The sequence below is a fragment of the Pyruvatibacter sp. HU-CL02332 genome (genome assembly GCF_040362765.1).
GTDB lineage: Bacteria > Pseudomonadota > Alphaproteobacteria > CGMCC-115125 > CGMCC-115125 > Pyruvatibacter.
On the sequence record NZ_BAABWK010000001.1, the window covers coordinates 225,924 to 456,609 of the forward strand.

At 58.8% G+C, this 230,686-nt stretch carries 207 protein-coding genes, 2 tRNA genes, 2 other RNA genes, 2 pseudogenes and 1 riboswitch (2 of these 214 only partly in view); of the genes and pseudogenes, 79 read left to right on the plus strand and 134 right to left on the minus strand.

Translation table 11 applies throughout. The features are described from left to right. Together flgK and ABXH05_RS01155 are read right to left on the minus strand one after the other, a co-directional pair. A protein-coding gene (gene flgK / locus ABXH05_RS01150; protein ID WP_353559407.1) for a flagellar hook-associated protein FlgK crosses the window boundary here: on the minus strand, positions 1-1,760 show its 5' portion. 121 nt of this gene lie to the left of the window's left edge; 1,760 of the gene's 1,881 nt are visible here — the first part of the coding sequence; the start codon lies at positions 1,758-1,760; its stop codon lies beyond the left edge, outside the window. Positions 1,761-1,831: 71 nt separating this feature from the next. Beyond that, entirely contained in the window at positions 1,832-3,223 is a 1,392-nt protein-coding gene (locus ABXH05_RS01155) for a flagellar hook protein FlgE (RefSeq protein ID WP_353559408.1), read from the minus strand. Between the two features lie 296 nt (positions 3,224-3,519). Between ABXH05_RS01155 and ABXH05_RS01160 the strand changes: the two genes are divergently transcribed. Next, positions 3,520-4,365 carry an AAA family ATPase gene (locus tag ABXH05_RS01160; protein ID WP_348138812.1) on the plus strand — a complete coding sequence of 282 codons (846 nt, stop codon included), beginning with the start codon at positions 3,520-3,522 and terminating at the stop codon, positions 4,363-4,365. A gap of 79 nt (positions 4,366-4,444) precedes the next feature. On the opposite strand, the gene ABXH05_RS01165 is transcribed toward ABXH05_RS01160, so the two are convergent. Next, a complete protein-coding gene (locus tag ABXH05_RS01165) occupies positions 4,445-4,681 on the minus strand; it encodes a GlsB/YeaQ/YmgE family stress response membrane protein (RefSeq protein WP_353559409.1) in 237 nt (78 codons plus the stop codon). Between the two features lie 93 nt (positions 4,682-4,774). On the opposite strand from ABXH05_RS01165, the gene ABXH05_RS01170 reads away from it, so the two are divergent. Then, positions 4,775-5,389, plus strand: a complete 615-nt coding sequence (locus ABXH05_RS01170) for a class I SAM-dependent DNA methyltransferase (RefSeq protein ID WP_353559410.1) — start codon at positions 4,775-4,777, stop codon at positions 5,387-5,389. Next, a complete protein-coding gene (locus tag ABXH05_RS01175; protein ID WP_353559411.1) occupies positions 5,386-5,835 on the plus strand; it encodes a YaiI/YqxD family protein in 450 nt (149 codons plus the stop codon). The genes ABXH05_RS01170 and ABXH05_RS01175 overlap by 4 nt, the downstream gene beginning before the upstream one ends. A 10-nt stretch (positions 5,836-5,845) precedes the next feature. Here the strand turns inward: ABXH05_RS01175 and ABXH05_RS01180 are convergent, their stop codons facing one another. After that, complete coding sequence (locus ABXH05_RS01180; protein ID WP_353559412.1) at positions 5,846-6,622, minus strand: enoyl-CoA hydratase-related protein; 777 nt, start codon at positions 6,620-6,622, stop codon at positions 5,846-5,848. After that, on the minus strand, positions 6,619-7,485 hold the full coding sequence (locus tag ABXH05_RS01185) for a hypothetical protein (protein ID WP_353559413.1): 867 nt from the start codon (positions 7,483-7,485) through the stop codon (positions 6,619-6,621). Before ABXH05_RS01185 ends, ABXH05_RS01180 begins: the two co-directional genes overlap by 4 nt. Positions 7,486-7,673: 188 nt before the next feature. On the opposite strand from ABXH05_RS01185, the gene ABXH05_RS01190 reads away from it, so the two are divergent. Together ABXH05_RS01190 and ABXH05_RS01195 are read left to right on the plus strand one after the other, a co-directional pair. Further along, a complete protein-coding gene (locus tag ABXH05_RS01190) occupies positions 7,674-8,849 on the plus strand; it encodes a vWA domain-containing protein (RefSeq protein WP_348138796.1) in 1,176 nt (391 codons plus the stop codon). Beyond that, positions 8,846-9,271, plus strand: a complete 426-nt coding sequence (locus ABXH05_RS01195; protein ID WP_348138794.1) for a hypothetical protein — start codon at positions 8,846-8,848, stop codon at positions 9,269-9,271. The genes ABXH05_RS01190 and ABXH05_RS01195 overlap by 4 nt, the downstream gene beginning before the upstream one ends. On the opposite strand, the gene ABXH05_RS01200 is transcribed toward ABXH05_RS01195, so the two are convergent. After that, a complete protein-coding gene (locus ABXH05_RS01200; protein WP_353559414.1) occupies positions 9,268-9,870 on the minus strand; it encodes a DsbA family protein in 603 nt (200 codons plus the stop codon). The two genes, ABXH05_RS01195 and ABXH05_RS01200, sit on opposite strands and share 4 nt — an antisense overlap. A gap of 38 nt (positions 9,871-9,908) precedes the next feature. Then, the gene (locus ABXH05_RS01205) at positions 9,909-13,247 is read right to left on the minus strand and encodes an error-prone DNA polymerase (protein WP_353559415.1); all 3,339 of its coding nucleotides are present in this window, start codon (positions 13,245-13,247) and stop codon (positions 9,909-9,911) included. Positions 13,248-13,390: 143 nt separating this feature from the next. Between ABXH05_RS01205 and ABXH05_RS01210 the strand changes: the two genes are divergently transcribed. Then, positions 13,391-14,131: a MerR family transcriptional regulator gene (locus tag ABXH05_RS01210; protein ID WP_353559416.1), complete on the plus strand. Its 741-nt coding sequence runs from the start codon at positions 13,391-13,393 to the stop codon at positions 14,129-14,131. Positions 14,132-14,160: 29 nt separating this feature from the next. On the opposite strand, the gene ABXH05_RS01215 is transcribed toward ABXH05_RS01210, so the two are convergent. Then, complete coding sequence (locus ABXH05_RS01215) at positions 14,161-15,762, minus strand: Y-family DNA polymerase (RefSeq protein WP_353560964.1); 1,602 nt, start codon at positions 15,760-15,762, stop codon at positions 14,161-14,163. After that, a complete protein-coding gene (locus ABXH05_RS01220; RefSeq protein WP_353559417.1) occupies positions 15,668-16,516 on the minus strand; it encodes an ImuA family protein in 849 nt (282 codons plus the stop codon). The genes ABXH05_RS01215 and ABXH05_RS01220 overlap by 95 nt, the downstream gene beginning before the upstream one ends. Positions 16,517-16,699: 183 nt before the next feature. Between ABXH05_RS01220 and ABXH05_RS01225 the strand changes: the two genes are divergently transcribed. From ABXH05_RS01225 to ABXH05_RS01250, 6 genes are all read left to right on the plus strand, one after another. Continuing rightward, positions 16,700-17,383, plus strand: coding sequence for an alpha/beta fold hydrolase (locus ABXH05_RS01225; protein WP_353559418.1), 684 nt, complete (start codon positions 16,700-16,702; stop codon positions 17,381-17,383). Between the two features lie 84 nt (positions 17,384-17,467). Continuing rightward, on the plus strand, positions 17,468-17,932 hold the full coding sequence (locus ABXH05_RS01230) for an SAM-dependent methyltransferase (RefSeq protein ID WP_353559419.1): 465 nt from the start codon (positions 17,468-17,470) through the stop codon (positions 17,930-17,932). 7 nt (positions 17,933-17,939) lie between these two features. Next, complete coding sequence (locus tag ABXH05_RS01235; RefSeq protein ID WP_353559420.1) at positions 17,940-18,320, plus strand: VOC family protein; 381 nt, start codon at positions 17,940-17,942, stop codon at positions 18,318-18,320. A 116-nt stretch (positions 18,321-18,436) separates the two neighbouring features. Continuing rightward, positions 18,437-18,835, plus strand: a complete 399-nt coding sequence (locus ABXH05_RS01240; RefSeq protein WP_353559421.1) for a hypothetical protein — start codon at positions 18,437-18,439, stop codon at positions 18,833-18,835. A gap of 128 nt (positions 18,836-18,963) precedes the next feature. Beyond that, positions 18,964-19,428 (plus strand): thiol-disulfide oxidoreductase DCC family protein, encoded by a 465-nt coding sequence (locus ABXH05_RS01245; RefSeq protein WP_353559422.1) that lies wholly within the window; start codon positions 18,964-18,966, stop codon positions 19,426-19,428. Continuing rightward, positions 19,425-19,964, plus strand: coding sequence for a DUF4166 domain-containing protein (locus ABXH05_RS01250; protein WP_353559423.1), 540 nt, complete (start codon positions 19,425-19,427; stop codon positions 19,962-19,964). Before ABXH05_RS01245 ends, ABXH05_RS01250 begins: the two co-directional genes overlap by 4 nt. 8 nt (positions 19,965-19,972) lie before the next feature. On the opposite strand, the gene ABXH05_RS01255 is transcribed toward ABXH05_RS01250, so the two are convergent. The 3 genes from ABXH05_RS01255 to ABXH05_RS01265 form a co-directional block, all read right to left on the minus strand. After that, complete coding sequence (locus ABXH05_RS01255) at positions 19,973-20,593, minus strand: class I SAM-dependent methyltransferase (RefSeq protein ID WP_353559424.1); 621 nt, start codon at positions 20,591-20,593, stop codon at positions 19,973-19,975. A gap of 202 nt (positions 20,594-20,795) precedes the next feature. After that, positions 20,796-21,539: a hypothetical protein gene (locus tag ABXH05_RS01260; RefSeq protein WP_353559425.1), complete on the minus strand. Its 744-nt coding sequence runs from the start codon at positions 21,537-21,539 to the stop codon at positions 20,796-20,798. A 43-nt stretch (positions 21,540-21,582) separates the two neighbouring features. Beyond that, positions 21,583-22,389, minus strand: coding sequence for a ferredoxin--NADP reductase (locus ABXH05_RS01265; protein ID WP_353559426.1), 807 nt, complete (start codon positions 22,387-22,389; stop codon positions 21,583-21,585). 387 nt (positions 22,390-22,776) lie between these two features. Between ABXH05_RS01265 and ABXH05_RS01270 the strand changes: the two genes are divergently transcribed. Further along, the gene (locus ABXH05_RS01270) at positions 22,777-23,103 is read left to right on the plus strand and encodes a chorismate mutase (protein ID WP_353559427.1); all 327 of its coding nucleotides are present in this window, start codon (positions 22,777-22,779) and stop codon (positions 23,101-23,103) included. Between the two features lie 2 nt (positions 23,104-23,105). On the opposite strand, the gene ABXH05_RS01275 is transcribed toward ABXH05_RS01270, so the two are convergent. The 11 genes from ABXH05_RS01275 to ABXH05_RS01325 form a co-directional block, all read right to left on the minus strand. Then, on the minus strand, positions 23,106-24,818 hold the full coding sequence (locus ABXH05_RS01275; RefSeq protein ID WP_353559428.1) for an MBL fold metallo-hydrolase: 1,713 nt from the start codon (positions 24,816-24,818) through the stop codon (positions 23,106-23,108). Between the two features lie 24 nt (positions 24,819-24,842). After that, positions 24,843-25,556 (minus strand): acylneuraminate cytidylyltransferase family protein, encoded by a 714-nt coding sequence (locus ABXH05_RS01280; protein WP_353559429.1) that lies wholly within the window; start codon positions 25,554-25,556, stop codon positions 24,843-24,845. Further along, positions 25,556-26,629: a nucleotidyltransferase family protein gene (locus ABXH05_RS01285; RefSeq protein ID WP_353559430.1), complete on the minus strand. Its 1,074-nt coding sequence runs from the start codon at positions 26,627-26,629 to the stop codon at positions 25,556-25,558. The genes ABXH05_RS01280 and ABXH05_RS01285 overlap by 1 nt, the downstream gene beginning before the upstream one ends. Continuing rightward, positions 26,626-27,306 carry a NeuD/PglB/VioB family sugar acetyltransferase gene (locus ABXH05_RS01290; protein WP_353559431.1) on the minus strand — a complete coding sequence of 227 codons (681 nt, stop codon included), beginning with the start codon at positions 27,304-27,306 and terminating at the stop codon, positions 26,626-26,628. The genes ABXH05_RS01285 and ABXH05_RS01290 overlap by 4 nt, the downstream gene beginning before the upstream one ends. Then, positions 27,303-28,379, minus strand: coding sequence for an N-acetylneuraminate synthase (gene neuB / locus ABXH05_RS01295; RefSeq protein WP_353559432.1), 1,077 nt, complete (start codon positions 28,377-28,379; stop codon positions 27,303-27,305). The genes ABXH05_RS01290 and neuB overlap by 4 nt, the downstream gene beginning before the upstream one ends. Then, positions 28,376-29,599 carry a UDP-N-acetylglucosamine 2-epimerase gene (gene neuC, locus ABXH05_RS01300; protein ID WP_353559433.1) on the minus strand — a complete coding sequence of 408 codons (1,224 nt, stop codon included), beginning with the start codon at positions 29,597-29,599 and terminating at the stop codon, positions 28,376-28,378. The genes neuB and neuC overlap by 4 nt, the downstream gene beginning before the upstream one ends. Further along, positions 29,592-30,833, minus strand: coding sequence for a LegC family aminotransferase (locus ABXH05_RS01305; protein WP_353559434.1), 1,242 nt, complete (start codon positions 30,831-30,833; stop codon positions 29,592-29,594). The genes neuC and ABXH05_RS01305 overlap by 8 nt, the downstream gene beginning before the upstream one ends. Positions 30,834-30,845: 12 nt before the next feature. Next, on the minus strand, positions 30,846-31,931 hold the full coding sequence (locus ABXH05_RS01310) for an NAD-dependent epimerase/dehydratase family protein (protein ID WP_353559435.1): 1,086 nt from the start codon (positions 31,929-31,931) through the stop codon (positions 30,846-30,848). 198 nt (positions 31,932-32,129) lie between these two features. Beyond that, positions 32,130-32,732, minus strand: a complete 603-nt coding sequence (locus tag ABXH05_RS01315) for a carboxymuconolactone decarboxylase family protein (protein ID WP_348138750.1) — start codon at positions 32,730-32,732, stop codon at positions 32,130-32,132. A 120-nt stretch (positions 32,733-32,852) separates the two neighbouring features. Then, complete coding sequence (locus ABXH05_RS01320; RefSeq protein ID WP_348138748.1) at positions 32,853-33,263, minus strand: Hpt domain-containing protein; 411 nt, start codon at positions 33,261-33,263, stop codon at positions 32,853-32,855. A 121-nt stretch (positions 33,264-33,384) separates the two neighbouring features. Further along, positions 33,385-34,095 (minus strand): NnrU family protein, encoded by a 711-nt coding sequence (locus tag ABXH05_RS01325; protein ID WP_353559436.1) that lies wholly within the window; start codon positions 34,093-34,095, stop codon positions 33,385-33,387. Positions 34,096-34,302: 207 nt separating this feature from the next. Here ABXH05_RS01325 and ABXH05_RS01330 point away from each other — a divergent pair, with 207 nt between their 5' ends. Next, a complete protein-coding gene (locus ABXH05_RS01330; protein ID WP_353559437.1) occupies positions 34,303-36,576 on the plus strand; it encodes a coiled-coil domain-containing protein in 2,274 nt (757 codons plus the stop codon). Positions 36,577-36,592: 16 nt separating this feature from the next. On the opposite strand, the gene ABXH05_RS01335 is transcribed toward ABXH05_RS01330, so the two are convergent. Genes ABXH05_RS01335 through ABXH05_RS01350 form a run of 4 tightly spaced genes read right to left on the minus strand, consistent with a single transcriptional unit; the run spans position 36,593 to position 40,109 of the window. Then, a complete protein-coding gene (locus ABXH05_RS01335; protein ID WP_353559438.1) occupies positions 36,593-37,249 on the minus strand; it encodes an ABC-type transport auxiliary lipoprotein family protein in 657 nt (218 codons plus the stop codon). Positions 37,250-37,251: 2 nt separating this feature from the next. Then, entirely contained in the window at positions 37,252-38,142 is an 891-nt protein-coding gene (locus ABXH05_RS01340) for an MlaD family protein (RefSeq protein WP_353559439.1), read from the minus strand. Positions 38,143-38,166: 24 nt separating this feature from the next. Further along, entirely contained in the window at positions 38,167-38,952 is a 786-nt protein-coding gene (locus ABXH05_RS01345; protein WP_348138738.1) for an ABC transporter ATP-binding protein, read from the minus strand. 2 nt (positions 38,953-38,954) lie between these two features. Then, complete coding sequence (locus ABXH05_RS01350) at positions 38,955-40,109, minus strand: ABC transporter permease (protein ID WP_353559440.1); 1,155 nt, start codon at positions 40,107-40,109, stop codon at positions 38,955-38,957. 197 nt (positions 40,110-40,306) lie between these two features. Here ABXH05_RS01350 and ABXH05_RS01355 point away from each other — a divergent pair, with 197 nt between their 5' ends. After that, positions 40,307-40,786, plus strand: coding sequence for a c-type cytochrome (locus ABXH05_RS01355; RefSeq protein ID WP_353559441.1), 480 nt, complete (start codon positions 40,307-40,309; stop codon positions 40,784-40,786). Between the two features lie 211 nt (positions 40,787-40,997). Next, positions 40,998-43,337 carry a CHASE2 domain-containing protein gene (locus ABXH05_RS01360; RefSeq protein ID WP_353559442.1) on the plus strand — a complete coding sequence of 780 codons (2,340 nt, stop codon included), beginning with the start codon at positions 40,998-41,000 and terminating at the stop codon, positions 43,335-43,337. A gap of 39 nt (positions 43,338-43,376) precedes the next feature. On the opposite strand, the gene ABXH05_RS01365 is transcribed toward ABXH05_RS01360, so the two are convergent. The 3 genes from ABXH05_RS01365 to ABXH05_RS01375 all read right to left on the minus strand — a co-directional run bounded on the left by ABXH05_RS01365 (position 43,377) and on the right by ABXH05_RS01375 (position 46,510). After that, positions 43,377-44,390: a zinc-dependent alcohol dehydrogenase family protein gene (locus ABXH05_RS01365; RefSeq protein WP_353559443.1), complete on the minus strand. Its 1,014-nt coding sequence runs from the start codon at positions 44,388-44,390 to the stop codon at positions 43,377-43,379. A gap of 73 nt (positions 44,391-44,463) precedes the next feature. Continuing rightward, on the minus strand, positions 44,464-45,345 hold the full coding sequence (locus ABXH05_RS01370) for a TauD/TfdA dioxygenase family protein (RefSeq protein WP_353559444.1): 882 nt from the start codon (positions 45,343-45,345) through the stop codon (positions 44,464-44,466). After that, a complete protein-coding gene (locus ABXH05_RS01375) occupies positions 45,338-46,510 on the minus strand; it encodes an MFS transporter (RefSeq protein WP_353559445.1) in 1,173 nt (390 codons plus the stop codon). The genes ABXH05_RS01370 and ABXH05_RS01375 overlap by 8 nt, the downstream gene beginning before the upstream one ends. A gap of 56 nt (positions 46,511-46,566) precedes the next feature. On the opposite strand from ABXH05_RS01375, the gene ABXH05_RS01380 reads away from it, so the two are divergent. Continuing rightward, positions 46,567-48,099, plus strand: a complete 1,533-nt coding sequence (locus tag ABXH05_RS01380; RefSeq protein ID WP_353559446.1) for a sulfatase — start codon at positions 46,567-46,569, stop codon at positions 48,097-48,099. On the opposite strand, the gene ABXH05_RS01385 is transcribed toward ABXH05_RS01380, so the two are convergent. The 3 genes from ABXH05_RS01385 to ABXH05_RS01395 are packed head-to-tail and all read right to left on the minus strand — an operon-like array spanning position 48,096 to position 50,724. Next, positions 48,096-48,539, minus strand: a complete 444-nt coding sequence (locus ABXH05_RS01385) for a hypothetical protein (protein ID WP_353559447.1) — start codon at positions 48,537-48,539, stop codon at positions 48,096-48,098. The two genes, ABXH05_RS01380 and ABXH05_RS01385, sit on opposite strands and share 4 nt — an antisense overlap. Then, the gene (locus ABXH05_RS01390; RefSeq protein ID WP_348138720.1) at positions 48,539-49,612 is read right to left on the minus strand and encodes a phosphotransferase family protein; all 1,074 of its coding nucleotides are present in this window, start codon (positions 49,610-49,612) and stop codon (positions 48,539-48,541) included. Before ABXH05_RS01390 ends, ABXH05_RS01385 begins: the two co-directional genes overlap by 1 nt. Beyond that, positions 49,609-50,724, minus strand: a complete 1,116-nt coding sequence (locus ABXH05_RS01395) for an Rv3169 family protein (protein ID WP_353559448.1) — start codon at positions 50,722-50,724, stop codon at positions 49,609-49,611. The genes ABXH05_RS01390 and ABXH05_RS01395 overlap by 4 nt, the downstream gene beginning before the upstream one ends. A gap of 100 nt (positions 50,725-50,824) precedes the next feature. Between ABXH05_RS01395 and ABXH05_RS01400 the strand changes: the two genes are divergently transcribed. From ABXH05_RS01400 to ABXH05_RS01445, 10 genes are all read left to right on the plus strand, one after another. Next, complete coding sequence (locus ABXH05_RS01400; protein ID WP_353559449.1) at positions 50,825-51,208, plus strand: DUF423 domain-containing protein; 384 nt, start codon at positions 50,825-50,827, stop codon at positions 51,206-51,208. Between the two features lie 169 nt (positions 51,209-51,377). Then, a complete protein-coding gene (locus ABXH05_RS01405; protein ID WP_353559450.1) occupies positions 51,378-53,135 on the plus strand; it encodes a class I adenylate-forming enzyme family protein in 1,758 nt (585 codons plus the stop codon). Positions 53,136-53,835: 700 nt separating this feature from the next. Next, the gene (locus ABXH05_RS01410) at positions 53,836-54,300 is read left to right on the plus strand and encodes a hypothetical protein (protein WP_353559451.1); all 465 of its coding nucleotides are present in this window, start codon (positions 53,836-53,838) and stop codon (positions 54,298-54,300) included. Positions 54,301-54,512: 212 nt separating this feature from the next. Next, positions 54,513-56,057, plus strand: coding sequence for an FAD-dependent oxidoreductase (locus tag ABXH05_RS01415; RefSeq protein ID WP_353559452.1), 1,545 nt, complete (start codon positions 54,513-54,515; stop codon positions 56,055-56,057). A 33-nt stretch (positions 56,058-56,090) separates the two neighbouring features. After that, positions 56,091-57,068, plus strand: coding sequence for an alpha/beta fold hydrolase (locus ABXH05_RS01420; RefSeq protein ID WP_353559453.1), 978 nt, complete (start codon positions 56,091-56,093; stop codon positions 57,066-57,068). 27 nt (positions 57,069-57,095) lie between these two features. Continuing rightward, positions 57,096-57,506: a nuclear transport factor 2 family protein gene (locus ABXH05_RS01425; RefSeq protein ID WP_348138704.1), complete on the plus strand. Its 411-nt coding sequence runs from the start codon at positions 57,096-57,098 to the stop codon at positions 57,504-57,506. A 25-nt stretch (positions 57,507-57,531) separates the two neighbouring features. Beyond that, the gene (locus ABXH05_RS01430; protein WP_353559454.1) at positions 57,532-57,909 is read left to right on the plus strand and encodes a hypothetical protein; all 378 of its coding nucleotides are present in this window, start codon (positions 57,532-57,534) and stop codon (positions 57,907-57,909) included. 223 nt (positions 57,910-58,132) lie between these two features. Then, positions 58,133-59,470, plus strand: a complete 1,338-nt coding sequence (locus tag ABXH05_RS01435; protein ID WP_353559455.1) for a glycosyltransferase family 4 protein — start codon at positions 58,133-58,135, stop codon at positions 59,468-59,470. Further along, positions 59,442-60,173, plus strand: coding sequence for a class I SAM-dependent methyltransferase (locus ABXH05_RS01440; protein WP_353559456.1), 732 nt, complete (start codon positions 59,442-59,444; stop codon positions 60,171-60,173). The genes ABXH05_RS01435 and ABXH05_RS01440 overlap by 29 nt, the downstream gene beginning before the upstream one ends. Before the next feature lie 3 nt (positions 60,174-60,176). Next, positions 60,177-61,310, plus strand: coding sequence for a prenyltransferase/squalene oxidase repeat-containing protein (locus tag ABXH05_RS01445; RefSeq protein ID WP_353559457.1), 1,134 nt, complete (start codon positions 60,177-60,179; stop codon positions 61,308-61,310). Here ABXH05_RS01445 and ABXH05_RS01450 read toward each other — a convergent pair. Then, positions 61,269-61,886: a class I SAM-dependent methyltransferase gene (locus ABXH05_RS01450; RefSeq protein WP_353559458.1), complete on the minus strand. Its 618-nt coding sequence runs from the start codon at positions 61,884-61,886 to the stop codon at positions 61,269-61,271. The genes ABXH05_RS01445 and ABXH05_RS01450 overlap by 42 nt on opposite strands. Before the next feature lie 84 nt (positions 61,887-61,970). Here ABXH05_RS01450 and ABXH05_RS01455 point away from each other — a divergent pair, with 84 nt between their 5' ends. Next, entirely contained in the window at positions 61,971-62,492 is a 522-nt protein-coding gene (locus ABXH05_RS01455; RefSeq protein WP_353559459.1) for a protein phosphatase CheZ, read from the plus strand. A gap of 21 nt (positions 62,493-62,513) precedes the next feature. Here the strand turns inward: ABXH05_RS01455 and ABXH05_RS01460 are convergent, their stop codons facing one another. Further along, on the minus strand, positions 62,514-63,500 hold the full coding sequence (locus ABXH05_RS01460) for a threonine ammonia-lyase (RefSeq protein ID WP_353559460.1): 987 nt from the start codon (positions 63,498-63,500) through the stop codon (positions 62,514-62,516). A 166-nt stretch (positions 63,501-63,666) separates the two neighbouring features. On the opposite strand from ABXH05_RS01460, the gene ABXH05_RS01465 reads away from it, so the two are divergent. Both ABXH05_RS01465 and ABXH05_RS01470 read left to right on the plus strand, forming a co-directional pair. Continuing rightward, the gene (locus ABXH05_RS01465; RefSeq protein WP_353559461.1) at positions 63,667-64,821 is read left to right on the plus strand and encodes an FIST signal transduction protein; all 1,155 of its coding nucleotides are present in this window, start codon (positions 63,667-63,669) and stop codon (positions 64,819-64,821) included. Then, positions 64,818-66,503 (plus strand): PAS domain-containing sensor histidine kinase, encoded by a 1,686-nt coding sequence (locus tag ABXH05_RS01470; protein ID WP_353559462.1) that lies wholly within the window; start codon positions 64,818-64,820, stop codon positions 66,501-66,503. Before ABXH05_RS01465 ends, ABXH05_RS01470 begins: the two co-directional genes overlap by 4 nt. A 5-nt stretch (positions 66,504-66,508) precedes the next feature. Here ABXH05_RS01470 and metH read toward each other — a convergent pair. The 6 genes and pseudogenes from metH to ABXH05_RS01500 all read right to left on the minus strand — a co-directional run bounded on the left by metH (position 66,509) and on the right by ABXH05_RS01500 (position 75,597). After that, positions 66,509-70,257, minus strand: a pseudogene (gene metH, locus ABXH05_RS01475) (methionine synthase). A 123-nt stretch (positions 70,258-70,380) separates the two neighbouring features. Further along, positions 70,381-70,941: a cob(I)yrinic acid a,c-diamide adenosyltransferase gene (locus tag ABXH05_RS01480; protein WP_353559463.1), complete on the minus strand. Its 561-nt coding sequence runs from the start codon at positions 70,939-70,941 to the stop codon at positions 70,381-70,383. A gap of 16 nt (positions 70,942-70,957) precedes the next feature. Continuing rightward, positions 70,958-71,743: an ABC transporter ATP-binding protein gene (locus ABXH05_RS01485; RefSeq protein WP_353559464.1), complete on the minus strand. Its 786-nt coding sequence runs from the start codon at positions 71,741-71,743 to the stop codon at positions 70,958-70,960. After that, entirely contained in the window at positions 71,740-72,735 is a 996-nt protein-coding gene (locus ABXH05_RS01490; protein WP_353559465.1) for a FecCD family ABC transporter permease, read from the minus strand. The genes ABXH05_RS01485 and ABXH05_RS01490 overlap by 4 nt, the downstream gene beginning before the upstream one ends. Continuing rightward, positions 72,732-73,532 carry an ABC transporter substrate-binding protein gene (locus ABXH05_RS01495; RefSeq protein ID WP_353559466.1) on the minus strand — a complete coding sequence of 267 codons (801 nt, stop codon included), beginning with the start codon at positions 73,530-73,532 and terminating at the stop codon, positions 72,732-72,734. Before ABXH05_RS01495 ends, ABXH05_RS01490 begins: the two co-directional genes overlap by 4 nt. 34 nt (positions 73,533-73,566) lie before the next feature. After that, entirely contained in the window at positions 73,567-75,597 is a 2,031-nt protein-coding gene (locus ABXH05_RS01500; RefSeq protein WP_353559467.1) for a TonB-dependent receptor, read from the minus strand. Positions 75,598-75,776: 179 nt separating this feature from the next. Then, a riboswitch (cobalamin riboswitch) is annotated at positions 75,777-75,984 on the minus strand. Positions 75,985-76,182: 198 nt separating this feature from the next. On the opposite strand from ABXH05_RS01500, the gene ABXH05_RS01505 reads away from it, so the two are divergent. From ABXH05_RS01505 to ABXH05_RS01515, 3 genes are all read left to right on the plus strand, one after another. After that, positions 76,183-77,478 carry a cytochrome P450 gene (locus ABXH05_RS01505; RefSeq protein ID WP_353559468.1) on the plus strand — a complete coding sequence of 432 codons (1,296 nt, stop codon included), beginning with the start codon at positions 76,183-76,185 and terminating at the stop codon, positions 77,476-77,478. 59 nt (positions 77,479-77,537) lie between these two features. Further along, positions 77,538-79,595: an oxidoreductase gene (locus tag ABXH05_RS01510; protein ID WP_353559469.1), complete on the plus strand. Its 2,058-nt coding sequence runs from the start codon at positions 77,538-77,540 to the stop codon at positions 79,593-79,595. A 177-nt stretch (positions 79,596-79,772) separates the two neighbouring features. Continuing rightward, positions 79,773-80,426 carry a peroxiredoxin-like family protein gene (locus ABXH05_RS01515; protein ID WP_353559470.1) on the plus strand — a complete coding sequence of 218 codons (654 nt, stop codon included), beginning with the start codon at positions 79,773-79,775 and terminating at the stop codon, positions 80,424-80,426. A gap of 12 nt (positions 80,427-80,438) precedes the next feature. Here the strand turns inward: ABXH05_RS01515 and eutC are convergent, their stop codons facing one another. The 12 genes from eutC to ABXH05_RS01575 all read right to left on the minus strand — a co-directional run bounded on the left by eutC (position 80,439) and on the right by ABXH05_RS01575 (position 94,344). After that, positions 80,439-81,185 carry an ethanolamine ammonia-lyase subunit EutC gene (gene eutC / locus ABXH05_RS01520; RefSeq protein WP_353559471.1) on the minus strand — a complete coding sequence of 249 codons (747 nt, stop codon included), beginning with the start codon at positions 81,183-81,185 and terminating at the stop codon, positions 80,439-80,441. Then, entirely contained in the window at positions 81,182-82,582 is a 1,401-nt protein-coding gene (locus ABXH05_RS01525; protein ID WP_353559472.1) for an ethanolamine ammonia-lyase subunit EutB, read from the minus strand. The genes eutC and ABXH05_RS01525 overlap by 4 nt, the downstream gene beginning before the upstream one ends. Positions 82,583-82,662: 80 nt before the next feature. Further along, a tRNA-Lys gene (locus ABXH05_RS01530) sits at positions 82,663-82,738 on the minus strand. A gap of 158 nt (positions 82,739-82,896) precedes the next feature. Next, on the minus strand, positions 82,897-84,042 hold the full coding sequence (rodA, locus tag ABXH05_RS01535; protein WP_353559473.1) for a rod shape-determining protein RodA: 1,146 nt from the start codon (positions 84,040-84,042) through the stop codon (positions 82,897-82,899). Continuing rightward, on the minus strand, positions 84,042-85,958 hold the full coding sequence (gene mrdA, locus ABXH05_RS01540) for a penicillin-binding protein 2 (protein ID WP_353559474.1): 1,917 nt from the start codon (positions 85,956-85,958) through the stop codon (positions 84,042-84,044). The genes rodA and mrdA overlap by 1 nt, the downstream gene beginning before the upstream one ends. A 10-nt stretch (positions 85,959-85,968) precedes the next feature. After that, positions 85,969-86,478 carry a rod shape-determining protein MreD gene (gene mreD / locus ABXH05_RS01545; RefSeq protein WP_353559475.1) on the minus strand — a complete coding sequence of 170 codons (510 nt, stop codon included), beginning with the start codon at positions 86,476-86,478 and terminating at the stop codon, positions 85,969-85,971. 2 nt (positions 86,479-86,480) lie between these two features. Next, the gene (gene mreC, locus ABXH05_RS01550; protein ID WP_353559476.1) at positions 86,481-87,509 is read right to left on the minus strand and encodes a rod shape-determining protein MreC; all 1,029 of its coding nucleotides are present in this window, start codon (positions 87,507-87,509) and stop codon (positions 86,481-86,483) included. 193 nt (positions 87,510-87,702) lie between these two features. Further along, entirely contained in the window at positions 87,703-88,722 is a 1,020-nt protein-coding gene (locus ABXH05_RS01555) for a rod shape-determining protein (RefSeq protein ID WP_461495799.1), read from the minus strand. Positions 88,723-88,845: 123 nt separating this feature from the next. Next, entirely contained in the window at positions 88,846-90,432 is a 1,587-nt protein-coding gene (locus tag ABXH05_RS01560; RefSeq protein WP_353559477.1) for a 2-isopropylmalate synthase, read from the minus strand. A 565-nt stretch (positions 90,433-90,997) separates the two neighbouring features. Further along, on the minus strand, positions 90,998-91,993 hold the full coding sequence (locus ABXH05_RS01565; RefSeq protein WP_353559478.1) for a LysR family transcriptional regulator: 996 nt from the start codon (positions 91,991-91,993) through the stop codon (positions 90,998-91,000). A gap of 167 nt (positions 91,994-92,160) precedes the next feature. Continuing rightward, on the minus strand, positions 92,161-93,357 hold the full coding sequence (purT, locus tag ABXH05_RS01570) for a formate-dependent phosphoribosylglycinamide formyltransferase (protein ID WP_353559479.1): 1,197 nt from the start codon (positions 93,355-93,357) through the stop codon (positions 92,161-92,163). A 24-nt stretch (positions 93,358-93,381) separates the two neighbouring features. Further along, a complete protein-coding gene (locus ABXH05_RS01575; protein WP_353559480.1) occupies positions 93,382-94,344 on the minus strand; it encodes an oxidoreductase in 963 nt (320 codons plus the stop codon). A gap of 157 nt (positions 94,345-94,501) precedes the next feature. Here ABXH05_RS01575 and ABXH05_RS01580 point away from each other — a divergent pair, with 157 nt between their 5' ends. Beyond that, positions 94,502-95,233: an esterase/lipase family protein gene (locus ABXH05_RS01580; RefSeq protein WP_353559481.1), complete on the plus strand. Its 732-nt coding sequence runs from the start codon at positions 94,502-94,504 to the stop codon at positions 95,231-95,233. 3 nt (positions 95,234-95,236) lie between these two features. Continuing rightward, entirely contained in the window at positions 95,237-96,511 is a 1,275-nt protein-coding gene (locus ABXH05_RS01585; protein WP_353559482.1) for a TCR/Tet family MFS transporter, read from the plus strand. On the opposite strand, the gene ABXH05_RS01590 is transcribed toward ABXH05_RS01585, so the two are convergent. Next, positions 96,508-97,131: a cation efflux transmembrane domain-containing protein gene (locus ABXH05_RS01590; protein WP_353559483.1), complete on the minus strand. Its 624-nt coding sequence runs from the start codon at positions 97,129-97,131 to the stop codon at positions 96,508-96,510. The two genes, ABXH05_RS01585 and ABXH05_RS01590, sit on opposite strands and share 4 nt — an antisense overlap. 102 nt (positions 97,132-97,233) lie before the next feature. Between ABXH05_RS01590 and ABXH05_RS01595 the strand changes: the two genes are divergently transcribed. Continuing rightward, the gene (locus tag ABXH05_RS01595) at positions 97,234-97,686 is read left to right on the plus strand and encodes a MerR family transcriptional regulator (protein WP_353559484.1); all 453 of its coding nucleotides are present in this window, start codon (positions 97,234-97,236) and stop codon (positions 97,684-97,686) included. Here the strand turns inward: ABXH05_RS01595 and ABXH05_RS01600 are convergent. From ABXH05_RS01600 to miaA, 5 genes are all read right to left on the minus strand, one after another. Further along, the gene (locus tag ABXH05_RS01600; protein ID WP_353559485.1) at positions 97,676-98,359 is read right to left on the minus strand and encodes an aspartate/glutamate racemase family protein; all 684 of its coding nucleotides are present in this window, start codon (positions 98,357-98,359) and stop codon (positions 97,676-97,678) included. The two genes, ABXH05_RS01595 and ABXH05_RS01600, sit on opposite strands and share 11 nt — an antisense overlap. A gap of 65 nt (positions 98,360-98,424) precedes the next feature. Continuing rightward, complete coding sequence (gene ilvC / locus ABXH05_RS01605) at positions 98,425-99,444, minus strand: ketol-acid reductoisomerase (RefSeq protein WP_348138634.1); 1,020 nt, start codon at positions 99,442-99,444, stop codon at positions 98,425-98,427. Positions 99,445-99,501: 57 nt separating this feature from the next. Next, positions 99,502-100,014: an acetolactate synthase small subunit gene (gene ilvN / locus ABXH05_RS01610; RefSeq protein WP_043949538.1), complete on the minus strand. Its 513-nt coding sequence runs from the start codon at positions 100,012-100,014 to the stop codon at positions 99,502-99,504. Between the two features lie 110 nt (positions 100,015-100,124). Continuing rightward, complete coding sequence (locus ABXH05_RS01615) at positions 100,125-101,888, minus strand: acetolactate synthase 3 large subunit (RefSeq protein ID WP_348138631.1); 1,764 nt, start codon at positions 101,886-101,888, stop codon at positions 100,125-100,127. A 144-nt stretch (positions 101,889-102,032) separates the two neighbouring features. After that, positions 102,033-102,962 carry a tRNA (adenosine(37)-N6)-dimethylallyltransferase MiaA gene (gene miaA / locus ABXH05_RS01620; protein WP_353559486.1) on the minus strand — a complete coding sequence of 310 codons (930 nt, stop codon included), beginning with the start codon at positions 102,960-102,962 and terminating at the stop codon, positions 102,033-102,035. Positions 102,963-103,015: 53 nt separating this feature from the next. On the opposite strand from miaA, the gene serB reads away from it, so the two are divergent. Further along, positions 103,016-103,912 (plus strand): phosphoserine phosphatase SerB, encoded by an 897-nt coding sequence (serB, locus tag ABXH05_RS01625; RefSeq protein ID WP_353560965.1) that lies wholly within the window; start codon positions 103,016-103,018, stop codon positions 103,910-103,912. Positions 103,913-103,983: 71 nt separating this feature from the next. Here serB and ABXH05_RS01630 read toward each other — a convergent pair whose 3' ends face one another. The 4 genes from ABXH05_RS01630 to hflK all read right to left on the minus strand — a co-directional run bounded on the left by ABXH05_RS01630 (position 103,984) and on the right by hflK (position 108,184). After that, on the minus strand, positions 103,984-105,453 hold the full coding sequence (locus tag ABXH05_RS01630) for a DegQ family serine endoprotease (RefSeq protein ID WP_348138627.1): 1,470 nt from the start codon (positions 105,451-105,453) through the stop codon (positions 103,984-103,986). 293 nt (positions 105,454-105,746) lie between these two features. Continuing rightward, positions 105,747-105,932 carry a DUF2065 domain-containing protein gene (locus ABXH05_RS01635; RefSeq protein ID WP_353559487.1) on the minus strand — a complete coding sequence of 62 codons (186 nt, stop codon included), beginning with the start codon at positions 105,930-105,932 and terminating at the stop codon, positions 105,747-105,749. 18 nt (positions 105,933-105,950) lie between these two features. Continuing rightward, a complete protein-coding gene (hflC, locus tag ABXH05_RS01640) occupies positions 105,951-107,036 on the minus strand; it encodes a protease modulator HflC (RefSeq protein ID WP_353559488.1) in 1,086 nt (361 codons plus the stop codon). After that, positions 107,036-108,184 carry an FtsH protease activity modulator HflK gene (gene hflK, locus ABXH05_RS01645; protein WP_353559489.1) on the minus strand — a complete coding sequence of 383 codons (1,149 nt, stop codon included), beginning with the start codon at positions 108,182-108,184 and terminating at the stop codon, positions 107,036-107,038. Before hflK ends, hflC begins: the two co-directional genes overlap by 1 nt. A 246-nt stretch (positions 108,185-108,430) precedes the next feature. On the opposite strand from hflK, the gene ABXH05_RS01650 reads away from it, so the two are divergent. After that, positions 108,431-109,567 carry an Mrp/NBP35 family ATP-binding protein gene (locus tag ABXH05_RS01650; RefSeq protein WP_353559490.1) on the plus strand — a complete coding sequence of 379 codons (1,137 nt, stop codon included), beginning with the start codon at positions 108,431-108,433 and terminating at the stop codon, positions 109,565-109,567. Positions 109,568-109,647: 80 nt separating this feature from the next. Here the strand turns inward: ABXH05_RS01650 and ABXH05_RS01655 are convergent, their stop codons facing one another. The 6 genes from ABXH05_RS01655 to ABXH05_RS01680 form a co-directional block, all read right to left on the minus strand. Beyond that, positions 109,648-109,938 carry a hypothetical protein gene (locus ABXH05_RS01655; RefSeq protein ID WP_353559491.1) on the minus strand — a complete coding sequence of 97 codons (291 nt, stop codon included), beginning with the start codon at positions 109,936-109,938 and terminating at the stop codon, positions 109,648-109,650. 229 nt (positions 109,939-110,167) lie between these two features. After that, positions 110,168-110,515: a hypothetical protein gene (locus ABXH05_RS01660; protein WP_353559492.1), complete on the minus strand. Its 348-nt coding sequence runs from the start codon at positions 110,513-110,515 to the stop codon at positions 110,168-110,170. A 140-nt stretch (positions 110,516-110,655) separates the two neighbouring features. Continuing rightward, positions 110,656-111,573 (minus strand): SMP-30/gluconolactonase/LRE family protein, encoded by a 918-nt coding sequence (locus ABXH05_RS01665; protein WP_353559493.1) that lies wholly within the window; start codon positions 111,571-111,573, stop codon positions 110,656-110,658. A 41-nt stretch (positions 111,574-111,614) separates the two neighbouring features. Next, on the minus strand, positions 111,615-112,127 hold the full coding sequence (locus ABXH05_RS01670) for a dihydrofolate reductase (RefSeq protein ID WP_353559494.1): 513 nt from the start codon (positions 112,125-112,127) through the stop codon (positions 111,615-111,617). A 51-nt stretch (positions 112,128-112,178) separates the two neighbouring features. Then, positions 112,179-112,973 carry a thymidylate synthase gene (locus tag ABXH05_RS01675; protein WP_353559495.1) on the minus strand — a complete coding sequence of 265 codons (795 nt, stop codon included), beginning with the start codon at positions 112,971-112,973 and terminating at the stop codon, positions 112,179-112,181. 49 nt (positions 112,974-113,022) lie between these two features. After that, entirely contained in the window at positions 113,023-115,248 is a 2,226-nt protein-coding gene (locus tag ABXH05_RS01680) for an inverse autotransporter beta domain-containing protein (protein ID WP_353559496.1), read from the minus strand. Positions 115,249-115,419: 171 nt separating this feature from the next. On the opposite strand from ABXH05_RS01680, the gene ABXH05_RS01685 reads away from it, so the two are divergent. The 5 genes from ABXH05_RS01685 (at position 115,420) to ABXH05_RS01705 (ending at position 119,344) form a co-directional block, all read left to right on the plus strand. After that, the gene (locus ABXH05_RS01685; RefSeq protein WP_353559497.1) at positions 115,420-116,595 is read left to right on the plus strand and encodes a dipeptidase; all 1,176 of its coding nucleotides are present in this window, start codon (positions 115,420-115,422) and stop codon (positions 116,593-116,595) included. 6 nt (positions 116,596-116,601) lie between these two features. Then, positions 116,602-116,977, plus strand: a transfer-messenger RNA (tmRNA) gene (gene ssrA, locus ABXH05_RS01690). A gap of 138 nt (positions 116,978-117,115) precedes the next feature. Further along, positions 117,116-117,586 carry an SspB family protein gene (locus ABXH05_RS01695; RefSeq protein WP_353559498.1) on the plus strand — a complete coding sequence of 157 codons (471 nt, stop codon included), beginning with the start codon at positions 117,116-117,118 and terminating at the stop codon, positions 117,584-117,586. 98 nt (positions 117,587-117,684) lie between these two features. Then, the gene (gene fumC / locus ABXH05_RS01700; RefSeq protein WP_353559499.1) at positions 117,685-119,079 is read left to right on the plus strand and encodes a class II fumarate hydratase; all 1,395 of its coding nucleotides are present in this window, start codon (positions 117,685-117,687) and stop codon (positions 119,077-119,079) included. A gap of 16 nt (positions 119,080-119,095) precedes the next feature. Further along, positions 119,096-119,344: a ribbon-helix-helix domain-containing protein gene (locus ABXH05_RS01705; protein ID WP_353559500.1), complete on the plus strand. Its 249-nt coding sequence runs from the start codon at positions 119,096-119,098 to the stop codon at positions 119,342-119,344. Here ABXH05_RS01705 and ABXH05_RS01710 read toward each other — a convergent pair. Continuing rightward, positions 119,341-122,913: an AsmA family protein gene (locus tag ABXH05_RS01710; RefSeq protein WP_353559501.1), complete on the minus strand. Its 3,573-nt coding sequence runs from the start codon at positions 122,911-122,913 to the stop codon at positions 119,341-119,343. The two genes, ABXH05_RS01705 and ABXH05_RS01710, sit on opposite strands and share 4 nt — an antisense overlap. Positions 122,914-123,012: 99 nt before the next feature. Here ABXH05_RS01710 and ABXH05_RS01715 point away from each other — a divergent pair, with 99 nt between their 5' ends. Further along, on the plus strand, positions 123,013-123,267 hold the full coding sequence (locus ABXH05_RS01715; RefSeq protein ID WP_353559502.1) for a DUF4169 family protein: 255 nt from the start codon (positions 123,013-123,015) through the stop codon (positions 123,265-123,267). Between the two features lie 6 nt (positions 123,268-123,273). Here ABXH05_RS01715 and ABXH05_RS01720 read toward each other — a convergent pair whose 3' ends face one another. Continuing rightward, positions 123,274-124,674, minus strand: coding sequence for an FAD-binding oxidoreductase (locus ABXH05_RS01720; RefSeq protein WP_353559503.1), 1,401 nt, complete (start codon positions 124,672-124,674; stop codon positions 123,274-123,276). Between the two features lie 197 nt (positions 124,675-124,871). Here ABXH05_RS01720 and ABXH05_RS01725 point away from each other — a divergent pair, with 197 nt between their 5' ends. Together ABXH05_RS01725 and ABXH05_RS01730 are read left to right on the plus strand one after the other, a co-directional pair. Beyond that, positions 124,872-125,390 carry a thioesterase family protein gene (locus ABXH05_RS01725; RefSeq protein ID WP_353559504.1) on the plus strand — a complete coding sequence of 173 codons (519 nt, stop codon included), beginning with the start codon at positions 124,872-124,874 and terminating at the stop codon, positions 125,388-125,390. Continuing rightward, a complete protein-coding gene (locus ABXH05_RS01730; RefSeq protein ID WP_353559505.1) occupies positions 125,387-125,902 on the plus strand; it encodes a pentapeptide repeat-containing protein in 516 nt (171 codons plus the stop codon). The genes ABXH05_RS01725 and ABXH05_RS01730 overlap by 4 nt, the downstream gene beginning before the upstream one ends. A gap of 3 nt (positions 125,903-125,905) precedes the next feature. On the opposite strand, the gene ABXH05_RS01735 is transcribed toward ABXH05_RS01730, so the two are convergent. Further along, the gene (locus tag ABXH05_RS01735) at positions 125,906-126,211 is read right to left on the minus strand and encodes a hypothetical protein (RefSeq protein WP_353559506.1); all 306 of its coding nucleotides are present in this window, start codon (positions 126,209-126,211) and stop codon (positions 125,906-125,908) included. A 181-nt stretch (positions 126,212-126,392) separates the two neighbouring features. Between ABXH05_RS01735 and ABXH05_RS01740 the strand changes: the two genes are divergently transcribed. From ABXH05_RS01740 to ABXH05_RS01755, 4 genes are all read left to right on the plus strand, one after another. Next, entirely contained in the window at positions 126,393-128,021 is a 1,629-nt protein-coding gene (locus ABXH05_RS01740) for a chloride channel protein (RefSeq protein ID WP_353559507.1), read from the plus strand. A gap of 65 nt (positions 128,022-128,086) precedes the next feature. Further along, positions 128,087-130,420, plus strand: coding sequence for an ATP-dependent helicase (locus ABXH05_RS01745; protein WP_353559508.1), 2,334 nt, complete (start codon positions 128,087-128,089; stop codon positions 130,418-130,420). Then, a complete protein-coding gene (locus tag ABXH05_RS01750) occupies positions 130,417-131,286 on the plus strand; it encodes a 50S ribosomal protein L11 methyltransferase (RefSeq protein ID WP_348138577.1) in 870 nt (289 codons plus the stop codon). Before ABXH05_RS01745 ends, ABXH05_RS01750 begins: the two co-directional genes overlap by 4 nt. A 40-nt stretch (positions 131,287-131,326) precedes the next feature. Beyond that, on the plus strand, positions 131,327-133,174 hold the full coding sequence (locus ABXH05_RS01755; RefSeq protein ID WP_353559509.1) for an aminopeptidase P family protein: 1,848 nt from the start codon (positions 131,327-131,329) through the stop codon (positions 133,172-133,174). Here ABXH05_RS01755 and ligA read toward each other — a convergent pair. From ligA to lpxC, 4 genes are all read right to left on the minus strand, one after another. Further along, positions 133,171-135,294: an NAD-dependent DNA ligase LigA gene (gene ligA / locus ABXH05_RS01760; RefSeq protein WP_353559510.1), complete on the minus strand. Its 2,124-nt coding sequence runs from the start codon at positions 135,292-135,294 to the stop codon at positions 133,171-133,173. The two genes, ABXH05_RS01755 and ligA, sit on opposite strands and share 4 nt — an antisense overlap. Then, a complete protein-coding gene (gene recN, locus ABXH05_RS01765; protein WP_353559511.1) occupies positions 135,291-136,970 on the minus strand; it encodes a DNA repair protein RecN in 1,680 nt (559 codons plus the stop codon). The genes ligA and recN overlap by 4 nt, the downstream gene beginning before the upstream one ends. A 24-nt stretch (positions 136,971-136,994) precedes the next feature. Next, positions 136,995-137,849: an outer membrane protein assembly factor BamD gene (locus ABXH05_RS01770; protein ID WP_353559512.1), complete on the minus strand. Its 855-nt coding sequence runs from the start codon at positions 137,847-137,849 to the stop codon at positions 136,995-136,997. Between the two features lie 230 nt (positions 137,850-138,079). Beyond that, positions 138,080-139,048, minus strand: a complete 969-nt coding sequence (lpxC, locus tag ABXH05_RS01775) for a UDP-3-O-acyl-N-acetylglucosamine deacetylase (protein ID WP_353559513.1) — start codon at positions 139,046-139,048, stop codon at positions 138,080-138,082. A gap of 489 nt (positions 139,049-139,537) precedes the next feature. Between lpxC and ABXH05_RS01780 the strand changes: the two genes are divergently transcribed. Beyond that, positions 139,538-141,238, plus strand: a complete 1,701-nt coding sequence (locus tag ABXH05_RS01780) for a methyl-accepting chemotaxis protein (RefSeq protein WP_353559514.1) — start codon at positions 139,538-139,540, stop codon at positions 141,236-141,238. 503 nt (positions 141,239-141,741) lie between these two features. Here the strand turns inward: ABXH05_RS01780 and ftsZ are convergent. The 17 genes and pseudogenes from ftsZ to rnpB all read right to left on the minus strand — a co-directional run. After that, a pseudogene (gene ftsZ, locus ABXH05_RS01785) lies at positions 141,742-142,989 on the minus strand (cell division protein FtsZ); the annotation flags it as partial. Positions 142,990-143,190: 201 nt separating this feature from the next. After that, positions 143,191-144,558, minus strand: a complete 1,368-nt coding sequence (gene ftsA, locus ABXH05_RS01790) for a cell division protein FtsA (RefSeq protein ID WP_348138561.1) — start codon at positions 144,556-144,558, stop codon at positions 143,191-143,193. Continuing rightward, positions 144,555-145,544, minus strand: coding sequence for a cell division protein FtsQ/DivIB (locus ABXH05_RS01795; protein WP_348138559.1), 990 nt, complete (start codon positions 145,542-145,544; stop codon positions 144,555-144,557). Before ABXH05_RS01795 ends, ftsA begins: the two co-directional genes overlap by 4 nt. Next, complete coding sequence (locus tag ABXH05_RS01800) at positions 145,532-146,452, minus strand: D-alanine--D-alanine ligase (RefSeq protein WP_353559516.1); 921 nt, start codon at positions 146,450-146,452, stop codon at positions 145,532-145,534. Before ABXH05_RS01800 ends, ABXH05_RS01795 begins: the two co-directional genes overlap by 13 nt. Then, a complete protein-coding gene (gene murB, locus ABXH05_RS01805) occupies positions 146,449-147,390 on the minus strand; it encodes a UDP-N-acetylmuramate dehydrogenase (protein ID WP_353559517.1) in 942 nt (313 codons plus the stop codon). Before murB ends, ABXH05_RS01800 begins: the two co-directional genes overlap by 4 nt. Then, positions 147,387-148,802, minus strand: a complete 1,416-nt coding sequence (gene murC / locus ABXH05_RS01810) for a UDP-N-acetylmuramate--L-alanine ligase (protein ID WP_353559518.1) — start codon at positions 148,800-148,802, stop codon at positions 147,387-147,389. Before murC ends, murB begins: the two co-directional genes overlap by 4 nt. Further along, positions 148,799-149,905 (minus strand): undecaprenyldiphospho-muramoylpentapeptide beta-N-acetylglucosaminyltransferase, encoded by a 1,107-nt coding sequence (gene murG / locus ABXH05_RS01815; protein ID WP_353559519.1) that lies wholly within the window; start codon positions 149,903-149,905, stop codon positions 148,799-148,801. Before murG ends, murC begins: the two co-directional genes overlap by 4 nt. Next, complete coding sequence (gene ftsW / locus ABXH05_RS01820) at positions 149,902-151,083, minus strand: putative lipid II flippase FtsW (protein WP_348138549.1); 1,182 nt, start codon at positions 151,081-151,083, stop codon at positions 149,902-149,904. Before ftsW ends, murG begins: the two co-directional genes overlap by 4 nt. Further along, entirely contained in the window at positions 151,080-152,525 is a 1,446-nt protein-coding gene (gene murD, locus ABXH05_RS01825; protein WP_353559520.1) for a UDP-N-acetylmuramoyl-L-alanine--D-glutamate ligase, read from the minus strand. The genes ftsW and murD overlap by 4 nt, the downstream gene beginning before the upstream one ends. Positions 152,526-152,546: 21 nt before the next feature. Next, complete coding sequence (gene mraY / locus ABXH05_RS01830; protein ID WP_353559521.1) at positions 152,547-153,635, minus strand: phospho-N-acetylmuramoyl-pentapeptide-transferase; 1,089 nt, start codon at positions 153,633-153,635, stop codon at positions 152,547-152,549. Continuing rightward, on the minus strand, positions 153,635-155,089 hold the full coding sequence (locus ABXH05_RS01835; RefSeq protein WP_353559522.1) for a UDP-N-acetylmuramoylalanyl-D-glutamyl-2,6-diaminopimelate--D-alanyl-D-alanine ligase: 1,455 nt from the start codon (positions 155,087-155,089) through the stop codon (positions 153,635-153,637). The genes mraY and ABXH05_RS01835 overlap by 1 nt, the downstream gene beginning before the upstream one ends. A 5-nt stretch (positions 155,090-155,094) precedes the next feature. Beyond that, positions 155,095-156,561 carry a UDP-N-acetylmuramoyl-L-alanyl-D-glutamate--2,6-diaminopimelate ligase gene (locus tag ABXH05_RS01840; protein ID WP_353559523.1) on the minus strand — a complete coding sequence of 489 codons (1,467 nt, stop codon included), beginning with the start codon at positions 156,559-156,561 and terminating at the stop codon, positions 155,095-155,097. Positions 156,562-156,565: 4 nt separating this feature from the next. After that, positions 156,566-158,344 (minus strand): peptidoglycan D,D-transpeptidase FtsI family protein, encoded by a 1,779-nt coding sequence (locus ABXH05_RS01845; protein WP_353559524.1) that lies wholly within the window; start codon positions 158,342-158,344, stop codon positions 156,566-156,568. Positions 158,345-158,357: 13 nt separating this feature from the next. Beyond that, positions 158,358-158,717 (minus strand): cell division protein FtsL, encoded by a 360-nt coding sequence (gene ftsL / locus ABXH05_RS01850; protein WP_043949576.1) that lies wholly within the window; start codon positions 158,715-158,717, stop codon positions 158,358-158,360. Then, the gene (rsmH, locus tag ABXH05_RS01855; protein WP_353559525.1) at positions 158,714-159,796 is read right to left on the minus strand and encodes a 16S rRNA (cytosine(1402)-N(4))-methyltransferase RsmH; all 1,083 of its coding nucleotides are present in this window, start codon (positions 159,794-159,796) and stop codon (positions 158,714-158,716) included. Before rsmH ends, ftsL begins: the two co-directional genes overlap by 4 nt. Then, on the minus strand, positions 159,793-160,317 hold the full coding sequence (locus ABXH05_RS01860) for a division/cell wall cluster transcriptional repressor MraZ (RefSeq protein ID WP_353559526.1): 525 nt from the start codon (positions 160,315-160,317) through the stop codon (positions 159,793-159,795). The genes rsmH and ABXH05_RS01860 overlap by 4 nt, the downstream gene beginning before the upstream one ends. Before the next feature lie 371 nt (positions 160,318-160,688). Beyond that, positions 160,689-161,060: RNase P RNA component class A (rnpB, locus tag ABXH05_RS01865), an RNA gene on the minus strand. A 120-nt stretch (positions 161,061-161,180) separates the two neighbouring features. Between rnpB and ABXH05_RS01870 the strand changes: the two genes are divergently transcribed. Further along, on the plus strand, positions 161,181-162,143 hold the full coding sequence (locus ABXH05_RS01870; RefSeq protein WP_353559527.1) for a quinone oxidoreductase family protein: 963 nt from the start codon (positions 161,181-161,183) through the stop codon (positions 162,141-162,143). Here ABXH05_RS01870 and ABXH05_RS01875 read toward each other — a convergent pair. The 4 genes from ABXH05_RS01875 to ABXH05_RS01890 form a co-directional block, all read right to left on the minus strand. After that, complete coding sequence (locus ABXH05_RS01875) at positions 162,133-162,876, minus strand: peptidoglycan recognition protein family protein (protein ID WP_353559528.1); 744 nt, start codon at positions 162,874-162,876, stop codon at positions 162,133-162,135. The two genes, ABXH05_RS01870 and ABXH05_RS01875, sit on opposite strands and share 11 nt — an antisense overlap. Before the next feature lie 24 nt (positions 162,877-162,900). Next, positions 162,901-163,779, minus strand: a complete 879-nt coding sequence (locus ABXH05_RS01880) for a DMT family transporter (protein WP_353559529.1) — start codon at positions 163,777-163,779, stop codon at positions 162,901-162,903. Positions 163,780-163,783: 4 nt separating this feature from the next. Then, the gene (locus ABXH05_RS01885) at positions 163,784-164,659 is read right to left on the minus strand and encodes a DMT family transporter (protein WP_353559530.1); all 876 of its coding nucleotides are present in this window, start codon (positions 164,657-164,659) and stop codon (positions 163,784-163,786) included. Between the two features lie 88 nt (positions 164,660-164,747). Beyond that, a complete protein-coding gene (locus tag ABXH05_RS01890) occupies positions 164,748-165,422 on the minus strand; it encodes a TerB family tellurite resistance protein (protein WP_353559531.1) in 675 nt (224 codons plus the stop codon). A gap of 143 nt (positions 165,423-165,565) precedes the next feature. On the opposite strand from ABXH05_RS01890, the gene ABXH05_RS01895 reads away from it, so the two are divergent. From ABXH05_RS01895 to ABXH05_RS01905, 3 genes are all read left to right on the plus strand, one after another. Next, complete coding sequence (locus tag ABXH05_RS01895) at positions 165,566-169,195, plus strand: hydantoinase B/oxoprolinase family protein (protein WP_353559532.1); 3,630 nt, start codon at positions 165,566-165,568, stop codon at positions 169,193-169,195. Positions 169,196-169,198: 3 nt separating this feature from the next. After that, complete coding sequence (locus ABXH05_RS01900; RefSeq protein WP_353559533.1) at positions 169,199-169,876, plus strand: SDR family oxidoreductase; 678 nt, start codon at positions 169,199-169,201, stop codon at positions 169,874-169,876. Positions 169,877-169,967: 91 nt separating this feature from the next. Further along, positions 169,968-170,552: an EF-hand domain-containing protein gene (locus ABXH05_RS01905; protein ID WP_353559534.1), complete on the plus strand. Its 585-nt coding sequence runs from the start codon at positions 169,968-169,970 to the stop codon at positions 170,550-170,552. A 267-nt stretch (positions 170,553-170,819) separates the two neighbouring features. On the opposite strand, the gene metF is transcribed toward ABXH05_RS01905, so the two are convergent. Next, positions 170,820-171,716 carry a methylenetetrahydrofolate reductase [NAD(P)H] gene (gene metF / locus ABXH05_RS01910; protein ID WP_353559535.1) on the minus strand — a complete coding sequence of 299 codons (897 nt, stop codon included), beginning with the start codon at positions 171,714-171,716 and terminating at the stop codon, positions 170,820-170,822. Then, positions 171,716-172,723, minus strand: coding sequence for an ArsR/SmtB family transcription factor (locus ABXH05_RS01915; protein WP_043949585.1), 1,008 nt, complete (start codon positions 172,721-172,723; stop codon positions 171,716-171,718). The genes metF and ABXH05_RS01915 overlap by 1 nt, the downstream gene beginning before the upstream one ends. A gap of 558 nt (positions 172,724-173,281) precedes the next feature. Between ABXH05_RS01915 and ABXH05_RS01920 the strand changes: the two genes are divergently transcribed. Both ABXH05_RS01920 and ABXH05_RS01925 read left to right on the plus strand, forming a co-directional pair. Continuing rightward, positions 173,282-174,178, plus strand: a complete 897-nt coding sequence (locus tag ABXH05_RS01920; RefSeq protein ID WP_353560966.1) for an MlaA family lipoprotein — start codon at positions 173,282-173,284, stop codon at positions 174,176-174,178. Between the two features lie 168 nt (positions 174,179-174,346). Next, positions 174,347-175,078 (plus strand): MlaC/ttg2D family ABC transporter substrate-binding protein, encoded by a 732-nt coding sequence (locus ABXH05_RS01925; protein ID WP_353559536.1) that lies wholly within the window; start codon positions 174,347-174,349, stop codon positions 175,076-175,078. 9 nt (positions 175,079-175,087) lie between these two features. Here ABXH05_RS01925 and ettA read toward each other — a convergent pair whose 3' ends face one another. Together ettA and ABXH05_RS01935 are read right to left on the minus strand one after the other, a co-directional pair. Then, a complete protein-coding gene (ettA, locus tag ABXH05_RS01930) occupies positions 175,088-176,746 on the minus strand; it encodes an energy-dependent translational throttle protein EttA (protein WP_348138510.1) in 1,659 nt (552 codons plus the stop codon). A 155-nt stretch (positions 176,747-176,901) separates the two neighbouring features. Then, complete coding sequence (locus ABXH05_RS01935; protein WP_353559537.1) at positions 176,902-177,780, minus strand: alpha/beta hydrolase; 879 nt, start codon at positions 177,778-177,780, stop codon at positions 176,902-176,904. A 91-nt stretch (positions 177,781-177,871) separates the two neighbouring features. Between ABXH05_RS01935 and ABXH05_RS01940 the strand changes: the two genes are divergently transcribed. Together ABXH05_RS01940 and ABXH05_RS01945 are read left to right on the plus strand one after the other, a co-directional pair. Then, positions 177,872-178,054: a PLDc N-terminal domain-containing protein gene (locus ABXH05_RS01940; RefSeq protein WP_348138506.1), complete on the plus strand. Its 183-nt coding sequence runs from the start codon at positions 177,872-177,874 to the stop codon at positions 178,052-178,054. Positions 178,055-178,175: 121 nt separating this feature from the next. Then, the gene (locus tag ABXH05_RS01945; RefSeq protein ID WP_353559538.1) at positions 178,176-179,498 is read left to right on the plus strand and encodes a tetratricopeptide repeat protein; all 1,323 of its coding nucleotides are present in this window, start codon (positions 178,176-178,178) and stop codon (positions 179,496-179,498) included. Here the strand turns inward: ABXH05_RS01945 and ABXH05_RS01950 are convergent. The 5 genes from ABXH05_RS01950 to ABXH05_RS01970 form a co-directional block, all read right to left on the minus strand. Further along, entirely contained in the window at positions 179,487-180,569 is a 1,083-nt protein-coding gene (locus tag ABXH05_RS01950; RefSeq protein WP_348138502.1) for a TIGR00341 family protein, read from the minus strand. The genes ABXH05_RS01945 and ABXH05_RS01950 overlap by 12 nt on opposite strands. Position 180,570: 1 nt before the next feature. Next, the gene (locus ABXH05_RS01955; RefSeq protein ID WP_348138500.1) at positions 180,571-181,395 is read right to left on the minus strand and encodes an alpha/beta fold hydrolase; all 825 of its coding nucleotides are present in this window, start codon (positions 181,393-181,395) and stop codon (positions 180,571-180,573) included. A 51-nt stretch (positions 181,396-181,446) separates the two neighbouring features. Next, the gene (locus ABXH05_RS01960) at positions 181,447-183,120 is read right to left on the minus strand and encodes a PHA/PHB synthase family protein (protein ID WP_348138498.1); all 1,674 of its coding nucleotides are present in this window, start codon (positions 183,118-183,120) and stop codon (positions 181,447-181,449) included. A gap of 263 nt (positions 183,121-183,383) precedes the next feature. Then, positions 183,384-183,929 (minus strand): hypothetical protein, encoded by a 546-nt coding sequence (locus ABXH05_RS01965; protein ID WP_353559539.1) that lies wholly within the window; start codon positions 183,927-183,929, stop codon positions 183,384-183,386. A gap of 55 nt (positions 183,930-183,984) precedes the next feature. Beyond that, complete coding sequence (locus ABXH05_RS01970) at positions 183,985-184,395, minus strand: hypothetical protein (RefSeq protein ID WP_353559540.1); 411 nt, start codon at positions 184,393-184,395, stop codon at positions 183,985-183,987. A gap of 124 nt (positions 184,396-184,519) precedes the next feature. On the opposite strand from ABXH05_RS01970, the gene ABXH05_RS01975 reads away from it, so the two are divergent. Further along, entirely contained in the window at positions 184,520-185,086 is a 567-nt protein-coding gene (locus ABXH05_RS01975; RefSeq protein WP_353559541.1) for a CGNR zinc finger domain-containing protein, read from the plus strand. 126 nt (positions 185,087-185,212) lie between these two features. Here the strand turns inward: ABXH05_RS01975 and ABXH05_RS01980 are convergent. Beyond that, positions 185,213-185,289, minus strand: a tRNA-Ile gene (locus tag ABXH05_RS01980). 208 nt (positions 185,290-185,497) lie between these two features. Between ABXH05_RS01980 and ABXH05_RS01985 the strand changes: the two genes are divergently transcribed. Beyond that, a complete protein-coding gene (locus ABXH05_RS01985; RefSeq protein ID WP_353559542.1) occupies positions 185,498-186,250 on the plus strand; it encodes an SIMPL domain-containing protein in 753 nt (250 codons plus the stop codon). A 34-nt stretch (positions 186,251-186,284) separates the two neighbouring features. Next, on the plus strand, positions 186,285-186,839 hold the full coding sequence (locus ABXH05_RS01990; RefSeq protein ID WP_353560967.1) for a histidine phosphatase family protein: 555 nt from the start codon (positions 186,285-186,287) through the stop codon (positions 186,837-186,839). Here the strand turns inward: ABXH05_RS01990 and ABXH05_RS01995 are convergent. Next, positions 186,830-187,111: a winged helix-turn-helix transcriptional regulator gene (locus tag ABXH05_RS01995; RefSeq protein WP_353559543.1), complete on the minus strand. Its 282-nt coding sequence runs from the start codon at positions 187,109-187,111 to the stop codon at positions 186,830-186,832. The two genes, ABXH05_RS01990 and ABXH05_RS01995, sit on opposite strands and share 10 nt — an antisense overlap. 146 nt (positions 187,112-187,257) lie before the next feature. On the opposite strand from ABXH05_RS01995, the gene ABXH05_RS02000 reads away from it, so the two are divergent. Then, on the plus strand, positions 187,258-187,824 hold the full coding sequence (locus tag ABXH05_RS02000) for a carboxymuconolactone decarboxylase family protein (protein ID WP_353559544.1): 567 nt from the start codon (positions 187,258-187,260) through the stop codon (positions 187,822-187,824). Positions 187,825-187,830: 6 nt separating this feature from the next. On the opposite strand, the gene ABXH05_RS02005 is transcribed toward ABXH05_RS02000, so the two are convergent. After that, on the minus strand, positions 187,831-188,307 hold the full coding sequence (locus ABXH05_RS02005) for a hypothetical protein (protein WP_348138482.1): 477 nt from the start codon (positions 188,305-188,307) through the stop codon (positions 187,831-187,833). A gap of 28 nt (positions 188,308-188,335) precedes the next feature. After that, positions 188,336-188,692, minus strand: a complete 357-nt coding sequence (gene panD / locus ABXH05_RS02010) for an aspartate 1-decarboxylase (protein WP_353559545.1) — start codon at positions 188,690-188,692, stop codon at positions 188,336-188,338. Between the two features lie 284 nt (positions 188,693-188,976). Between panD and ABXH05_RS02015 the strand changes: the two genes are divergently transcribed. Beyond that, a complete protein-coding gene (locus ABXH05_RS02015; protein ID WP_353559546.1) occupies positions 188,977-189,390 on the plus strand; it encodes a DM13 domain-containing protein in 414 nt (137 codons plus the stop codon). Between the two features lie 80 nt (positions 189,391-189,470). Here ABXH05_RS02015 and rpoD read toward each other — a convergent pair whose 3' ends face one another. The 3 genes from rpoD to ABXH05_RS02030 all read right to left on the minus strand — a co-directional run bounded on the left by rpoD (position 189,471) and on the right by ABXH05_RS02030 (position 194,166). Then, entirely contained in the window at positions 189,471-191,513 is a 2,043-nt protein-coding gene (gene rpoD / locus ABXH05_RS02020) for an RNA polymerase sigma factor RpoD (protein ID WP_353559547.1), read from the minus strand. 253 nt (positions 191,514-191,766) lie between these two features. After that, positions 191,767-193,662 carry a DNA primase gene (dnaG, locus tag ABXH05_RS02025; protein ID WP_353559548.1) on the minus strand — a complete coding sequence of 632 codons (1,896 nt, stop codon included), beginning with the start codon at positions 193,660-193,662 and terminating at the stop codon, positions 191,767-191,769. 54 nt (positions 193,663-193,716) lie between these two features. Then, the gene (locus tag ABXH05_RS02030; RefSeq protein WP_348138469.1) at positions 193,717-194,166 is read right to left on the minus strand and encodes a GatB/YqeY domain-containing protein; all 450 of its coding nucleotides are present in this window, start codon (positions 194,164-194,166) and stop codon (positions 193,717-193,719) included. A gap of 343 nt (positions 194,167-194,509) precedes the next feature. On the opposite strand from ABXH05_RS02030, the gene carA reads away from it, so the two are divergent. Continuing rightward, complete coding sequence (gene carA, locus ABXH05_RS02035) at positions 194,510-195,721, plus strand: glutamine-hydrolyzing carbamoyl-phosphate synthase small subunit (RefSeq protein WP_353560968.1); 1,212 nt, start codon at positions 194,510-194,512, stop codon at positions 195,719-195,721. 20 nt (positions 195,722-195,741) lie between these two features. On the opposite strand, the gene ABXH05_RS02040 is transcribed toward carA, so the two are convergent. Beyond that, positions 195,742-196,032, minus strand: coding sequence for a putative endonuclease domain-containing protein (locus ABXH05_RS02040; protein ID WP_353559549.1), 291 nt, complete (start codon positions 196,030-196,032; stop codon positions 195,742-195,744). Positions 196,033-196,065: 33 nt separating this feature from the next. On the opposite strand from ABXH05_RS02040, the gene carB reads away from it, so the two are divergent. After that, entirely contained in the window at positions 196,066-199,320 is a 3,255-nt protein-coding gene (gene carB, locus ABXH05_RS02045) for a carbamoyl-phosphate synthase large subunit (protein ID WP_353559550.1), read from the plus strand. Between the two features lie 349 nt (positions 199,321-199,669). After that, positions 199,670-200,143, plus strand: coding sequence for a transcription elongation factor GreA (gene greA, locus ABXH05_RS02050; RefSeq protein ID WP_043949604.1), 474 nt, complete (start codon positions 199,670-199,672; stop codon positions 200,141-200,143). 3 nt (positions 200,144-200,146) lie between these two features. On the opposite strand, the gene ABXH05_RS02055 is transcribed toward greA, so the two are convergent. Further along, complete coding sequence (locus tag ABXH05_RS02055; RefSeq protein ID WP_348138458.1) at positions 200,147-200,638, minus strand: Lrp/AsnC family transcriptional regulator; 492 nt, start codon at positions 200,636-200,638, stop codon at positions 200,147-200,149. 177 nt (positions 200,639-200,815) lie between these two features. Between ABXH05_RS02055 and ABXH05_RS02060 the strand changes: the two genes are divergently transcribed. From ABXH05_RS02060 to ABXH05_RS02075, 4 genes are all read left to right on the plus strand, one after another. Next, positions 200,816-201,829: a mitochondrial fission ELM1 family protein gene (locus ABXH05_RS02060; protein WP_353559551.1), complete on the plus strand. Its 1,014-nt coding sequence runs from the start codon at positions 200,816-200,818 to the stop codon at positions 201,827-201,829. Positions 201,830-202,373: 544 nt separating this feature from the next. Beyond that, positions 202,374-202,976, plus strand: coding sequence for a peroxiredoxin (locus ABXH05_RS02065; RefSeq protein WP_353559552.1), 603 nt, complete (start codon positions 202,374-202,376; stop codon positions 202,974-202,976). 208 nt (positions 202,977-203,184) lie between these two features. Beyond that, the gene (gene trxB / locus ABXH05_RS02070; protein WP_353559553.1) at positions 203,185-204,165 is read left to right on the plus strand and encodes a thioredoxin-disulfide reductase; all 981 of its coding nucleotides are present in this window, start codon (positions 203,185-203,187) and stop codon (positions 204,163-204,165) included. A gap of 124 nt (positions 204,166-204,289) precedes the next feature. Continuing rightward, a complete protein-coding gene (locus ABXH05_RS02075; protein WP_353559554.1) occupies positions 204,290-205,261 on the plus strand; it encodes an MBL fold metallo-hydrolase in 972 nt (323 codons plus the stop codon). Here the strand turns inward: ABXH05_RS02075 and ABXH05_RS02080 are convergent. Beyond that, positions 205,253-205,930 (minus strand): HAD family hydrolase, encoded by a 678-nt coding sequence (locus ABXH05_RS02080; protein ID WP_353559555.1) that lies wholly within the window; start codon positions 205,928-205,930, stop codon positions 205,253-205,255. The genes ABXH05_RS02075 and ABXH05_RS02080 overlap by 9 nt on opposite strands. 213 nt (positions 205,931-206,143) lie before the next feature. Here ABXH05_RS02080 and ABXH05_RS02085 point away from each other — a divergent pair, with 213 nt between their 5' ends. Both ABXH05_RS02085 and ABXH05_RS02090 read left to right on the plus strand, forming a co-directional pair. Then, on the plus strand, positions 206,144-207,037 hold the full coding sequence (locus ABXH05_RS02085; RefSeq protein WP_043949609.1) for a LysR family transcriptional regulator: 894 nt from the start codon (positions 206,144-206,146) through the stop codon (positions 207,035-207,037). A 425-nt stretch (positions 207,038-207,462) separates the two neighbouring features. Then, complete coding sequence (locus tag ABXH05_RS02090) at positions 207,463-207,888, plus strand: GFA family protein (RefSeq protein WP_353559556.1); 426 nt, start codon at positions 207,463-207,465, stop codon at positions 207,886-207,888. A 5-nt stretch (positions 207,889-207,893) separates the two neighbouring features. Here the strand turns inward: ABXH05_RS02090 and ABXH05_RS02095 are convergent, their stop codons facing one another. Both ABXH05_RS02095 and msrP read right to left on the minus strand, forming a co-directional pair. Beyond that, positions 207,894-209,177 carry a multidrug effflux MFS transporter gene (locus ABXH05_RS02095; RefSeq protein WP_348138439.1) on the minus strand — a complete coding sequence of 428 codons (1,284 nt, stop codon included), beginning with the start codon at positions 209,175-209,177 and terminating at the stop codon, positions 207,894-207,896. A 254-nt stretch (positions 209,178-209,431) separates the two neighbouring features. Further along, positions 209,432-210,433 carry a protein-methionine-sulfoxide reductase catalytic subunit MsrP gene (msrP, locus tag ABXH05_RS02100; protein WP_353559557.1) on the minus strand — a complete coding sequence of 334 codons (1,002 nt, stop codon included), beginning with the start codon at positions 210,431-210,433 and terminating at the stop codon, positions 209,432-209,434. 255 nt (positions 210,434-210,688) lie between these two features. Here msrP and ABXH05_RS02105 point away from each other — a divergent pair, with 255 nt between their 5' ends. Further along, positions 210,689-211,519 carry a M48 family metallopeptidase gene (locus tag ABXH05_RS02105; protein WP_348138435.1) on the plus strand — a complete coding sequence of 277 codons (831 nt, stop codon included), beginning with the start codon at positions 210,689-210,691 and terminating at the stop codon, positions 211,517-211,519. A 14-nt stretch (positions 211,520-211,533) separates the two neighbouring features. Here ABXH05_RS02105 and ABXH05_RS02110 read toward each other — a convergent pair whose 3' ends face one another. From ABXH05_RS02110 to ABXH05_RS02130, 5 genes are all read right to left on the minus strand, one after another. Continuing rightward, entirely contained in the window at positions 211,534-212,124 is a 591-nt protein-coding gene (locus tag ABXH05_RS02110; RefSeq protein ID WP_353559558.1) for a DUF1826 domain-containing protein, read from the minus strand. A 125-nt stretch (positions 212,125-212,249) separates the two neighbouring features. Next, complete coding sequence (locus tag ABXH05_RS02115) at positions 212,250-213,077, minus strand: hypothetical protein (protein WP_353559559.1); 828 nt, start codon at positions 213,075-213,077, stop codon at positions 212,250-212,252. Positions 213,078-213,226: 149 nt separating this feature from the next. Beyond that, positions 213,227-214,441 carry a pyridoxal phosphate-dependent aminotransferase gene (locus ABXH05_RS02120; protein ID WP_353559560.1) on the minus strand — a complete coding sequence of 405 codons (1,215 nt, stop codon included), beginning with the start codon at positions 214,439-214,441 and terminating at the stop codon, positions 213,227-213,229. Between the two features lie 127 nt (positions 214,442-214,568). After that, on the minus strand, positions 214,569-215,234 hold the full coding sequence (locus ABXH05_RS02125; protein ID WP_353559561.1) for an alternative oxidase: 666 nt from the start codon (positions 215,232-215,234) through the stop codon (positions 214,569-214,571). Between the two features lie 180 nt (positions 215,235-215,414). Continuing rightward, entirely contained in the window at positions 215,415-216,101 is a 687-nt protein-coding gene (locus ABXH05_RS02130) for a pyridoxamine 5'-phosphate oxidase family protein (protein ID WP_353559562.1), read from the minus strand. A 98-nt stretch (positions 216,102-216,199) separates the two neighbouring features. Between ABXH05_RS02130 and pdxR the strand changes: the two genes are divergently transcribed. From pdxR to ABXH05_RS02150, 4 genes are all read left to right on the plus strand, one after another. Continuing rightward, positions 216,200-217,684 carry a MocR-like pyridoxine biosynthesis transcription factor PdxR gene (pdxR, locus tag ABXH05_RS02135; RefSeq protein WP_353559563.1) on the plus strand — a complete coding sequence of 495 codons (1,485 nt, stop codon included), beginning with the start codon at positions 216,200-216,202 and terminating at the stop codon, positions 217,682-217,684. A 36-nt stretch (positions 217,685-217,720) separates the two neighbouring features. Continuing rightward, on the plus strand, positions 217,721-218,329 hold the full coding sequence (locus ABXH05_RS02140; RefSeq protein WP_353559564.1) for a glutathione S-transferase family protein: 609 nt from the start codon (positions 217,721-217,723) through the stop codon (positions 218,327-218,329). A gap of 176 nt (positions 218,330-218,505) precedes the next feature. Continuing rightward, positions 218,506-220,842 carry a marine proteobacterial sortase target protein gene (locus ABXH05_RS02145; protein WP_353559565.1) on the plus strand — a complete coding sequence of 779 codons (2,337 nt, stop codon included), beginning with the start codon at positions 218,506-218,508 and terminating at the stop codon, positions 220,840-220,842. Between the two features lie 13 nt (positions 220,843-220,855). After that, positions 220,856-221,515, plus strand: coding sequence for a class GN sortase (locus ABXH05_RS02150; protein WP_353559566.1), 660 nt, complete (start codon positions 220,856-220,858; stop codon positions 221,513-221,515). A gap of 176 nt (positions 221,516-221,691) precedes the next feature. On the opposite strand, the gene ABXH05_RS02155 is transcribed toward ABXH05_RS02150, so the two are convergent. From ABXH05_RS02155 to ABXH05_RS02195, 9 genes are all read right to left on the minus strand, one after another. Continuing rightward, on the minus strand, positions 221,692-222,360 hold the full coding sequence (locus tag ABXH05_RS02155; RefSeq protein WP_353559567.1) for a glutathione S-transferase family protein: 669 nt from the start codon (positions 222,358-222,360) through the stop codon (positions 221,692-221,694). A gap of 156 nt (positions 222,361-222,516) precedes the next feature. Further along, positions 222,517-222,993, minus strand: a complete 477-nt coding sequence (locus tag ABXH05_RS02160; protein ID WP_353559568.1) for an SRPBCC family protein — start codon at positions 222,991-222,993, stop codon at positions 222,517-222,519. Positions 222,994-223,017: 24 nt separating this feature from the next. Beyond that, positions 223,018-223,422 carry an ArsR/SmtB family transcription factor gene (locus ABXH05_RS02165; protein WP_353559569.1) on the minus strand — a complete coding sequence of 135 codons (405 nt, stop codon included), beginning with the start codon at positions 223,420-223,422 and terminating at the stop codon, positions 223,018-223,020. A gap of 122 nt (positions 223,423-223,544) precedes the next feature. Beyond that, complete coding sequence (locus ABXH05_RS02170) at positions 223,545-224,327, minus strand: methyltransferase domain-containing protein (protein ID WP_353559570.1); 783 nt, start codon at positions 224,325-224,327, stop codon at positions 223,545-223,547. 20 nt (positions 224,328-224,347) lie between these two features. Next, entirely contained in the window at positions 224,348-224,989 is a 642-nt protein-coding gene (locus ABXH05_RS02175; RefSeq protein ID WP_353559571.1) for a carboxymuconolactone decarboxylase family protein, read from the minus strand. Positions 224,990-225,010: 21 nt separating this feature from the next. Beyond that, complete coding sequence (locus ABXH05_RS02180; RefSeq protein ID WP_353559572.1) at positions 225,011-225,961, minus strand: SMP-30/gluconolactonase/LRE family protein; 951 nt, start codon at positions 225,959-225,961, stop codon at positions 225,011-225,013. 24 nt (positions 225,962-225,985) lie between these two features. Then, positions 225,986-226,876: an endonuclease/exonuclease/phosphatase family protein gene (locus ABXH05_RS02185; RefSeq protein ID WP_353559573.1), complete on the minus strand. Its 891-nt coding sequence runs from the start codon at positions 226,874-226,876 to the stop codon at positions 225,986-225,988. 37 nt (positions 226,877-226,913) lie between these two features. After that, positions 226,914-227,219 (minus strand): putative quinol monooxygenase, encoded by a 306-nt coding sequence (locus ABXH05_RS02190; protein ID WP_353559574.1) that lies wholly within the window; start codon positions 227,217-227,219, stop codon positions 226,914-226,916. Positions 227,220-227,316: 97 nt separating this feature from the next. Beyond that, complete coding sequence (locus tag ABXH05_RS02195; RefSeq protein WP_353559575.1) at positions 227,317-227,820, minus strand: PH domain-containing protein; 504 nt, start codon at positions 227,818-227,820, stop codon at positions 227,317-227,319. A 250-nt stretch (positions 227,821-228,070) separates the two neighbouring features. Here ABXH05_RS02195 and ABXH05_RS02200 point away from each other — a divergent pair, with 250 nt between their 5' ends. Then, complete coding sequence (locus tag ABXH05_RS02200) at positions 228,071-228,226, plus strand: hypothetical protein (protein WP_353559576.1); 156 nt, start codon at positions 228,071-228,073, stop codon at positions 228,224-228,226. 3 nt (positions 228,227-228,229) lie between these two features. On the opposite strand, the gene ABXH05_RS02205 is transcribed toward ABXH05_RS02200, so the two are convergent. Together ABXH05_RS02205 and ABXH05_RS02210 are read right to left on the minus strand one after the other, a co-directional pair. Then, complete coding sequence (locus ABXH05_RS02205) at positions 228,230-229,093, minus strand: restriction endonuclease (RefSeq protein ID WP_353559577.1); 864 nt, start codon at positions 229,091-229,093, stop codon at positions 228,230-228,232. 9 nt (positions 229,094-229,102) lie between these two features. After that, a protein-coding gene (locus ABXH05_RS02210; RefSeq protein WP_353559578.1) for a class I SAM-dependent DNA methyltransferase crosses the window boundary here: on the minus strand, positions 229,103-230,686 show its end. The gene runs 1,935 nt beyond the window's last position; the window shows 1,584 of its 3,519 coding nt (coding positions 1,936-3,519); its start codon lies beyond the right edge, outside the window; the stop codon is at positions 229,103-229,105.

Genomic DNA, 230,686 nt, shown 5'->3' on the forward strand with positions numbered 1-230,686 from the left:
CCCGTGGTGCCCTGGACCTTTTCTTCAAGTCCAAGCTGAACAACCTTCTGACTATCAAGTGCCCGATTGGCGAGCACCACTTCATTGGCCTGAAAAGACACTACGCGACGGGCAAACTCATCCACGCCACCCGCGAACGGCTGGCCGGTACCGCCAATGCCGGTTGCCGGGTCAAACTCGCGTGCCGTACCAGTGAGACGATTGAGCAACTCGGTAGGACGGGCCGGATCACCAGCATCCGTTGCCGGAGAGGTTGAATAAACAACCAGAGAGGAAGGATCAGCGCGTACATTCGCATTCAATGAAATGCGGCTGGCAAACCCAACCTTCTGACGTGCGCCATCCTGGAAGTTCGTGTAAGCCGCCTGTGCATTTGCACCATCAACAAAGAGTGGCAATGCGGTGCCACCATCAATCAATCCGGTGGCCGTAACGGTCGCAGTGACAGCATCAACATCCGTTGTCGCCCCAACGCCGTCGTCAACGATGCGAAGCGTTGTGCCGGCCGGGTTGGATGTATCAATATTGATGCTGGCGGCGGCAAGCGCCGCATCAAGGTTTGTCGCAAATGTCGCGGCACTCCCACCCCACGCAACACCGACAACGGTATCATTTGCATTGGGAGTAACAGTGTTTGCCAGCGGCAGCGCGGTTGCATCATCAACACGGATGATGGTGACCTGACGCTGCGTGCCGCCCGGTGTCTCAGTATATGTGAGGTTGATGCTGTCGCCATTCTGAAGCGCCGCAATATCAACATCAAAGCCGGCAGGCGGACCAGCAACCGCAGCCGATGTCACTGTCGTCTCCGACATGGACTTGGCCAGGTTATGGGCAATTTCATCAAGCTGGGACTGCGCCTCGACAAGGGTCTTGTCGCGCATGTCCACCAGACCGGCAATCTTGCCTTCGCGGATCGTTCCATCGCGCAGAAGGTCAATCGGGGCTGACCCACCAACCTGCAAGGTGACAGTGCCAACCCCACGCAGCGTAGGGTCAGAATTATAGAAAGACGACGCATTGAGCGTCGGATGTTCATCGAAGGATAGCGAAGCAGGCTGCGTATCCAACAGCAGGTTGCCGCCATTGGTGAACACGGAAATTCGTCCACCTTCGCGCTCCACCGTGCGGATATCCATCAGGGAAGCCAGCTCACGAACCGCCATGTCCCGCTCGTCCTGAAGGTCGGCTACGGAGCCTGCCTGATTTGCTGAAATCTTCAGATTGAGATCATGGATCTTGGCCAGCGCACCATTCGCCTGTGAGACCGCATCCTCAAGCCGACGCTCCGTTTCGCGGCGCATCTGCTGAATTTCGTCCGACAGACGATTGAGCTCAACGGTCAGCTCTTCAGCTGCGGCAAGAGTCGCTTCACGGGTAACAGTGGATTCTGGTGTCGTTGCCAGATCCTGAAAAGCTGTCCCCAGCCGTGTCACATAGGACGCGATGGAAGTTTCGCTATCGGGCGTGCCGAACATCTGGTCCACCCGAGTCAGAAATTCAGACCGCACTTCCAGTTTGGCATTAACGCCGGAAGACCGCTGCAGCTGACCGAACAGATAGTTGTCCACCTCGCGCACGGCCGCCCGCACGGACACACCAATACCCTCGCCGCCCGCCAGCGCATTGCTCTGGCCGACAGTCTTCCGCGTATAGCCTTCCGTCGTCGCGTTGGCGATGTTGCGCGCAGCAAGATCGACAGCGGACTGATTGGCCTTGAGCCCGGAAACGGCGGCATTGAGGGCGGTTGAAAGGGACATGGACGTATCTGTGCCTGGTTGAAGGAGTGTAATCGGCAGGCGGCATCAGCCGCCTGCCGTAGAGGAGCGAATTACCGCTTCATATTGAGTGTCTGCTGCACCAGTTCATCAGCCGTCGTCACGATACGTGTCGTTGCTGAGTATGCCTGCTGCGTGACGATGAGCTTGGAGAACTCGTCAGCGATATCCACGTTGGAAGACTCGCGTGCTTCTGCAACGATTTCGCCGGATGCGCCCTGAATGGCTTCACCGGAGTCCTGCGTTGCTGCCCATGCACCACCATCAAGCTTACGCAGCTTGTTGTCGGCGTTGAACTTCACGAGCGTCACTTCAGCCAGATCAAGCTGCTTGCCGTTGGTGTATGTGCCCACCACACGGCCTGCATCAGATACGGCGATGGACGCAAGCGCACCGGATGCAAAACCATCCTGCTCAATCTCTGTCACGGATACAGCACCATTGGTGTCCGCGAACTGCGTCACCTGGTTCGAGCCATGGTTCATGGTGATGTTGCCAAGGTTGATGCCATCAACCGTCAAACCCGTAATCGTGGCAGATGTCACAGCAGGTGTGGCAACGCCGGCTGTATTGAACACATAGGCCTGGCCCACATTGTTCCATTTGGCAGCCGTACCTGTGGCCGTTGTGCTGGTTTGATAGAACAGGTTCCACGTATCCGCGCCACCTGCCTGACCGGCACCGTTGCCAGCATTGTTCACTTTGGCCCACCGAAGCTCGACGTTCACCGGGTTACCGATTGAATCGTAGGTCGTAATGGCACCACCAGCGAGGGAGCGGTCGAGGAACAGCTGCTCGTCCTGCGCCTGCACAAAGCCGTCGCCACCGAATGTGGAGGGGTTGTTGGTGAAGGTCGCATCCAGCATCAGTTCCGAGTTGGCAGTGTTGGCATCAGCCACAACTGTCTTGGGGAAGGATGCAAGGTTGGCGGTGTAGTCAATCGTGGTGGACTGCTTGGCCGAGATGAAATCGCTTTCAATCTGAATGCGGCTCGGCACATCACCGACCTTGTTACCCGTCAGTGGATTGATCTCAACACCCTGCAGGTAATAGCCGGCACCATTCTGGAGATAGCCGAACCGATCCACTTCAAAGTCACCACGACGGGTGTAGTAGTCGATCTGGTTGAACACTGGCTTGTTGTCCAATGTGGCAACCCGCTCAGACACCATGAAGTACCCATCGCCATTGATGGCCATGTGCGTTGGCACCTGGGCCGCTTCCAGAGCGCCCTGCACCGTATTGGTGAAACGGGCCTCTGCCAGCACCGTGCCCGGTGCATTGTTGCGCGAGGACGCAAAGGTCACGAGGTCGCGAAAATTGGTTTCCGTACGCTTGAACCCGATGGTCTGCGAGTTGGCGATATTGTCCGAGATATGGCCCAGAGCCTTGGAATTGGCTTTGAGGCCGGTCACGGCGGTGGTCATTGCACCGAAGATTGTCATCGGATCCCTCCAGAGGACTGACACATGGCATGCACGCCAAAGCGGCATGCGGATTAATTCAGACACACTGGAGCAAGCACCGGGCCAGACTGTTTTATGTTTATTTTCAATGACTTGGGAAGGAGCATGGCAGTGCAGGCGCAGCACTTTCTGCCCCTTGCGGCAGCTTTTGCCGGGCAATTTCGCGCAAATGACACGGCGTCATGCCGCTTGCCCCGCAGCGCTTGCCCCCTTAGGTTTGCGCCCGTTCGAAAATCTTACTGACTTATTACCAACACAACTGGCAGGACTTGTTGATGCGCTTTGAAGGCACCAAAGACTATGTGGCGACCGAGGACCTCCGTGTCGCCGTGAATGCAGCCATTACCCTCGAGCGCCCACTGCTCGTGAAGGGTGAACCAGGCACCGGTAAAACCGTGCTGGCCGAACAGATCGCCACATCCCTTGGCGTTCCCATGATCACGTGGAACATCAAATCCACAACCAAAGCTCATCAGGGTCTGTATGAGTATGACGCGATCACCCGTCTGCGCGACAGCCAGCTGGGCGACGAGCGCGTCAAGGACATCAAGAACTACATCAACAAGGGCAAGCTCTGGGAAGCGTTTGACGCCAACGAGAAAGTCGTGCTCCTGATTGATGAAATCGACAAGGCCGACATCGAATTCCCGAACGACCTCCTCCAGGAGCTCGATCGCATGGAGTTCTACGTCTACGAGACCGATGAGGTCATCAAGGCGAAAGAACGCCCCATCGTGATCATCACGTCCAACAACGAAAAAGAACTGCCGGATGCATTCCTGCGCCGTTGCTTCTTCCACTACATCAAGTTCCCCGATGCGGACACGATGGGTCAGATCGTTGACGTACACTTCGACAATCTGAAAGAGCGTCTGGTCAAGGAAGCCCTCGACGTCTTCTACGAAATGCGCGATGTGCCCGGCCTCAAGAAGAAGCCATCAACGTCGGAGCTTCTCGATTGGCTCAAGCTGCTGATGAACGAAGACATCTCGCCGGAAACCCTGCGCGAACGCGATGCGTCCAAGCTCATTCCGCCGCTGCATGGTGCCCTGCTCAAGAACGAGCAGGACGTGCACCTGTTTGAGCGCCTGGCCTTCCTCGCCCGCCGCGAGCGCAACTAGCAGCGGCATCGAGATTTAAAACGACAAAGGCCGGAGCAACTGCTCCGGCCTTTTTCTTTTGCAGCAGCAAAGATGTCCGCTACGAGCGGATCATCCGGTAGCCATAGATAAGAGCACAGGCACCTGCCACAGCGACGGCGAATTGCCCAATGAGACTGGGAATCAGCACGCCCACAAGACCAAGCACGAAATTGAGCGCCACGGCCCCACCAATGCCCAACGCGATGTTGGTCAGCAGACCATGATCCGCCTTCATGATTTTTTCGGCGATCCACCCGGCCAGACCGCCCACGATGATCCACATGATGAAGCCCATACCCGTTCTCCTATTCGTTGCTGATTCTTATTCCACAAACCTAGGACACGAACGCCCGCCGCGGCTAGGATGCAGCGCAACACGAAGTTAGTCATGAACATGAACAACAAAAGCGACCCACAGACCTTGAGTTTTTATGATGCGGAGGCCGAAACCTACGCGTCTAAGCAGCGTCCTGACGAGATGCCCGCATCTTTCCATCGCTTCGCCGCCGCCCTGCCACCGTCAGCCTGTGTTCTCGACCTTGGATCAGGCGATGGACACTATGCGGCAGCATTTGAGGCGATGGGTCACGACATTACAGCGATGGATGGGTCGGCTGGGCTTGCCGCAATCGCCAGCAAACGTCTTGCAAAGCCGGTCAGGGTTGCGCGCTTTGATGAGCTTGAGGACATCGATGCATTTGATGGCGTGTGGGCGCATGCCTCCCTGCTGCATGCGCCGCTCGAGAGCCTGGCGGACCTGATGGCCCGTATTCACAAAAGTCTGCGCCTCAACGGTATCTTTCACGCAAGTTTCAAAACCGGCCAACCTGAAGGACGAGACAAACTGGGGCGGTATTACAATTTTCCCACCCACGCGGAACTGCAAAGCGCAATGGCCCGGTCAGGAAACTGGGTGGATGTAACCTACGACACCGGCCAGGGATTCGGGTATGACGGCACGACCACCGGATGGATTATCCTCTTTGCACGGAAGACTGCATGACCACGATCTATATTGACGGTGACGCCTGCCCGGTGAAGACCGAAACCATCAACATCGCCGAGCGGCACAATCTGCAGGTGTTTCTGGTCTCCAACTCCGGGATGCGCACCGGCAACCATCCTCTGGTCAAAAATATTCTCGTTTCGGACGGCGCCGATGCTGCCGACGACTGGATTGCGGATGAAATCGGCGGAGGCGACATAGCCATCACGGCAGACATCCCCTTGGCGGCCCGCTGTCTGGAAAAAGGCGCGCAGGTTCTGGGATCAGACGGACGTGCCTTCACGCCGCAGAATATCGGCTCCGCCCTCGCGTCGCGCGAGCTGAACCGGCATTTGCGCGAAACCGGGGTCATGACCGGCGGCAACGCACAATTCTCAAAAGGCGACCGGTCCCGCTTTATGAACCAACTGGATCAGATGATCCGAAAAAGCACGCCACGCTGACCCCGACCGACTATAGCCCCGAAAAATCCGCCTCGCGTTTTTCGCGGAACGCCGCAAGCGCCTCACGATTGGCGGGGCCTTTTCCGATTTCCTCAAAGGCAATCTGCTCACGATAGTGAGCCGCCCGCACATGATCGTTGCGCGCCTCCAGCATCAATCGCTTGGTCGCAACCAGTGAGGCCACCGGCATGCCTGCAATGGGTGCAGCGAATGCCCGTGCAGCAGCAAGCACTGTGCCCTTGTCGGCGATCTCCTGCACCAGACCTATCTCCAGCGCACGCTCCGCTGACAGCCACTCAGCCGTGAACAGCAACCGCGCCGCATTGGCCCAGCCAACGCGTGCGGGAAGCAGGTAGGAGTTGCCCGCTTCCACTGTCACGCCCAGCGTGGTGAATGGTGCCCGCACACGGGCCGCCTCATCCATGACCACCCAATCGCAATAGGGCAGCATGGTGAGGCCAATGCCCACACCAAGTCCGTTGACGGCAGCAACCAGCGGCTTGTCGAACTCCTCCAGCGCCTGTCGGAACCGGCGGAAGCCATGCTGACCGCCATCCGTATGAACCGGAGGATTATCCATCTCATCAAGGTCATGCCCGGCAGTGAAGGCCCTACCTTCGCCTGTGAGGATCACCACGGCGACTTCCTTGTCCGCAGACGCTGCACGCAGGGCATCGCCGACATCCTCGTACAATGCACCGTTCATGGCATTGAGGTGGTCAGGCCGGTTGAAGGTAAGCACCCTCACCCGCCCTTCGGTTTCTATGCGCAGAATGTCCGAGCTCATGCCACGTCCTCCACCCGGTCAGGATGACCGGACCAGTGCCACGCCATGCTCGGACGAGAAATGCCCAGCATCATGCCGCCCAGAGACGGAGGGTGAAGCCACATCTGGTCCGGCGTCTTGTCGGCGCTGCGCCCATCGGGCCGTTCGATAGTAATACCTGCGTCCTGCGCAGTGGCACGTGCTTCAATGTCCAGCATGCGCGCGCTTTCACAAAACGCCATGTAGTAGCAAACACCCTCGCGGGCGAAGTAACGCCCCATGGTCTTCTCAGCGCTTGCGGGGCTGATGACCTCAAAACGATGCAAACGCTGTGCATCAAAAAGCGTCAGCGTGCCCGTATACCCGAAATTCTCAGATGAAATATGCTCAAACCCGGCGTCATTGAGGCCGAACGTATCCACAAACAGCTTCACAGCCGCCGCTTCGTTCTGCACCAGCAAGGTCGCTTCATACAAAAACGATGCGTCACCAACCTGGCTGCGCTCTTCATGGGGCGAGACAACAAACCGAACCAGTGTGTCTTCGACTGGCAAACAGATGTGAAGCTGCTCGCCTTCCGCCACAACCTCCGCTGCACTGGCGGCAAGATGCTTTTTCAAGCCAGCCATGTCCGTGGTGGAGATGCCCGCAGCAAACAGATGCGCTCGCCCCCGTGCCTTGAGCGCGGCATCCGCAATTCCGCTTCCATCCGGCTCAAGCAGCTCTACACATGACGTGCCTATGCGAAGCGTCGTGCGCTTTGCCGACAGCGTCTTGACGGCGTCCTTACCGACCTCTTGCGCCCCCAGCAGGCTCGTCCACTTGGCAGCAGCTGCGCCGGTGTCGGGCACCAGAAGCTGTACCCGGTCAATATCCCTGAGCATGTCTATACGTCTCCCTCAATTGCCTAGCCCTTTTGGGTGCAGCATAGGTCTCAGGTGGACAAGGGCCAACTGCGAGCAAAACCGCCAGTTTTTGCGTCCTCTTGCATCCAAATGCGCACCATGAGAGTTTCCTTTCCGAACCCTATATCCAGTTACAGCCGTGACCACCAAAGCCGAGGCTACGCACCATGTTCGTCAACTTCTTCCATGAGCTGAAAAATGCCGGCATGCCGGTTTCCCTGCGCGAATATTTGACGCTGCTGGAAGCCATGGATGCCGAAGTGATCGACCGCGAGGTTGAGGATTTCTATTACCTCTCCCGCTCCGCTCTGGTGAAAGACGAAAAGAACCTCGACAAGTTCGACCAGGTGTTCGGCACCGTCTTCAAGGGCCTTGAAAGCCTCGGCGAAGGCGATGTCTCCGAGATTCCGGAAGACTGGCTGAAAGCCCTCACTGAAAAATTCCTCACCGACGAAGAGAAGGCTGAGATCGAAGCTCTCGGTGGCTGGGAAAAGATCATGGAGGAGCTGAAGAAGCGCCTCGAGGAACAGGAAAAGCGCCACGAGGGTGGCAACAAGATGATCGGCACCGCCGGCACGTCCCCCTTCGGCGCTGAGGGCTACAATCCAGAAGGCGTGCGCATCGGCCAGAAGGAAGGCCGCCACGGCAAGGCCGTGAAGGTGTGGGACAAGCGCGAATACAAGAACCTCGATGACTCAATCGAGCTTGGCACCCGCAACATCAAGGTCGCCCTGCGCCGCCTGCGCAAATGGGCACGCGAAGGGGCTGCCGAAGAGCTGGACCTGGATCACACCATCAAGTCTACGGCCGACCGTGGCTATCTTGATATCAAGCTGATCCCCGAGCGCCGCAACACCATCAAGACATTGCTGTTCTTTGACGTCGGTGGGTCCATGGACCCGCACATCAAGGTGTGTGAGGAGCTGTTCTCGGCCGCCCGCACCGAGTTCAAGAACATGGAATATTTCTACTTCCACAATTGCCTCTATGAAGATCTGTGGAAGGACAACCGCCGCCGCCACAACGAAAAGATGGCGACGTGGGATGTGCTCCACAAATATCCGTCCGACTACAAGGTCATCATCGTTGGCGACGCCTCCATGAGCCCTTACGAAATCACCTATGCAGGTGGCTCCGTGGAGCACTGGAACGAAGAGCCCGGCGGCGTATGGCTGGAACGTCTGCAGCAGGTCTATGAAAACGTTGTGTGGCTGAACCCGGTCGCCGAGCGTCACTGGGAATACACGCCCTCCATCGAGATCATGCGTCAGATCGTTGGTGACCGGATGTTCCCGCTGACCCTGGACGGCCTCGACCGCGCCATGCGCGAGCTGTCCCGGTGAACGACGACGCACGTTCTGCGTCCGAACCCGGAAGACCCTATATTTTCCTGCAAGGTCGCCGTGTCGCGTGGCTGGACCTTTGGCTGTTTACGCCATTGGCCCTGCCCTACTTTTCAGAGATCTACATCACGATCCTGAAGTTCGCCCATTTTCAGCTAGGGCTGGCTGGTGGCTTTCCCGGCTTTGCGCCGCTGCACTGGGTGTTCATCAACACCACGGGCATTCTTGCGGTGCTGTGGGCGTGTATTCGCCTGCGCTACCCGGTACGTGACTTTGCGCTGGCCGATGCCTATGCCCGTATCGTGGTGGCCGCCATTCTGGTGTTCTGGATCTGGCAGGGCGCCACGCCCCTGCTGACGTTGTTTGTGGCAACGGAAATCGGCGGGGCGCTGTATGTCGTCTGGCCGCGCAAGGCGGTTTAGAGCACGCCCATTTCGCGCGCGTCATCCACCATCATGCCAATGCGGTCCTGCCCCCAATAGCGATGCGTCTTGCCAGCCGCGTCAAAGGCAAAAAACGGAACGCCAAACACCTGGTCTTTTTCGATGAGCGGCCTGTAGGCCGTGACCATGTCGGCGCGTATCTGCGCGTCGGTCATGGCAACTCTTGCCTCATCGGCATCAAGGCCAACCTCCCCGGCCACGTCTGCAATGACCTGCGGGTCCTCCAGGGACAGGCTGCGCGTCCATCTGGCCCGCCCGGCCATCTGGGCAAATGCCAGCCCCTTGCCTTTGCGTTTGGCAAGCTCTGCAACATTGTGCACCGGCATCCAGTCCTCAACATCCACCGGAGGTGCGAGGGTCAGGTTCATGCGCTCGGCCAGCCGGGCAATATCCTCAATCAGATAAGCCATGCGCGGTGGATTGGCCGCAGGATCAGCAAACACCGTGCCTTCGGCAAAGCCGACCATAGGTATCGGTTCGACCTCGATGCCATCACGTGTGAGCTGCTCCGCCGCCAGCCACACATAGGGGCTGCGCAGAAAGAAATAGAAGCGAAGGGGGTTTTGGGGAGATGTCATGAACAAGTGTACGGCACCCCCAGCCGTTTGGATGACCGCTAATGAAAGTCACGGCTCTTGGGCAGCATCCGCCGCACCGCGCGGGGCATCTGTTTGGGCCGTTGACGGAAATGCTGCTCAATGGCCTCCGCCCGTGCCACCCGTCCTTCTTCCCGGAGCGCTGTAATCTGGCGGGGGTCTTCGCCGGGCCTGCGCACTTCATCCGCATTGGCCATTGCCGCATCCCCAAAACCGCTGACGGCATCACGTTGCTCTGACAACGTGCCCAGAAGGTGCGTCAGGTCTTCAAGATGATCCGCAACAATGTGAATGACCTGCCCCTGTTTTTGTACCCGCCCCCGCACCCCAAGAATACGGGCACCCAGAATGATTTTGCGATGGGTTTCAAATACCGGCGGCCAGACAATGATGTTGGCCACACCAAACTCATCCTCCAGCGTGGCAAAGATCACACCCTTGGCACTACCAGGCCGTTGGCGCACCAGCACCAGCCCCGCCAGATTGATCTTTGAATTGTTGCGAATGGTCTCAAGCGCCTTGGACGGCGTGTAACGCGCCGCCGCCAGACCATCGCGCAGGAAAGACAGGGGGTGCGCCTTCAGGGACAGGCGCATATGGGTGTAATCCTCGATCACATGCTCGCCCAGAGGCATGGAGGGCAGAGCCACCTCTTCCTCATGCTGAAAGCCTGTTCCTTCCGCATGGGCGAACAGGGGAAGTGAGGCAGGCATGGTGCGCTGCGTGCCACCAAGTCCGCGCACGGCCCACAGCGCGTCCCGACGATCAAGGCCGATGGAGCGGAACGCATCCGCCTTCGCCAGCCGTTCAAGCTCTGCCGGGGTCAGCCGCGTTCTCAGCCAGACGTCCCGCACACTGTCAAACCCCTGCGGTGGCCGCGCCGCCATGAGTCTTTCCGCAGCATCAATACGGAACCCCTTGATCTGCCGCATGCCCAGACGCACAGCCATGCGACCACCACCCTCATCACTGATAGGCGTCGCGTGCTCTCGCATTTCAAGGGTGGCATCCCAGTCACTGGCATTGATATCCGGCGCCCGCACGTCAACGCCATGTTCCCGCGCATCACGCACAAGCTGGGCCGGCGCATAAAAGCCCATGGGCTGCGCGTTCAAAATGGCGGCACAGAAAACATCCGGGTAATGACATTTGAGCCAGGACGACACATAGACGAGGAGCGCAAAACTGGCCGCATGGCTTTCCGGAAAGCCATATTCTCCAAAGCCTTCAATCTGTTTGAAGCAGCGCTCCGCAAAATCGCGCTCATAACCATTGCCGATCATCCCATTCACCAGCTTGTCCTGAAAGCTGTGGATGGTCCCCATCTTGCGGAAGGTCGCCATGGCGCGGCGGAGCCCGTCTGACTCAGCGGGCGTAAACCCGCCGGCCACAATGGCGATGCGCATGGCCTGCTCCTGAAACAGCGGCACGCCCAGCGTCTTGCCCAATACGGCTTTGAGTTCTTCAGACGGATAAACTTCCGGCTCAATGCCGTCGCGTCGACGCAGATAGGGATGCACCATGTCGCCCTGAATGGGCCCGGGCCGCACGATCGCAACTTCAATCACAAGGTCATAAAATTTGCGCGGCTTGAGGCGCGGCAGCATGGACATCTGCGCCCGGCTTTCCACCTGAAACACGCCGACAGAATCCGCCTTGCACAGCATGTCATACACGCGCGGGTCTTCATGGGGCAGCGCGTGCAATGCCAGCGGCCGGTCATAATGGGTTTCAATAAACTCAAACGCCCGACGGATGCAGGACAGCATGCCCAGCGCCAGCACATCGATCTTCAACATGCCAAGCTCGGACAGATCGTCCTTGTCCCACTCAACGAAAGTGCGGTCATCCATCGCTGCATTGCAGATGGGCATGACTTCTTCCAGCGGCCCTGCCGTGATGACAAACCCGCCCACATGCTGGGACAGATGCCGGGGAAACCCGATGATCTGCCGCGTTAGATCAAGTGTGAGCGCCAGCGCCCGGTCGCGGGGATCAAGACCAAGATCAACAATGTGTTCCTCCTGAACCCCCGCGCTGGACCAGCCCCACGTGGTGCCGGACAAGGCCGCCGTTACATCTTCCGACAGTCCCATTACCTTGCCCACCTCCCGCACGGCAGAGCGTGACCGGTAGGAAATGACGGTGGCAGCAATGCCCGCGCGATGCAGGCCGTACTTCTTGTAAATGTACTGGATCACCTCCTCGCGGCGCTCATGCTCGAAGTCCACATCAATGTCCGGCGGCTCATTGCGCTCTGCCGAGATAAACCGCTCAAACAGAAGGTTGATCTCAATGGGATTGATGGAGGTGATGCCGAGGCAGAAACACACACAGGAATTGGCCGCACTGCCCCGCCCCTGACACAGAATGTCCTGCGAGCGGGCATAGCGGACAATGTCGTGAACCGTCAGGAAGTACGGCGCGTAGTTCAGCTCGGCGATGAGCTTGAGTTCATACGCAATGGTCTTTTCCAGTTCCGGGTCCAGCCCATCGGGAAACTTTTCATGCGCATGCTCCCAGGTAAGTCGGGTCAGCGTTTCCTGCGGGGTTTCTTCCGTTCCAAAAACTTCGTCCGGATACTGATAGGACAACTCATCCAGCGAAAAGAAAATGCTCTCCGCCACATCAAGTCCTGCCTGCACTGCATCGGGGTAATCAGCAAACAGTCGTGCCATTTCATGAGGCGGTTTGACGTGCCGCTCCGCATTGGCTGCCAGCAAGGCTCCCGCCTCCGCCACGGTGACATGTTCACGGATGGCCGTAACCACATCCTGCAAGGCCCGCCGTTCGGGCTCATGGTAGTGCACGTCATTGCTTGCCAGCAGCCGCATATCCAGATCGCGCGCCAGCTCTGCAATACGCACCAGCCGGGCCTTATCATCCGAGCCATACAGAAAACTCATCCCCATATAGGGGATCGCCAGCAGCGCACGCGCTTCCCGCACTCTGTCTTCAAAGTTCTGGTCAATCACGGCGGGCGGCATCAGCACCAGCACCTGATCTTTGGCTGCAGCGGCAATATCCTCAAGAATGAGATGGCATTCGCCCTTGGGGGCCCGGCGATTGCCCAGGGTCAGCAGTTTGGACAACCGTCCGTATGCGGCCCGGTCTTTGGGGAAGCACAAAATCTCCAGCCCGTCCCGCGTCACCAGCCGCGCGCCGACAAGGAGTTGAATACCTGCCTCCTTGGCTGCCACATGCGCCCGCACCACGCCGGACAATGTATTGCGGTCCGCAATCCCCACAGCTGCCAGCCCTAATGCCGCCGCCTGCCGTACCAGTTCGTCCGGATGGCTACCGCTGCGCAGAAAGCTGAAATTGCTGGTGACCGCCAGTTCGGCATAGCCCTGCCCCATCAGCTCTGACTTGACGTTTCAGGCAGTAAGCGCGATGAATGCGGAGCATGGCTCCGTAAAAAAGAACGAGTCTCCATGCCCCACGAAGACACCGCACGCCACGCGCAGACAAAAGACGCGGAAAAACTGAAGGGCCTGTGACCATGAAAATGAAGGAACTTGAGGAAAAGAGTGGCATTGGGCGCGAAACCATCCGCTATTACATCCGCGAAGGCCTGCTGCCGGAGCCGGACCGGCCCAAAACCAATGTGGCGATCTACAGCGAAGACCATCTGCGGCGCCTCGACCTGATCCGCACCCTTCAGCGCGAACGCTTTTTGCCCTTGGGCGTCATCCGCAAACTCATTGAAGAAGCCGGCGACCGCGAGCCCGACATGGTGCCGGGTCTCTTCGGCTTTGAAATCATGCTGGCGGACCAGCTGGGGGCTGAAAGCACCCGCTCGCCGGTGGAGGTTGAAAAGCTTGCCGAGGACAGCGGCATGCCGATGGAGGAAATTCGCGCCATTGCGGATGAAGGCATCATCACCCTGAGCCAGTCTCCCGGCGGCAAAGTGGTTGTCAGTGCACAGGATGCCGGCATCATTTCCAACTGGGCCAAGGTTCAGGCATTGGGCTTTTCGTCGGACAAGGGCTACGGCGTTGACTACCTCAGAAAGTACAACGTGCTTGCCGAAGCTCTGGGCGATCTGGATGTAACAGCGTTCTATGAGCGCCTGGCGGATAATGTTGATACGGACAAGGCGTCCGCCATGTCGGCCGCCGCCATCCCCCAGTCTCTCGAGGTCTTTGGCCACCTGCGCATCAAGGCCATTCTGCGCAAGATTGCCGAGCGCAACGCAGAAGCGCTGGAAGACGACGCAGCCAAGCCCCGCAAGAGCGCCTGAGAACTGTCCCGCCCAAATCATGCCACCCATCATGCAAACACACCATGCATGAACCAGCGCGGCGCATCGGTCTCCCGCTCATATAGCCCGTCGCGATAAAGCCAGAAGCGCCGTCCCTCGCCGTCCTCGACGCGGAAATAATCCCGTGTGGCTGCTTCCTTGTCAGCGGGCAGCCACCACTCAGGCGCCAGCCGCTCCGGCCCGTCTGCCCGCGTCACCGCGTGCAGCATCCGCCGCCAGCGAAACTGCCGCGGCGGACCTTCAGGCACTTCGGCCACCACTTCCACAGGCTCCGGGGGTGTCAGCATGCGGATCGGCCGCAAGGGCGCATCCCCATACATCACCAATGGCGGCACATCGCTCTCCTTGAAGTCATTGGCGGCAAGCGCTGGAACAGCCACCTGCGCCCGCTCAGGAATATGGCTGGCCTGCCCTTTGAGCTGCATCACCCGGTTGGCCCCCAGCCGGTTCGACAGCCGGTCAATCAGCTCTTCAAGGCTGGATCCGTCCTCAGGCCCGCTGGTGAGGTCCTTCTGGCGGGCCCCCATGGCATCCACCGCACAGGCTTCAAGCACCACTCCTTCAATCCCGTAGCCGATATCAATGTCAGACCCTGATACACCGCCCGACGGCACCAGCTTTTCGGCAAACAGGGCGGCAATCCGGTCCGCATCCCGCAAGGCCTGCGATGTGCCTGCCTCAAACGTGAAAAGCTCCGCATCCACCCGGTAGAGCCGCAGCCGCAGCTGCCGTGCTCCCTGCTGGCGGTTATCAAGCTCACCAGCCAGATCCCGCGCTGCCAGCGCAATGGCGGCAATAATGCCATCAAGCGCAATCAACGGATCTGCAAACAGCAGCCGCGCCCGCGCCGGCACCCGCACCGCTTCAGGCGCCACAGGCTCTGCGCGCGCGCCGATGATGGCATCAAGTTGCCGTCCCAGCACCGCACCAAAGCGCGCTACAAGCGGCGCTCGCGGACGCCCGAGCAGGTCGCCGATGGTCATAAGCCCCAGCCGGGTCAGGTCGTCTGCCATGCCCTGGGAAATGCGCAACGCCGTCGTCGGCAGGGAGGAGATAGCCTCACGCTCGGCCCCCGGTTTGACGATGCTGATCTTCTGCTGGCCATGGCGCGCCACAGCCCATGCGGCCCCCAGCGTATCCGCCACACCCGCCCGTGCGTCATGCCCCAGCCGATTCATTCGGGTAAGCAAGTCCTGCAAGAGCGCTGTTTCTCCACCAAAAAGATGTGCACAGCCGGAGATATCCAGAAACAGACCTGCCCCCTCATGGGCCAAAGGAGAAAGCTCTTCTGCCCGCGTCCATGGGGTAAACCGCGTGGCCCAGGCAGCCAGTTTCACAAGCCGGGCTTCATCGCCTGCCATGTCGCGCTCCACCACATCCAACCCCGGGATGAGAGTGCGGGCGTCGGCCAGCCGCTGGCCGGGACGGATGCCAGCCTGCGTGCCGGCACTGTTCACAGCCACAATGCGCAAGCCCCCCTGCTGCGCTTCAATGAGCGCAAAGGGCGCCGCCTGATTATGCGAAGGCCGCAAGCCGTGAGACGGACGCGGGCTCTTGCGGCCGCGCAGGCGGGCAATCTCGCTTTGCTGCATCTCGGCCCGCAGCCCCATCCTCTCGACGGGAAAATGGGGAAGCCACAGAGAAACAATGCGCCGCATGGTTCCACTCCAAAATGAACTGTGAAGATGAGCCGCCCCGCACCCGGTCCAGCGTCACGGCAAAGCGCGCACGTCCGGGGGCAGATACAGCTGATGAATTTGAAGAACTGGCCGCCGAGGCGATCCGAAACCGGGTCAGCGCCGCTGAAGGTGCCGACGCTGCACTGCCCGCATGACCTGCCAGCAACAAGGCCGGGCGCTCAAACCGCTCCGCTGCCAGCTGCAACCGGCGCGAGGCCTTGAGGTCATAGGCACGGGCACCCTCAAGCTCGCTGACAACACCGCACAGATCTGGCGTCCGCAAAGCTTCTTCGGTCACCCACAGCGCCTCACGGTCATCCTTTGCCGAGACGATGAGCATCCGTGCCGGATCAAGCCCCATCATGGCCAGCCCCGGCCCATAAAGCGGCCCCAGATCATGAGCGCCGGAGCGCTGGGTAACCCACACCAGGGACCGCGCCTCACGCGCCACAAGCCGACTGCCAAGCGCCATGGCAAAACCTGTTGCTGCGGCCATATCCGGGTAGGCCGCGCCCACTACCTCATGCAGTCCGGCCAGAGACAGACCGGCCCCGCCGCTTAAACGCCGGTCGACTTCAGACGCCCCAAGCGAGAGAGACGGTGCCTGCGCCCGCTGCGACTCAAAGCATGAGAGATCCCGCCTAAGGGACTCCAGAAGCTCTCTTTTTTCAGCCGGACGCGACATCAAAGCTCCACTGCACACACGCTATGGATGTGCTTATATTCCTAATGTGTTCTTATTTTGTTCTATTTCTAATTGCCCCAGAGAGTCAACATGGGAGTCAACAAATGAGTCATCACAAGAGTCAGAATGAAGACTGGATGGATTTGCGCTGGCACGCTTCCTGGCCGTGCCTGAAGATGCGGAATGCTGGAAATCATCCTCATTCACAGCCCACTTGTCGGCCCGTCTTCCCTCCTGCCAACAGCGGACATATTGAAGGCTCAGGGCATCAAATGCGCCACGCCCTCCCCCCTGCGTCCGCACGCACCGCCACCCAGCTGGCAGGATTGGCCTGTCCGTCTGAAGGGCGCGATCCCCGACATGGCCTCACCGGTCATTGTCGGGCACTCCATGGGCGGCCTTCTGGCAGCCCGCATGGCAGCTGACCTGCACGCCGCCGGCATGATCTGCCTTGATGCCCGTATGCCGCCCAAAAGCGGCCCGACCCCGCCCGTTGAGCCGGAGTTTCATGACTTTCTCAGAACCCTCCCCCTCACGGACGGCCATCTGCCGCCCTGGCAGGACTGGTGGGAGGTCGATGTCTTTGAGGGCACGGACATCTCCGATGATCGCCGCAAGGCTGTGCTCAGCGATATCCCGTCCCTGCCTCTGGACTGGTTCGACGATGCCTTCGACATGCCCGACTGGTCAGGCGTCAGAAAAGGCTTTGTCAGAACCTCCCACACCTTCATTGATGAAGCCCGCCGCGCTGAAGCCGATGGATGGCCGGTGGTCCGCCTCAAGGGCACCCATATGCATCCGGCAACCCATCCCGAAGAGACCGCGCAAGCCATCATCAAGTGCTGTGCAGATATGCAAATTTCTTAGCGCGCATGGCTGCCCCCATGCGCCCGCATTTGGGAAACACTGTTCCCGGCTGATAGATCAAGGGTCATCAAAAGGATGACACATATGAAAGAGACATTTCAGGTAACCGCCATCGGCCATGTAGAAGCAGGCCGCACAGACCCCATCGACGATGACTGGGACGCCGTTCCCGCCTCCATCGTGCTTGATGAGCGCTTTGACGCAGAAGCCCTCATAGGCCTCGACGCTTTCAGCCATGTAGAAGTGATCTACCTCTTCCATCAGGTCCCGGACGAGGAAGTCGAGGGCAAGGCTCGCCATCCACGCGGCAACAAAGACTGGCCCCGTGTCGGCATTTTTGCCCAGCGCGGCAAAGGCCGTCCCAATCGCCTCGGCGCCACCATCGCCCGCGTTGATCGCGTGGAAGGCCGCACGCTCCACATCACCGGACTGGACGCCATCGACGGCACGCCTGTGCTGGACCTCAAGCCGGTGATGACAGGCTTTCTGCCGCGTACAGATGTCACCGAACCCGCATGGGCAGCTGAGATCATGGCAAGCTACTGGTAGGCACCAAATGAAACTCAATCAGGTCACCGTCAGCGTCACCGACATCCCCCGCGCAATTGCATTCTATGAGCAGCTGGGCATGTACCTCATCGTCAAGGACGACCACTACGCCCGCTTTGAACTGCCCGACGGAGACACGTTCTCCATCCATGTGGCGGACGATGTGCCAGCTTCAGGCACCATGGTTTATTTCGAGTTTGACGACGTCGACAAAGCCGTGCGCGACGCAGAAGCCCGCGGCATCACCTTCACCATGCAGCCGACCGATCAGTCATGGCTGTGGCGCGAAGCCTATCTCTCAGACCCGGACGGCAACCAGTTGTGTTTTCTGCAGGCCAGCCGGAACCGTCGCTTCCCACCCTGGCGTGTGGACGGGCGCACCAGCTGAAGCCGCCTCCCTCGCATTCACAGCCGGACCTTGTGCCACTGACAATTTATGAGGCATAGATTCACAAAGGCCGACAGTCCTTATGGACCTGTGTCGGCCCAACACGGGGTGAACACATGGTTCTGACAGGTCGCATTCTGGTTATTCTATCAATCTCATTGATATTTCTGGCGTACTCGAACTTTCTGCCATCAGCATTGCGGACCGATGCCATTGCTGACTACGTCAAAAACCACTTCATCCGGGAAGTCATTTTCGGTCTGGCATTGGCAGTCTGCACCATCATTCTGACGCTTGGCACAATGACCTTTGACCAGTGGATCATGATTGCAATTCTGGGGTCAATTGTTGTGCTGCCCTTCTGGATCGCAACAGCCCTCGGCTGGTCCACCGGCGGCATGGAAAAGGTCTGGGGCGACCAGATAAACGCATCAGGCGCGTACATGCTGCACGGCCCCCAGGTCGCCCTCTTCTACCTCGGCATCACGATTTTATACTTCAACCTTCAGGACTGACCCGGCCGACGGGCATCGCGAACTTAGCCTTCGGGCTGCGTCAAAATACCCTGTGACAGTCCCCATATGTGGTGCGAGCATGGCGTAGCGACCTCACTGACGCGTATGCAAAAGAGGGACCGACGGGCATGACACCATTTGGGTCCGCACCGCCCTATTCCTACCGTAACGATGGTGATGTTCCCACCTTCGACGACAGTGGTCCTGTTGCCGTCATGGACGGGGAATGCACCCTGTGTTCCACAGGTGCCCGCGTGATTGCACGGTTCGACACAAAGTGTGAATTCAGGATCTGCAGTACACAAACCAATCTTGGTCACGCCCTCCTCACCCACTACGGCCTTGATCCCGGTGATCCTGAAAGCTGGCTCTACATAGAAGACGGCAACGCCTACACCTCTCTTGAAGGCATAGTCCGCGCCGGGCGCAGGCTTGGGGGTGTTGGCCTGGTATTACAGCCTCTGCGACTTCTTCCCCGGCCCATTCAGGACTGGCTCTATCGACGCATTGCCAGAAACCGCTATCGGCTTTTTGGCCGAACAGACATGTGCGCCCTGCCTGATCCAGCCCTGCGGAAAAGACTCATTGGATGACGCAAACTCTTTTCCAAAGGGCGCTTGCCGACCGGTGGTCCCTGTTGCCCCCTGAAGTGCAAGCCCTTCACAGCGCGCAGGATGTCGGGAGCTTTTCGGGAAAGGCAGACATCACCCGCGGCACATCCCTGATCGCACGCTTCGCAGCGTGGTTCTTTGGCTTTCCCAGAGCCGGACGCGATGTCCCGGTCACCATCACCAAGACACGCACGGACAAAGGCGAAATCTGGGAGCGCAACTTCAACGGTAGCACTTTCAGGTCGTTCTGCTCACAAGCCGACAAGCCATACCATTACAGGGAACGCTTCTGGCTCTTCACCTATGAGCAGGAACTGCCCGTGCAGAACAGCACCATGCACTTGCCCGTCAGGCGAGGCTGGCTCTTGGGGCTCCCGATACCCAGACCATTATTGCCCGGGAGCGAGAGCCGCGAATATGCGGAAGACGGCACCTTCCGTTTCGATGTTGTATTGAATGCCCCACTCTGGGGAGGCCTGATCGTCAGATACACCGGGCACCTGACACCAGATCAATAGCAATCCAGCTACCCCTGAACTGCCTGCCCCCAATAGTTGAAGCCTGCAAACTTCGGCGTTGAAGGCAGGTACATGGTTTCCATGCCTTCAATCTTGAAGCCGCCTTCAGCCAGCATTTCAGGGATCGGCCGGTTGACGTTGCAGCCGCCGGCGATCTTCTTCCAGATCGGGTTGATGCGGTTCTGCCATTTGGCAACGTTGGCGTCCGGCGCCTTGCCGTGCTCGCAGAAAATCATCTTGCCACCAGGCTTCAGCACCCGCGCCATGCCTTTGAGCGCCTTGATGCCGTCAGGAATGGTGCACAGCGTGTAGGTCAGCAGCACCGTATCGACCGAGTTGTCATCAAGGGGAATTTCCTCGCCCGGCAGATCAAGAAATTCAACAGGGATGCCATACTGGGCAACCTTGGGTTCCGCGCGCTTGCGCATTTCTTCCGCCGGTTCCAGACCAAAGATCATGTCCACCTTGGACTTGTCGTAATACGGCAGGTTCAGTCCCGTCCCCATGCCGATTTCCAGCACCCGGCCTTCCGCCTGCGGCACAACCTTCTTGCGCTGATAGGTAATAGGCTTGGCACCACAGGCGGTGTCCAAAAAGCGCGGCAGAATGTGTTTTTCATAAAGGCCCATGAGGCATGCTCCCGGAAGATCTCAAATGCTGACGTCAAAATGTGTTCGGGGACACCTTGCGATGAAAATCAATCATTCGCAAATTGCGTACTTTCGCAACGCAGATGTCATCGAAGTAAGTCGCGCAAGAAAAGCCACGCGGAGACAGCATGTCTCAATGACGCGTGAGGTAAGCGGACAAAATCTGAAAATCAGACAGACGCTAGCGCCAGCTTGAAACGCCAAAGCGCAGTAGGCGGTCACCGTCAATCGGTCCGATCGCACGCCCGCGTCCGCGGAATGTCAGCACGGCTGATTTCAGATACCCGGCAGACCGCAAGGCGGACGCCGCCCTGGCTCCGTCGCCAAGGGCATCCCATACCACTTCCGGCGACAACTCACCGTCCGGCCGCGACACCGTCTTTTCAATGGCGCTCGCACACAACTGAGCCAGACTGGAAGACCGCGCCACTACGCCAACCGCTTCTGCAGAGGCAGACCAGTTGGGCGCCGTAACGACAGCAACCCCGCCCCTCTCGCCCTTGAGGGCAATGGGGGCATCCAGACTACGCAACAGCTCAAACGTCATGCCGTCGGGCATGTCCGGGATATCAGGAAACAGCGCGCCTTGGGTCAGCACATAGGCAATGCCCTTGTCATGGGCGATGCCAAAGCGATCCGGAGAGGCCACTTCAAGCGTTTCTGAAAGCGCTTTATCCATCAAGGCCGCATCAAGGGCCGGGGCAAGCAGCGGCGTTGAACCGGATGCGCCGGCCACAGCGTGGGCCGCCGTCACCACATCGCGTGCCAGTGGCGTTTGAGCGAGAACATCCGTGCCCGCCTCATCGCTTTGCGCCAACAATGTGCGGTCGGCCGCATGTTTGGCCCGCAGCACCGTCAGCCGCTGGCGCAGCCGGGTGCCTTCTCCGTCCGGCAATTCACCAGCACACAGCAGGGTGACAGCCATCAGCAGAAAACCTCAGCAACTAGATGAAACAGGAGTGCTGTCTTTAGCCAACAAACGCGCGTTCAACAACAAAGGTTGAAGGCGATGCGTTTGAGCCTTCTTCAAGCCCGGCCTTTTCGCACAGTTCCTTGGTGTCCTTGATCATGTCCATGGAACCGCAGATCATCACCCGGTCATTCTCCGGATCAAGCGGTGGCACGCCCAGATCATCAAAAATCTTGCCGCTGGTGATGAGATCTGTGATGCGTCCGGTGAACGGATAATCTTCGCGGGTACACGTGGCGTAGCGCACGAACTTTGCAGGCGCTACATCGCCGACCAGCGGATCATCCTTGAGGCCCTCTTCCAGTTCCTTGCCGTATTCCAGCTCGGAGACTTCGCGACAGGTATGCGTAAGAATGACCTGGTCAAACCGCTCATAGGTTTCAGGGTCGCGCATCACAGATGCAAAAGGCGCAACGCCCGTACCGGTGGAGAACATGTACAGCCGCTTGCCCGGCAGCAACGCATCATGCACCAGCGTGCCTGTAGGCTTCTTGCCAAGCAGAACCTTGTCGCCCGGCTTGATGTCGCACAGCATGGATGTCAGCGGACCGTCGGGCACCTTGATGGAGAAGAACTCCAGCGTGTCGTCCCAGGACGGGCTGGCAATGGAGTAAGCGCGCAGGATTGGTTTGCCCTTGGGTCCGGGCAGCCCGATCATCACAAACTCGCCGGACCGGAACCGGAATGCCGGTGGGCGGGTGATGCGGAACTTGAACAGCCGATCGGTGTAGTGCTGGACCGAAAGAACTTCTTCTTCGGTGGGCGCGTTCGGATTCACTTTTACGGCTGCCTCGGACATCGGCATGTCTTCCTTCGTAAAATATTGCAGCGCGATATATATCGATATCCCGCAATATATGTGGCGCTGCACATAGCCTATTGAGTACAGCGCGGTCAAAGTGCCCGGACGCCGCATCCGTCGTGTTTCGCGACATTATTCACAATAAAATAGAGTGAATAATTTTATTTACCAAGCACGCAGTGTCATATAGGGAGCTCGAGCAGGATTCAACACCCTAAGTTCTTTTTTAGCACTGACCGGGATTTTGCCCTGATATTTCGCGCCCCGCCCGGGACAGTCAAAGTGTCGCGTGCGAAACCCTTTAGACCTTTGCACCTAGACGCCATATAAGTCCTGAGCCTTTGTTGAGGCCTGTTTTCCTAGCGTCTTCCTAATGACCGGCACACAGACATGACCAGCACTCCAGCCCGCCCAACCGCCAAAAAATGCGAGACAATGGCCGACGTCCGCCGCGAAATTGACCGGCTGGACCGCGAACTGGTGCTGCTGATGGCAGAACGCCTGCGCTACATCGAAGAAGCCGCAAAAGTGAAGCAGGACCGCAACCGCGTCCGCGATGAAGACCGCATCGAGGATGTGGTCGCCAAGGTCCTGGCAGAATCAGACAAGGTCGGCCTCGCCCGCGAAGTCGCAGAGCCCGTCTGGCGGCTCCTCATCGAGCGCTCAATTGCGCATGAGTATGTAAGGTTCGACGCTGAAAAGTCCGCCGCCGAATAATCCTACTCGCCCGCCGCGCGATGGTGTCGCGGCAAGGCACCGGCTTTGACCGCATCCCCAATATGCACATTGGTGAAATGGAACCAGAAGTCTGAGTTGTAGACGTCCGGTGACCGATCCACACGGCACTGGAAGCCGATGGACAGATCCTCCCATGGCAGACCGTTGGCGATCACGTGCCACAGGCTATCCTTCCGAACACGGATGAGAAGCCGACGCGGCCCCGCCTTTCCACGCCCCATCTCGAAAGCATGCGCCACCGCATCCGCTGCCATGATACTGGCCTGGGGCGAGTGGCCGGTGAAATCCACAATGGCGCCGGCGACATCCACGCCACCGAAGTTACGCGCCGTGGGCACCACATAGACAATCAGATCATCCTGAAACACAGAAGCTTCAAAGTACGCCTTGAGCGCGGCGGCATCATACGCCTCGCCTTCATGGCTCATGGCCGAGATGTAGCCCTGACAATAGGCCGGCGTCACATCATAGAGCCGTCCCCCCTCATAGGATGACGCTGTCACCTCGTCCCCATCGAACACCACAATGTCCGTTTCCAGCGGATCAAAGAACAGCACATCCTCCATCCGTCCTTCGAGATAGCGGCAGATGTCAGCACTCGTGTTCTTGGCATTCAACGCTTTGGTCGGCGCGTCCTCGGGTGCTGCCTCGGTGAAGTACCCGGCATAAGGCATCACTGCAGTTGGTCCGGCCGCGTCCACATAGCGTTCTGCCATGTCGCGAACAGCCACCCGGTTTCGGGCAGCGATCCGCACCTTCTCATCGTCGCTGACAGTATCAAACGTCACCGGGTACCCGCTGGCGCCACCGGCAAAAGCCGTCAGCAGAATGTCCGGGCTTTCAGGCAGCACAAAATTGTTCAGCTTGTTGCTGTCCACACTGAGCAAAGCGGAGTGGCCGCCACCTTCAACCCAGATACCGCTGTCGTCGCGAAAATCACCGGCCTGCAGAACGGACACACGTGCCCCCGTGTCTCCCGCCTCATACACATGGTTGAACTGCGCCGCGTGCACAGTATCGAAACCAAGCTCGCGCAATGGTCCGACCGTCGAACCGGAATCAAAATCCGGGGCGATGATCGGCATGTCCCGGCGCAGCTTTTCCAGCGTCTCGCGGTGCAGATGGTCAGGATGGTTGTGCGAGATGTAAACCAGATCCGCAGAGTTCAGGATCTCAAGGGCATCCTCTGGCGGTGTGACCGCATGCCACCAGCCGGTGACAAAACACGGCCCCATCAGCCAGGGGTCAGTGACAATGCGCAGGCCTGCCACATCAATGGCAATACACGCATGCGCCAGAAACCGGACCGTCATCGGCGCAGGGTCTGTCGAAACCGTCCGCGCAGGTGCCTCAAGCACATAGCGCGTGCGCTCATATTCAAGCGCCCCGTTCTTCACTTCAAATTCAAGAGCGTGCTTCGAGGTCTGCGCGTTGACGTAACTGCGCGTCTCAAGATTGAGCTTCCAGCCATGCAGCGGACAAGTGGCGGACGCACCGGACTTGTCCAGAACCAGTTTGCCCGACGCATGGTCACACACCCGGTCAATGGCCCAAAGTACATCGCCAGACGCGTTCAGATGAAAAATGATGTCATCCGTCTGGTGTGTGCCCTCACCGCGTCCGTCCAGTTCCACACGACAAACATCTGTCGCCTGAGCCTTCCGGCTAAACACGCCCTGGTCGATCAGCTGCATATCAACAAGCCCCCTACTCGGCCTCTACTCTGCCGCGCGCACCAGCCCTCGCTGCGACATCAAAAAATCGGCAAATGCAAAATCTGTTTCCGTATCAATATCGACGGAGCGCTCTGCAGGCATTTCAAACAGATGCGTATCCGCGAACCACAAACCGTCTCCGTCCATCAGCGCATCGCGCCGCCAGACATAGATGGATCCATTGAGATCAAAGCAGCGCGGCGCGTCCTGACGGCGCACAACGTCATCCGTCGGTGGCTTGGACAGCGCCACGGCGCCATCGCTCTGCTCTTCAACGAGATTGAAATAGGGAGACGACTTGGCTTCCGTCCCTGAAATGACATTGGACACCCCAAGCCGGGCCTGCAGGGCAATAGCACCTGCAATATCATCAGCAACCCGGGTCGGTGAGGTCGGCTGCAGGTCGGTGATCGTGTCAAACGTCAGACCCAGCCGCGCTTCAATCTCAGCAACACAGTGGCGCAGTCCCGGCAACTTGCCAGCTTCGTCACTGGCCATGTCGTCCGGACGCCGTACAAGATGGGTCGCCCCCGCAGCCTTGCCCGCCTCCAGAATGTCGTCGGCATCGCTGGAGACAACAACCGCATCAAACAGGTTCGCTTCCAGCGCGTGCGCAACCGTATGGGCAATCAGCGGACGCCCGGCGATCATCCGGATGTTCTTGCCAGGCACGCCTTTGGAGCCGCCCCGCGCCAATATGGTCGCCAGCCGCGCCATCAGGCTCGCTTGCCTTTGGGAGTGAACACGTTGGAAAAATCCGTCCGCGCGCGCTCGAGATCATCAAACTGGCCGATGTCGATCCAGTATTCGTGCACCGGGAAAACGACCCCGTGTCCCTCACGCGCCAGCAAGTCATCAAACAGCGTGGTCATGTCATAGAAGTGCCCGTCCGGCACCAGGTCCAGCACGTCCGGCTCCAACGCATAGATACCGGAATTCACAAAGTAGCTGTGCTGCGGCTTTTCGGTGAGCTGCGTAATGCGGTTGCCCTGCGTTTCCACAACGCCGTAAGGCACCTGAAACTTGTACTCGCGCACACACATGGTGGCATCCGCCGTCTGGTCGCCGTGGAAATTCAGCAGGCGCCGGAAATCGATGTCGGTCACAAGGTCCGCATTCATCACGAGGAAGGGCGCCGGCGGCCTGTGTGGCAGCAAGGTCAGCGCGCCGGCCGTGCCCAGACGTGTTTCTTCTTCCAGATAGTCAATCTGCACGTCCCAGCGAGAGCCATCACCAAAGTGATCCCGCACCTGCTCAGCCAGATAATTAACCGCCAGAAAAATGCGGGTGAACCCCTGCCCGGCCAACTGCTCAATGATGGTTTCCAGAACAGGACGACCGCCAACAGGCACCAGCGGCTTTGGAATATCTTCTGTAATCGGACGAAGCCGTGTACCAAGCCCGCCCGCCATGATGACGATCCAGTTATCCGCGTCAGGCGCAGACAGCATGTCATCCAGTAGCTCAAGCCCCACCAGAAAACCCTGCGCATCAACAATCGGCAACTGCTTGACCCGACCGTCACGCATGTATCCCAGCAACACATCGCGGGCGAGGTCCGGCCCGGCCACGATGGGGTTTTCCTTCATGATCTCTCGCGCGGGCGTATCCAGTGACAGACCACGCAAGATACCGCGACGAATGTCACCATCCGTAATGGTGCCCAGCAGCTTGTGGTCATCACCGGCGACCAGCGCAATCTGCTTGGCCGTCTCGGTGATCCGTCGAATGACGTCCTCAAGCGGTGTATCGGGATCAAGACAGACATCCCGCCAGTTCGCGCGCGTCATGCCGATGTCTCCCGTTTCATGTCTTTTGCCGGAACGCCGGCCACACGGCCATTGGCCGGCACATCAGCGATCACAACGGCCCCTGCGGCCACCAACGCACCTGCGCCAATGGTCAGTCCCTGAATGATCCGCGCGCCCGCGCCCACATGTGCGCCGTCACCAATCGTCACGTCGCCACACAACACGGCCCCTGGTGCCACATGGGCATGGTCACCAATGCGGCAGTCATGATCCACAATCGCGCCTGTGTTGATGATCGTGTTGACGCCAATCACCGCGCCAGCCTGAATTGCAGCACCCAGCAGCACCTGCGCCGCATCGCCCAGCCGAACACTGGATGCAAGGCTGGCTGTTGGGTGGACAAGAATGGGCAGCCCGTGACCGTGCTCCTTGAATTTTCGATAGAGGCTGCGCCGCAAGGACGCGTCGCCCGTTGAGCCAACGCCCAGCGCCAGATCAGCAGACCCCGGCGTGATGTCATCAAGCACCGCATCGCTGCCCAGCCAGTCGACGCCTTCAAGAACTGTCTTGCAGCTCGGCGCAACAAATCCGCGGACCGGACGGCCAAGCGCCGACAGTACATCCGCCACCACATGTGCATGTCCACCGCCACCAATCAGAATGGTATCGCGTGGCACAGCGTCAGTGGCCGTCTGTGATGTGGCAGAGGCACTCATTCAACGGCCTCGTCAATGTCATAGGCACGACCTGCCGGTGTTCCCAGCAGCGACCAGAAATCCATCGGCGCACGCCCTTTGCCCGGTCGTTTCACTGTGAGATTGTCTTCCGTGAAAACATCACCTGCTGCGATCGGCTGCGCTGCCACCAGCGACTTGCGCGCGACGATGATGTTCTTGCGTTCCGCCTCGCCCGGCGCTTTGACGCTTGAACCCAGCGCCACCTGCGCTTCGCGGATCATGGCAATCATCGACGCCAGATCGTCAGGCTCAAGGGACGCCTTGTGGTCCGGCCCCGGCATCCCGCGATCAAGGGTGAAGTGCTTTTCAATCAGCGTGGCGCCCTGCCCGACTGCAAGAACCGGAATAGCCAGTCCTGCGGTGTGGTCGGAATAGCCCGTCTGCACACCAAACGCCCGCCCCATGGTCGCCATGGCATTCATGTTCACCGCTTCAGGCGGCGTTGGATAATCGGTGGTGCAATGAAGGACGGTCACCCGGTCCCGCAAGGCATCGCGCCCCTGCTGGCTGGCATAGGCTGCTTCAAACGCTGCCGCACACGGCGCTTCGTTTCCGCCGGTCATGCCAAAAGCCACAACCCCAAGCGCTGCTTCCACGTCACCCAGCGTCGCCATGCCGGTAGACAGGATCATGGGCAGGCCGCTGCGCGCCGCCTCAAGAACCAAAGGTGCATTGGTCAGTTCGCCGGAGGGTATCTTGATCCGTTTGATGCCCATCTCGCCCACAAGAAATTTCAGGCTCTCGGTGTCAAACGCGGTCGACAGAAATTCGATGCCCGTTGTCTCGCAGGCACGGGCCAGTTCGTGGTGATGGTCTGCGGGCAGTTCCAGCGCACGCAACATATCAAGCTGCGATTGCTCGCTGCCGGTCTCGCGCGCCTGATAGACAGCCTTGGGCGCAGTAGCTGCTGCCAGGGCATCCGCCTTGAATGTCTGAAATTTGACGATGTCTGCACCGGCCACAGCCGCCGCATCCACAAGCGCCAGCGCTGTTTCCAGCGACCCGTTGTGGTTCACGCCCGCTTCAGCAATGACAGTGACATGCTGGCTCACCGCACCACCTCCAGCGCTGTGGTGCCCGCGCGCATGTCATCCACGCTGCGCTCGGCGCCAGAAAAATGCATGTGCTTGATCAAGAGACCATCAAGCGGAACCGTCTTGAGAGCTGTCACCATCTCCCGGCACGTGTCGTCCGCCCCATAGGGCGTGTCACACCGTGCCGCAATGGCCTGCGAAGCAGGCGACAACGCCTGCGTCAACGCACCGGCAATGGCGTTAGGTGTTTCCGCGCAATCAATCACGCTGGGTGCCCGAAGCCGCCCGTCCTGACGCGGACCGATATTGACCGTCGGTGTGCCAAGCGCAGGCGCTTCAATGATGCCGCTGGACGAGTTTCCAACCACGGCCCGCGCCGCTTTGACCAGCGACAGATATCGTGCATGTCCGAGCGACGGCACAACCACCGCTGCCGGGTGCGCGTCGGCAATACGCTGCATGCCGTCAGCCACAGCGCTGCTGCCCGGGTCCGCGTTCACCCCAGTGATGACGACCTGCATGTCGTCAAACAAGGACAGCGCCTCTCCCAGCGCCAGCACCGGCCCAACCCCGTGATCATCCGCCAGAGTGACGGGGTGATAGGTCACCGCCAATACGCTGATGTCCGGATCAAGCCCCAGGTCTGATGCAATAGGTGCCCAATCCATGACCGGCTGCGTCCGAATGGTTTCAACGGCCAGTGATCCGACGCAGAACACCCGCGCCGGGTCCTCCCCCATGGACATGATGCGGTCCGCATAGGCCTGCGCCGCAGGGAAATGCAGATGCGCCATCTTGGTCACCGCATGGCGCACTTGTTCGTCGATCTGCCCTTCGCTCGCTTCGCCGCCATGCACATGTGCAAGCGGCACACGTGCCATCAAGGCCGCAGACGCGGCACCGAGAATTTCAAACCGGTCTCCAAGCACAATCGCCAGATCAGGCTTCAGGTCAGCAAAGGCATCCGCAAATCCGCCACAGGCCGCGCCCAGCGCATGGCCTGCGCCGCGTGCGCTATCGTCTTCAAGCGGCATGGTCACACGGGCAGCAATCTCGAAACCTGCCGCCTCGATTTCAGCCACGGTCATGCCGTGCTGCTCGGACAGATGGGCGCCACCTGCGATGACCGACAGACGAACATCCGCATCATCGCGCAACGCTGTTGCCAGCGGCTGCAAGATGCCCCAGTCGGCCCGGGTGGTTGTCACCAGCGCAATATGACGCGAGACCTCAATCATGCATGAGGTCCTGCAGTTTGGCGCTGGAGGGCAGATTGATGAGTTGTCCGGCCAGGCGTTCTGTCATCGACAGATCAGCCTTCGGACAATGCTCGTACATGGGCAAACGATGCAGCGGCTCCCACACGGGCCGCGCCAGAATGCCGTCATCGATCAGGGCTGACAGAACCGCATCGCGGTCCGCCTGCGAGGCAACAGCAAGTCGAATGGTGTTGAGCCAATAGTTGGAGCGTGCGCCAGGAGGCTGCCCCATGAAATCAGCGCCCTGCACAGAACAGAAGGTGGCAGCATAGCGCGCCGCCAGTCGCCGTTTGCGTTTGATGAAATCAGGCAGCCGCTCAACCTGCGCCAGAAGCAGCGCCGCATTGAGACTGGGCATCCGATAGTTGAAGCCCGTCTCGTCGTGGACATATTCCCATTTGTGCGGCTGCTTGGCCGTCGAGCCAAGATATCTCACCCGCTCCGCAAGCGCTGCATCATTGGTCAGCACCGCACCACCGCCGCCTGCGGTCGCAATCTTGTTGCCATTGAACGACAGTGCCGCAATGCGAGATAGCGAGCCCGCAGGCTTGCCTTCGTAAGATGACCCAAGTGCCTCGGCGGCATCTTCGATCAGCGGCACATCCCATTCGTCGGCGACTGCCTGAAGCGCATCCATTTCAGCTGGATGACCAAAGGCATGCATGACGATGATTGCCGCAATTCGACGGCCGGACGCCTTGGCACGGCACTCGCCGCCCACCATGACGCAGGCCTCGGCCATGTGTTTTTTGAGCGCCCGCGGGTCAAGCCCCAGCGTCCACTCATCAGCATCTGCAAAATGCGGAACAGCACCTGTGTAGGACACAGCATTGGCCGTCGCCACAAAGGAGAGCGACGGCACAATGACTTCATCACCCTCACCCACCCCAAGCGCTGCCAGCGCCAGATGCAAGGCAGCAGTTCCAGAGGACGTCGCAAAGACATGGGAGACACCGCACGTCTCGCCAAGAGCCGCCTCCAGCCGATCCACAAACGGACCAACCGTCGACACCCAGCCGGACGTGACACAGTCATTTACGTATTGTGCTTCAAGCGCGCCGATCTCAGGCTCATGCAGCGGAAAAGGCCCGCCCCCGTCACCAAGGACGGATCGCACGGCAGACACAACGCGCGTCGGCAGGTCAGCATCGTGCGGCACATGCAGCGAAACCGATGCGTTATCGGCACGATCTTCAATCACGGCAGCGCTCATGCCCAATACTCCCTATACGGACATGCCTTCAGGCACGCCATTGCGCACCTGATAGTTGCCGTAATACCCGTTGATTTCTTCAACACGGCCAAACAGACCGTCATTCACCGCGCTGATCAGCTGCGGCACGAACGCGGCAACCGAGTGCTGCGCCTCAAAGCCAAGCTGCGTGCGGATCTTCGAGAAGGAGACGCGGTAGTTGCGCGCATCAATTCCCTTTTCGACGAAAGTCACCGGCGCATCCACATGGCGGGCAAACTCCTCCACCAGCATGGCCTTGGTGTAGTTGTTGGCGTCCGATCCAACATTGAACACTTCGCCAGCAACCTTCTTGGCCGGCGCTTCAATCACCTTGAGGATTGCAGCTGAGATATCGCGCACATGGGCGTAGGGCCGCCACGTGTCCTTGTCGTACACATCCAGCGGCGTCTTCATGGCCATGGCGCGGCCAAACTCATTGACCGTCAGGTCAAAACGCATGCGTGGGCTCAGACCAAACGCCGTCGCAATGCGCAGCAGTGTCGGTGTCACCTGCTGCTCATGCAGGCGTGACAAGACAAAACGTTCAAACCCGACCTTGGTTTCCGCATAAAGCGACAGCGGGTTCAGCTCGGAGCTTTCATCTGCCAGCGAGTCATCCTCGCGCAGGCCGTAATTGGAACAGGTGGACGTGAACACAAACCGGTCGATCCCGTGCGAGTCCAGTGCGTCATACAACGCCTGACTGCCATCAAGGTTCACTGACCGTGTGAGGTCGGGATATTTCTTGGAAATCGGATCACCCACAAGCGATGCCAGCAGCACCACATGGTCAACGCCTTCCAGCGCGCGCGCCACAACATCCTTGTCGCGCAAGTCGCCCTTGACCAGCCGATAGCCCGGCTCGTCATACACGCCTTCAACCGAGAAACCATGGTCGTAGAGGAAGGTGTCGAGCACTGTCACGCCGTAGCCGCGCGCTAGCAAAACCCGTGTCAGCACCGAGCCCACATAGCCCGCACCACCGACAACACATATCCGTGCCGGTCCGCCGGTCTTGCCAGTGGGAATTGCCGTCTTTGCCGCTGCCTGGGGCAGCCCCGCATCCTGAAGTGTCATGGCTCTCACGCATCAAGGACGAGGCCCCCGATATGCGCCAATACGCAAACCGGGCAGCCTGTCATTTACCTGTGCGTAAGATTCTGCGCTCGAATGGTTAATGAAGGCTCAACGCCGCCGTTACCAAGGGGTCACCGGCACGTCACGAAAATGTCGAAAAAACGAGGAAAAGCAGGGCTTTAGTTCCGTCGACTGAGCCTAGCCGGCGTGTTTACCTGCGTCCCAGCCATGCTCTGCCATATGCGCCTTGGCATGGGCGGTCGGATCGGCCTCCAGCTGCGTCGCAAAGGTGTCGTTCCACCGGTTCAGGAACCCGAACATCGAGATGACGGCCACCAGATCCACAATCTGCTCATCCGTGAAATGCTGTTTCAGCGCCGCCATGTCGTCGGCGGTCACAGCATTTGGCGCCTGCCCCGCTCCCTGCGCCACCCGCAGAGCCGCACGTTCGCCCTCGGAAAACAGGTCAGACGTCTCATAGGCCCAGATGGCATCAAGCTTCTCCGCGCCGATGCCCGCATTGGCCGCCTGATGATGGGTGTGGGTCTGACAATAAACGCAGCCGGCAGCGCGACTGGCCATGAAAGCCACCATGCGCTTGATCTCATCCGGCAGCGACGATGGCCCCTGAATAAGCGCGCCAAGCCCGGCAAAGGCTTCCACCAGTCCTGGCTTGCGCGCCATGATCAGCATGGAGTTGGGCAAAAACCCCATGGCGCCTTCAACGAGTTGAAAAACCCCTTCAAGGTCCGGCAGGTCTTCCCGCTTGAGCCCCTGTACGCTCGATGCTGCGTCAGCCATGTGTCATCGCCTCCCAAATGCGTGCCGCTGTCGGCATGTGTTTGGAGGCGAGGCTACGCGCTGAGGGCACTTTTACAAAGCGCCCCCATAGCGGGTTCAATCGAAAGTGAAGATAAGAGCCTAGCTCTGCCAGTCTTCCAGCAGGTCATCGATGAAGCTCGTGGCAGCTCCCACCAGCACATCAAGGCCAGCAATGACAGCAACCCGGTCAGGGCCGGATGTCAGAAGCTCTGCATCAGCTGTTGCGTCTGCAAGGGCCCACGCACCAACACCGCGGGCAGAGCCCTTGAGCGTATGTGCAGCTTCCTTCCAGGCTTTGTCGTCACCGGCCATGTCGGCGGCAGCGGCAAGCTTGTCCAGGCTGACAGCAAGTTGCTGTCGGAAAAGGCCGAGAATTTCAGCCTCAAGGTCGCGGCGCCCCATGGTGAACTTTGACAGATGCACCAGGTCGATGGGCCGGCTATCCGTAGCAGCAGTCCCTTCAGGACCAGCCGTACGGCTCTCAGAGATATGCGCAGTCGCGGGCTGCATACGGTTTCCTTCCGAATAAAAACAGCTCGGAAAGCCTACGAACAAAGAACGTAGGAAATGTTAAACCGCCGCAGCCACCGCCCGTCTGCTCACCGCAAAACCGGAGAGCATGCGCTTATGCCTAACGAACCGGTAACGCGCTGACGCTGAACAGCCACTCATGCCCGTAGACTAGCGCAAAATAGAGCGCGACACCCACAAGCGGCCACACAATGCCGATCTCGCCAAGCTTCAATGAGTTGCGTCCGGTCAGGATCGCGCCAAACGGCACATTGGACGTGCGGGCCGCATAGCCGTCCCACCGCTCGCCCAGCGCCCGTGCCCGTTTGGCATCAATCGTCGGCGGGCCAATGAGGGCCAGGACGGCGAACGTCCCGAAGAAAATGAGCGATGACAGATCACCGTTCATGGCGATATGCGCCAGCGCCCAAAGCTGAACGCCCCACAGAAACGGATGCCGCGTAATCCGCAAAATACCCTTGGCCGCATCGGGATCATCCACAAGATCACCACTGCCCGCCGCCGTCGGGCTCTTGGTGACATTGCCGAGCACTACCAGAATGGCCGCCAGCAAAATCGCTGTCATTGCCGCATGGTGCCACCAGGGTTCAGGGATCCAAAGCAACGTAAAGGTGTCGGCGCTGGCCCGGTTGAAGGCCATGGCCATCCAGACAATCGCTGCCAGCGACATCACCGCGAACAGCCCCATATAGGGCCCCTCCCCGATCCGGCTGGTCAGGACGTCCCGCAGCCGGGTGCCGGAGATGAAAATGTGGATACCCAGAAAGACCGCGCAGGCAGCCACCAGGTTCAATGTTGGATCTGCAATCATGTTGTGCCCCATCTCGCCACAGTGTGTGTGGCGTTCCTAAGACGGCCAGCATGGCGCGACCGTCAGCTCTCCCCAGCAGTTTTCGGCATAAAACCGATCCCCACGGCCCTGCTTCTCTGGTTGGCAGCGTCCGTGCAGCCACGCTAGAGTAAACAAATGGTTACCGTGCCTGCACCCTAAAACCCCCAAAATCGAAGGAACGGACCTTTGCCGGACCGCCCCCTTAAACGTCCCCTCCTCGCAAGACCGCTCAACGGCCCGCAGGATGGCGAAAAATCAGACGCCACATCTCAAAACCGCGATCCACAGACAGCAGGATTGCGGCCAACCGTCAGTGATTTTGGAGACCCAAAAAAGTCGGCCACGCCGCCAAAACAGCAGGTGAACGAGCCTGCAGCACCTCCGGCATCGCCAAAGCCCGCAGCAAAACCGACCGGGCAGACCGAGAACCAGCCTGACGACACAGATGAAGAGCTGTTTGAACGGCGAATCGTTCCAGAGCCCGCAACACGCCAGCGCAAGGCGCCGGTGCGGATGCGTGGCCCGCGCAAGCCGTCCCCCATGCCGCTTTATCTGGGCGCCATTGCGAGTGCGTTTTGGACCGGCATCATGTTCGCTTACGCGGTTGGCTATTACGGCCCCGGCGGCCTGTTGATACTGCCGCCCGTAGACGTGGCACTGCTTGCTGCCGCCCTCTTCGCCCCCCTCGCCATCATCTGGGGATTTGCCAGCATCATGTGGTGGGGCGCCCAGATGCGGTCCAGTGCGGAACACATGGCGGAAGCCTCCCGTGCCCTTCTTTCACCTGTTGAAACCTCTGCCGCAGCCACCGCCAGCGTCGGCCATGCCGTGTCCACGGAGATGCGCCGCATGGAACGCACGCTCAAGCAGGCTGAAGTCCGCGCGATGGAGCTGCGCAAGACCATCAATGGCGAACTCAACGGCCTTGAGGCGGCCAGTGCCCGCGCTGAAATGCGCGCGCGCACACTGCGTGACCTGATCGGCACCGAACGCAAGGCCCTGATTGAAACCGGCAAGGCACTGGAGCAGGAATCCGCCAGCGTTGTGGAAGCCACCCGCTCCCAGGTGGAGCTTGTATCAGGTGTCACCGGCCGCGCCGCCGAACAAATGACCGAAGCACAGGCTGGCATGGGCCGTGCCGGTGACTACCTCTCCAAGACCCTTGAAGCTGTCGCCCGCTCCGCCAAGGCTGTGCGCGAAAATGTTGAATCCCAGGCAGATCGTCTCGACGCCACCGCCGAACACGCGGTTGTGCGCGCCGGCGAATTGGCCATCAGCTTTGCAGATCAAAGCGAGGCCCTGAACCAGTCCGCCCGCACCCTGGCGGATGACAATGAGCGTGCTGTCCGCTCCTTCGCCGAGCAGCGCGAGACCCTGGACGCGCTGGCAGCCGACCTGCGCGAACGCGCCACCCAGATTGAAACAGCAATTGCCAGTCACTCCGACACAATCAATGAAGCCCTCGATACCGCTGACGCCAAAGCCATGGGGCTCGGCCCGCGGGTCACCCGTGAAGCTGAGAAACTGACCGCCGCCGCACGGGATGCCGCCAGCCAGATCGAACAGACAACCGGCCTGATGGAAAGTCGTGCCGTCGATATGCAGGCCCGCGTCGCTGATGCCACCGGACACCTGTCACAGGCCATCGACTTCTCAACCAAGAACGTGGATGCCAGCGGCGAACGTCTGCAGGCCCTGCTCAGCAATATCGGTTCCAGCGCCCAGAACGCCGCCAAGGACATGACCAGCGCCAGTGACGAACTTGGCCATCGTCTCGAGCAGCTTCCAGACGAAGCCAGCGCTCAGGCAGAACGTCTGCGCGCTGTGATGGGCGAACAGATTGGCGCCATTGCCGCTGTTGCTGAATCTGTCGCCAATGCCCTTGAGCGCATGGGCCCGGGACCTGTTTCCGGCTCATGGCCACCGGCAGACCCGTTGGCTCAGCCATCGCCGACAGCCTTTGCGCCTGCCGCGTCCAGCGACGCATCCCCAGCTACGCCGACCAAGACAGAGACACCCACCCCCAATTCAGATGCCAAGTGGCGCCTCGGTGATGTTCTGTCCGCAGCGCGCGCCCGCGAAGACCGGGCAACCAATGTGCCCCGTGCAGCCCACCACATCATCGAAACGCTTCAATCCCTGTCCATCGACATTGATCGGGCATTGGAGGAGGAACCACAGGTCGAACTGTGGAAGCGCTATCGCGACGGCGAGCGCAATGTCTTCACCAAGCGGCTTGCAAGCCTCAAGGGCAAGGAACCGCATTCACTCATCGCAGAGCGCTATCAGAACAATGCAGAGTTTCGCGGAGATGCGGACCGGTACATGGCGCAGTTTGAGACCCTTCTTGCGGACGCCGCCGACAAGAACCCGGACGGTTTGCTGGCCGAGACATATATGTCGTCAGACATCGGCAAGGTCTATGCCCTGCTCGCAGAAGCGACAGGTCACGTCGGATAGATCGTGAAAAGCTGGCCTAGCTTGCCGGCATAGCCTGATTGCTTGTTTCAGTAGCCCACACAACAACGTCACGTACGACGCTTTGCGCTGCCACATTCATAGCGGCCACCACATCGGCAACCGTGTCTGACCCAGCGGCCTGACGGGCCTCGAATGTGCGTCCGTCCAGGACTTTGCGCCCATCAAGCCAAATGACTTTCGCACTGAGACGCACCACGACCATGGCTGTCGCTGCGCCGTCGCCAGCAGGCGTCACCCGCGCTTCAAAATCGCGTAGATCGCTCACAAGCGCCACATTGGGCCGGACCGCCACAGATTGCCGCGACGCAGACATTTGCAATCCGGCGTGCTCAAAGCTTTCGACAATCAGGTCCTGCATCATGCGTGGCGCACGATCCGTCCAGCGTGCACCAGTGAAGTATTGCAGCGCATGCGGACCTGAATAGACCGCGATCCGGTCCGTATCCAGGGCACGCTCGGCAACCGGTTCTTCCACCATCAGCTGCCAGCCCGACGCGGACATGGCTGATGTGTAATTAGACGGTGCTGTTAGTCCATACAGTGTGCTCGCCGTATCTCCGCCGGGCAGAATAGTGGAACACCCGACGGTCAAAACCGCCAAGGTCCCTGCCGTCAGCCCCACCTTGAGCAAAGACTTCACTCGTCGCGCCATCGTCAATTGCCATACTCCGCAGGCTCGTTGCCGAGCAAAAATTCAGTTGGGTTGCGTTCCAGTTCAACGACCAGCCGGTCAACAGATCCGATCATCCGCCGCGTATCGCGCAACAGCCGGTCCACCTCGGGAACGCTGCTGTTGGACAACTGGTCAAGGGCCGGACGCGTTTCTGCCACAAGCACGCGCGCATCTTCTGCGAGCGCCCCATAGGAGCCTGCCGCCTGCTCGATCTCGCCAACGGCACCATTCATCTTTTCAGTGATCTCGGCGATCTGCTCAGACGCCCGCGCCAGATTTTTGACGATCTGGTCGATCTCTTCGTGATTGGACGCGATCGTCCCTGTCACGGTCTCAACATCGCGGACGGTTGCCGACAGCTGGCCTTCATTTTCACCCAGCAGTCGGTCAACACGCACCAGCAGGTCATTGGCTGCGGTGAGGATCAAAGGCGCTGAAGTAATAAGCTGCTGCACAGCGGACCGGTCAGCAATGATGATGGGATAGTCGTTGTCGCCTTCCGCTTCCAGCAGCGCGCTGGTGGGGGTGCCACCGGTGATCTCGATGAAAGCCACACCGGTAATCCCCTGAAACTCAAGGCGGGCCTGACTGTCCACCTTGACCGGCGTTCGGCCATCCACATTGATGCGGACATTCACAAGACGCGGGTCAGCACCAAGGGCAATCTCGGTCACCTCGCCCACCTTGATGCCGTTGTATCGAACGTCACCGCCTTCGGAGAGACCGGCGACAGACCCGTCAAAGATCACGTCATAGGCCTGTAGCTCCGCATCGCCTTCAAACCCGGTCAGCCAGACCAGAAACAGGAATGCAGCCACAACCGTGGCCGCCGAGAAGGCGCCAATCAGTATGTAATTTGCCCGTGTTTCCACGTTTTATCCGTCCTCTGACTTCCGCTAAGACGTTGCTCTGGCCACAGCACCAGCTGCCGCCCGGGACCTGGGCCCCTGAAAATACTCCTGTATCCACGCATCTGAATGCGTTGATACCTCACTTATGGGGCCGATCACCATAACACGCCGTTCCGCCAGCACCGCCACACGGTCACAAATAGCGTAAAGACTGTCCAGATCATGGGTTACCATGAAGACCGTCAGCCCCAGCGCATCCTTCAGTTGGCGGATCAACCCGTCGTAGTCCGCGGCACCAATGGGGTCGAGGCCTGCCGTCGGCTCATCCAGAAACACAATCTCCGGATCTAGCGCCAGCGCCCGTGCCAGCGCCGCGCGCTTGCGCATGCCCCCTGACAGTTCACTGGGGTGCTTTGGCCCTGCAGACGGGGGCAACCCCACCATGGCTATCTTCTCAGCCGCCAGTTCATCCATCAGCTTCTGCGGCAAATCGAGATGCTCGCGCATGGGCACCTGAACGTTCTGCGCCACTGTCAGCGCGGAAAACAGGGCACCATCCTGAAACGCGACGCCCCAGCGCTGCTCAACCGCTTTACGTGCGTCACCCTCAAGCGATGCCACATCCTGACCAAACACCCGCACCGTGCCGGCATCAGGTCGTTTGAGACCCACAATCGTCCGCAGCAGGACGGATTTACCCGTACCTGATCCGCCCACAACTCCCAGTACTTCGCCCCTGCGCACATCCAAAGCGAGCTGGTCATGAATGACCTGGCTGCCGAACTGATTGCGCAGATTGCGGACCTGAATGATGTTTTCATGCTCCGCCATGCTCAATACCCAACCGCTGTAAAGAAGATGGCGAACAGGGCGTTGAGCACGATGACCGTAAAGATCGCTTTCACCACGGAAGATGTCGTCCGCTCACCCACGGATTCAGCACTGCCCGTTACCCGCATACCTTCAAGGCAGCCGATGACAGCAATGGCAATGGCCAGGAATGGTGCCTTGATGAGACCAACAAAAAACGTGTTCGAGGCCACGGCCACATCAACGCGCTGCAGATAGATCTGCGGCGAGATATCAAGCGCAAAATAGGTCACCACTCCGCCTCCAAGGAGACCCATGATGTCAGCGATAAAGGTGAGCACCGGCAGCATCAGCACCAGTGCAATCACCCTGGGCGCAACCAGAACAGCAATCGGATCCATGCCCAGCGTTCGCATGGCATCAATCTCTTCTCGCACCTTCATCGAGCCGATTTCAGCAGTGAAGGCACTGCCCGACCGACCGGCAACAATGATGGCGGTGATCAGCACAGCCAGTTCACGCAGCATCGAGATGGCGACCAGATTGACCGTATAGACCTCGGCACCAAACAGTTTCAGCTGCGATGCCCCCTGCTGCGCAAGGACCGCTCCGATTAGGAAGGTCAGCAGCGCCACAATCGGAACAGCGTCGAGCCCCACACGCTCCATCTGGCTTACAACTGAGGTGAGCCGCAGCGTCCGTGGTCGGACGATGATCCGTCCGATGACAGCCATCACCAGACCCACCATGTTGAGCATTGCCAAAAATTCGCTGACAAGCATTACAACGGCACGGCCCATGCGCTCTGCAATGGCTTCCAAAACCGTTCCGCGATCAGGCTCCACATCGCAAGGCTGGTCGCTTTCTCGCGCCAGCTCAATCAGGCCCGATTGAGTGGCATTGGCCCCGCTGATCTGCACGTCAGCTCCAGCGTCAGTCAGATCGCGCTGGGTACGATGAACGATCCAGGCGCCGGCGGTATCAAGGGTGGTGACCTCGGAAAGATCGATCACCACACGTCCCTGCATATGACGCGGTGTATTGGAAACGGAGCTGGCAATCGCGCGCAGCGCCGCATCGTGCTCACCGACATTGCGCACGGTCCATGGACCGGACAGGTTTATCTGTCCGCCATCGGCAGTTTCCTGCGTTTCAAACCGCGCAAGCCCGCTGGTCAATGTAGCCCCCGAAATGACATGCCGGAGTGTGCCCGAAAGCGCAGTGAATAGGCAATCAACGCGCTGAAGCACCTGAACATATGATTACCGGCCCCCAAGCGTGCGCGGCATCGCAACGCATGGCCAGGGTCCCGACAGATGATTAAGGTCTTTGCAGTTCACGTGCTGCCCATGGTTTGCGACCCTTGGAGAAATCGATGCTGAAATCCACCAAAACACTCGCCGCAGTTGCTGCTTTTGCCTTCACAGCAGCCATTGCAACCACCGCTCAGATTGCACCGGCAACGGCCGAAGATGCCGCTGCTGCGGACACGCAGATCGTCGGAGATCCCAAAAAAGGCAAGCGCGTGTTCAATCGCTGCAAGGCCTGCCACACCGTTGAAGAAGGCGGCCCAAACCGGGTTGGCCCGAACCTGTACGGCATTGTCGGCGCGGAATTTGGTCACCTTGAAGGCTACAATTACTCACCAAATCTGCTGGAATTGAAGGCTGAAGGCAAAATCTGGGACGAAGCCACGCTTAGTGCCTACCTCAAGCAGCCAAAAGACGTCATTCCCAAGGGAACCATGTCATTTGTAGGCCTGCCAAAGGAAAAAGACCGCGCCCATGTCATCGCCTATCTGGCGACATTCGGCGGTCCCGAAGCAGCACCTGAGGCAGCCGACCCTGCTCCATAAGGTAGCAGCATCTTAACCTCCCTGAACTACTGTTCATGAAGTGGGATGCCGTAGACCGCCCGCTCTGCAAAACGTCATCTTTGGGCCATTCTTTAAGCCCTTGCTAGGTGATGTTCAGGCAGACTGTGGCTGAATACGGACGAACGCACACCAATGAGCAGATACGGGCGGTCGCGCGGGGTACTTCGCGGCACCGGTGTCAGGGGTAGACATGAAGACGATACAGCTATTGCGACGCCTGGCGGCGGCGTTGGCGGGGCTTGCCCTCGCCGGCTGGCTTGTGCTCATGCAATACGACCCGGCCAGCATCGCCACATCGGTTCGTCTGTCCGTCTTTGACTACTATCAAAATGCGGCCCCACGCGCCTATCGCGATCCGTCCATCTCGAGCGGTACCGGCGTCATCTATGTTGATGTGGACCGCGCCAGCCTGCAGCTCATCGGCCCCTGGCCCTGGCCGCGGACGCGCTTTGCAACGCTGACGGACAAGGCCTTTTCCCTTGGCGCACGCGCTGTTGTGTTCGAGCCCCCATTTGAGTGGCCGGACGCAACCTCTCCCGCAGAAGCAGTCCAGGAGTGGCTGGCCAATCCGGAACTGGACATGGATCAGATCGCCCGTCTGCAGGAAGCAGCAGGCGGCCTGCCCGACAATGACAGCGTTTTGGCCAATGCCATTTCCCGCGGCCCCGTCGTCACGGCATTCTCCTTGACCGACGAATCCAATTCTCTGGTTCCCGTGCGCAAGGCGCCCGTATCAGCCCGTGGCGGAGACATCGCTCAGTTCATTCCAGAGCGCGCCGGCATGTCCCCCAGCCTCAAATCGCTGGAGGATGTGGCATCAGGCAATGGTGCGCGCACGCTCTCCTCGGGCCCGGGCAATGACGGCGTCATCCGTCAGGTGCCGCTTTTGCAGCGCGTCTCAGGGAACATCGTCCCAAGCCTTTCGGTTGAAGCTGTTCGTGTCGCCGAGGGCGCACGCGGCATCCTGAGCTTTGTCACCAAACCAGATGCAAATCTTGAATTTGGCCGTCGCCCCGGCGTGCAGCGCATTGTCGTCGGCAACAAGGAATTTCCAACCGATCCCGATGGCGGTCTGTGGCTGCACTACACAAAGGACGAACCGACCCGACACCTGCCCGCATGGAAGGTCCTTGGGGATCACCCAGACTCTGATCGCCTCAAGGGGGCCATCGTCTTTGTCAGCGCCACCGTGCAGGGTGCGGAAGCCTTTGTAGAAACCCCCATTGGCAAAATGCCCCGCGTCGAAGCCCATGTGCAGATGCTGGAGCAGATGCTGCTGGGTCACTATCTCTGGCGGCCTGACTGGGCACTGCCCGCTGAACAGGTTTATCTGCTGGTAACAGGCGTTGCTCTGCTTGCGCTGCTCATAACCGCAGGCACAATCTGGGCAGCCCTCTTTGGCGTATTGGCGATAGGCAGCGTGCTGTGGGGCGGCTGGTTCGCCTTCACCTCCAAGCTTTGGCTGATTGATCCAGCACTGCCGGTGACCGGCCTCATCATCGTGTTCCTGATCGGCTCAACGATGAACCTCATGCGCCGCAACGCCACCGAGCGTTTCATCCGCAGCCAGTTTTCAGACCGCCTGTCCCCCAAACACATCAACACGCTGGTCCGCAATCCAGAGGCTGCCGCTCCCAGTGGCCGCGGCTCCATGGTCACGGCTCTGTCAGCCGATGTGCGGGCCTTCCACCGCGTGGCTGAACCTTTCGGAGAAGACGCAAAGTCTCTTGCAAGCCTTGTGAACAACATTCACGAGCCGCTGACCCGCTGCGTGCTGCGTCACGACGGGATGGTGGACCGGTTTGTTGGCGGCGGCATAAACGCACTTTGGAATGCACCGCTAGAACGCACAGACCACACCATTCAGGCAGGCCACGCAGCCCTGCGCATGGTCGCAGAACTTGAGCCGGTCAATCGCGATCTGGAGCGTGAAGCCCAGCGCGCCCACCGCCCATTCATTCCCGTTTCCATGAGCATCGGCATTGAGCGCGGCATGGCTGTTGTCGGCAATCTTGGCGCTGAAAAAGTCTATGACTTCTCAGGCATTGGCGGTGCGGTAAATGAAGCTCAGCTACTGCAGCGTCTGTCTCGCCAATATGGCCCGGCCATCATTGTCGGCGCCGACGCCCGTGACGAAATCAAAGACAAGTTTGCACTGCTTGAAATCGACCAGCTGCGTCTGGACGGACGCATAGGCCCTTGGCGCGTTTACGCGCTGCTTGGCGATCCCATCATGGGAGCCAGCCCGAAGTTCAAGGCTCTGGACGAAGCCCACAACGCCCTCTTCAAGGCCTATCGCGCACGAGAGTGGAACACCGCTCGTCAGATATCAGCCCAATGCCGGAAACTCTCCGGTGCCATTCCAACGCTGTATGACCTCTATGACGAGCGCATCAAACGGCTGGAAACCAATCCGCCTGCGGATGATTGGGATGGCGTGCACGAAATTGCAGATCTGCTGTCGCCAGCAAAGTCGAAAGTCTCCATCGGCAAGCCGGAACCTGCCGAGCTCGGCGAAGCGCAGGTCTAGCGCTCCGCCGCCACTCTCGGCCTAGGTCTCTCGGCCGACCTAGCTGGCAATCTCAATGCCGATCTTCCCGAAATGAGCGCCCGAGCCCATGTGCTCGAGGCCTGCCTTGAGATCTTCCAGCGCAAAGGTCTTGTCGATGACAGGATGTATTTCATGCAGGGCCATGGCCTTGAGCATGTCTTCAAACTGCGTGCGATTGCCAACCGTAATCCCGTGAATGCGCGCATTCTGGGAGAACATCGTCGCCACATTCATGTCTTTCATCATGCCCGACAAAAGACCGATCACCGCCACATGACCACCAACGCGAATGGCACTCAGTGACTGGGTGAATGTTTCAGCACCGCCGACTTCCACCACGTGGTCAACGCCAACACCATCCGTAAACCCGCGTGCTGCAACGCCCCAGTCAGGTGTGGATTTGTAGTTGATGACATCATCCGCCCCCAGCGCCTTTGCGCGCTCGAGTTTTTCGTCGGAGGACGACGTGGCAATCACGCGCGCGCCTGCCGCTTTGGCAAACTGAAGGGCAAACATGGATACGCCACCGGTCCCCTGCACCAGCACCGTGTCGCCCGCCTTGAGGTTGCCTTCAACCATCAAAGCCCGCCACGCGGTCAGCGCCGCACACGGAAGCATCGCAGCTTCCATGTCGGTCATGTACTCAGGCACTTTGACCACGCCATCTTCGCCGATCAGCAGATAGTCCTGCGCGCAGCCATCAAGCGATCCGCCCAGCGCCTTGGACAGACCTTCAATGGTGGGACCACCCGCATGCCAGGTTGGAAAGAATGTCGGGCACACACGGTCACCCGCTGCAACCCGCGTCACGCCCTCACCTACTTCGCTCACCGTGCCGACAGAGTCAGAAAGCGGCACAAGCGGCAATGGGTACTGGCCACCCAGGCCAAGCACCGTCGCAAAGTCGCGGAAGTTGAGGCAGGCCGCTTTCAGCCGCACCACGATCTGTCCGGGACCCGCCTTGGGAACGTCCCGCTCCACCAGCGCCAGATTATCGAGCCCGAAAGCGCCTTGAATTTCAATTGCCCGCATGATGCGTGCCTCCCATTTTGAGTTTTGGTTTTTTCAAACTTGGTCGCCCGCGCCCCCGCCGTAGCAGGAGGCTCTAGCGTGGCGTGTCACCCTTGATCTGGCAGCGATGCATCACGCGCCGGGACATCGGGTCAAAAGCTTCACGCTTGTGATTGAGGGACCGGTTGTCCCAAATCAGCAAGTCGCCCTTGCGCCACTGATGGGACCATGAAAAGCGCGGATCCGCGCAATGCGCCCAAAGGGCATCGAGCAGGGTCTCGTTCTCGGCGCTGTCCATATCCACGATCCAGCCATTGCTGCGACGCCCAAGATAAAGTGCCTTCTCACCACTCTCAGGATGCGTGCGGATGATCGGATGCCGGGCACCCGGTGCCTTGGTTACATCCGTCACAGGCTCAGCACCCACGCGCAATTCACCTACACTGGTATAGCTGGAGTCATGATTGGCAACACGGCCTTCGATCTTTGCCCGAAGGTCATCAGGAAGCGCTTCAAGCGCCGTTACCATGTTGGCAAAACTGGTGTCACCGCCGCTTGGCGGGATCTCCAGTGAGTACAGAACGCTCGCCATAGGCGGCTCATCCACATAGGACATGTCCGTGTGCCATTCAGCCTCATCCGAGCCCAACGCGCCGATGGGTTTTCCATCTTCAACAACGTTGGAAATAATCCAGATATCGGGCCGGGATTTTTCCTGAGAGCCCACATTGTCTGTTGCGCTGGCCGGTGCCAGATCAAGCGGTCCAAAGCGTTTGGCAAATGCAACCAGATCATCGTCGCTCATCGACTGACCACGGAACAGCAGCACCTTGTGGGTAAGCCACTCCTGACGCAGCGCCAAAAACGTAGCGTCATCCAGCGTCCGCACATCAAGTCCGCGAATTTCAGCACCAACAGCTGCACCCGTAGGCACAACTTCAAAAGGCGCGTCACTCTTCGTTGCAGGATCACCCATCGATCCGGCCTCCATTCCAAATACGGTGGCCCAAAAAGGCCGCGCCGCAAGCAAGCACAGCTAGGGCGGTCATCGCAAGGTAGGTCAGCCCGCCAAAGTCCTCATAAAACCGCCCGGACGCATAGGTCGCCCCGGCCATGACAATGCCGCTGGCCAGAGCCGAGTAAACGCTTTGTGCGGTTGATGCGAGCTGCGGCGGCACCCCACGCACCAGAAACTGCATGATCCCAAGATGCGCCAGAGCAAACGTCATGGCGTGCAGACACTGCAACAAAGGCAAGGACCAGAACGGTGGATCAAATGCCATGATGGTCCACCGCACGATACCACCACACGCCGCAAGCCCGATCAGCATCGCAGGACCAAACCGCGCCACGATCGGCGCTGCCTTCCAGAGCAGCACAACTTCCACAACCACCGCCCACGCCCACAACGCGCCAATGACGCCATCGCTGAGACCAAGCGACTGCCAGTGCAGGGTGCCAAAGGCATAATACACCGCATGGGTCGCCTGCACGCTCGCCGCGGCAAACGCAAAGACCAGAAACACAGGTGATCGAACCAGCCGCAACGCGCTGGCGATATCCACCCGCCCCACACCGCTGATGTCAGCGTCCCCGTCGGGTTTGTCGGTCAGCAGCAGATAGGCGGCAAAGTTGAGCGCCCCGCCAAACACGATCACCCAGATCACGAGATCAGGACCAAGGCTGCCAAGCGCAACGCCGACGCTCAGATTGGCAACAATGAAAGCGACAGACCCCCACGCCCGCGCCCGTCCATACACGAGCCTGCCTGCTTCGCTGTCCCGCATGGCAAGCGCGTCTGTAAGCGGCATGATCGGCGGCCCGAACACAGTCATCACCATCAGCACGGCAAGGATCGGCCAGAAGCTGCCGGTGGCGAGATAGACGACATTGGCCACCAGCGTGACCGCGGTCAGCACACGCAACACCCGCACCGGCGCACCGGCCCGATCCGCCAGATAGGCGATCACCGGCATCGTTCCCATGCGGACAACACCGGATATCGCAAACAGCAACCCTATGTCGTACGGCGACAGTCCGCGGGACTCGAGCCACACGGGGAAATAGGGAAGGAACGTCCCCATGGCGAGGAAGATCGCCCCATAGGCAAACGCATATCGGTGTTCCAGCGACATAGTCATCGCTCGCGCCCTCCCCTAAGGTTGGCGCAACACGACCGGTAAGGGGAGACACGGGTTTGGACCGTACCAAGACAAAGAACGTCATCGTCCTTTTGTTCGACAGCCTGAACAGGCACATGCTGGGCAGCTATGGAGGCGACGAGTTCGAGACCCCCAATTTTGACGCCTTCGCCAAACACGCCCTCAAGTTCAATCGCCACTTCACCGGCTCCCTGCCCTGCATGCCCGCCCGGCACGATATTCTGGTCGGCGCCATGGACTTTCTCTGGCGCCCCTGGGGCTCCATCGAAATCTGGGAAGACGCCATCACCTACGCCATGCGGCGCAAGGGCGTCACCACCATGCTGGTTGCCGACCACCCGCACCTGTTCGAAACGGGGGGCGAGAACTACCACACTGACTTCAAGGCGTGGGATTATTTGCGCGGCCATGAAAGCGATCCGTGGAAGACCAGGCCCGACCCCAGCTGGCAGGGCACACCGCATTTCATTCCCCGCGAGATGCCCTACGACAATTCACGCGGCTATTTTGGCGGGGAGGAAGATTTTCCCGGCCCGCGCACCATGCGCGCCACCGCCGACTGGCTGCGCGACCATGCCCCCCACCACGACAATTTCTTTTTGTTCGTGGATGAGTTTGACCCCCATGAGCCGTTCGATACGCCGGACAAATGGTCGAAGATGTATGATGAGGACTGGGACAAGGACCCGCTCATCTGGCCGCCCTATGCGGTGGGTGCCGTGGAACAGGGCTTGATCTCCGAACGCGAAGGCAAGCAGATCCGCGCTCAATATGGCGCCAAGCTCTCCATGATTGACCACTGGTTCGGCAAGGTGATGCAAACACTTGAGGAGACCGGCCGCCTCGACGACACCATGATCATCCTAACCACCGACCACGGCCACTATCTCGGCGAGAAGGACATATGGGGCAAACCGGGCACGCCGGTTCAAAAGACCCTGGGCCACATCCCGCTCTACATTGGCGGGCCCGGCATCACGCCCGGCGAGACCGATGCCCTGACCACCAGCGTCGACATTTTCGCGACACTGGCAAACCTCTATGACCTCGACGTGCGCCAGCGCACCCACGGCAAGTCACTGCTGCCTGTCCTTTCTGACACATCAACGGGTGTCCGCGACTATGTGCTGACCGGCGTGTGGGGCCGCGAGGTTCAGGTGACAGATGGCAAGCATCTATTTGCCCGCGCACCGTCCGAGGAAAACACGCCGCTGGCCATGTATTCCAACCGCTGGTCCACCATGCCGATCCACGTCAACGGACCCGACGGCAAGGAAATCCATACACAGGATATCTTCCCGCTGCCCGATGACCGGGCGGAGTTGCGCAAGGTGCCCGGCTCAAATGTGCCTGTAATCCGTCAGCCCTTCGTACCTGGCGACATGCTGCCCTTCTGGGCCGGGCGCAAATTTACCGGTGACCATCTCTACGACCTGTCAGCCCCCGTGGGAGAAGAGCCTGATCGTGCGGACAGCAGTGACACCAAGACGTACAAAGACCTCCTGCGCCACGCGCTGGATGATGTAGAGGCTCCGCAGGAGCAGTATGAGCGGCTAGGCGTCAGCTAGAGCGCAGGCAGCTCGATCTTGCGCATCTGACCGGAGTCGTTCAGCGCCTTGAGGATGGCGTGCTCAATGTCTCGCGCCCAGCTGTCTTCCACTTCTTCGACATGGGCGTGCAGTTCAATCAGCAACTCGCGCAAGCCATCATTGGTGACGTTGAGCGCACTTATGGTGAGCACGTCATCCGTCCCGTGCCCTGCCGACCCAATGCGGTTCTGCAGATCGCCTGTGAGGTTGGGTGTGGCATCGCGGAAGATGGCGCGAAAGGCTTCGTTCTCTTTCACCCGCACATCCGCACCGCGCTCATACTCAATGCCTGCGCAATACATCAGCAGGCCAACCACGGACGCACTGCCCGTTGAGTAGGTGGCATTGAGATTGGGCGCGATCTCCATGAGCATCGTGCCGAACCCGCCATTCAAAAGATCATTTGCTTCAGGCCGCATCAGTGCGCCTCCTCAAAACTCTTGAGCAGCTTGGCCGCCACAATCTCATTGTGTTTGGCCGTGCAGAACAGGCCGGAGAACGCGAGGATCGGGTCCTTATTGTCGCCGGTCGCATATTCGTGGCTCGACGATATCCAGATACCCAGACCTTTGACGTTGGAGAACAACTCCCACCACGCCAGCGCTGCCGGGTCCGCCTTGAGACCGGAGGATTTTTCCCAAAGGGCAATACCTTCGTCCCGGTTGATCAGGGACGCAGGCACATTGGGGTCCGTCGCTGCCCAGATCGGATCAAGCGCCCAGGCCAGATCCTCAAGCGGATCACCCAGATGGCACATCTCCCAGTCGAGCACGGCCGTAAAGTCGCCCTGCTCGTCACTCATGAAGTTGCCGATGCGATAATCGCCATGGATGACCGACAGCTTTTGTGCAGGCGGCGGCGGGGACCGGCGCAGCTTGCGGATGGCAGCCCTTGCTATCGGGTGTGGTTCGAGCTGATCGCCGTCAATCACGCCTTCCCAGTAGGCGAGTTCCTTCTGCCAGCACGCATCCAGCGCCGGGGCCTCCATCTTCTCGGCAAGACCGTTTGCGTGTGGGTCCGCCCCGGAGATCGTCCCCAGATGGCGCCAGAACTGTTCACCCAGCTTGGGCGCCAGTTCTCCATAGGGGTCCGGCGCAAAGGGAGACTGCGCTTCGCCGGTCGGGATCTCCGACATCACGAAGAACGGCCGATCCAGCCACTTGGTGTCCATTTCCAGAAACAGCGCTTCGGGAACCGGCACAGTCGTATCGAAGAACGCGCGATAGGCGTTGAACTCCACATCGCGGTCCGTGTCGATCAGGCTGCCCACCGGGTCCCGCCGCAGGATCAGTCCGCGGTGTTCGCCAGGCTTCGTCGGGTCCGTACGCAGATGCACCTTGACCCGGAACGTCTCACGCGATGCCCCACCATGAATGCGCTCCATGGCTTCCACATCCGCTGTCGTCACATCCGGCATATGCGCTTCAAGGTAATCACCAAAGCGGGCGGCAAGATCGACGAGCGCCGGCTCCAGAGGTTGCGTCTCACTCATTTGGCACCGTCCAGCATGTCTGCAAATCCGGATGGGTCATGAGCACCGATAATCAGCTGTTCAAACACGCCCTGTCCCTTGCGCACCTTGCCGTCCGGCGTTGTCATGGTCGCGGAGGAAAACGCCTGAATATGCAGATGCTCAAACGACAATGCCGGCGCATCCGCCAGAACAATCTCGTCATATCCAAGGGCATTCTCGCCCTTGAAGTGACCATGCCCCCAGTCAGAGCCCACATAGCCAAGTCCCTGCATGTAGAAAGTGTAGTGCGGCTCCAGCGTGATCGTGGTGTCACCGTCTTCGCCGTTGAGTGTCAGCGTCGCCCCGGCAGCATGGCGCGTGCCCGGCTTGAACGTCACGTCAGATGAACACTGCGCATACTCCACCGGCTCACCGCCGACAGGACACACGACACCATTGGTGTTCCATGCGTGCCCCTGCCGGTCAGAATTGATGTGATAGAGCGAAATCCGGTCATCGAAATTGAGCGGACACCACAGCCAGTAGAATTGCGGCTCCGGTGGCGGTGCAACAGGCTGGCTGTCTGCAGCGCCCACAGGCCGAATACCCCAGGAGCGATCGCGCGTACCGCGATAGCGTGGGCTCGTCACCTCAATGCGTTTGCCCTGAACTTCAATCCAGCCTTCCCACTCACCGTTCTGCGTCAGGCGGGTGTAGTCCAGCACAGTGCGCGGGCCGACCCGTGAAATGAACCGTGGCTCTTCAAGGGCCTGCGTACGGCCCGTAAAGGTCAGATTGGCGCTGATGCCATGCTCGTTGTCTTCCACAACAACGCGCAGCACCTGCAACGGTTCCACAATCTCAACGCGGATTGGCCCCACCTGCGTGTCCATCCGCTCCATATGCATCACCTTTGAGGCATGCACATTCTTCTGCACCCCATCCACGATGACGCAGAACGCCGCATCCATGATGTTGTGACCGGGATAAACCCCAAACGCGCACGCAAAGTGCCCGTCGCCACCTACCTCTGCTGCATCCTGCGGATAGCCATTGAAGAAATAGCGGTCATAGAAATTGCGGTCGGTGGTTGCATAGGCAATCGGCACCGGCGCCTGATGGATCGGATAATCATCGGCCTTGGTAAGCATGGCCACTCCCTGAGGTATTGTGTTTTTAATTGGGTCGAATGAGAACCGCCCCCGCCCGACGGGTCAAGCATATGCGCCCGCCAAAACAAGGAATTTGCAGATGAAACTCTGGCTGACCCTCGCCGCCTTGAACGGATTCATCGCAGTTGCCGCAGGGGCATTCGGGGCTCACGGGCTTCAGGGACGTGTCGGCGAGCGCGCATTGGCAGCATTTGAAACCGGCGCGCAATATCACATGTATCACGCCCTGGCTTTGATTGGCGTTGCCTGGCTCGCCAGCATCAGCACACAAACCGGAATCACAGCCACGGGAACACATATTGCGGGGTGGGCGTTCCTGACCGGTATCATCCTGTTCTCAGGATCGCTGTATTTCTACGGCCTGACAGAAAGCCGCGCGCTGGTGCTCATTACACCGCTGGGCGGCCTTGCCTTCCTTGTAGGCTGGGGAACCCTTTTGTACGCCGCGATCAAAAGCACCTAGGGCGCCAGACCACGCTTTCTTCTGTCAAAAATATTCGACGCAATAGGATGTCTACATCCCCATGACTCTCGCCTCCCCATCCTGTATGGTCCCGCGCAAAATCAGGCACACCGCACCTTAGCGGACAGAAAAGTGCCGAAATTCAGCGTTTTTCAGGGAGATACACGGCATGAGTGAAGCCGCAGCTACGTCCACACCCGAGATTCCGTCCGAACCGATCATGAGCGTCGCAGACGCCCACGCCCTCATGACCTCACCGGGCACGCCATTCGAAGTGACCGAAGCAGAAGTGCGCGGTTTGAAGATGCGCGTGTGGAAGGAAGCCAAAAACAGCCTGCGCGAACTGTTTGCCATGGCCAAGGAACACGGCGACCACGAATTCGTGGTGTTCGAAGACGACCGCCTGTCCTATCGCGAGTTCCACAAGGCCGCGTCCGCCCTCGCCCACAAGCTCAAGGATGAGTATGGTGTCAAGAAGGGTGACCGCGTCGCCATCGCCATGCGCAACTACCCGGAATGGCCAATCGCATTTTTCGCAGGCGCGTCCATTGGCGCCATCATGGTTCCGCTTAACTCATGGTGGACCGGCGAAGAGCTGGAATACGGCCTTGAAGATTCCGGCACATCTCTCGTCTTTGCCGATGAAGAACGCGCCCATGCAATTTCTGCCTTTGCAAACCGCCTTGGCATCAAGTCTGTGATCGCTGCACGCGCGACTAAGCTGCCCGACAGCGACGCGAAGGTTGAACACTTCGCCGACGTCCTGTGCAAGCACGAAGACTATGCGTCCCTGCCGGATCAAGAACCACCTGTTGTTGAGCTGGTGCCCGAAGACGACGCCACCATCATGTACACGTCAGGCACCACAGGCCGCCCGAAAGGCGCCCTGGGCACCCAGCGCAACATCTGCGGCAACGTTGTTGGTCTCGGCATCGCGCCGGTGCGTCAGCTTCTGCGCTACGGCCAGCCTTTGCCGGATGTCGCCAACATGCCCAAGAAGTGCATGCTGATTTCCGTCCCGCTGTTCCACGCAACAGGCCTGCACGCCATCCTGTGCGGTACACTCAACGCCGGCAACAAGCTGGTCATGATGTTCAAATGGGACCCGACCCGTGCGCTGGAACTCATCGAGCGCGAAAAGATCAACAGCTTCGGCGGTGTGCCCGCCATGGTATGGCAGGTCGTTGAGCATCCTGAGTTCGACACCTACGACACCTCAAGTGTTGAAGGCATCGGCTATGGCGGTGCTCCTGCAGCACCTGAGCTTGTTGAAAAGATCAAAAAGCTCTTCCCGGCCTCATCAGCCGCAAATGGCTACGGCCTGACCGAAACATCTGCCGCCTCGAGCCAGAATGCAGGCCTTGAATACATCGCCAAGCCTGAAAGCTGCGGTCCGGCCATTCCCGTATGCGACGTAAAAGTCGTTGATGAGAAGGGCAACACGCTGCCAACCGGCGAAGTCGGCGAACTTTGGATCTTTGGTCCAAACGTCGTGAAGGAATACTGGAACAAGCCAGAAGCCACAGCTGAAACATTCACGGATGGCTGGCTTCACTCCGGTGACCTTGCTCGGATTGATGAAGAAGGCTTCATCTACATCCTCGACCGCGCCAAGGACATGCTCATCCGTGGCGGTGAAAACGTATACTGCGTTGAAGTGGAAGATGCGCTCTACAGCCACGACGATGTCATGGATGCCGCTGTCATCGGTATCCCGCACAAGGTTCTTGGCGAAGAAGTTGGCGCCGTCATTCAGGTAACACCTGGTTCAAGCGTCACCGAAGGTGATCTGCAGACATTCGTGCGTCAGCATCTCGCCGCATTCAAAGTGCCGGTGAAGATTGAACTGCGCACCGATCCGCTTCCACGAAATGCGAATGGTAAAATCCTCAAGCGTCAGCTGCGTGAGGAATGGGGCCTCATCTAACGTCCCTTCAAACAACAAGCACAACAAAACGGCGCAGCAAAAACTTGCTGCGCCGTTTTTGTTTGCAGTGCGCGCAGAGCGTTTTGATGTGTGTGTTGGAGTCCGTTGTGTGTTTTACAAACGAATCAATACGCACCAAAAATGCAAAAAACGCGCACTCGACACCTTTTGCACGCAACCAAAAAAATCAATCCCGCGACAAGTGATGCATCTGCGCAACACGCCTGTGCATAGCTTTGCAAAGCCGCAACGGAACAAACAACTTAGCAGCGTTGCATACATCTCATGCTGCACTGAGGAGTCGGCCGCCTGCCACAGGCATACCCAAAAAAGCAAGTGTTTGACTGCGTTTCAGCGTTTTTAGTCAGTATACGGATAAGCGCCAAACAAACGCTGCGAAGTGAAAGCACCACATCAAACATGTCAGCACCCACCGCATGCAACACTGCGCTCGATATCTTGCTGAAGAGTCCGTTGCGCCAATGAACACGCGCAAACACTTGCAGCAGCGCCCAATCGAATAACACTCTGTTAACCACAAGAACGTAACCGTCCTTGTGCGTAATTAGCTCAAGCCGGCGTGCGTCTTCGTTTGAAGGGTGTCGGCCATTGGCCGGACTTACCGGTGACGGCACCACTAAAGACACACGATCAGTGATGTTGACCTGGTGTGACATGAGAAAGATTGGGAGAGGACCACATGGCTGCTAAAAAGAAAGCCGCTACGAAGAAGAAATCCGCCGCTAAAAAGAAAGCGGCACCTAAGCGGAAAGTTGCCGCGAAAAAGAAAACAGTGAAGAAGGCTGCTCCTAAGCGGAAAGCCGCAGCGAAGAAGAAAACTGCTGCTAAGAAGCGCCCCGCCGCTAAGAAGAAAGCAGCAACGAAGAAAAAGGCCGCTGCTAAGAAGCGCCCTGCTGCGAAGAAGAAAGCAGCAACGAAGAAGAAGGCTACTGCCAAGAAGCGCCCCGCCGCTAAGAAGAAGGCAGCAGCCAAGAAGAAGTCAGCTGCTAAGAAGCGGCCTGCTGCGAAGAAGAAGGCCGCTGCTAAGAAGCGTCCTGCTGCCAAGAAGAAAGCTGCCGCTAAGAAGCGCCCTGCAGCTAAGCGGAAAGCAGCGCCTAAGCGTAAAGCAGCTCCAAAGCGTAAGGCTGCGAAACGTCGCGGCTGAAAGGACCTCTTGGCACCCATAAGTGCCAAGTCCAGATAGGCTGACGAAGCACTGGACAAACCGGCGGCACCCTTTGGGGAGCCGCCGGTTTTTCCTTATCTGGGCCTTCGTTTTTGACGGATGGCCCAAAAGGCTAACGGCCGGTTCTCTTTGACGTGATGAACGACACGGCTAGAGTCGCAGCGAACTCTTTATCGCTCGGATCTAACAACGTGACCCAGACCACCCACACAGCCACGCCAACACCTACCGTCCCCGGCACGCAGCAATCCATCATCGTGCTTGGGTCAGGCATTGCCGGCCTAGCCTCATCGCTTGCCCTAAGCCGCGACGGCCACACCGTCACTGTGCTGGACCGTGATGCGCCCCCGCCCGCCACATCTGCAGATGAAGCCTTCACCCAATGGAACCGCAAAGGCGTTGGCCATGTGCGTCACAGCCATGCGTTCCTTGCGGTTCTCTATCAACTGCTGCGCGACAGTTACCCGGACCTGCTGCAGCGCCTGCTTGATGCCGGCTGCCGCGAACTGACATTTGAAGATGGTCTGCCAGCGACCCTGCGCGATACCTATCAGCCATCGCCAGATGATCTGGACCTGACGATCCTCACCTCCCGCCGCACAACGCTGGAGTTTGTCATTCGCGGCTATGTCGCAGAACTTCCCAATGTGACGCTGGAAACCGGCGTGCGCGTGCGTGACCTCGTCGTCGATACAATGACCACACCGCCGACAGTCACAGGTGTGATGGCGGAAACAGACACAAAACCCTTAAGCCCCCGCCACGCCGACATTGTGATTGATGCAACCGGCCGAACGTCACAGGTGCCGACGTGGCTGGCCAAGGAAGGTATCGTTCCAACCGAAGAGACCGAACCCTGCGGCATCCTCTACTTCACCCGCCACTACCGGCTGAAACCCGGCTGCGACGAGCCGTCCCGTGGCATTGTCCCCGGCGCCGGTGATCTGGGATATCTCAAATACGGCGTCTTTCCCGCGGACAATGGCTGCTTTTCCATCACCCTCGCCGTCCCTGAGATAGAAACCGGCCTGCGCATGGCCATGGTGGACCCGGCAAAGTTCGACGCCGCCTGCCTATCCCTGCCCGGCATTGCCGATTGGGTATCACCAGACCGGTCCGACCCCGCAAGCAAGGTGCTTGGCATGGGCAAACTTGCCAGTCGCTGGCGGTCTTTCATCGCCACGGATGATGAGGGCAAGCAACGTGCACTGGTGACCAACTTCTTTGCCATTGGTGACGCAGCCATCCGCACAAACCCGCTTTATGGCCGCGGCTGCTCCTGCGCCTTTGTGGAAGCCCATGCGCTTGCAGAAACCTTGCAGGCCAATAGTGACCCCCAACAACGCGCCATCATCTATGCCGACAGGCTGGAGCAGGCCATTCGCCCCTACTACGACAGCATGGTGAAGCAGGACAAAAGCTCCATGCGTCAGGCCGAGCGAGGCGTCAGCGGCATAAAGAGCACAAGCCTGAAAGGTCGGTTGATGGCCAGTTTTGCTGAAGACGCCATCACACCTGCGGTGCGTGGCAGCACGCCCCTGCTGCGCGAAGCCATGAAAGGCTTTCACATGCTGGAGCCGCCCATGGACTGGCTGCAACGCCCGGCAAACATCCTGCGGATCCTGTGGATGTGGGTGCGCCCCAAGGCCACAAAGAAACACCTCTATCCGCCAAAGCTAGGGCCCGAGCGCGATGAAATGCATCTGCGCCTCAACGCGAATCCCGCCACCGCTTAGCGATACAATTAAAAATCAGAAAAGAGCTGCTCCATGTCGTTTCCAGAGCCCAAATTCATCGAGGCCAATGGTCTCAAACTTGCCGTCTATGAGCAGGGCACAGGTGTGCCTGTCGTCATGTGCCACGGCTTCCCGGAACTGGCTTTTTCGTGGCGTCACCAGATACCCGCCGTCGCTGACGCAGGCTTCCGCGCCATAGCAGCGGACCAGCGCGGATATGGGCGCACGGTAGATGCCACAACCGGCAAAATCCCCGCCGCCATTGAAGACTACGATATGGAACATCTGACCGGCGACATGGTGGCGATGCTCGATGAACTGGGCATCGACAAAGCCATCTTCTGTGGACATGACTGGGGTGGATTCGTTGTGTGGCAGATGCCCCTGCGCCATCCAGATCGCGTCGCCGGCGTCATCGGCGTCAACACGCCTTACATCGCACGCGGACCGATTGATCCGATCGAAGCCATGCGCGCCACAATGGGCGAAGACATGTACATCGTGTTTTTCCAGAAGCCAGGCGCTGCAGACGAGCTATTCGGCAAGGACATCGCAAAGTCCCTGCGCTTTTGGTACCGCAAGAGCGCCGTCACCCTCGAAGACTTCGACAATGCCGCCCCTGACGCAGCCAAGAACCTGGCCCTCGCCAAACTGTTTGAAGTCCCCGAAGAAGAATGGGGCGGCGACCCACTGCTGACCGCTGAAGAAGCGGCGTACTACCACCAAGCATTCACCAGCACCGGCTTCACCGGCGGCCTCAACTGGTACCGCAACTTCACCCGCAACTGGGAGCGCTCCGCAGACCTTCCAGATCAGGTGAATGTCCCCTGCCTGATGATCTCGGCAGCCAACGACGTTGTCCTGCGCCCGGAACTCACCGAAGGCATGGAGCAGTTCTGCCCCGACCTTGAGAAACATATCATCCCTGATTGTGGCCACTGGACTCAGGCTGAAAAGCCGGATGAACTGAACGCTCTCATCACGGACTGGCTGAAACGCCGCTTCGCTTGAAGCTCCCAGGAAGGGTAACAACAGCAAATGAGCGACCGCGCCGCCCTTCTGTTCGCCAATGATGCGTTCTATCAAGCCTTCGCTGATAGCGACATACAGGCCATGGCATCCCTGTGGGCAGCGGATGACGCCATTACCTGCCTGCACCCCGGCTGGGCGCCCCTGCGCGGCTTTGAGGATGTGCTGTCATCGTTCCAGAGCATATTCGAAGGCCCGGCACCGCCCGCCATCACGCCGCTGTCCGCAGACGTGACCATGCACGGCCATGTCGGGATTGTGATTTGCTACGAGTTGATCGGATCGGATTACCTGATCGCCACGAACATGTTCCGAAAGGACGCGGAGAATGGCAGCTGGAAACTGATTCATCATCAGGCCGGCCCCGCCAACGAACCGCCGATACAAGAAGAAGAAACCAAACCGGCAGCTATTAACTAGCGCCGACCATCAAGAGGGGACAAAAATGGACATGATGGCCGACATCGCCCGCGAAGGACTGCTCATCCAAGGCTGGGTCTACTGGATGATAGCCCTGAACACCGCGGCTATTCTCTTTGTGTTTCACCGCGTTGAAGCCCGGTGGATCCTGGGAGCCTGGATCGCCAACCTCTTCCTTATGGGCTTCCTCTACGACACCTATGGCTACACCCGAATTCTGGGCCTGTCGCACATCATCTTGTGGACCCCGCTGCTTGTTTATCTGTGGCGTCGGCGCAGCTCGTTCGATGCCTCAACCTGGGGCGGTCGGTATCTGTGGGTGGTCTCGATCACCATTTTTGTGTCGCTGATCTTCGATTACGTAGATCTGGTACGCTATTTTATGGGTGATCAGGCCGCATAATTCCTTGTCAGGCCTTGAATTTTCGCCTTCCTGACTAATTTGTAAGCTCCCTTGGCGTGTGCGGTGCACATCGTTATGATCGCGCCGCAACATGCCTGGCGGGAGCCGCAGCCTCATGCGCGGTGGCCATCGCCGATTTCAAAGGCGTGTTTTCTTTTTTGTGGGATTTCCCGCCATTTATAAGCAGGCGCGCCGCAATGTGCGTTTGCAGGAGTAAGGCTATATGAGCCAGGCGCTATCACGCGCTGACGTGCCGGACTTTGAGCCGCGCGAGCCCATCGACACTCGCGCCCGCCCCGGCATTGACCGCCCCCTTCGCATGCTGATGCCCAGCTACCGCTCCAACCCCACAACCGGTGGCCAGGGCGTGTATATGCGCCTTATCACCAAGGCCCTGGCAGACCGCGGCCATGAGATCGACGTTGTATCCGGCCAGCCCTACCCGGTGCTGGACCCACGCTGCCGCCTCATCAAGCTGCCGTCACTCGACCTGTATGCAAACCCACACCCCATCAAGGCATTGTGGTCAGGCGAAATTCGCGACTGGCTCGATGTAAAAGAATGGTGGTGGCACAACTCAGGCGGCTTCCCGGAGCCTTTTACCTTCGGCGAACGCATGGCCAAATGGGCGGAGACCCGTGTCAATGATTACGACATCGTCCACGACAACCAGACCCTGTGCTGGGGTCTCCTCAAAATGCGCGACATGGGAATGCCGGTGCTGGGAACCATCCACCACCCCATCACCCGCGACCGCCGCATCGACATCAAGCACTCACCCAACCCGTTCTTCGCCTTCCTGAAGTGGCGTTGGTATTCATTCCTCAACATGCAGATCAAAGTGGCGCGCGAACTTGAAGACCTGATCGTGGTCTCAAAATCAACGCTGCGCGATGTATCGAAGGACTTCGGTCTCGACCCCAACCGTCTGGAGCTTTGCTATCACGGCATTGATACCGAGCAGTGGCGGCCGATGCCTGAGATTGAGCGCAAGACCAACCGCCTCATTGCCTGCGCCAGTGCAGATGTGCCCCTCAAGGGTCTCATCTACCTGATCCGCGCCTACGACCAGCTGCTGCCAAAATATCCGGATCTTGAACTGGTCGTGATCGGTTCCCTGCGTGAGGGCAACACGTCCAAGGAACTTGAGCGTCGCGGCATCAAGGACAAGGTGAAGTTTGTATCCGGTGGTCTGACCGACGAAGACATCACCAAGATGTACGCGGAAGCCACCATTGCCATCTCACCGTCCGTCTATGAAGGCTTCGGCTTCCCCTGCGGTGAAGCCATGGCATGCGGCGCGCCTGTGATTGCAACAGACGGCGGCTCCCTTCCCGAAGTGGCGGGCGACGCGGCACCGGTTGTGCCCAACTCCAACCCTGAAGCGTTGGCAGCGGAAATTTCGCGTCTGCTCGACGACAAGAGCCTGCGCGACAGCATCGGTGCTGCAGGCCGTGAGCGTATGCTCAAGGAATTCCAGTGGAGCCGCACTGCCGAGAACCTCGAAAAAATTTATCTGGAGACTATCGGACGTGCGCACGGTCGACTTCGCCAAGCTTAACCTTCAGGAAGGCGACCGGGTTCTGGACCTTGGCTGCGGCGAAGGGCGGCATATGCATGCTGTCTACTTTGCCAAGGACGAGATTCAGGCCGTTGGTGTCGACCTGTTGCTCGAGGATGTTCAAAAGGCCCGCAAGGGCTTTCTGGATTTTCCAGACCTTGACCCGACAAGCCCGCGCAGCTTCGGCTTTTCGGTGGGCAATGCGCTCAAGCTACCCTTTGCCGACAACACCTTCGACAAGATCATCTGCTCGGAAGTGCTGGAGCACATCCCGGACTATCTGGGTGCTGTGAAAGAGATCAACCGCGTGCTCAAGCCCGGCGGCAGGTTCGGTGTATCTGTTCCCCGCTACTGGCCGGAGCGCATCTGCTGGGCCCTGTCAGAGGACTATCACAACACACCGGGCGGCCATGTGCGCATCTTCAGCGAGGGTCAGCTACGCGGCGCTGTTGAAGCGCAGGGTCTCTCCTTCCTTCAACGGCACTGGGCGCATGGTCTGCATTCCCCCTACTGGTGGATTCGCTGTGCCGTGGGTGTCCGCGATGACGAGAACTTCTTCGTCCGCACCTATCACCGCTTTCTGGCATGGGACATCGTCAAGCGACCCTGGCTGACGCGGATGCTTGAAAAGATCGCAGATCCCCTCATGGGCAAAAGCGTTGTGATGTATTTCAGCAAGGCCACCCGAAGCGGGAGCGCATAAGCGGTGAGCACTCTCCACCTCACCAAGGGATCGAAAATCCACGACGGCCTGTTCGACGGTGCCGTTGCGCGCATTCTTGAACTGCAGCGCGAAGACGGCTCCATCCCTTGGTACGATGGCGGCGTCTTTGACCCGTGGAACCATATCGAAGCAGCCATGGCCCTTGATGTCATGGGAGAGCGCAACGCCGCTGTGCGGGCCTACCAGCACCTTGTGGACATCCAGCTCGAAGATGGGTCGTGGTGGATGGAAATGGGCTCTGCCGTCCCTCTAGACGAGGATGAGCAGCGCTACACCGGCGAAAACGAGCAAGACAAGAAATACGAGCGCGACACCAACAGCGCCGCCTACATCGCAACCGGTATCTGGCATCACTATCTGCTGACACAGGACACAGACTTCCTGCAGCACTTCTGGCCGACCGTCAAAAAAGCCTTTGCCTTTGTTGTCAGCCACCAGTCAGAGCACGGCGAAATCCGTTGGGCCTCCCGCGACACCGATGCACCTGATGACGCACTCATCACCGCAAGCTCCTCCATCCACAAGAGCCTTGAGCACGCAGCGCACATTGCTGCCACCCTCGGCCACACTGACCTTGCCGGTGAATGGATTGCGTCACGCGACGCCCTTGGAGACGCCCTGCGCCACAAACCACACCGGTTTGACCGCACCTGGGAGCCGAAAGACACCTTCTCCATGGACTGGTATTACCCCGTCCTCGGTGGTGCGCTCACCGGCGAAGCTGCCTACGCAAAAATCGCCTCACGCTGGGACGAATTCGTGCAGGACGGTGTCGGCTGCCGCTGCGTGGTTCACGAGCCATGGGTAACGGTGGCAGAGTCCGCGGAGCTCTGCCTTGCCCTGATGGGCATGGGTGACCGTAAACGCGCCGAAAAAATGCTGTCATGGCAGCATCAGCATGCCGATGACGATGGGGCCTACTGGATGGGGATTCAGACTGAGGTCGGCAAACCCTGGCCTGCCGAGAAGCCGGCATGGACAGCAGGTGCTGTCATTCTTGCGGCAGACGCCGTGACGCAATCAACGGCCGCTTGCAATGCCCTCATTGACCACACCCTTCCCGACATTGACGGTTTAGATGCGGCGCAGGATCGCCAGCGTCTCAATAAGCGCTAGGCCGCGAAACAAGCCTGACGCCAGCGCCAGCTCATATACTTCATAAGGTGGCCGCCCCCCCGTCTCAGGGTCCGGGTGCACATCGTGAATGGCCAGAATGCCGCCCGGTGCCACTTTCGGTGCAAACAACCGATAGTCCGTGAGTGCTGCGTCCAGCGTATGCCCGCCATCAATGAAGACCATGCCCAGGGGCTGTTGCCAGACCCGTGCAAAATGCGCCGCTGATGTCGCCACCGGGATCACCACATCTTCCAGATCCGCATCCCGAATGGTCTTGCGAAAAAGTGGCAAAGTATCAATTCCACCATGGCCGTCGGCCAGATCCGGGTCATGAAACATCTGATCCGGCTGATTTTCTTCAGACCCACGATGATGATCGACGGCCAGAACCTGCCCGCCTCCAGCCCGCGCGCCCATGCCAAGGTAAACGGTTGATTTACCACAATAACTGCCGATTTCCAGCACAGGACCGAGGCTGGCGCATGCTTGGGCATGCTCCCGCAAGGCCTGCCCTTCTTCAGGTGCGAGGAAGCCTTTTACAGTTTCAATATCAATCGGGAGGGCAGAAGTACTCATCTCAACCATTCAGCAACTTAGGTTTGGGACTATGCAATCAAAGATTGTGACGTCAGACTTTTTGATACAAACCGGGGCATGACTATGGCTGAAAAACCAGGCACTGCAGAACAGAAGCTTGCAATGATCCGCACGCAGCTTGAAGCAATGAACAATAGCATTGCGGCGACGCGCAAGGAAATCAGTGACATTGGTGAGTCCGATACAGCTGGCGATCGTGTAAACGAAGCCACTGGCGAACTTGATGCCATCGTCGAAGCAACTGAGAGTGCCACATCATCCATTCTGGAAACGGCAGAAAAACTGGATGACATTGCCACGAACGTCGCCGCCTTGGACAACGGAAGCGACGCCGCTGCAGCGCAGGGCGAAGCCATCGGGGAACTGACAGCTGAGATCTTCATGGCCTGCTCCTTCCAGGACATCACCGGCCAGCGCATCAGCAAGGTTGTTTCTGTACTGAAGGAACTGGAGCGTCGGACATCTGCCTTGCTGGGCGACGATGCACCTGAAGTCGATACACGTCCCGACGCCCACCTGCTCAATGGCCCCGCCGCAGAAGGCGAAGGCATCGATCAGGACGCAGTTGACGCAATGTTCGCCTAAGAAATCCGAACCTGCGCACCGCTATATTTTTTCTGCAAGCACATCTGCAAACAATTCAGCATCGGCATTCCCGCCGCTGAGAACGGCGACGCTGGTCTGCCCTTTGGCATCCACCGAACCATTCAGCAGTGCTGCAAGGGCGACAGCGCCGCCTGGCTCCAGCACCAGTTTCAACTGGTGAAAAGCAAAACGCATGGCGTGGGCAACCTCGGCATCACTGACAGCCACACCTTCGCAGATGTTTTTTCTGTTCACTTCAAACGTCAACTCTCCAGGCCTGGGTGCCAGCAATGCATCGCAGATTGAGCCGGTTGTGGACGGGTTCTGGCATCGATGACCTGCAGCAAGTGATCTGCGCGTATCGTCAAACCCGTCAGGTTCAACCGTGATGATGCGGGTTTCTGCCGACAGCGCCTTCATTGCAGTCGAAAGCCCTGCGGTCAGCCCGCCCCCACCACATGGCACAAGCACCTGATCGGCCACATGGCCTGCTGCACCCAGCTGTTGGACGATCTCCATGCCCACGGTGCCTTGCCCGGACATGACATCAATATCATCGTAGGGCGCAATTTTGACCTGCCCGCCTTCTTTCGAGATGGCCGTCGCAATCTCCTGACGGTTTTCAGAAGCGCGGTCGAAGCCGACGACATCTGCGCCAAGCGCGATTGTCCGTTCACGCTTTGCAGCCGGCGCATCATGAGGCATTACAATCGTTGCACGTACGCCAAACGCACGAGCCGCCATCGCAACTCCCTGCGCATGATTGCCGCTGGACCAAGCCACCACACCCTTGGCACGCACGTCCTCTTCAAGCCTGGAAAGCGCTGTGTAAGCCCCGCGAAATTTGAAGGCCCCGATGTGCTGCAGATTTTCGGCCTTGAGGAAAACGCGTCCGCCGACACGTTTATCAAGCACATCATTGCGCAGCAGCGGCGTTACAACAGATTGGCCATGAAGACGCGCAGCAGCATCTTCAATCAACTCAAGGCTTAAAACCGCGTGGCGCATGGGACCTTGTTACCGCACTCGGTTCGCCGGGAAAAGTACCCATAGGTCGTGGTTCAAGCCATTGATATCCCTAACAAAATCCTAACGCTGGGCGAAACGCTCGTTAACTCGACATTTGACTATTTCTGCGATCCTGAAACCTCAATTGGCTCAAGGGATTGCCTCAATGCAAAGTCAGCAGCTCAAACTTCACGACGCAGCAACATGGCGGCCTGAACATCAAGACACGCCACTATCGCGCGCACAGATCGTCCTGGCCTTCATGGACCCGGGACTTGGTGATGCAACGGCCCCCATTCGCGCCCTGCAGGCTGACTTTCCCGATGCTGACATTGTCGCTTGCAGCACCGGCGGAGAAATACTTGGTGACGAGGTGATCGAAGGATCTGCAGTGGCGACAGCACTCGCCTTCGACAACACGCCCACGCGTCTGGCCACGGCAGAGGTACAAACGTCGGCAGACAGTTTTGCGGCAGGCCAGTCCCTGGGCGCGCAACTGGCTGATGAAGACCTCGCTGGCGTTTTTGTCATCTCTGAGGGTCTGCAGGTCAACGGCAGTGAACTGGTCCGCGGCCTTCGTGAGAAAATATGTTCATCCGCCGCCATCACCGGTGGCCTCGCCGGAGACGGTGCGGACTTTGGCGTCACCCGCGTAGGGGCCAATGAAAGCCTTCGCGCTGGCCGCATTGCCGCTGTCGGTTTTTATGGCGACGCCATTCGCATGTCTCACGGCAATGCCGGCGGATGGGAAGAATTCGGCCCTCAGCGCCGCATTACCCGAGCACAGGACAATGTTCTTTATGAGCTGGACGGCAAACCGGCGCTGGACCTCTACAAGAAGTATCTCGGCGACGCGGCAAGCGAACTCCCCTCCAGCGGTCTCCTGTTTCCCTTGAAGATTTGTCGTACCAACAACGAGGAAACCGCAGACGATCATGATGCGGTGAGAACAATTCTCGGCATCAATGAAGAAGATCAAAGCCTGACATTCGCCGGCGACATCCCTGAAGGGGAAAACGCTCAGCTGATGATGGGCAATTTCGAGAACCTGATTTCCGGCGCGGGCGATGCTGCAGCCAATGCGTCTCCCCGATGGGACTGCGACAGCAAGGGCAGCATCGGCATTCTTGTCAGCTGCATTGGACGCAAACTCCTTTTGGGCCAGCGCACCGCTGAAGAACTGGAAGCGGTGAGCGACAAACTCAATGGCATGCCGACAATTGGCTTCTACTCCTACGGCGAGCTTTCGCCCCATGCCGCATCCGGCATCTGTGAGCTGCACAACCAGACCATGACAATCACTTTGCTGGGTGAAGCATGAGCGAGGTTCCAACCTCGAAAAAGCCTCAAACGCTCCACCCATTGCTGGAGCGGCAGCTTCGTCGTGCCCAGAATGCGGATGGAACGATCGATCACTCAGAACTGGTGAAACTGGTTGATGGTGCCTATCGCGAGAGCGACGCCAACTCAGCGCGCAGCCGACATGCCACCAAACTGATGTCTGAAGAGATGCTCGATCTTAATCGCGCACTCGAGGAAGAGGCGGAAGAGACGTTCCGGGCCATCCTTTCCGGCATCGATGAGGGTGTCATCCTGGCCACGCCAGACCTGCAGGTAGAGTTTGCCAATATCGCGGCAGAGAAAATTCTCGGTTACGCATCCAGCCAGATGGCCGACAAGACCCTGGAGCACTTCCTGCCCGCTCTTGAGCAGCATTCTGGTGAGCAGAACATCACCGCCACGCACAGCAGTGGCAAAGAACTGGTCCTACTGCTGACTTTAAGCCCGATCAGCCGCAGCACGAAGCCGCACGTCATCTGTATCCTCAAGGACATGACCGATCGCAACATGCGAGAGCGGCAACTCAAGGCAACCGGCGACAGATTGCGCGCGGTTCTCGACAATGTCAGCCATGGCATCATGATGGTTGACCATGCGGGCGAAATCACCGCCTGGAACAAACGCATCTGCGACGTGCTCCATCTGGACCCCGAGTTCATGGAGCAACACCAGACGCTTGAGGCAGCGCTGCAACATGGCGTGGCACCACAGCTTGAAAACAGTGCAGCCCGCAAGGAACTGATCGACTACTGGCGCGAGCGACTGTCTGCGACGGAACCCCAGTCTTTCGAGCAACACACCAGTGAAGGCCGCACGCTGGATGTCCGCACGCAGCCGCTCGCCACTGGCGGGTTTGTCGCGAGTTTTGCGGATATCTCAGACCGCATGGAAATTGAAAGCGAACTGCGGGCTGCCAAGGAGGCTGCTGAGGCCGCAAGCCATATGAAGTCAGAGTTTCTGGCCAACATGAGCCATGAATTGCGGACGCCACTCAACGCGGTCATTGGCTTCTCGGAGGCCATCGAGCAACAAATCATGGGTGAAGTACCAAGCGTCTATCGCGGCTATGCCAGCGACATCCGCACGTCCGGCCATCACTTGTTGAGCCTCATCAATGATCTTCTTGATCTGTCCAAGATCGAGGCCGGCAAATTCGACCTTGAAGAAGAACAGATCAATCTGGGCAACATCATCAGCGTTTGCCGCCGCCTAGTTGAGCCGACAGCGCAGGCCAAGAACATCACAATTACCAAGGACGCTGCCTATCTACCGCCGGTCTGGGTGGATGAACGCGCCATGCGCCAGGTGTTCTTGAACGTGCTGTCCAACGCCGTGAAGTTCACCGAGCCTGGCGGAGAAATCGCCATTACGTCGAGCCTGTCAGATGCTGGCGAAATCACCGTGTCGATTTCCGACAACGGCATAGGCATGGCACCGGAAGACATTCCCCGCGCGCTGCAGCCATTCGAACAGGTGAGCAGTGCCCTCACCCGCGGACATGCAGGAACAGGCCTTGGCTTGCCCATGGTTGCGTCATTGCTGCACCTCCATGGTGGAGATGTCAGGGTTGAAAGCGAGCTGGGCAAGGGAACATCCGTTCACCTTGAGTTGCCCGCATCGCGGTCCATGCCCGGCTATGTTCAGGTCGCGATGCTCGACTGATCAGTCTAGTAGGCCAGATTTGGCTGCAACCACCGCTCTATCACCGACAGCTCCATACCCTTGCGCTTGGCATAGTCCTCGACCTGATCCTTGTGGATGCGGCCGACACCAAAGTAGGCCGCGTCAGGGTGTGCGAAGTAATACCCGGACACAGCAGCTGCCGGGAACATCGCAAAGCTCTCGGTCAGTTCCAGACCTGTATTTGCCTCAGCTTCCAGAATATCGAAAAGCGTGCGCTTCTCCGTATGGTCCGGACAGGCCGGGTAACCCGGTGCCGGACGGATGCCACGATATTTTTCCGAAACCAGGTCTTCGTTCGACAGATCTTCGTCGGGCTCAAAGCCCCAGAACTCTTTGCGGACCCGCTCATGCATCCGTTCTGCAAAGGCTTCCGCCAGCCTGTCGCCCATGGCTTTGACCATGATGGACGAATAGTCGTCGTGGTCTTTTTCAAACTCTTTTGCCCGCTGCTCGACCTCATCACCGGTCGTTACGGCAAAGCCACCGAAATAGTCAGCAAGTCCTGTGTCCTTTGGCGCGATGTAATCCGCCAGAGCAAAGTTCGGCCGGGCATTGGCGCCCTTGCGCTCCATCTGCTGACGCAACGTATGCACCGTCGCCTTGACCGTGCTTCGGCTGTCATCGGTATAGAGTTCTATATCGTCGCCCACGGCATTGGCCGGCCAGAAGCCGATTACACCGCGCGGCTTGAACCACCCTTCCCCCACAATCCGCTGCAACATCGCCTGCGCGTCATTGAAGAGGCTTGTTGCCGTTTCACCCACAACCTTGTCTTCCAGAATGGCCGGGTAAGCCCCTGCCAGATCCCAGGTACGGAAGAACGGCGTCCAGTCAATCCGGCTCACCAGTTCACCCAGATCATAGTCTTCAAAGACCTTGAGACCGAGGAACTCCGGCTTGGGCGGCTCATAGCCCTGCCAATCAACCGGTACCTTGTTGGCACGCGCCTTTTCGATCGGGAACACAACAGCATCCTTGCGGCCTGCTGCGTGCTTCTCCGCCATCTGCTTGTAGTCGTCAGCAATTTCCTTGACGTACTCTTCCTTGCCCGTGTCAGACAAAAGAGCGGACGCCACGCCAACAGCGCGGCTGGCATCCGTCACATAGATGGCAGGGTTTTCATAGTTCGGGGCAATCTTGACCGCCGTATGCACCTTTGAGGTCGTGGCACCACCAATCAGCAGCGGAATCTCAAAACCCTGGCGCTGCATTTCAGCCGCGACGTAGCACATCTCATCCAGCGACGGCGTGATCAAGCCGGACAGACCAATGATGTCCACCTTGTGCTTCTTGGCCTCTTCAAGAATGGTTTCAGCGGGCACCATCACACCAAGGTCAACCACATCGTAGTTGTTGCACTGAAGCACAACGCCCACGATGTTCTTGCCGATGTCATGTACATCGCCTTTCACCGTCGCCATAAGGATCTTGCCCTTGGCACGGGTGTCGCCACTGCCCTCTTTTTCCTCTTCGATGAAGGGAATGAGGTGAGCAACGGCCTTCTTCATCACGCGCGCTGATTTCACCACCTGCGGCAGGAACATCTTGCCCGCACCAAACAGATCGCCGACGACATTCATGCCGTCCATCAGTGGACCTTCGATCACATGCAAAGGCCGCTCCGCCTCAAGACGGGCTTCTTCTGTGTCTTCCACCACGTAGTCGGCAATGCCGTTGACCAGCGCGTGAGACAGCCGGGCACGTACGTCGCCTTCGCGCCAGGTCAGGTCCTTTACCTTCGCCGTCGCGCCGCCGCCTTTGTATTTGTCTGCAATTTCCAGAAGGCGATCCGTGGCGTCCTCACGCCGATTGAGGATCACGTCCTCAACATGCTCACGCAGCTCCTCAGGGATTTCGTCATAGACCGTCAGAGACGCAGGATTGACGATGCCCATATCCATGCCCGCAGGAATGGCGTGATAGAGGAACACAGCATGCATCGCTTCGCGCACGGCATTGTTGCCGCGGAACGAGAACGAGACGTTGGAGAGGCCGCCTGACACATGGCAGTACGGCAGCTCCGCACGAATGCGCTTTGTCGCCTCAAAAAACTCAACGGCATAATTGTTGTGTTCTTCGATGCCCGTCGCGACCGCAAAAATGTTCGGGTCAAAGATGATGTCTTCCGGCGGGAAGCCAACTTCATTCACCAGGATGTCGTAAGAGCGCTTGCAGATTTCAAACTTTCGATCGGCCACATCCGCCTGACCGTCTTCGTCAAACGCCATGACGACAGCAGCAGCACCATAGCGCCGGATTTTCTTGGCATGCTCGACGAAAGGCTCATGACCTTCCTTGAGCGATATCGAATTCACGATCGCCTTGCCCTGCGTGCACTTAAGCCCGCTTTCGATGATGTCCCACTTGGAGGAGTCAATCATCACAGGTACGCGGGCAATATCAGGTTCTGATGCCACAAGGTTCAAGAAGCGCACCATGGCCGCTTCTGAATCAAGCATGGCTTCGTCCATGTTGATGTCGATGACCTGAGCCCCGCCCTCAACCTGGTCACGTGCCACATCAAGAGCTGCGTCAAAATCCCCATCAATGATGAGTTTCTTGAACTTGGCAGACCCCGTCACATTCGTCCGTTCACCGATATTGATGAACGAGCCGCCGGCCCGACCTTCGCTTGCTTGTGCTTCTTCAGTCATTCGGCTGCAGCCTTTCCGGCAGATGCTGCCGCAGTAAACGGCTCAAGGCCTGACAATCGAATGCGGGTGTCTATGTTCGGAATGGCACGAGGTGCCTTCCCTTCCACAGCCTGAGCAATGGCACCGATATGGTCCGGCGTCGTGCCACAGCACCCACCTACAATGTTGAACAGACCATCATCTGCCCACTGGCCAAGCGCTTCAGCCATTTGTTCCGGCGTCTCGTCGTATTCACCAAACTCGTTCGGCAAGCCCGCATTGGGATACACACTGACCGGCACGTCGGCGACGCGGGACAGCTCGGCCACAAAGGGACGCATCAGGTCCGCACCAAGGGCGCAGTTCAGGCCAACAGAGAGCGGACGCGAATGGCGCACGGAATACCAGAACGCTTCCGTTGTCTGACCCGACAGGGTGCGACCGGAGCGGTCGGTAATCGTGCCCGAAATCATCACCGGCAGTTTGAAGCCCACCTCTTCAAACACTTCGTCAATGGCAAAGAGCGCAGCCTTGGCGTTGAGCGTATCGAAGATGGTCTCAACCAGAAGGACGTCCGTGCCACCTTCAATCAGACCCTTGGTTGCTTCCTTGTACGCAACACGAAGCTCGTCATAGGTCACGTTGCGCGCGCCAGGGTCATTCACGTCCGGCGACAGGGATGCAGTCCGGTTGGTTGGCCCAAGGGCGCCTGCAACAAAGCGCTGCCGATCGGACGTCGCCATGGCATCGCAGGCCTCGCGCGCCAGTTTGGCAGCTGCCACATTCATCTCATACGCCAGATCTTCCATGCCGTAGTCGGCCTGGGCGATGGTCGTTGATGAAAAGGTGTTGGTTTCCGCAAAGTCGGCACCGGCCTCGAGATATTCCGTATGGATATCGCGAATGGCATCGGGCTGCGTCAGCACAAGCAGGTCATTGTTGCCCTGAAGCGGACGCTCCCAGTCCTTGAAGCGCTCGCCGCGATACTCTTCCTCACCGAATTTGTGCTTCTGGATCATGGTGCCCATGGCGCCATCCAGCACCATAATGCGGGACTTCAATGTCTCCTGCAGGGCAGTCTGCCGGTCTTCGCGAGTCATAAAACCACGGTCCTTCGAGCCAAAAACGCCGAAAAACTGCGAAAAAAACGATTTTTCGCAGGTCGGCAAGGCATAAGGACATAAAGGTTTCTTTATATCAATTCAAGGCGTCGTTTCAGCGCCCTACTTCGTCGCTCCAGGCACCCACAAAACGTCGCTCTTGCCGCCATCATTGGCGTCACGGCCAAGCACGAACAACAGATCGCTCAGCCGATTGAGATAGGTGCCCATGAGCACGTTGATGTCGGCATGTTCCGCCAACGCCCAGACATCACGTTCAGCCCGCCGTGCAATCGTGCGCGCCAGATGCAGATAGGCAGATGACGCTGACCCACCCGGCAGAACAAACGACGACAACGGCTCAAGCCGCGCATTCACCGTCTCCACATCGGCCTCAAGAGCCGTCACATGCGCATCTGTAATCCGTAGCGATGTTTCCGTTTTTACCGTCTCGGGAATGGTGATGTCAGATCCCAGATCAAACAGGTCGTTCTGGATGCGGGTCAGCATGGTACGCACTTCATCAGTCGCGTGCAGCACGGCAACACCGATCGCCGCATTGAGTTCATCGACGCTGCCCTGCGCCACAATGCGTGGATCAAACTTGGACACGCGGCTCCCGTCAGCCAGGCTGGTCTGGCCTTTGTCGCCGCCCTTGGTCGTGATTGATGTCAAACGCACCATGTATCTGCTTCCCTGTTCAAATCTCTGCCCCCGACCGTGACCCGTCAAATGCCGCAATCAACTGCCCGTCACTTCGGCTAACCCGGCAGGTCGCATCAAAGGCGCGCGACAACACCCCTGCCTCAAGGATAGTGCTCGGGTGCCCCTGGGCAATGACGCGCCCATGATGAAGCACCACCACCCGGTCGCAATAGCGGTCTGCCAAGGACAGATCATGCAATGCCACAAGCGCCGCGCGGCCTTTGCGCGTTTCACCCTTGAGAATGTTCATCACATCCACCCGATGGGGCGGATCAAGATCAGAAATGGGCTCGTCGGCAATCAAGACCTCATGCTGGCCGGCAAGTAACCGCGCCATCATGACCCGCGCGAATTCACCGCCCGACAACGTATCGACTGTGCGCGTTGCAAAGTGAGCCACGTCACACGCTTCCAGCGCCGCTATAACTTCCGGAGAACTGGCTGTTGCATCAACTCCCTGCCACCACGGCTGGTGTGGCAGGCGCCCAAGAGCCACCACTTCCTCAACGGGCATCGGCCACTCAACCCGAGGTCGTTGCGGCAGATACCCAACGCGGCGCGCCCGTGCTTCCGGTTTCAGATCTGAATAGTCGTCAGCCCCGATGGCAATCTGCCCGGCGTTCGGCGTTGCAGCGCCCGCAAGACATCGAAGCAATGTCGACTTGCCCGCGCCATTGGCACCCAGAATGCCGACAAGCTCTCCCCCGGACACGCTGACCGAAACCTGATCCAGCACGACGTTGGTCCAGTAGCTGACGCAAAGGTCGATTGCGCGCATCATATGCCCTGCCCTCCGCCGCTGGCCGCAAAACGCACGCGCATCACAAGCCAGAGGAAAACAGGGGCACCAAGAAGGGATGTAAGAACGCCAAGCTGCAATCGCACATCCGACAGACCCACGCGCAACACCAGATCCGCCGCCAGAGTGAGAATGGCGCCGCCAATCATGGACGGCAGCAGCAAGGCACCTGGCCGCACACCGACCAACGGCCGAAGCGCATGCGGCACCACCAGCCCCACAAATGCCAACGCTCCTATCACCGCCCCAACAGCGCCACTCCCCGCGGCCACCCCGGCCACGACCAGCAACCGGACCCGCTCAGGTCGTAAGCCAAGCGTTGTCGCGGTCTCGTCTCCAAGTGCCAGCGCATCAAGGCCACGCGACAGCGGCAAAAGAAACAGGGCCGATACGATGGCGAAAGGGGCTACCAGCCAGACATCCTGCATGGAGGCTGCGTCCAGCGTGCCCATCAGCCAAGTCAGGGCTTCCGCCGCTGCAAACGGGCTTGGCGCAAGCGCAAGAGCCAACCATGTCAACGCACCCACAAGCGCATTGATGGCCAGCCCCGCGAGAATGAGCGTTGCAGGAGGCGGCCGTCTGCCAGATAAAAGCAGCAGGCCCATAATGGCCAGACTGGCGGAGGCAAGCCCCGCCACGGGCATGGCAAAAACGGAAGCCGACGCAATGCCGAAGTAAAGCGCGCCAACACCGCCAAGCGCCCCTGCCCCCGAAATGCCAAGCAAACCCGGGTCGGCAAGCGGATTGCGCAACAGGCCCTGCAAGGCCGCGCCTGCGAGCCCCAATACGCCACCGGCAAGAACCGCCAGAAGCGTGCGCGGTACCCGTAGTTCCCAGAAAATCAACTGCGCGCCGTCGCTCATCCCATCTTCTGAAAAGAACAGGTTTCCAGCTGGTCCTGCACCAAGAGACGCAAAGACAAATGCCAGAAGCAACACGAGCATCACAGCCGTTATGAGATGGCGCTGGCTCACTTGCCGACCTCCTGGCGCAGATCGTCAGCCAGAACAGCAGCCAACCGTGCCGTCTCAGTGGTGCCACAGATAAGAGCTGATGGCGGCACGCGTTTGATCCGGCTGGCCTGTTGGAGCGCAGGGTGCGCAAACAGTTTGCCTGCCCGCGATGGTGCAGCATTCGGCCGTTCGGCAATCAGCAGCGCATCCGGCGGAGACAGGGCAAGTTGCTCAAGGGAGAGATAGGTTTGTCCCGATGCATCATTTCGATAGCCGGCATGAGCCAGAACCGAACTACCCAGCATGCCATCCGCATGCACGAGCAATCCCGGCGACAGAATGAGCGCGCTGACATCAGTGTCGCGCGAAGGTGTGCCAAGAACATCATCGATCTCGGCCGCAATTTTTTCCGCAACCTCTGACGCGCCTACACGGGTACCCACATCAAGATAGGTCTGCTGAATGTCGGTCAGCGACACCGGGTCAGCGACCCGCAGCACATCAATCCCCAATCGCTCCACATGACCCAGAAGTCTTGAATGTCCGAAGGCACCGGCAATCACCAGATCAGGCTTAAGGGTCAAGATGCCCTCAAGCGACGCTTGCGTGATGGGGACATGCTGCGCCTCCCGCCACATGACCGAGAGATCTCGGTCGCGCGCCAGAAAGGAGACAGCCGCAAGTCGTTCTTTGAGATCAAGAGCCAGCAGCAACTGATCCGTACACAGATTTATGGATACGATACGCTGCGGTACAACCTCCGCCATGGCACCCTGGGGAACGACAAAAGCCGGGGCGGCGAAAACCGCCCCGGCCATGAGCACATGACGTGCAAGTCGTAGGAATGGCGATCTAGAAATCAACCGATGCTTCCAGGTAGAACGCGCGCCCTGGCTGCGGGAACGCCCCGTAGAGGTTCGCATTGGTGTCCGAACCAACTGAGCTGGAGAAATAGCTCTCATCAAGCACATTGCGCAGTTCACCACTGATCGACACTTTGCCGATGGTACCACCAGCTGCGATATCCAGCAGGTCATATGATGGTATCTCCGGGAAAAGCTGCTCCTGATCATTGATCATGCGCTGATCACTGACATACCGCCAGTTGGCATTCGCCCAGATATTGTCTCCCGTCCACGACACCCCAAGGCCCGCGGTCAGGTTTGGCACGACGGGCACCTGATTGCCATTGAACGGACCTTCCGTAAATTCAGCCCGCAGCCAGTTGACGCGAGGCGTCACGCTGAAACCGGCACCCACGTCAGCCACAGCTTCTGCCTCAATGCCACGGCGACGCGTCTTGTCGAGATTGGTGTTGAACCCAAACCCGGTAATGGCACCCGGCGTAAACGCAATCTGGTCACGCACATTCATCTCGAAAATCGCAACACGTGCATCGACCGGGCCAACAGAGAATTCCGCGCCCGCTTCCATGTCCCAGGACGTCTGTGTCTTGAGGTCAAATGTCACCGGCAGGAATGTCAACGGATTCACCTGCGTCCCGACCCGCTCATCAATGGTCGGCACACGAACAGCACGGCCACCACGCACGAAGACCTCAACCGAGTCCGTCACGTCAAAGGCAAGGCCGAGATTGGCTGCTAGGTCTGTTTCATTGTTGCGGACACGCGCTTGTGGGTTCTGTGGTGATTCCAGCATCAGACCCGTACGAATGGCGCGAACACCCGCATCAAGCGTCAGGGCGTCCGTCAGCTCAACATCGGCCTGACCATAAAGCGAGACGGATGATTGCCAGCCGTCAAAATCAGCCCCACCCGCAAAACCGATAAACCGGCGTTCCACTTCAGCGGTTGTATGGGATGCATCAATGCCACCAATGAAATTCACGGCATGGCCGCCAAACTCACCATTGTAGCTGATGCGCGGACTGATACTTGCGGTCGATAGGGCCCGGTCATCCAGCGTGAACGCGCCGATGAAATCGCTTGAGGTCAGACTGCGACGATAGGCGGTATCCACCGTGAGTTTCAGACCGTCATTCAATTGCTGCTCGATGCCAGCTTCAAACCGGACACCGCGTTCTTCCGCAAAATCCAGGGGATTCTGGGCGCCACGGGGATTGGACTCAACCAGATTGATTCCCGCCGGCAGGTTGACGATGCGGTTGCCTGGCAGACCCAGCTCTTCCGTGTTGTAGGTCGCCCCTAGCCGATAGGCCGTATTGCCAATGTCCCCGCTGATGGTTGCGGAATAGATGTGGCGCGTCAGTTGGTTGTTGCGGCGATACCCGTCGCTTTCGGTAGTGTCGGCAGTAAGCGCGATATGCGCCTGCTCACCACCCCACTGAAAGATGCCCCGCGCACGGCGATAGCCGAAGCTGCCAACTGTCCCGGTCACGGAGACACCGGTTTTCTTTGGCCCGCCCTGAGTGACGATATTGATTGCACCGCCCACAGCGCCTTCGCCATACAGAACCGATGCTGCGGCCCCGCGCAGCACTTCAATGCGCTGAATGGAACTGCGAGACACAAGAGCGAACTGCACACCGGACAGATCAAGATCATTGATCCGCCGGCCATCAACCAAAACAAGCACGTTCTGCGTCGCCTGTTCGCCAAAGCCCCGAATATCGACAACCGCAGAAGAGTTACCGCTGCCGAAAATATCCCGAACATGCAGGCCCGCTTCTGTCGCAAGAATTTCGGGAAGCGTTTGGCCTGGATGACGGTCAATTGCCTCACGATCCACAATGGTGACCGATGAGGAAGTCAGACCCGCGCTCAACCGGCTGGCCGTGGAGACCACGGGCGGCAATTCGAATGCACTTGTTGCTGTTTCCTGAGCAGCGACAGGCTGCGCGAATGCTGCAGCGCCAAGCGCTACTATTGCTGTGCTTGCACACAGATTTCTGGTGAGCTTCATATGCCCCACCCCCTGGTTCAGATCACACGCGAAGCGGGGCTAAACCCGGTGACGCGCATGACGGCAATCTGGAAGGAGGTATGTGAGGAGTACATTCCACCAGCCCCAGCGCCACGTTTACAAAAACGCAGTCGCCAAAGCGGTTTCCCGCAAGGATCGCGCCCACCGCACGACGCCTTAAGGCGATGCTCGCATCGGCAGGTCTCCTGGCTCACGGGTCATCGCACTTGCAGCCGCCTTCCCAATGCATATCTGCATCAGTGGCATATTGGCCAAAGCGCTCACCGCTCACAGTTGCGGGGGCAGCCGCGGATTTGGACTTTGTCTGTCCGCACCACATTCCCTTTTCGTCGCTGTTTCCAGCGAACCGATGGTCGAGCGGCTTGTAGCGCCACATTGCTGCACCGCGCAAGAAGGAAAACACCAGCCGCCAGACAAAGGTTGACCCTACGTCAACAGCCTCGCCTGCCGAAAAACAGGCAGAAACCCCTGAGAAACAGGGGATTCCAGTTGATACCTCACGCTGCCGCCGCCATCATCAGCAAAACAAATTGGACTAGGGTCCAAAAAGGGAGAAGCAGCCAGATGATCGATCCGAACATCCCAGAAGACATCGCACTCGCCGTCATTGACCCACATGCCTATGCGAACGGTGACAGGATCGACGAGGCATTTGCGAAACTGCGTAAAGACATCCCTTTGGGTGTCGCCGGACCACATGGCTTTGAGCCGTTCTGGGTCGTGACGAAACACAAGGACATTGTGGAAGTCGAACGCAACGGCGAGGTATTTCACAACGGCGACAAGGCAACGACCCTCGTTGATGCAAGCACTGACACGGCTGTGCGTGAAATGATGGGCGGGTCCCCTCACCTGGTCCGCTCCCTCGTGCAGATGGACAACCCGGACCACAAAAACTATCGCGGCATTACGGCGGCAAACTTCATGCCGCAGGAGCTCAAGGCCCTGGAAGTCCAGGTTCGCAAAATCGCGAAGAGCTTTGTGGATCACATGGAAGAGCTGGGCCGCAAGAATGACGGTCGTTGCGACTTCGCAAAGGACGTCGCCTTCCTCTATCCGCTTCACGTCATCATGGAACTGTTGGGCGTCCCACAGTCCGATGAACCCAAGATGCTGAAATTGACACAGGAACTGTTCGGCGCCGCGGACCCCGACCTGAATCGTACAGGAAAGGAACGCAGCGACCCAAAGGAAGCCCTTGCAGCCCTGTCAGGCACAGTAGCTGAATTCATAGAGTACTTCTCGGCAGTAACCGAGGACCGCCGCAAGACACCGCGTGCTGACATTGCCAGCGTGATTGCCAACGGCAAGATCGAAGGTGAAGCCCTCGGCGTGCTCGAGGCGATGAGCTACTACATCATCGTTGCCACCGCAGGCCACGACACAACGTCCGGCACCACAGCTGGCACCATGTGGGAACTTGCCAAGGACAGGGAAAAATTCCTGCAGGTCAAAGAAGATCCCAAGCTCATTCCCCTTCTGGTTGAAGAATCCATTCGCTGGGTGACCCCGGTAAAGCACTTCATGCGCTCCGCCACGCAAGACACAGTCCTGGGTGGTCAGGAGATCAAGAAGGGTGACTGGATGATGCTTTGCTATCAGTCCGGCAATCGCGACGAAGACATCTTCGACGATCCGTTTGATTTCAAGGTCAACCGTCAGCCCAACCGCCACATTGCATTTGGCCATGGTGCCCATGTCTGCCTGGGCCAGCATCTGGCCCGTATGGAAATGCGTGCCTTGTGGGAAGAGCTGCTGCCACGTCTCGACAGCGTTGAACTGGATGGGGAACCCACCCGTATGCTGGCCAACTTCGTGTGTGGACCTAAATCTGTCCCCATCAAGTTCAAGATGAGCTAAGTCGGCACAAAGCCGGCACCAACAACACGCCTACCGACGACAGCCAGGGAGCGACCGCCATGTCCGCCGCCACTCAAGCCGCACCAGGCGAGAAGCAGTTCTCGCGCCTCTTCTCACCCCTTGATCTTGGACACACCAAGATCAAGAACCGCGCCCTCATGGGCTCCATGCACACGGGCCTTGAAGAAGCAGAAGATGGTTTTGAGCGCATGGCCGCCTACTACGCCGAGCGTGCGGCCGGCGGCGTCGGCATGATCATCACCGGCGGCATCTCTCCCAATGAAGAAGGCGGCCTTGGCGCCAAGCTTGCGACCTCGGAAGAAGCAGCCCAGCATCGCCTGATCACTGACGCTGTACATACAGCCGACCCGGACGTGAAAATCTGTATGCAGATCCTCCACTCCGGGCCTCTCTCGCCCCACGAAGGCTGCGTTGCGCCCTCCCCTGTCCGCTCTCGCATTGCCCGCTTCGTGCCCAATGAACTTGACGACGCAGGCATCGAAAAGCAGCTGTCGGATTTCGCCAATTGCGCCGCCCGCGCTCAGGAAGCGGGCTATGACGGTGTGGAAATCATCGGGTCCGCAGGCTACCTGCTCAGCACGTTCCTTGTTGAAAAGACAAATTTGCGCACCGACCAGTGGGGCGGCTCCTATGAGAACCGCATGCGCTTCCCGCTCGAGGTTGTTCGCCGCATCCGTGAAGCGGTTGGCGAAAACTTCATCGTCATCTTCCGCATTGCAGCCATGGACATGCTGCAGGGCGGCATGTCGTGGGACGAGATCGTGACGCTTGCCAAGCGCCTTGAGGAGTTGGGCGTCAACATCATCAGCACCCATTTCACCTGGCATGAGTCAGCCGTACCGACCATTGCCACCATGGTGCCCCGGGCAGCCTTTGCCAGTGTCACGGGGCGCCTGCGCAAAGAGGTCAACATCCCCTGCATCACCAGCAACCGCATCAACATGCCGGACGTTGCGGAGCAGGTGCTGGCGGATGGCCATGCAGATATCGTTTCCATGGCCCGCCCGATGCTTGCGGACGCCGAACTCGTGCGCAAAGCCCGCGAAGGCCGGGTGGACGAAATCAACACCTGCATTGGCTGCAATCAGGCCTGCCTCGACCACACATTCGGCGGCAATCAGGAAGTAAGCTGTCTGGTCAATCCGCGTGCCTGCCACGAAACCAAGCTGACTTACCTTCCCGCCAAAGAAAAAAAGAAGATCGCGGTCATTGGCGCGGGCCCCGCTGGCCTAGCCTATTCAGATGTTGCCGCCCAACGTGGCCATGACGTGACGCTGTATGACTCCGCTTCTGAAATCGGCGGCCAGTTCAATCTGGCCAAGCGCATTCCCGGCAAGGAAGAGTTTTACGAAACACTCCGCTACTACAGCCGGATGATTGAAAAACACGGCATCGACCTGCGCCTCAACACCCGCGTCTCCGCAGGCATGCTGCAGAACGAAGGCTATGACGAAGTCATCATCGCCACGGGCATCAAACCGCGCACCCCGGATATGCCCGGCATCGACCACCCCAAAGCCATCGGCTATATCGACGCCATCACCGGCAAGAAACCTGTGGGCAAGAATGTCGCCATCATGGGCGCTGGCGGCATCGGCTTTGACGTCGCCGAACTCATCACACACGAAGGCAAATCATCAGCCCTCGATATTGATCTGTTCGCCAAGGAATGGGGCGTTGATTTCAAGAACCACCCCCGTGGTGGCGTGACCGGCGTTGAGCCTGTCGTCGCGAAGTCCGACCGCACGGTCTATCTCATGCAGCGTAAGACAACGGGTGTGGGCAAGGGTCTTGGCAAAACCACCGGCTGGACCCATCGTCTCACTCTGCACCGTCGTGGCGTGCAGATGATGAACGGCGTTGAGTACATCCGTCTTGATGATGACGGCCTGCATGTCCTCATCGGCAATGAACCACACTCTTTGGATGTCGACACTGTCATCGTATGCGCAGGCCAGGAGCCGCTGCGTGACCTCTATGACGAGTTGAAGGACGCAGGCGTGAATGCATCCCTTGTGGGCGGGGCCTATGAAGCATCCGAACTGGATGCCAAACGCGCCATCAATCAGGCCTGCTACCAGGCAGCTGCCGTTTAGTTTCCCGCTTCTACCGAAAGGGAAAGCCGCACTGACACGATATTGTGAGTGATGGATGGCTGGCCAATAAACGCTGCGCGGTCCAAAACCAAACCACGGCGTTCTGCCAAAACCATTTGTGATCGCGCACCAGAAACGCCAACTAGGCCATGAACCCCTCAAAAACGGAGTATTCTCATGTCCCTGCAGACCTTACTGGAAGAAACCCGGGCCGGTGCCTCTAAACGAATTCCTGAAGAAGCCCTGGCCGTCATGCGCGCTGCTGACGAAGAGCTTGTTGCAAAGGGTGTCGGTCAGGATGCGTTGAAGGTTGGCGACACCCTACCTGACGCGACTTTTACCAGCGCCACTGGCGACACCGTGCAAATGTCGAGCCTCCTCGCCAACGGCCCACTGATCATCAATTTCTATCGCGGCGGCTGGTGCCCATACTGCAATTTTGAGCTCAAGGCCTATCAGGACCTTCTGGGCGACATCACCGCCCTGGGCGCACAGCTTGTGGCAGTGACACCGGAGAAGCCCGACAACTCGCTCTCCACCTCCGAGAAGAACGCACTGACATTCCCGGTTCTCACCGACAATGAAAATGCATTCGCCAAGGCCCTGGGCATCGCGTTCGAGCTACCTAAGCCGTTGCAGGATCTTTATGGCAAGTTCGGCATGGACCTGCCCGGCCTCAATGCTGGATCCGGCTGGTCATTGCCCATCCCGGCCACCTTCGTAGTGGATGCCGATGGCAAAATCGTGCTGGCCGATGTGGACGTGAATTACACGCGCCGCCTTGAACCATCAGATGCGCTCGCAGCCCTCAAGGCCAGTCTCGCAGCCTAGCAGCGTCGCAGCCTAACCGTCAGCAGGATGTTCATTCGCGACCTGCAATGGGGCGTCGTCTTTAAGGGCGACGCCCGTCAGGCTCAATGCCCGAGCCCGCCCCAGCAGATAGGCAATCTTGTGCCCCGCGCCCTCTGGCGTCAGACCTTTGTCTCGAATGTTGGAGACACAGTTGCGGTCTGCATTCTGTCGCCCCACCCGCGGGCCATAGGTCAGATACGCGCCCAGACTGTCTGCAGCTGAGAGCCCTGGACGTTCCCCGATCAACATCACCGCAAGTTTAGCGCCCACCGCCTCACCAATCGGGTCTGCCAAGGCCACACGGGCCTGCTGTGCAATAACAACCGGGCCGACATCCCAACCGTCGAGATGCGCAAGAGTGGCTGCTAGCGTCGCTACACCATTCTCCATCACCGCGCGGGCTGAAAGACCATCCCCAAGGACAAACACAACGTCACAGTTGTCACGCGCTGACAGGACTGCATCCAACTGACGGCCAAGGTCCGGTCGCTGTAAGAACGCCTCGCGGTTGTGCGCCCGCGAGGCGACCAGCTCAACCGGCAGCGAGACACCGGCATCGACCAGTTGCTGTCTCAGAACGTCGACATCCATACTCCCATGAACCGCGTCGCGCGCCTGAGCGTGAGCAAGCTGAAAAGCCAGCACCTCGTCCGTCGGCAAGGCATTGCCGCTTCGGCCAAGCGCAATCCGCGCATCGGTGTGTTGGCGTAGAAATTGCCAGCGATCAGGAGCCGTCATCGCGCCTGCTCCTCAAAACCCAGCAATTTGGTGGCGCCGGACCGATCTGTGAGCTGCGGTCGCACGCGACCGAGTTCATCCATGATTTCCATGGATCGCAGCCACGCTTCAAATTCAGGTGCCGGCTTGAGACCAAGCACATCGCGCACATACAGCGCATCGTGAAACGAAGTGGATTGATAGCTGAGCATGATGTCGTCGGCACCGGGCACACCCATGATGAAGGTGCACCCTGCAACGCCCAGAAGTGTCAGCAAGCCATCCATATCGTTCTGGTCGGCTTCCGCATGGTTGGTGTAGCAGACGTCCACACCCATGGGCACACCAAGCAGTTTGCCGCAGAAATGGTCTTCCAGACCTGCACGCATGATCTGCTTGCCGTCATACAGGTACTCCGGCCCGATGAAGCCCACCACCGTGTTGGTCAAAAACGGCTCGAACTTCCGCGCCACCGCATAGGCGCGCGCCTCAACGGTCTGCTGATCAATGCCGTGGTGAGCATCGGCTGACAGAGCCGCCCCCTGCCCTGTCTCGAAATACATCACATTGTTGCCCACCGTCCCGCGACCAAGTGATCGCGCCATGGCGTTGGCTTCAGCGAGCATATCGAGGGTGATGCCGAAACTTTCATTGGCAGCCTGCGTCCCCGCTATCGACTGGAACACCAGGTCGACCGGCGCACCCATCTTCATGGCTTCCAAGGCGGTTGTTACATGGGCAAGCACACAGGATTGGGTGGGAATATCAAACCGGGTGCGGACATCATCAATCAGATGCAGAAGACGCACCATGGCATCCACACTGTCCGTTGCCGGGTTAATGCCGATCAAGGCATCGCCACACCCATACATCAGGCCGTCAAGGATTGAAGCCGCAATCCCCTTGGGATCATCCGTGGGGTGATTGGGCTGCAGCCGCACCCCCAGCTGCCCCATGCCCCCCATCGTCGAGCGGAAGCCGGTAATGACACGGCACTTGCGCGCCACTGCAATCAGATCCTGGTTGCGCATGAGCTTTGAGACCGCAGCCACCATTTCAGGCATCAGACCCGGCACCAGGGCTGAAAGGGCAGCAGACGTTGCTTCATCACCCAGCAGCCAGTCCCGGAACCCGCCGACCGTCAGGCTGCGTGCGGGTTCAAACGCACCTGCGTCATGGTCATCCACGATGAGCCGCGTGACATCATCGTCTTCATAGGAAATCAGGTGATGGTCGAGAAACGCTGCAAGCGGAACATCGGCCAGCGCATAACACGCGGCCGCCCGCTCGGCTTCACTCAAGGCAGCAACACCCGCCAGCGCATCACCAGACCGGTGCGGACTGGCCTTTGCAAGCAAATCCCGCAGCCCATCAAACTGATAGACCGTGCCGCCGATGGCATGCCGATAAAGTGTCAAACCCACCCCCGAAAGTGTCAGACCCGCCAGCAACACCGGCAGTCACACAATCATACAGGGTCTCGTCTCACCTTGGAAATTGGTGGGCGCACAAGGATTCGAACCTTGGACCCGCTGATTAAGAGTCAGCTGCTCTACCAACTGAGCTATGCGCCCCGCCGGGCAGGAGGATCAGCGTCCGGGAAATTCAAGAATCTCCGTTGGAAAAGACGCTGCCTGCGCGAACGATGGCGGGTGATAGCAAAGCCCTGCGCCCGCCGCAAGTAGCCAGTGGTGATTTGTCCTGACGGAAAAAGCCGCGCCAGCCAAATTGGCTAGATGATGCCGCCGCCGCGTGGCAATTCCTCGCCTCGATGCACATAGATGCTCATCAAAAGACCGAACCCGGCCAGAATGACCAGCATGGCGGACCCGCCATAGGACACCAGCGGCAGAGGCACACCCACGATCGGGATAAGCCCCATCACCATGGCGACATTGATGAAGACATAGAGGAAGAAGTTGACGGCGAGAGCGGCCACCAGCAGTCGGCCGAATTGATGACGAATGCCGATGGCAACCGTCAATGCAAAGCCAAGCACCGCCGCGTACAGCCCCATGAGAGCAAGCCCGCCCATCAGGCCCATTTCCTCAGACAGCATCACGAAAATAAAGTCGGTCTGTTTCTCCGGCAGGAAGTTCAGATGGCTTTGGGTGCCTTCCATGAAGCCCTTGCCCCACACACTGCCTGAGCCCAGCGCAATCTTGGCCTGGGTGGTGTGATAGCCAGCCCCCAGCGGGTCCCTAGATGGATCAAGGAAGGTGAACACCCGCTCTTTTTGATAGGGGTGCAAGAATTCCCAGACGATGGGAATGGCAGCAAGCGCAGCAGCACCCGCTGCAATAATGTAGCGCCAGGACAGACCGGCCATGAAGATGATGGAAATGCCCACGACGGACAGCAGCAGCGCCGTACCAAGGTCCGGCTGACGCAGGACCAGGGCCACGGGCAAGGCGATGAACGCCAGCGCTGGCAAAAGATACAGCGGATGAGAGACCCGGTCCTGTTCCAGCACGTGATAGTAGCGCGCCAGTGCCAGAGCCAGCGTGATCTTCATGAGTTCTGAGGGCTGAAGCTGAATGAAGCCAAGATTGATCCAGCGCGTCGCACCCATACCCGTGGTACCCGCAACCTCAACGGCAATCAGCAACAACAAGGCAAAGGCGTAGGCCGGATAAGCAAGCTGTAGCCATATGCGCGGGTCGATCAGCGCAAACACCAGCAAGATTGCCATACCCATGCCAAAACGGATCATCTGCCGCGACGCCCACGGATCAAAACTGCCGTCGGCGGCTGAATACAGCATCGCAAAACCAACCGCAGCGATCGCCGTGATGAGCAGCACAAACACCCAGTTGATCTCGTAGAGCTTGTCCACAAGGCTCATGCGACCGGAGCGTGAAATGGCCTCCATCACCATCAGCCACGACCTCCTGAAGCATCCACAGGGCTCTCAAGCGACGTCACATCGCTGCCCGGCGTCAACTGTTCATAAGCGGACATCTGCATGGGATCGCGCGTCAGCACGCGGGTCATGATGTCTTTCGCCACCGGCGCCGCCGCACGACTACCACCGCCGCCGTGATCGACAATGACGGAAATTGAATAGCGTGGATTTTCAACGGGTCCATACCCCACGAACAACGCGTGGTCGCGGAACTTCCATGGCAGTTCGTTGTTCTTGAGCACACCCCTGGCCCGTTCTTCACGGGAAATGCGGCGCACGAGAGCTGTCCCGGTCTTGCCGGCCATGCTGGCATTTTCGAGTGGCAGCCGGGAACGGAAGGCTGTGCCGCCGGGAATGTTGACCACCGCGTCCATGCCGTCCTGAATGACTTTCATATGAGCCGGATCAATACCCATCGGCACCACCTGAGGCATTTGACGTAGCTGTCCGCCGACGGATCGCACAAGCCACGGCCGAATGCCATTGCCGCCATTGGCGATACGCGCTGCCATGGTTGCCAGCTGCAGCGGCGTCGTCAGCACATAGCCCTGCCCGATCGATGCATTGAGCGTTTCGCCCTGTTGCCAGGAAATACCCGTCGTGGCCCGTTTCCACCCCCGCGACGGCACGAGGCCCGATTTCTCGCCTGCCATATCAATCGCCAGCTGGTCACCCAGACCAAAGCGGCGAGACATTTCCTCGATCTTGTCGATGCCGACGCGCTTGCCGATGTCATAGAAATACACATTGCAGGATTGCTTGATGGCCTCGACCATATTCACCGGACCATGCCCCCCGCGCTTCCAGCAGTGGAAATCATGATTACCCAGTGTCACCTTGCCCGTGCACGATATCATGCGACGCGGGCTGATGACCCCAGCCTCAAGTGCGGCAAGAGCAACAATCATCTTGTAGGTAGACCCCGGCGGGTATTGCCCGGCCAGCGTCTTGTTCACCAAAGGGTTGAGCTCATTGTTCGTCAGCCCGTCCCACTCGGCCTGACTAAGGCCAACGTTGAACAAGTTGGGGTCAAAGCCCGGCGCTGACACAATCGACACCAGTTCACCGGTCAACACATCCATCACAACGACGGATGCACTCTCCCCGCGTACGCGCTCGGTCGCATATCGCTGAATGTCCATGTCGAGGGTCAGAACAACTTCATCCCCCGGCGTACCGGGATCCTTGGCCAGTTCGCGGATGACACGGCCAAACGCATTCACCTCAACGCGGCTGTTGCCGGCGCGACCGCGCAATTCATTTTCCAGCAGCCGCTCAACGCCGGACCGTCCGACGCGGAAGCCCGGCAGCTGCAAAAGCGGGTCGTTGGCGCCCTCAAGATCCTTGTCCGTTACAGCGGCCACATAGCCCACCACATGGGCCAGGTCTTCCCCATACGGATAGTGCCGCGTATCGCCCACTTCCGGCTGAAGACCGGGTAGATCAGGCGTGTGGATGTTGATCTCTGCAAAGGATTCCCACTCAAGGTTTTCAGCAACCGTGAGAGGAACAAAGCCACGCTTCTGCCGCACTTCGCGCAACAGGCGCTTACGGGTCCGGTCAGAAATGGGAATAATCTCGGACAGCTTGTCGAGAGTGGTCTCGACGTCATCGGTCTGCTCGGGGATCAGCACAACGCGGAAGTTTTGACGGTTGGATGCCAGCTTCTCTCCGAAGCGGTCCAGAATCTCACCCCGCAGGGGAGGCAACAGCCGAACATTGACGCGGTTTTCTTCAGCCAGGATTTCATATTCCTGGCTCTCTATCACCTGCAGGTAGTACATCCGTCCGGCAAGCACCGTGAAGAGCGCGAGCTGTCCGCCACCAAGAATGGCGGCTCGGCGGGAGAACATCTTCTGCTTGTCTGCATCGCGATCATCTAGAGCCATTGGTCCACCCTTATGCTGCCGGTGCCAGGATCGTCATCTGACGATTGATCCGGGTAAGGATGAAAGAAACTGGCGGATAGATAAGCGCCGTAATACCCGCCTGCCATAGCAAGGGCAGCGGATTGACCGCGATGCCGTAGTGGACAGATGCCCCAAACCACATGATCACCGCGGAGATTGCGCAAATGGCAAGAAAGCCGACCCACAAGGTCGAAAAGCCGCGTCCCATCAAGAAAAGGCGCTGGGAATGGGTGAGAGCATACGCCGCCAGCAGAACAACCGTGTAAAGACCAAGCGGGCCGCCTGACATGATGTCCTGCAGCAGCCCGATGAAAAACACAGCCCATGGCGGAAAGAACTCAGGCCGATGAACCGAGAAGAAATAGACAACCGCCAGAGTGAAGATCGGAGCAATTGTGCCTCCGGTTCCAACACCCACAGGGACAAGGCCCAGCAAAATACAAATGAGGGACAAGCCCACAGGAACAGCAATCCAGAATGCCTGCGATACATCACGCATGGCTACTCATCGGCCTCCCCAGCTGGCGTTGCGGGGGTGGCGTCAGACGCGCTGGCGCTGTCAGTCCCGGCTGCAGCGCCGGGCTCACCTGCGCGCTCAACAATCTGATCATTGGCAGCAGGTTCTGAATTGGGGAGTGCGGGCGTAGGCTTGGCGTCATCTGCTACGTCTTCGCTGGCTGCTTCTTCGTCTGAATCAGCGGCAACACGCGTCGGGAAATCATATTGCAGCAACCGCACAGCGCTGGTGCGGTCAAACTCCGAGTTGGTCTGCAGGCGCGGGCTACCATCGCTGGCCATTACCACAATGCCGACGGGAAGGTCCGGCGGCATCAGACCACCATGTCCCGACGTGACGATCTGATCACCAGGAGACAGGCGCGCTTCCGGCGGCAAAAATTCAATCTTGGGAAAGCGGCTATTGTCGCCAACAGCAATGGCCCGATACCCGCCCGGCTCAACACGCACCGGGACCCGACTGTTGAGGTCCGTCAGAAGCAGTACACGAGATGCTGTAGCACCTGCACTCACGACGCGCCCGATCAGGCCCTCGTCGTCTACAACCGCCTGCCCCGCTTCAACGCCAGCGTCCTGGGGTACATTCACGATGAAGGCATGCACAAACGGTCCACCGCTGTCGCCAATGATCTTGCCGGTCGCATATTGGATGGTCGGTTCAACAGTAACGTCGAGCAGCGCTTCAAAGCGGGCGACCCGGCGCTCAAGTGACAGGGCCTGCTGGCGCCAGGCTTTCAGTTCTTCGTTCTCCGCACGCAGCCGCGCATTCTCTTCAAAGACATAGGCGTATTCATCGGTTGACGCGATGAAGTTGCGAACAGCCGCAACGGGCCGCGAAGCAAGTTCGAGAAGAGGTGCAGACAGGTCAGTCATGACCTGACGGGTACGGTCCACGAGATAGCTCTCGGCACGACCAACCAGCAGGACGGAGGCAAGCGTAAGCGTCACCACCAGCGACAGCCGGTACGATGACACCCGAAACGGAAGTTTGACCCTGTTGGTCGGTTCCCTCACTGCATACGCCCTCAAAGCAATCCGCGGATGCCCGCAAGATCGCCAGTCCACATTCCCCCAAACGGATGCCCCCACACCCGACTTAAGCGGCTAAGCTAATGCCCTGATATCTCAGCATTATTAACGCCGACTCACAAGACGCGCCGCCACACGCAAAAAGTGCTCGAGGGGCGTAAAAAACGCCCCTCAAAGCCTAATAAACAGACGACAGGACGTGGCCCATCGTACGGATATGCTCAAGCGACAGGCCCGTACCCATGGCTACGCAGGACAGCGGCTCGTCAGCAATGGAAACCGGAAGACCCGTTTCCTCGCGTAGAACCTGATCCAGGTTCGCCAGAAGCGCCCCGCCACCGGTCAGCACAATGCCCTTGTCCACGATGTCCGCAGCCAGTTCCGGCGGCGTTGCTTCCAACGCCACTTTGACGGCTTCCACAATTGCGCCGACGGGTTCAGCAAGACTCTCAGCAATCTGCCGCTGCGAAATGGTGATTTCCTTGGGCACGCCGTTCATCAGGTCGCGGCCCTTGATTTCGATGGTCATACCCGCGCCATCGTCAGGAATGGCAGCAGAGCCAACTTCCTTCTTGATGCGCTCAGCAGAGCTTTCACCGACCAGCAAATTATGATGCCGGCGGATGTAGCCGATAATGGCTTCGTCCATCTTGTCACCGCCCACGCGCACGGAACGCGAATAGACGATGCCACCAAGGGACAGAACAGCCACTTCAGTCGTACCACCGCCGATATCCACGACCATGGAGCCCGAAGGCTCGGTGACCGGAAGCCCGGCGCCGATGGCCGCAGCCATAGGCTCTTCGATAAGGCGCACACGGCGTGCACCCGCGGAAAGAGCCGATTCCTGAATGGCGCGACGCTCCACGGCTGTGGAACCAGACGGCACGCAAATGATGATCTGCGGATTGGCAAAAGAGCGACGATTATGCACCTTGCGAATGAAGTGCTTGATCATCTCTTCCGCAATTTCAAAGTCGGCAATCACACCATCCCGCATCGGGCGGATGGCTTCTATGTTGCCTGGCGTACGACCAAGCATCATCTTGGCCTCATCGCCAACAGCGAGAACCTGCTTCTTGCCGCCCTTATTGATAATGGCGACCACGGAAGGTTCGTTGAGCACAATGCCCCGCGACTTCACATAGACGAGCGTATTCGCTGTCCCCAGGTCGATGGCCATATCGGCCGATAGCATCCCCAACAAGCCTCCAAGCATTCTTTTTCGCAGTCCTTCTTTGGGGCCCGCCGCATCGGCAAACCAGTTGGAATCAGGAGCGGCGGTGCTGGGTGCACCGCCGCTCAGTGTCTTGGCCGCGCTTTATGGCGCAACCATGGCCTCAGGCGCCGTTTTCAGGCGCTTTGTTTGCAGCCGGTTGAGCGCGCTGACATAAGCCCGCGCACTTGCAACCAGCGTATCTGTGTCGGCGCCCCGTCCGGTGACGGATTTGCCGTCCTCTTCAAGACGAACGGACACCTCAGCCTGCGCATCCGTACCCCCGGTCACCGCATGGACCTGATAGAGCTGCAGATGTGCCTGATAGGGAACCAGAGCCTTGATCGCATTGAAAATGGCATCGACCGGGCCGTCGCCATTTGCCTTGGTGGTGTGCGTTTCGCCATCCACTTCCAGCGTCAACGCCGCTTCCTGTGGACCTTCCGTACCCGCAACAACGGACAGCGAAATCACCTTGATGTTTTCATTGCCTGCAGCAACTTCATCGTCCACCAACGCCACAATGTCTTCGTCAAACACATGCTTCTTCTTGTCGGCCAGATCCTTGAAGCGCTTGAACGCATCCTGCAGCTGGTTGTCGCCCAGCTCATAGCCCAGCGTCTGCAGCTTATCCTTGAAGGCGTGACGACCAGACAGCTTGCCCAGCACCAAAGACGATTTGGAGATGCCAACGCTCTCAGGCGTCATGATCTCGTATGTCTCTGTGTTCTTCAGCATGCCGTCCTGATGAATGCCGCTCTCATGAGCAAAAGCATTCTGACCGACGATGGCCTTGTTGAACTGAACCGGGAACGACGTGACGCTGGAAACAACCTTGGATGCCCGCGCAATCATTTCTGATTTGATGCCAGTGTCATACGGCATGACATCCGCGCGCGTGCGCAATGCCATCACCACTTCTTCAAGCGCTGCATTGCCTGCCCGCTCACCCAGACCATTGATGGTGCATTCGATCTGGCGCGCACCGGCACCCACACCGGCCAGCGAATTGGCAACAGCCAAACCCAAATCATTGTGGCAGTGGGTTGAGAACACAGCCTTGTCTGAATTGGGAACGCGCTCGCGCAGCATCGTGAAGATGTCTGCGTATTCCGTCGGAATTGTGTAGCCCACAGTGTCTGGAATATTGATGGTTGTCGCACCGGCCTGAATAGCAGCCTCGACACAGCGACACAGGAAGTCACGCTCTGTACGTGTTGCGTCTTCAGCGGACCATTCGACGTTGTCCACCAGATTGCGGGCAAGCGACACACTGGCCACCACCGCATCCAGAACCTGCTCAGGTTCCATCTGCAGCTTGTGCTTCATGTGCACAGGGCTTGTGGAAATGAACGTATGAATGCGCCCACGCTCCGCCTTGCGCAGAGCTTCGCCGGCACGCTCAATGTCTTTTGCCCCAGCGCGCGACAGACCGCAGATGACGCTGTCCTTGATGCGGCTGGCAATTTCAGAGACGGCTTCAAAGTCACCATTGGAAGCAATCGGAAAACCAGCTTCGATGATGTCCACGCCCATGGCTTCGAGCGTTTCAGCTACCTGGATCTTTTCACCCAGATTCATGGACGCGCCAGGCGACTGCTCGCCATCACGCAAAGTGGTGTCAAAGATGAGAACGCGGTCGGCGCCTGGGGCTGCCTGTACGCCACGTCGTGATTTGCTATCGGGTATCATGTGTCTCTAGTCCTTCTCGGGTCCAAAAGCATGAGAGACCCCTCCCATGCGGTTCGAAGATGTTGCTTCGTCCCCTGAATGCCCGCCCTTCCATGAATTGATGAGAAGAAGGACTGCCAGCGCTCAGGGGCTGGTAAGGAGAAGGCGCGTGCCGAGAAGAAGCAGACGAGCGTAATCGCCGTCAGGGCCAAAGGCGCCTGCGGTCAATTCCGTTCCAACGATGTCAGCGCGAGCTATGCCCATTGCGCGTCAACCCAATCTTCTGTCTGCCAAGCTTCGCAGGTAGCTATCCACGAATGCCAAAACCACTAAATAAAGCTAGGACTTGGGTGGTTAACGAAAGGTAACCGGATGAGATGAACAGGGCAGAACTCCTGACCTATCCCTCGCCCGCAAGAAGACCCGTCGCTACCGCATACGCCCTAACTTGGCGTTCGATACGCGTAAAAACCTTTTAGGCCAATCCGTGCCTGATGCGCAACAGGTTGGCAGGCTCTATCTCTATGTTATTTCCGGCTTTTTCAAGGTTCACGGCAGCTCAATAATGCCGCTGTGCCTGTTGAAATCATTCAGCCGCGGAAATCGCAGGTCCATGATCGTTGGCCCCAAGAGTTTCTGTCGCCGGATCATGCTGATGTCCAAGCAGTGGTACCTTGGCTACTTTGGCGCAATTGACCACAAAATCCATGGCATCACGCACGCGACCCACATGGGCGCTGTCATTGTGGGTCACAAGCCAAAGCTCCAGAGCACCCACGTCTTCCGCCTGCCCGACCCGCATAAGCAACGGGTCCTGATCACCAACAATGCAGGGAAGTGCCGTAAGGCCCAGGCCCTGGCGTGCGGCTTCAGCCCTTACAGCAACAGCGTTTGAGCGCATCACAACGCTTGCACCCTGCTCGGCGCGGCTCATCCACCACACCGGCCCAAGCGGGCTTTCAGAAAGGCTGAAGCCAATGACCTGATGCCCTGCAAGACGTCCAGGTTCTTCCGGGGCACCGCGCACTGCCAAATAGGCCTGGCTCGCATAAAGCCCATAGGCCATGTCGCCAATCTTGCGAACAATCACATTGCCCTGTGTGGGCCGGGCAAAACGAATGGCCACATCAATGTCTTTGAGTGAGCCTGCCGGTGCCCCAGCAGAGGGTGCCGGACCCGTCAGGTTTGGATCAGCGACAATCTCAAGGCGCAGCTCCGGGTGCTCATCACGAAATGTCGGCAGCTGAGGCGCCAGAACCGCCGACGCCAGAACATCCCCCGCCGCAACGCGGACCACAGCATCAGCCTCGCTATCATCGGCAACAAAATCGCGGGCAAGAGCAGACAGCCGTTGATCGACCGGGGCCAGTTGGGCCAGCAGCCGTTCGCCCCGCGGCGTAAGCCGGTATCCGGATCTGGATCGGTCAAACAAACGCGCTCCCAGCGCATCCTCGAGCGACGCGACGCGACGTAGAACAGTTGTGGTGTTGACCTTTAGAAGCGACGACGCGGCAGACAGACTTCCTGCCTCAGCAACCGCGAGGAAAAACCGCAGATCATCCCAGTTCAATCCGGCAGACATAGCCAACTCCTGCAAATGGTCTGTCTAGACTATGCAGGATACTGCAGCGCAAAAACGCAAAAATGCGACAAACAATTTGCAAATACGCAAACTTGTATCGCTGACATTGTGGGTCGTTCTGCCAAAAATCGCTGAAATGAGCCGTAAATCAGGTCAGTTTCTGCCAATCAGGCCTGAATCGGTTTCACCAGGGAGGCAGCCTCTTTGGCCCGGTCGCGGGCCGTATCCACATCCTTGGCAGACACAACCGCCACGCCCATCCGTCGCCTGACAAACGCCTCTGGCTTGCCGAACAGTCTTATCTGGCTTTCAGGCACCCTCAACGCTTCGTCCAGGCCATCATAAGCAATACCTTTGGCAGCCATACCGCCATAGATCACTGCACTGGCTGCCGGCTGAGCCAGCCCCGCGGACACGGGAAGGCCCAGAATGGCGCGCGCATGCAGTGCAAATTCGCTCTGGCGCTGGGAGCTGAGTGTTACCAGCCCTGTATCATGGGGGCGCGGGCTGACCTCGGAGAACCAGACGTCGTCCCCCTTCACAAACATTTCCACACCGAACACGCCACGACCGCCCAGCCGGGTCGTTACTTTGGCGGCAATCTGCTGGGCCGTTGCCAGGGCCCGTTCTGACATGGCCTGGGGCTGCCAGCTTTCGACATAGTCGCCGTGTTCCTGTCGATGACCGATCGGTGCACAGAACGATGTTTCAATCGCCCCCTGCGCATCCAACGACCGAACCGTCAAAAGCGTGATTTCATAATCAAAGTCGATGCGCCCCTCGACGATGACGCGGGCTTCTTCCACCCGCCCCGCCTGCAGGGCATAGGCCCACGCGTCGGGCACTTCTTCTGCACTTTGAACAAAGCTCTGCCCCTTGCCCGAGGACGACATGACCGGCTTCACGAACACCGGCATCCCGATATCAGCGGCGGCTTTGCCAAGTTCCCGCTCACTTGTGGCGAAGGCATAAGGGGAGGTTGGCAGACCGAGTTCTTCTGCCGCCAGCCGCCGAATGCCCTCACGATTCATGGTGAGCTGCGCTGCTTCAGCTGTTGGAATGACCTCAGCCACGCCCTCTTTGGCAATGGCTTCGAGTTCGCTGGTCGCAATCGCTTCGATTTCCGGAACGATAATGTGCGGCCGTTCGGCCTGGACCACCCGCCTGATCTCGTTGCCCTTGGTCATGTCTATGACGTGGGACCGGTGCGCCACCTGCATGGCCGGGGCACCCGCATACCGATCAACAGCAATGACTTCAGCGCCGAAGCGCTGAAGTTCTATCGCTACTTCCTTGCCCAGTTCGCCGGACCCCAGCAGCATGATACGGGTTGCAGAAGAAGATAGCGGCGTACCAATGCGCATGAGGGGCCTCGTTTGGGGAAGGAGTTAGGCGAACTGCTCTCCTACCATTTCTTCGGACTTAGTCCAAAGGGCAGCCGCCGTTTTGGGGTCCTGCGCATGGGGCAGAACGCCACCACGAATTTCCGCCATTCGCTCCGGGGTCACGTGCTCAGACTTGTGGCAGTCCTCACAGTAATATCCGCCTTCGCCTTCAAGCTCGGGCGCTGTTGCACACCAGGCCGCAGTAGCGCCGCCCTGCTCAACCGTCTTGAAGCCCGGATGCACTTCACCCTTGTCATTGACCCAGCCAAGCACCTTGAACTCTTCAGGGTCCATGTCGCGCTGCAATCCCGTCATGATGCCACCGGGGTGGACGGAAAAGGCACGAATGCCCCGATCCTTGAACCGCTTGTCCAGCTCAAGGGCAAACAACGCATTGGCTGTTTTTGCCCGTCCGTACGCCGTCCATTTCTCGTATTCCGTCGTCTCGAAATTCGGGTCATCGAGGCTGACATCGCAAATGCGGTGCCCCGTTGACGACAGGGCAACAACCCGCGCCCCACCAGCCTTCTCAAGTGCAGGCAGCAGGTGGCCGAACAACACAAAGTGGCCCAGGTGATTGGTGCCGAATTGGCTTTCAAAACCCTGCGCCGTCTTGCGATGCGGCGTCGCCATGATGCCCGCATTGTTGATGAGAATGTCGAGCGATTTTCCGGTTGCAACGAACCCGTCAGCGAACGCTCGCACACTGTCCAGATCACCTAGATCAAGCGCACCGGTCTCCACTTTGCTGTTTCCGGTGGTCTTCTTGATGTCATCAACCACACTCTTGAGCTTGTCCGGGCTGCGCCCCGGAATGATTACATGCGCCCCGGCACCGGCCAGCGCTCGCGCCGTTTCAACGCCCAGACCTGATGAAGCACCGGTCACAATTGCGACTTTGCCAGAGAGGTCCAGTCCTTCAACCACGTCTGCGGCTGAAGACCGCATTCCAAATTCCCGCGCCATACGTCTCTCTCCCTGATAGTGTCCAAACGGAGTCGCCCCAACCCTTGAGAGGCGCCCGTAAGACTATTCTTAAACATGACCCATGGTCATTTAATTACATGCTAGGCTATTTCAACCGCCGATGGCCACAACAGAAATCATAAAACGGACTCATCCCGTGCAACGTATCCCGTCATTGCCAAAATCCATGCGCTTCCGTGATGTTCTCGGTGAGGGCCGCGCCATTCTTGAGCTTGGGGCATTACCTGCATCGCTTCCAGCCCTGATGAGTCTCAGCCCCCGTGGCGACGGCCAGCCGGTGCTGACCCTCCCCGGCCTTATGGCATCTGATACCTCCATGGCCATCATGCGCCGCTTTCTTCGCGAGCTGGGCTATTCCGTCCACCCCTGGAAGCTGGGCCGCAATCTTGGTCCCAATGCCGAGCTGCGCGCCGGCATGATGGCGCGCCTTGAAGAAATTGAAGGCCGCGTCGGCCGCAGGGTCTCAATCGTCGGCTGGTCACTCGGCGGCATCTACGCCCGGGAACTTGCCCGCCGCTCACCCCGACTGGTCCGTCAGGTGATTACGCTGGCCAGTCCCTTTGCCGCCGGTATGCGCATGGACAACAATTATGTGGACGAAGCCCTGGCTGAGCGCCTGCGCACGCCACCGCCCGTTCCCTGCACGGCTCTCTATACGCGCCATGATGGTGTCGTCCCCTGGCAGACCTGCCGCGAGGATGTTCATCCGCATACGGAAAACATCGAAATTCCCGCAACCCATATCGGCATTGGTGTCAACGCATTGGCGCTTTATGCCATCGCGGACCGTCTGGCCCAGCCCGAAGGCAAGTGGCAGCCCTTCAAGAAGAACGGCGTCAAGTCCCTGCTCTATCGTGAGCGAGGCTAAGAGGTGACCAGCGGGGCCGATGCCACAGCAAATCCGGTTGCAAAACGCGCCCTGCCGTTCCTGCTCATCACCATTCTGATTGATGCCATCGGTATTGGCATCATTGTACCTGTGTTGCCCAGCCTGATTACCGAAGTGACGGAGCTCGACCTGTCGAACGCAGCCCTGTGGGGTGGCGCACTCATTTTCATCTATGCCCTGATGAGCTTTCTGTTTGCACCGGTGCTCGGCAATCTGTCGGACCGGTTTGGCCGACGCCCGGTGCTCATTATCGGGCTGACAGTTCTTGGCATCGATTATGTAATCATGGCATTGGCGCCGAACATCTGGTGGCTGCTTATCGGCCGCACAATGTCAGGCATCGCCGCTGCAACCTTCACCACCGCCAACGCCTACATCGCAGACGTGACCACACCAGAGGACCGCGCAAAATCCTATGGGTTGCTCGGGGCAGCCTGGGGCATGGGTTTCATGCTTGGACCAGTCCTCGGCGGATTGGTGGCGGACTTTGCAGACAGTGCCCGCGCACCCTTTTATCTGGCTGCCTGTCTTGCCTTCGCCAACGCGGCCTATGGCTTCATGCTATTGCCCGAAAGCCTTTCGCCGGACAAGCGTCGTGCCTTTGATATCAAACGGGCCAATACAATTGGCGCCATTCGCATGGTTGCCAAACATCCCGGCCTTCTTGGTCTGCTGATCGCGATGGTGTTCTACCAGATCGGTCACGATGCCAATCCGGCCATCTGGTCCTTCTACACCATGTACAAATTTGGATGGGATGCCGGCGACATCGGCTGGTCGCTCGGCTTTGTCGGCGTCTGCCTGATCTTCTCCATGGGGTGGCTGACCGGCTATGCGGTGCCGCGCCTCGGCGAAACCCGCGCCATACTCATCGGGTTCACCAGCGCCGGCATCGGCTTTTTGGGATACGCCCTCGCCACCCAAAGCTGGATGATGTACGCGGCCACCATCTTCTTCGCCATGGTCGGCATCGGCTCTTCGGCCCTGCGCTCCGTCCTGTCCAAACAGGTGTCGGAAACAGAACAGGGCGAATTGCAGGGTGCAATCACCAGCGTCATGGGCCTGACGGCAATCTTCACACCGCTGATGATGACCGGGCTTTTCTCGGCATTCACCGGAGACGACGCACCCATCCATTTGCCCGGCGCCCCGTACTTTCTTGCCACCATCGCCATGGCGCTGAGCATCTTCATGGTGGTGAGCTTTATCGGCCGCATAAGAGTGAAGCCGCAGCCCGCCAGAGGCGAGCAGGATTAAGCCGCAATTGGTGCCGACTGCAGCTCAACGCGTGCCTGCTTGATGATGGAAACAGCCGAGCTTGTGAACAGCCACGCCATGAAAGCTGCAACCGCAAGATCCGGCCAGGGTGACCCTGAAACGGCAACCACGCCTGCGGCAGCAATCACGGCAACATTGCCAATCGCATCATTGCGACTGCACAGCCAGACAGACCGGACATTGGCATCTCCATCCCGAAACTTCATCAGGATCAGGACACTCACGATGTTCGCCACCAGCGCCAGGGCAGCAATACTCCCCATGATTTCTGCGGATGGATCATTGAGGACAATCACGCGATAGGCCGTAAGGCCGAGCACCCCCACACCCATGAGAAGCAGCGAGATACCTTTCACAAGCGCTGCCCGCGCCCGCCAGTGCAGGGCCATGCCGATAACCATCAGCGACATGGCGTAAGTCGCCGTATCACCGGCGAAGTCCAGCGCATCAGCCTTGAGCGCCATCGACTGCCCGGCAAAGCCGGCGCTCCCTTCCACGAAAAACATCACGCCATTGATAGCAATCACTGCCCACAACGCCCGTTTGTAGGCAGCGCTTGCCCCATCAAAATCCACGCTGTGGTTGCACCCTGCGCTCATATCACCTGCCTTTACGAATGGGGTTGTATCTGCCCCGGTGACAGTCAACATAGGAGCTACAGTGACTAGAGCTTCAAGAGCCAAATCGAAAAAGGCGCAAAAATGTTCACCATCGGAAAGCTGGCAAAGCAAAGCGGCGTCAAAGTTCAGACCATCCGCTACTACGAGGAAATCGGCCTGATGCCGGTTGCTGAACGCTCAGCGGGCAATCAGCGCCTCTACACGCAGGCCCATGCGGATCGGCTGGGCTTTGTCCGCCATGGCCGCGAGCTGGGTTTTCCCCTCGATGCCATCCGCACCCTGCTGGACCTGACCGACAGACCAGACGCCTCATGCAAAGAAGCCGACGAAATAGCCCGTGCCCGCCTGGAAGAAGTTGAAAGCCGCATCGCGCGCCTTCAAACCCTTAAAACGGAACTCACCCGGATGATTGCGCAATGCGCACATGGAACCGCCAGTGATTGTCGAGTGATTGAAGTGTTGGCGGCAACGGATCATGCCGAATGCGCAACCGATGACCATCTGGCGGACGCAGCGCCTAGGCTTACGCCCTGATCGCCGTAATCGTTGCAGCCAGACCGCCCGCAGGACTCGTGAGGACAGGCACGGACACGTCCATGCCGTCCAGGGCATCCATCATTGAGGCTTGAGCCAGCACGATGACGTTGGCACCAGCCTGCTGGGCCAGGAGAATGCTATCGGCAATGAGCTGGTTCATCTTGTCCGTGTCACCAGCTTCAAATGCATCCCACGCCCCTTCAACCAGAACCGGGGCGATATCCGCCTTTTCGGCGACATGGCGCACTTCATCAGCAATCAGGTCGCAGGTTGGTTGCAGCGTGCATTTGAGGGTCGCAAGGACGGCAATCGAGCGACCCGCCCGCGCCGCTTCTGCAGCCATTGGGCGATCTACGCGAAGAACCGGTTTGTCTGTTTTGGCAGCTGCGTCATCCGCAGCGGGTCCAAGCGTGGAACAGGTGCAAAGGACTGCATCCGAGGATGCAGTGGCTTCGTGCAGAATGCGCGCGGCACGGGCACGCGTGTCTTCGGGAAGAACGCCAGACGCTATCGCGCGCTGCAGCAGGTCTTCGCGCACCAGATGAGACAACCGAATTTCCGGCAGGTCATGACTGATGTCGCCGCCTGTGAGGCGGGCGAAAAGGCGTTCGAAAACGTCAACGTGCCGGGGCGACGTGTGCAGCAGTGTCAAAACAAGAGCACGACGCATCACGTTACCTCCGGCACGCTTACATGGTTGAATCTGGATCGATAGTCCGACGAGCGGATTGTGACCTAGTTCTTTTCTTTGTCGACCATTTTTGTCTCGGCAATCCAAGGCATCATGGCGCGCAGCTTTTCACCGACTTCCTCAATCGGATGAGCCGCATTGCGGGCACGGGTTGCCTTGAAGCTGGTCTGGGCAACCTTGTTTTCGAGCATCCAGTCACGGGTGAACTTGCCGGTCTGGATGTCTTCCAGAACGCGCTTCATTTCAGCCTTGGTTTCGGAATTCACGATCCGCGGACCCGTGACGTAGCCGCCATACTCAGCCGTGTTGGACACAGAGTAATTCATGGTGGCGATGCCACCTTCATACATCATGTCAACAATGAGCTTCACTTCGTGGAGGCACTCGAAATAGGCCATCTCAGGCGCATAGCCTGCTTCCGTCAGTGTTTCGTAGCCAGCCTTGATGAGCTCGGAGAGGCCGCCACACAGAACAGCCTGCTCGCCGAAGAGGTCGGTTTCGCACTCTTCCTTGAAGGTTGTTTCGATGATGCCCGCACGGCCACCACCGATGGCAGAGGCGTAGGACAGACCGATGTCATGGGCGTTGCCCGTTGCGTCCTGATGGATCGCGATCAGGCATGGCACACCGGCGCCACGCTGGAACTCACCACGCACTGTGTGGCCGGGGCCCTTGGGCGCAACCATGAGCACATCAATGTCAGCGCGGGGCTGCAGCAGATTGAAGTGAACATTGAGACCGTGTGCAAACATCAGCGCGGAACCCGGCTTCATGTTGGCTTCCAGATGATCCTTGTAGATGTCTGCCTGAAGCTCGTCCGGCGTCACCATCATCATCACGTCGGCCCACTTGGCGGCGTCCGCAACACTCATGACCGGCAGGCCTTCGCCTTCGGCCTTCTTGGCAGAGGCAGAGCCTTCGCGAAGCGCAACAGCTACATCCGCAACACCACTGTCGCGCATGTTCAGCGCGTGGGCGTGGCCCTGGGAGCCATAGCCGATGATGGCAACTTTCTTGCCCTTGATGAGATTAACGTCGGCGTCGCGATCATAATAAACGCGCATCTTGTTTCTTCCTTATCTGCGGTCGGTTGTTCAGTGTGGCCGAAAATTTGGCCGTGATTACATCTGCTCCGCACCGCGGGCGATGGCGACGACGCCGGTACGGCTGACATCGACAAGGCCCAGCGGGCGCATGAGATTGACGAAGGCATTGATCTTTTCCGGCGAGCCGGTGATCTCGAAAACGAAGGACGAATGGGTGGTGTCCAGCACGCTGGCGCGGAAGGCATCAGACAGGCGCAGCGCTTCAACGCGCTTTTCGCCAGTGCCGGAGACTTTCACCAGCGCCATTTCGCGTTCTATGGAAATCGTGTCCAGCGTCAGGTCCACCACCTTGTGGACAGGCACCAGCCGGTCCAGCTGAGCCTTGATCTGCTCAATCACCATCGGCGTACCATTGGTCACGATGGTGATGCGCGATTTGTGCGCATCCTCATCGACCTCAGCCACGGTCAGGCTCTCGATGTTGTATCCGCGTCCTGAAAACAGGCCGATGACACGCGCCAGAACGCCCGCCTCGTTGTCCACGAGAACGGCAATGGTGTGGCTTTCAATTTCGGCAGCAGCTGGCATGAAAAGTGAGCTTCTCTCAGGCTTTTTGGGGTTTTTCGTCTTTTTTCGAATGATCAAATGGCCGACCCGGCACAGCTGCCGGACCGGCCATTCAAAGAAGTGCGGGCGCGTTATACGAGGATTTTGCCCTCATCGGAAATAGCATCCGTCGGGTCTTTGGCCTCATCCGCCAAAATCATGTCGTTGTGAGCTGCCCCCGACGGGATCATCGGGAAGCAGTTTTCAGTTTTATCGACAATGCAGTCGAACAGAACCGGTTTCTTCACATCCACCATTTCGCGGATCTTGTCGTCGAGTTCCGCAGGGTTTTCCGCCCGGATACCGACGCCGCCATAGGCTTCCGCCAGCTTCACGAAGTCCGGCAGAGCTTCTGAATAGGAGTGCGAGTAGCGCGCGCCATGCAGCAGCTGCTGCCACTGGCGAACCATGCCCATATATTCGTTGTTGAGGATGAAGATCTTGACCGGCAGATCATACTGGATCGCCGTAGACATCTCCTGCATGCACATCTGGATCGATGCCTCACCGGCAATGTCCACCACCAGCGCATCGGGGTGTGCCATCTGCACACCAATGGCTGCCGGCAAGCCGTAACCCATCGTGCCCAGACCACCAGATGTCATCCAGCGGTTTGGCTCATCAAAGTGGAAGTGCTGGGCGGCCCACATCTGGTGCTGCCCCACTTCTGTCGTGATGTAGGTATCCGGGCCCTTGGTCAGCTCCCACAACCGCTGAACCGCATGCTGCGGCTTGATGATCGTGTCCGAGTTCTTGAACTCAAGCGACTTGCGCGCGCGCCAGCCGTCAATCTGCGACCACCACTGCTCAAGCGAAGCCTTGTCCTGCTTGGCCGCCTTGGCTTTCCACAGACGCAGCATATCCTCAAGCACATGAGCAACATCGCCGATGATCGGGATATCAACATGGACGTTTTTGTTGATGGACGACGGGTCGATATCAACGTGGATCTTCTTGGCACCAGGCGCGAACTTGTCGAGGACGCCGGTGACCCGGTCGTCGAAGCGCGCACCCAGATTGATCATGACGTCACAGTCATGCATCGCCCAGTTGGCTTCATACGTCCCGTGCATGCCCAGCATGCCCAGCCACTGTTTGTCGCTGGCGGGATATGCCCCGAGACCCATCAGGGTTGAGGTGATCGGGAAGCCTGTCGTGCGAACGAACTCACGCAGAAGCTGGCTTGCTTCCGGGCCTGAATTGATGACGCCGCCACCGGTGTAGAAGATCGGCTTCTTGGCGGTAGCAATGAGATCAATCGCTTCTTTGATGCGATCAATGTTGCCTTTGACCTGCGGGCGATATGTCGGGTGGCCCTGTGTGGTCGGCCCGGAGTACATGCCCAGCTGGAACTGGATGTCCTTGGGGATGTCGACAACAACCGGCCCCGGACGACCATGGGTCGCAACGTAAAACGCTTCATGCAGAATGCGTGGCAGGTCATCAACAGACTGAACCAGCCAGTTGTGCTTGGTGCAGGGCCGCGTGATGCCGACAGTATCAGCTTCCTGAAAGGCATCATTGCCAATCAGATGCGTCGGTACCTGACCGGTAATGCAGACCAGAGGAATGGAATCCATCAGGGCATCTGTCAGACCGGTGACCGCATTGGTGGCACCGGGGCCAGATGTAACAAGGACAACGCCCGGCTTGCCGGACGAGCGCGCATAGCCTTCAGCCGCATGAACAGCGCCCTGCTCATGGCGAACGAGCACGTGCTTGATCGATTCACGGTCAAAAAGCGCGTCATAGATGGGAAGCACGGCGCCGCCTGGATATCCAAACAGCGTATCCACGCCGTGGTCCTCCATGGCTTTGACAACCATCTCCGCACCGCTCAACTCGCGCGAGGCCATGACCCTAATCCTTCGTGTCCAAGCCCGCTTTGAGCCAATCAGCCGTCAAAAGCGGGAGAAATCCAACAAAAAGGCTTCGGAAAAGGCACAAACCTGCCCCGAAGCGCGGGCGGACATTAGGGCCGATTGTGCGCTGCGTCAAGACTATCTGGAAAGCAATGACAAAATTTCTTTGCGTTTTCTTTTCGATTGTTGCGTAGAAATGGCATTCCACGAAACCATTTGCGTCCGCGCCCAGGTCAGCTGCCGCTTGATGTAGCGGCGGGTCTGACCCTTTCCCTGCTCCATGGCGTCCTTCAGGGATAGCTCTCCACGCAAATGCGCCATCAGCGGCGGCACACCCACCGCTTTCATGATCGGCAAATCAGGATCAAGGTCGCGCGACAGGAGTTTTTGAACCTCATCAAGCGCTCCTTCCTCAATCATGTGATCAAACCGGGCGTCGGACCTTTTCGTCAGCTCAGATTTTTCCGGCGTGAGCACCGCCTTGATGAAGTCCGCCTCCAGTAGCGGTTCCGCCGGTGCATCCTGCCAGTCCGCAAGGCCACGACCAGTAGCCGCCAGCACTTCAAGCGCCCTTGATATGCGTTGCGGGTCTGTTGGTTTGATGCCGGCCGCGGTCTTTGGGTCGCGGTCAGCCAGGTGAGCATGTGCCTGTTCCGGCCCCAGCTCCTCAACAAAAACGCGCGCAGCTTCCCGGTTGATGCCGGGAATGTCCGGGATCGCTGAAAGCCCTTCGGTCAGCGCCTTGAAGTAGAGCCCCGTCCCCCCGACGAGGATCGGCAGGTGGCCCCGTGCCCAGACGGCTTCAATCTCCTGCACGGCAATACGCGCCCAATGGGCCGCCGAGCACGCAACAGACGCATCCATGAAGCCATAGAGGTGATGAGGTATCTGCGCTTCGTCTTCTGGTGAAGGCCGCGCGCTGAGTATCCGCAGATCACGATAGACCTGCATCGAATCCGCATTGATGATTTCGCCATCTGTCCGGCTGGCAACATCCATTGCCACAGCTGACTTGCCGCTCGCCGTTGGCCCTGCAATAAGCAGCACACGTCGCCTATCTGGTGTCATTTTTCTCTTGTCTATTCGGCCGATATGCGGCCTTTGAAAACGAAGTGAGTAACATGCGGTCGGTCCTGACACTCATCTCAAATCCGCAAACACGCAAGCTGTCTGTTGAAGATCTGGACGCTGTTCGTCGGGCCGTCCCCGAAGCGGGCGCCCCGGCCTGGCTGGCCGACGACATCGCCTGCGATCTGCTGGTCGACATTGACCCCGCCGAGCTCCACGCCATTGAGGCTGCGGCACGCGCAGCCCTCGATGGCCAGCCGATCGACATCATTGCCCAGGGGACCAGCCACCGCCGCAAGGCCCTGCTCATCGCCGACATGGATTCGACCGTCATCCAGCAGGAATGCATCGACGAACTGGCGGCAGAAGCCGGCATCGGCGCCCACGTGGCAGACATCACCGAGCGCGCCATGCGCGGGGAGCTGGCATTCGAGCCGGCACTGCGCGAGCGCGTCAAACTGCTTGAAGGCCTGCCGGAAGCAAAACTCGAACAGGTATTTGAAACACGGATCACGCTGTCTCCCGGCATTCGTACAGTGACCGACACGATGCGCCTCAATGGTGGATATTGCGCCCTCGTCTCGGGCGGTTTCACGTTCTTCACCGCCCGCGTGGCCGTGACGGCGGGCTTTGATACCAACCGCGCCAACATTCTTGAGATGAAAGATGGCCATCTTACGGGCACCGTCACCGATCCCATTCTCGGCAGGGCGGCGAAGCTTGAAAGCCTTCAACAACTGGCAGCAGAACATTCCCTCGCCATTGAAAGCACCATGGCTGTGGGCGACGGCGCCAATGATCTTGCCATGATTGAAGCCGCCGGTATCGGCGTGGCCTATCATGCAAAGCCTGTGGTGGCGCAGGCGGCCCCTGCCCGACTGGACCACACTGACCTCACCTCATTGCTGTACATCCAGGGCTATGCCCGCGATGAGTTTGCAGGCCAGTAACAAAAAGGCCCCGCACCGCTGGGGTGCGAGGCCTGTTTCATCTTGTCAGGTTAGTCTGAATGGAAAGCGGCTTAGCTGCCTTCAACCCGAAGAGCGACGAAGCTTGTCTCGCCACCGCGGCTGATCTGCAGAAGCACTGATTTCAACCCTTCAGACTTGGCACGAGCAACCTGCTCTTCGACCTTATCCGGATTGGTCACGTTTTCCTGAGCCACCTTGACGATGACATCGCCGGGACGCACCCGCTTCTCAGCGGCCTGACTGCCAGGAACAACAGCAACAACAAGCACGCCATCCACATCTTCGGCCACTTCATACTGCGCACGCAGCACGTCGTTCAGCGATGACAGCGACAGGCCGAGCGTTTCGTTCTCGGAAGGCTTACGCGGTTCAGCTTTTGCTTCGACGGTGCCGTCGGCTTCTTCAAGACGCCCAAGAGTGACCTGATAGGTTTCCTCTTTGCCGTCCCGCAGAACCAGCACGTCTACTGCTTTGCCAACTTCGGTATCCGCAACAATGCGCGGAAGATCACGCATCTTGTCCACAGGCTTGCCGTCAAACTTGACGATCACATCACCCGCTTCAAGACCACTGCCGACTGCTGGGCCACCTTCCTGGATACCGGCAACAAGCGCACCCTTGGTATCTTCAAGGCCAAGGCCTTCAGCCAGATCATCGGTGACTGTCTGGATACGCACGCCAAGCCAGCCACGGCGTGTTTCACCAAATTCCTTGAGCTGATCGATGACACTTGTCGCCGTCGTTGCAGGAATGGAGAAGCCGATGCCGATGGAACCACCAGTTGGTGAAATGATGGCTGTGTTCACACCCATGACTTCGCCGGCCATGTTGAACAGCGGGCCACCAGAGTTACCGCGGTTGATGGATGCGTCCGTCTGAAGGAACGCGTCATACGGACCCGCATTGATGTCACGGTCGCGCGCCGAAAGGATACCGGCGGTTACCGTGCCGCCAAGGCCAAACGGATTCCCGATCGCCATGACCCAGTCACCAACCCGAAGTGCTTCGCTATCGCCAAAGCGAACGAAAGGAAGCTTGCGATCTGCGTTCACTTTGAGCAGAGCAAGATCCGTTTTGGGATCACGTCCCAGAACTTCAGCGTCAAGTGTTTCACCGTCAGAGAAAGTGACAGTCACTTCGTCAGCGTCTTCCACCACGTGGTTGTTGGTAACAACAAGACCGTCTGGGTCAATCACAAAACCGGAGCCAAGTGACTGCACCTTGCGTGACTGCTGTTCGCCACCATGACGCTCAAGAAACTCTTCGAAATATTCCTCAAACGGGGAACCCGGAGGAAATTCTGGAAGCGGGACTCCGCTGCCACCGGACACGGTCTGGGCCGTTGAAATATTGACCACCGCAGGCGTCAGCTTTTCAGCGAGGTCTGCAAAGCTCTCAGGCGCGGACCGTGCATCTGCCGGAGTCCAGGCAAGAGAGGCTGCGCCAATCGCCACAACGCCAAGTGCGAGCGTTGCTGCGCGCGCAATGCGGGTGGCGGAAAATGATGTTTGGAATGTCACTTGAGGACGTCTCCTTGGGTTTTCTCGAAGGCCCCAGCCGTTTGAGTGAACTGATTGTCAGAGCCAGGTAGCGCTCCCGACAAAATATGCCGCGAAACGCTTTGTTCTAGGGTACTGCCCATTTCACTTGCGTTAACCACAAAGCGGGGCAGAAAGAGGACAAGCGGCTTGATACACATCCGCATTCTCTCGTTTATCAGCAGAAAATGTGGGCAAAAGGAGGCGCGCCGGCGCCATGAACATTACGTTTTCGTGAGGTTCATGGCCCTGAACGCAGGCCCCAAGCGCAGTCTTCAGCCGCGCACCAGCCAGACAATGACCAGGCCAATTGAGGCCGCCAATAGTCCCCCCATACGCAAAGATGCGTCAGGCGTGTCTTCCACCATCTTCAGCATACGGCGGAACGCTTGAGGAAAAGCAGCATAGGCCACGCCCTCTATGACGAGGACGAGGCCTATGGCAACCACAAGATCAGTCATGTGCTGAGCACCGCCCGCTTACTGGGCAGGCGCTGCTTCTTCTGTTTCAACAACCGGCTCCGTCACTGGTGCAGTTTCAACCGGTGCTTCGAGAGGAAGCTCGATATCCACCGTAGGTGCGGCCTGTTCAAGCTCAGCGCAAAGAATGCTGCGCAACGTGGCATCACCTTCAAGTCGGGTCAGCAGCGCTTTTGCCTGTATGGATGCCGACCGCCCAATAGGAGCATTGCTGTTTGGAATGGCATTGGGGTTTGTGAAATAGCGGAAGAACTCGCTGTCAGGAGACAGCACAGCCGTGGTTTCACCCACCATCAACGCCTGCTCGTAGGACTGCATTGAGCGGTAGAAAGCAAAGAAGTTTGGATCAATGCCAAACGCTTCCGCAAAGATGCGGTTACGACAGGCATCGCCCTCACCACGAATGATTTCAGCGTTACGTGTCGATTCGGCGATCGTCACCGTTGCACCACGATCAGCATTGGCGCGGATACGCTGCGCCACTTCCTGACCCTGAGCACGAAACTCATTGGCTTCACGTTCACGTTCCGTCTGCATCCGACGGAAAATCGCCTGACTGTTGGCTTCCGGCAGGTCAGCGCGGCGGATACGCACATCCACAACGTCGATGCCAAACTGCTCGGCTTCACCGTTCATCTGGTCCTTGATGCGCTCCATCAAGACGGCACGGTCGTCCCGCACAACAGCTTCGAAGCTTTCCTCACCAAGTACGCGGCGAAGGCTGGACCCCAGAATGGTGCCAAGGCGAGACCGGGCAACTGATTCATTGCCAACCGAGATGTAGAACTTCAGCGGGTCAACAATCCGGAACCGGGCAAAAGCATCCACAACGAGGCGCTTCTGGTCAGACGCGATGACTTCTTCCGGCTGGATATCCAGATCAAGAATGCGCTTGTCGATGGTGATGACGTTTTGAACAAACGGCACTTTGAACTTCAGGCCAGGCTCAAGAACGACTTTCTGAGGCGCACCAAACTGCAGAACAAGCGCCTGCTGGGTCTGATGAACCGTGAAGAGAGAATTGGCTGCAACAATGCCGCCAATGACGAGGACGACCGCAAGGCCGATGAGTGTAGTGCGGCCCATTAGTTTGCCTCCTGCGTCGTATTGCGACGGCGCTCAACCTCAGGCAGTGGCAGATACGGCACCACGCCTGACCCACTATCGCCATCGATCAGCACTTTGTTCATGTTGTTGAGCACGCGCTCCATGGTTTCCAGATACATACGCTGACGCGTCACATTCGGCGCTTCCGCATATTCACCGTAGATGGAGAGGAAGCGGCGGGCCTGACCTTCAGCTTCTTCAACTGTCTGGTCACGATAGGCAGCAGCTTCCTGCTCAACCCGTTCAGCCTGACCACGCGCTTCCGGCAAAACCCGGTTGGCATAGGATTCAGCTTCGTTTCGTGAGCGCTCGGCGTCAGCACGGGCAGCCTGCACGTCGCGGAATGCATCAATCACAGCAGATGGCGGGTTGGAGCCCTGGATCTGCACCTGAGTGATACGGATGCCTGCACCATATTCGTCCAGCAGGTTCTGCATCAGGTCCGACACACGGGCCTGCGCCTGAAGACGACCTTCGGTGAGCAGTGGCTGAATGTTTGATTCGCCAACAACCTCACGCATGGAGCTTTCAGCCACAGCCTTCACGGTCCCCACAGGGTTCTGGATGTTGAACAGATAATCGTCCGCATCCTTGATGACCCAGAACACTGAAAAGTCGATATCGATGATGTTCTCATCGCCGGTGAGCATCAGGCTCTCTTCCGGCACGTCGCGCACGGCGCCCTGACGGACAGAGCGGGTGTCTTCACCGGTCCGCATGCCCACATCAACGCGGTTCACCCGCGTGACCTTCGGCGTGTAGACCGATTCAATCGGGTACGGCAGGCGATAGTTCAGACCTGGCTGGGTGGTCTTGCTGTATTCGCCAAAGCGCAGAACAACGCCCTGCTCATCCGGCTGAACCCGATAAAAGCCCGAAGCAAGCCAGACCAGTGCCAGAACAACCACACCGGCAAGAATGCCGCGTGCGCCGATGCCGCCGCCGGACCCGCCAGGGAATGACTGGCGAAAGCGTTCCTGCCCGCGCCGTAGGATTTCCTCAAGGTCAGGACCCTGACCGCCAGGGCCGCCGGAACCGCCCGGACCACCGGACCCATTGCCACGTCCGCCACCTGAAGGCCCCTGCCCCCATGGACCGCCACCACCACTCTTGTCGTCCCAGGGCATATGTCTTCCTCTTGATCTGGCGCGCGCACCGCAAATTTGTCGCGCCGCCTTGACTAGTTACTGACGGGCAGCCAAGTGCTACCCCTCAAAAAGATCTGTACCGGCTTATATGATAGGCAAACCGCCCGCTGCAACGCGAACCGGAATAAATCGCACGGCATACCCCCTAACTATGTAAGGGAAACCTTGCCGTGCTGACCTTAGCGGGACCAATCCGGGACACCAAATCAAGGACCCTTTAGCGATATGACCAGCCGTTCTGGACCGAACAGGGATCAAATCCTCGCCGCCCTGGCCACCGTCAGTGCCCCCAACGGCAAAACCCTGCCCGATGCGGGCCTTGTTCAGGGGCTGGTGATCCGTGATGGCAATGTGGGATTTGCCCTCGAAATTGACCCGGCACAGGCTGCAGCAATGGAGGATGTCCGCGCCGCGGCCGCAGAAGCCGTAAAGGCTGTCCCCGGCGTGCTTTCAGTAACCGCCGTCCTCACGGCCCACAACGAAGCACCGTCAGCGCCTGCGCCGAAGCAGGAGGCGGCACCTCAGGCCCCGGCCCATGCCCAGGGCGGAAAAACCGGACCGCTCGACATTCCCGGTGTCGGCGCCATCGTGGCAGTTGCCAGCGGCAAAGGCGGCGTGGGCAAATCGACACTTGCTGTCAATCTCGCTTTGGGACTTCACGCGCTAGGCCTGAAGGTCGGCCTGCTGGACGCCGACGTCTACGGCCCCTCCATCCCCCGCATGCTGGGCCTGAATCGCAAACCGGATGCAAGCGACAACAAAAAACTCATTCCTTTAGAAGCCTATGGCATCAAGGCCATGTCCATCGGCCTCATTGTCGAAGAAGACACACCCATGATCTGGCGCGGCCCCATGGTCCAGTCCGCCATTTCGCAGATGCTCGTGGATGTGGAGTGGGCACCCATTGATGTTCTGATCGTCGACATGCCGCCGGGCACCGGCGATGCACAGCTGACCCTTGCCCAGCGTGTTCCGATGACAGGCGCGGTGATTGTCTCCACGCCCCAGGAAATTGCCCTCATCGATGCACGCAAGGCCGTCGCGATGTTTGAAAAAACGCGGGTACCCATTCTGGGTGTCGTGGAAAACATGGCTTGGCTCGAAATGCCGGACGGGTCCCGCAATCACATCTTTGGTGAGGGCGGCGCGCGCAAGACCGCTGAAAAGCTGAATGTGCCGTTCCTTGGCGAAGTGCCATTGATCACGGCTATTCGTGAAGGCGGTGACGAAGGCAGGCCAGTATCTGGTGTAGAGCCGGATGGTGCATCAGCATCCGTGTTCAAACAGATTGCCGCCGGGCTGATGGCGTCCCTTGAAAACACGGGACAAAAACCCGCTCCACGCATCGTCGTCACTGACTGAACGCAAAACGGGGCTCTCGCATGAGAGCCCCGTTGGCGGCGTCATGGGCTCACGACCCACGATGTGTTCTCAAGCAGGTGTTACACGCGACCATGTGGGTTGCGGTCACCAGGAAATTCGTCTGCCTGCACAGCAACATTGCTCTGTGCAGAAGAACCTGTAGCAGATGCTGTACCATGCTGATGACCGGGATTACGGTCACCTGGGAAATCATCATTGCTCATGTGAGCAGTCTTTTCGGCAGATACGGCCTGCTCAACGGCAACCGGCGCATGTGGGTTGCGGTCACCTGGGAAATCACCAGATGCTCCTGCAGCAAGAGCGGGAGCGGAAATTGCGACAAGCGCAGCTGAGATCAAAAGCGTTTTCATTGGATGTCCTCCGGACGTTTGTTGTTGATTGCCTCATGCACATCCTTGTGCCGCTTCAATGTGCGTATTCAGCCAATCACACGCACATCAAGCCGACACGCATATGTGTGAGACATTCGTGAGGACACAAATCCGCAGTCTTCACCACAGTCTTCCGCCCGTCCCATCGCACAAACACAAAGGGCCGGAGCATTTCTGCTCCGGCCCCGTGATCGCATGTGATGGATTGTTAGCGTCCGGCTACAAGCGTGGCACTTTCAGCAGAGCCATCTGGCGCTGTGAGGTCCCATTTGTCGCCAACGGCACGTTCAACTGCAGCAACACAATACGGTCCGGTTTCCGCCGTTGCCGCGGAAGAGAAGCATGCCTCTTCACCTGACAGCTCCCATGTACCGTCAAGGGTTGCATCACCCATGACCTGCGAATAGCTGCCGTCAGCATTGATCAAAACAGAACGTTCCGCGCCATCAGCGCCTGTGACGTTCACGGTGTTCTCATAGAACGAAGCCATCGGGTCAGCCAGCGCCACACCTGTCATAAAACCAAGGGCTGCAAGCGTTGCAAAAATAAGTCTCATCGTCGGTTCCTCCCAGAACGCGTTTTGTTTTTGGCACCCCACACAGAGGTTTGGTTAACGCGGGGGAGACAGTGCCACAAAAAACAATCCGTGCAAGAACTGTCTTGCGCGCCAAATCCTTCGTGTGACTGGAACTGAGTCTATTTGTTGCGGAAATTCAGCGGCAAACCGGCAGTTGGCCATTGCATTTTTACGAGCTTTCCTGTGCCTGAAAGGGTGATGTATGCGGTTTTGAGATCCGCACCGCCAAAGCAGATGTTCGTCACCAGGAGGTCCGGCAAAGGCGTATGAGTGACCGTCTGCCCATCCGGTGAGACAGACGTGATGCCACCATTGAAGATCGTCGCAACGCAGATATTGCCGTCAGCATCCACAGCCAGACTGTCAAAATACTGAAGGCCCGGTGCTGTCATCAGCAGGTTCGCTGAAATGGGTCCATCGGGAGATTTAGCGACACCCGGGCTTTCAATATCAAGATACCAGACACGACCAGACACCGTGTCTGCGAAGTAGACAGTCTTTTCGTCCGGCGACAGACCAACACCATTGGGCGTATTCAGTGGGAAGGCCTGTTGCGTGATCGAAGATCCATCAGGCTTGGCATAGAACAGTGCACCCCGATCCGTGACGCGGCCGTAGCTCTTGCCAAGGTCGGTGAACCAGAAGCCACCCTCCTTGTCGAAGACGATATCATTGGGTCCATTAAGCGGCACCCCATCACACTCCGTATACAGAACATCCACCTTGCCGGTTTCAAGGTCCACCCGCTCGATGCGCCCACCGGAATAATCATCCGGCTTGTCGCCGGGGATCAGCAGGCCGTCCTGCTCGTGCCAGGCAAAGCCGCCATTGTTGCAGACATAGACTGCACCATCAGGACCGATGGCTGCGCCATTTGGACCGCCGCCAAGTTCCGCAATCACAGAGACCTCACCGTCAGCAGACACCCGGGTCAATGTTCCGCGCTCAATTTCAACCAGGATGATCGAGCCATCATCCATGGCAATTGGCCCTTCAGGAAAGCGAAGACCGGATGCAATCTCGGTAAAGTCAGTCATTGGCGTTTCTCCCACGAAACAGTGTTTTGTTGTCTTGATGTCTAATAGCGCCGCGGCGGATCCCCCGCTCGATCAAGCCGCAGAACCGTATAGGCGGCGCTGTCATTCTCACCGGCCTCAAACCGCTGCGAGGAAACCTCTGTCCATTCGTCCTGATTAAACGCAGGAAAGAGCGTATCACCCTCCGCGTCCATATGAACGCGGGTGTAGTGCAGCGTATGAGCGTAGGGCAGCGCAAGCGCATAGATTTCAGCACCGCCGGTGACACAGGCCTCATCAGCGCCCGTTGTTTCTGCGGCCCTGAACGCATCTTCCAGCGATGAGACCAGAACCACATCGTCCGACACGCCACCAGCTCGACGGCTCATCACAATATTTGTTCGTCCCGGCAGAGGCTTTCCGATGGAGTCGTAGGTCTTGCGCCCCATGATGATAGGCTTGCCCATGGTCGTGGCCTTGAAATGTTTCAGGTCGCCCTTCAGGCGCCATGGGAGATCATTGTCAGCGCCGATCACACCGTTTTCTGCAACGGCGACCACGAGTGAAATACGCATTACCTGAACCTCAATCCGGCGTGTGCTGCAGGGCCCGCCAGATGCACATGGTCAAACAGCGACCGGGGCTTTGATATGGGGATGGGCCTCATAGCCTTCGAGGCTGAAATCCTCATAGGTGAAATCAAACAGCGACCGCACCTCAGGGTTCAGCACCATCTTCGGCAAAGCAAACGGAGCCCGCGACAGCTGCTCGCGGGTTTGCTCAAGATGATTGGAATACAAATGTGCGTCCCCGAAGGTGTGCACAAAGTCGCCCGGCTCCAGGCCAGTCACTTGGGCAATCATCATCGTTAGCAGCGCGTATGATGCGATATTGAATGGCACGCCCAGAAAAATATCCGCCGAGCGCTGATACAGCTGACACGAGAGTTTTCCATCCGCGACGTAGAACTGGAAAAGGCAGTGGCACGGTGCCAGGGCCATCTTGTCCAGATCTGCCGGGTTCCAGGCGGATACGATCAGACGGCGGGAGTTGGGATTGGTGCGGATTTCCTCAACCAGCCACTTCAGCTGATCAACCGTGCCGCCTTCCGGCATGTCCCATGAACGCCACTGCTTCCCGTAAACCGGTCCAAGCTCGCCGTTTTCGTCAGCCCACTCATCCCAGATACTGACACCATTGGCCTTGAGGTACCGCGTGTTGGTATCACCGGCAATGAACCACAACAGCTCATGTACAATCGACTTGAGATGAAGTTTTTTGGTGGTGACCAAGGGAAAACCCTTGCCCAGATCAAATCGCATCTGATGGCCAAAGACAGACAATGTGCCAGTGCCGGTGCGGTCACCCTTTTGGGCACCATCCGCCAGAACGCGTTCCATAAGCTCGTGATATTGCTGCATCGGGGCAGAATATCGTGAGTCTCAGACTGGCGGAACCCGGATTCTCGCCCTAGGGACAAGTCGTTCCGTTGGTGAAGCCAATAGATCCTGTCTGGACACCCAGATTCGAGCAGAACGCGACCGTTGGCGTGGTGTTATCCACATTGCCGGAGCCACTGACCACATTGCCCGTGCCGTCATAGGCCACAGTATTTGTGGGAGTTCCGTTGAGTGTGGACAGGTCGATGGTCACATTGTTGTTGTTCGTGAACTCAAGCGCCCGGTTGCCGGTCACCGTGACCGAAGATCCGGTTACCACCAGGGTATTGTTGTCGGAAATATCAATGCCTTCCTGACCGCCCGTAGATGACAGGGCAACATTCGTCAGTGTGATCGTGTTTCGATCATCTGCATCAAATGCTTCAAGCGAGCTTGAATACTGCCCACCCGTAACCGTAACAACGTTGTCGTCGTCAATGTTGAAGGACTGCCCCGCCAGATTGCTGGTCATCGAATTGGTGACAGTGACCGTATTGAAATCAGCAACATCCACAAAATCTTGGCCGCTATTGGTCGCCGTCACGCCCGAGACAGCAATGACATTGTTGTTGTTGCCGAAGATGGCGTCGGCGCTCACATTCCTGAACGTTGAATCCGTCAGAGAAATCGTGTTTCGATTGTTGAATGCAATGCCATCCACCCCGATTGTCGAGAAAGCGGTTCCCGAAATCGCAATGCCATTTCGGCTGTTGATATTAATGCCATCGATCGTCGCGTTCGAGATAGTGGCGTCAGTAACATTGATGGTATTTCGATTGTTGAAGAACAACCCAAACAAACCACTGTCGAAAGTCCCGCCCTCAACCGACACGGTGTTGTCGTTGCCAAAGGCCACGCTGGGCGCATTAGGTGTGTTCGAAACATTTACGTTTATCAGCCGCGCAGTGTTGCGGTTGATCCCGAGCACACCTTCCAGACCAACATTGGCGATATCAACATTCTGCAGCACCACGAACTGGTCAGACCCGATCCGCACGCCTGTATTTGCAAAATTGATGGTGTTGCCGGTCACCCGCACACCTGCGAGGTGATTGCGGTCCGCCAGTGTGACGGTGGGTGTGTTGACGGCGTTGGTGAAGGTCGGCGTCTGACCCGGCGCAGTCAGCGTTGCCACTGTTCCCGATCGTAGCCCGCGCACTTGAATGCTGCCGCCGCCGCCCAAAAGGGTCTGGCTCGCCTGCAAGGCCTGCGGACCGGCAATAGCGCCGCCACTGCCATCTGCAACCAGCAGAGTATTACTGCCAGCAGCAGCAGCCGGCGCGGTTACACCGGTAGCGCTGTTCACATCAACAGCTCGGTCAAAATCAACACCCGTCAGCAGATCTTCAACATTCTCGCGTTCGCTTCGGGCAGTGAGAATGTCAGTGTCCCGCTCCAGACCGTCCATCATCCGGTGCCACTGGTTTGATTTGTCCGAGGAACGAGCAGCACTTCCGCCGAAGATGGAAAATGGCAGTCGAAACCGAAGTCCTACTTCCACATTGCCTCCGCGCACGCTGTCGGACCGCCATTCGGTTTCAAGCGCCAGTAAGGAGCCGGGAATGCTCTCCAGAATGTCATGGATCCGCCATTCAACACGCGACTTGGGACCGGCAACTTTTTCAAAAGCGTCTTTGTCGTCGAAGAAGAAGCCACCCGCATAGGCCCGTAGCGCGTGTCGTTGTGCATCAATTCCCAGACCTTCAAGCGGGATGCGAAAACCGACCTCACCATCGACACCCGATAGCGGCACTTCCTGACCACCAAGCAGAAACACTTGGCCGCCTTCAATGACGGCAGACGCAAGTCCCGGAGACCCTTTTGGATCGCTGATGGCCAGATACCCGTTCAGCCGCACATCAAAGTTGTCTGAAAGTGCCTCCACGCCACCTGAAGCTGCCCAGAAAATATTGTCCTGTGACGTATCCCGCCGATCAGCACCGGCCCAGGCACCAAGGTTCCAACCACCCGGCAGCATATGGCGATACCCGACCGCCGCATTGATTTCAGAGACCTGTTCTTCGAACAGCTTGCCGCGCGCATCCAGAAAGAAAAGGCCTTTTTCGCCCTGCACAATCGGCAGAAAAAGTGCAGCTTCAGCACGGTCTTCATGTGTACCGCCCAGCGCCCCACCAAGTTCCGCCCAGCCGACCCACCGATCCGCATCCGCTGATTGAGCGGGTACAGCTCCAACAGCCTGCGCCAGGACAAATATGGCCGCGAATGCGTATGCACCGCATTTTTGGATTCGCTTCACGTGGATGTCCCCAGTACGTCCCACCCCAATGGGACGGAGGTCTTTTGCTAACGTCTTGTTAACACCCCTAATCTCGCACGCCAGTGTCAGGTAGCCAAGGACACCCACTGATAATGGTGTATAGACGCGATAATGCCCTTAGAAAGGGCCATTTGGGGTCGGGAACATACAATGCTGAAACGGTCAGCCATCATTTTGGGCGCTCTGGCGGCCATCTATTACGGTGCCGCCTGGTACATTGTCCCAGGCGCATTGGAGCGCCCGAACAACCGCGTTATCGAACATACCGGCTACGAGGTCAGCGATACCGCCAGAGAGCTGCATGCGTCTTTGACCATCGGCGATCTCCATTCAGACACACTCTTGTGGAGCAGAAGTGTCCTTGACCGTGCGGATCGCGGTCATGTGGATGTACCCCGCTTGGCCGAGGGCAATGTTGCCCTTCAGGTATTTGCCGCCGTCACCAAAGTTCCCGATGGCCTCAACTATGACGAAAACACCGCCGACAGTGATCAGATCACGTTGGCAGCCATGGCGCAGGCTTGGCCAATTGCCACGTGGAGCAGTTTGCTGGAGCGGGCGCTTTACCAGGCAGACAAACTCCAGTCTGCCGCCCGTCGCGCACCAGATGCATTAAAAGTCATTCAATCCCGTGCGGATATTGATGCGTTGCTGGTCGAGCGCGCAGCGGGCAACCCGATCGTCGGCGGCCTTCTGGCCACCGAAGGCGGCCACCCGCTTGAAGGCAACGTTGAGAACATCGATGTGCTGTATCAGGCCGGCTACCGGATGATCGGCCTGCACCACTTCTTCGACAATGATCTGGGTGGATCACTCCACGGCCTCACCGGTGAAGGGCTGAACGAACATGGTCGTGCTGTGGTGAAGGCCGCCGAAGAACGTCAGATGATCATTGATGTGGCCCACTCCTCACCCAATGCCGTAGCCGATGTACTGGACATGGCAACGCGCCCTGTCGTGGTGTCTCACACGGGTGTCCGCGGCGCGTGTGACAGTGTCCGCAACCTTTCGGACGATTTGATGAGGCGCATCGCATCGCAGGGCGGCCTTATTGGTATCGGGTACTGGGACGGGGCTGTATGCGACATCTCTCCAGCCGGAGTGGCCGCCAGCATCGTTTACGCAGTGGCCCTGGTGGGCGACGACCATGTGGCCCTTGGTTCTGACTATGATGGCGCAACCCAGGTTGCCTTTGACACATCTGAGCTTGTGGTGCTCACCGAAGCTCTGCTCAAAGCAGGCTTGGCCAAGGAAACCATTGCCAAGATCATGGGTGGCAATCTCGTGCAGTTTTTGCGCGCAAACCTGCCCTCCGGCGATGCCTAGGCTGAAAACCTTTAATCAACGGTCATATGTGCATATATTGAGGGTGTGCCAGGTCGCACCTGGATATGGCGATAAACGGTCTGCGAAATAAACCTATCGGACCCGGGGGCAGTACCCGGCGCCTCCACCACAAGCCTGCTGATATTGGTCAATCTGGCCGACGTCGGGCTTCTGTGGGGGCGAACTAGGATCGACGAGGGCGTAAAGGCAGTTCTTTTGCTCGGCATGGTTCCGCCGTTATCGGGCCGATTTAGTAGTTGCAAACGACAACTATGCGGAAGCACGTCTCGCTGCGTAGCAGCGCGATTGGTTTCAAATTGAGTCTTAGCGGTTCGCGCCGTTAAGCGGGGTCCGAGGGCACCTGGCAACAGAAGCCCTCACTTTTATTCATATGAGCATTTGCGCCTGAGTAACCAAATCGCGTAAACGCGCTTTGACCTTGCCTCCGCATTGGCGTTAAACAGACACCAATACATCCGGGTACCCCGGACCTGATACAGGACCTTCGGAGCAAAAAGACTTGGCCACTGAATCAATCCAATATGACGTTCTCGCCCGTGAAGCACTGCGCCACGTGGTACGCGAGGTATTGGAGCTTGCACGCAATGAGGGCCTGCCCGGCGAGCATCATTTCTTCATCACCTTCCAGACCACCGCTCCCGGTGTCTCGATGAGCGATGATCTGCGCGCCGAATTCCCCGAAGAAATGACCGTCGTGCTCCAGCACCAGTATTGGGACCTAGAGGTCACCGATGAGCAGTTCAGCGTGAAGCTGGCGTTCGGAGGGGTCCCAAGGGAGCTGGTTGTTCCCTTCAAGGCAGTGACGGCATTCTTTGACCCCAGCGTCCAGTTTGGTCTTCAGTTCACAGCCAATCTGGCAGAAGAAGATGCGCCTACCCCAGGGCCTGCCGAGGTTGATATCTCCGAAGACGACAAAAAACCGGACGAACCCGGTGAAGTCGTCAGCCTGGATGCTTTTCGCAAGAAATAAGCTTCGGACTTCCTGCCACCAACGCTGGTGGCATGAACCGTGAGCGCGTGCTAAACCGCTGGCCGTTTCGATTAACAGCCAGACGAGAAGCACACACCATGACGAGCACGCGCACCGAGACCGATAGCTTTGGCCCGCTGGAAGTCCCTTCCGAAAAATACTGGGGCGCTCAGACGCAACGCTCGCTTGGCAATTTCAAGATCGGCACCGAGACCATGCCAAAGCCGCTTGTCCGTGCCCTGGGCATCGTCAAGCGCTCCGCCGCCCTTGCCAATATCGCACTGGACAACATCGACAAGAAAACCGGTGATGCGATCGCTGCCGCCGGCCTTGAAGTGGCTGAAGGCAAGTTCGACGACAACTTCCCCCTCGTGGTCTGGCAGACGGGCTCCGGCACCCAGTCCAACATGAACGCCAACGAAGTCATCGCCAACCGCGCCATCGAAATGCTCGGCGGTGTCATTGGCTCAAAAGATCCCGTTCACCCCAATGACCATGTGAACCGCTCTCAGTCTTCCAACGACACCTTCCCCACCGCCATGCACATTGCAGCAGGGGAAGAAGCAAGCCTTGCACTTGTCCCGGCACTGCAGAAGCTGCGCAATGCGCTCAACGACAAGGCAAAGGAATGGGCAGAGATCATCAAGATCGGCCGAACCCATACCCAGGACGCGACACCACTCACACTGGGCCAGGAATTCTCCGGCTATGTCGCGGCGGTAGACAATGGCATTCGCCGCATTGAGCAGTCGCTGCCCGCCATCTTCCAGCTTGCCCAGGGCGGCACGGCCGTCGGCACGGGCCTCAATGCCAAGATCGGCTTTGCAGAAAAATTCGCCGAAGAAGTCGCGACCCTGACCAAGCTGCCCTTTGAAACAGCGCCCAATAAATTTGAAGCTCTTGGTACCCATGATGCGATGGTGGAGCTTTCCGGCGCGCTCAACACCGTGGCCGTCAGCCTGTTCAAGATTGCCAACGACATTCGCTTCCTTGGGTCAGGTCCCCGCTCCGGCCTCGGCGAGCTGGCACTGCCGGAAAACGAACCTGGCTCGTCCATCATGCCGGGCAAAGTGAACCCCACACAGTGCGAAGCACTCACGATGGTCTGCACACAGGTCATGGGCAATCACACCACAACAACCATCGCTGGCAGCCAGGGCCACTTTGAGCTCAATGTCTACAAGCCCGTGATCGGTTATTCGGTTCTGCAGTCGATCCGGCTCATTGCAGATGCATCTGTCAGCTTCACTGACAATTGCGTGGTCGGCATCGAACCGCGCAAGGACAACATTGCAGACCTCATGAGCCGGTCGCTCATGCTGGTGACCGCGCTGGCCCCCACAATCGGTTACGACAACGCCACCAAGGTTGCCAAGACAGCGCACAAGAACGGCACGACCCTCAAGGAAGAGGCTGTCGGCCTTGGATTTGTGACGGAAGAAGAGTTTGACGCCGTCGTACGGCCTGAAAACATGATCGGGCCATCCGCCTAATACAGGACATGAGGCCATGCCTGCAGAGATAAAACGGTCAGTGACGCTATCAGGACATCGGACCTCCATCACCCTGGAGCCCGAGTTCTGGTCAGCTCTGAAAGAAATGGCCTGCACACGCAAAGTCTCTGTGAACGAACTGGTGCGCCAGATTGATGAAGGCCGCGACGGGGATGACCCGCGCGGCCTTTCCAGTGAGGTACGCGTGCATGTTCTTGCCCACTTCAAACAGGCTCCGGCCTGCACGACGGACAACCAAACCTAGGGCGTCGCGCTTTCTGCTTCCTGGTCTTCCGCCAGATCAAGAATAACCTGCAACTCGGAAGACTCGCCGCCGCCGATGGCATCTATTTCCTTTTGCAAAAGCTGCCTGCCTGCAAAGGCCTCCAGATCAACCGTGTTTACGGTTCTTTCCGGATCGGAAAAATCACCTGCAAACACGATGGTCGCTGCCGGCGCGCCCTCAGGCGCATCGAGAGTAAAAGTCGTTTCGGTATCAAGCGCCGCGCGGCCTATGTCTGCATAGGCTGCGGTTTTCACCGTTGCCATATCCACTGTTACGTCAATGTCCGGCGCCCGCAGAACACCGGCCGTCATTGCAATCTTTCCTGCAATAGATGAATAGGGCGTGGCGCCGGAGGTAAGTGTGGCATCAGCCAGTGATGCAAAGTCCTGGCTGTCTTCGAGTTGTTGAAGGCCATCCGACAACGCTGCCAGATCAAGCCCGGACAATGTGCCACTGTCGACCTGAAAACTGCCTTCCCCCTTGAGAGAGGAAACCAGAGCCAGTGCACTCAGGCCATTGCCCGTTGCGGTGAGGTCAAATGCTGCAGCCCCTGTACCTACCGTTCCAAATCCCAGTGCTTCGGACGTGAGACCAGCATCAAGGTTTGTCGCCGCCACGGTCATATCAAGAGCAATGCCTGCATCAGCTTTGACATTGAGCTCACCGCGCACTTCGCCACCAAAGACAGACGCACGCAGGTCGGAGAACGACAATTCCTGATCAACTATCTGCCCGCTAACAACCAGTTGATCAGCCACAAGCGGCCCAAACGAGATACCGCCACCGCTCACGGAGAAATCAATGTCAGCCAGGTTCAGCCATGAGGTGTCGAGAAGACCTGCACTCCAATAAGAGTCGCTGTCTGCTTCTGCTTCGTCTGACGTTTCCGGCACTCGAAAATAGGTGCCGTCGATAAGGCGGGAGAGCAGCAACAGATCGGTTTCGCGAGACGTAACTACCAGCGAGCCGGCAGGACGCTCTTCAGCCGGCGCAAGACGCCCGTTTATGTCCGCATCAAAAGCACCGTCAGCACCTTCAATGCGCACAGATGTTGCACCGATATCGTAGCCCGAGCCGTCAAACGCCAAGCCGCCGGTGATATCTATGGAACTGATATCGCCAAGATAGTGCCCGGCCGCCTGCGCCACCGCTTGCGCGATCGGCGTATCAAAAGCGACATCAAGATCAAATCGGGTTGGCGACTGGCCAAAATCCACCTGCCCGGCGACTGTCCCGGTCATACCTGCCGTCGATGCCTGTATCGCCACAATGGCCGGTGTCCCCACCGTCCCCTCAACCACAGCAGTGACCGTTTGGGGTGTATCCGCAGCGCTTTTGGGCAACTGGTCTTGCCCGCCTGCTTCAGCCTGTTCTGCTGTATCGCCGGAAAGAGCCATGAAGGCAGCCCCCACCCGCACCAGCTTTTGCCACTGGTCAGCGCCAAAAGTCGTGGTAACCGAGTACGCCGCATCCAAATTGCCATTCTGGCCAGGCGAAAACTGTCCCTCGGTCTCGACGCGCACATCACCCGCCCGACCAAGAACCGAAAAACCGACTGTTTCCAACCGGCTATTGGCTGCATCACCTAGTGCGGCCTCGTCAGGCCACTGCGCCTGCGCGCTCATGGAGAGGGAGGAAAGGCTGTCCAGTGATGCTTTCGGCAAGGGCAATAGCCCGTCAAGCGAGGCAACGCTTGGGGCCGTCAACGTTGCCTGATACTGGCCCTGTGTAGCGGACGACTGACCTGACAGCGTGGCGCTTGCTCCCTGAGCACTTTTGAACAACAACTCGCTAACAGTCACATCCGTGTCGTTGGCCTCAAGTTTCAGCGATACGCTTTCCAGATGAACGGGCCCCGCATCCAGGGCGGCAACATTGAAAGCAACATTGCCATCAAACCCCAGATCCACAGGCCGACCGGGAACAATTTTTCCCACGACAGGCAGGTTATCCGTAGGCAGAGCAATTTTCTCGATGTCGAGAGCCACCTCCACCTGCGGGCGCTCCTCAAATGACGTGGCAAGTTGGCCTGATATCAATCCGCCATCCAGATCGATAAAGAGCTTGTCGAGGCTGACGCGAGCTGGCGTGAGGAAAACGGATGCTTTGGCCGCCACCTTCTCAAGAGGCTGCTCTGAGAAAATGTGCGGCACGGAACCTTCATTCAGCCAACTGACCAACTCTGAGGTCTTGTTGCCACGAATAGAGACATCGCCAGAGAAATAGGCCCCTTCCCCACCAATGGACAAAGCACCCTCAGCATTCGCCTCGGCATCCCCCGGCAACTGCACAGTCAGGGATTTGACGGATATCGTGTCTCCGCCAGCTTCTGCTGAAAGCTCCAGGTTTGACAAGCGGTTGGACGGCAAACGGACGTCTTCAACCATCAACCGATAGGCCCCTGCAGGTGCCTGTTCGATCGTCGTCTGGATCGCATTGGCAACGGACGTCATTGTGAGAGGAAGGCCAGCTGTATCAAATCCCGTGAAGTCCAGCCGGTTGAGAACCGCATCCGTCTCAACGGTAAAACTTGGACCAGCCGTCGCAACGAATTCACCGGTCAGCGAAACAGCTCCAGCCTCTGCCTCGATCTCGCGCAGCGTGATACCGCCCGGCGTTGCCACCACGCCCGCTGACAGGGCCACAGGCTGACCTGCAGTTAGCGCACCCAGAGACGGGGCAAGTCCAGCTGCCGCATTTGCACTCACCGCACCATCAAACCGTATGTCGGCGCCACGACCGGTAACAATGCCACTGAAAGCGGCTTCTGCATCCTTGAACGTTAGTGAGACATTGGCCGGATACGCTTTCTCAGATGACACCTCGCCGAGTGTCGCCAGAAAATCCGCTGGTTCGCCCACAAACACACCAGTGCCTTTCGCCTTGTAGGGACCATTGAGACTGCTGGCACCCACCAGCGCGTTGATGGAGGTAATTTCAACGTCGGTACCGATGCCAAGATTGCGCAGCCCGATCTGCCCCTCTTCAATTTCAATCTCACCGATTGTCAAAGGCGGCAGGACATCAAGGGCATCACGTACGGCGCTATCGGGCTCACTCTTCGTAACGGTCGCCTCACCCTCGCTGTTCTCCGAATGACCATTTTGGAAGAGCCAGTTGCCGCGCCCCTCGGGTGTTTCCTCAAGCCAGAGCATGGGTTGCTTCATGGACAGGCGGCTGATGTTCAGATCACCTCTGAAAAGGGAGCCGACAGACAACTCCGCCGTCATGCTCTCTATCTCAGCCATGTGAGGTGCCGTGGCGCCCGGCGCGTTGGCGATGGTCATGCGGCCTAGCGTCAGCTTTGGTGTTGGAAGAAGTGAAATCCGGACATCACCGGAAATCGTGACATCCCGGCCAGTCACCGCCTCTGCCTGAGCTTCGATCAAACCGGCATAGCGGCTCCAATCGAGAAATCCAGGGACAATCAGAATTGCAGCCACAATGAGTGCAAGTGCCAACCCTGCGTAGGACCAGATAGACCGCAACACTTTCTCCCCACCGGCATCAAAGGCCACAACCGCACAAACGGCCCCACGCCTTCGCATTTCCCTGCATCCGGAATACGCTACTCAGGCTCGAAGGCCAAATATTTACGCGATTTTTGGCGAAATTTGAGAGCCATTCTCATTGGGATATCGCTCATTGTGACGGATAAAGACAATCAGCCTGAAAATGTGGTCGATCTGGCCTCTGTAAAACGAGCCAAAACGACGACCAGCAAGCCGCGGCACGTCAGGAAACAGGAAGCCCGCGCGGAAAAGGCAAGGAAGGCCGAGGCCAACCGCGTTCGATCCGGCCGCTCGAAGGAGCAGAAGGCGCGCGACAAAGCGCCCACGGACAAGCTTCATCGCCTAGTGGACGCGTCCCGCCTAGACGAGACACCCGACACCGACCGCTAACCCGGGCTACGCGTCCGGCAGCATCTTGCCCGGATTCATGATGCCCTGCGGATCAAATGCACGTTTGACCGCTCGCATGGCTGGCACAGCATCGCCGTGTTCACGCACAAGAAAGTCACGCTTCCCAAGGCCAATGCCATGCTCGCCCGTGCAGGTGCCACCCGCATCGAGAGCACGTATCACAAGTCTCTCATGCAGAGCCTTTGCCGACGCAACTTCGTCCGGCTTCGATGGATCCACCAGCATGATCAGATGGAAATTGCCGTCCCCCACATGCCCCACCAACGGGGCCATCAGATCGGTACTGTCAACGTCAGCACGCGTCTCGGAAATAACATCCGCCAGCCGCGATACAGGCACACACACATCCGTTGTGAACCCCTGCTTATCAGGCTCCAGCGCAATCGCTGAGTAATAGGCATTGTGTCGAGCTTCCCAAAGTCGGGTGCGGTCTTCGGCGCGCGAACTCCATTGAAAATCGCTACCACCATTGGCGTCCGCCAGATCGGCCACCCTTTGCGATTGCTCCTGTACGGACGCCGACGTGCCATGAAACTCAAGGAACAGCATCGGCTGCTCCGGCAGTGTCAGTTTTGAGTACGCATTGCATGCTCGCACCATGGCCGCATCCATGAGTTCTATGCGCGCAACCGGGATACCCGACTGGATCGTCTCAATCACCGTTGCCACAGCCTGATCCACACTTTCAAACGTGCATGTAGCCGCGCCCACATCTTCCGGGATGCCATGCAAACGCAATGTGATTTCCGTTACCACACCGAGCGTTCCCTCGGATCCCACAAGCAGGTGCGTAAGGTCATAGCCCGCAGCGGATTTGCGTGCACGGCCACCGGTCCGAACAATCGAACCGTCCGCCATGACAACGGTCAGACCCAAAACGTTTTCCCGAATGGTGCCGTAGCGAACCGCATTGGTGCCGCTCGCGCGCGTTGACACCATGCCGCCGATGCTTGCATCCGCCCCGGGGTCCACAGGCATGAAAAGACCTGTATCGCGCAGATGGGCATTGAGTGCTTTTCGGGTGATGCCTGCTTCAACGGTACAATCAAGGTCTTCTGGTGAAACCCGTATCACCTTCGCCATCTGGGACATATCAATGGCGATGCCACCATGAACCGCCGTCACATGCCCCTCAAGAGACGTCCCCGCTCCAAAGGGAATGACAGGGACCTTGTGTTTTGCGCACAGGGTAACAACCGTGGACACTTCCTGTGTGGTCAGGGGAAACACCACCGCATCAGGGGCAGCTCCAGCGTGCCAGCTTTCATCATGCCCATGCTGATCGCGGATTGCCTGCGCGGTAGAAAGCCGCTCACCAAACGCGGGGCGCAGGTCATCAATGACCTCATGCGCAGTTGGGCATTTGAACGCATCGGGCAAATCCATACGCCCTACTCCTGAAAAAGCTCGCTGGTGTGGTGTCCAGCTTAACGGCCACTGCGAACATTCGCCATTCAGCGCCCATTCACGGGCACTTTAATAGCGTTGTACCGAACATGGGCCACTAAGCCGCTTGGGGTTTGGCCGTGGCTCCCCCTATGATCAGCACCAACAATTCACTTGGTATGATAGCAGGCAAAAACATGACCGCCGCCACGAAGTCCTACACTGCTCCGCTTATTGCTCCACCCATGAAGGTCATTGAGGAGTGGATTGACTATAACGGCCACATGAACATGGCCTTTTACAACACCGTGTTCGACAAGGCCGTGGATGCCCTTTTTATGGATGTGGGCATAAGCGAGGACTACGTCACGAAGGAGCTGGCCTCCGTCTTCACAGCTGAGATCCATGTGACCTATGCGCAGGAATTGTCCCTGCATGACCCCATCAAAGTGACCTGCCAATTGCTCGACTTTGATGCCAAGCGCATCCATATGTTTCTGGAGATGTATCACGCAAAAGAAGGCTACCTCGCCGCGACCATGGAGCAGATCGGTATCCACGTGAGCATGGAGTCTCGGCGTTCCGCTGTCATGCCTGACTGGGTACTGGCCGAACTCCAGGCCCTGAAGGAAGCCCACAAAGACTTGCCCATCAAACCGCAGGTCGGCCGCGTGATCGGCATTCCCAAAAAGTCCGCAGGAGCGACAAGCGCGTGATCCAACTCTTCTTCCTGGTTTTGACGGCTTTCCTTGTGCCCGGACACACATTGCCGGCACAGGCACAACAAATTGGTGCGGATTGCCAAAGCCCGGCCCTGCCCGGCGTCAACTGGCACCGGTGCTACCTTGAAGACAAACCCCTGTCGCGCGTTGACCTGACCGGCGCCAAGCTGCGCGAGGCACGCCTGCTTCGCGCAACACTGGTTCAGGCAACACTTGTTGATGTAGACGCCCGCCGCGCAAAATTCATGCGCGCACGCGCAGCACAGGCCGACTTCACCAACGCTGATCTGCGGGAAGCGGATTTCACCCGTGCCAACCTCGACGGCGCGAACCTGACTGGGGCCGATCTGCGCCGTACGCGCTTTTTCAAGGCAAGTCTGCGCGGCGCTGATTTGACCAATGCCCGATTTGGCAGCACGGATATTCTTGACGCGGACCTTACCGGCGCGATCTGGACCAACGGCACCTATGTCTGCGGCCCGGATTCAATCGGGCAGTGCAAATAGCACTTAGGATTGTTCCGGTACGCAGCGCGCAAGCATCGCTTCCAGATTGCGTGCCTGTTGGCGCAGTCGCTGGTGCGGAATTGAGTCGACGCGCTCCCGGTAGCGCAGCACAGATACGTCCAGAGAACTCATTTCCTCGCGCAACCTGTCCATATGAGCACGAAACTGAGCAATCTCGACTTTCTGCCTCTCAATCGCCTCTACAATCCCGGCGACCCTCTGCCCAATCTCTTCCAGCTCATCCGTCTTTGCATCTGTGTGGTCAGCAGCGTCCGACCGCTGCTGCACAAACTCAACAACATTACCCATCCCAGAGTTCCTTCAACTCGATTGACCCTGCTATTCCCTACGCATCCATAGCGGTCGTTGGACCTCCGGGAACGCCAGATTGGGTGCAAAAACAGCTCTGAAAAAAGCGCTTTGGTTAAGCCTTTACTTTCATGACGGCGTTTCCCGGTTTATCCATGTGTCAGAAAGGGAATTCGAGTGCATGAGTGACGCCCCACTAACCTCTCGACGCATCAGGCTCGAACACGCCCTGCGCCGCGCGACCACATCACCTGTGCCCAGAGTATGGCTGGCGGCTCTGCTTGTTGGCGTCCTCGCGGGCTATGCGGCCATCGGATTTCGGCTGGCCATTGGCGGTGTCCAGTTTCTGTGGCTCGGAGATGCCGAGGAAAATCTCTTTCGGATTCTGCAGGACACACCCGCCTGGCTAATCATCGCAGGGCCCACCACCGCGGGACTGATTGTCGGCCTGTGGCTGACTTACATTCAGCCCGGCAATCGCGCAGAAGGCGTCGCGGACGTTATTGAAGCCCGTGCCGTCGGCGCGGGGCGGCTACCCCTGTGGAAGGGCCTTGGCAGCGCCATTGTGTCGGTCATTTCATTGGGCGGCGGCGCAAGTGCTGGTCGCGAAGGGCCCGCCGTACATTTGGGAGCGACCCTTGGCTCGTTTCTGGGTGAGCGTTTCGGCTTTACGCCAACACATCTGCGCACCCTGCTTGCTGCCGGTGCGGCAGCAGCGGTTGCCGCGTCCTTCAATGCCCCCATCGCAGGTGTTCTGTTCGCACTCGAAGTAGTGCTCGGCCACTATGCCCTAAGAGCCTCCGGCCCCATCGTCATCGCCAGCGTCGTAGGGGCACTTCTCGCGCGTATTCACATGGGGTCCTCACCGACATTCGTGATCCCTGAATACATGATCACCAGCCTGGCTGACTTTCCAGCCTTCGCCCTGCTCGGTGTCGTGTCCGCCCTGGTGGCAATGGCATTCATGGCAACTGTCATGCGGGCAGATACGCTGGCGCGACAGATCACCATCCCCCTGTGGCTAAGACCTGTTCTGGGTGGATTGATCATAGGCGCCATCGGCATCTGGTATCCTCAGGCCCTTGGCGTTGGGTATGCGGCCACTGATGCTGCATTGCAGGGGCAGTTTGGTCTGGTGCTTCTGCTGAGCCTCATCGTTGTAAAAACGCTGGCCACCGCGATTACCGTCGCCAGTCGCTTTGGCGGCGGCGTGTTTTCGCCTGCTCTGTATCTTGGTGCGATGACCGGCGGCGCATTCGGCTTGATCATCTCTCAAGCCGTGCCCGAGATCGCATTCTCGACCCATGCCGTTTACGCGATTGTCGGCATGGGTGCCGTTGCCGGTGCTGTTCTTGGGGCACCGCTCTCCACCCTCCTCATCGCCTTTGAGCTGACTGGCGGCTACGAAATGACGGTCGCCTTGATGGTGGCAATCTCCATTGCCACCGCCCTGACACAGGGTCTGTTGGGCAAGAGCTTCTTCCACTGGCAGCTCGAGCGCCGTGGATTGAGGCTCTATGGCGGACCACGCTGGCAAATTTTGCAGACCGTCATGGTTCAGGATTTCATGCGCCGCATCGCAGATGATGCCAATACGCCGCTCCAGCAACTGGACGAGGACGACGAACGGCTGTTCACCGGCGACACGCTGGAGAAGACCCTTGCCCTCTTTGAGGCCTCACAGCACGAGACATTGCCCGTGGTTCAACCTTCAGAACACTTGGAAATCGTGGGAACAGTCAGCCATGCGGACGCCCTGCGCGCCTACAATGAGGCGCTGGTTGAAGCCTCCCGGGAAGAACACGAATAGGACATTCCTGTTTTGCGGCTTTCTGCCTCGCCGGGACGCATGTTCATGCTAAGTTCCCGATTCTGATGAGCGACCCTTTTGACCTTGGCGACATTCCTGAAGAGGAAACAGCGCGCGGCCCGTCCATTTCGGAACGGGCGGCGGCTGGCGTTTCTGCGCCTGCACCGTATCTCGACAGCCTGAACGGCCCGCAGCGTCAGGCCGTGGAAGCCCTCGATGGCCCGGTTCTGGTGCTCGCAGGGGCGGGCACGGGCAAAACACGGGTGCTCACCACACGCCTTGCCCATGTTCTCAACACAAAGCGGGCCTGGCCCGGCCAGATCCTGGCTGTGACCTTCACCAACAAGGCTGCGCGCGAGATGAAGCAGCGCATCGGCGCGCTCATAGGCGGCGTTGTGGAAGGCATGCAGTGGCTGGGCACGTTCCATGCGCTGGGTGCGAAAATTCTGCGCCGCCATGCCGAACTCGTCGATCTGAGATCAGACTTCACCATTCTGGATGCAGACGACCAGGTGCGCTTGATGAAGCAGATCATCAAGGCAGCGGACATCGACGAAAAACGCTGGCCCGCCCGCCAGCTGGCCAACCTCATCGACAGCTGGAAGAACCGGGCCCTTGCCCCGGACCAGGTGCCCAAGGGTGAGAGCTTCGCCTTTGCCAATGGCAAGGGTGCTGAACTCTATGCGGCGTATCAGGCGCGCCTCAAAACCCTCAATGCGGTGGATTTCGGCGACCTGCTGGTGGAAAACCTGCGCATCTTCCAGGAACACCCCGAAGTGCTGGAGGATTACCAGCAGCGGTTCAAATACATTCTGGTGGACGAGTATCAGGATACCAACGTCGCCCAGTATCTGTGGCTGCGGCTTCTCGCGCGTGGCCACAAGAACATTTGCTGCGTCGGCGATGACGACCAGTCCATCTATGGCTGGCGCGGCGCTGAAGTCGACAACATCCTGAAGTTTGAAAAAGACTTCCCCGGCGCAACAGTCGTGCGCCTTGAGCAGAATTACCGCTCAACACCCCACATTCTGCAAGCTGCCTCTGGCCTCATCACCGCCAATGAAGGCCGCCTTGGCAAAACCCTGTGGACCGACACGAATGACGGCGAAAAGCTGACCGTGCGCGGCGTCTGGGACGGCGAAGAAGAAGCCCGGACCATCGGCGAAGACATCGAGCAGTTTCAGCGCAAGGACCACCAGCTCAACGAGATGGCGATCCTGGTGCGTGCCTCGTTTCAGATGCGTGAGTTTGAAGACCGCTTCATCAATCTAGGCCTTCCCTACCGCGTCATCGGTGGCCCCCGCTTCTATGAGCGTCTCGAAATTCGAGATGCCAACGCCTATTTCCGCCTCGTTGCCCAACCAGACGATGATCTCGCCTTTGAGCGTATCATCAACAAACCCAAACGCGGCCTTGGCAATGTTGCCGTGCAGACCCTTCATCAAGCAGCGCGGGCACAGGGCACATCGCTCTGGCGTGCCGCACGTCCGCTGATTGAGTCAGAAGAGCTTAAACCACAGGCACGCCGCGCCCTCACCATCTTTGTGGAGAGCATTGAGCGTTGGCGTCAGCTGATGCCCGCCCTGCCCCATACGGAACTCGCTGAGCAAATCCTGGACGAGTCCGGCTACACCGAGATGTGGCAGAACGACAAATCCGCTGATGCGCCAGGCCGTCTGGACAACCTCAAGGAACTCGTCCGCTCCATGGAGCAGTTCGAGAACATGGCAGGCTACCTTGAGCATGTGTCTTTGGTCATGGACCGCGAAGATCAGGAAGCCGACGACAAGATCAACCTGATGACCCTGCACGCGGCCAAGGGCCTCGAGTTTGAAACGGTCTTCCTACCCGGTTGGGAGGAAGGTCTGTTTCCCCACCAGCGTGCCCTCGATGAAAGCGGCCTTGCCGGCCTCGAAGAAGAACGCCGGCTGGCCTATGTGGGCATCACGCGCGCCAAGCAGCGCGCCAAGATTTCCTTTGCCGCCAACAGGCGCATTCACAATCTGTGGCAGAATTCCCTGCCGTCACGCTTCATCGATGAGTTGCCGGAAGCAAATGTTGAAGTCGAAAGCCAGGGCGACACATATTCCTACGGCCCCTCCCGCTTTGATGAAGGCGGCTTTGCAGGCAGTGAATATTCAAGCCCCGGCTGGCAGCGCGCCAAGGCCAAGGCAGGCAATCACGCCACGCCACCAAGACGCGCGCCGATGATCGACGCCCAGGCAACCCTGATTGCCACCTCAGCTCCCGATGCAGAGGGCTTTGAGCGCGGCGAGCGTATCTTCCATCAAAAGTTTGGCTATGGCCGCATTCAGGATATTGAAGGCACCAAGCTGACTGTCGAATTTGAAAAAGCAGGCACCAAAAAGGTGATCGCGAGTTTTGTGGAGCGGCCATGAGTAAAGAACCCGACCTCTGGCAAGCCGTCATCCAGCTCACGCGAGAAGATGCAGATACCGCCACCGACTGGCTGACCGAAACCAACCCGGACGTTCTCTCTGTTTCAGCCTTCGAGGAAATCGGCGGTGACTATGCGGTGACTGTCCTGCTGGCAGAAAAGCCCGAGCGCGCAGATTTCAGTGCCCTCATCGAGCAGGCACTGGGCCACGAACCGGGCTTCACTCTGGAGCCATTGGAAAACGAAGACTGGGTAAAGCGCGGCCTTGAAGACCTCAAGCCGGTGCGCGCCGGACGCTTCCATATCCACGGCAGCCATGACGAACCCGCCCCAGGCGGCACCCACTCGCTCCTGATTGAAGCCGGTGAAGCTTTTGGTACCGGCCAGCACCCCACCACCTCTGGCTGCCTCATGGCGCTGGACGATCTTTTGAAGCGTGGCGTTGATGGCCCGGTGTTCGACCTTGGGTGCGGCACGGGCATCCTGTCCATTGCCTATGCCAGCGTGACCAAGCTGCCCGTCCTGGGCGGCGACATTGATGAGCCATCGGTGCGCTTTGCCAAAGCAGCAGCAGAAGCAAATGGCGTCGGCCCGCTGGTGGACGCCGTCGAGGCAACAGGTTTCCAGCATGAGGCCGTGCGCGAACAGGCACCGTTCGGCCTCGTCATGGCCAATGTGCTGGCTGGGCCGCTTATCAGCCTGGCACCGGACATGCGGCGGTTCACCCGCCCGGGCAGCTACGTGATTCTCTCCGGGCTTCTAAGGCACCAGTCGCGGGCCGTTGAGGCGACCTATCGAGGGCAGGGCTTTGTGATCGGCGCCCGCTATCCCCTTGGTGAATGGATGACCCTGCTCCTGCAGCGATAGTCCGCTTGGCCTGATCCGCCTTTGCGCCTAAATAGAGAGTATGGATCAGGCAATCGGTTACCAGATTTTCTCAGACAACCCGGACCCAACTGTCGGGGCACCCCGCGTAGCGCTGCTACGCGACGCCATGGCCCGCCACGGGCTGGATGGTTTCATCATTCCGCGTTCGGATGAGCATCAGGGCGAATACGTGCCACCCCACGCCGAGCGCCTGAAATGGCTGACCGGTTTTGGCGGGTCCGCTGGCATGGCGATTGTCCTCAAGGACAAAGCCGCCATTTTCATTGATGGCCGCTACACCCTTCAGGTGCGTGATCAGGTGGACATGTCCATCTTCGATGCCCAGCATCTGGTGGACGAGCCCGCGACCCGCTGGATCGAGGAAAACCTCACCCATGGGGCTCGGCTTGGATTTGACCCGTGGCTGCATACGGCCGCCGCCGCTGATCGCCTGCGCAAGTCCTGCAAAAAGGTCGGCGCCGAGCTGGTGCCATGTACCGACAATCTGATTGACGAAGTCTGGGCGGATCAGCCACCAGTCCCCTATGGCGAAGTTGTTCCGCATCCCCTTGAGCACGCCGGGGAAGATCACGAAACCAAGCTGGCCCGCGTCTCGGACATACTGGAACACGCAGACGTTCATGCAGCCGTTCTGACCCAGCCGGATTCCATCGCCTGGCTATTCAACATTCGTGGGAGCGACGTCTCACACACACCCCTGCCCCTGTCCTTTGCCATCCTGCATGAAGACGGCCACGCCGACCTTTTTGTGGATGACCGCAAGCTCACGCCGCAGACGCGATCACACCTTGGCAACAAGGTCACGCTGCATGCGCCGGGCCGTCTGAAAGAAGCGCTGGACGAACTCGGTGCCGCCAAGAAAGAAATCCGCCTCGATCTCATGAGTGCAGCGGACTGGATCCGGCAAAGGCTGGTCGATGCGGGCGCTGTCATTCGGTCCGGAGACGACCCCTGCGTCCTGCCAAAAGCACGCAAGAACGAAGCAGAAGTTGCCGGCACCCGCGCCGCCCATGTGCGCGATGGGGCCGCTGTTTCCCGTTTCCTTGCCTGGCTGTCTCGTGAAGCGCCCGAGGGACAGGTCACTGAAATTTCTGCGGCGCAGGCATTGGAAGGTTTCAGAGCTGAAACCGGTGCCCTCAAGGACCTGTCGTTCGACACCATTTCCGGTGCCGGGCCCAATGGCGCCATCGTTCACTACCGCGTGACGGAAGCAACAGACCGCGCACTCAATCCCGGTGACATCTATCTCGTCGACTCTGGTGCGCAATATCTGGACGGAACGACAGACATCACCCGGACCGTTTCCATCGGCGAACCGGCCAACACGCCTGACCTGCAGGACGTACGCGATAGGTTCACCCGCGTACTCAAGGGTCATATCTCTTTAGCCATGGCGCGCTTCCCGAAGGGCACGTCCGGCTCCCAGCTGGACGTACTGGCGCGCAATGCCCTGTGGCAGGCCGGGCTCGATTTTGATCACGGGACAGGCCATGGCGTCGGCAGCTACCTGTCCGTACACGAAGGCCCGCAGCGTATTTCCAAGCTGCCTCACAATGTGCCGCTGGACCCCGGCATGATCGTGTCGAACGAGCCGGGATTCTACAAAACCGGCGCGTATGGCATCCGGATTGAAAATCTGGTCACCGTCACAGCTGGAGAAGAGATCGACGGGGGTGAGCGGCCCATGATGGCGTTTGAGACGCTCACTCTCGCGCCCATTGACCGCACACTGATCTTGCCGGAATTGCTGTCCGAGCACGAAAGAACCTGGCTCAACGATTACCACGCGCGCGTGCTGGAAACCCTGAGCCCACTTCTGCCACCGGAAGACCTACGCTGGCTCGAAGAGGCCGTGAAGCCGATCTAGTTCTGGCTGGCCATGTCGATCCAGGCGTCTTCATCGATGACCTCGACACCCAGGCTCTCTGCCTTCTTGAGCTTTGACCCTGCGCCCGGCCCGGCGATCAACAGGTCTGTCTTGGCGGATACAGAACCTGACACCTTGGCACCCATGGATTCCGCCCGCGCCTTGGCTTCCGCACGGGACATTTTTTCAAGGGTGCCAGTAAAGACCAGCGTCTTGCCCGCCACCGGTGACCCGTCAGCGACAATCGCCTCTGCCTCTTGCGGCGTCACCTCTGCGAGCAGCGCGTCGATGACCTCGCGATTGCGGGCTTCATTGAAAAACTCCACAAGCGCATCAGCCACCACGTCACCAACGCCGTCGATCCCAACAAGCTCCTGATAGGCTCCACCTTCACGGTCTTCGCCTGCCGCAATCATGGCAGACATAAAAGCTTCAAACGTGCCGTAGCTGCGCGCCATCAGCCGACCTGTAGTCGCGCCAACATGGCGAATGCCCAGACCATAAATCAGCCGACCAAGGTCAGGTTCGCGGCGTGCATCAATGGCGGCCATGAGGTTGGAAACAGACGTCTCGCCCCACCCGTCCATTTTTGTAAGCTCGTCCGCGTGGGTGTTGAGTTTGAAGATGTCAGCAGGACTGTGCAGCCAGCCCAACCCATGAAACGCATCAACCTGCTTGGCGCCTAACCCATCAATATCCAGCGCATTGCGTGCGACAAAGTGCTTGAGCCGCTGAACGAGTTGAGCCTCACAGATAAGACCACCTGTACAGCGACGCACCACGTCTTCCTTGCCGGTCTTTTCGTTGATGTCACGCACCGCATGGCTTCCACACACCGGGCAGGCCGACAGGGGCTTGAAGGCAACTTCCTTGCCGCTGCGCTTCTCCGTCAGGACACGCACAACCTGCGGGATGACGTCTCCTGCCCGCTGCACAACAACCGTGTCGCCAATACGGATATCCTTGCGAGCGATTTCGTCTTCATTGTGCAGCGTCGCATTAGACACCACGACACCGCCGACCGTGACCGGCTCGAGCTTTGCGACCGGCGTCAACGCGCCGGTGCGCCCCACCTGAATTTCAATGTCATTGAGAACCGTGATCGCCTGCTCGGCGGGAAACTTGTGAGCGATGGCCCAGCGTGGGCTGCGCGTGACGAAACCCAGCCGCGCTTGCCAGTCGAGCCGGTCTACTTTGTAGACGACCCCATCAATGTCATAACCAAGAGACGACCGCGCTTCTTCGATGGCGTGGTAGTGCGCGATCATATCCATGGTGCTGACGCATCGCTTCATCAATGGATTGATCGGAAAGCCATAGCTGCCAAGCAGCTCGACAGCCTCTGCTTGCGTCTCAGCAGGCAGGTCCGAAACCTCCCCCCACGCATAGGCAAAAAACTGCAGCGGGCGCGACGCTGTGATGGTCGGATCAAGCTGGCGCAGGGAGCCCGCAGCCGCATTACGCGGATTGGCGAATGGGTCCTTACCCGCCGCCTCCTGCTGCTCGTTCAAGGCCGCAAAAGCTGCATGGCTCATGTAAATCTCGCCGCGCACCTCAAAGACATCCGGCGGTGACTTGGTTTTCAGCGTCTGGGGAATGTCCTTGATGGTCTGAACATTGCGGGTGACGTTTTCACCCTCAGAGCCATCGCCCCGGGTGGCCGCCATCACCAGCTCACCCTTTTCGTAGCGCAGGCTGGCAGACAGGCCGTCGATCTTGGGTTCGGCCGTATAGGCAAGCTCTTCGTCCGGTTTCAGGCCCAAAAACCGACTGACACGCAGGCCGAACTCTTTCACGTCATCATCAGTGAACGCATTGCCAAGCGAGAGCATGGCAACCGCATGCTGGACCTTGTCGAACTTTTCAGATGGTGCGGCACCAACACGGCCCGACGGCGAGTCTTCCCGGACGAGCGCCGGAAAGCACTTCTCTATCTGCGTATTGCGCTTGCGCAGGGCATCGTAGGCCGCGTCAGAGATGACCGGTTTGTCGTCGTGATGATACGCCTCATCATGCGCCGCAATTTCGTGTGCCAGGCGTTCGAGCTCCAGAGCGGCCTGCTCTTCGGTGAGATCCAGCACCTTGATGGCAGCCAGATCGCCGGACTTGTCTGCACTCACGAGACAGCTCCAATCAGCTGATCAGCCGCTGCCCGCGCTTCATCCGTCACTGTGGCGCCCGCAAGCATGCGCGCGATTTCTTCCCGGCGCGCATCACTCTCGAGATGATCGACATGGGTTGCGGGCAGGCTGGACTTTGCCTTGCCCTTCACACGCTTTTCAATCTTCAGATGGTTGTCTGCCTGTGCGGCGACTTGCGGACTGTGAGTCACCACAAGCACCTGCACTTTTTCAGCGAGCTGCGCCAACCGGTCGCCCACCGCCTGTGCCACCGCACCGCCGACGCCCGCATCCACTTCATCAAAGACAAGCACCGGCGCACCACCCCGGGCAGCAAGCGACACTTTCAAGGCGAGCATGAAACGCGCAAGCTCACCGCCAGATGCAATCTTGGCCAATTGGGCAAAGGGTGCACCGGGGTTCGTCGCCACTTCAAACCGAACCTTGTCGATCCCTTCAGGGCCACCTTCATCAAAGGGGGACACGTCTATCTCGGTCCGAAAGCGCGCCTTGTCCAGTTTCAAAGGCGGAAGCTCTTTGACCACGGCAGCATCAAGTTTCTTGGCCGCTGACTTACGCGCCGAAGAAAGCGCCTTGGCTTTTGCGATATAGGCATCGCGCGCTTTATCAACTGACTTGCGCAATTCCGTAAGCCGGCCTTCTCCCCCATCAATGTCGCCCAGCCGAGCAGCCAGACTTTCAGCAATACGCGGCAGGTCATCAACGGAGCAACTGTGCTTGCGTGCCGCAGCTCTCAACGAAAACAGTCGACTTTCGACGGTCTCCAGCCGATCCGGGTCAAACTCCAGATCAGCAAGGGCGGCCGATACCTGCTCACGCGCTTCAGCGGATTCAACAATCGCACGATCAAGAGCTGACACGGCAGCATCCAGCCGCCCTGCAGCATTCTCCCGTTGCGTTTCAAGCCGACGCAAGGCGGAAGACAGCCTTGTCTCAATCCCGCCGTCTGTCTCCAGAATATCCAGCGCCTCACTGAGGTCGGTCGAGATTTTCTCCGCACTCATCATCAAGGTGCGGTCCTGTGCCAGCCGGACTTCTTCGCCGGGCTCCGGCGACAGTTCATTCAGCTCACCGACAGCAACACGCAGATAGTCGGCATCCGCCTGAGCGCGTTCAATTTCTTCGGTCAGCCGGGCGAGCTCACTTTGCAGCTCCCGCCAGGCACCATGTAAATCGCTGAGTTCGCTGACCTTGCCTTCAAAACCGCCAAACGCATCCAGCATGCCGCGATGGGTGCTCGCATCCAGAAGCCCATGGGTATCGTGCTGACCATGGACCTCAACCAGCATATCGCCCAACTGCCGAAGCAAGGCGACGGAGACCGGCTGATCATTCACAAAGGCCCGCGTGCGCCCGTCGCTGGTTTGCACTCGGCGCAAGATAAGCTCGCCTTCATGCTCGATGCCTGCCTCGTCTAGGACACGGGCAACCGCTTTGCTTTCAGGCATATCGAAGATAGCCGTCGCACTGCCCTGCTTGGCACCAGACCGCACCAGCCCGGCATCAGCCCGTGCGCCGGTCGCAAGGCCCAGTGAATCAAGAAGGATGGATTTGCCCGCACCGGTTTCACCGGTCAGGCCGCTCAGCCCGCCATTCAGCTTGAGATCAAGTGTCTCAATCAGAACAATATCTCGAATGGAAAGGGCCGATAGCATGGTCGCTACCCCTGGGGCTGGCGTCTAAAAGACGCTGTTCCAGGCCCGGCTGATCCACGACGCTCGGTCTTCAAGCGGCTGCAATCCGTCATTGGCCAATAGGGCATAGGAATACTCATACCACTCGCTGCCAGGATAATTGTACCCAAGCACGGCAGCAGCTGTTTGCGCTTCATGCGCGACGCCAAGAGCCATATAGGCTTCAGAGAGACGATGCAGCGCTTCAGCCGTATGGGTGGTTGTCTGGTAACGGGTGACGACCGTGCGGAACCGGTTGATAGCGGCGACATACTGATCGCGCTGCAGATACCAGCGGCCGATATGCATCTCCTTGCCAGCCAGGTGGTCGTAGGTCAGATCGACTTTGAGGCGGGAGTCACGGGCATACTCGCTGTCCGGGAAGCGGCGTACCACTTCCTCAAGGCCGCGCAGCGCCCGCTCGGTCACCCGCTGGTCGCGCGCCACATCAGTGATCTGCTCGTAGAAGGACAGAGCCACAAGATAGTAGGCGTAACCCACATTGGGGTTGCCGGGGTGGAGCGCAATGAACCGCTGGGCGGCAATAACAGCACTGTCGTAGTCATTGACCTGATAGTGGCAGAAGGCAGCCATCAGGATGGCCCGACGCGCCCAGATCGAATACGGGTGCTGCCGCTCTACCTCATCAAACAGGGGGGCAGCAGCGCGATAATTGCCGCCCTCCAGTTCATCAATGGCCTCATTGTAAAGCTCATTGACCGGGCGCTCTTCATACGCCAGTTCCTCACTATCAGGACCGCCACATGCCGCCAGCACCAGGGCCGCCAACAAGGCCAATCCACGCACCAAAGTGCGCGGGCCAAGGCTGGAAGAAGTGGACGGGGAAATACGCTTCACCATTGATCGCATCATTTATCCGGTCAGTGTATCGGGGTGCTGACTGGGCTTGTTGGCCCGATGCCTCAGGGTCCCGCTCCGGCGAGTCAATAAGGCGTAGCAGCTTGTTACCGCAGACATTAAACGACTGCGGTATGGCCCTGCAATGCGCTAGGGCCATGCAAATGAGTGCATTACCCGACAAACCGGGGGAATATCCCTGTCAGCACAAAAATGTGGGGTATTTTGATTGCTTAGGCTGGGGCAGCGACGGCTGAAAGAACACCTGCAGATCCACCAGCGGCCGCTGGAACCTGAACAGATGTACCCGGCGCTTCCGTCGTAATCTCGAAAGCATCCGGTTCACTCAGCAAGGCCTGAACAAGCTGGTTGTTCAGCGCGTGGCCAGAGCGCACACCGCGATACCGGCCAATCACCGATGCACCAAGAACATACAGGTCACCGATCGCATCAAGCATCTTGTGCCGGACGAACTCGTCGTCGTAGCGCAGACCGTCCTCATTGAGGATTTCGTCGTTTTCAATAGCGACCGTGTTGTCCAAAGAGGACCCGCGCGCCAGACCAATGCTGCGCAGCGCTTCCACATCTTCCACGAAGCCGAAAGTGCGGGCTTCGGAAATATCTTTCTTGAAGCAGTCAGAGCCAAGCTCGATGGCAACCGCCTGCTGGCCGATGGCCGGCGTGGCAAAATCAATCTCGAACTCAAACGCCTGACCATCATAAGGCTCAAGCCGTGCCAGCTTCTTGTCGCCGGCAATCTCAACCGGACGCAAAATGCGGATATAGCGACGCGGTGCGCCCTGCTGTTCAACACCGGCGCACTCAATAAGGCGCACAAACGGAGCAGAAGAGCCGTCCATCACCGGTACTTCCGGCGCATCAACGTCAATGATGATGTTGTCAATTTCACAGCCGGCCAGTGCGGCCATGACATGTTCAATCGTGGAAACAGTGGCTTTGGTGGCAAACTCGCCGGAAGCACAGATGGTTGTTCCCAGCTGCGTATCGCCAACCGATGAGGCGAGCGCAAGGATATCAGCACCACCGCCCGATGAGGGGTCAAGGTCTGTACGACGGAAAACAATGCCGGTGTTCGGGGCAGCAGGATGGAAAGTCATATTGACCATCGCGCCCGTATGCACGCCAACGCCTGCGCAGCTGATACTGGTTTTCAAAGTTTGCTGCGGTTTGGTTTTAGCCATGTTTGCCCGAAGGGCCTTCCCGTCTTGAACAGTCACGATATGCACGTCCCCCTCTTACGCATCCATTCACGCCTTCCCCAAGGCGAGCCCCAATACGGATTGCCATATAGCCAAGGTACTTTTTTAGAATGATCCCCCAAGACCACTGCAAAAGCCCCAAACGCAGCCATCAGGCAATTTGATGCAATAGTCTTCTAACAACGCCGCATTCCATCAACAAGTCACAGGGTGTTTCGCTGTGTTACACGATAGGGCATTGATTTTGTTAACTAATTTGCTGTGAATGTTGCGTCGCACATAACGTTGGACTGGAACAGCAGCAACACACTCAATGCGAGCATCAGTCCCGCAACTAAACTTTAGCAATTTGTGTGGATTAATCCCGGCGGGCAAGACGTACATCTGGGGTAAAAAATCATGCTGACAGTTTTCAACAATCTTTCACTACAACTTAAGATGGCAGTCTTTACGGCTGCTAGCGCACTCATCATGGCGACCATCATTGTGTTTGCAAACATGCAGATCGCTGCAATCGGCACAGAAATCACCGAAATCACCGAAGAAGACATACCTCTGACGTCTATGGTGACGAAAATCACCATCCATCAGCTTGAGCAGGCGATCGCCGTCGAACGCGCCTTGGCAGCAGGATATGCCCTGGATTCCGGGCACGCAGAGCGCAAAGATCTGGACAAGAACATCGCTCATTTCGACAAGATCTCAACAAAGATCAATGCGGAAATTCTCGAAGGTGAAGAACTGGCGGAGCACGCCATCGGCGAGGCGCATACAGAAGAAGCCCGTGCCGAGTTCACACATGTTCTGAACGTTCTCAAAATGGTCGAAGCTGAACACAAGACCTTTGAGGAACATGCCCACGAACTGTTTGATGCGCTGAGCGCAGGCGATCTTTACAAAGCCGATGGCCTTGCGATCACGATCCACGAGGAAGAAGACAAACTCGACCATGCGATCGAAGAACTCCTGCTGGAGCTCAACGACTTCACACTTCAGTCTGCACAAACCGCGCTGGCACACGAACACACTGCAGAAATTATCATCTGGATTGCAGGTTTCGTAGGAATGCTCGTTCTGACTGTCGTCGGGTTCTTTATCGCACGTATTACGACAAAACCGCTGGCAGAAATGCTCAAAAACGTGGACCACCTCGCGGCGGGCAACACAGACATCATCATAAATGTGAAATCCAAAGATGAAGTGGGCAAGCTGGCGCACGCCATGGAGAAATTCCGCATCCAGATCATCGAGCGAAAAGAACTTGCCGAGCGCCAGAAGGAAATGGAGCGCGAATCGGAAGGCAAAGTCCGCGAGACAGTTCTGCGCATGACGGACACAATCACGGAAAAGCTGAACGGCACCGTGACTGCCCTGCAGCATAATACGTCTGAGATGACTTCTGCTGTTGATACGATGGAGCGGATCAATAACGAGGTCATGGACGAAAACACAACGGTGGCCGCTGCAGCGGAAGAAGCAACGGTCAATGTGCAGTCTGTATCAACAGCAACTGAAGAAATGACCACAGCCATTCGCGAAGTCGCCGAACAGTCCAGCCAGTCCGCGAGTGTTGCTGAGCGGGCCAAATCTCAGTCTGACGAAGCGCAGGCTCAGATCCTAGGGCTGAATGAAGCAGCCCAGGAAATCGGTCAGGTCATTGCGATGATCACGGACATTGCTGATCAGACCAATCTTCTGGCACTCAATGCCACCATCGAAGCCGCACGTGCCGGAGAATCCGGTAAGGGCTTTGCGGTCGTGGCGTCTGAAGTGAAGTCGCTGGCATCCCAGACAGCAAAAGCAACGGAGCAGATCGGCGGACAGGTGCAGTCCATCCAGTCTGCGACCAGCAATGCTGTTTCCATGATTGATGCCATCACCAACACGATTGGCGAAGTCAGTCAGGTAGCCTCAGCCATTGCTTCCGCAGTGGAAGAACAGGGTGCAACGACGCAGGAAATTTCCCGCAACATCCACGAGGCTGCAACCGGCACCCAGAGTGTGACGCAGTCGATCCACAAGGTATCGGAATCCATCAACAGCAGCCGCGCCAGCTCAACCACTGTCCGCACAGAAACGGGTGCAGTGATGAGTGCGGTGAATACACTGGAAAGTCAGTTGAATGACACGCTGGATTCAATCCGCGCTGAGTTTGCGAAAGACGTCGCCTAGCGGCAGGTCGCATCCTCAACACCAAGACCAAAAGCAAACGGGCCCTGTCTCTTCTGAGACAGGGCCCGCCTGCGTAACGGAAACAATCAATCATGCGCGGGCCCCATCAGGCCCGGCAAAGTGTCGTCTTAGTTGGCCTGGCGGCGAAGGAAGGCTGGAATTTCCAGCTGTTCTTCCTCAACCGGATCCGGCGCCAGTTCACGAACGGGCGTAGCCTGCTGAACCGGTGCAGCACGCTGAGGCGCTTCGGCAGCCGGATTGGCAACCGGGCGCGGCGCCATACGAGGTTCCATGCGAGCCGCCGGCTTGGTTGCCGGGCGCAGCGGTGTCGCCGCCCCACGATCCACTTCCTCATCACGCCCACGGGCAGCACCCGTGATGCGCTCAAAGAAACCAGGGGCCTTCTTGCGAGGCTTGGCCTGCATGCGGCGAGGCTCAGGTGCAATGTAAGCAGCGCCCTGATCCCGTGCCACCACAGCACCGCGCGGTGCGGGTTCTGCTGCAACAGGCTCTTCGATCTCAGGGGCTGCTTCGGCAACTTCCTGCTGAACCTGCGGCTTGTGGATGATGACTTCAGCTTCATATTCAGCCGGGTCAATATTGTCGTCCAGCGGCGGCAGTGACGTCATATAGGCAGCATCTGTTGCCGCAGCAGCGGGTGCCTGAGCAGGAGGAGTTGCTGCGTCATTGGCGGCAACTTCTGCTTCGGTCTGCTGGCTCTTGAGGCGGAAGCCACGAACCGGCTCAGCTGCGGGCTTAACGATCGGGGGATCTTCCGCTGCCGCTTCTGAATCAATGCCCGTCGCAACAACAGAGACGCGCATGGAGCCATCAAGAGCGGTGTCGAATGTCGAACCGACAATGATGTTGGCGTCGGGATCAACTTCCTCACGAATACGATTGGCCGCTTCGTCAACTTCATACAGCGTCATGTCCATGCCGCCGGTGATGTTGATGAGCACGCCACGCGCACCCTTCATGGAGACTTCGTCCAGAAGCGGGTTGGAAATGGCTGCTTCTGCGGACTCGATCGCACGGGTCTCGCCGGAGGCTTCACCCGTCCCCATCATCGCCTTGCCCATTTCATTCATGACAGTGCGCACGTCGGCAAAGTCAAGATTGATCAGGCCCGGACGCACCATGAGGTCGGTGATGCCAGCCACACCGGAGTGCAGCACTTCATCCGCCATACTGAACGCGTCAGCAAAAGTGGTTTTTTCGTTCGCGACACGGAACAGGTTCTGGTTGGGGATCACGATCAGCGTATCAACATACCGCTGCAGCTCCTCAATACCTTCGTCTGCAATCCGCATGCGGCGGCTGCCTTCAAACTGGAATGGTTTTGTCACCACACCAACCGTCAGGATGCCCATCTCGCGTGCAGCGCGCGCAATAACAGGTGCGCCACCAGTACCGGTGCCGCCGCCCATGCCGGCTGTAATGAATGCCATGTGGCAGCCGGTGAGGTGCTGAACGATTTCGTCCAGTGCTTCATCCGCTGCGGCCTCGCCCACCTGTGGGCGCGAGCCGGCACCCAGACCCTGCGTAATGGCAGTACCCATCTGGATACGGCGATCCGCAAGCGACTGTGACAGTGCCTGTGCATCCGTGTTGGCAACAACGAAGTCCACGCCTTCAAGGCCGGACTCGATCATGTTGTTCACGCCATTGCCGCCAGCGCCACCGACGCCGAAGACAGTAATTCTAGGTTTCAGTTCGGTCTGTTCGGGGACCGAGAGATTGATCGTCATTGGAGGGCCTCCATTGGATGCGCTTAATGCGCTTTGTTTCCGCTCGGCCTCACTGTTGAATGCGCCACCTGGACGGACCCTTTCTAGGGCCTCATTCGGGCTTTGCTTGTACGCAACTGATCTTTGTCAGTTTTACGTGATTCGCCTAAGTCATACGTTAGTTCAAAATGGTCCGCCTGCCGATGAACCTCTTGAACAAAATTAGAAATTCTCCTTCAGCCACCTCCCGATTTTCGAGAAGCGTCCTGTCGTGCCGTCGCCAAGGGCAACGTCATCTTCAAGCATTTGCGGTGTCGCCAGTTCGGCCTGATGACCGCGCGCATAGAGAAGCAAACCGGCACACGCTGAGAAGGCTGGGCCACCTGTGGCTTCTGCAAGACCTGCAACCCGAAGCGGGCGCCCAAGGCGCACCTGCTTGTCGAGCACACGCGCTGCAATATCCCGCAAACCTGTGAGCTGGCTGGCACCGCCGGTCAGAACGACACGTCGTCCGACCATGCTGCCAATGCCTGACGCCATCAGCCGGTCACGCACCAGCTCAAGCGTTTCTTCGACGCGCGGCTGAATAATGCCCGTGAGCATGGACTTGGGAATGTGGTTGGCCGCATCGCTGACATCTTCGCCGACCTGCGGCACGTCAATCATTTCGCGTTCGTCTGAGGGGCTGGCAAGCGCTGACCCATACAGTGTCTTCATGCGTTCCGCATGCGCCAGCGGTGTGGAAAGCCCGCGCGCAATGTCATTGGTGACATGCTGACCACCAACGGGAAGCACATCCACATGCAGCAGACTGCCTTCAACAAAGGCGGAGATGGACGTCGTGCCGCCACCCATATCGACGCAGACAACACCCAGATCAATTTCATCTTCCACCAGCGACGAAAGCCCGCTGGCGTAAGGCGCACAGACAACTCCCACCGGTTCAAGATGACACCGCTCAACGCACACCAGCAGGTTGCGAAGCGGCCCCGGCGAGGCAGACACAACATGCATGTCGACACCGAGCCGGTCGCCGAACATGCCGATGGGGTCTGCAATGCGGGGACTACCGTCAATCGTGTACCCAACAGGGATTGCATGCATGACGGCCTGATCATCCGTCACGCAATGGGTCTGGCCATGCTTGAGGACGCGGGACAGATCATCGCCGCTGACTTCCTGACCGCCAATGGCGACACGCACAGACAGCCGATGACTGCGTGGTGTTCCCGCCGAGGCTGTTACCAGAACTTCTTTGACGGTCATGCCGGCCATGCGTTCAGCCTGATCGACCGCCGCACGAATGGCTTCTTCAGCAAGGTCCATGTCAACGACCGCACCGGCGCGGACGCCACGGGACACTTTCTGGCCGATGCCGATCACGCGGACAGCCGGTGCCGAGGTTCCCTCGGCAGCCGCATCAACGCGGGCAATGAAACAGGTGATTTTGGATGTACCAACATCCAGGGCGGCAACAATGCCGCCACGGTTCGCATGACGTCCGCTGCCGCGCTGAGGCGTCTTGCCCCGCGCTTTGGAAGAAGCGTTGTCGCTCCCCCGCGTATGAGTTGGCAGCGTGATTACATTCATGCGTCACGTCCCCCCTCTACCGAACGTGTCTGGAATGCGGCGCGCCTCTGCGCCGCAGACTCCGAATCAATCAGTATAGTGATTCGTCCCGGAACGCGTAGGTCCACAGCGCGGATATTCCGCGAAAGAACGCCATTTTTAGCGTCCATACGCACCAATTTTCTAAGTGAGTCAGAAATGCCACGGGCGGGCAGCCGAACCTCGATGCCATTTTGCAGTTTGAGGTTCCATCGGCGGTTCGAAACACGCACGGCAGCCTGCACGCGCGCAGCAAGAGCGGGCTTGGCCATCAGCTCGTTCATCAAGGCGGACGCATTGCGATGGGCACCGTGACCAACCACGAGCGGCAGATGGGCAAAGCCCGACAGGTTGTTGTCTGTAATCAGTGACCCCGTACGATCCACGAGCGACAGACGTCCGCCCCGCTGCCACACAGCATAAGGTTCCCGCTCCATGAGCTGGACGTGAACAGTGCCGGGCAGATGCCGCGATACGGTCGCGCGCTCCACCCACTCGAGGCGCTCAAGACGATCCCGTGCTGCCACGAGATCAATGTCAAAGATGAATTGTCCGCGTGTCGCTCCAAGGGCCTTGAGGACATCCGCTGCCTCTGTGCGCGTGCGCCCTTCAACGGTGACTTCGTCGACGCGCAGTCCAAGCGCTGCCACAGCAGACTTGCTCTGCTCAACAACAGCCACGCCAAACGCAGCCACATGCCCACCGGCGACGAGGCCATAGCCAAGCGTGAGAGCCAGCAGCACGACAGCTGCAAAGCCAAAGAAGCGACTGGCATTCAGCAATGCGCCCATGCGGGCTCTAAACCCGGTTGGGGCAGCACCACGGCGGCCAAATGATTTCTGCGACCGACTGCTGCCAGACCGGAACGTCCCGCTTTTACGCGGTGTCGCTGGCGTGCGGCGCGCGCGGGATGCCGGTTTACGTTTCGCGGGGCTCTTCTTCTTTGCTCCGGACTTTACCGTCGGCATGACGCATCCTCCACCATCCACGCAACCAGCTCCGGAAACGGCATGCCGCCATAAGCTGCAATTTCAGGCACAAGCGACGTTGGCGTCATGCCCGGCTGCGTATTGACCTCAAGGAACACGGGCTCGCCGCGCTTCTCATCAAATATAAAATCGGACCGCGAGACGCCCCGGCAGCCAAGGCCGCGATGGGCCATCAACGACAGGTCCTGAATGCGCTGCTTCAACCCGTCATCAATGGGCGCGGGGAGCAGATGCTCTGACCCGCCAGCCGCATATTTCGCTTCATAGTCGTAAAACGCTGTGCGCGGCTTGATCTCAATGACCTCAAGCGCCTTGTCATCAATGACGGCACAGGTGAACTCGCGTCCGGCAACAAAGGCTTCAACAAGCATTTCGTCGCCAAGGTTCCATTTGGGGTCGGACAGTTCCGCGGGCGGGCGGTTGTCGCCCTCGCGCACAATGAAAACCCCGATGGACGACCCCTGATCCAAAGGCTTGATCACATAGGGGACATCCATGGCATGAGCAGAGGCAGCTTCTTCGCGCGTAACCACGCGCCCTTCCGCCACCGGCATGCCGGTATTGGCCAGCAAGTGCTTCGCCCGCTGCTTGTCGATGGCAAGCGCGGACGCCAGCACGCCTGAATGGGTGTACGGCAATTCCAGAACCTCGAGTAGTCCCTGCACACAGCCGTCTTCGCCCCATGGTCCGTGCAGTGCGTTGAACGCCACATCAGGTTTGAGGTCAGCGAGCACCTGCGCGAGATCATGTCCCGCATCTACATCGGTGACGGTGAAGCCTGCTTCGCGCAATGCCGCAGAGCATCCCCTGCCCGAAGACAGCGAAACCTCACGCTCTGCGGACCAGCCGCCCATGAGGACGGCCACATGTGTGTCAGCGCGGCTCATGTCTGCGCCTCCCGCCCAACCCGTTTGATCTCCCACTGGAGTTCAATGCCACTCGTTTCTTTCACGCGGGCCCGCACCTCTTCACCAAGCCCCTCAAGGTCGCTGCCGGTGGCATCGCCCGTATTGATGAGGAAATTGCAGTGCTGCTCCGAGACCTGCGCTCCGCCACGCTTGAGGCCGCGTGCACCCGCAGCATCAATGAGCTTCCAGGCCTTGGGGCCGTCCGGATTGGTTCCACCGGGATTCTTGAAGGTTGACCCGCCGGTACGGCTTTTGATCGGCTGGCTGTCTTCGCGCGACGAGGTGATCTCGTCCATGCGCGCCTTGATCTCGTCCTTGTCGCCGGGGGCGGCCTGAAACAGAGCTGAGGTAAAGATAAGATCATCAGCCACCTCAGAGTGGCGATAGGAATACCCAAAATCCGCATTGCTCAAGGTGACGCGCTCCCCATTGCGGGAGACCGCTTCAGCTTCAATCAGCACATCCTTGGTTTCACGACCATAGGCACCGGCATTCATGCGCAACGCGCCACCCAGCGCACCGGGAATGCCGCGATAAAACTCAAGACCGGTCAGTCCCGCATCAAGCGCCGCCTTGGCCAACATAATGTCAGGCACAGCGCAGCCGGCGCGCATTCTGGTGTCATCAACTTTTTCAATTGATGTGAAGCCGGACCCAAGCCGGATCACCACGCCGTCGATGCCACCGTCGCGCACAAGCAGGTTCGACCCAACACCCACAACGAGAACCGGTATGTCGTCAGGACAACCGGCAAGGAAGGTCGCAAGGTCATCAGCGTCTGCAGGCGTAAACAAAATATCTGCCGCGCCGCCGACGCGGAACCAGGTCAAAGGTGCCAGTGGTGCATTCTCCTTGTAGGAGCCGCGCACAGTTGGCAGGCGATCAATCAATGAAGGGAGGGCATGTGTCTGCGTCATGCAGCCCCTCCCTTGCTTTCAAGTTCGCCCGGCAGCGCATTTGCCCACTGGGTGATATTGCCAGCCCCCAGGAAGACAACCATGTCGCCATCCTTGGCTTCCGCAGCAACAAGCGTGGCCAGATCATCGGGCGACGCCAGTTGGACAGCGTTCTTGTGGCCGTGATCAATCAGGCCCTGCGTAAGCGTAGCTGCGGAATAGCCTTCCAGCGGCTCCTCACCGGCCGGGAACACATCCGCAACCAGGACCAGATCCGCATCATTGAAACAGCTGCAGAATTCTTCAAACAAATCACGCAAGCGCGTGTACCGGTGTGGCTGAACAACCGCGATGATGCGGCCCTTGGCAGCCGACCGGGCAGCAGCAAGCACCGCAGAGATTTCAACCGGGTGATGGCCGTAGTCATCATAGATGGCCACACCGTTCCAGGTGCCCGTCAACGTGAAGCGGCGCTTCACCCCGCCAAAGCGCGACAGGCCTTCAACAATCTTGTCGTCCGGCACACCCATTTCGCGGGCGACGGTGATGGCAGCGGCTGAATTGAGAACATTGTGTTCGCCCGGCATGGGGAGCGCGAGACCATCAATGCGGCGTGTGTCGCCTTTGACGCGATCGCTCAGCTCAACTGAGAACACGGACCGGCCATCCACGAAATCAAGATCAACAACGCGCACATCCGCCTGCGGGCTGAGGCCGTAGGTCACAACGCGGCGATCACGCACGCGACCAAGCAGCGCTTGCACTTCGGGATGATCAATGCAGAGCACCGCAAATCCATAGAACGGCACCTGCTCGACGAAGGAACGGAACGCCTCCCGCAACGTGTCGAAGTCGCCATAGTGATCCAGATGTTCCGGATCAATGTTTGTCACCACCGCAACGGTAGACGGCAGCTTGATAAATGTACCGTCGGACTCATCCGCCTCGACGACCATCCACTCACCCTGCCCCAGATAGGCATTGGTGCCATGAGCGTTGATGATGCCTCCATTAATCACGGTAGGGTCAAAACCCGCCGCATCCAGCAGTGACGACACCAGCGAGGTGGTTGTCGTCTTGCCATGGGTTCCGGCAATGGAGACGCAGCTCTTAAGGCGCATCAGCTCGGCCAGCATGTCGGCACGGCGCACGACCGGCAGCTTTGCTTCACGGGCTGCAATGACTTCTGCATTGTCGTCTTTGACGGCAGATGAAATGACGATGCAGGCAGCACCTTCCAGATTTTCAGCCCGCTGACCGATGAACACATGGATACCCAGGTCGCGCAGCCGCTTGACGTTGGCGTTGTCGGACAGGTCAGACCCCTGCACCGTATAGCCAAGATTGTGCATGACTTCGGCAATGCCGCTCATGCCAATGCCGCCGATACCGGCAAAGTGGATGGTTCCAAAAGTGCGGGCGAGATCGCTCACTGCTTCGTACTCCCCGAGGCGAGCGCCTCAACTAGATCAGCCAGACGCGCTGCAGCGTCGGGCCGGGCAACAGACTTGGCGCAGGCGGCCGCTGTTTCCAGCTGGTCCGGCGCAACCATGAGATGTTCAAGTTCAGCCGAAACCAAATCCGGCGTGAAGTGTTTTTGCTGCATCAGCCACGCACCGCCCGCATCACTGAGCACCTGCGCATTGGCAAGCTGGTCCTGATCTATGGCGTGCGGCAAAGGCACAAGGAAAGAAGGACGGCCAACAACCGCCAGCTCCGTTACTGTCGAGGCGCCAGAGCGCGCCACCACAAGCTGCGCGGCGGCAATATGCTCATGCATGTCTTCGAAGAATGACGCGACTTCGCAGGTGACACCCGCGTCGGCATAGGCCTGGGAAACGCGTTCTACATCTTCTGGTCGTGCCTGTTGAACGACACGCAAGCGGTTCCGCTGTGCTTCCGACAATTGAGCGACGGCTGCGGGTACAATGTCACTCATGACACGTGCGCCCTGACTCCCACCAAAAACCAGCAGATTGAAGGCACTGTCACCACCACTCGCCACATAGCTTCGGTCGGCAACCTTGATGATTTGGTCACGCACGGGATTGCCCGTGAGCGACAGTTTCGGTGCGTCCTTTTCCGTCAGATATTTCGGCTCAGCAAAAGTAGACGCAATGGCGTTCACCCGCGGCCCCATGAGGCGATTGACGCGACCCAGCACAGCATTCTGCTCATGTACCGCTGTAGGGATTCCGCGCATATAGGCTGCAACCAGCGGCGGCAGTGTCGGGTAGCCACCAAAGCCGATAACAACGCTGGCATCGAGTTTCGCCAGCACCTTACGCGACGCCAGAATGCCACGAATGATCGGAATGACCGATGAAATCATGCCCACCAGGCCACCGCCGGAGGGCGTAGCAGACGGGACTGAGAAGACTTCTGCATCCGGAAACCGTGCCTGCACACCAGAAACGCGATGATCCGTAATTACAGCGATCTTCTGGCCACGCCGCATAAGCTCCTGCGCCAGCGCCTGACCGGGGAAGAGATGACCACCGGTCCCGCCAGCTGCAATGACGATTGGCTTACTCATGCCACACCTCCAGCCAGCCGTGCGGGGCGCAGTCCCGGAATGATCCGCGACGTCAATGCCGCCTGACTGCCAACGCGGCGTCGGGTGAGAGAAAGGAGCATGCCCATGGAAATGGCCAGCGCGATCAAAGACGACCCGCCATAGGAAACGAATGGAAGTGTCATGCCCTTGGCCGGCAGCAGATTGAGGTTCACACCCAGATTGATGATCGACTGCACCCCGAAGAGCACTGCAAGACCGCAGGCTGACAGCTGCACAAACTTGTCCGTTTCGCCCATGACCCGAGCAAAAGACCGCAGCACGACGAAACCGAAGATGGCGAGCACCAAAAGGCACATGAGTGCGCCGAACTCTTCAGCAGTGACGGCATAAATGTAATCTGTATGTGCATCCGGCAGCACACGCTTGATCGTGCCTTCGCCCGGCCCCATACCCAAAAAGCCGCCGCGCGAAAACGCATCAAGCGCGGTGTCAATCTGATAGGTGTCACCGGAGGCCGGATCCAGAAAACGGTCAATGCGGCTCGCCACATGCGGCATCATGATATAGGCGCCATAAGCACCCGCCATCGCCAGCGATGCCAGAAGCACAATCCAGATCCAGGGAATACCGGCGAGGAAAAACAGCGCGCCCCACGTGCCCGTCACCAGCAGCGCCTGACCAAAGTCCGGCTGCAGGACAAGGATACCAATCGTGGCAACCCACAAAGCCGCAGCAATGGTGTTGCCGGGAATGCCGGACTCCCGGTTGCTGCCCTCCGCAAACATCCACGCGCAGACAACCACAAAACCGGCCTTCGCAAACTCGGAAGGTTGCAGCGAGAACGGGCCCACATAGAGCCAGCGGGTCGCGCCCTTGATCTCCGGGCCGATCAGCAGTGTGGCAACCATAAGAACCAGGGCACCAGCGAAAATGAGTGTCGCCAGTCGCCGCACACCACGTGGGCTCAGCAGGGAAACCCCGAACATGATGAGCAGAGCGGGCACCAGATAAATGAGATGCCGATAGAAGAAGTGATAGGGCTCAAGACCAATGCGCGTGGCCACAGCCGGGCTTGCGGCAAGCGACATGACGGTCCCCAGACCCAGCAGCAGGATCAGGGCTGCAAATGTCCAGCGATCAACTGTCCACCACCATTGTGCGATCGCGCTTTTATCTGTGCGGGCAAGACGGATCATGCTGCTGCCCCCCCGCCCTGCTTGGCCTTGTCAGACGCCTGAGCCAAAGCGCGCACAGCGTCGCGGAACGCATCGCCGCGCTTTTCAAAGTCCGGAAACTGGTCAAATGACGCACAGGCAGGCGACAACAGCACCACGGCATTGTCGTCCTTGGCTGCATCATGTGCCGCCTGCAGCACCGCTTCGTCGAGCGTTCCTGAAAGCGTGTGTTTGACGCGCCCATCAAGAGTGGCTCCAAAGTCCTGTGCTGAATTGCCAATCAGATAGGCCTTGGCAATTTTTGGGAAATACTCAGCAAGCGGCTCAATGCCCCCCGCTTTGGCAACGCCACCAGCAATCCAGTAAATCTTGTCATACGTCGCCAGAGCACGTGCCGCAGCATCCGCATTGGTTGCCTTGCTGTCATTCACAAACCGCACGCCATTGTGCTCGCCAACCTGCTCCATGCGATGCGCGAGACCGGGGAACCGCTTAAGCCCGTCCGCGATCTTGGCGGGGTCAATCCCGAGCACGCGAACGGCAGCAAATGCTGCCGCTGCATTTTCCCAGTTGTGAGATCCCTGCAGTGTGGTGATGCCGTTCAGGTCCGCACCCTCTTCAACGCGGCTTGAGCGGGAGTGATAAATCTTGCCCCCAAGCACATAGACGCCGCGGCCCAGCGACTTACGCGCTGAAATAGGAATGACCTTTGGGCCGCCGTCGTTTGATCCAGCCGCGGCCTGTTGACCACACCGGTTGGTGCACAGGCGCGCCACCGGTTCACTGTCGATGCCGAACACCGCATATCCACGGGCCGTCTGATTGGCAAAAATCCGATCCTTGATGGCAATGTAGTTTTCAAAACTGCCATGGCGATCAAGATGGTCCGGCGTGATGTTCAGCAGCACAGACACGTCCGGGCGAAAGCTCGGTGCCAGATCAAGCTGGTAGGACGAAATCTCGATGACATAGATCGTCTGATCTTCCGGCGGATCGAGGTCGAGCACCGCGCGACCAATATTGCCACCGATCTGCGCATTACCACCGGCCTGCCGAATGAGATGACCGATAAGAGCCGTGGTTGTTGATTTGCCGTTGGTGCCGGTGATTGCAACCATCCGCGCGCGTTTGCCCGAGGCATCAAGCGCACGCTGGAACAATTCCATGTCACCAATGATCGGCACATCAGCAGCTTTGGCTGCAAGCACAAGGGCGTGCGGCGCAGGATGCGTCAGAGGAACACCCGGGCTTAGAACCAGCGCTTCAATCTGCGACCAGTCTGTGCTGTAGAGATCATGCAGTTCCAGACCTTCGGCCTGCGCTTCATCACGCCGCGCTTCTCCGTCGTCCCAGCACAGCACCGTCGCGCCACCTGCTTCCAGCGCCCGCGCAACACCAAGCCCTGTCCGGCCAAGGCCGAACATTGCAACGCGTTTTGCTTCAAATCCTGGAACAGGGATCATGACGAGGCGGTTCTTTTCTTTCTATCGAAGCTTGAGGGTGGAGAGGCCAATCATCGCCAGGATGATGGCAACGATCCAAAAACGAATAACGATGGTGGGCTCGGCCCAGCCAAGTTGCTCAAAGTGATGGTGGATGGGCGCCATCTTGAAGACGCGCTTGCCGGTCAGCTTGAAGGACGCGACCTGCACGATGACCGACAGGGCCTCAACCACGAACAGACCACCGATGATGACCAGAACAAGCTCGTGCTTGGTGGCAACAGCCATGGAACCAATGGCGCCACCTAGAGCAAGCGACCCGGTATCGCCCATGAAAACCATGGCCGGTGGTGCATTGAACCAGAGGAAGCCAAGACCCGCGCCAATGATGGCGCCGCAGATAATGGCAAGCTCACCCGTGCCCAGCACGAAGTGGATCTGTAGATAGTCCGAGAACACGGCATTGCCGATGAGATAGGCAATGAGGCCAAAGCTGGCGGCCGCAATCATGACAGGCACAATCGCCAGACCATCCAGACCGTCTGTCAGATTGACCGCGTTGGACGCACCAACAATGACCAGACCGCCAAACACGATATAGAACAGGCCCAGCTGGATCAGCACATCCTTGAAGAACGGCACAGCAACAGCGCCGCCAAGTCCATCCGTTGAAAGCTGCATCATGAAAACAACAGCGACGAACGCGATGGCAAACTCGATCGCAAGCCGGACGCGGCCCGACACACCCGCATGGCTTGCCCGTGTCACCTTGCGGTAGTCGTCGGCAAACCCCACAAGACCAAAGCCAACCGTGACACCAAGCACCGCCCAGACATATCCGTTGGTAAGATCAGCCCACAGCAACGTTGCAACCACGATCGACATCAGGATCAGTCCGCCGCCCATGGTCGGTGTGCCGGCTTTGGCCACGATATGGCTCTGCGGGCCATCTTCCCGAATGGGCTGGCCCTGCTTCTGTTTCTTCTTCAACCAGCGAATGAATGCCGGGCCCATCAGGAAGGCCACGAGCAGCGCCGTCATGGTGGCGCCGCCAGTTCTGAACGTGATGTAACGGAACACGTTGAAGAAGGAGACCTGATCAGCCAGATCAGCAAACAATATGTAGAGCATCAGACCAGCTCCTCTTTGGTGTTCTTGTTGGATTGGGTCTCGGGCCCAAGATCTTTGAGCGCCTTGAGGACAACCGCCATGCGGCTGCCAAGTGACCCCTTGATCATCACGACATCACCCGGCGCAATTTCGTCGGCCACGCGTGCAGCCAGTTCGGCGGATGTGTCCGCATAGGCACCGCGGACGCCTTTTGGCAAAGCGTCCCAGAGGTTTTCCATCAGGGGGCCGCAGGCAAACACGAGATCAATTTCGTTTTCAGCAATCGGCGCAGCCAGACCCGCATGATCTGCTGGACCCTGGTCGCCCAGTTCCAGCATATCCCCCACCACCGCAATACGGCGACCATGTGGGCCCGGAGGCGTGTTACCAAGCGCCTGCATGACAGCCCGCATCGATGTCGGGTTGGCGTTGTAGCTTTCATCAATGATGAGGAACGATCCGCGCGGCACATCAATTTCGATGCGACTGCCCCGTCCTTCCGGTGGCAACAGCTTGCCAAGCGCGAGGCCGGCCAAAGCCAGATCAGCCCCCAGCTCATGAACACAGGCCAGCATGGCCAGCGAGTTCATGACAATGTGCTCACCGGGCACGCCAAGCTTGTAAGTCATCTCATGATCACAGATCGACGCGGTGACATAGGATGCATCTGATTGAAGCGACATCCGCGTCACCCGGGCATCCGCCAGTTCGGATTTGCCAAAGGCGATGATTTTGCCCGCCCCGCACGCCAGAGCACGTGACCGGAGCCGATCAAAATGCGGATTGTCCTGATTGAGGATCGCGGTTCCACCAGCCTGCAATCCATCAAAGATTTCAGCCTTGGCATCGGCGATCTCCTCAACCGACCCGAAGTTCTCGATGTGGACAGCTTCAACTGTTGTGATGATGACCGCTTCAGGTCGCACCATTTTTACCAGTGGCGAAATCTCGTTGGCGTGATTCATGCCAATTTCAAAAATGCCGTACTGGGCATCTGCAGGCATACGGGCAAGGGTAATCGGCACCCCGATATGATTGTTGTAGGAAGCAACGGATGCGTGCGTCCGGCCCTGCCCGCTTAGAATATGAAGCAGGCCTTCCTTTGTACCGGTCTTGCCGACAGAGCCCGTCACCGCACAGATGCGGGCGCTGCTGCGCGCGCGGGCGGCCAGTCCCAGTTTTTCAAGCGCCTTCAGGGTGTCATCCACCTGCACAAGCGGCGCATCCGGCTTCAACCCGTCAACCGGACGGGAAATCACAGCACAGGCAGCGCCTTTGTCGAGCGCCTGCGCCACATAGTCATGACCGTCATTGCCATCACCCAGCAGGGCAAAAAAGAGGTCGCCGGGCTGCAGCGTACGCGTATCAATGGAAATGCCATGAGCCTGCCATTCGGCATCGCCGAGCAGCGGGGCACCCATGGCGGTTGCCGCATCCTGGGCTGTCCAAAGAGCTTTTGCGGGACTAGAGGTCATGGGCGTTACGCACCCTCCCGAACATCTTGCAGCGCGGCCTTGACCTGCGCGCGATCATCAAATGGACGGACCTCATCGCCCACAATCTGGCCGGTTTCATGACCCTTGCCAGCCACGAGCAAGACATCGCCTTCGCCAAGCCCCTCAAGACCCGCCTTGATGGCTTGCGCCCGGTCGCCAATGTCGCGCGCCCCGGGGGCTGCGGCCATGATTTCAGCCCGAATGGCTGCCGCATCTTCAGAGCGCGGATTATCGTCAGTCACGATGGCTGCATCAGCGAGGCGGACGGCGATCTCGCCCATTTGCGGACGCTTGCCCGCATCACGGTCCCCGCCGCAGCCGAACACAACGACCAACCGACCGGCCGTATGGGGCCGCAGGGCGGTGATGGCAGTCTCAAGGGCATCCGGCGTATGGGCGTAATCCACATAGGCAGCCGCGCCTGTTTTCGAAGTTCCCATCATCTCAAGACGACCGGCAGCGCCTTCAAGGGACGAGAGCGCAGCAAGCGCCCGATCCACCGGCGCTCCTGTTGCCGCAACCAGCCCCACAGCGACCAGCGCATTGGAGGCCTGAAAGTCCCCGACCAGAGGCAGTGCAATGTCATGGGACTGGCCTTTATGCAGGACAGTCAGGTTTTGACCATGAGCCGTCGGCGTCAGCTTTTCGAGCTTCAGGGACGTGCCTTCAAAACCGACCGAGATGACTTTTTGCGCCCGCGCCCAAGCCACCGCTGCAATCTCCTTGGAGAGCGGCGCATCTGCATTCAGCACGACAGTGCCGCCCGGCGGCAGCACTTCACCGAACAGACGCATCTTGGCGTAGGCATAGTCCTCAAACGTCTCGTGATAATCCATGTGATCACGAGTGATGTTGGTAAAGGCCGCCGCGGTCAGCTCAACGCCATCCATGCGATGTTGCACCAGCCCATGGCTGGAGGCTTCAACAGCGACCGCCTGAATGCCTTCCGCAGCAAGCTCGGCGAGTGCCGCATGAAGCGTCACTGGGTCAGGCGTTGTGTGAATGAGCTTGCGCGTTTCACTGGCGGTCATCACCCCCAGCGTGCCAACGGATGCAGCCGGTGTTCCAAGTCGCTCCCAGATCTGGCGCACAAATGAAGCAACCGACGTCTTGCCGTTGGTCCCCGTCACCGCAACGGCTGTGTGCGGCTGAGCATGATAGAAATTGGCCGCCGCCAGCGCGAACCGACGACGCGGATTTCGGTCTGCAATCAGCGTCACATCGGGATAGTCAGCAGGCATGTCCGTTCCCGGCAGCGCAAGAATGGCAACAGCCCCCTGCTCGCACGCCTTGGGAATGAATTTGGCACCGTCTGCCTGCGTACCCGGCAAGGCAGCAAACAGGAAGCCGGGTTTCACCTTGCGGCTGTCTTCGGTGAGGCCTGCAATATCGAGTGTGCCCGCCCCTTGAGGGATGGAGACACGTGCGCCGAGGAGGTGAGCCAGATCCATATCGCTACCTCACCAATCCGGCTTCAACGATCGCGGGACCTGGCATCCGGGTCTTCACAGGGCTGACGCCAAGAATAGGCGCAACGCGGCGAATGACGTTGCCCGCTGTCGGAGCAGCATTCCAACCCGCCGTCGCATAGCCATAGGTGTCTTTTGTAGCTTGCGGCTCATCGAGCAGCACAAGCACAAGATATTCAGGCGCCGACGCAGGAAAAACAGACAGGAAGGACGTGATCAGCCGATCCTTACGGTATCCGCCGCGACCTGGTTTTTCAGCAGTGCCGGTCTTGCCGGCAACTTCATAGCCCGGCACGTCCGCCTTGCTGCCCGTGCCTTCGGATACGACCATGCGCATCAGATCAACCACATCATTGGCAGTGCGCGTGTCCAGCACCCGCTCGCGCTTGGGTTCACGATCGCGCATCGCCAGGAGCGTGGGAGACACTTTGAAGCCGCCATTGGCGATGGCGGATCCAGCGGCAGCCAGTTGCAGCGGCGAGACGGCAAGGCCATGACCAAAGGAGATGGTCATGGTTTCAACCTCATGCCACTGCCGCGGCTTAAGCGGCTGCGCCACTTCTGGAATTTCAAGTTCCGGACGGTCAAGCAGGCCAAGACGCGCCAGATATTCCTTATGCTGAGCAACGCCGATATCCATAGCCATCTTCGCGGTACCGATGTTGGAAGAATGCATGACAACTTCCGGCACCGTCAGCCAGCGCTCTTCCGCGTGGTAGTCATGGATCGTGTGACCGGAAACTTTCAGCGGCTGCCGTGCATCGTAGCGTGAGGTCAATGTTGCGACGCCCGCATCAAGCGCGATGGCGGCGGTAAACACCTTGAAGGTAGACCCCATTTCATAGACAGCACGGGTGGCCGTGTTGAACCGCGCCTTGTCATCAGAGGCCATGGGCGCGTTGGGGTCGTAGTCCGGCAGGGATGCAAGCGCACGCACCTCACCGGTATGCACATCAAGAACAATCCCCACCGCACTCTTGGCGTTGAACGTTTCCATTGCGCTGGCGAGTTCTTCTTCCACCGCATGCTGAACGCCCATGTCGAGCGACAGCACGACAGGCGACGCCTCGTTATAGTCGTCCGTCTGGCGGATCAGATCATCAAGTCCACGTTCGATGCCCGCGATACCGGTATTGTCCATGTCGACATAGCCAAGCACATGCGCCGCTGACATCGCCTTGGGGTACACCCGCTTTGGCTCGCGCTTGAAGGCGATACCCGGCAGGCCCAGCGCGTGCACTGCCGCTTGCTGCCGGGGGCCAAGCTGACGCTTGATCCACTGAAAGGCTCGCCCGCTTGTGAGCTGTGAAATCAGTTTTTCGCGATTGAGGTCCGGCAGCACTGTCAGCAATGCGTCAGCCGTTGCGACAGGCTCGATGACTTTGCGTGCGTCCACATAAAGCGATGGCACGGCAACATCCGTTGCCAGCACATTGCCATTGCGGTCCGTGATCGACGCGCGATGAATCGGGCCGGATTGCACAGGCGCGCTGCGCGCTGTCATTTGCGGCGCGTCCGCAAGCGTAAGCTCAAGAACACGCATCCCAAGAATGACGAAGGCGGCCAGGAAGCAGGCCGCCAGAAGTGCCATTCGGTTGCGACCGTTTTCCGCCGCTTGCGCCTTGGTGCCGGTGAACTCCATCTCCAGCACATCGAACCCTTGCGGGGCGTCACTTGCTGAAGAGGGCCGCTGCCCCCTTGCTGCTACGGTGGGAGCATCAAGATCAATAGTGACCCAGGCGCTGGATGGTGGTGATGCGTTCATTGCCATGCCCCCATCACTGAATATCCGGCCCGGTCATGCCGCCAACACCGGCATAGCCGCCAAGCGACGGATCGGCTTCGAGACCCGGCAACGCCTTGGGACGCGCGGGCAGGTCCGCCATGGTGACAATCTGTGCAGGCGCAAGCGGCTGCAGCTGGGTATGACGTTTGACGAGTTGCTCCAGACGCTCAGGCTGGTTCAGCAGGCTCCACTCGGCACGCAACACCTGAATGGCGTCCTGCTCGGTGGCAAGGTCAGCCGTCAGCGCACGAATTTGCTTCTGCTCTGCCTGCGTCTCGTATTTCACGTGATAGAGCGCAAAGGCCAGCGCCAGCGTGATCATGATGGCTGCAGTATTGACGACACGCATCATGACGCACCTCCAGTACCCGCATGGGCATCAAGCACACCGCTCATCATGCGCGGTAGACCAAGAGCAACCATGCCCGCGTCACTTGCATCCACCGCATGTACAGGGGCGCCCGTGCGTTCCACTGACCGCAGCTTTGCGGACCGGGCGCGCGGGTTGCGATTGATCTCGTCTTCTGTCGGCTCCTGCGCCTTGCGTGTCAGCAGTTTGAACGACGGTGCGGGACCAGAATGCGCCTCAGGCATGTGCCGCGACGGATTGGAGACAGCGCCGGCACGAGATGCAAAGAAGCGCTTCACCACGCGGTCTTCCAATGAGTGGAATGAAACGACAGCAAGCCGGCCACCTTCTGCCAGAAGCTTTTCTGCCGCGATCAAACCGCGTGCCAACTCTCCCAGCTCGTCATTGACGTAGATGCGCAGTGCCTGAAAGACGCGCGTGGCCGGGTGAATACGTTGTGGCTTGCCGCCAATGACGCGCGACACCAGGTCCGCGAGATCAGCGGTGCGGGTAAAGGGCTCGTCTTCGCGACGACGCACAATGGCATTGGCAATGCGCTTGGCCTGACGTTCTTCACCCAGCACTTTGAAAATCTGAGCCAGGTCGCGCGGCTCGTAGGTGTTCACAACGTCCGCAGCACTTGGCGTGTCGCTGGAGCCTGCGTCCATGCGCATATCCAGCGGACCATCATTGCGGAAAGAAAATCCCCGCTCGGCCTGATCCAGCTGCATGGACGACACGCCAAGATCCAGCGCAATGCCGTCCGGCGCCTCGGCCTGCCATGCGCGCAGCACCGGCGGGACCAGATCATCCATGTCACCGAAACAACCCGTGACCAATGCCAAGCGGCCTGAGGAGCTATCAACAAGCACCTGCCCCGCTTCGATGGCATTGGGGTCGCGATCAATCGCAACGACGCGGGCGTCATCAGCCGCATCGAGCATGCCGCGCGTATAGCCGCCATTGCCGAAGGTGCCATCCACATAGATGCCGCCCTTATGCGGCACCAGCGCGTCGAGCACCTGATCCAGCATGACCGGCACATGCGGTTCGTTTTGGGTGGAGGATGCGATGTCGGTCATGCCGCGCCTCCTTCCGGAGCCTTGCGCGGGCGCAAAAGCAGCGCGCGCTTTTCAGCAGCACGTCTGCGCGCATGGGCGCGGTGTTCAGCAAAAGATTTGGGTTCCCAGATTTCAAAGCTGTCGCCCATGCCGACGAAAACCACCGTCTCGCCAAAGCCACCTGTCTCGATCAGGTCCTTGGTGAGCGTCACACGCCCGTCACCATCGAGCGCCAGGGGTGTGGAGCCGGAGAGAAGCGTCGTCGCAAAGTCATCCTGGTCATCGGTGAGCGGGTCAAAGACCTGTTCAATGGCGGACTGGAGCATCTCGATATAGCTCTGGCCGCCACCCTGAATGCAGGGCTTGGAGAGGTGTTCAAAGCAATAGATGCCGTCAAAGGACTCGCCTTCCAGCGCCTTGCGGAATGCCGCAGGCACCGAAACCCGGCCTTTCTTGTCGACCTTGTTCTCATAGGTCGAGACGAACAACGCCACTGCAAAGCCCCCTGATACAGCCACCGAAACCACAAGGTTCAGCAGCACTCCCCTCACACGCGTCCGCTACGGCCAGATACAGGGCCAAAGACGGACTGCCCCAACAGTGATTTGGGACATCATGGGATATCATGGGATTAACTGGGCGTCAACGAAACGGTAGGGTTTTGGGCGGCCTCGGCGAGCCATTTCAGGCACTTAGGGGCCCAAAGCGTTAACGCTTTAAGCTATTGTTATCCTTAGACTTTAAGACTTCGTAAATCGAAGTGTGAACGTAATAGGAACAAACCACTGCAAGTGGAGCCCCTGGCCTGCCCTTGGCCGGTTTACTGACATCGAACCAAATTCACAGGAGCGGTAATCGCGAAGCCCGGATCACGCCCGTGCCCCTGCAAAACAGCCAATTTTTGATAGATATGAGCGTCAGATGGCCTGTAAGCCGGGTTCTGTCCCCGCAACTGGCGAACCAGCCGCGATAGATGGCCATTCATCTGCGACGCCTGTTACCAGACGCCTGGTGCAACCAACCCGGACAGCGGCCCGGAAACGAGCCATGTGCGTGTCCCTATTCGGTCTTGCTCCCGGTGGGGTTTACCTTGCCGCTGCTGTTACCAGCCGCGCGGTGCGCTCTTACCGCACCCTTTCACCCTTACCTTCCAAAGAAGGCGGTTTGCTTTCTGTGGCACTTTCCCTGGGGTCGCCCCCGCCGGACGTTATCCGGCACCGTGCTTCCGTGGAGCCCGGACTTTCCTCCAGTCTGCAAGCAGACCAGCGGCCATCCGGCCATCTGACGCGTTGGCTATAAGCCTGATGGGTGCAGTACTGGTCAAGCTCATTGGCATCTTGCACCCTGACGTGAAGCCACCATGTGACCCAACGTCAGATATTTAAAAACCAAGGAAACGCCTGTCATGAAAGCTGCGGTCTATTACGAAAACGGTCCTCCGTCCGTCCTCAAATATGAAGACGTGCCAGACCCTGAAATGTTCGATGACGGCATTCTGGTCGAGAACAAGGTCATTTCCATTGAAGGCGGTGACACCCTGAACCGGTTGCGGGGCGATCTTGCTGCCAATCCGCACATTGTTGGCTACCAGTCCGCTGGTGTGGTGCTCGAAGTGGGCAAGAACGTGTCAGGCTTTGCGCCCGGCGACGAAGTCGTGTGCATCAACTTCCATGGCAGCCATGCTGAAAAACGCCTGACCCTGCCACAGACGGCGTGGAAAATTCCCAAGGGCATGGACATGAAGCAGGCCTCTGCTGTGCCCATCCCGTTTGGCACTGCTGATGACTGCCTGTTTGAATTCGGACGCCTGAAGTCAGGAGAGACAGCTCTCATTCAGGCCGGCGCCAGTGCCGTTGGCATCGCCGCCATCCAATTGGCAAAACGCGCCGGGGCAACAGTCATCGCCACCGCATCCTCTGAAGCTAAACTCGAAAAGCTGAAGGCACTGGGGCTTGATCACGGCATCAACTATGTCGAGCAGGACCTTGTGGAAGAATCCAAGAAACTCACCGGTGGCAAAGGTGTGGACGTCGTGGTGGACCCCGTTGGCGGCCCGACGCTACAGCAGAGCATTTATGCCCTGGGATATCGCGGACGTGTTTCAACGGTCGGCGATGCTGGTCGCGAGTTCATCAAGTTTGATCTGTCGACGCTGCGCGAAGGCAATCGCTCCATCACCGGGGTTTTCCAGGGCGCTGAAATCTTCACCGACCGGATGCACAATCTCGTGGCAACGCATCTCGATGCTGTTGCCAAGGGCGAGCTGAAAGTTGTGATTGATAGCGAGTACGCCCTAAAGGATGCCGCAGGCGCCCACGAACACATCGAAAGCCGTAAGGCCTTCGGTCGCGTCCTTCTTATTCCGTAGACGGACTTTTCAGGACAGCCAGAAATGCAGCCAGCGTCTTGAGGGTGGATAGATCGGCAATGCCGTCCACACTCTCAGGCCGCTGGCGGCGCTGGAATGCGGTCACCGTCTCCATCGTCGTTTCACCATATGTGCCGTCCACCTCAATGCCATACCCGGCCAGCGCCAGTGCGGATTGCAGGTCACGGACGCCATCACCACTGTCCCCAGGCCCAAGCGTGGGGCCAGCGGTCAGCGGTGCAGGATTAACCCAAAGCGCAAAACCGGCGTCAGCCAGCGTCTTCCACGGAAACTTCTCTCCGGGGTCCGCCTTTCGGCCGGGCGCCACGTCGGAGTGACCAACCACCCTGCCCGGCTGCATCGGCCAGCGCCCGAAAATCTCAGCCATCAGATCAACAAGTGTCGCAATCTGCGGTGCAGGAAAATCCGGGTAGCCAAACTCGTGACCCGTGTTCGCCAGCTCAATGCCGATGGACAGTGAATTGACGTCCGTTTCGCCATCCCACGACGACACGCCCGCATGCCATGCGCGCTCGAACTCAGGCACAAGCGCATAGGCTCGCCCTGCTTCATCGATAAGATAATGCGCGGAGACTTTGGCGTCGGGGTCCTGTAGACGCTCCAGCGCTGCCTCGGCGGTGTCCATGCCGGTGTAATGGATCACCACCATGTCCGGTGCCCGATTATCAGCACGCGTATCAAAATTAGGCGACCAGCGTCCGGCGATATCCATTGATCTTACCCTCTGAGCCCAACTCTAGGCTCCGCGCGTCACACGCTCGGTGAACTCTTTTTCCCGCATGGAGATAATGAGCACACCTGCCAGCGTGATCAAACCACCAATGATCATACGCTCGGTTAACATGTCACCCAGCAGCCAGACACCAAAGGTGACGGTGAACAGCGGCGCAAGCAACGTATAGGGCGCGGTCTGCGAGACCTCATAGCGCTGCAGCAGCCAGTAAATGCCCGCATGCCCCACGAGACTGGACGCAAAAGCGACATAGATGATGCCGCCCCACTCAATCCAGTCGGCACTGGCCATCAAGGCAACCGGGTCGCCTGTCTCGAACAGGAATGTCGCTGCAAGAGAGAACGGCAACGCGACTGTTGCGACCCAGGCCTGCAGCTCGAAGGTGCCAACGCCCTTGATCCGCCGCTGCAGGATTGTGCCAAACGAGCCGACAATGGCCGAGCACAGAACAAAGATCAGACCTTCAATGTAGCTGAACACCCGTGGGTCAAAGCTGATCACCATGACGCCCAGAAAGGCGAGCGTAATGCCAAGCCACCGCCGCCAGCGTATTCGCTCGCCCAGGAACATGACCGAGAAGATGGTGGAAATCGGCACCGCCATTTGCGACGCGATGGCCACCACCGACGCTTCTGCGATGGCGAGGCCGGCGAAGAAGAAGCCAAACCCGATGGGCCCCGCACACAGCGCAATCAGAATGACATCGCGCATGCGTCCCCAGTGAATGGAGAGGAACGGCAGCAGCACCAGTGCTACCAAACCAAAGCGAATTGCCATGAACAGGAATGGCGGAAAATGCTCCAGCGAGCCCTTGCCCGCCACAAGCGCGAACCCCCAGATCAGATTGATCAGGACCATGAAGGCCAGATGCGGCGTCGTCATACGCTCAGGCCTCCTGCGCCGCAGCAGGGTCTGGCGGCTTGCGCAGGGCAATCGCCAGCACACCTGCAAGCGTCATGATACCGCCCACCACCATGCGCCACGACAACTCATCGCCCCACAGGGTGACACCGAAGAAGACACCAATAACCGGCGCCAGTAGCGTGATCGGTGAGATCAACGACACTTCATAGCGTTGCAACAGATAGAACATGGCCGCGTGGCCGAACAGGCTCGCGCCAACAGCGGTGTAGAGAATGGCACTCCACGCCAGCCAGCTCGCATTCAGCGTGGCCGCAAACTCATGCGGCTCGATCAGTGCGGTCAGCAGGAACATCGGCGGCCAGGAAAAAATGGCGATCCATGCCTGAAGCGTAAAGACACCAACGCCTGACAGCTGCCGCATGGTGACCATGCCAACAGCCGCCATGAAGGCTGCCGTAATCACCAGCGCCATACCACCCAGCGAGTCGAAGACCGCCGGATCAAAGCTGATAAGGACGACGCCGGAAAACGCGATTCCCATCCCCAGCCACCGCCGCCACCCAACGGCCTCATGAAGGATGAAAACGGAGAGCAGCGTCGCAAAAGGCACATTGAGTTGGACGCCAATAGCAACCACGGAAACCGTGTCAGAGATATCCAGCGCCGCGAACATCAACGCGAAGTGAATCCCGCCCATGGTCATCGCAACGACAAAGATGCGCCACATCTGGCCCGGCACAATTTTGAGGAACGGAATAAGCGCCAGCGACAGGAGCGCGAACCGCGAGCCAGTCAGCATCATCGGCGACACCTCGACGACCCCAAACTTCGCGACAACGAAGTTGAAGCCCCAGGCAAGGCAGATCAGCAGAATGAGGATGAGATGCGGCGGGGTCATAATACCCAGCGCTCTAACACGCCAAACCGGGAACCGGCGAGCGACACTTTCGCAACGCAGCCGTGCTTCCCCTCCCCTTGAAGTCGGCTCAGGTGATGTCGCGCTGCTTTTTCAGTTCCGCCCACGCCGCATTGATGGCGGCCAGTTTGTCGTTCGCAAGTGCAACAAATTCTTCCGGCACGCCACGCGCCATCATCCTGTCCGGATGATTTTCCGACACCGCCCGGCGATAGGCCTTTTTGAGATCAGCATTGCTCGCATCCGGTGTTACCCCCAGCACCAGGAAGGGGTCAGCCACAGCTTTGCCCGTGTTCGAGGCCTGAATGCGTGCGAATTCAAAATCAGAGAACCCGAAGATCGCGGAAACCTTTTTCAGAAATGCCAGCTCATCGTCATGCACGACGCCGTCGGCCAGCGCGATATGAAACAGGCCATCAACCACGTCTTCCAGCACGCCGGGGCGGTCCTTGAACATGCCGGCCACCTGACGGGCATAGCTTTCAAAGCCTGCCACATCCTGTCGCGCAAGGTTGAACACTCGAGCCACATGAGCCTCATCACCGGGTTCTACGGTGAAAACCTGTGAGAAGGCCTCCACCTCATCCGGCGTCACGATGCCGTCTGCTTTTGCCATCTTGGCGGAGAGCGCAATCACGGCAATGGTGAAGGCAACACCGGACGCGCCTTCGCCGCTTCCGACAAGGCCCCGCAGTGTTTCAAGGACAGACTGTGCCGTCCCGGCGATGCGATCCCACAGACTCATGGGGGCACTGTATAGAGGCATGGACGGCGATGCGACATTGCACACGGCGCCGCAGCCCCTAAATGCATGACGGCGCTTCCCCCGCTCCTGCCATGCGCTCCCCATCTCGCACTCTGGATCAAAACGCAGTATCACCGTCCCCAATGACACAACACAGCAGTTCAAAATGGGATTTCTGGATCGACCGTGGGGGCACCTTCACGGATGTGGTGGCACGTGACCCTGCGGGCCAGCTGCACACAGCCAAACTGCTGTCTGAAAATCCTGACAACTATGAGGACGCGGCGCTTGAGGCCATCCGCCGTTTTCTCGGAGTTGAATCGGACGCACCCCTGCCCGCCGGCAAAATCGACGCGGTAAAGATGGGGACGACGGTTGCCACCAATGCCCTGCTCGAGCGCAAGGGCGAGCGCACGCTGTTTGTCACCACCAAAGGCTTCAAGGATGCCTTGCGCATTGGCTATCAGGCGCGACCGGACATCTTCAAACTCGCCATTGAACTGCCCGAGCTTCTGTACGCTGATGTGGTGGAAGCAACGGAACGCTACTCGTCCAGCGGCGAAGTTCTGATTCCCCTGGACGAAGCCCGCGCGCGCGCGGACATGCAGGCTGTGTTTGATCAGGGCACAAGAGTGGTCGCGATCTGCTTGATGCACGGCTACCGCTATCAGGCGCACGAACAACGGCTTGCCGAGATTGCCCGTGACATCGGCTTCACCCAGATCTCCACCAGCCATGGCACCAGCCCCCTGATGAAATTTGTCAGCCGTGGCGACACGACTGTTGTGGATGCGTATCTGTCCCCCATCCTGCGTCGCTATGTGGATCGCGTGGCATCCGCATTGGACCGGGAAGCGACAGGCACCCGATTGATGTTCATGCAATCCTCCGGCGGCCTGACCGATGCTGATCTGTTTCACGGCAAGGATGCCATTTTGTCGGGACCGGCAGGCGGCGTGGTTGGCGCGGTGGAAACAAGCCACCTTGCCGGACATGACAAGATCATCGGCTTTGACATGGGCGGCACATCGACGGATGTGTGCCACTACGATGGCACCTTTGAGCGTGCCTTTGAAACAGAAGTGGCGGGCGTGCGGATGCGTGCCCCCATGATGCGCATTCATACGGTTGCCGCAGGCGGCGGATCGCTGCTGCAGTTTGACGGCAGCCGCATGCGCGTTGGTCCCGACAGCGCTGGTGCAGACCCCGGCCCAACTGCCTATAGGCGCGGTGGACCGTTGACGGTGACGGACGCCAACGTGATGACCGGCAAACTGATGCCGCATCATTTTCCAAAGATCTTTGGGCCCAATGCGGACCAAACCCTGGACCTTGAAGCGGTGACGCAGAAGTTCAAGAAACTCGCGTCGGACATTTCATCGGCCACCGGCACAAAGTCAACGCCTGAGGAAATTGCCCAGGGCTTTTTGATGATCGCCGTTGAGAACATGGCCCAGGCCATCAAGAAGATTTCCGTTCAGCGCGGCTACGATGTAACGCGTTACGCCCTCACAAGCTTTGGCGGCGCCGGTGGTCAGCATGCGTGCTTGGTTGCCGATGCACTGGGCATGGAAACCTGCATCATCCACCCCATGTCCGGACTGCTATCTGCCTATGGCATGGGCCTCGCGGACATTCGCGCCACGCGGGCGGAAGCCTTGAACGTGCGGCTCGACGAAGAAGGTCATGCGAAATTGTCTGCCCTGCTGGATCGTTTGGGCAAGACAGCGGGCGCTGAGGTTGAAGCACAGGGGGTCTCCACCGATCACATCTCGCTGCAGCCAACCGTGCACGCGCGATACGAAGGCACCGACACGGCACTCGAGATTCCGTTTGGCAGCATCAACGCCATCAAGACATCCTTCGAGGACGCCCACCGCGCGCGCTTTGGGTTCTTTTCGCCTGACCATGCCATCACTCTTGAGGCAGGTGCGCAGGAAGCGATTGGGGCCGAGCCACGTCCGGCAGAAGAACAGGCCACCAACGCATCTGCACAGATCGAAGCGCCCACCAAAGAGACCGCCCGCGTGTATATGGAAAGCGCCTGGCACGACGCGCCGATCGTCAACCGGGCAGATGCAAAGCCCGGCACATACGTGTCGGGGCCAGCCATCCTGATTGAGCCCCACCAGACAATCGTCATTGAGCCCGGCTGGCGGGCCGATGTAACGCCACTCAATCACGTGATCCTGACCCGGACACACAAGAAACAACGCGCTGAAGCGCTCGGCACGTCAGCAGACCCGGTGATGCTGGAGGTGTTCAACAATCTCTACATGTCCGTCGCCGAGCAGATGGGCTTCACCCTCGAAAAGACAGCGCACTCGGTGAACATCAAGGAGCGCCTTGATTTCTCCTGCGCGATTTTTGACCGCGACGGACATTTGGTCGCGAACGCGCCACACATTCCTGTGCATCTGGGCTCCATGGGCGCCACCGTTGAAAGCGTCATTGAGCAACACCCTGACATGCAACCCGGCGACGTTTTTGTTCTCAACGCCCCCTACAATGGCGGCACCCATCTGCCGGACATAACGGTGGTGACGCCGGTTTTTGACGACACCGGGTCCAAGCGTCTTTTCTTCACCGCCGCGCGCGGCCACCACGCAGACATCGGCGGCCTGACGCCGGGCTCCATGCCGTCCAACTCCCGGACGGTGGAAGAAGAAGGCATTCTCATTGACGGGTTCAAGCTGGTTGACGCCGGTGTCTTCCAGGAAGACGCCATGCGCACCCTTCTGACGTCAGGCCCCTACCCGGCCCGCAACCCGGACCAGAATATCGCCGACCTGCGCGCGCAGATTGCCGCCTGCGAAAAAGGCGCTCAGGAACTGCGCAAGATGGTCGGGCAGTTCGGTCTTGAAGCGGTGCAGGCCTATATGGGTCACGTGCAGGACAATGCAGAAGAGGCCGTGCGGCGGGTCATCACAACGTTGAAGCCCAGCACCTTTGAGCTGACGATGGACAATGGCGCCACCATCAAACTCGCAGTCGAGATTGATGCCGACACGCGCGCCGCCACGATTGATTTCACGGGCACCAGTGCCCAGGTCGCAAGCAACTTCAACGCGCCGGATGCTGTGGCGCGCGCGGCGGTGCTCTACGTCTTCCGCTGCCTTGTTGACGACGCCATTCCGCTCAATGCGGGGTGCCTCAAGCCGATTACGCTGATCATTCCCGATGGGTGTTTCCTCAAGCCGCAGCACCCGGCAGCTGTGGTGGCGGGCAATGTGGAAACCAGTCAGGCCATTACCGACGCGCTCTTCGGTGCGCTGGGTGTCATGTCAGCGGCCCAGGGCACCATGAACAACCTGACATTCGGCAACGAGACCTATCAGTACTATGAGACGATTGCAGGCGGGTCCGGCGCCGGGGCAACCTTCGACGGCGCAAGCGCCGTCCAGTCTCACATGACCAATTCCCGTCTCACAGACCCTGAAGTTCTTGAGGGTCGTTTTCCGGTTCTGCTCCGTCGCTTTGATATCCGCAAAGGATCAGGCGGTGATGGCGTACACAAAGGCGGCGACGGTGTCATTCGCGAAATCACCTTCCGCGAAAAAATGTCGGTCTCCATTCTGTCCGGCAGACGCACGACACACCCGTTCGGTCTGAGCGGAGGCGGAGACGCCCTGCCGGGAAGCAACGCCGTTGAGCGCGCAGGCGGGCATCGTGAAGCCTTGGCGGCCTGCGACGCTGCGGACATGGGTGCCAATGACACGATCATTATCGAGACACCGGGCGGCGGCGGTTTTGGCCCCCCATCAGGAGACTAACAAATGACCACCATCGTCATCACCGGCGCAAGCCGCGGGATCGGTCGCGAGTTGGCCAGCCAGTATGCGACAGCAGGTGCCACGGTCATCGCCACCTGCCGCACGCAGGACGCAGCGGATGCCCTCAAGGCTGAGTTGGGATCAGAGGCGGTCTCGACACCAATCCTTGATGTCTCAGATGGTGCATCTGTATCCGCGTTTGCCAGTGGCCTGGGCGATACGCCAATAGATGTGCTGATCAACAATGCAGGTGTCCTGGGCGACCAGTTTTCGTTCGGCAACATGGATTACGATGCGTGGACCAATGCCTTTGCCATCAACACCCTTGGCCCTATGCGCGTGACAGAAGCACTCGCCGGCAATTTGGTAGAGGGCGCCAAAGTCGCAACCATCTCCAGCCAGATGGGTTCCCTCCTCCGCGATACGCAGGGGTCCTACGCCTATCGGAGCACCAAGGCCGCAGTGAACAAGGTTGTTCAGTTGATGGCGCATGACCTCAAACCCCGCAGCATCACCTGCATCACCATGCATCCAGGCTGGGTGCAAACCGATATGGGCGGCCCAAGTGCATCCATCACCCCTGAGGAAAGCGCGAGCGGTATCCGAAAGGTGATAGACGGCCTGACGCCGGAGCAGACCGGCAGCTTCATCCAATGGAACGGCGAAACACACCCCTGGTAGACTGGCCTTGGGATTGGTCTTGGCCTTTTGCGACGGAATCCCGAGCGCCCTGCGTTTGACCCAATGGCATCAATGTCATTTGGGGGAAAACGTGACCTTTCTGAACCTGTCGAAAATCTCCATCGTGCTGCTGAGCACAGTTCTTCTCGCAGCCTGCGGTGGTCCGGGTAGCAGCCGCGATGATCGCCGCGCTCAGGGCACCGGTGACCCCGGCCTTCAGCATGGGGCTATTGTCGTCAAGCCAACCGGCTTGCTGCTGGCGGACATGGATATCAATCATGATCAGGAGACGGATCGAGACGAACTCGGCAAGGCTGTGCCGATGCTGTTTGCCCAGATAGATCAGGACAATGGCGGCATCGTCAGCGGCATTGAATTTGCTGACTGGGCGCAAACGGCTCTTGGTGCCCGCTACCCCGTGCAGGGCCTCGCCAGCTTCGACACTGACAACTCGCTGGCGATTGAAGCAGATGAGTTTGCCAACGGTCTGAATGCGCTGTTCGCAACTTACGACAAAGACAATAACGGCCGCGTCACGCGAGCTGAGCTTTTTACGCAGCTCAACATTGATTCCCGCAACAGCAGGCGTGGCGGACAAGGTGGCGGTGCCGGAGGTGGACAGGGTGACAAACCGGGCGATGGCAGGCCTGACGGCGGTGGCCGACCGGCTGCCTGACCCCTCTTCGCACCTGCACTGTAAGGGTGCGCCGCAGCGACGAATCCTGCTTCCCAAGCCGTAATCGGACTGTCACGCTTTGAGTCCCAAGAGGCTAATGCGGGAGGCCCCTCACATGACTGCACGCGCTTCGAGACATGCGGCACTCTGGTTCTTCACAAGCGCAAGTTTTGCGTTTGTGGGTGCTGTCATTTTTGGCTTGATCTGAGCCCGATCCACACTTTCAGCGACCCCGGACAGGTCTCCTGCTGCGACTAGGTTGTCACCTTATGCAGCAAGGGATTTGCCCGGACGCACGCCGAGAATATGGCACAGCGCAAACGCCGTCTCTGCCCGGTTGAGGGTATAGAGGTGGAATTGCTGAATGCCCTGATCCGCCAGCTTCTGAACCTGTTCAGCAGCCACCGACAACGCCACCAGCTGGCGTGTTTCCGGGTCATCATCCAGACCGTCAAACCGCTCCTTGAACCAGTCCGGCACACTCGTACCTGTGGCTGCAGACATGCGCAGATATCCCGCAACATTCCCCACCGGCATGATGCCCGGCACAATAGGTATATCGATGCCCGCACTGCGGGCACGGTCGACAAAGCGCAGGAAATTGTCGGTCTCGACAAAGAACTGACTGATGGCACGCGTCGCGCCGCCATCAATCTTGGCTTTCAGCAGATCAATATCCGCATCAAACGAAGCGCTCTCGGGATGCTTTTCAGGGTAGCAGCCGACCGAAATCTCAAATGGCGCGATCTTGGTGATGCCCGCCGCAAGCTCCGCTGCATTTGCATAGCCCCCTTCAAACGGGACGTATTTTTCACCGATACCGGAGGGCGGATCCCCGCGAAGGGCCACGATGTGCCGAATGCCCGCATCCCAATAATCCTGAATGACACCGTCAATCTCTTCCCGTGTCGCTTCCACGCAGGTGAGATGGGCAGCAGGCTTCAATGAGGTTTCATCCACAATGCGCTTCACTGTGGAATGCGTCCGCTCTCGCGTGGAACCGCCGGCACCATAGGTAACCGACACAAATCGGGGGTTCAGCGGGGCAAGCTTCTCAATGGACGCCCACAGGGTCTGTTCCATCTTTTCCGTTTTGGGCGGAAAGAACTCGAAAGACACCTCAATGGCATTCTCGGAAGACTGGTCGTCGGTACGCGTCGCCATCAGGCGCTCTCCTTCACGGACTGTTTGGTCCCTGGCCGGGACGGAGTTGCAAGGGCATCTCCTGCCGCGCCTTTCGCGGCCAGCCAGATTGATACGGTAAGTTGTGCTGTGTCGTCTTCGCCCGGCGCCAGATCGCGCACGGCTGCCATTTCCAGACCGGCCGCGCTGACAAAGTCAGCCATTTCGGACCGCGGAAAGCCAAGCCGCCGATGCGCATGCCGCTCACGCAGCGCTTCGATTTCATGGGGCGCAAAATCAACAATCAAAAGCCGTCCGCCGGGCTTGAGCAGGCGAGCGGCTTCCTGGACGGCAGAGCGCGGATCATCGAGATAATGCAGGACCTGATGGATGATCACGATATCGGCAGAACCGGCAGGCTCAGGCATTGAGAGAATGTCGCCATAGCGCACATGACAATGGGACAGACCCTTTTGCTCCAGATTGGCGCGGGCAATGTTGAGCATGTCGTGATTGGTGTCGTAGCCGATTGCCGTGTCAGCTACACCAGCGAGCAGCTCCAGCATCTGTGCGGTACCCGTTCCAAGATCGACAAGGACGGATACCTTTTCATCACCAACCATGGCGGTGACGGCTGCTTCCACATCCTTCTCGGAAACATAAAGGGCACGGACCTGCCCCCACTCGGCTGCATTGCGCTTGAAATACTCAGCAGCAAGCTCGGACCGTTCCGCGCGAACATCTGCGAGGCGCTCACGGTCGCGCATCACCACCGGATCATCCGGTGGCAGGAAATCCATCAAGGTATGAGCCAGTTGGCCGAAAGGTCCGCGTGTCTCCAGCCGATAGAACACCCAGCTGCCTTCCCGGAAACGGGTGATCAGCCCTGCATCTGACAAAAGCTTGAGATGCCGGCTGACGCGGGGCTGGCTTTGACGCAGAACATGGGTGATTTCAGAGACAGAGAGTTCACTTTCACTCAGGATGGCGAGCAGCCGCAGGCGGGTCGTTTCCCCCGCCGCGCGCAGCACCTGCAACAATGTTTCCATGGTTTGCTCCTGATCAGCCGACCCGTTCGGCTTAGCACAGACTATATAAAGATATGTGCATGTCCAATAGCAATGAATGTGCCTTACGACACGTAAATGCACCAGCGATGGGCAAGTGGCTGGAAATCAAGCTATTTTGTAGGCGGAGGTCACCTGGATGGGGCCAAGAACGCGACATTTCCGCCACATTTTGAAGGGTCTGTGGGACCACACTATTTCGTTTATGGCGGCCACACCCCCCATATGATAGCTAAGAATCGGCGATAATGATGCACAGACTCAAAGTTGCTGGGGTTGAGCAGATTGCTCAGTCCATAGTCCAATTGGCCGATTGAAAAACGCGCGTGATCCCCACTTAAAAGCCACGCGCGCTTCTCAGGGCCACAAGACACAGCGACGCTTGCAGACGATGTACATAGATGAGCCGCGGAACAGGGTAATTTCCCCAAATAACCGCTGCCCCGTACACGATTGCGTAAGTGGAGTGGATCAGAATTGAGCCTAATGCGCGGATGATTTCATTATCGCGCAACCTGGAGGCGGATCGGCGTGACGAAGATGGCGGCAGACAAGATTTTTGGCGGAAGTGCGTTCCATTCCGCAAACGGCAAGTCCGGACGGACTTTGGCGATTGGCCTGATTGCGACCCTGGCGTTTACGCTGGGTGCGTGCGCAACACGGCCTGATCCCGGCGATCAGGCAGCCATGGCGGCCTATCAGGAAGCCAATGACCCCGTGGAGCCGCTGAACCGCTATTTCTTCGCCGTCAATGACCAGCTCCTTGATGGCCTGATCCTCAAGCCTGCAGCGCAGGGCTATGACGCCGTACTGCCTGGCTTTGCGAAAGATTCCGTTCGCCACTTCCTCGACAACCTGCGCACTCCGGTCATCCTCGTGAATGACGTGCTGCAGGGTGAGTGGGACCGCGCCGGCACAACCATCACCCGCTTCGGGATCAATTCGACAGTTGGCGTTGGCGGCCTTCTCGACCCTGCAACCGGCTGGGGCTACGAGCGCCATGGCGAAGACTTTGGCCAGACACTGGCTGTGTGGGGCACTGGTGAAGGCCCGTATGTCTTCCTGCCACTGCTTGGCCCCGCCCCACCCCGCGACCTTGCAGGCTTTGTCGTCGATCAGGCATTTGATCCACTGACATATGTGTTCTGGAACCGCGACAGCGTCATCCCGCCGACACGTTTCGTTGTGAATGGTCTGGACCTTCGCGCACGGAACCTGGACACGCTCGACGAGATCGAACGCACATCAGTTGACTACTACGCTGCCCTGCGCAGCCTCTATCGCCAGAGCCGCAACAACGAAATCGCCAATGGTGAGATCGATCCGGACAATCTCCCGGATATCTCCGACATTGATTACGAGTTCGACTATGAAGACGGCAGTGATGCAATCGAGACAGAACCCGCGCCTGCTGCAGGCAACAATACGGGCATATAGCGACACGACCGATCTTTGCAGAGCCGGGTGAGTTGCATGTCAGCTTCGCCAGCTCACGCACAAGTGTGTGTACGCACCTTCATGAACGGTTCATTTGGATGCTGATCTAAGTATTCTTGCATCTGAAATAGATTTCACAGCGTTTCGATCCGCCGGGGATATGGCACCATGTATGTGACACAGAAACTATCTCTTCCAAGCTTCAGCATCTCTGCTGCAATTGCAGCGGCGTTTGCCCTTGCTCTCCTCTCCTTCTCTGCACCAGCCAAAGCCGATGAAGCTGCTGAAGCTTTTGTCGCGGAGCTTGGTGGTAAGGCGATCGAGATTCTGAGCAATGAAGAGCTGACACCAGAAGAGACAGAAGCAAACTTCCGCACCCTGCTACTGGACGCCATGGACATCCGGCGCGTCGGCCTGTTCGCCCTTGGCCAGTACGCACGCCTTCCAACAAAGGAAGAAAGAACCACCTACTTCGACCTGCTCGGTGAGTTCATCGTCAAAGTCTATCTTGGTCGTCTGACTGGCTACTCTGATCAGGAGTTTGTCGTCACCTCTTCCAAGGAGAAAGGCAAGAAGGGCCGCGAAGTGATCGTCGATAGTCGCATCGATTTCGGCGAGGGCCGTGAGCCTCTGACTGTTGACTGGTGGCTGCTTCGCAACAAGGACGGCAGCTTCAAGGTCTTTGACGTCAACGTCGCAGGCATCTGGATGGCGCAGGAACAACGCGGCGCATTCTCCTCACACATCCGCAACAATGGCGGCAAGTTTGAGGCTCTTCTGGCGCACCTGCGTGCACAGACGCAATCTGCGACCACCAATGCTGCAGCCGACACCTCTATAGACGAGGATGCTGGTGAAGAGGCAGAAGCAGACGCCCCTGCCGAAGAAACCGCGAGCTAAGCTGCCGCGCTAGGCGCGGGCAAAGCGCTTGTACTTGATACGCGTCGGCACAGCGGCCTTTTCGCCGAGGCGACGCTTGCGGTCTTCCTCATAGTCTTCGTAGTTGCCTTCGAACCATTCCACATGGCTGTCGCCTTCAAAGGCGAGGATGTGGGTGCAGATGCGGTCGAGGAACCAGCGATCATGGCTGATGATAACGGCGCAGCCGGCGAAGTTGGCCAATGCGTCTTCAAGCGCGCGCAACGTATCCACATCAAGATCATTGGTGGGCTCATCGAGCAGCAGCAAATTGGCCCCCGACTTGAGCATCTTGGACAGATGCACGCGATTTCGTTCACCACCTGACAGCAGACCAACCTTGCGCTGCTGGTCTGTGCCCTTGAAGTTGAAGGCACTGACATAGGCGCGGCTGTTCATTTCACGCTCGCCGAGCTTCACAATGTCCAGCCCGTCCGACACTTCTTCCCAGACAGTCTTTTCCGGGTCCAGCGCATCACGGCTTTGGTCCACATAGCCAAGCACAACCGTGTCACCAATCGTCAGCTCCCCTGAGTCAGGCGTCTCCTGGTCTGTCAGCATGCGGAACAGCGTGGTCTTACCCGCGCCGTTGGGGCCAATGACGCCCACAATGCCGCCGGGCGGCAGCGTAAACGACAGATCATCAATCAGCAGACGCTCGCCAAAGCCTTTTGTAAGGCCCTTGGCTTCAATCACATTGCCGCCAAGACGGGGACCGGCAGGAATAACGATCTGGCCCTTCTTCTCCATGTCGCGGGTATCCGCGTTGAGGAGCTCGTCATAGGCCTGAATACGCGCCTTTGACTTGGCCTGCCGCGCCTTGGGGCTGGACCGCACCCACTCCACTTCGCGGGCAAGGGTGCGCTGGCGCGCCACATCTTCGCGGGCTTCCTGTTCCAGGCGCTTTTGCTTCTGTTCAAGCCAGGAGGAGTAATTGCCTTCGTAGGGAATGCCGCTGCCCCGGTCGATTTCCAAAATCCAGCCCGTGATGTTGTCGAGGAAATAGCGGTCATGGGTCACGAGCACGACAGTGCCTGCATATTCCTTGAGGTAGTTCTCAAGCCACGCAACAGACTCCGCATCCAGATGGTTGGTCGGCTCATCGAGCAACAACAGGTCCGGTTTCGCGAGCAGCAATTTGCACAGCGCCACGCGGCGGCGCTCACCACCTGACAGCTTGGTGACATCTGCATCCGGCTCCGGGCATCTCAGGGCGTCCATGGCCATCTCGACCTGGCTGTCCAGATCCCAGAGGTTCTTGGCGTCGATCTCGTCTTGAAGCTGCGACATCTCCTCGGCCGTTTCCTCCGAGTAATTCATCGCCAGCTCATTGTAGCGTTCAAGCTTGGCTGTTTGCTCGGCCACGCCTTCCATGACGTTCTCACGGGCATTCTTGGCCGGGTCCAGCTCGGGTTCCTGTTGCAGGTAACCAACCTTGACGCCCTCAGCCGCCCACGCCTCACCCTGATACTCTTTGTCCGTACCAGCCATGATGCGCAGCAAGGTGGATTTACCGGCACCGTTGAGGCCAACCACACCAATCTTCACACCGGGCAGGAATGACAGGCGGATGTTGTCCAGCACCTGCTTACCGCCGGGATAGGCCTTGGAGAGGCCATCCATCACATAGACGTACTGATATGAAGCCATGGTGCGGAACCTTGTATTGGGAAGGCGGCAGGTCGCCGAAGGGCGCGCCGCTCAAGCATCTGAGTTGGCTGGTTTCTAGCCGAATGGGCGCACCGCTTCAATGCGTGTCAGACCGCAAAGCGAAGTGCCGCCTTGCGTCAACGACAGCCGCGCTGTCAGGCAGCCAGGTGTTTCAAAAGAAACCGGGCCTGCTGGCCCACCACATCCTCAAACAGCGGGGGCATGTAGACCTCAAAATGCCCGGCATCAAAGGCTGTTACTTCAGCCTTTGGCATTCTTGAGGCGGCAGCACGCGCCAGGTCCGGTGGCGTTGTCTCATCGGTTTCGCCCACAACCACCAAAGCAGGACAGGTCACCTGGTCCGCGACGTCTCCGGGTTGGTAATCCCCCAGCGTGACCAGCGCCCGTGCAGGCACGCGATTGTTCCACGCTGAACCATCGTCAACGATATCAAGGAACTGCATGGCCTCCGACGATGCCATGCAGGCGAACGACCCCTCCGGCCCCACGATTGGAACCGTAACCGCGCCGCCAAACAGGGCGGCGATCTTGTCACCAATGATGCTCATTGCAGCCTTGAGCGTGTTCATGAAAGACAGCTCTACTTCGATACCACCAACATAAGGCACCTGCGCAACCAGTGCCTTTATGTCCGGATCCTCCGCAGCGATGGTGATGACATGGCCGCCGGAAAACGATGACCCCCAAAGCGCGATCCGGTCATTGTCCACTTCCGGCAGCGAGCGGGCATAGGCCACCGCCTGCTGCCAGTCTTCTACGTGTCGAGCAGGATCAACCAGAAAGCGCGGTTCACCATCACTGTCGCCGAAATTTCGATAGTCGAAGAGCAGCACTGCCAATCCGGCATCTGCGAATTTTTCAGCATATGCCGGAAGCCGGAATGTTCGCTCGGCTGAAAACCCGTGCGCCATGACAACAACCGGGGCCGGTTTCACCCCATCAGGCAGGTAAAACCACCCCCGGCAGGTATCTCCATCGTTCACAAAAGAAATATCTCGACGCTGGTGACCCACGTCCCCACTCCCCACATATGGTATTCACGACCAACCGCCGTGATGCTTCCAAAGCATACCGGCACACAAGAAAAACGAAAGGGAACACCACATGCTTGGATTAGAAGTCACGGGCATCTTCAGCCTCATATGGTTCGTTGTCCTGCTATGGGCGATCATCAAGGTCTTTCAGTCCAATGCCAGTGCGCTTGGCAAGGCCATCTGGGTTGCAGCCCTGCTCTTCCTGCCTATTCTGGGCCTCATTGCATGGCTGATATTCGGCCCCCGCGGATAACGCAAAGCACCGGTTTGCACCGTCCGTCCGACGGACTAACGGGCCTCTACCCGTGAGGTAATTGGTCGAAGAATGCAGCTTGCGGACATAGACTCCCCAAACCGAACAAACGCAGGAACACATGATGCAGACTGACAGGCAGGGCCTCTCCCTCAACAATGCTACCGCCGAAGCAGCCAAGCTTTTTGCCGACGCCATTGACGATTTCAACCGGTATGCCGGCGATCCGGTGTCCAAGGTGGACGCTGCGATTGAGGCCGCTCCGGACTTCACGATGGCGCATCTGTTCAAGGCGCACATGTACGCAACCGCGACAGAACCCGGCGCCACCAAAGAAGCCGCATCTATCCTCAAGCATGTGTCGACGCTCTCACTGGATGAGCGTGAGGCAAGCCATGCCGCAGCCGCAGCCCATGTGGTGGCAGGCGACTGGACCAAGGCAGCTCTCCAGCTTGATCGACATTCAATGGACTGGCCCCATGACATTCTTGCCCTTCAGACAGGCCACCTGATTGATTTCTTCCGGGCCAATGCCCGCGATCTGCGCGATCGCATTTCCCGCGCGCTGCCGCAATGGCCTGAAGACATGCACGGACGTTCATTCCTGCTTGGCATGCATGCTTTTGGCCTGGAGGAATCCGGCGACTACGAAGCAGCTGAAGCGTCAGGCCGCGAAGCCATTGCGCAAAACCCCGCCGACGCATGGGCGCATCATGCGGTTGCTCATGTCATGGAAATGCAGGGCCGTGCGGAAGACGGCATCGGCTGGATGATTGCCCGCGAACCCCACTGGGCCGACGATGGAAACTTCTTCCAAGTCCACAATTGGTGGCACCGTGCCCTGTTCCATCTGGATATCGAACAAAACGCCGAGGCACTGGAGCTCTATGACGACCACGTGCGCGGTGAGCCAAGCTCCATTGCCGTAGATCTCGTGGATGCCGCTGCCCTGCTCTGGCGGTTTGACCTTCAGCGGATTGATACAGGCCCGCGATGGACGGAAGTAGCGGACGCCTGGAAGGAACACGCCGACGGCGCGCTCTATCCCTTCAACGATCTGCATGCGGCTATGGCCTATCTGGGCGCAGACAGAATGAACGATGTCGACGACCTGCTTGCGGACTACAGATCAAATGCCACTGATGTCAGCGAAGTCGGACGCTGGTGGCATACCTATGGACTGCCTTTGATCGAGGGTTTTGTGGCCTTCAAGAAGGGCGACTATGCCGCCGCCGTCGAGCTGCTTCATCCCGCGCGGTACATCGTGAATGCCTATGGCGGCAGCCACGCCCAGCGGGATGTCATTGACTGGACGCTGATGGAAGCGGCCCTGCGCGGCAACATGCAGGGCACGGCTGAAGCACTCGCTCACGAGCGCCTGACACAAAAACCGCTCAGCCCCGTCAACCGGTCCTTCATCGCCCGTGCGCAGCTAATTGGCTGACTGGCCTATGGCACTTGCGGCTCCCGGCGACGTAAAGCCCTGATCGGTGGCGACACCGCCGCTTTCACGCGCATACCAGATAGCAGCAGACAGGATCAGCACCGTCAGCAGCCAAACGGTGACGTTGATGTAGCGTGCGGGCCGGGCGGCTTTCTTTTCAGCCCAGGTGCGCGGCCCCACGCCTTTCGCCACGAAAACGATCTGAGCCACCAGGTTCACACAGGCAATGTTGACTGCAAGCAGCAGGGCAGCGCTTGCGGCTGCATCCATGTTGCCCGCGCCCAGCATGATCCCGAAGGTAGCCGCAGGAGGTAGCAGCGCCACGGCGACCATCACGCCCACCAGCGTCGCAGACAGGCCGGTCGTCAAAGACAGAACCGCAGCAGCCCCCGCGGCAAGCGCCAACGCCACACTGTCGAACCCGACCACCGCACGGCTCAACAGCTCGGGCGAGTCCAGACTGCCCGTCCATAAGGCACCAATCGTGATGGAAAGGGCAAAGGCAATAATGATGCCGATGGCGTTGGTGCCAAACGCCCGTCCCATCAACTGCCGGTCGCCAATGGCCGCGGCAAATGCAAAAGCGAGATTTGGTCCAAGCAATGGTGCAATCACCATGGCGCCGATGACCACGGCCACATTGTCCGTCAACAAACCAATGGCCGCCGTGATGGTGGACAGGACGGTGAGAATGAGAAAATTGAGATCAAGCCGCGCACCCTTGTTGACCTCATTGAGGATCACTTCGCGGCTGACAGTGATCGACGACAGGGAAAACCGTCGGCTCTCGTCATCCGACTTTGGTGTTTTTGCAGCGTCAGCCGGCACGGGAACACTGGCCTGCACCGGCAACACAACGGCGCGCCAATGGGCCTGTGCCCCAATGGCCGCCTGAATGGCATCCAGCAAATCCTGAACGCGCTTGGTGGAGATGACAAAGCGCACCAGACACCGGTCCATCTGACTACGTTCGTCTGCATAGATATCCATGGCGCCCTGCTGCTCACCCAGTGCGACCAGCGTATCCACATGTCCGTGATCAGCGGTCACCTCGACGAGCTGCAATGCCATTTCAGACTGCCTGTTCCAGAAAATCCCGAACTTTAGGAATGGCAGCTTCAGGGTTGGACAGCAAGAACAAGTGCCCGCCTTCGATGACTTCCATCTGGCTGTTGGGAATAAGCCTCGCCAGAAAACGACCATTGACCGCAGGAACGATGCTGTCGCGGTCACCCGACATGACAAGTGTCGGCTGCTTCAGGAAGGGCAGAAACGGCACACTGGTCCAGCCGGCACCTGCGGTCAGTTGATAGAGATAGCTGCGCAACGTCGGCGCGGTAAGACGGCTCGTATGATCATCCGCAATGCGCATGTCATCGCCATACAGCTTGGTAAAATTCTTCAGCATGAAGCTGGGGTCCACATAGCGACGTGGATTGACCATCTTGGCGATGGACCCCAGACGCCCCGGCACCATCAGGACACCGGCACTGGTGGCGACCAGCACCAACCGGCGCGCCCGCTTTGGATACTGGAACGCAAACTGCTGAGCCATGGCCCCGCCCCACGAGATGCCCATGGCATCAACCGTCTCGATATCCAGTTCATCAAGAATATTGCGAGCATGCCGGGCGAGCATCCAGGGACGATACGGCAACGACGATTCTTCAGAGCCACCAACACCAGGTGCATCAAAGGCGATAATCGTCCGGCCGGTGAGGTGGTCTGCCAGAGGCGCCAGCAGCTCCAGATTGGCGCCGATGCCATTGAAGACAAGCAGAGGCACATGCTCGCCCTGACCTTGGCCTTCACCCTCATCCGCGCCATGCCATGTGGCCGTCTTGAAGCGAATCCGGCCGGACTTGATGTGACGTATCTCTGGCACAATGTCGGTCAATAGAACCCTGCCCTTCTGGGTGTGTTGTATGCATCCAGCGGTGGCGGGCAGCTAGTCAAACACGTAACTGCCCGGCGCGGCTTCAATCACACGGTATTTGCGGTCACCAGCCTTTTTGGGTGCGGGCACCTGTTCGCCTGACCGCTCATTCAACCAGCCAAGCCAACGCACCCACCAGGACTCATTAACCGCTTCCGCCCCTTCTAGCCACTCATCCGCATCACCGGAAAGATCCGGGTTGGTGAAATACTTCGCCTTGGGGTTTTCCGGTGGGTTGAGGATCGACTGAATGTGCCCGCTGTTGGACAACACGAACTCGATATTGCCCGGGAGCATTGTCGTTGTTCGATAGCACGCCTTCCACGGCGTGATGTGGTCTGTCGTCCCCGCCACAATGAAGGCATCCATGTCGACCTGACTGATGTCCAGCGGCTGATCGAGCAGGTCCATGGATCCCGGGTTCACGAAGGGACGCTTGATGTAGAGATCGAGATAGTCCGAGTGCAGCTGCGCACTGAGATTGGTCGAATCCTGATTCCAGAACAGCACATCAAATGCCGGCGGCTTGCGCCCCATCAGGTAATTATTGACCACATAGTTCCAGATCAGGTCATTGGGCCGAAGCCACGCAAAGATCGTCGACAGATCACGCCCCGTCAGGACGCCCTTCGACTTGGAGCGATTGCGCGCGATCTCGATACTTGATGGTGAAATCAGTGACCCAAGATCACTGTCATCGGGCTGTGGATCCAGCACACAGACCCAGAATGTAGCAGAGTTGACCCGCTTATCGTTCTTGGTCGCCAGATGACTGAGGAATGCTGCCTGCGTGATGCCGCCGGAACACCCGCCCGACACGTTCAGGCTGTCTGACTTCGTGATCTTGAGAATGGCATCAACGGCCTGATCCAGTTCGGTGACATAATCACCAAGACCCCAGTCGCGATGTTCAGGCTGCGGGTTGCGCCAGCTTGCCACGAAAATCTGATGGCCCTGCGACACCAGATATTTGACCAGGCTCTTTTCAGGCGAGAGATCCAGCACATAGAATTTGTTGATCTGCGGCGGAATGAAAAGCAATGGCCGCGCATACACCTTCGGCGTTTGCGGGGTGTACTGAATAAGCTCCAGCATGTCCGTGCGATAAACAACCGACCCCGGGGTGCTGGCGACATTCTCGCCGACCTTGAACGGCTCCGTATCCACCATGCGTGGCAACATGCCGTTGGTCCGCACATCCGAGACCAGATTGCTCGCCCCATTGAGGAGCGATGCACCGCCGGTGTCGATCGCCTGTTTCAAGGCAGCAGGATTGAGCAGCGTGTTGGATGGTGCCAGTGCATCCGTAAAAATGCGGGTGACAATCTGGGTGCGGGTCTTCTCAGAGCCTTCAAACCCGAAATCATCCACCAGTGCATCGGCCTGGTCAGCCAGAGTTTCCCATGCCTGAAAGAGACGTCGATGCAGCGGACTGCCCGTCCATGCAGGATCAGCAAACCGTCTGTCCTTGGGATTGGGCTTCTTGTCATCCAGACCGAGCAGAACATCAGCCATGCCTCGACCTAGCGCACCCCCATGCTTCATGACCGTAAAGGGATGTCGGATGGCACCGCTGAGAATAGACCCGGCTGCCGCCATCAGATCCTGCTGGTTGATCCCCACAAGCGGACTGAGCGCGCTTGGACTTTCTGAGGCCGTACTGGCGATTTCGCTCTTCTTGACCATTGGTATCCCCTGAGACTTACCAAACATGGGACCGTTGTCATGCGCTTGCCTTGTTTGGCTAGGTTCTTCCACAACAACAGTCTGGCAGAACAACTCTCCTCTGACGCGCACAGCTAAGTCAAACTTCGCGCTTTGACAAAAATCTCCATGCACAGAGCCGCCACACAGCGGTGTGGGAGGAGATGTGGTGGGCTGGACAGAGTCTAAACCAGGATATGCCACAACTGGTACCTCGGGGAGAGCTGCGCTCGCCTGGTAAGCCCCTAGGTTTGGGGTGATCGGCGGCGCAGATCCATCAACGAGTGCGGATGCCATGTCTCACCGTCGTCGACACTCATGGTGTGTTCCCAGGACAGTGAGTTCGCGGTGATTTTGAAAAACCGGATGCGCGAGTGAACAACCGGCCCGTCCGGCACCACCTGTTCGCCCGTAAGACGCATTTCACCGTCGATCATGTTTCCGACGAAATTTTTCAGCCCGGGCACCGGTTGCTGAGCCCATAAAAACACCATCTCCCATTGTTGGGAGGCAACGCAGTACGTACGCAGTGTCACAACAGCCCCAATGTCACCCTCAGAGGTGTTGGGAACAAAACGATCTTCGATCATTCGCCCATCAAAAAGCGACTGCGCTGTCCAGCTTGCTTCATGCTCGAGTAGAATACCGCCGTCGTCTGCATAGCGAATGACACTGGCGTCCCATTCACCCAGAAAGAAATCAAAATCACTTCCATTGGGTCCCGGTCCGTCCGCATAAGCCTGAGCGATGACCAGCGGATCATTGTTAGCTTTTGGTATCTTGAGTGACATCAATCGACTCCTGATTTGTCAGATGTGCATTTGCGCAAGGCAAGGCAGCGGCACGTTATTCAAAAGTGAAAGGCTGAAATCCCTTTTGCACGACGAACTCTGAAACAGTTCCGTTGGGACGCTGGAAGAAGTGCTTTCCTGAGGAGTCATCCCGGCTGATGCGGTAGCAAATGACGCCACTTTCAGCCCAGTCCTCACAATAGGAGCCTGGTTCTTCGACGAACCACGGAATGAGACGCGCTGGTGTCCCCTCAATATTGACGACAGCCATTCCGTTCCGATGATTGCGCTGCGCGTACCGGGTGTTCTCCTCGCCAAAGACCCCTGAGAAAGTATTGCCCGCCAGGGCATCGGAGATTTCCGCCGCGGTAAGCACGCGTTCCCCTTCGGCATGACTTGCGCCAATCGGCATCAGCGCCAGAACGGCTCCGACCACCGCGAGATTCACCCATCTGTTTCTTTTCATGCTGGTTCCCTCATAGCGGCAAGCTGGAGCAAGAACGCCCAGCAGATTATTACCATCTATATGTTATAGATGGTAATTTCATGAATTGCCACCTAATAGCAATAGATGGTGATACAATCATTCAATGGACAACAAAGCAGCCGTTGCAGACCTCAGAGTCGGCACTCCCCCTGCCCCCGGTGGACTCATCCTGGTGGAAGGGTTTCTCAACACGTGGTCTGAGGAACTGAACATTGATGATCTGGAAACAGCGCAGTCAGCAGAGGCATGGCTGAGAAACACGTCTCTTTGGGACGGCACCCAAAAGCTGAAGCAAGACCAACATCAAAAACTCATCAAGTTCCGCAGCGACCTACGCAGCTGGATTCTCGATGAAACACTTTTTCAGCCCCTCAACGATCTGTTTGCTGACATTGCCTTCCATGCGGAATTTGCTCCGTCAGGCCATATTCAGTTTGTGTCAGGCCGTCACCCATTCGACCACGCCCTGGGCAAGCTTGTCGGCGCAATACTGGAAGGCCAGCAGGACGGCACATGGGACCGCCTGAAGTGCTGTGAACTGGAGAGCTGTGGCTGGGCGTTTTATGACTCGACCCGCAGTCGCACGAAACGGTGGTGCTCCATGAAGACTTGTGGATCACGCCACAAGGCGAGGGAATACTACAAGCGCAAAAGGTCTGTCTCCGACTGACAGACTTGCAACAGGTACACATGTTCCCTGCCGCGTCTCAGTGCACCCAGTCTGCACCCAAAATAGGAAGATTCTTTTTGGGTGCATCGTCAGGTGGAGAAAATCCCCGGCAGCCAGTAGGAAATTTGGTGGGCCGGGCAGGACTTGAACCTGCGACCAATCCGTTATGAGCGGACCGCTCTAACCAGCTGAGCTACCGGCCCCACCGTCGCATGGCGGGGCCTGCACACATCAGTGCGGGCTGCGCCATACCAAGGGGCCTATAGCAGATCACATGGGGGGCGCGAAACCGTCATGATGCGGGCATATTTTGATCCGCATTATTGACATGATCAGACATGATAGTGGTTGCCAGTTCGCCGGTGCCCGGCACATGACAAGAAGCGTTCACGACTTAACAGGAGGCCGCCCATGCGCGCCCGTATTTCCCCGAAATTCATTGCTCATCCTGCCTCGTTGGCCGCAGCCTTTGCTGCAGCCTTGATGCTCGCAGCCCCTGCCGCATATGCGCAGACTGTAGAGCCAAAGCGCACCATCACTGTTCAGGGTGAAGGCTCCGTCTCCGCCAAGCCGGACACGGCCAGCGTCAATGCCGGCGTGCTGGCGGAAGCCAAGACGGCACGCGAAGCCCTGACCGCCAACACCGAAAAAATGACCAAGGTGTTTGAGGCCATCAAGAAGGCCGGTATCAAGGAAGAAGACATCCGCACGTCCGGCTTCTCCATCAATGCCAAATACTCCCACTCCCCCCGCAAGCCCGACGGCAGCCACGAAGATCCCAAGATCGTCGGCTACCGCGCTTCCAACAACGTGACCGTCATCATCCGTGACCTCGACAATGTGGGTGGTGTGCTGGATGAGCTGGTGACAGCCGGCGCCAACAACGTGAATGGCGTGAACTTCTTCATTGAAAACCCGCAATCCCTCATGGATGAAGCCCGCCGCATTGCCGTCAAGGACGCCCTGCGCCGCGCAACCATTCTTGCTGGGACCGCTGGTGCCAATCTCGGCCCGGTCATGACCATCAGCGAGAATGGCGGCTATCGCCCGCAGCCGATGATGATGCGCTCCATGGCGATGGACGAGTCGGCGAAATCCGTACCGGTTGCTGCCGGCACACAGGAAATCCGCTCGAACGTGAACATCGTCATCGAACTCGAGTAGGTCGCTGGCACCCTCTGCCACAACAACGATCTGGCTGGTCCGCCACGCAAAGGCGGGTCAGCCAATTGGCGTTCCGGAGCCTGACTGGCCCCTCACCGATGAGGGTGAACGGCAAGCCGACGCATTGGCCTCCTTTCTGGAAGCCCAGGGCATAGATCATATCTATGCCAGTCCATTCTTAAGGGCGCAGCAGACCTTGGCACCGACAGCTGACCTGATGGGTCACACAACACACATCCTCGATGACCTGCGAGAACGGCGTCTTGCCGACATCCTGATTGAAGACTTCGTGTCAGCGCTGCGTGACAGCTTCGCCGACGACACTCTGCGTCTGCCCGGCGGTGAAACCCTCGCGGAGTGTCGCACCCGCGTCAAAGGTGCCATCAGGCAGATGAGTGCAGCGCACGAGGGTCAGTCCATTGCGGCATGCTCCCACGGTGCCGCCATTGCCTCGCTCATCAGCGATCTGGACGATGTGGAGGGTTTTGGCTTTTGGCAAAGCCTGAAAAACCCGCACGTCATCAAACTCACAATCGAAGACGGCGTGATTGGCTGGCGCGATGTTGGCAGGGCAGACGGCTACGTCTGATCCGTTTCATTTGCCCATTGCTCTGCCCACAGGCGAAGTGGCAGCAGCATGGCCAGAAGATCGGCGCCCTCCGGCGTCAGGCTGTAGCCCTGGTCTCCCAGGATCACGACCCGTGCGCTGCGCAGCTCCTTGAGGCGCGCATTGAGGGTGGACGGGTTCAGGTCTGCTGCCTCCTGCAACGCACGAAATGTCAGCGCCCCCTCCCGCAACTCCCAGATCAATCGCAAGGCGCCGCGCCGCCCCAGCATATCGAGCAGGGCCATGATCGGCATGCCGGTCTGCGACCCGCGAACGGGGGATCCGGGTCTGGGCGGGAGCTTGCTTGAAGGCGACACGAATTTTCCTTGCAAAAATCGGTAGCGCTATTATTTTCATAGCACGCTACAAAATACGTAGCACCCTAGCATGGAGACTTCCGATGGCTCAACACACACAGGCCCCGCGGCTTGCCCCCTTGCGTCCGCCTTATGACGGCGCAATCCAGAAACGCTTGGACGCAATCATGCCCGACGGCGTGCCCCCTCTCACCCTGTTCACAACGCTGGCCCGCAACCCGCGCGTGTTTGAGCGCATGATGAGCGGTGGCCTGCTCGACAAGGGAACGCTGACCCTGCGCCAGCGCGAGTTGATGATTGATCGCACGACGGCACGCTGCGGCGCTGAATATGAGTGGGGCGTGCACATGACGTTCTTTGGCGACCGCGTGGCGATCACCAAAGAGCAGTCCGCGTCCATTATCCGCGGTACGCCGCAGGATGCCTGCTGGGACACTGAAAATGATCGACTGATCCTGCGAATGGCGGACGCCCTGCATGACACCAGCACCATCGATGACGCGCTGTGGGCCGACCTTGCTGCTGAGTTTTCAGACGAACAGATCATCGAGCTGGTGGTTCTGGCAGGCTACTACCACACCATTTCGTTCTGCTGCCGGGCGTTCAATCTGGACATGGAAGAGTTCGGCGCACGCTTTGACGCCGCGTGACCACTCTTAAGGCTGCAATACGCTCTCAGCCGTCCAGCTGATCTCGACTGCTTCGGCCTTGGCCTCATGCAGCGGGATCAGCTCTGAGACCCAGCATTCCTGCATGTATGGCAGGTGGCCGGCACACCGGGCCTTGAGTTCAGCGAGAACAGCTTCACGGTTGGGAGACCCGCAGGTGACGGTGGTGAAGTGGATTTCCTGCAGCATGACGCCCATCACGCCGACCCAGCCACCCGCATCACAGGCTGCAAGGATGTAGCAGTCCTCGGGGTATCCGCTCGCATCCGCACAGGCCTTGAGCGCACAGTCAATCGCCTCGGCCGCGCGGGTGCCCCGGCAGGATTCAAACGCTGCTTCAGGGGCATAGGCTGCCGCATAGGCAGGCTGACCCTGTGCGGTACCCTCTTCTGCGTGAGCCTGGGGCACAAACGCAGCAAGGCTGATTGAAATCGTGAGGGCAAACAGAGCGAGTAGCGGGCGCATCGGGCGTTCTCCAGTGGAGGAAACGAATCTACGCCGCAGTCTGAACCTCGTTGCCGTCCCCGAGCAACACCACCGCCGGATTGTAATTGCGGGCTTCATCCGCATCCAGCTGGGCGTAGGCGGCAATAATCACCTTGTCGCCAACGCATACCTTGCGGGCGGCCGCGCCATTGAGCGCAATCACCTTGCTGCCGCGCGCGCCTTCGATGATGTAGGTCGTGAACCGCTCGCCATTGTCGATGTTGTAGATATCGACCTGCTCATTGGGCAGAAGCCCCGCGAGGTCCATGAGATCACGGTCAATGGCAATGGAGCCTTCATAGTGAAGGTCCGCGCCGGTGACAGTGGCACGGTGCAGCTTGGCCTTCAGCATGGTCAGCAACATGGGAAACTCCCGGATTTTCATCTCGCACCTGCGAGACAACCGCCCGGGTTTTACCCCTGTCGGGCGGCCAAGTCCACTCATCACAGATGTGCGAATTTGAACCCCAAAACCGCCATTTCTTGAGCAGTCCCACCCGGTAACGCGCACCTCACGGCAACATCACGCCCTGTTTCATCGCGTGTGATCCAGCCACCCCCTATCTCCTGACCACAGACAAGACATCAAGGGATGCCGCCCACCGCGCAGACCCGCCATCACCAACCATCAAGACGTCAGGACACATCATGACCTTCAAGACTTTCTTTGCCGCTGCGGCCATTGCCGTCTCCAGCCTCTTCGCCGTCGCCCTGCCCGCCTCCGCCGACACCCATAACGCTGCCCGCGCCTTTGACGTGGCAGAAAAGCCGCTGGACGGCTCCTGGTCCATCGAGACGCGCGACGACGGTGCCTACATCGTGCTCAGCGATGATTTCCGCACCAGCAACGCCCCCGACCTCAAGATTTTCCTCTCCCAGCAGGACGTGAACGACGTGCGCGACAACACCGCCACCAACAATGCCGTCCTCGTCTCCAAGCTCGACAGCACATCCGGTGCCCAGGAATACAAACTGCCTGCAGACTTCAGCACCGACGCCTATACATCCGTGCTCATCCACTGCGAGCAGTTCTCTGTCTTCTGGGGCGGCGCCAACCTCTAGGCACCCGCAATCAGACAAAGAAAAACCCCGATGGTGAAATCACCATCGGGGTTTTTTGTGTCTTCAGGTCGCAGACAAACCTAGTTGTCCAAGAACGACCGCAGCTTGCGGGACCGGCTTGGGTGCTTGAGCTTGCGCAGCGCCTTGGCTTCGATCTGGCGGATACGTTCGCGCGTGACCGAGAACTGCTGGCCCACTTCTTCCAAAGTGTGGTCGGTGTTCATGCCGATGCCAAAGCGCATACGCAGGACGCGTTCTTCGCGCGGTGTCAGCGACGCCAGAACCCGGGTCGTGGTTTCACGCAGGTTGGACTGGATCGCGGCATCAATTGGCAGGACGGCGTTCTTGTCCTCGATGAAGTCACCCAGGTGGCTGTCTTCTTCGTCACCGATGGGTGTTTCCAGAGAGATCGGCTCTTTGGCGATCTTGAGAACCTTGCGCACTTTTTCAAGCGGCATAGACAGCTTCTCTGCCAGCTCTTCCGGCGTCGGTTCGCGACCGATTTCGTGCAGCATCTGGCGTGACGTACGCACCAGCTTGTTGATCGTCTCGATCATGTGCACCGGAATACGGATGGTGCGGGCCTGGTCAGCGATCGAACGCGTGATGGCCTGACGGATCCACCAGGTGGCGTAGGTCGAGAACTTGTAGCCGCGGCGGTATTCGAATTTGTCCACCGCCTTCATCAGGCCGATATTGCCTTCCTGAATGAGGTCGAGGAACTGCAGGCCGCGGTTGGTGTATTTCTTGGCGATGGAAATCACGAGACGCAGATTGGCCTCGACCATTTCCTTCTTGGCGATGGCAGCTTCGCGCTCGCCCTTCTGCACCGTGTTGACGATGCGGCGGAACTCGGTGATTTCCACACCGGTTTCCTGAGCAAGGCCCTGAATTTCCGTGCGGATTTCCTTGACGCTGTCGCGCTCTTCGCCGACGAAGTCTTTCCAGCCCTTGCCCTTGAGACGGCCCACACGGCGCGCCCAGTTGGGATCAAGCTCGTTTTCAAAATACTGCTTGAGGAACTCAGCGCGTGGCACGCCGTGGCTTTCAGCCAGACGCATCAGGCCGCCTTCAAGGCTGACCAGACGCTTGTTGATGGCGTAGAGCTGCTCAACCAGCGCCTCAATACGCGCATTGTTGAGCTGCAGGTTCTTCACCTGCTCAACGATGTCAGCGGTCAGCTTCTTCAGACGCTTCTGCTGGCTGGTCGACAGGTCGTCGCTGTTGAGGCGGGCCTCAACCAGCTGGTCCTGCAGGCGGCGCAGCTTCTTGTAGTCACTGGCGATGCCGTCAAAGATTTCCATGACCTGCGGACGAAGCTCGGCTTCCATGGCCGCAAGCGACAGATTGGCGCCCTCGTCTTCGTCTTCTTCGTCATCATCGTCCGGCGCGACGGTGGCATTACCGTTTTCATCCGGCTTGCGGGCGTCGTCCTTGTTGTCGTTGACCGCAGGCGCGCCGGGCGCAGACGGGTCACCGGGAATGCCGGGTGATCCGGGAGGCACGGTCTTCTTGGCGTCGGGACCTGCAAAGGTTGCGTCCAGATCAATGATGTCGCGCAGCAGAACCTTGCCTTCGTTCAGCTCTTCGCGCCACATGATGATGGCCTGGAAGGTCAGCGGGCTTTCGCACAGGCCCGCGATCATTGTTTCGCGGCCGGCCTCGATGCGCTTGGCGATGGCGATTTCGCCTTCGCGTGACAGAAGCTCAACCGAGCCCATTTCACGCAGATACATCCGGACGGGATCATCCGTGCGCTCAAGGGTGGAGCCGGTGCGGCCACCGGTGGTGACAGCGGAGCTCTTCTTGGGTGCGGCTTCAACAGCGGTGCCGGTGGCGGGCTTGTCGCCATCTTCGGCTTCGTCGCCGTCTTCGGTTTCTTCGTTCTCGACCACCGTGATGCCCATTTCAGAGAGCATCGACAGGGTGTCTTCGATCTGTTCGGAGGAGACTTCCTCGGACGGCATCACTTTGTTGAGCTCGTCATAGGTGACAAAGCCGCGCGACTTGGCGGCCTTGATCATCTTCTTAACGGCCGCGTCCGACATATCGAGGAGCGGTCCGTCTGCTCCTTCTGCCGGGGTCTCGGTTTCTGCTTCTGCTGCTGCCGCTTTACTCGCCATGTGGTCGTGCCACTCCGTATATGCGTCCTAAAACGGGGCATCGCCATGCCGCCGCGTCAGGTAATTTGTGTTGCGTTCGACGCCTTGCGCCCTGCAATCGCAAGGGATTGCCGGGTAAAGCGCCTGATTCCACGTTGTCAGCGCGCGAAGCCAAGCGCCTGACAGACAAATCGCGAGCAATCCGCGTGCCGGTTGGAGCTATTTGCTTCCTGCAACCGGTACCTGCGCTGCCCGCGCTTGAATTTCGTGCCAGCTAACTGGCGGTATCCTTCAGGTCCTGCTCAAGCATCATCCGCTTGATCTGCTCAAGCCGGGACCAGTTTTCCTCGCTCGGATCCACCTCGAAATCAGCCTGTGCGCGTTGCAGATCGGCTTCAAAACCGCCTGCCGCGCACTCCTTCAACGTAGCGTCAAAGCCCTCCTCGGCAACCGCCGGGTCCGCTTCACCGCTCGAAAAAGCGACTGTTTTCAAGGCTTGATCAGACAAAAGCCGATGCGCCACGTGGCTCAATCCATGAGATTCCAAGTGGGTGTGCAGCGCCGTCTTGTCAAGATGGTCCCCTTGCGTCGATACATCTATGATTTCATTAAGCAAACTGTCAAGCGACGGGTCTGAAATGCTGACCCCCGCCAGAGCCTCTGCATGGTCCGCCACAAGCCAGGGATGGTTGAGCACAGTCAGGACCAGCAACTCATGCGCGCGACTGGTAGCCGGGGCCCCGCCGCGGCCCAAAGAACTGCGCATAAGCGACGGTGTGGCACCCAAAGCAGCCTTGTTGAACCCGCCTCTGCCAAAACCGCCGCCGCCGCGTCGATCACCACCTGAACGTCCACCAAAGGCACTGGTGCGACCGCGTCCACCGGGCAAATTGCCCTGCTGGCCGCCAAAGAAGGTCTGCAACTGCTGCTCGAAGGTCTGGGCATAATGCTCGCGCACCGCTTCATCGCGAATGACCCGGGGCATCGCCCGAATGGATTTTTGAAATTCGGCGCGCTGTTCCGGCGTCTCGATGCGCCGGTCGGTCACTTCCTTTTCCCACAGCACTTTGTAGAGCGGCTGCGCCTGCGCAATCACGTCGCGCATGGCGTCCGGCCCGGCTGTCTTGATGAGATCATCCGGGTCCTTGCCGTCGGGAAGGAAGGCAAAGCGAACCGAGTGACCGGGCTTGAGCACCGGCAAGGCACGCTCGGCGGCCCGGTAGGCTGCTGCCTGCCCGGCCCTGTCGCCGTCGAAACACAGCACCGGCTCAGGCGCCAGCCGCCACAGCAGCGCAATCTGGTCTTCCGTCAGCGCTGTACCAAGAGGCGCAACCGCGTGCGCAAGCCCCGCCTGCGCCAGAGCGATGACATCCATGTAGCCTTCCGCCACCAGCACCGCCTGCGCATCAAAGGCCGGCTTACGGGCGCGGGCGAAGTTGTAGACAATCGACCCTTTATGAAAAAGCGGCGTGTCCGGACTATTCAGATACTTGGCTGGTACGTCAGCGGAGAGCGCGCGACCACCAAAGGCAATGGTACGCCCACGGGCATCGCCAATGGGAAACATGATGCGATCACGAAAGCGGTCATAGGGTTCGCGAATGTCTTCCCCATGAATAATGAGACCCGCTTCGGCCATCTGTGCATCAGTGATATTGCGTGCTGACAGATGACCGCGCAGCGCCTGGCGGTCTGCGGGCGCATAGCCAATGCCGAACTCGGCAATTGTCTTGGCAGACAGCCCGCGCCGCTCGATATAGGCCCGCGCGTCTTTCGCCCGGCCACCCTTGAACTGATCACGAAAAAACGCGTCCGCCATTTCCATGACGTCGATGAGCCCGGCGCGTTTCTTTTCGCGCTCCATGTCCTGAGGCGTCGCCTTGGGCAGCTCGACCCCCGCCTCGCCCGCCAGCCGTTCAACAGCTTCGGGAAAGGACAGGCCTTCCATCTCCATCATCCATTTGAAGATGTCGCCATGCTTGCCGGACGAAAAGCAGTGATAAAACTGCTTTTCATCATTCACAAAGAAACTCGGCGTCTTCTCCTGATTGAACGGAGAGAGCCCCGCAAACTCACGCCCCTTGCGCTTGAGCCCGACCTTGCGCCCAACCACCTCCGACACGCGAATGCGCGCGCGGATATCGTCCAGCAACTGGTCAGAAAACTTCATGGGGGAATGATGCGACCGAGGCGCGCGTGAGTCCATAAGGACCCGATGCGGATGCTAGCTCAGCAAATCCTTCACGGACTTGCTCGCCTGGGCGAAATCCATCTGCCCGGCATATTTGTCTTTGAGCACGCCCATGCATTTGCCCATGTCCTTGAGGCCATCGGCACCAAGCTCGGCAATCACTTCCTTGCAGGCGGCTTCCACTTCCGCGTCACCCAGCTGGGTCGGCAGGAAACCTTCAATGATGTCGATCTCTTCGCGCTCCTGAGTCGCAAGCTCGAGACGGCCAGCCTCCTCATAGGTGGTGGCTGATTCGCGGCGCTGCTTGATCATCTTCGCGAGGATCTGGAGGATTTCACCGTCGCTGACCGGGTCCTTGCCCTCAGACCGGGCATTGATGTCCCGATCCTTGATGGCAGCCGTGATCAGGCGCAGCGTCGCCAGACGTCGCTTGTCACCAGCCTTGAGCGCGTCCTTGAGGGCCGCTTTGAACGTGTCACGCATATCAGTGTCTTCCGGTTGAACCTGAGACTCACAGTTGAGACTCACATCATGTGTGCATGCAGGGGCAAGAAGGCAAATGACACTTCTTTCGCGGCACCACGCCGCAACCCCCTGTAAGCCATTGATTTTAAATAAAAAATCAGGGCAAATCACAGGTTGACGCGGGAGAGGGCTCCCGCTAATTTCCGCGCCAATTTGCGCATGCTTGCCGCTTTTACAAGCCCCCACGCGCAAAACCCTGTTATCACTCTCGCGCATACCCTTTGAGGTGTGCGCCAAATGTCCCCAAGGGAGCCTTCAAATGGCCGAGCCCAATTCTGACGCCCGCCCGCCCGTATCCGGGATGGGGGGAGTCGGATCTGGCTCCACACCATCCGGCACCTTGGCTTGGGAAGCTGAAGACAAACCCACCACAGCCCGCCTCGTGCTTGCAGACGGCACCGTCTTTGAAGGCTATGGCGTGGGTGCCACGGGTGCTGCTGCGGGCGAGGTCTGCTTCAACACCGCCATCACCGGATATCAGGAAGTGCTGACGGACCCGTCCTATGCGGGCCAGATCATCACCTTCACCTTCCCCCACATTGGCAATGTCGGCACCAATGACGAGGACATTGAAACCTCCAACCTTGAGGCCAAGGCTGGCGTCATGGGCTGCATCCTCAAGGCGGATATCACAGACCCGTCCAATTACCGCTCGTCGCAGCATCTGGACGCATGGCTCAAGACCCAGGGCATCATCGGTATTTCGGGCCTTGATACCCGCGCGCTCACAAACCTCATCCGCGAAAACGGCATGCCCAACGGGGTCATCGCCTACGCAGAAGACGGCAAGTTCGACATTGATGCGCTGACGGCACAGGCCAAGGCCTTCCCCGGCCTTGAAGGCATGGAGCTGGCGAAGGACGTCACCACAGCTGAACCTTACCAGTGGGATGAAACCAGCTGGAGCTGGGGCGACGGCTATGGCCGCCTTGCCAAAGCCAAATACAAGGTCGTGGCGCTGGACTTCGGTGCCAAGCGCAACATTTTGCGGCTATTGGCAGATCAGGGCTGCGCCGTCACGGTCATGCCCTCCACATCCACAGCAGAAGACGTGCTGGCGCAAAACCCGGACGGCATCTTCCTGGCCAACGGCCCCGGCGACCCCGCTGCCACCGGCGAATACGCCCTGCCGGAAATCAAGAAGCTGGTAGAGAGCGGCAAGCCCATCTTCGGCATCTGCCTTGGCCACCAGTTGCTCGGCCGCGCGCTGGGCGCCACCACCAAAAAAATGCATCAGGGCCACCACGGCGCCAACCATCCGGTGAAGGATTTCACGACCTCCAAGGTCGAGATCACCTCCATGAACCATGGCTTTGCAGTGGAAGCCGGCTCCCTGCCCGACGGCGTGACCGAAACACACCGGTCGCTGTTCGACAGCTCCAATGCCGGCCTTGAAGCCGACGGCGGCCGGATCTTCTCCGTGCAGCACCACCCCGAAGCCTCACCGGGCCCGCAGGACAGCCACTACCTCTTCGCACGCTTCGTTGAGCGTATGGCGGAGGCAAAAGGCTAGTGACGTCCGCTGCCCACATATCACGCAAGGGCCTGCGCCGTATCGAGCAGGGTCTGACGGATCGATCCGGGATCGTCGCGGACCTGCGCACCGGAGAGCGCGAGGACACGCCAGCCGGTGTCGATCAGCTCATCCGTACGCGGATCGTCGGGCGCCGTATCCAGAAGGATGGCGAGGCGCAGGGGCGCGCTCGCAAAGTCGGCCTTCGGGCAGCCCGCAACGGCACCTTCCGCAAATCCGTGCGGACGAAGCCGGTAGTACAAAAACATGTCGGCCAGCATTCGCCGCGCCAAGGCGTGATCGTTGGTCATGAATCAAACCTAGTTCGCAAAGCCCGTTAAACCATGCCCAAACGTACAGACATCAAGAGCATTCTGATCATCGGCGCTGGTCCGATCATCATCGGGCAGGCCTGCGAGTTTGATTACTCGGGCACACAGGCATGCAAGGCGCTGAAAGAGGACGGCTACCGGATCATTCTGGTGAACTCCAACCCGGCGACGATCATGACCGACCCGGACCTGGCGGATGCGACCTATATCGAGCCGATTACGCCGGAAGTGGTCGAGAAGATCCTGCGCGTTGAAAAGCCCGACGCCGTGCTGCCCACCATGGGTGGCCAGACAGCACTCAACTGCGCGCTGGCACTCGCCGACAAGGGCGTGCTGGACGAGCTGGGCATCGAACTGATCGGTGCCAACCAGAAAGCCATTGAAAAAGCGGAAGACCGGCAGCTGTTCCGTGAGGCGATGGACAAGATCGGCCTTGAGAGCCCGCGCTCGCACATTGCCAACACCCTTGAAGAAGCCATGGCCGGGCTTGAGAAGGTGGGCCTGCCGACGATCATCCGTCCGTCCTTCACCATGGGCGGCACCGGCGGCGGCATTGCCTACAACAAAGACGAATTCATGAAGATGGTGGCTTACGGGCTGGATGCGTCCCCCGTCACCGAAATCCTCATTGAAGAATCCGTGCTCGGCTGGAAAGAGTTCGAGATGGAGGTGGTCCGCGACAAGGACGACAACGCCATCATCGTCTGCTCCATCGAGAACATCGACCCCATGGGCATTCATACCGGCGACTCGATTACCGTCGCCCCTGCCCTGACGCTGACCGACAAAGAATTCCAGATCATGCGCAACGCCTCGATTGCGTGTCTGCGCGAAATCGGCGTTGAGACCGGCGGCTCGAATGTTCAGTTCGCAGTGAACCCGAAAGACGGCCGTCTGGTTGTCATTGAGATGAACCCGCGCGTATCGCGCTCCTCTGCGCTGGCCTCCAAGGCAACCGGCTTCCCCATCGCCAAGGTCGCTGCCCGCCTTGCGGTCGGCTACACGCTGGACGAGCTGGACAATGACATCACCGGCGCGACGCCTGCATCGTTTGAGCCGACGATTGACTACGTCGTCACAAAAATTCCGCGGTTTGCGTTTGAAAAATTCCCAGGCGCCAAGCCGCACCTGACCACAGCCATGAAGTCCGTGGGCGAAGCCATGGCCATTGGCCGGACGTTCCAGGAAAGCTTCCAGAAGGCGCTGCGCTCTCTTGAAACAGACTTTGACGGTCTGACGGAAATCGAAGTGCCTGGCCTGAACGAAGGCGACGACAAGAATGCCATTCGTGCAGCCCTTGGCCAGCCGACCCCCAATCGCGTGCTGACCGTGGCGCAGGCCATGCGGCATGGGCTGGGTGACGAGGAAATACATAATCTGTGCAAGATCGACCCGTGGTTCCTCGCCCAGATCCGCGATCTGGTGGAAACCGAAGCCCGCGTTGCCGAGCACGGCCTGCCGGAAAACCCTAAAACCTTCCGTATGCTGAAGAGCAAGGGCTTTTCTGACGCCCGCCTTGGCCAGCTTGCAGGCATGGCTGAAAAAGATGTATCCGCCAAACGCCGCGGCATGGATGTGCGCCCGGTCTACAAGCGCATTGATACCTGCGCCGCCGAGTTCGCCGCCAAGACGCCCTACATGTACTCCACCTATGAAGTGACGGGTCCTGACGGCACGCCTGAATGCGAGTCCGGTGTCACCACTGCGAAGAAGGCGATCATTCTGGGTGGCGGTCCAAACCGCATCGGCCAGGGCATCGAGTTTGATTATTGCTGCTGCCATGCCGCGTTCTCTCTGGCGGATGCAGGCTTTGAATCGATCATGGTCAACTGCAACCCGGAGACCGTGTCCACCGACTACGACACGTCTGATCGTTTGTACTTTGAGCCACTGACGGCAGAAGACGTGCTGGAGCTGATCACCGTGGAACAGCAGGCCGGCACGCTGGCCGGTGTCATCGTGCAGTTTGGCGGCCAGACACCACTGAAGCTGGCGCAGGCACTGGAAGACGCCAATGTCCCCATTCTGGGCACGCCGCCTGACGCCATCGACCTTGCGGAAGACCGGGACCGCTTCAAGGCCCTGCTGGATGACCTGAAGTTGCGCCAGCCCGCCAACGGCATTGCCCGCTCCGCTGAAGAAGCCCGCAAGATTGCCGAAGACATCGGCTTCCCCGTCGTCATCCGCCCGTCCTATGTGCTGGGTGGCCGCGCCATGGAAATCGTCCACGGCGTCACGGACCTTGAGCGCTACATGAAGGAAGCCGTTGTGGTGTCCGGCGACAGCCCGGTCCTCATCGACAGCTATCTGCGGGACGCAACGGAAGTGGATGTGGACGCGCTGTGCGACGGCAAGGACGTGTTCGTGTCCGGCATCCTTGAACACATTGAAGAAGCCGGTGTTCACTCAGGCGACAGCGCCTGCTCCATGCCGCCCTTCTCCCTGTCAGACGAGATCATTGCCGAGCTTGAAAAGCAGACGGCAGCCATGGCTCTGGCACTGGGCGTGATTGGACTGATGAATGTGCAGTTCGCCATCAAGGACGGCGACATCTACGTCATTGAAGTGAACCCGCGCGCCAGCCGCACGGTGCCGTTCGTCGCCAAGGTTCTGGGCGCGCCCATTGCGGGTATTGCCTCGCGCATCATGGCCGGTGAAAGCCTTGCAAGCTTCGGCCTCAAGAAGCGCAAATATGACCACATTGCCGTCAAGGAAGCCGTCTTCCCGTTTGCCCGCTTCCCGGGCGTCGACACTATTCTGGGGCCGGAAATGCGCTCGACCGGCGAAGTCATGGGCCTCGATACCAGCTTTGGCGTGGCCTTTGCCAAGAGCCAGCTGGGCGGCGGCACGACCGTGCCCGAAGAAGGCACAGCTTTCATCTCCATGAAGGACGGCGACAAGGAACGCATCATCGAACCCTCCCGCCAGCTGTGCGAGATGGGTTTCAAGATTGTTGCCACCAGCGGCACCGCGCGCCTGCTGGAAGAAAACAACGTGCCGGTGACCCGCATCAACAAGGTGCTGGAAGGCCGCCCCCACATCGTGGACGCCATTACCAACGGCGAAGTGCAGCTGGTGTTCAACACCACCGAGGGCGCCCAGGCGCTGTCTGACTCAGCATCCCTGCGCCGCGCAGCCCTGCAGAACAAGATTCCCTATTACACGACACTGTCCGGCGCCATGGCGGCCACACGCGCCATCGCCGCCATGCGGGGGGATGAACTGCACGTAGCCTCTTTGCAGAGCTACATGCAGGCTGCCGAGTAGACCTCAGAGAATGTGGTTCGTCTGACATAATGTCAGGAAACCAAAGGGTTTTTGCTGTCCGCACGGAATATATTGACGCGGCGCAAAAATTATTCTGAAGTACGTGCCCTCGCCGGGGCCAAGCCCCGGCGTCCTTATTTTTCGGCCTCAGGGACCTCCCGGTCAGGCGCGCGCACCGGTTACAGCGCAGCGCGGGACAGGGTCCCAAAGGTCTTATTCGCCAGTTGATGCGAAGCGTTGCATGTCTCCAAGGGATACGGAGGCTGGCGCTGACCTTGACGCAAATGCCCCGGAATTCGCCGGTGCGCATCGGCGGCGGGGTCATATTCTTTTGTGAGTGGAATACGTGATGGAAAAGATACCCATGACCAGCGAAGGACACGCGGCCATGGAGACGGAACTCAAGCAGCTCAAATCCGTTGAGCGCCCGCGCATCATCGCGGCGATTTCCGAAGCCCGTAAACACGGCGATCTCTCTGAAAATGCAGAATATCACGCCGCCAAAGAGCAGCAGGGCCTCAACGAAGCCCGCGTTGCCGAACTGGAAGACGCCCTTGCCCGCGCTGACGTGATCGACGTCACCAAGCTCTCCGGCAAGAACGTGACCTTTGGGGCCTTCGTCGAGATTGTTGACGAAGATACCGACGACGAAGTGACCTATCAGATTGTCGGCGACAACGAAGCCAGCGTGAAGGACGGCAAGATTTCGATCTCCTCCCCCATCGCCCGCGCGCTCATCGGCAAGACAGCAGGCGACAGCGTCGAGGTGGCAACACCCGGCGGTGGCAAGAGCTACGAAATTCTGAAAGTCCGCTTCAAGTAGCAGCTAAGCCTCAATCGGCTCCATCAGATCTACCGGCACGCCCGGGTCATATTTTGACCGGCGGATGGTGAGTGACGTGCGCACATGGGCCACGTTGGGCGCCGGCGTGAGACTTTCCGTCAGGAAATTCTGGAAGCTGGCCAGATCCGGCGCGACGCATTTGAGGATGAAGTCGATCTCGCCATTGAGCATGTGGCATTCACGGACCAGCGGCCACGCGTTGACCCGCTCTTCAAAGGCGCGCAGGTCTGCTTCCGCCTGGCTGTGCAGCCCCACCATGGCGAACACCGTGACGTCAAAACCCAGATCCCGCTCAGACAGCTGGGCGTGATAGCCCTCAATCAGACCTGCTTCTTCCAGTGCGCGGACACGGCGCAGACAGGGCGGTGCCGAGATACCGACCCGGTTGGACAGCTCCACATTTGTCATGCGGCCGTCCGCCTGAAGCTCAGCCAGTATCTTTCGGTCAATGGCGTCGAGTTTTACCCGCTGCATGAAAGCGTGCGTCCCTGCTAGAAGAGTGGTGGTCGCGACTCGTAAGAGCCAGCGAACTCATAGCGCAGCCCTCGGGACCCGCGCAATAAAATTGCGCATACACGAACGATTATGTCTCAAGACCCTACGGAATCAGGCGGCTCAACCGCACCGGCCTCACAATCGGACCCGGCCACTTTGGCCGATAGACCGGTCGCATGGGCAATCAGCGGTGGCGCGCGGGGCATGGAGAACCAATGCCTGGCGCTGGCAGAGGCCGCAGGCTTTGCGCCGGTCCCCCTGCGGGTTGCCGCCAAGGCACCGTGGCGCTGGCTTCCGGAGAAAGCGTGGTCCCTGTGGGGCAAGGTGCCGTCACGACTCTCAGCTGAAAACCGACAGATGCTGGATGGCCCCTGGCCTGACCTTGTCGTCGCCTGTGGTCGTCAGTCTGTGCCTCTTGCCATCCACATCAAGCGGGTCTCGCAGGGACGGACATTTGTCGTCCAGTGTCAGGACCCCCGTGTGACACCGGCCCTGTTCGATCTCGTCGTGCCGCCGGACCACGACAATGTCGCCCCGGCGCAAAACGTCCTGTCGATCATCGGCTCCCCCAATCTCGCCCTACCCTGGCGACTGGCCGAGGCATCGGACAAATGGGCATCAAAGTTCGACGCCCTCGGGCGCCCGCTGGTTGCTGTTGCCATCGGCGGGTCCAGCAGTGCCTACCGCCTGAATCGCAGCACGATCGACGAGCTGTTCCGGTGCCTTGAGAAGATGCAAACCGAGTCCGGCGCACGCCTCGCCATTACCACGTCCCGGCGGACAGGCACCGACAACGAAGCGCTCATTCAAGCGCACGCCAAACGTCTGGGTGCGTGGGTATGGGACGGGTCCGGCGACAGCCCCATTTTGGGTCTGTATGCGTGCGCCGACGCCATCGTCGTGACCGAGGACAGCGTGAACATGGCGGCCGAAGCCGCCGCCAGTGGCAAGCCGCTTTATGTGGCCGAACTCGACGGAGGCTCCGAGAAGTTCGACCATTTCCATGACGTGCTGAAGGCCCGTGGCATCGCCCGCTCGCTGACCCATGCTCCCCTCGACGCGTGGAGCTACCCCCCGCTGACCGAAACACTTCGCGCCGCGCAGGAAGTCCGTCAGCGTATGAGCGACAGGGGCTTCGCGCTTCCTGCAGCACCTGGCACCGGGCAATAGGCTCAATTCATTGCCAGCGCTGGCGATTCAGTAGGCGGATCAATATCATCCGCTAACTGACTCTCCGGACTCTGATATTTCGACTTATCCACAGGTCAGTACACAGAAGAAGCCTCATGCCGGCAGTCCCGGCCGCAGGGCACGATTCACCGCCACAATCCCAAGGCGTAAGCGACTCTAAAGACTCGCAGTTTTGAGTTATCCACACCCCGGCCAATTGTCATCCCCAGCGATTCAAATGGGTCAGCAACGCCCTGCAAGACGACCCGTGGATTCCGTGTTCGTCAGCCATCCACAGGGCCCCGCGGCAACGCATCGTCGGGCGCGCCGGATAGGTGATCTAAGGGTCCTTGGCAGGCCGCACGAAACTGCATGGCAGGTGCGACCAGATGCCCCCGAACGGCCTCTTGTATTTAATTAGAAGAATTCTAATTTGCATCTCACAGAAGATGCGGGATTCGCCTGCATGGCCCGGCCGCCCTCCCCGGCTGCGGCACCTTCTGTGGTTTTTGATCTCCAAGTTGCTTTTAAGGAGCCACGCATAATGACTGTCCTCGTAGGCAAAACCGCCCCGGATTTCACAGCTGCCGCCGTCATGGAAGACGGCTTCATCAAGGAAGATTTCCACCTGATGGAGCACCTCAAGGGCTCCTACGGCGTGGTGTTCTTCTGGCCGCTGGATTTCACATTTGTCTGCCCCAGCGAAATCCTCGCCTACTCCAACCGCGTCGAGAAGCTGTCGGCCATGAACACCAAGGTCGTCGGCATCTCCATCGACAGCCAGTTCACCCACTACGCCTGGCGCAACACAGCCCCCAAGGACGGTGGCCTGGGACCGGTCAAATTCCCGATGGTTGCGGACGTCTCCAAGCAGATCACCCGTGAATACGGCATCCTGCATCAGGATGAAGTAGCCCTGCGCGGGACCTTCGTGATCGATCGGGACGGCATCGTCCGCCACCAGCTTGTGAATGACCTGCCGCTGGGCCGCAATGCGGACGAGACCGTTCGTATGGTGGAAGCACTGCAGTTCCATGAAGAAGTGGGCGAAGTCTGCCCTGCTGGCTGGCAGAAGGGCGATGAAGGCATGAAAGACACCGCTGCGGGCGTTGCTGACTACCTTGGCAAGCACGCAGAGGCCCTCTAAGCCCTAAAAAGCCCTCAATATGGGTCTTGTCATATCCGCGTGATCTACCGCGTCTCTATGGGATGAGGTAATTGATCTTGGAGCGACAAGACCCATGTTGAGGGCACTCATTCGGCTATTATGTCGGCAACCGGGGATTCGCCCCGACCCATCCAAAGACGCCGACACCGTACGCACACCACGACTAAGATGGCGAAAGGCCCAGAAAATGGCCACCGAACAGACAAAACACGCAAAAGTTCTCATCATTGGTGCCGGCCCCGCAGGCTACACAGCCGCGATCTATGCCGCGCGCGCCATGCTTGAGCCGGTCATGGTCCGCGGCCTTCAGCCCGGCGGCCAGCTGACAATCACCACCGAAGTGGAAAACTATCCAGGCTTCGCAGATGTGATCCAGGGCCCCTGGCTGATGGAGCAGATGGAAGCTCAGGCCAAGCATGTGGGCACGGAGATGATCGACGACACGATCATGTCGGTTGACCTCAAGGCCCGACCCTTCCGCGCGGTTGGCGACGGCGGCGTCGTCTACACCGCTGATTCAGTCATCATCGCAACCGGTGCCCAGGCTCAGTGGCTTGGCCTGCCTTCGGAAGACAAGTTCCAGGGCTTTGGTGTGTCTGCCTGCGCAACCTGCGACGGGTTCTTCTATCGCGGCAAGAAGGTGGTCGTGGTTGGCGGTGGCAACACCGCTGTGGAAGAAGCCCTGTTCCTTACCAACTTTGCTGAGCACGTAACGCTGGTGCATCGCCGCGATGAACTGCGCGCCGAACGCATCCTTCAGGAGCGTCTCTTCAAGCATGAGAAAATCTCCGTCGAGTGGAGCCACGAGGTGGATGAAATTCTCGGCAAGGGTGAGATCCAGGGCGTGACACACATTCGCCTCAAGGACACCAAGTCCGGTGAGACCAAGGAAGTGGAAGCCGACGGCATCTTCATTGCCATCGGGCACAAGCCATCGACGGAAATTTTCCGCGATCAGGTGGAGATGAAAGACTCCGGCTACATCATCACCAAGCCGGATTCGACAGCGACAAACATTCCCGGCGTGTATGCGGCAGGGGATGTGACGGACGAAACCTATCGGCAGGCCGTAACAGCTGCCGGCATGGGCTGCATGGCCGCCCTTGAGGCTGAAAAGTTCATCGCTGAAAACGAAGCAAATGACACCAAGGCAGCGGCAGCAGAGTAAGCAGCTCTCAAACCGCACCTAAAACGTCACAAAACCCCATTGTTGCCCGTCTGGTTCGCGTCGGTGCAACAATGGGGTTCTTCGTGGCCAACTGCCTCGACAACAAAAACGACAGGGGGAAGACATGGGCAAGACAGGTCTCAGGATTTTCTTCGGCCTTTGGGCGCTGGCAATGCTACTGGGCGCAGCCTATCTCTTCCGCACACCGCTGATGCTGCAACTGGTGAGCCTTGAAGGCGAGCCACCGCTGCTGGACAGGGCGGATGTCGTGCTCGGCGACAAGGAGCTGTGGGCGGACGACTTTTACACTGTTGAGGAAGTGGGCCCGGGCACGTTCGTTATTGCCGAGCCGCTTTATCATCAAGACGTCCACTCCTATCTGCTGGTCGGCAGCGAGCGTGCTCTGCTCATTGATACGGGGTCGCCTGCAGGCAAGATTGCTCCGGTGGTTGCCTCGCTCACAGACAAGCCCGTGAGCGTCATCTCCAGCCACCTCCACTATGACCATGTCGGCAACCACGACGCCTTTGACACGATCCTGATGCCGGACCTGCCGCATCTGCGCGCACGTGTGCCAGATGGTGTGTTCACCCCTACCAGCAACGAGCATCTGGGATTTGTTGAAGGGTATGACGTGCCAAGCTGGCCGGTTGCGGGCTGGTGGGCACCGAACACCGAATTGGATCTGGGCGACCGCCAGGTAACCCTGCTCTCGATCCCCGGCCACACGCCGGAGTCCATTGCGGTGTGGGACAAGCGGGCTGATCAGTTCTTCATGGGTGACTATTCAGGCGATGGCGCGATCTATGCCTTCATGCCCAATTCCAGCCTCAGGACCTATCTGGCCACCACACGGCAGCTGGTCGCAGACCTGCCGGAGACCATCAACATTTATGCGGCCCATGGGGATGCCAAATCCGGTGTGCCTGTGACAGGCCTCCAGTCCCTGCGCGATCTGGAAACAGCACTGGCTGCCTTTGAAGATGGCACCGCCGAGGGAACAGGGTTCTGGCCCCGGGCCTTTACCGTCAACGACACCACCAGCATCCTGACGGACCTGCCCGGCCCTCTATCCGCCTCCCGCGACCTACCCTAGGCCCAAAAGCGCTGGCACCTCGGCCATGTCACCAACAACCACCGCGCCAGCATCTGCAAGCGCGTTTCCATCCGTGTTCGGATCACCGGCATAGCCAATGACACGCATGCCGGCGGCCATGCCGGCCTGAACACCCGGCACGGTGTCCTCAATCACCACCGCTCTGTGTGGCACATGGCCCATCTGAGACGCTGCAAACAAAAACAGGTCCGGCGCCGGTTTGCCCTTGGCCACCATCGTTGCGCTGAAGACGGCCTCCCCAAAGTGATGATCAAGCCCGGCACGCCCCAGCACATGCGCCAGATAGTCCGGCTGGCTGGAGGAGCCGACGCATCGCGGAATGTTCTCGGCTTCGACCCGCGCAACCACATCGGCGACACCGGGAATGGCGGTCACGGTCTCGTAAATGGAAGTGTGCATTCTTTCGCGGGACCGCTGCACCCACTCTTCAGGAACAGATTTCCCGATTTCATCTTCAATAATGGCGATCGTTGACGGCCACGACAGGCCCCGAAACCGGCGATGGCTGTCAGCGGTCGTTGTCGGCCAGCCAAGCTCGCTCACCGCGACCGCGAGCACTTCATTGGCAATCGTCTCGCTGTCCACCAGAACGCCGTCACAATCAAAGATGACGAGGTCCGGTCGCGTGGATAAGGGATCATGTGTCATGCCAGCGATGTAGGCGGGTCGCCTCCAAAGAGCCAGTCACATCGGTTTTCCAACCATTGCAGAATGCACCGCAATCCGGCTCGCAAGTGGGATATGCAAAATGACTGTTACATTTGGCAGGCATTGCCCTTGCGCCGAATCGCTTCCCGTCGGATATAGGGCCGAACCAAAAGCGAATAACGCTGCGGCAAGCAGGCGGGAGCTAGGGGCGTCATGGACTGGGACAAGCTGCGCATATTTCATGCGGCCGCAGAGGCTGGCAGCTTTACCCATGCAAGTGAGCAGCTGAACCTCAGCCAGTCCGCCGTCAGCCGCCAGATCTCCGCTCTGGAAGAATCGCTGGGTCTCACCCTGTTCCATCGCCATGCCCGCGGCCTGCTGCTGACGGAAACCGGCGAAGTGCTGTATGGCACCACCCGCGAGGTGTTTACGCGCCTGGCGGATACGGAAAGCCGCCTGCGTGAAACCAAGGGCGAGCCCTCCGGCGACCTCAAACTCACCACCACTGTGGGCTTTGGGGCGAACTGGCTGGTGCCGCGCCTCAAGGAATTCACTGACCGCTACCCCAAGATCAACCTGCATCTCATCGTGGATGACCGTGAGCTTGATCTGGCGATGCGTGAGGCGGACGTTGCCGTGCGCTTCCACCCGCCAGTGCAGCAGGACCTGGTGCAGCGCAAGCTGTTCCGCGTCCACTATCACCTCTATGCCACCAAGGATTATCTGGCGCGCAAGGGCGGCGAGCCCAAGACGCTTGCCGACATCGATAACCACGACATCGTGGTTTATGGCGATGCAGCACCGGCAGCGCTGCAGGAAGTGAACTGGCTGCAGACAGCGGGCCTTGAAGATGGCCGGGCCCGTGAGCCGTTTTTCCGGGTGAACAACATCTACGGGGTGCTCAAGGCCGTTGAATCAGGCTTTGGCATCGGTGCCCTGCCCGACTACATCATCCGCCACCACCCCGATGTGGTGCGGGTGCTGCCGGACGTGGAAGTCCCCCATTTCGACACGTTTTTTGTGTATCCAGCCGAGCTTCGGGACACAAAACGGATCACCGTCATGCGTGATTTCCTGCTCGAAAAAGCCCGGGAATGGACCTACTAGGGTCGTTCGACATCCAGCTATCGACAATCTGTCAGTAAAATCAGTGCCTTGCGTTTGAGCCAGGGCTGAATCCTGAGCTATGCGTTCAGTGCATGGTTGCTTTGAAGGCAGTCTGCTTGAATGCAGTGCAGCAAAAGCCTATTTTTTCGTCATCAGCAGTTCACATAACTGCACTCCTTCGAAGCGTCCTCTCCCCAAGACGTTGCTTCGAGGCAGCATGGAAGCCACTCCTCCCCTTGAGGCTTGCATGCGCCGGTAGCCAGGCACCCCCCCATTAGCCTGCTACCCAAGGACTAGGGCCGGGCCTGCACGAGTAACGCAGGTCCGGCCTTTTTCTTTTCCGCTGGTTCCTTTCTTGATGCCTCCACATTTTGTTGCCGCATTTCGCCGTGCTGATGCGCCCTGCAACGTGTTTGGAGGCCCCCATGCCCACAGCTGAGTTCAATGTCCCCTTTGAAGGCGGATGCACCTGCGGCGCCGTGCGCTATATCTGCACGGCGGCGCCGGTGTGGAGTTCGAACTGCCATTGCCATGCCTGCCAGGCGGGCAGTGGTGCCCCCTATGTGTCGGCCATCTCTGTTCCCGCAAACGCCATCACGATCACCGGTGAGCGGGTGGAGTTCCAACGTATGTCAGAGAGTGGTCACGGCGTCACAACCGCCCTGTGTGCTCGCTGCGGCACGCGTATCCACGCCCAGTCCCAGGGCAATAAGGTACTGTTGAACCTCTTTGCCTCGACGCTGGATGAACCGGAGGCCTTCACGCCGATTTCAAATGTCTATGTGAGTGAAAAAGCCCATTGGGTGACCCTGGACCCGGATATCCCGGCCTTTGAAAAAATGCCGGGCTAAAGGGTTCAGTCCGCGTCCTGCGGTGCGACCGGCGGCATCGCCAGATCATCGTCCGCCCCAAAGAGGCTGCCGCCCTCTGCCATGGCAACGCACGCAATGGCCCCAAGGGCGAGCATCAAATAGCCCGCAAACAAAGGAACCGCCGTGCCGTCATACATGTAGCCGATGGTGGCCCCCAGCACGCCGCCCACAAATGTTTGCAGGAACCCAAGCACAGACGATGCGGTGCCAGCCACATGGCCCAGCGGGTCCATGGCCAGCGCGTTGAAATTGGTGCCGATAAAACCAAAGCACGCAAAGATCGACGCGATCATCAAGCTGAACAGCCAGAACGGGAACGCATCTCCCAAGCCAAGTGCCAGAGCAAGCGCCAGCAGAATAAGACCGGCAAAGCACATGAGGGCTGTATGCGACAGCCGCCGCATCCCCATGCGCTCCACGAGCCGTGAATTCATGAAACTGGCCGCTGCCATGAACACAACCGTGCCGCTGAAGGCGAGCGTGAATAAGTCCCCAAGACCAAATGTCTGGGTAAACAGCTGCTCTGCCTGACTGATGAAGGCAAAGAGCACGGCAAAGGTAAGCGCGGTGGCGAGCGCATAGCCAAATGACGCCCGCGTTGTGACAACCACCTTGAAGGCTGACGACACACGCGTGAATGTCAGCGGCATGCGGTACTCAGGATGCAGTGTCTCCGGCAGGCGGATGTAGCTCCACACTGCCATGACGGCACCAAGAATGCCGGTGACCCAGAAGACCGACTGCCAGTCGCCGAACAGGATGATGAGCTGACCGATATTGGGTGCGATCAGCGGCACCGCCATGAACACCATCATCACCAGCGACATAACTGAGGCCATGCGCGCGCCCCCAAACGTATCCCGCACAATCGACACCGCAATGACCCGCGTTGCCGCCGTGCCAATGCCCTGTATGAAACGGATCGCCAGCAGGGATTCAAAATTGGGAACGTAGGACGCAAGCGCCGACGCGCCCACATAGACCGCCAGCCCGAACATCAGGACCGGGCGCCGGCCAAACCTGTCCGAGATGGTGCCGTAAAAAAGCTGCGCGATGCCAAAGCCCATGATGTAGGCGGTAATCACAAACTGACGGCGGTTCTCGTCTTCCACGCTGAGCGCTTCGCCAATGTCCTGCAGCGCCGGGATAAACACATCAATCGCCAGCGCATTGAGCGCCATAAGCGCTGCCACCATGGCCACAAGCTCCCAGCGCGGAAGCGCAAGGGCCGGGCTCGATGCCGGTTCGGGTGCTGACGGGGAAGACATGAATGGCAGCCTTGAGACGCGGCCGGAATAGGCCGGACCCCACACTTAAAGGTTCATGCCGGAGCTGCAACCCCGAGACCGCATGGCAGATGTGTAGCGGTCATCACATCCATATCCGTGTCTCCGGACTTGATCCGGAGCCTACTCGCCGACAAACACATCTAAGCAAATGAGAGTGGACTCCGGATCAAGTCCGGAGATACGGGAGGGTGTGACTGGCCGGGATCATCCACGCAGCGTGGCAGACAAACAGGTCACCGATACAGGTTCTGTCCCTCAAGGCCCTTGTAGAGGCCTGCCACCTGTTCTTCATAGCCATTGAACATCAAGGTCGGCACGCGGCGGCCTGTGCCCAGCACTTCTTCCGTGGCCTGGCTCCAGCGCGGGTGTGGCACGTCGGGATTCACATTTGCCCAGAAGCCATATTCCTTGGGCGCAATCTCTTCCCAGAAGCTGGTGGGCTTCTTGCCAGTGAACTCGAATTTCACAATCGACTTGATGGACTTGAAGCCATATTTCCACGGCACAGCGAGACGAATGGGCGCGCCGAACTGCTCACCCAGAGGTTTGCCGTAAATGCCGGTCGCCATGAAGGCCAGATCATTGCGCGCCTCAGCCATGGTGAGGCCTTCAGTATAGGGCCACGGATACCAGGATTGCTTCTGGCCGCTGGCAACGCTGGGCTGCATGAAGGTCTGCATCTTCAAATAGCGCGCTGACGATTTGGGTTTGGCAAAGTCAACAAGAGCTGCCAGCGGGAAGCCTGACCACGGCACGGTCATGGACCATGCTTCCACACACCGGTGGCGGTAGATGCGTTCTTCAAGGGGCATCTGCGCAATCAGTTGATCCACATCCAGCGTTATGGGGGTGTCGACTTCGCCTGTGATTTCAATTTTCCACGGACGCGAAACAAGCGCTTCCGCCGCCCGCGAAATGCGCTTGTGAGACCCGAACTCATAAAAGTTGTTGTAGGTGGAGGAGACTTCCTCATCCGTTACCGGGCGATCCACCGCGATGGACGTATTGGCGGGATAGGGAAAGAGCTCAGCCGCCTTCGCCGTCAGATCCGCTTCACCGCCTGCGAGGGCCTCAGCGTTTTCAGCTGCTTCACCACACCCCGCCACGGCCAGTGTAGCCGCACCGGCAATGCTGGCCGTCGTGCCGCGCAGGAATGCCCGCCGATTGAGAAACACGTTTTCCGGCGTCACCAGATTTTCAGACAGTTCCCATGCACGGGGACGTTTAATCAGCATTTGGGGCGGGACCCTTTTCAAAGCAGAACAATATTGGTGTGACTAATGATGGCCCGCCACGCCAAAAGGGCAAATCACACCTGCGAGAGAGCTTTGCTATCTGTCGTGATGAGACAACACGCCGAACACCCGCAAAAAACGGCAGTTTATTGGGCATTCACGCAAAGGCCGCATTGCCGCTATAGTAAAGATCAGTAAAGGTTTTTGCCCGCGTGCCGCTTGCCCACTGTTGGACTACTCGAAGGGGACACCGCCATGTCATGTCAGCATACAAAAGTAGACGAAAACTCTGTTGTCACGCTTGATACATCCATCAAGCCGATCCGCATGGACCGCCGTCAGATCATGATGGGCATTGCCGCCGGCTCGATCGTGGCCTTCACCGGCTGCGCCTACAACGAGCAGCTCGGCCGCAATCAGCTGATGCTGGTAAGCGATGGCCAGATGGCGTCGCTGTCTTCACGCGCTTGGAGCGACATGAAGAAGAAGCAGAAGATTTCGCGCAATCCCAAATACAACAATCGCCTGCGCTCGGTCGGCAAGAAGATCACCACCGCCGCCAACATGCAGAACATGAACTGGGAATACGTGGCGTTTGAATCCAAGCAGAAGAACGCCTTCGTGCTGCCCGGCGGCAAAGTCGGCTTCTATACCGGCATGATGGACTTCCTGGACAATGACGCACAGCTCGCTGCCATCATGGGTCACGAAGTAGGCCATGTCCGCGCCCGCCACGGCGCTGAACGCTACAGCCAGGGACTGGCCAGCCAGGTCGGCATGACCGCGGCACAGGTTGCTGTGGCGGCATCAGATGTGAGCTATGGTGCACCGCTCGTTCAGGCGCTTGGTCTTGGTCTCCAGTTCGGTGTCCTGCTGCCCTATTCCCGCAGCCACGAACTGGAAGCGGATTCCATCGGCCTCAATTACATGACCAAGGCCGGTTACAACCCGCATCAGTCCGTTGCCCTGTGGCAGAAGATGGCCTCTGAAGGCGGCTCGCGTCCGCCGGAATTCATGTCCACGCACCCGGACCCCACCACGCGGATCGCAGCCCTGCGCCAGCAGATTGCGCGGATGGGGTACTAGAAGCCCGTCGCCACTCACGGCCCTGCCGATGAGACGACAAGCAACAACCTGACTTGCCCGGTCCCTTCAATTCGAGGGGACCGGTGCAACACCGGTGATGCTGACAGAGTGCCCGGCAGAATGGCTGCCTCAAATCGATCCGGCGTCACGAAGGGCCCGTTATAGGTATCGGGGTTTTTTGAAGCCGCTCTAACCTGACCGGTCGGCACCACACATGTCGTTGCGCCTCGATAGGTGCACACCATGCGCGCTGTCGCCACGTCAGCATGGATACGGCAGCACGCATCGTCGCTGATCCGGTCAAGACGCACACTCACCCGCTCTGTCCCCATCTGCCGTGCAAAGCCGTCGGCCAGAGCTGCACAGTCATTTGCCAGCCAGCTCTGCCAGCCAGACGGCGGTGTTTTCGCAGCAGCAAGGAGCGCTGTGACACCCAGTGCCACATCATCCGGCTGCGCCTCGAACTTGCCATTCGGCAGCTGCATGGGAGCAAGCCCGTCCAGCCACGCACCCACCTGGTGAGGCACCTGCGACCGCCGTGGAAGGCTTATCCACGGTGCGTTGGCCAGTTCGCCAACTTCTGGACATGCATCTGTGACGGTCATCGCTGAGCAGTCTCACTCATGCCGAATGGAGGGGGCATCTGTTTGGAAAGTGACCGGAAGGCGACCGTCAGACCCGACATGTGAGGATTCAAGAGTCATGACGGCCACCTTCCAGGTCTGGGGGGTTAGAACTTCAGCTCTGCATTGAGGGACAGTGCGAGGTCGCGGCTGCCGTTGCTTGTCAGTCCTGGCAACACAGCGAAGCGCGTTTCAAGGACACGACCACGCCCCAGATCAGCGTCGAAGTAGATCGCCGGACCGAAATAGTGCGTCTGGTCCTTGAGGTCAGGCGCATCGCCGAACGCTTCTTCCACATCACCATGGGCTTCGACGCCAAGCTTCCAGGCGTCAGCAATTGGCGTGTTGGCGCTGAGCGCATAACCAAGCCCCGCGTCCTTGCCATCTTCGAATGGAATTTCGACGAACAGATTGCCGATGATCGAGAAAGAGCCAACGCCGAACTCGGCAATGGGGCCAAGAGCAAGTGCGCCTTTTTCAATGCCGTCCTTGTTGGGCACTTCAAGCGCCGCATAGAAGCCGACTACCGGTCCACCGCCATGTCCGTCATGTCCGTCATGTCCATGATCATGGTCGTGATCGTGGCCACCGCCGCTTTCGCCACCCTGCCAGAGAATGAAGATATTTTCCCATTCAAAGGCCTCAAGTTCAGCGGTTTCGTCTTCCGGATTGGCAATCTCGAACGCGGCAACTGTTTTCCACCAGTCCGTGACACCGACGCCCAGTGCAATCTCATGGACGGATCGTTCTTCGCCCGTCGGCAGGTCATCGGCGAAAAGCGTGTTGAGCGATTCAAACTCAAAACCGCCTTCCACCACTTCCGGGTGGATGACTTCAAAAATGCCGCCACTTGCCTGCGCCGGTGCCGCCAGCATGGCGCAACTTCCCGCCGCAAACACTGTTGCTGCCAACCGTTTCATTAGATGCGGTTTCATCAACCCGCCCCCTTGTCTGGATCCTGATGTAAATTCAAGCGGGAGTCATAATGTTATAACATAACATTATCAAGCCAAAAGAATGGCGGCCCGTGAAGGCCGCCATTCAAAACGTCTCAGAAAATCAGAATCCGCGATGGCTCTGTCCCCTACTTCAGGCTGGCGCAGAACCGCTGGATGCGTGCACACGCGTCTTCCAGCGCTTCTGTGGAGGTCGCATAGGAGATGCGGAAGAACGGTGACAGACCGAACGCCTCCCCATGCACGACGGCGACACCTTCCTGCTCCAGCAGGGCGGTTGCAAACGCTTCGTCGCTGTCGATCACCTTGCCGTCTTCCGTTTTCTTGCCGATGAGACCTCGGCAGGATGGATAGACGTAGAACGCGCCTTCAGGTGTCGGGCACTCGATGCCGGTTGCCTGGTTCAGCATGGAGACCACGAGGTCACGGCGGCCTTTGAACACGGCAGCGTTCTTTGGAATGAAGTCCTGGGTGCCGTTGAGCGCTTCAACAGCCGCCCACTGGCTGATGCTCGTCGGGTTCGACGTCGACTGCGACTGCAGCTTGCGCATGGCACCGATGAGTTCCTTTGGTCCCGCGCAATAGCCGATGCGCCAGCCGGTCATGGCATAGGCCTTGGACACACCATTCATGGTGAGCGTGCGGTCCTTGAGGCCCGGCTCCACCTGAACCGGCGTCACGAATTCAAAATCGTCATAGACGAGATGCTCATACATGTCGTCGGTCAGCACCCACACATGCGGATGCTTCATCAACACGTCCGTCAGCTTCTTGAGTTCGTCGCGTGAGTACGCAGCACCCGACGGGTTAGACGGCGAGTTGAAGATCAGCCATTTGGTCTTGGGCGTGATGGCCGCTTCCAGCGCGTCCGGCGTCAGCTTGAAGCTTGTCTCGATTGTCGTCTGCGCAAACTTCGGCTCACCGCCTGCGAGCAGCACGATGTCGGGATAGCTCACCCAGTAAGGCGTCGGGATCACGACTTCATCGCCCGGGTTCAAGGTCGCCATCATGGCGTTGTAGATGATCGGCTTGCCGCCCGGCGCGACGAAGCACTCGTCCACTGAATAGTCGAGACCGTTCTCGCGCTTGAACTTGGCCGCGATGGCTTCCTTCAGCTCGGGGATACCGTCCACGGCGGTGTATTTCGTCTCGCCGCGATTGATCGCCTCAATGGCGGCCGCCTTGACGTTGTCAGGGGTATCAAAATCCGGTTCACCGGCGCCAAGGCCAATGACATCGCGGCCCTGGGCCTTGAGGTCGCGGGCCTTCTGGGTCACCGCGATGGTGGCCGATGGCTGAACACGGGCGAGGGATTTCGACAGGAAGTTTTCTGGCAGGGCCATGACGGGCGTCTTTCCGCAAATTGAGGGCTGACAACAAGGAACGGGGCCGACCGTATAGCCGCCCCCGCCCTCTCGCAACCGTCAAACCAGCCTCATTGAAGCAGGTCAAATATGCATCTGGATGCTGTCAGACAGCCCCCACAGGCTGAACACCGCGCTTGAGGGAATCCGCAAAGCCGTGGTTGCGATCCCGATGGCCCGCTTCGTCCGCACGCACCGCAATCACAACGTCCCGCAGCCGGGCGTCCGGTGCCAGGTTCCAGTACTCGATGGCAATGGCCGGTGCTTCCACATTGTCCTGATGGCCAGCGTCAATCTCGTCGAGATAGCGCGTGTAGCTGATGACCGCTTCTTCCTCGAAATAGCCGACCACACGATGGGCCGTCTTTGAGGAGAAGAGATACAGGAAGAAGTAGAAATTGTAGAAGATCGCCTGGGTGAGCATCACGACCACACGCTCAAACATATTGGGCTGCGCAATCTTGATGAAGGTCATCAGATGCATCCGCTCATTGTCTGCTTCTTCAAGCAGCTCACGGATCCAGCCCTGATCATCTTCCATCTGGCGCAGGGACCGCAGGTGCTGCAGCAAACCACCCACCATGCCGGGCACAGCAGCGACCGTCTCCAGCACAATCGCGCGATGACCATAGCGCTTGGCAAAGAACGTATCCGCGATGAAGCGCAGGAATTTGACAAAGACCAGCGCAATCCGATCGCTCATGTCAGCGGGGGTGTAGTGGCTCGTGTCGTCCGATACGCCACGAGCGTTGTCATGTGTTTCGTCAGCCATGCAATGATCCTCCAAGACATCATGCATTCGTCAGTGTCCAGAGTAGCTGAAAACCAGCTCCCCGGGCAGCGCGTCCTGACTGAAGATCATATACACAAGGCGTTAATTCACTTTGTCACAAGGCCGCAGCGCGGCTTTGTCACAAGCGACAACCTGTCCATAAACGACAGCTTTCATGACCTATCGCCCGCTGGTCTCCAGCGCCTTGATCGCGTCAGGCACTTCCACATCCACCTGCATGCTGCGTGACGTGAGCGGCGACAGGTGCCGCGTCTCGATGGGGACGCAGCCCGCCCAGTAAGGCAGCTCCATGTCTTCCTCATCATCATTGGGTCCGCCGCGCCGGACTTTCGCCACCGCCTCTTCAAGCGGAATGCGCAGGATCATGGTGGCTTTCATTTCGGTCTTGTTAGGCGCGCGTGAGCCTTCAGCCCGGCCCTCGGCGATGCCTTCCATGACTTTCCACATGGCTTCCATCCGGGCGTCCTCACCGGTCACTTCCTCAGCCACCCCATGCACCATGACCGAGCGATAGTTCATGGAGTGGTGGAACCACGACCGGGCCAGCACCAGGCCATCAAGATGGGTGACAGTGGCGCATAGAGGCACACCGGACGCCAGCGTCTTGAACATCCGCGTCTTGCGGCTGCCGTGGATCAGAAGGCTTTCGCCATCGCGCACATAGAAGATGGGGATCACCACCGGTGCGTCCTCATGGACGAAGGCCACATGGGCCACATAGCCCGCATCCAAAATGCCGTGGACCGTCTCGCGGCCGTAATCCGCACGCTTGTGGATACGCACCTTCGTGCGCTTGGTCTTCTTGTAGGTCTCAGCTGTCGCCGGACGTGTGTGATCTTTTGGCATAGTACTCTCCGTCAATATAACGCAGGAGATAGAACCAATTTGGTTTGCCAAATAGCACCAATTATGGACAATTGGGGGTGCCAATCAGGAGAGACCCCATGGCTGACACCCTCGCCGCCGCCCTTCCCGGCCTGACGCTGGATCGCACAAGCGACGTGCCGCTGCACGCACAGCTGGCGCAGGCCCTGCGGACTGCGATCCTCACCGGACAGGCCTCCCCCGGCACAAGACTGCCCGCAACCCGCAATTTGGCAGCAGAACTCGGCCTTGGCCGCAACACCGTTGCCGATGCGTACGACCAGTTGACAGCCGAGGGGTATCTTGAAGCCCGCGTTGGCTCCGGCACCCGCGTGGCATCCATTGCCCCGGACGCCTTTCTGGCAACCGGTGCCTCATCAGATGAAGCAGACACAGCACCACCGCCGCCGCTCTCCCGGCGCGGCGATGCTCTTGCGGCTGCCATTCGTCCTGTCCCGCCACCGCCGGGCCGGTTCGGCTATGCCTTTCAGCCCGGCATCCCCGCTTTTGACGCTTTCCCCTATGCAAGCTGGACACGGCTGGCCGCCCGCGCCGCCAAAAACATGAAGGCCGTGGGCGATTACTCCCACCCCGAAGGTCAACCGGAGTTGCGCGCTGCCATTGCCGCGCATGTGAAGCTGGCCCGCGGCGTGGTGTGCGAGCCGGATCAGATCATCATTACGGCGGGCGCACAGGCGGGCCTCGACCTGGCCGCACGGCTGTTGGTCGACCCCGGTGACAATGCGTGGATTGAAGACCCGGGCTATGCCGGCGCCCGCGGTGCCCTGATCGGTGCCGGGGCAACACTGGTGCCTGTGCCCGTCGATGAAGAAGGCATGGATATTGCCGCCGCCCGCAAGCTGCGCAAGCGGCCCCGACTGATTTACGTCACGCCCTCACACCAGTTCCCGCTCGGCGTCACCATGTCCCTGCCACGTCGGCTGGACCTTCTGGATCTGGCAGATGACGCAGATGCCTGGGTCATCGAGGACGATTACGACAGCGAGTACCGCTATCAGGGCCGTCCGCTATCATCTCTGCAGGGTCTCGATGGCGGCAGGCGCGTGCTCTATGTGGGCACCTTCTCCAAGACCTTCTTCCCCAGCCTGCGCATTGGCTATCTGATTGTCCCCGCAGCTCATGCTCAAGCATTCCGCAATGCCATTCGCAATACCGGACACTCTGCCCCGGGTCTGCCGCAGCTGGCACTTGCTGCATTTCTGGAAGGCGGACACTACGAGGCCCACGCGCGGCGGATGCGCAAACTCTATGATTCCCGCAGGCTGGCCGTGCTTGCCGCTCTTGAGGAGTTGGCACCAAGAACCCTGACGCCGCAAGTGCGAGAAGCAGGCATGCAGATGCCCGCTCTGCTGCGTTCCAACCGCAACGATCAGGCCATTGCAGCAGACCTGGCAAAAGACGGAATCGCAGCAGGTTCCCTGAGCCGCTACACGCTGGACGACAAGAACCTGCGTCAGGGATTGCTGCTGGGCTTTGCCGCCGTGGAAGAGCGGCATATCAGCCCTGCAATGCATCAACTTGTGAGCCACCTCAACGGTTCATAGCCTGCGCGCTCCTGTTTCGCGGAGGGAGGCTCGGCCATGACGTATCGGCTCTATCACATGCAATCGTCCGGCAATTGCTGGAAACCTCGCGTAGCCCTGCATCAGCTCGGCCATGCGTTTGAGCTGATCGACATCGACATCATGACCGGCCAGTCCCGCACCGACGACTACATGGCCATGAACCCCAATGGCAGGGTGCCTTTGTTGCAGCTGCCTGATGGACGCTACCTCGCTGAGTCCAATGCCATGCTGGCCTATCTCGCCGAAGGCACGGACCTCATGCCGTCAGACCGCTATGACCGCGGCGTGATGTTTCAATGGATGTTCTTCGAGCAATACAGCCACGAGCCTTACATTGCCGTGGCACGCTACTGGCGGCACCTGGAAGGCAAGGAACCGCCCGAAGCCGTGCCCGGCCAGATTGAAGAACGCGGTTATGCAGCCCTTGGGGTGATGGAACAACGCCTTGGTGAAGCACCCTATTTTGCAGGCGACACCTACTCCATCGCCGACATAGCACTTTATGCCTACACCCATGTGGCCCATGAGGGTGGCTTCTCTCTTGAGGCATATCCCAACATCCGCGCGTGGCTTGAGCGCGTCGCAGCCACACCGCGCTTCGTCGGCATGGACTGGCGGCCCTGACGTAGCCCGCGCAAACCATCGCGACTCGGCTCGCCACAAACTTGCCCCAAAATTCCCTCGGGGCCGCCCCATTGGCCGCGCGATGTCGCCCCATTGCGAGCGCTAACTCTCCATCACGCGGATGTGACCTGCCAGCAGGTGCCCTGACATCCGCAGTCGATGGAGGGGAACACCAGATGACGACACTCGCCGGACCACAAAGGGTCGCGCAATATCACGAGGGAGTAAGCCACGCATTGCGGGCGCTCCTCATCATTACAAGCTTCATTCTTGCCGCCGTCGCGCTGTCCGGCGGCTTCTCCATGACTGCCTATGCGCAAACAGCATCCGCAGCTCCGGCGACCGCCAAACTTGCAACGGCCAAACTCGCAACAGTCCGTCCCGGTGACATGAATTCCGGCGCGCTACTGTTTGAGACACAGACCCCCGGCGAATATGTGCAGGCGCCACTTGTGGCCACGGACGTCACACTTGATGTCACCGGCATCATCGCGCGCGGCACTGTCACCCAGCGTTTCCTCAATCCAAGCGATGGCTGGGTCGAAGGTGTGTATGTCTTCCCTCTGCCGGACGATGCCGCCGTGGACAGCCTGCGCATGCAGATCGGTGACCGCTTCATTGAAGGTCAGGTGAAAGAGAAGCAGGAAGCCCGCGAAATCTACGAAGAAGCCAAGGAACAGGGCTTCAAGGCGTCCCTCGTTGAGCAGGAACGCCCCAACATCTTTACAAACTCCGTCGCCAATATCGGCCCGGGCGAAATGATCGTCGTGCAGATTGCCTATCAGCAGACGGTGACCGTGGATGCGGGCGACTACTCGATCCGCTTCCCTATGGTTGTCGCGCCGCGCTACATGCCTGCGCCGACGGTCCACATGGTTGATTTCCAGACCGGCCCCAATGGCGAGACGACGGGCTTTGCCGCCATCTCCGATCCGGTTCCTGATCGCGAGCGCATTTCACCGCCGGTCCTGAATCCTAAGACCGAAGGCAAGACCAACCCGGTGACCCTGACCGTCAATCTGGACGCAGGCTTTGAGCTTGGTGACGTGACAAGCCACCACCATGCAGTGAAGCTCGATCAGGACGACATGAAAGCGACGCTGACACTGGACGCCCCCAAGGGTCAGGTGCCCGCCGACAAGGACTTTGAACTGACATGGACGGCGCAGGACGGCACAGGTCCCAATGCGGCCCTGTTCATTGAGACCACAACAGACGAAGACGGCAAGGAAACGCCCTACCTGCTGATGATGCTGACACCGCCCACCGGTGCATCACTGCCGGATGCAGGCCCCCGCGAAGTGGTGTTCGTCATCGACAATTCCGGCTCCATGTCCGGCCCGTCCATGGACCAGGCCAAGGCAAGCCTGCTGCTGGCCCTGGACCGTCTCGACACGGACGACACTTTCAATGTCATCCGCTTCGACCATGAGTTTGATCAGGTCTTCCCCGCTGCCGTGCGCGCAGACAAGGAGAACCTCGACATTGCCCGCGCCTTCGTCAGCAATCTGTCCGCAGATGGCGGCACAGAAATGCTGGCACCGCTGCAGGCCTCTCTTCAGGACGCCAACCCGACCGACACCAACCGTCTGCGTCAGGTCATCTTCCTCACCGACGGCGCCATCGGCAACGAAGTCGAGCTGTTTGAAACAATCTCACAGGGCCTTGGCCGCTCGCGCCTCTTCACTGTGGGCATTGGCTCTGCGCCCAACTCATTCTTCATGACGCGGGCTGCTGAAGTCGGTCGTGGCGCTTTCACCCATATCGGCTCAGCCGACCAGATCGTGCCGCGCATGGCTCAATTGTTTGAAAAGCTGGAGACACCAGTCATCACCGGTCTTGAGATGGACTGGCCGGCGCGGGTGCTCAACGAAGTGTGGCCCAACCCGCTGCCCGATCTCTACAAGGGCGAACCCATTGTGCTGACCGCACGGCTGGCCCGCGCGCCCAAACCCGGCGAGTTGCTGGAAGTCGGTGGCAGCTTTGCCGGAGACCCCTGGCTTGTGCAGTTGCCGCTTGCCAAGGCGCAGGACGGCGACGGCATTGCCAAGCTGTGGGCCCGCCGCAAGATCGCGTCACTTGAAGGCTTCCGCTATTCCGGTGGCGACTGGGAAAAGATCGACCGGGACATTCTCGCTGTCGCGCTCGACCACCATCTCGTCAGCCGCCTCACCAGCCTTGTCGCCGTGGATGTCACACCCTCGCGGCCGGACGATGAAAATCTCGGCACGGCGCAGATGCCGGTGAACCTGCCCGATGGCTGGGACTTTGAAAAAGTCTTTGGTGGAGGCCCCTCACCAATGCCGACAAGCGCATCCATTGCACCTGATCCTGCATGGCAGGTGTTGAAAGTGGCCGCGGCACCTCCCGCTCCGGTAGCCGGTGCCAGGAGCGTGCCCTTGCCGCAGGGCTCAACCCCGGCACCCCTGCTGATGCTCATGGGCCTGATCGGTCTTGCCCTCGGCTTTGCCCTCCTCGCGCTTTACCGGCGCGAGGACAAGTCGGCGGCGTAGCGGAAACATGGGCATGGGGCTGACACGCAAACACATGATCGGACTGGCAGCAGGCGCTCTGCTGCTGAGCAGCGGCGCCGCGCTTGCCGCCAGTCTTTACATCGACTCCAAGGCACTGGTGGGTCAGGTCCTGCTGGAGCGTGCATTCGCACAGACCCTTGAAACAGGCCAGCCGACAAAGCCGTGGGACTGGGCCGACACCTGGCCTGTCGCCCGTGTCTCAGCCCCCGCCCACAATCAAAGCGCCATCGTGCTGGCCGGGGCGAGCGGCGAAGCCATGGCCTGGGGGCCCGGGCACATGGCAGGCACACCAAAGCCCGGCGACAATGGCATTTCCATCATCGCAGCCCACCGCGACACCCATTTTGCGTTTCTGGAACATGTGGCACCCGGTGACGACATCTCCGTCACCAATGCCGACGGATCACGCCACGCCTTTCGCGTCACCGGCACCAAGATCGTGCGCTGGGACCAGTCAGGCATAGACCCGGTTGCCCCCGGCAAGAAGCTGGCGCTGGTCACCTGCTACCCGTTCAACGCGCGCACCCAAGGTCCGCTGCGCTACGTGGTGATGACGGAAAAGATTGAAGAACAGACCGACCAACAAAGCGGGGGCCCTGCGGTACACGCGGCCCTCGACAGGCTTTCGCCGGAGGTGGAAATGGTGCGCTGAGGACATAACCGGTTGGCCCGCCCGATCCTTTCCCGGATCCCCTTCGCAAGGTGACGGCAAACCATCTCCGGGACCCGCCCTCAGATCAACGCACTGCGTCTTTCACCAAAAGCGAAAGCCCGGCGGCGACCCCCAACAGGTCGCCGCCGGTGCCCATTCCCGGACTTTATAGAAAGCTATTCCGCTGCCTGCGTCGTGCTGCCCGGCACACCATCCGGCACAGTTGCCTTGTAGCTCTCAAGCGCTGTGACGGCCTCCCACCATCGATACAGATTCTGACAACCGTCAAAAGCCTCCATACCGTCAGGCATCTGGCCCACATAGGTCAGCACCGGTGCATAGAGAAGATCAGCGATCGACAGATCGTCGCCGGCCAGCCATGTGCGGCCTTCAAGCTCCTTGTCCATGATCAGCATGGCTTCACGAATCTTGGGCTTGGCCTCGTTGATCTTCGCCATGTCCGGCTGACCATTGGGACCGGACGGGAAGACATATTGCTGCGCAAAGTTGCGGATCGCCTGCGGGATCACATAGTCGAGCCCCGCTGAAATCCATTGCTCCATGCGCGCACGTTCCAGCACATCGCCGGGCTGCAGGGCCTTGCCCTCATAGGCCTCGTCGATATAGCGGCAGATCGCCATGCTTTCCCACAGCGTCACCTTGCCGTCGGTGAACACCGGGATCTTGCCGAATGGATGCAGCTTGCGATGGTCTGGTGAGCCCAACGCGCCCACCGTTCCATCACCGACCTGGCCAAGTTCATAGTCCAGACCCTTTTCATGTGCAGCCATACGAACCGTCCGGACAAAGGACGACGCGGCGGCTCCATATATGATGATCGTCATATTATAACTCCTGCTTCTACTGTTTGGTGCGTCCGGCTTTGCATGCGCCGGGACACACCTCTCCCGTTAGCAGCCGGGCACCCCGACCGCTCCGCCACCGGTTTGACCAAAGATCAACCGGCGATCAGCTCTTGAATGTTCGTCCTACGATGCAGCTCAGGCAGCCAGCAGGTCTGCCAGATGCTGCATGCTGTGGGCCCAGCCACCATTGAAGCCATCGCGCAGCTCCAGATTGGCAAAGCCCGTGTGCAACAGATGAAGGCGCGTGCCCCCGCCTTGCTCCGTCAAAGTCAGTGTCAGCACCGTTGAGCGGCTCGAGCCATCCTCAAAGGTGCGGGTGAACTCAATGACCAGTTTTTCGGGCGGCGACAGGACAGTGATCCTGCCGCGCATGGAAAAGTCTTCACCGTTCTCGCCCCGCATATGGACGATGTAGCGACCCCCGACCTTTGCATCGACCTCAGCACCATCCACCATGTTGACCGCAGGGCCCCACCACTGAGCCACCTGCTCAGGGATCGTCAGCGCTTCAAAGACACGCGCGCGCGGCGCATCAAGGTCACGATGCATGTCGATCTTGAGAATTTCGTCAAGGTCTTCGCGGTCGGCAGATGCCATATCAACCTGTGCCATGGGAGTGCTCCTGAAAATCCGCTGCTATTTCTTTGAGGTCTTGGGACGCGTGCGGCCAGGCCGCGAGGATGTCCCGTTTGATGGTGATGTCTTGAGAAAGGCTTCCAGCGCATCCAGCTTCTCGTCCCAGAACCGCCGGTAGCGGTCCACCCAGTCCGAAGCGCGCTTGAGCGCTGCGGGATCAAGATGACAGATGCGCTGCTGCGCCTTTTTCTCGCGCCGGATCATGCCGGCATCTTCAAGCACCTTGAGATGCCGGGAGATGGCCGGTCCGGAGATGTCAAACCCGTCACCCAACTCACCGGCGGGCGCAGGTCCGTCCGCCAGACGCTCGAGGATCGCCCGGCGCGTCGGGTCTGCCAGCGCCTGAAAGGCGGCAGAAAGCTGATCAGGACCCGATGGGTCAGAATGTGAGGCAGGCGGGGTCATATTTAGCCAATCCGTTATTTAACGTGATTGTTAAATATACCCGTCCTGCAGGAGCGTCAAGCATCGGCAGCGCGAACACGCACGTGTCCTGACACCACGTGTCAGGAAGTCGGGACCGTGCCCTACTTCACCGCCACAAAAAGATAGCGATTGAGCGAGAAGAAATACTGCCCGTTGGCGCCCATGGCCTTGAGGTCATCCGCCCAGGCCTGCGCCTCGTCTTCGGAGACACCATCGCGCCCGGACACAAATCCCTGAATGGCCCGCATGATGCCCCCCGAATAGCTGTGCGGGTTCCAGTCCGGATTGAACATGGGGATCAACTCGCGACGGGTGACGGTCATGCCCGCTTGATGAAGGAGATGCGGCAGCTTGCGCGGCAGATGCGGGTCCACCAGATGCGCGTCCCAGACCTTGAGAACTTTCTCCATGCGCTCCCGGTTGGACGAATTCCAGACGATCGAGTCCCAGTCCGTATCCAGAATGACAATCCGGCCACCGGGCTTGAGCACCCTCTTCGCCTCATGCAACGCAGCGCCCATGTCAGAGACATATTCATAGACCTGCGTCGACACGACCACGTCCACGCTCTCATTGGCCATGGGGATTTGTTCGGCCTCCCCATGCTCCACGGTTACCCACGGCATGTCCGCGCACCGCTGGGCGGACATCTCCACCATGGGGCGTGACATGTCGATGCCGGTAACACTGCCGTCCTTGGTCACAGCCTTGCCCATGTCATGGACCAGCAGGCCGGGGCCGACACCGATGTCGAGCGCCGACATGCCGGGCCGCAACGCCATGGCGGCCATCACATGGGTCCGCTGCCCCACCACGTCCGGCGTCAGATACATCGCCTCAATGGCTTTCGCCGCGCGCTCGTCAAAATCGATCATATCGGACATGGGCGTTCCCTCGTTTGGATCTAGTCTTCTTTGGCATCCACCATGGACATCACATCATTGTCGCCACCGTCAGGTGCTGCAATCTCCACGATGCGGTCATCCACATCATCATATTCCAGACGCAGCGCCCGGCTCATGATGGCATGCATCATGTAAGTGCAGGTAATGTAGGTGAACTCGAGAATTTCCTCGTCGGACAGATGTTTCTTGAGCGTGTCGATCACACCATCAGGCACCCGGCCCCGCTGCAGCACCAGACCGTCCGTATAGGCCAGCACCGCGCGCTCCACCTCTGAAAAGCAGTCTGCCACGCTCCAGTGCGGGATGGCCTCGATCTGCGCTTCCGTCAGGCCGACATCGCGGCTGGCCTTGCAGTGTTGTGAAAACACGAATTGCGAGCCGACCACATAGCCCGCCCGCGTCTGCCCCAGCTCGCGTAGCTTGGGATCAATCACCCGCGCCTCGTCGCGATAGAACTTGAAGCCGTCGGTGGTGTGCGCAAAGGCATCCGGCACGATGTTGAAAACGGTCCACCAGTTGCCCGGCGTGCCCGTGGCTGTGCCCGGTTCCTTAAGGGGATCACGATCCCCGAACAGCAGATCGAAGATTGCATTGGCGTAAGGGTTTTCAGCCTCACGGCCCGCCTGTTTCAGTCTTGGCATGGGTGTGATCCTGTCAGAGTTCTAGCGTTGGTGAATGAGTTTCATGCCGGCAACGGGGCTGCGGGCCTTGATGACGTAGTCAGTGCCTATGGAGCCGAAATAGACGTCCTTCATGTCCGCGCCGCCCCAGGTCACATTGGTGGGGTCGTTCAGCACCTCGCCGGTGGGGTCATGGGCAATGGTGACAACCTCACGCTGCGGCGTGATCGCCACCACCTTGTTGGCGGCAGGCAGCGTCACCCACAGGTTGCCTTCCACGTCAAAGCCATTGCCATCTGTATAGGGCCAGTCCGCCATGTCAGCGGGAGTTGGCAGATTGTCCGGGTCTGCCTGAGCGGTGGGGAAGGTGCCAAGTACGGGGCCGTAATCTTCCCGCGCACCCAAACGACCATCGGCCAGCACAGGATAGCGCACCACGTTGCCGCCTGCCGTCTGGCAGACATACAGATGGCTCTCGTCTTCATCGAGGCAGCAGCCGTTGGCGAATTTTAGTCCGTCCGCAAGCTTTTCCACCGCACCGTCCGGCGTGACGCGAAACACAAATCCGTCCGTGCGTCCGTCCAGCGCCTTGGGCCATGGGTTGGCCCAGGTGGAATGGGTGCAGTAGATGGTGCCGTCCTTTGCAACAATCGGATAGTTGCAGGCCGTCAGTGTCTGCCCGTCAATTTCGCTGGCAAGACTCTCGATCTCGCCGGTGTCCACATCGAGGCGCTGCAGCGGGCCGTCCTCGCCCTCATACACCCCAAAATTGGCGATGATGATCCGCCCCTGCGCATCCATGTTGATGCCATTGGGCGCGCCACCCGCCTTGCCCACGCGGCGTAGGCTGCCGTCAGGCAATATCTCCGCGCAGGCGGACGCCTGATCCGAGGCCCAGACCTTGCCATCCTTGCTGACAACGACGTCTTCGCAGCGAGCAATCCCCAGCCCGATCTTCTCCATGTCGCGTGTTTCGATGACTGCCAGTGGCATGGTCAAAGGGCCTCCCTGCCCGAACTAGTTTTTATTGGGTATCTCAATCCAGTAGGGCTGATGGTCCGAGCCATCCGCCTCATTGTCTATCCACGCGTCGCTGATCTCAGCCGCCACGTCTTCGGTGGCAAAAATGTAGTCCAGCTTGATCCCCGGCCGGCCATAGCGGGCTTCGTCCAGCGGATAGGTAAAACCATCGCGTGCACGATTGCCGACAGCCTTCCAGCTATCGACGAGCTTGTGCCGCCCGGCCGACGCCGTGATCATCTGCACATAGGGCGCGGACCCCGGCACCATGTTGAAGTCGCCCAGCAACAGCACGCTTTCAGGACTGGCGGGCGCTGCCTCCCCTTCCGACCAGTCATCCTCACCAAGGGATGCAGGTCCCGACCACGCAGCTCCCTCCGCCTCGCGCCGGTTGAGAATATCCAACACATGGTTGATCTGCGCCATGCGTTCGCCATCGCCCTTCTCCATGGAGATATAGGCCAGGTGCAGCAGAACGATGCGGATCGGCGGGCGGCCCTCGGGCTGAATCACAGCCTCAAGTGCCCCTTGATGCATGTTGAACTCATCGTCGTAGTGCGTTTTGGGCAGCGGATGCTGACGCGTCCACACAATCGGCCAGCGGCTGAACAGCATGTTGCCGAACTGGCGGCGGCGATTGCTCACTGTGCCGTCGTCCGCAACCACACTTGCATCCATGTCGAAGTAACTGCCGAAGACCGCATGGTGCCTGGGCAGCAGTTTCATCAGCTCATCAGGTTGATCCACCATGCCGCTACGCTGCCAGAAGCGTTCAACCTCCTGCATGCCGATGATATCTGCATCGCGAATGGTATCCGCAATACGCGCAAGGTCCATCTCGCCATCACGGCCACGGGAGTATTGAATGTTGTAGGTGACGACACGCATACGAGGTCTCGATACGTAAAATCAGTTTACGGACGACTTACATCAGATCACGAACACCCGAGACGTCGTAAATCTTGACAGACACCTCAGCGATTTTCGCGTCGCCCAGAGCTGCCTGAAACGCGGACATGTGCGCCGTCTGAAAATGAAAGTCGAGCGCCGCCTGATCGTCCCACAATTCCCAGATGCGCATGGTGCGGTCATCCGTGATGTCGCGCGAATAGGTGTAATCCTGGCACCCGGCTTCCTTGTGGGTTTCGGCAATCATTGCCTGACCGGCGGTGAGGAGTTTTTCCATTTCCTCAACGGTCTCGAACTTCGCTTTACCTGCAACGATAAGCATCGGGTATCTCCTCACCTGCTGTTTTTGTTTTGTCGTTCTTGCCCTCACCTTATCTGCGCAGTGCATCCGGTGCGACTCTTACCCGGCCAAATGACGGTTACGACTGGCGACGACGACCTGAAACCGCAGACATGACTGTCTGTGCAAAGGCATCCGCATCGGCAACGTCATGCATTTCAAGGGGCGCAAGCCCGGAGTCTGAGAATGGCGCGGCAAATACCGATTTGGCGCTTCCAAGTCGAAGACCCACCAACCCGCGCGCCGGGCGAACATGCACCCGATCCAGAGATTTAAGTGGCACAGCAGACACGCGCCGGGGAAAGGGCCCTTGTAAGGCAACAAGCCGCTGATCCGTCAGCAGCAAGGTGGTGGTCCGCCGCCGCCAGAACGTCCAGAGCCCCAGCGCCGGCACAATGACCCCGACAACTGCCGCAGCCAAAAGCGCCAAAAGGTCCACGCCAATGACGGTGGCCCACCCGAACACAGCGCTCCACAGCACCGCAATGAACACCGCCGGAAGATAGACACCCCGACTGAGCCGCGCGCGTGCCTGAACCCACTCAGCCGGTAACAGAACACCAGGCGGCAACTGAGTCGTCACAAACACCCTCCTCGTGAGGCTTCCGCTACGTCATCCGCGCATTAATCATCTGTTCACCATGCGCTCACAATGCCCCAGCTAACGTACGGTTTCTAATACGAAATTTGCTTGAATAGGACCAGTTGACGCACCATGTGCTGTATGCGAATACGGTACATAAGCGACAAAAAGGCAGCAAAAACAGCCATGTCGTATTGGTGTAGGACCGGGCCAGCCAAGGCCTGCCACCCACAGAATTTGGGAGCGAAATGTGAGCGTAGTAGAGACAAGCAAAGACCAGTCGAATTTGGCCGATGCCGCGTCGTCGCACGCTGACCGCAAACCCGAAAGCAGCGCCTGCATCCGCCACATCTATGGTGGCATCGCCATGCTCGCCATCGGCGTTGGCTTGCTGATCATTACTTAGGTTTTAGAACTCGGCGAAATAGCCGGTATCAACCTCAACCTGCTCCACCATTTCCACCTTCGTACCAATGCGGAGGTTTTTGAGCAGGTCACACAAATCTTCTCCATCAATCAGATCAATCGCCGGTGCCCCGTCACGCGTCGCCTCCGCACGTGCTTCCGCTGTGAACCGGCTGGTGGTGATGATCAGGCCCTTGTCAGCCCGTCCCATCATGGCCCCACGAAAATCACGCACGACAGAAGATCCGACGGAGCCCTGCCAGCGCTTGCTTTGGAACAAAACCTGAAAAGACACGAGATTGACCCGCAGGATGCCGTTTCCGTCTATGCCCCCGTCTGAACTGCGCCCTGTCACCTCAACCTTCACAAACCCGGACTCACGCAACACCCGCTGGCAAAGACGCTCAAAGGCGGATGGGTCCATAGCGAGAAGGGCCTGAAGAAGTTCTTCTTGCCAGTCGGGTTCAACATCTCCGGATTCATCCTCCATGCCAGAGGCCGAGTTGAGAGTCTCCGCCTCTTTGCGTGCGTTTCTGTTCATCGTGCGCACCCGCCTGGGAACCTCACCCAATTCGTCCTCCGACATCCCGAATCCGTGGGCCGTCAGTGTCCAGATGCCAGGTTTCGCGTTGTTGACTGCGCCGACCTTCTTCAGATAGGTGCGCGCCCATTTGAGGCGGTACTCCAACTCACTCAGCGTTGAGTTATCGCCATGAGGATGCTCTACGATTTCTTCCAGAAACCGTTCGAGGCGCACAACCTCATCATGAATTTCCTGATTGGACGCCGATCCGCCCAAAGACTTGAGCGCCGCAACAGTCGGCGCAATCAGTGCGCTAAATTTTGGGACATCATCATTGGTGATCATTCTTATTTCCTAATCCCGAGGCAGGAAGTAGCGCTCGCCGTCCTGCTGGACGTCGCCGAGTTCGGTGAGGGTGTCGAGCAGTTCGGTGATGCGGGCGTCGCGTTTGCGGCCGCCGGTAAAGCGGCGGGACAGGGCCTTGGCGTCGATTGGGGCTTCTTCGCCGACCAATGTAGCGCGCACCAGCCTGATCTGGTCGGGTAGCTTCGTCGGCCATTTAGGTTTGCCCGCGGCTGCTTCCACCGGCGTGCCAAGGTCGGCTGCCAGCTGCTCCTGCTCGGCGGGCTTGCCGAATTTTGGTATCTGATAGTCCGGCCGCAGCCACCGCACCTTGCCGGCTCGCTCCTCCGCCGCCCGCTCCTGATTGAGCGCCACAAGACGCTCGAGAATCTGCTCGTCACTCAGATCATGCGGCCAGCCATAGGCGTCAAACACCGCAGCGTCGATCTCGTCGTGAATCTCCCTGAGCACGGAGACAAGCCCCTGCTCATGAACGAGCTTGTCCTTGTCGTCCAGCGCTTCGCCGGCCCGCAGCTTTTCGAGCACGTTGTACAGCGCTGTCATAGTGAGTTTCGGGTGCTCCGCCAGCCGTTCTTTGCGAAATTCATCAAGGCGCTCGCCCAAAGCATCAAGTTGTGCCTTCTGCACTGCGGTAGGATCGGCAAAGGGGAATGGATCAAAGCATGACGTTTTGACATAAACAGGTCTATCCTCAAGCAAAGCGCAGTTTGCCTCGAACCAATTGTAGTGAATGCGGCTTGACAAGGTCGCAAACTGCCAAAAACTCTCGAGCGCAAAACAGACCAGTTTGTTGTCCGGCAAGACTTCACCATCCAACATAACAAATACCCGGTGTTTGGCTGTTTCGGGCGTTGCAAAATATCGAGGCAATCCCTGCAAGGCTTCTCGAAACTGGGGTATGTTCTCGCCAAACAACCACCAGTTCTTTCTGCGATACTCCCTATTGTTCTGCTCACGCTCCGGTTTAACTCTCGTGAGAATGTGTTGATAGACTGACGGAAATTGCTCGCGAACTTCGGTTTCGATCATGCCAAATAGATCGATCGCATGCACGCCTCTGGGCAATTGCATTAGGTCACGTCCGTTCCTGTACGGACGCACTATGGAACCGCCCTTGAGTTTTTCTTTTTCAATGAGGCTATGCGCCTCACTGTTGGTCAATATGAAGCCTGCACCGTGCAAAACCACGCCGCGGCCAGCCAAGCCTGAGTTAGCAATGAGCGGTAAGGCCTTCGCCAAGTCGGCGCCCAGCTTGAGGTTCGGCCTTATCGACCCAACACGTGTGGTTAGCTCCACAACTGGCTGATCCGTATTTAGATCAGCCTCCCTCACCACAGTCTTCAACTGCCCAACGACTGCACCAGGTACACCAACCGTCATGGCAATGCGCACCGCTGCCTTATCGGCACTCTTGAGCCACGGGTGATCCGGGATCGCCATCAGCAGGCCGATAGGTTTTTTCTGCCCCATATGGTGCTCGATCACCCGGCGGGAAAATGTCTGGGTGATGGAGTTAGTGGTGATGAGGCCGAAGCGGCGCGGCTTGCCCTTTTTTCCTGCGCCCGGCCGTACAAG

Bases quoted from the DNA above. Each gene is read 5' to 3' on its own strand.
- ABXH05_RS01155 (WP_353559408.1), bottom strand. From the start codon at position 3,223: ATGACAATCTTCGGTGCAATGACCACCGCCGTGACCGGCCTCAAAGCC.
- ABXH05_RS01160 (WP_348138812.1), top strand. From the start codon at position 3,520: ATGCGCTTTGAAGGCACCAAAGACTATGTGGCGACCGAGGACCTCCGT.
- ABXH05_RS01165 (WP_353559409.1), bottom strand. From the start codon at position 4,681: ATGGGCTTCATCATGTGGATCATCGTGGGCGGTCTGGCCGGGTGGATC.
- ABXH05_RS01170 (WP_353559410.1), top strand. From the start codon at position 4,775: ATGAACATGAACAACAAAAGCGACCCACAGACCTTGAGTTTTTATGAT.
- ABXH05_RS01175 (WP_353559411.1), top strand. From the start codon at position 5,386: ATGACCACGATCTATATTGACGGTGACGCCTGCCCGGTGAAGACCGAA.
- ABXH05_RS01180 (WP_353559412.1), bottom strand. From the start codon at position 6,622: ATGAGCTCGGACATTCTGCGCATAGAAACCGAAGGGCGGGTGAGGGTG.
- ABXH05_RS01185 (WP_353559413.1), bottom strand. From the start codon at position 7,485: ATGCTCAGGGATATTGACCGGGTACAGCTTCTGGTGCCCGACACCGGC.
- ABXH05_RS01190 (WP_348138796.1), top strand. From the start codon at position 7,674: ATGTTCGTCAACTTCTTCCATGAGCTGAAAAATGCCGGCATGCCGGTT.
- ABXH05_RS01200 (WP_353559414.1), bottom strand. From the start codon at position 9,870: ATGACATCTCCCCAAAACCCCCTTCGCTTCTATTTCTTTCTGCGCAGC.
- ABXH05_RS01205 (WP_353559415.1), bottom strand. From the start codon at position 13,247: ATGGGGCAGGGCTATGCCGAACTGGCGGTCACCAGCAATTTCAGCTTT.
- ABXH05_RS01210 (WP_353559416.1), top strand. From the start codon at position 13,391: ATGAAAATGAAGGAACTTGAGGAAAAGAGTGGCATTGGGCGCGAAACC.
- ABXH05_RS01215 (WP_353560964.1), bottom strand. From the start codon at position 15,762: ATGGGGCTGCGGGCCGAGATGCAGCAAAGCGAGATTGCCCGCCTGCGC.
- ABXH05_RS01220 (WP_353559417.1), bottom strand. From the start codon at position 16,516: ATGTCGCGTCCGGCTGAAAAAAGAGAGCTTCTGGAGTCCCTTAGGCGG.
- ABXH05_RS01225 (WP_353559418.1), top strand. From the start codon at position 16,700: ATGCTGGAAATCATCCTCATTCACAGCCCACTTGTCGGCCCGTCTTCC.
- ABXH05_RS01230 (WP_353559419.1), top strand. From the start codon at position 17,468: ATGAAAGAGACATTTCAGGTAACCGCCATCGGCCATGTAGAAGCAGGC.
- ABXH05_RS01235 (WP_353559420.1), top strand. From the start codon at position 17,940: ATGAAACTCAATCAGGTCACCGTCAGCGTCACCGACATCCCCCGCGCA.
- ABXH05_RS01240 (WP_353559421.1), top strand. From the start codon at position 18,437: ATGGTTCTGACAGGTCGCATTCTGGTTATTCTATCAATCTCATTGATA.
- ABXH05_RS01245 (WP_353559422.1), top strand. From the start codon at position 18,964: ATGACACCATTTGGGTCCGCACCGCCCTATTCCTACCGTAACGATGGT.
- ABXH05_RS01250 (WP_353559423.1), top strand. From the start codon at position 19,425: ATGACGCAAACTCTTTTCCAAAGGGCGCTTGCCGACCGGTGGTCCCTG.
- ABXH05_RS01255 (WP_353559424.1), bottom strand. From the start codon at position 20,593: ATGGGCCTTTATGAAAAACACATTCTGCCGCGCTTTTTGGACACCGCC.
- ABXH05_RS01260 (WP_353559425.1), bottom strand. From the start codon at position 21,539: ATGGCTGTCACCCTGCTGTGTGCTGGTGAATTGCCGGACGGAGAAGGC.
- ABXH05_RS01265 (WP_353559426.1), bottom strand. From the start codon at position 22,389: ATGCCGATGTCCGAGGCAGCCGTAAAAGTGAATCCGAACGCGCCCACC.
- ABXH05_RS01270 (WP_353559427.1), top strand. From the start codon at position 22,777: ATGACCAGCACTCCAGCCCGCCCAACCGCCAAAAAATGCGAGACAATG.
- ABXH05_RS01275 (WP_353559428.1), bottom strand. From the start codon at position 24,818: ATGCAGCTGATCGACCAGGGCGTGTTTAGCCGGAAGGCTCAGGCGACA.
- ABXH05_RS01280 (WP_353559429.1), bottom strand. From the start codon at position 25,556: ATGGCGCGGCTGGCGACCATATTGGCGCGGGGCGGCTCCAAAGGCGTG.
- ABXH05_RS01285 (WP_353559430.1), bottom strand. From the start codon at position 26,629: ATGACGCGCGCGAACTGGCGGGATGTCTGTCTTGATCCCGATACACCG.
- ABXH05_RS01290 (WP_353559431.1), bottom strand. From the start codon at position 27,306: ATGAGTGCCTCTGCCACATCACAGACGGCCACTGACGCTGTGCCACGC.
- neuC (WP_353559433.1), bottom strand. From the start codon at position 29,599: ATGATTGAGGTCTCGCGTCATATTGCGCTGGTGACAACCACCCGGGCC.
- ABXH05_RS01305 (WP_353559434.1), bottom strand. From the start codon at position 30,833: ATGAGCGCTGCCGTGATTGAAGATCGTGCCGATAACGCATCGGTTTCG.
- ABXH05_RS01310 (WP_353559435.1), bottom strand. From the start codon at position 31,931: ATGACACTTCAGGATGCGGGGCTGCCCCAGGCAGCGGCAAAGACGGCA.
- ABXH05_RS01315 (WP_348138750.1), bottom strand. From the start codon at position 32,732: ATGGCTGACGCAGCATCGAGCGTACAGGGGCTCAAGCGGGAAGACCTG.
- ABXH05_RS01320 (WP_348138748.1), bottom strand. From the start codon at position 33,263: ATGCAGCCCGCGACTGCGCATATCTCTGAGAGCCGTACGGCTGGTCCT.
- ABXH05_RS01325 (WP_353559436.1), bottom strand. From the start codon at position 34,095: ATGATTGCAGATCCAACATTGAACCTGGTGGCTGCCTGCGCGGTCTTT.
- ABXH05_RS01335 (WP_353559438.1), bottom strand. From the start codon at position 37,249: ATGGCGCGACGAGTGAAGTCTTTGCTCAAGGTGGGGCTGACGGCAGGG.
- ABXH05_RS01345 (WP_348138738.1), bottom strand. From the start codon at position 38,952: ATGGCGGAGCATGAAAACATCATTCAGGTCCGCAATCTGCGCAATCAG.
- ABXH05_RS01355 (WP_353559441.1), top strand. From the start codon at position 40,307: ATGCTGAAATCCACCAAAACACTCGCCGCAGTTGCTGCTTTTGCCTTC.
- ABXH05_RS01360 (WP_353559442.1), top strand. From the start codon at position 40,998: ATGAAGACGATACAGCTATTGCGACGCCTGGCGGCGGCGTTGGCGGGG.
- ABXH05_RS01365 (WP_353559443.1), bottom strand. From the start codon at position 44,390: ATGCGGGCAATTGAAATTCAAGGCGCTTTCGGGCTCGATAATCTGGCG.
- ABXH05_RS01370 (WP_353559444.1), bottom strand. From the start codon at position 45,345: ATGGGTGATCCTGCAACGAAGAGTGACGCGCCTTTTGAAGTTGTGCCT.
- ABXH05_RS01375 (WP_353559445.1), bottom strand. From the start codon at position 46,510: ATGACTATGTCGCTGGAACACCGATATGCGTTTGCCTATGGGGCGATC.
- ABXH05_RS01385 (WP_353559447.1), bottom strand. From the start codon at position 48,539: ATGCGGCCTGAAGCAAATGATCTTTTGAATGGCGGGTTCGGCACGATG.
- ABXH05_RS01390 (WP_348138720.1), bottom strand. From the start codon at position 49,612: ATGAGTGAGACGCAACCTCTGGAGCCGGCGCTCGTCGATCTTGCCGCC.
- ABXH05_RS01395 (WP_353559448.1), bottom strand. From the start codon at position 50,724: ATGCTTACCAAGGCCGATGATTATCCGATCCATCAGGCGCCGGTGCCG.
- ABXH05_RS01400 (WP_353559449.1), top strand. From the start codon at position 50,825: ATGAAACTCTGGCTGACCCTCGCCGCCTTGAACGGATTCATCGCAGTT.
- ABXH05_RS01405 (WP_353559450.1), top strand. From the start codon at position 51,378: ATGAGTGAAGCCGCAGCTACGTCCACACCCGAGATTCCGTCCGAACCG.
- ABXH05_RS01410 (WP_353559451.1), top strand. From the start codon at position 53,836: ATGGCTGCTAAAAAGAAAGCCGCTACGAAGAAGAAATCCGCCGCTAAA.
- ABXH05_RS01420 (WP_353559453.1), top strand. From the start codon at position 56,091: ATGTCGTTTCCAGAGCCCAAATTCATCGAGGCCAATGGTCTCAAACTT.
- ABXH05_RS01425 (WP_348138704.1), top strand. From the start codon at position 57,096: ATGAGCGACCGCGCCGCCCTTCTGTTCGCCAATGATGCGTTCTATCAA.
- ABXH05_RS01430 (WP_353559454.1), top strand. From the start codon at position 57,532: ATGGACATGATGGCCGACATCGCCCGCGAAGGACTGCTCATCCAAGGC.
- ABXH05_RS01435 (WP_353559455.1), top strand. From the start codon at position 58,133: ATGAGCCAGGCGCTATCACGCGCTGACGTGCCGGACTTTGAGCCGCGC.
- ABXH05_RS01450 (WP_353559458.1), bottom strand. From the start codon at position 61,886: ATGAGTACTTCTGCCCTCCCGATTGATATTGAAACTGTAAAAGGCTTC.
- ABXH05_RS01455 (WP_353559459.1), top strand. From the start codon at position 61,971: ATGGCTGAAAAACCAGGCACTGCAGAACAGAAGCTTGCAATGATCCGC.
- ABXH05_RS01460 (WP_353559460.1), bottom strand. From the start codon at position 63,500: ATGCGCCACGCGGTTTTAAGCCTTGAGTTGATTGAAGATGCTGCTGCG.
- ABXH05_RS01465 (WP_353559461.1), top strand. From the start codon at position 63,667: ATGCAAAGTCAGCAGCTCAAACTTCACGACGCAGCAACATGGCGGCCT.
- ABXH05_RS01470 (WP_353559462.1), top strand. From the start codon at position 64,818: ATGAGCGAGGTTCCAACCTCGAAAAAGCCTCAAACGCTCCACCCATTG.
- ABXH05_RS01480 (WP_353559463.1), bottom strand. From the start codon at position 70,941: ATGGTGCGTTTGACATCAATCACGACCAAGGGCGGCGACAAAGGCCAG.
- ABXH05_RS01485 (WP_353559464.1), bottom strand. From the start codon at position 71,743: ATGATGCGCGCAATCGACCTTTGCGTCAGCTACTGGACCAACGTCGTG.
- ABXH05_RS01495 (WP_353559466.1), bottom strand. From the start codon at position 73,532: ATGGCCGGGGCGGTTTTCGCCGCCCCGGCTTTTGTCGTTCCCCAGGGT.
- ABXH05_RS01500 (WP_353559467.1), bottom strand. From the start codon at position 75,597: ATGAAGCTCACCAGAAATCTGTGTGCAAGCACAGCAATAGTAGCGCTT.
- ABXH05_RS01505 (WP_353559468.1), top strand. From the start codon at position 76,183: ATGATCGATCCGAACATCCCAGAAGACATCGCACTCGCCGTCATTGAC.
- ABXH05_RS01510 (WP_353559469.1), top strand. From the start codon at position 77,538: ATGTCCGCCGCCACTCAAGCCGCACCAGGCGAGAAGCAGTTCTCGCGC.
- ABXH05_RS01515 (WP_353559470.1), top strand. From the start codon at position 79,773: ATGTCCCTGCAGACCTTACTGGAAGAAACCCGGGCCGGTGCCTCTAAA.
- eutC (WP_353559471.1), bottom strand. From the start codon at position 81,185: ATGACGGCTCCTGATCGCTGGCAATTTCTACGCCAACACACCGATGCG.
- rodA (WP_353559473.1), bottom strand. From the start codon at position 84,042: ATGGTGATGGAGGCCATTTCACGCTCCGGTCGCATGAGCCTTGTGGAC.
- mrdA (WP_353559474.1), bottom strand. From the start codon at position 85,958: ATGGCTCTAGATGATCGCGATGCAGACAAGCAGAAGATGTTCTCCCGC.
- mreD (WP_353559475.1), bottom strand. From the start codon at position 86,478: ATGCGTGATGTATCGCAGGCATTCTGGATTGCTGTTCCTGTGGGCTTG.
- ABXH05_RS01555 (WP_461495799.1), bottom strand. From the start codon at position 88,722: ATGCTATCGGCCGATATGGCCATCGACCTGGGGACAGCGAATACGCTC.
- ABXH05_RS01560 (WP_353559477.1), bottom strand. From the start codon at position 90,432: ATGATACCCGATAGCAAATCACGACGTGGCGTACAGGCAGCCCCAGGC.
- ABXH05_RS01565 (WP_353559478.1), bottom strand. From the start codon at position 91,993: ATGTCTGCCGGATTGAACTGGGATGATCTGCGGTTTTTCCTCGCGGTT.
- purT (WP_353559479.1), bottom strand. From the start codon at position 93,357: ATGCGCATTGGTACGCCGCTATCTTCTTCTGCAACCCGTATCATGCTG.
- ABXH05_RS01575 (WP_353559480.1), bottom strand. From the start codon at position 94,344: ATGGCGCGGGAATTTGGAATGCGGTCTTCAGCCGCAGACGTGGTTGAA.
- ABXH05_RS01590 (WP_353559483.1), bottom strand. From the start codon at position 97,131: ATGAGCGCAGGGTGCAACCACAGCGTGGATTTTGATGGGGCAAGCGCT.
- ABXH05_RS01595 (WP_353559484.1), top strand. From the start codon at position 97,234: ATGTTCACCATCGGAAAGCTGGCAAAGCAAAGCGGCGTCAAAGTTCAG.
- ABXH05_RS01600 (WP_353559485.1), bottom strand. From the start codon at position 98,359: ATGCGTCGTGCTCTTGTTTTGACACTGCTGCACACGTCGCCCCGGCAC.
- ilvC (WP_348138634.1), bottom strand. From the start codon at position 99,444: ATGCGCGTTTATTATGATCGCGACGCCGACGTTAATCTCATCAAGGGC.
- ilvN (WP_043949538.1), bottom strand. From the start codon at position 100,014: ATGCCAGCTGCTGCCGAAATTGAAAGCCACACCATTGCCGTTCTCGTG.
- ABXH05_RS01615 (WP_348138631.1), bottom strand. From the start codon at position 101,888: ATGGCCTCGCGCGAGTTGAGCGGTGCGGAGATGGTTGTCAAAGCCATG.
- miaA (WP_353559486.1), bottom strand. From the start codon at position 102,962: ATGACACCAGATAGGCGACGTGTGCTGCTTATTGCAGGGCCAACGGCG.
- serB (WP_353560965.1), top strand. From the start codon at position 103,016: ATGCGGTCGGTCCTGACACTCATCTCAAATCCGCAAACACGCAAGCTG.
- ABXH05_RS01635 (WP_353559487.1), bottom strand. From the start codon at position 105,932: ATGACTGATCTTGTGGTTGCCATAGGCCTCGTCCTCGTCATAGAGGGC.
- hflC (WP_353559488.1), bottom strand. From the start codon at position 107,036: ATGGGCCGCACTACACTCATCGGCCTTGCGGTCGTCCTCGTCATTGGC.
- hflK (WP_353559489.1), bottom strand. From the start codon at position 108,184: ATGCCCTGGGACGACAAGAGTGGTGGTGGCGGTCCATGGGGGCAGGGG.
- ABXH05_RS01650 (WP_353559490.1), top strand. From the start codon at position 108,431: ATGACCAGCCGTTCTGGACCGAACAGGGATCAAATCCTCGCCGCCCTG.
- ABXH05_RS01655 (WP_353559491.1), bottom strand. From the start codon at position 109,938: ATGAAAACGCTTTTGATCTCAGCTGCGCTTGTCGCAATTTCCGCTCCC.
- ABXH05_RS01660 (WP_353559492.1), bottom strand. From the start codon at position 110,515: ATGAGACTTATTTTTGCAACGCTTGCAGCCCTTGGTTTTATGACAGGT.
- ABXH05_RS01665 (WP_353559493.1), bottom strand. From the start codon at position 111,573: ATGACTGACTTTACCGAGATTGCATCCGGTCTTCGCTTTCCTGAAGGG.
- ABXH05_RS01670 (WP_353559494.1), bottom strand. From the start codon at position 112,127: ATGCGTATTTCACTCGTGGTCGCCGTTGCAGAAAACGGTGTGATCGGC.
- ABXH05_RS01675 (WP_353559495.1), bottom strand. From the start codon at position 112,973: ATGCAGCAATATCACGAGCTTATGGAACGCGTTCTGGCGGATGGTGCC.
- ABXH05_RS01685 (WP_353559497.1), top strand. From the start codon at position 115,420: ATGCTGAAACGGTCAGCCATCATTTTGGGCGCTCTGGCGGCCATCTAT.
- fumC (WP_353559499.1), top strand. From the start codon at position 117,685: ATGACGAGCACGCGCACCGAGACCGATAGCTTTGGCCCGCTGGAAGTC.
- ABXH05_RS01705 (WP_353559500.1), top strand. From the start codon at position 119,096: ATGCCTGCAGAGATAAAACGGTCAGTGACGCTATCAGGACATCGGACC.
- ABXH05_RS01710 (WP_353559501.1), bottom strand. From the start codon at position 122,913: ATGCGAAGGCGTGGGGCCGTTTGTGCGGTTGTGGCCTTTGATGCCGGT.
- ABXH05_RS01720 (WP_353559503.1), bottom strand. From the start codon at position 124,674: ATGGATTTGCCCGATGCGTTCAAATGCCCAACTGCGCATGAGGTCATT.
- ABXH05_RS01725 (WP_353559504.1), top strand. From the start codon at position 124,872: ATGACCGCCGCCACGAAGTCCTACACTGCTCCGCTTATTGCTCCACCC.
- ABXH05_RS01735 (WP_353559506.1), bottom strand. From the start codon at position 126,211: ATGGGTAATGTTGTTGAGTTTGTGCAGCAGCGGTCGGACGCTGCTGAC.
- ABXH05_RS01740 (WP_353559507.1), top strand. From the start codon at position 126,393: ATGAGTGACGCCCCACTAACCTCTCGACGCATCAGGCTCGAACACGCC.
- ABXH05_RS01745 (WP_353559508.1), top strand. From the start codon at position 128,087: ATGAGCGACCCTTTTGACCTTGGCGACATTCCTGAAGAGGAAACAGCG.
- ABXH05_RS01750 (WP_348138577.1), top strand. From the start codon at position 130,417: ATGAGTAAAGAACCCGACCTCTGGCAAGCCGTCATCCAGCTCACGCGA.
- ABXH05_RS01755 (WP_353559509.1), top strand. From the start codon at position 131,327: ATGGATCAGGCAATCGGTTACCAGATTTTCTCAGACAACCCGGACCCA.
- recN (WP_353559511.1), bottom strand. From the start codon at position 136,970: ATGCTATCGGCCCTTTCCATTCGAGATATTGTTCTGATTGAGACACTT.
- ABXH05_RS01770 (WP_353559512.1), bottom strand. From the start codon at position 137,849: ATGGTGAAGCGTATTTCCCCGTCCACTTCTTCCAGCCTTGGCCCGCGC.
- lpxC (WP_353559513.1), bottom strand. From the start codon at position 139,048: ATGGCTAAAACCAAACCGCAGCAAACTTTGAAAACCAGTATCAGCTGC.
- ABXH05_RS01780 (WP_353559514.1), top strand. From the start codon at position 139,538: ATGGCGACCATCATTGTGTTTGCAAACATGCAGATCGCTGCAATCGGC.
- ftsA (WP_348138561.1), bottom strand. From the start codon at position 144,558: ATGAATGTAATCACGCTGCCAACTCATACGCGGGGGAGCGACAACGCT.
- ABXH05_RS01795 (WP_348138559.1), bottom strand. From the start codon at position 145,544: ATGCCGACGGTAAAGTCCGGAGCAAAGAAGAAGAGCCCCGCGAAACGT.
- ABXH05_RS01800 (WP_353559516.1), bottom strand. From the start codon at position 146,452: ATGAGCCGCGCTGACACACATGTGGCCGTCCTCATGGGCGGCTGGTCC.
- murB (WP_353559517.1), bottom strand. From the start codon at position 147,390: ATGACGCAGACACATGCCCTCCCTTCATTGATTGATCGCCTGCCAACT.
- murG (WP_353559519.1), bottom strand. From the start codon at position 149,905: ATGAGTAAGCCAATCGTCATTGCAGCTGGCGGGACCGGTGGTCATCTC.
- ftsW (WP_348138549.1), bottom strand. From the start codon at position 151,083: ATGATCCGTCTTGCCCGCACAGATAAAAGCGCGATCGCACAATGGTGG.
- murD (WP_353559520.1), bottom strand. From the start codon at position 152,525: ATGATCCCTGTTCCAGGATTTGAAGCAAAACGCGTTGCAATGTTCGGC.
- mraY (WP_353559521.1), bottom strand. From the start codon at position 153,635: ATGCTCTACATATTGTTTGCTGATCTGGCTGATCAGGTCTCCTTCTTC.
- ABXH05_RS01835 (WP_353559522.1), bottom strand. From the start codon at position 155,089: ATGACCTCTAGTCCCGCAAAAGCTCTTTGGACAGCCCAGGATGCGGCA.
- ABXH05_RS01840 (WP_353559523.1), bottom strand. From the start codon at position 156,561: ATGGATCTGGCTCACCTCCTCGGCGCACGTGTCTCCATCCCTCAAGGG.
- ABXH05_RS01845 (WP_353559524.1), bottom strand. From the start codon at position 158,344: ATGAACGCATCACCACCATCCAGCGCCTGGGTCACTATTGATCTTGAT.
- ftsL (WP_043949576.1), bottom strand. From the start codon at position 158,717: ATGATGCGTGTCGTCAATACTGCAGCCATCATGATCACGCTGGCGCTG.
- rsmH (WP_353559525.1), bottom strand. From the start codon at position 159,796: ATGACCGACATCGCATCCTCCACCCAAAACGAACCGCATGTGCCGGTC.
- ABXH05_RS01870 (WP_353559527.1), top strand. From the start codon at position 161,181: ATGAAAGCTGCGGTCTATTACGAAAACGGTCCTCCGTCCGTCCTCAAA.
- ABXH05_RS01875 (WP_353559528.1), bottom strand. From the start codon at position 162,876: ATGGATATCGCCGGACGCTGGTCGCCTAATTTTGATACGCGTGCTGAT.
- ABXH05_RS01880 (WP_353559529.1), bottom strand. From the start codon at position 163,779: ATGACGACGCCGCATCTGGCCTTCATGGTCCTGATCAATCTGATCTGG.
- ABXH05_RS01885 (WP_353559530.1), bottom strand. From the start codon at position 164,659: ATGACCCCGCCGCATCTCATCCTCATTCTGCTGATCTGCCTTGCCTGG.
- ABXH05_RS01890 (WP_353559531.1), bottom strand. From the start codon at position 165,422: ATGAGTCTGTGGGATCGCATCGCCGGGACGGCACAGTCTGTCCTTGAA.
- ABXH05_RS01895 (WP_353559532.1), top strand. From the start codon at position 165,566: ATGACACAACACAGCAGTTCAAAATGGGATTTCTGGATCGACCGTGGG.
- ABXH05_RS01900 (WP_353559533.1), top strand. From the start codon at position 169,199: ATGACCACCATCGTCATCACCGGCGCAAGCCGCGGGATCGGTCGCGAG.
- metF (WP_353559535.1), bottom strand. From the start codon at position 171,716: ATGGCGACGCGTACCGACGACCAGTCTTCCGAGAATGCCATTGAGGTG.
- ABXH05_RS01915 (WP_043949585.1), bottom strand. From the start codon at position 172,723: ATGGAAACATTGTTGCAGGTGCTGCGCGCGGCGGGGGAAACGACCCGC.
- ABXH05_RS01920 (WP_353560966.1), top strand. From the start codon at position 173,282: ATGGCGGCAGACAAGATTTTTGGCGGAAGTGCGTTCCATTCCGCAAAC.
- ABXH05_RS01925 (WP_353559536.1), top strand. From the start codon at position 174,347: ATGTATGTGACACAGAAACTATCTCTTCCAAGCTTCAGCATCTCTGCT.
- ettA (WP_348138510.1), bottom strand. From the start codon at position 176,746: ATGGCTTCATATCAGTACGTCTATGTGATGGATGGCCTCTCCAAGGCC.
- ABXH05_RS01940 (WP_348138506.1), top strand. From the start codon at position 177,872: ATGCTTGGATTAGAAGTCACGGGCATCTTCAGCCTCATATGGTTCGTT.
- ABXH05_RS01945 (WP_353559538.1), top strand. From the start codon at position 178,176: ATGATGCAGACTGACAGGCAGGGCCTCTCCCTCAACAATGCTACCGCC.
- ABXH05_RS01950 (WP_348138502.1), bottom strand. From the start codon at position 180,569: ATGGCATTGCAGCTCGTCGAGGTGACCGCTGATCACGGACATGTGGAT.
- ABXH05_RS01960 (WP_348138498.1), bottom strand. From the start codon at position 183,120: ATGGTCAAGAAGAGCGAAATCGCCAGTACGGCCTCAGAAAGTCCAAGC.
- ABXH05_RS01965 (WP_353559539.1), bottom strand. From the start codon at position 183,929: ATGTCACTCAAGATACCAAAAGCTAACAATGATCCGCTGGTCATCGCT.
- ABXH05_RS01970 (WP_353559540.1), bottom strand. From the start codon at position 184,395: ATGAAAAGAAACAGATGGGTGAATCTCGCGGTGGTCGGAGCCGTTCTG.
- ABXH05_RS01975 (WP_353559541.1), top strand. From the start codon at position 184,520: ATGGACAACAAAGCAGCCGTTGCAGACCTCAGAGTCGGCACTCCCCCT.
- ABXH05_RS01985 (WP_353559542.1), top strand. From the start codon at position 185,498: ATGCGCGCCCGTATTTCCCCGAAATTCATTGCTCATCCTGCCTCGTTG.
- ABXH05_RS01995 (WP_353559543.1), bottom strand. From the start codon at position 187,111: ATGCCGATCATGGCCCTGCTCGATATGCTGGGGCGGCGCGGCGCCTTG.
- ABXH05_RS02000 (WP_353559544.1), top strand. From the start codon at position 187,258: ATGGCTCAACACACACAGGCCCCGCGGCTTGCCCCCTTGCGTCCGCCT.
- ABXH05_RS02005 (WP_348138482.1), bottom strand. From the start codon at position 188,307: ATGCGCCCGCTACTCGCTCTGTTTGCCCTCACGATTTCAATCAGCCTT.
- panD (WP_353559545.1), bottom strand. From the start codon at position 188,692: ATGTTGCTGACCATGCTGAAGGCCAAGCTGCACCGTGCCACTGTCACC.
- ABXH05_RS02015 (WP_353559546.1), top strand. From the start codon at position 188,977: ATGACCTTCAAGACTTTCTTTGCCGCTGCGGCCATTGCCGTCTCCAGC.
- rpoD (WP_353559547.1), bottom strand. From the start codon at position 191,513: ATGGCGAGTAAAGCGGCAGCAGCAGAAGCAGAAACCGAGACCCCGGCA.
- dnaG (WP_353559548.1), bottom strand. From the start codon at position 193,662: ATGAAGTTTTCTGACCAGTTGCTGGACGATATCCGCGCGCGCATTCGC.
- ABXH05_RS02030 (WP_348138469.1), bottom strand. From the start codon at position 194,166: ATGCGTGACACGTTCAAAGCGGCCCTCAAGGACGCGCTCAAGGCTGGT.
- carA (WP_353560968.1), top strand. From the start codon at position 194,510: ATGGGGGGAGTCGGATCTGGCTCCACACCATCCGGCACCTTGGCTTGG.
- ABXH05_RS02040 (WP_353559549.1), bottom strand. From the start codon at position 196,032: ATGACCAACGATCACGCCTTGGCGCGGCGAATGCTGGCCGACATGTTT.
- carB (WP_353559550.1), top strand. From the start codon at position 196,066: ATGCCCAAACGTACAGACATCAAGAGCATTCTGATCATCGGCGCTGGT.
- greA (WP_043949604.1), top strand. From the start codon at position 199,670: ATGGAAAAGATACCCATGACCAGCGAAGGACACGCGGCCATGGAGACG.
- ABXH05_RS02055 (WP_348138458.1), bottom strand. From the start codon at position 200,638: ATGCAGCGGGTAAAACTCGACGCCATTGACCGAAAGATACTGGCTGAG.
- ABXH05_RS02065 (WP_353559552.1), top strand. From the start codon at position 202,374: ATGACTGTCCTCGTAGGCAAAACCGCCCCGGATTTCACAGCTGCCGCC.
- trxB (WP_353559553.1), top strand. From the start codon at position 203,185: ATGGCCACCGAACAGACAAAACACGCAAAAGTTCTCATCATTGGTGCC.
- ABXH05_RS02075 (WP_353559554.1), top strand. From the start codon at position 204,290: ATGGGCAAGACAGGTCTCAGGATTTTCTTCGGCCTTTGGGCGCTGGCA.
- ABXH05_RS02080 (WP_353559555.1), bottom strand. From the start codon at position 205,930: ATGACACATGATCCCTTATCCACGCGACCGGACCTCGTCATCTTTGAT.
- ABXH05_RS02085 (WP_043949609.1), top strand. From the start codon at position 206,144: ATGGACTGGGACAAGCTGCGCATATTTCATGCGGCCGCAGAGGCTGGC.
- ABXH05_RS02090 (WP_353559556.1), top strand. From the start codon at position 207,463: ATGCCCACAGCTGAGTTCAATGTCCCCTTTGAAGGCGGATGCACCTGC.
- ABXH05_RS02095 (WP_348138439.1), bottom strand. From the start codon at position 209,177: ATGTCTTCCCCGTCAGCACCCGAACCGGCATCGAGCCCGGCCCTTGCG.
- msrP (WP_353559557.1), bottom strand. From the start codon at position 210,433: ATGCTGATTAAACGTCCCCGTGCATGGGAACTGTCTGAAAATCTGGTG.
- ABXH05_RS02105 (WP_348138435.1), top strand. From the start codon at position 210,689: ATGTCATGTCAGCATACAAAAGTAGACGAAAACTCTGTTGTCACGCTT.
- ABXH05_RS02110 (WP_353559558.1), bottom strand. From the start codon at position 212,124: ATGACCGTCACAGATGCATGTCCAGAAGTTGGCGAACTGGCCAACGCA.
- ABXH05_RS02115 (WP_353559559.1), bottom strand. From the start codon at position 213,077: ATGAAACCGCATCTAATGAAACGGTTGGCAGCAACAGTGTTTGCGGCG.
- ABXH05_RS02120 (WP_353559560.1), bottom strand. From the start codon at position 214,441: ATGGCCCTGCCAGAAAACTTCCTGTCGAAATCCCTCGCCCGTGTTCAG.
- ABXH05_RS02125 (WP_353559561.1), bottom strand. From the start codon at position 215,234: ATGGCTGACGAAACACATGACAACGCTCGTGGCGTATCGGACGACACG.
- ABXH05_RS02130 (WP_353559562.1), bottom strand. From the start codon at position 216,101: ATGCCAAAAGATCACACACGTCCGGCGACAGCTGAGACCTACAAGAAG.
- pdxR (WP_353559563.1), top strand. From the start codon at position 216,200: ATGGCTGACACCCTCGCCGCCGCCCTTCCCGGCCTGACGCTGGATCGC.
- ABXH05_RS02140 (WP_353559564.1), top strand. From the start codon at position 217,721: ATGACGTATCGGCTCTATCACATGCAATCGTCCGGCAATTGCTGGAAA.
- ABXH05_RS02145 (WP_353559565.1), top strand. From the start codon at position 218,506: ATGACGACACTCGCCGGACCACAAAGGGTCGCGCAATATCACGAGGGA.
- ABXH05_RS02150 (WP_353559566.1), top strand. From the start codon at position 220,856: ATGGGGCTGACACGCAAACACATGATCGGACTGGCAGCAGGCGCTCTG.
- ABXH05_RS02155 (WP_353559567.1), bottom strand. From the start codon at position 222,360: ATGACGATCATCATATATGGAGCCGCCGCGTCGTCCTTTGTCCGGACG.
- ABXH05_RS02160 (WP_353559568.1), bottom strand. From the start codon at position 222,993: ATGGCACAGGTTGATATGGCATCTGCCGACCGCGAAGACCTTGACGAA.
- ABXH05_RS02165 (WP_353559569.1), bottom strand. From the start codon at position 223,422: ATGACCCCGCCTGCCTCACATTCTGACCCATCGGGTCCTGATCAGCTT.
- ABXH05_RS02170 (WP_353559570.1), bottom strand. From the start codon at position 224,327: ATGTCCGATATGATCGATTTTGACGAGCGCGCGGCGAAAGCCATTGAG.
- ABXH05_RS02175 (WP_353559571.1), bottom strand. From the start codon at position 224,989: ATGCCAAGACTGAAACAGGCGGGCCGTGAGGCTGAAAACCCTTACGCC.
- ABXH05_RS02180 (WP_353559572.1), bottom strand. From the start codon at position 225,961: ATGCCACTGGCAGTCATCGAAACACGCGACATGGAGAAGATCGGGCTG.
- ABXH05_RS02185 (WP_353559573.1), bottom strand. From the start codon at position 226,876: ATGCGTGTCGTCACCTACAACATTCAATACTCCCGTGGCCGTGATGGC.
- ABXH05_RS02190 (WP_353559574.1), bottom strand. From the start codon at position 227,219: ATGCTTATCGTTGCAGGTAAAGCGAAGTTCGAGACCGTTGAGGAAATG.
- ABXH05_RS02205 (WP_353559577.1), bottom strand. From the start codon at position 229,093: ATGATCACCAATGATGATGTCCCAAAATTTAGCGCACTGATTGCGCCG.